This window comes from Limnovirga soli (assembly GCF_013106755.1).
GTDB lineage: Bacteria > Bacteroidota > Bacteroidia > Chitinophagales > Chitinophagaceae > Limnovirga > Limnovirga soli.
The window spans coordinates 230,687-461,372 of record NZ_WHPF01000002.1 but is presented as its reverse complement, the minus strand read 5'-3'; the positions used below and the strand labels follow the sequence as shown (position 1 = coordinate 461,372).

Annotated in this window: 219 protein-coding genes and 1 tRNA gene (1 of these 220 only partly in view); 135 read left to right on the top strand and 85 right to left on the bottom strand. The window is 38.7% G+C overall.

Annotated elements, in window-relative coordinates; genetic code table 11:
* Position 1: 1 nt before the first annotated feature.
* Positions 2-775, bottom strand: a complete 774-nt coding sequence (locus GD597_RS03885; RefSeq protein WP_171606497.1) for a DUF3298 and DUF4163 domain-containing protein — start codon at positions 773-775, stop codon at positions 2-4.
* Positions 776-811: 36 nt separating this feature from the next.
* Positions 812-1,558 (bottom strand): 3-keto-disaccharide hydrolase, encoded by a 747-nt coding sequence (locus tag GD597_RS03880; RefSeq protein ID WP_171606496.1) that lies wholly within the window; start codon positions 1,556-1,558, stop codon positions 812-814.
* Positions 1,559-1,908: 350 nt separating this feature from the next.
* Here GD597_RS03880 and GD597_RS03875 point away from each other — a divergent pair, with 350 nt between their 5' ends.
* Positions 1,909-3,816, top strand: coding sequence for a S9 family peptidase (locus GD597_RS03875; RefSeq protein ID WP_171606495.1), 1,908 nt, complete (start codon positions 1,909-1,911; stop codon positions 3,814-3,816).
* 321 nt (positions 3,817-4,137) lie between these two features.
* Positions 4,138-4,758: an outer membrane beta-barrel protein gene (locus GD597_RS03870; protein ID WP_171606494.1), complete on the top strand. Its 621-nt coding sequence runs from the start codon at positions 4,138-4,140 to the stop codon at positions 4,756-4,758.
* A 45-nt stretch (positions 4,759-4,803) separates the two neighbouring features.
* On the opposite strand, the gene GD597_RS03865 is transcribed toward GD597_RS03870, so the two are convergent.
* From GD597_RS03865 to GD597_RS03855, 3 genes are all read right to left on the bottom strand, one after another.
* Positions 4,804-5,484: a YggS family pyridoxal phosphate-dependent enzyme gene (locus GD597_RS03865; protein WP_171606493.1), complete on the bottom strand. Its 681-nt coding sequence runs from the start codon at positions 5,482-5,484 to the stop codon at positions 4,804-4,806.
* A gap of 150 nt (positions 5,485-5,634) precedes the next feature.
* Entirely contained in the window at positions 5,635-5,916 is a 282-nt protein-coding gene (locus tag GD597_RS03860; RefSeq protein ID WP_171606492.1) for a GNAT family N-acetyltransferase, read from the bottom strand.
* Positions 5,917-5,931: 15 nt separating this feature from the next.
* Positions 5,932-7,044: an acyltransferase family protein gene (locus GD597_RS03855; protein WP_171606491.1), complete on the bottom strand. Its 1,113-nt coding sequence runs from the start codon at positions 7,042-7,044 to the stop codon at positions 5,932-5,934.
* 420 nt (positions 7,045-7,464) lie between these two features.
* Here GD597_RS03855 and GD597_RS03850 point away from each other — a divergent pair, with 420 nt between their 5' ends.
* The 5 genes from GD597_RS03850 (at position 7,465) to GD597_RS03830 (ending at position 12,190) form a co-directional block, all read left to right on the top strand.
* Entirely contained in the window at positions 7,465-8,886 is a 1,422-nt protein-coding gene (locus GD597_RS03850) for an anthranilate synthase component I family protein (protein WP_171606490.1), read from the top strand.
* 80 nt (positions 8,887-8,966) lie between these two features.
* On the top strand, positions 8,967-9,536 hold the full coding sequence (locus GD597_RS03845; protein ID WP_171606489.1) for an anthranilate synthase component II: 570 nt from the start codon (positions 8,967-8,969) through the stop codon (positions 9,534-9,536).
* 124 nt (positions 9,537-9,660) lie between these two features.
* Positions 9,661-10,653 carry an anthranilate phosphoribosyltransferase gene (gene trpD / locus GD597_RS03840; protein WP_171606488.1) on the top strand — a complete coding sequence of 331 codons (993 nt, stop codon included), beginning with the start codon at positions 9,661-9,663 and terminating at the stop codon, positions 10,651-10,653.
* Between the two features lie 37 nt (positions 10,654-10,690).
* Positions 10,691-11,488 carry an indole-3-glycerol phosphate synthase TrpC gene (gene trpC, locus GD597_RS03835; protein ID WP_171606487.1) on the top strand — a complete coding sequence of 266 codons (798 nt, stop codon included), beginning with the start codon at positions 10,691-10,693 and terminating at the stop codon, positions 11,486-11,488.
* A 21-nt stretch (positions 11,489-11,509) separates the two neighbouring features.
* Complete coding sequence (locus tag GD597_RS03830; protein WP_235954173.1) at positions 11,510-12,190, top strand: phosphoribosylanthranilate isomerase; 681 nt, start codon at positions 11,510-11,512, stop codon at positions 12,188-12,190.
* Between the two features lie 205 nt (positions 12,191-12,395).
* On the opposite strand, the gene GD597_RS03825 is transcribed toward GD597_RS03830, so the two are convergent.
* On the bottom strand, positions 12,396-13,265 hold the full coding sequence (locus tag GD597_RS03825; protein ID WP_171606486.1) for an XRE family transcriptional regulator: 870 nt from the start codon (positions 13,263-13,265) through the stop codon (positions 12,396-12,398).
* Positions 13,266-13,362: 97 nt separating this feature from the next.
* Between GD597_RS03825 and GD597_RS03820 the strand changes: the two genes are divergently transcribed.
* The 25 genes from GD597_RS03820 to GD597_RS03700 all read left to right on the top strand — a co-directional run bounded on the left by GD597_RS03820 (position 13,363) and on the right by GD597_RS03700 (position 25,672).
* Positions 13,363-13,638: a hypothetical protein gene (locus tag GD597_RS03820; RefSeq protein WP_171606485.1), complete on the top strand. Its 276-nt coding sequence runs from the start codon at positions 13,363-13,365 to the stop codon at positions 13,636-13,638.
* Positions 13,639-13,645: 7 nt separating this feature from the next.
* Positions 13,646-15,673 (top strand): hypothetical protein, encoded by a 2,028-nt coding sequence (locus GD597_RS03815; protein WP_171606484.1) that lies wholly within the window; start codon positions 13,646-13,648, stop codon positions 15,671-15,673.
* A gap of 21 nt (positions 15,674-15,694) precedes the next feature.
* Positions 15,695-16,666, top strand: a complete 972-nt coding sequence (locus GD597_RS03810; protein ID WP_171606483.1) for an ATP-binding protein — start codon at positions 15,695-15,697, stop codon at positions 16,664-16,666.
* A gap of 60 nt (positions 16,667-16,726) precedes the next feature.
* Positions 16,727-16,903 carry a hypothetical protein gene (locus GD597_RS03805; RefSeq protein ID WP_171606482.1) on the top strand — a complete coding sequence of 59 codons (177 nt, stop codon included), beginning with the start codon at positions 16,727-16,729 and terminating at the stop codon, positions 16,901-16,903.
* 7 nt (positions 16,904-16,910) lie between these two features.
* On the top strand, positions 16,911-17,312 hold the full coding sequence (locus GD597_RS03800; RefSeq protein WP_171606481.1) for a hypothetical protein: 402 nt from the start codon (positions 16,911-16,913) through the stop codon (positions 17,310-17,312).
* Entirely contained in the window at positions 17,309-17,740 is a 432-nt protein-coding gene (locus tag GD597_RS03795) for a helix-turn-helix domain-containing protein (protein WP_171606480.1), read from the top strand. Before GD597_RS03800 ends, GD597_RS03795 begins: the two co-directional genes overlap by 4 nt.
* On the top strand, positions 17,718-18,029 hold the full coding sequence (locus tag GD597_RS03790) for a hypothetical protein (RefSeq protein WP_171606479.1): 312 nt from the start codon (positions 17,718-17,720) through the stop codon (positions 18,027-18,029). The genes GD597_RS03795 and GD597_RS03790 overlap by 23 nt, the downstream gene beginning before the upstream one ends.
* Before the next feature lie 168 nt (positions 18,030-18,197).
* Positions 18,198-18,824, top strand: coding sequence for a DUF3164 family protein (locus GD597_RS03785; RefSeq protein ID WP_171606478.1), 627 nt, complete (start codon positions 18,198-18,200; stop codon positions 18,822-18,824).
* 124 nt (positions 18,825-18,948) lie between these two features.
* Positions 18,949-19,131, top strand: a complete 183-nt coding sequence (locus GD597_RS03780; RefSeq protein ID WP_171606477.1) for an eL43 family ribosomal protein — start codon at positions 18,949-18,951, stop codon at positions 19,129-19,131.
* Positions 19,132-19,224: 93 nt separating this feature from the next.
* Positions 19,225-19,593 (top strand): DUF4406 domain-containing protein, encoded by a 369-nt coding sequence (locus GD597_RS03775; protein ID WP_171606476.1) that lies wholly within the window; start codon positions 19,225-19,227, stop codon positions 19,591-19,593.
* A 16-nt stretch (positions 19,594-19,609) separates the two neighbouring features.
* Complete coding sequence (locus tag GD597_RS03770) at positions 19,610-19,912, top strand: hypothetical protein (RefSeq protein ID WP_171606475.1); 303 nt, start codon at positions 19,610-19,612, stop codon at positions 19,910-19,912.
* Positions 19,913-19,950: 38 nt separating this feature from the next.
* Entirely contained in the window at positions 19,951-20,154 is a 204-nt protein-coding gene (locus GD597_RS03765; RefSeq protein ID WP_171606474.1) for a hypothetical protein, read from the top strand.
* A complete protein-coding gene (locus GD597_RS03760; protein WP_171606473.1) occupies positions 20,151-20,999 on the top strand; it encodes a P-loop NTPase family protein in 849 nt (282 codons plus the stop codon). Before GD597_RS03765 ends, GD597_RS03760 begins: the two co-directional genes overlap by 4 nt.
* A 25-nt stretch (positions 21,000-21,024) precedes the next feature.
* Positions 21,025-21,222: a hypothetical protein gene (locus tag GD597_RS03755; RefSeq protein ID WP_171606472.1), complete on the top strand. Its 198-nt coding sequence runs from the start codon at positions 21,025-21,027 to the stop codon at positions 21,220-21,222.
* Positions 21,219-21,479, top strand: coding sequence for a hypothetical protein (locus tag GD597_RS03750; protein ID WP_171606471.1), 261 nt, complete (start codon positions 21,219-21,221; stop codon positions 21,477-21,479). The genes GD597_RS03755 and GD597_RS03750 overlap by 4 nt, the downstream gene beginning before the upstream one ends.
* A gap of 17 nt (positions 21,480-21,496) precedes the next feature.
* Complete coding sequence (locus tag GD597_RS03745; protein WP_171606470.1) at positions 21,497-21,874, top strand: hypothetical protein; 378 nt, start codon at positions 21,497-21,499, stop codon at positions 21,872-21,874.
* Positions 21,875-21,884: 10 nt separating this feature from the next.
* Positions 21,885-22,217, top strand: coding sequence for a hypothetical protein (locus tag GD597_RS03740; protein WP_171606469.1), 333 nt, complete (start codon positions 21,885-21,887; stop codon positions 22,215-22,217).
* Complete coding sequence (locus GD597_RS03735) at positions 22,204-22,635, top strand: hypothetical protein (protein WP_171606468.1); 432 nt, start codon at positions 22,204-22,206, stop codon at positions 22,633-22,635. The genes GD597_RS03740 and GD597_RS03735 overlap by 14 nt, the downstream gene beginning before the upstream one ends.
* A 212-nt stretch (positions 22,636-22,847) precedes the next feature.
* Positions 22,848-23,084: a hypothetical protein gene (locus tag GD597_RS03730; protein WP_171606467.1), complete on the top strand. Its 237-nt coding sequence runs from the start codon at positions 22,848-22,850 to the stop codon at positions 23,082-23,084.
* A gap of 25 nt (positions 23,085-23,109) precedes the next feature.
* Complete coding sequence (locus tag GD597_RS03725; RefSeq protein WP_171606466.1) at positions 23,110-23,424, top strand: hypothetical protein; 315 nt, start codon at positions 23,110-23,112, stop codon at positions 23,422-23,424.
* A 12-nt stretch (positions 23,425-23,436) separates the two neighbouring features.
* The gene (locus GD597_RS03720; RefSeq protein ID WP_171606465.1) at positions 23,437-23,928 is read left to right on the top strand and encodes a hypothetical protein; all 492 of its coding nucleotides are present in this window, start codon (positions 23,437-23,439) and stop codon (positions 23,926-23,928) included.
* A gap of 13 nt (positions 23,929-23,941) precedes the next feature.
* The gene (locus GD597_RS03715; RefSeq protein ID WP_171606464.1) at positions 23,942-24,133 is read left to right on the top strand and encodes a hypothetical protein; all 192 of its coding nucleotides are present in this window, start codon (positions 23,942-23,944) and stop codon (positions 24,131-24,133) included.
* Positions 24,130-24,537, top strand: coding sequence for a hypothetical protein (locus GD597_RS03710; protein ID WP_171606463.1), 408 nt, complete (start codon positions 24,130-24,132; stop codon positions 24,535-24,537). The genes GD597_RS03715 and GD597_RS03710 overlap by 4 nt, the downstream gene beginning before the upstream one ends.
* A 122-nt stretch (positions 24,538-24,659) precedes the next feature.
* Positions 24,660-25,226 carry a hypothetical protein gene (locus GD597_RS03705; protein WP_171606462.1) on the top strand — a complete coding sequence of 189 codons (567 nt, stop codon included), beginning with the start codon at positions 24,660-24,662 and terminating at the stop codon, positions 25,224-25,226.
* Positions 25,227-25,381: 155 nt separating this feature from the next.
* Positions 25,382-25,672, top strand: coding sequence for a transposase (locus GD597_RS03700; RefSeq protein ID WP_171606461.1), 291 nt, complete (start codon positions 25,382-25,384; stop codon positions 25,670-25,672).
* On the opposite strand, the gene GD597_RS03695 is transcribed toward GD597_RS03700, so the two are convergent.
* From GD597_RS03695 to GD597_RS03660, 8 genes are all read right to left on the bottom strand, one after another.
* Entirely contained in the window at positions 25,669-26,166 is a 498-nt protein-coding gene (locus GD597_RS03695; RefSeq protein ID WP_171606460.1) for a hypothetical protein, read from the bottom strand. The genes GD597_RS03700 and GD597_RS03695 overlap by 4 nt on opposite strands.
* Entirely contained in the window at positions 26,166-26,708 is a 543-nt protein-coding gene (locus GD597_RS03690) for a phage virion morphogenesis protein (protein ID WP_171606459.1), read from the bottom strand. The genes GD597_RS03695 and GD597_RS03690 overlap by 1 nt, the downstream gene beginning before the upstream one ends.
* A gap of 120 nt (positions 26,709-26,828) precedes the next feature.
* Complete coding sequence (locus GD597_RS03685) at positions 26,829-27,962, bottom strand: phage minor head protein (protein ID WP_171606458.1); 1,134 nt, start codon at positions 27,960-27,962, stop codon at positions 26,829-26,831.
* Positions 27,963-28,162: 200 nt separating this feature from the next.
* On the bottom strand, positions 28,163-29,449 hold the full coding sequence (locus tag GD597_RS03680) for a phage portal protein family protein (RefSeq protein ID WP_171606457.1): 1,287 nt from the start codon (positions 29,447-29,449) through the stop codon (positions 28,163-28,165).
* Between the two features lie 28 nt (positions 29,450-29,477).
* A complete protein-coding gene (locus GD597_RS03675) occupies positions 29,478-29,918 on the bottom strand; it encodes a phage protein Gp36 family protein (protein ID WP_171606456.1) in 441 nt (146 codons plus the stop codon).
* A 6-nt stretch (positions 29,919-29,924) separates the two neighbouring features.
* Positions 29,925-30,137, bottom strand: coding sequence for a hypothetical protein (locus GD597_RS03670; protein ID WP_171606455.1), 213 nt, complete (start codon positions 30,135-30,137; stop codon positions 29,925-29,927).
* Positions 30,138-30,152: 15 nt separating this feature from the next.
* Positions 30,153-31,712, bottom strand: a complete 1,560-nt coding sequence (locus GD597_RS03665) for a hypothetical protein (RefSeq protein ID WP_171606454.1) — start codon at positions 31,710-31,712, stop codon at positions 30,153-30,155.
* Complete coding sequence (locus GD597_RS03660) at positions 31,709-32,206, bottom strand: terminase (protein ID WP_171606453.1); 498 nt, start codon at positions 32,204-32,206, stop codon at positions 31,709-31,711. Before GD597_RS03660 ends, GD597_RS03665 begins: the two co-directional genes overlap by 4 nt.
* Before the next feature lie 186 nt (positions 32,207-32,392).
* Here GD597_RS03660 and GD597_RS03655 point away from each other — a divergent pair, with 186 nt between their 5' ends.
* From GD597_RS03655 to hisF, 31 genes are all read left to right on the top strand, one after another.
* Entirely contained in the window at positions 32,393-33,490 is a 1,098-nt protein-coding gene (locus GD597_RS03655) for a head maturation protease, ClpP-related (protein WP_171606452.1), read from the top strand.
* 31 nt (positions 33,491-33,521) lie between these two features.
* The gene (locus tag GD597_RS03650; RefSeq protein ID WP_171606451.1) at positions 33,522-33,767 is read left to right on the top strand and encodes a hypothetical protein; all 246 of its coding nucleotides are present in this window, start codon (positions 33,522-33,524) and stop codon (positions 33,765-33,767) included.
* Between the two features lie 4 nt (positions 33,768-33,771).
* A complete protein-coding gene (locus GD597_RS03645) occupies positions 33,772-34,206 on the top strand; it encodes a DUF5675 family protein (RefSeq protein ID WP_171606450.1) in 435 nt (144 codons plus the stop codon).
* Between the two features lie 2 nt (positions 34,207-34,208).
* The gene (locus GD597_RS03640) at positions 34,209-34,385 is read left to right on the top strand and encodes a hypothetical protein (protein ID WP_171606449.1); all 177 of its coding nucleotides are present in this window, start codon (positions 34,209-34,211) and stop codon (positions 34,383-34,385) included.
* Between the two features lie 85 nt (positions 34,386-34,470).
* Complete coding sequence (locus GD597_RS03635; protein WP_171606448.1) at positions 34,471-35,562, top strand: hypothetical protein; 1,092 nt, start codon at positions 34,471-34,473, stop codon at positions 35,560-35,562.
* A 139-nt stretch (positions 35,563-35,701) separates the two neighbouring features.
* On the top strand, positions 35,702-36,070 hold the full coding sequence (locus tag GD597_RS03630; RefSeq protein ID WP_171606110.1) for a hypothetical protein: 369 nt from the start codon (positions 35,702-35,704) through the stop codon (positions 36,068-36,070).
* A 57-nt stretch (positions 36,071-36,127) separates the two neighbouring features.
* Positions 36,128-37,318: a DUF2586 family protein gene (locus tag GD597_RS03625; protein WP_171606447.1), complete on the top strand. Its 1,191-nt coding sequence runs from the start codon at positions 36,128-36,130 to the stop codon at positions 37,316-37,318.
* 61 nt (positions 37,319-37,379) lie between these two features.
* Positions 37,380-37,805: a hypothetical protein gene (locus GD597_RS03620; protein ID WP_171606446.1), complete on the top strand. Its 426-nt coding sequence runs from the start codon at positions 37,380-37,382 to the stop codon at positions 37,803-37,805.
* Between the two features lie 33 nt (positions 37,806-37,838).
* Positions 37,839-38,228: a hypothetical protein gene (locus tag GD597_RS03615; protein ID WP_171606445.1), complete on the top strand. Its 390-nt coding sequence runs from the start codon at positions 37,839-37,841 to the stop codon at positions 38,226-38,228.
* A complete protein-coding gene (locus GD597_RS03610) occupies positions 38,210-38,392 on the top strand; it encodes a hypothetical protein (protein WP_171606444.1) in 183 nt (60 codons plus the stop codon). The genes GD597_RS03615 and GD597_RS03610 overlap by 19 nt, the downstream gene beginning before the upstream one ends.
* Before the next feature lie 3 nt (positions 38,393-38,395).
* Complete coding sequence (locus GD597_RS03605; RefSeq protein WP_171606443.1) at positions 38,396-40,318, top strand: hypothetical protein; 1,923 nt, start codon at positions 38,396-38,398, stop codon at positions 40,316-40,318.
* Complete coding sequence (locus GD597_RS03600; RefSeq protein ID WP_171606442.1) at positions 40,315-41,016, top strand: DUF6046 domain-containing protein; 702 nt, start codon at positions 40,315-40,317, stop codon at positions 41,014-41,016. The genes GD597_RS03605 and GD597_RS03600 overlap by 4 nt, the downstream gene beginning before the upstream one ends.
* A complete protein-coding gene (locus tag GD597_RS03595; RefSeq protein WP_171606441.1) occupies positions 41,009-42,016 on the top strand; it encodes a hypothetical protein in 1,008 nt (335 codons plus the stop codon). The genes GD597_RS03600 and GD597_RS03595 overlap by 8 nt, the downstream gene beginning before the upstream one ends.
* A complete protein-coding gene (locus tag GD597_RS03590) occupies positions 41,976-42,437 on the top strand; it encodes a hypothetical protein (protein ID WP_171606440.1) in 462 nt (153 codons plus the stop codon). Before GD597_RS03595 ends, GD597_RS03590 begins: the two co-directional genes overlap by 41 nt.
* Positions 42,437-42,676 carry a hypothetical protein gene (locus tag GD597_RS03585; RefSeq protein ID WP_171606439.1) on the top strand — a complete coding sequence of 80 codons (240 nt, stop codon included), beginning with the start codon at positions 42,437-42,439 and terminating at the stop codon, positions 42,674-42,676. The genes GD597_RS03590 and GD597_RS03585 overlap by 1 nt, the downstream gene beginning before the upstream one ends.
* Positions 42,677-42,678: 2 nt before the next feature.
* The gene (locus tag GD597_RS03580) at positions 42,679-42,975 is read left to right on the top strand and encodes a hypothetical protein (RefSeq protein WP_171606438.1); all 297 of its coding nucleotides are present in this window, start codon (positions 42,679-42,681) and stop codon (positions 42,973-42,975) included.
* The gene (locus GD597_RS03575) at positions 42,956-43,522 is read left to right on the top strand and encodes a hypothetical protein (RefSeq protein ID WP_171606437.1); all 567 of its coding nucleotides are present in this window, start codon (positions 42,956-42,958) and stop codon (positions 43,520-43,522) included. The genes GD597_RS03580 and GD597_RS03575 overlap by 20 nt, the downstream gene beginning before the upstream one ends.
* A 92-nt stretch (positions 43,523-43,614) precedes the next feature.
* The gene (locus GD597_RS03570; RefSeq protein ID WP_171606436.1) at positions 43,615-44,481 is read left to right on the top strand and encodes a hypothetical protein; all 867 of its coding nucleotides are present in this window, start codon (positions 43,615-43,617) and stop codon (positions 44,479-44,481) included.
* Positions 44,481-44,972: a ribosomal mL41 family protein gene (locus GD597_RS03565; RefSeq protein ID WP_171606435.1), complete on the top strand. Its 492-nt coding sequence runs from the start codon at positions 44,481-44,483 to the stop codon at positions 44,970-44,972. Before GD597_RS03570 ends, GD597_RS03565 begins: the two co-directional genes overlap by 1 nt.
* A 5-nt stretch (positions 44,973-44,977) precedes the next feature.
* Positions 44,978-46,090 (top strand): hypothetical protein, encoded by a 1,113-nt coding sequence (locus GD597_RS03560; protein ID WP_171606434.1) that lies wholly within the window; start codon positions 44,978-44,980, stop codon positions 46,088-46,090.
* Positions 46,091-46,160: 70 nt separating this feature from the next.
* Positions 46,161-46,598, top strand: a complete 438-nt coding sequence (locus GD597_RS03555; RefSeq protein ID WP_171606433.1) for a hypothetical protein — start codon at positions 46,161-46,163, stop codon at positions 46,596-46,598.
* On the top strand, positions 46,595-48,334 hold the full coding sequence (locus GD597_RS03550; RefSeq protein WP_171606432.1) for a hypothetical protein: 1,740 nt from the start codon (positions 46,595-46,597) through the stop codon (positions 48,332-48,334). Before GD597_RS03555 ends, GD597_RS03550 begins: the two co-directional genes overlap by 4 nt.
* 11 nt (positions 48,335-48,345) lie before the next feature.
* On the top strand, positions 48,346-50,109 hold the full coding sequence (locus tag GD597_RS03545) for a hypothetical protein (protein WP_171606431.1): 1,764 nt from the start codon (positions 48,346-48,348) through the stop codon (positions 50,107-50,109).
* 88 nt (positions 50,110-50,197) lie between these two features.
* A complete protein-coding gene (locus GD597_RS03540; protein ID WP_171606430.1) occupies positions 50,198-50,998 on the top strand; it encodes a DNA adenine methylase in 801 nt (266 codons plus the stop codon).
* Between the two features lie 213 nt (positions 50,999-51,211).
* Positions 51,212-51,781, top strand: a complete 570-nt coding sequence (locus GD597_RS03535) for a GNAT family N-acetyltransferase (protein WP_235954172.1) — start codon at positions 51,212-51,214, stop codon at positions 51,779-51,781.
* A gap of 89 nt (positions 51,782-51,870) precedes the next feature.
* A complete protein-coding gene (gene trpB / locus GD597_RS03530; protein WP_171606429.1) occupies positions 51,871-53,061 on the top strand; it encodes a tryptophan synthase subunit beta in 1,191 nt (396 codons plus the stop codon).
* 85 nt (positions 53,062-53,146) lie between these two features.
* A complete protein-coding gene (gene trpA / locus GD597_RS03525; RefSeq protein WP_171606428.1) occupies positions 53,147-53,917 on the top strand; it encodes a tryptophan synthase subunit alpha in 771 nt (256 codons plus the stop codon).
* Positions 53,901-54,533, top strand: coding sequence for an imidazole glycerol phosphate synthase subunit HisH (hisH, locus tag GD597_RS03520; RefSeq protein ID WP_171606427.1), 633 nt, complete (start codon positions 53,901-53,903; stop codon positions 54,531-54,533). Before trpA ends, hisH begins: the two co-directional genes overlap by 17 nt.
* A gap of 120 nt (positions 54,534-54,653) precedes the next feature.
* The gene (hisA, locus tag GD597_RS03515; RefSeq protein ID WP_171606426.1) at positions 54,654-55,373 is read left to right on the top strand and encodes a 1-(5-phosphoribosyl)-5-[(5-phosphoribosylamino)methylideneamino]imidazole-4-carboxamide isomerase; all 720 of its coding nucleotides are present in this window, start codon (positions 54,654-54,656) and stop codon (positions 55,371-55,373) included.
* 20 nt (positions 55,374-55,393) lie between these two features.
* The gene (locus GD597_RS03510; RefSeq protein WP_171606425.1) at positions 55,394-56,023 is read left to right on the top strand and encodes a LysE family translocator; all 630 of its coding nucleotides are present in this window, start codon (positions 55,394-55,396) and stop codon (positions 56,021-56,023) included.
* A gap of 139 nt (positions 56,024-56,162) precedes the next feature.
* Positions 56,163-56,951 (top strand): imidazole glycerol phosphate synthase subunit HisF, encoded by a 789-nt coding sequence (gene hisF, locus GD597_RS03505; RefSeq protein WP_171606424.1) that lies wholly within the window; start codon positions 56,163-56,165, stop codon positions 56,949-56,951.
* Between the two features lie 327 nt (positions 56,952-57,278).
* Here the strand turns inward: hisF and GD597_RS03500 are convergent, their stop codons facing one another.
* The 3 genes from GD597_RS03500 to GD597_RS03490 all read right to left on the bottom strand — a co-directional run bounded on the left by GD597_RS03500 (position 57,279) and on the right by GD597_RS03490 (position 61,020).
* Entirely contained in the window at positions 57,279-59,120 is a 1,842-nt protein-coding gene (locus tag GD597_RS03500; RefSeq protein WP_171606423.1) for a UbiD family decarboxylase, read from the bottom strand.
* 296 nt (positions 59,121-59,416) lie between these two features.
* Positions 59,417-60,289, bottom strand: a complete 873-nt coding sequence (locus GD597_RS03495; protein WP_171606422.1) for a c-type cytochrome — start codon at positions 60,287-60,289, stop codon at positions 59,417-59,419.
* A gap of 104 nt (positions 60,290-60,393) precedes the next feature.
* On the bottom strand, positions 60,394-61,020 hold the full coding sequence (locus GD597_RS03490) for a DUF998 domain-containing protein (protein WP_171606421.1): 627 nt from the start codon (positions 61,018-61,020) through the stop codon (positions 60,394-60,396).
* Positions 61,021-61,315: 295 nt separating this feature from the next.
* On the opposite strand from GD597_RS03490, the gene GD597_RS03485 reads away from it, so the two are divergent.
* The 3 genes from GD597_RS03485 (at position 61,316) to GD597_RS03475 (ending at position 64,757) form a co-directional block, all read left to right on the top strand.
* Positions 61,316-63,322, top strand: a complete 2,007-nt coding sequence (locus GD597_RS03485; protein WP_171606420.1) for a histidine kinase — start codon at positions 61,316-61,318, stop codon at positions 63,320-63,322.
* 8 nt (positions 63,323-63,330) lie between these two features.
* Entirely contained in the window at positions 63,331-64,077 is a 747-nt protein-coding gene (locus tag GD597_RS03480) for a LytR/AlgR family response regulator transcription factor (protein ID WP_171606419.1), read from the top strand.
* 137 nt (positions 64,078-64,214) lie between these two features.
* Positions 64,215-64,757 carry a hypothetical protein gene (locus tag GD597_RS03475; protein ID WP_171606418.1) on the top strand — a complete coding sequence of 181 codons (543 nt, stop codon included), beginning with the start codon at positions 64,215-64,217 and terminating at the stop codon, positions 64,755-64,757.
* 173 nt (positions 64,758-64,930) lie between these two features.
* Here the strand turns inward: GD597_RS03475 and GD597_RS03470 are convergent, their stop codons facing one another.
* Together GD597_RS03470 and GD597_RS03465 are read right to left on the bottom strand one after the other, a co-directional pair.
* Entirely contained in the window at positions 64,931-65,617 is a 687-nt protein-coding gene (locus GD597_RS03470; RefSeq protein ID WP_171606417.1) for a hypothetical protein, read from the bottom strand.
* Positions 65,618-66,226: 609 nt separating this feature from the next.
* Positions 66,227-68,182 (bottom strand): T9SS type A sorting domain-containing protein, encoded by a 1,956-nt coding sequence (locus tag GD597_RS03465; protein WP_171606416.1) that lies wholly within the window; start codon positions 68,180-68,182, stop codon positions 66,227-66,229.
* Between the two features lie 631 nt (positions 68,183-68,813).
* Between GD597_RS03465 and GD597_RS03460 the strand changes: the two genes are divergently transcribed.
* The 5 genes from GD597_RS03460 (at position 68,814) to GD597_RS03440 (ending at position 72,826) form a co-directional block, all read left to right on the top strand.
* A complete protein-coding gene (locus tag GD597_RS03460; protein WP_171606415.1) occupies positions 68,814-69,239 on the top strand; it encodes a DUF1801 domain-containing protein in 426 nt (141 codons plus the stop codon).
* An 89-nt stretch (positions 69,240-69,328) separates the two neighbouring features.
* A complete protein-coding gene (locus tag GD597_RS03455; protein ID WP_171606414.1) occupies positions 69,329-69,886 on the top strand; it encodes a hypothetical protein in 558 nt (185 codons plus the stop codon).
* Between the two features lie 143 nt (positions 69,887-70,029).
* A complete protein-coding gene (locus GD597_RS03450) occupies positions 70,030-70,221 on the top strand; it encodes a cold-shock protein (protein ID WP_171606413.1) in 192 nt (63 codons plus the stop codon).
* Positions 70,222-70,500: 279 nt separating this feature from the next.
* A complete protein-coding gene (locus GD597_RS03445; RefSeq protein WP_171606412.1) occupies positions 70,501-71,220 on the top strand; it encodes a hypothetical protein in 720 nt (239 codons plus the stop codon).
* A 7-nt stretch (positions 71,221-71,227) separates the two neighbouring features.
* A complete protein-coding gene (locus GD597_RS03440; protein WP_171606411.1) occupies positions 71,228-72,826 on the top strand; it encodes a right-handed parallel beta-helix repeat-containing protein in 1,599 nt (532 codons plus the stop codon).
* A 198-nt stretch (positions 72,827-73,024) separates the two neighbouring features.
* Here the strand turns inward: GD597_RS03440 and GD597_RS03435 are convergent, their stop codons facing one another.
* The 3 genes from GD597_RS03435 to GD597_RS03425 form a co-directional block, all read right to left on the bottom strand.
* A complete protein-coding gene (locus GD597_RS03435; protein WP_171606410.1) occupies positions 73,025-73,915 on the bottom strand; it encodes a DMT family transporter in 891 nt (296 codons plus the stop codon).
* A gap of 39 nt (positions 73,916-73,954) precedes the next feature.
* Positions 73,955-74,749 (bottom strand): polyprenol monophosphomannose synthase, encoded by a 795-nt coding sequence (locus tag GD597_RS03430; RefSeq protein ID WP_171606409.1) that lies wholly within the window; start codon positions 74,747-74,749, stop codon positions 73,955-73,957.
* A gap of 87 nt (positions 74,750-74,836) precedes the next feature.
* Entirely contained in the window at positions 74,837-75,607 is a 771-nt protein-coding gene (locus tag GD597_RS03425; protein WP_171606408.1) for a 3'-5' exonuclease, read from the bottom strand.
* 352 nt (positions 75,608-75,959) lie between these two features.
* Here GD597_RS03425 and GD597_RS22060 point away from each other — a divergent pair, with 352 nt between their 5' ends.
* From GD597_RS22060 to GD597_RS03395, 7 genes are all read left to right on the top strand, one after another.
* Positions 75,960-76,082: a hypothetical protein gene (locus GD597_RS22060; protein WP_262888832.1), complete on the top strand. Its 123-nt coding sequence runs from the start codon at positions 75,960-75,962 to the stop codon at positions 76,080-76,082.
* Between the two features lie 18 nt (positions 76,083-76,100).
* Positions 76,101-76,442, top strand: a complete 342-nt coding sequence (ytxJ, locus tag GD597_RS03420) for a bacillithiol system redox-active protein YtxJ (protein WP_171606407.1) — start codon at positions 76,101-76,103, stop codon at positions 76,440-76,442.
* A gap of 138 nt (positions 76,443-76,580) precedes the next feature.
* The gene (locus GD597_RS03415; RefSeq protein ID WP_171606406.1) at positions 76,581-77,219 is read left to right on the top strand and encodes an NAD(P)-dependent oxidoreductase; all 639 of its coding nucleotides are present in this window, start codon (positions 76,581-76,583) and stop codon (positions 77,217-77,219) included.
* Between the two features lie 46 nt (positions 77,220-77,265).
* Entirely contained in the window at positions 77,266-78,081 is an 816-nt protein-coding gene (locus GD597_RS03410) for a sulfite exporter TauE/SafE family protein (RefSeq protein WP_235954170.1), read from the top strand.
* A 199-nt stretch (positions 78,082-78,280) separates the two neighbouring features.
* Positions 78,281-79,699 (top strand): MBL fold metallo-hydrolase, encoded by a 1,419-nt coding sequence (locus GD597_RS03405; RefSeq protein WP_171606405.1) that lies wholly within the window; start codon positions 78,281-78,283, stop codon positions 79,697-79,699.
* A 34-nt stretch (positions 79,700-79,733) separates the two neighbouring features.
* The gene (locus tag GD597_RS03400) at positions 79,734-80,510 is read left to right on the top strand and encodes a YeeE/YedE family protein (protein ID WP_317170279.1); all 777 of its coding nucleotides are present in this window, start codon (positions 79,734-79,736) and stop codon (positions 80,508-80,510) included.
* A gap of 1 nt (position 80,511) precedes the next feature.
* Positions 80,512-81,027, top strand: a complete 516-nt coding sequence (locus GD597_RS03395; protein ID WP_171606404.1) for a YeeE/YedE family protein — start codon at positions 80,512-80,514, stop codon at positions 81,025-81,027.
* A gap of 147 nt (positions 81,028-81,174) precedes the next feature.
* Here the strand turns inward: GD597_RS03395 and GD597_RS03390 are convergent, their stop codons facing one another.
* From GD597_RS03390 to GD597_RS03380, 3 genes are all read right to left on the bottom strand, one after another.
* Positions 81,175-81,810 (bottom strand): deoxynucleoside kinase, encoded by a 636-nt coding sequence (locus GD597_RS03390; protein WP_171606403.1) that lies wholly within the window; start codon positions 81,808-81,810, stop codon positions 81,175-81,177.
* 96 nt (positions 81,811-81,906) lie between these two features.
* Positions 81,907-82,905 carry a tryptophan--tRNA ligase gene (gene trpS / locus GD597_RS03385; protein ID WP_171606402.1) on the bottom strand — a complete coding sequence of 333 codons (999 nt, stop codon included), beginning with the start codon at positions 82,903-82,905 and terminating at the stop codon, positions 81,907-81,909.
* 266 nt (positions 82,906-83,171) lie between these two features.
* On the bottom strand, positions 83,172-83,579 hold the full coding sequence (locus GD597_RS03380) for a DoxX family protein (protein ID WP_171606401.1): 408 nt from the start codon (positions 83,577-83,579) through the stop codon (positions 83,172-83,174).
* A 259-nt stretch (positions 83,580-83,838) separates the two neighbouring features.
* On the opposite strand from GD597_RS03380, the gene GD597_RS03375 reads away from it, so the two are divergent.
* From GD597_RS03375 to GD597_RS03365, 3 genes are all read left to right on the top strand, one after another.
* Positions 83,839-86,880 carry a tetratricopeptide repeat protein gene (locus tag GD597_RS03375; protein ID WP_171606400.1) on the top strand — a complete coding sequence of 1,014 codons (3,042 nt, stop codon included), beginning with the start codon at positions 83,839-83,841 and terminating at the stop codon, positions 86,878-86,880.
* A 134-nt stretch (positions 86,881-87,014) separates the two neighbouring features.
* Complete coding sequence (locus GD597_RS03370) at positions 87,015-88,727, top strand: TonB-dependent receptor (RefSeq protein WP_171606399.1); 1,713 nt, start codon at positions 87,015-87,017, stop codon at positions 88,725-88,727.
* A gap of 147 nt (positions 88,728-88,874) precedes the next feature.
* Positions 88,875-89,480 (top strand): hypothetical protein, encoded by a 606-nt coding sequence (locus GD597_RS03365; protein WP_171606398.1) that lies wholly within the window; start codon positions 88,875-88,877, stop codon positions 89,478-89,480.
* Positions 89,481-89,577: 97 nt separating this feature from the next.
* Here the strand turns inward: GD597_RS03365 and GD597_RS03360 are convergent, their stop codons facing one another.
* A complete protein-coding gene (locus GD597_RS03360; protein ID WP_171606397.1) occupies positions 89,578-91,308 on the bottom strand; it encodes a M14 family metallopeptidase in 1,731 nt (576 codons plus the stop codon).
* A 30-nt stretch (positions 91,309-91,338) separates the two neighbouring features.
* On the opposite strand from GD597_RS03360, the gene GD597_RS03355 reads away from it, so the two are divergent.
* From GD597_RS03355 to GD597_RS03330, 6 genes are all read left to right on the top strand, one after another.
* The gene (locus tag GD597_RS03355; protein WP_171606396.1) at positions 91,339-92,037 is read left to right on the top strand and encodes a response regulator transcription factor; all 699 of its coding nucleotides are present in this window, start codon (positions 91,339-91,341) and stop codon (positions 92,035-92,037) included.
* The gene (locus GD597_RS03350; RefSeq protein ID WP_171606395.1) at positions 92,034-93,410 is read left to right on the top strand and encodes a HAMP domain-containing sensor histidine kinase; all 1,377 of its coding nucleotides are present in this window, start codon (positions 92,034-92,036) and stop codon (positions 93,408-93,410) included. The genes GD597_RS03355 and GD597_RS03350 overlap by 4 nt, the downstream gene beginning before the upstream one ends.
* Before the next feature lie 230 nt (positions 93,411-93,640).
* Positions 93,641-94,204, top strand: a complete 564-nt coding sequence (locus GD597_RS03345) for a Maf family nucleotide pyrophosphatase (protein WP_171606394.1) — start codon at positions 93,641-93,643, stop codon at positions 94,202-94,204.
* An 89-nt stretch (positions 94,205-94,293) separates the two neighbouring features.
* Positions 94,294-95,565 carry a DUF2851 family protein gene (locus GD597_RS03340; protein WP_171606393.1) on the top strand — a complete coding sequence of 424 codons (1,272 nt, stop codon included), beginning with the start codon at positions 94,294-94,296 and terminating at the stop codon, positions 95,563-95,565.
* 163 nt (positions 95,566-95,728) lie between these two features.
* Positions 95,729-96,328, top strand: coding sequence for a bifunctional phosphoribosyl-AMP cyclohydrolase/phosphoribosyl-ATP diphosphatase HisIE (gene hisIE / locus GD597_RS03335; protein ID WP_171606392.1), 600 nt, complete (start codon positions 95,729-95,731; stop codon positions 96,326-96,328).
* A gap of 1 nt (position 96,329) precedes the next feature.
* Positions 96,330-97,430, top strand: coding sequence for a TlpA disulfide reductase family protein (locus GD597_RS03330; RefSeq protein WP_235954168.1), 1,101 nt, complete (start codon positions 96,330-96,332; stop codon positions 97,428-97,430).
* A 265-nt stretch (positions 97,431-97,695) separates the two neighbouring features.
* Here GD597_RS03330 and GD597_RS03325 read toward each other — a convergent pair whose 3' ends face one another.
* From GD597_RS03325 to GD597_RS03315, 3 genes are all read right to left on the bottom strand, one after another.
* Positions 97,696-98,802, bottom strand: a complete 1,107-nt coding sequence (locus GD597_RS03325) for a DUF2911 domain-containing protein (protein ID WP_171606391.1) — start codon at positions 98,800-98,802, stop codon at positions 97,696-97,698.
* Positions 98,803-98,891: 89 nt separating this feature from the next.
* On the bottom strand, positions 98,892-99,608 hold the full coding sequence (locus GD597_RS03320) for a pyridoxine 5'-phosphate synthase (protein ID WP_171606390.1): 717 nt from the start codon (positions 99,606-99,608) through the stop codon (positions 98,892-98,894).
* Position 99,609: 1 nt separating this feature from the next.
* Positions 99,610-100,353: a DUF5995 family protein gene (locus GD597_RS03315; RefSeq protein WP_171606389.1), complete on the bottom strand. Its 744-nt coding sequence runs from the start codon at positions 100,351-100,353 to the stop codon at positions 99,610-99,612.
* Between the two features lie 227 nt (positions 100,354-100,580).
* On the opposite strand from GD597_RS03315, the gene GD597_RS03310 reads away from it, so the two are divergent.
* Both GD597_RS03310 and GD597_RS03305 read left to right on the top strand, forming a co-directional pair.
* Positions 100,581-100,991 carry a VOC family protein gene (locus GD597_RS03310; protein WP_171606388.1) on the top strand — a complete coding sequence of 137 codons (411 nt, stop codon included), beginning with the start codon at positions 100,581-100,583 and terminating at the stop codon, positions 100,989-100,991.
* Positions 100,992-101,151: 160 nt separating this feature from the next.
* The gene (locus tag GD597_RS03305; protein ID WP_171606387.1) at positions 101,152-102,609 is read left to right on the top strand and encodes a hypothetical protein; all 1,458 of its coding nucleotides are present in this window, start codon (positions 101,152-101,154) and stop codon (positions 102,607-102,609) included.
* A gap of 174 nt (positions 102,610-102,783) precedes the next feature.
* Here GD597_RS03305 and GD597_RS03300 read toward each other — a convergent pair whose 3' ends face one another.
* The 15 genes from GD597_RS03300 to ffh all read right to left on the bottom strand — a co-directional run bounded on the left by GD597_RS03300 (position 102,784) and on the right by ffh (position 122,857).
* Positions 102,784-105,009, bottom strand: coding sequence for a DUF3857 domain-containing protein (locus tag GD597_RS03300; protein WP_171606386.1), 2,226 nt, complete (start codon positions 105,007-105,009; stop codon positions 102,784-102,786).
* A gap of 10 nt (positions 105,010-105,019) precedes the next feature.
* Complete coding sequence (locus tag GD597_RS03295) at positions 105,020-106,897, bottom strand: transglutaminase-like domain-containing protein (RefSeq protein ID WP_171606385.1); 1,878 nt, start codon at positions 106,895-106,897, stop codon at positions 105,020-105,022.
* A 245-nt stretch (positions 106,898-107,142) separates the two neighbouring features.
* Positions 107,143-107,757, bottom strand: a complete 615-nt coding sequence (locus tag GD597_RS03290) for a VOC family protein (protein ID WP_216368502.1) — start codon at positions 107,755-107,757, stop codon at positions 107,143-107,145.
* Between the two features lie 305 nt (positions 107,758-108,062).
* Positions 108,063-108,482 carry a hypothetical protein gene (locus GD597_RS22240; protein ID WP_171606384.1) on the bottom strand — a complete coding sequence of 140 codons (420 nt, stop codon included), beginning with the start codon at positions 108,480-108,482 and terminating at the stop codon, positions 108,063-108,065.
* 270 nt (positions 108,483-108,752) lie between these two features.
* The gene (locus GD597_RS03280; RefSeq protein ID WP_171606383.1) at positions 108,753-109,109 is read right to left on the bottom strand and encodes a hypothetical protein; all 357 of its coding nucleotides are present in this window, start codon (positions 109,107-109,109) and stop codon (positions 108,753-108,755) included.
* A 261-nt stretch (positions 109,110-109,370) separates the two neighbouring features.
* Positions 109,371-112,334: a type IX secretion system periplasmic lipoprotein PorW/SprE gene (gene porW, locus GD597_RS03275; protein WP_171606382.1), complete on the bottom strand. Its 2,964-nt coding sequence runs from the start codon at positions 112,332-112,334 to the stop codon at positions 109,371-109,373.
* A 241-nt stretch (positions 112,335-112,575) separates the two neighbouring features.
* Entirely contained in the window at positions 112,576-113,475 is a 900-nt protein-coding gene (locus tag GD597_RS03270; RefSeq protein ID WP_171606381.1) for an aminotransferase class IV, read from the bottom strand.
* Positions 113,476-113,487: 12 nt separating this feature from the next.
* A complete protein-coding gene (locus GD597_RS03265) occupies positions 113,488-114,210 on the bottom strand; it encodes a sulfotransferase-like domain-containing protein (RefSeq protein WP_171606380.1) in 723 nt (240 codons plus the stop codon).
* Positions 114,211-114,514: 304 nt separating this feature from the next.
* A complete protein-coding gene (locus tag GD597_RS03260) occupies positions 114,515-115,780 on the bottom strand; it encodes a tetratricopeptide repeat protein (RefSeq protein ID WP_171606379.1) in 1,266 nt (421 codons plus the stop codon).
* Positions 115,781-115,823: 43 nt separating this feature from the next.
* Complete coding sequence (locus GD597_RS03255) at positions 115,824-117,149, bottom strand: ATP-binding protein (protein WP_171606378.1); 1,326 nt, start codon at positions 117,147-117,149, stop codon at positions 115,824-115,826.
* A gap of 128 nt (positions 117,150-117,277) precedes the next feature.
* Positions 117,278-117,775: a dihydrofolate reductase gene (locus GD597_RS03250; RefSeq protein ID WP_171606377.1), complete on the bottom strand. Its 498-nt coding sequence runs from the start codon at positions 117,773-117,775 to the stop codon at positions 117,278-117,280.
* 48 nt (positions 117,776-117,823) lie between these two features.
* Positions 117,824-118,618, bottom strand: a complete 795-nt coding sequence (locus tag GD597_RS03245; RefSeq protein WP_171606376.1) for a thymidylate synthase — start codon at positions 118,616-118,618, stop codon at positions 117,824-117,826.
* A gap of 155 nt (positions 118,619-118,773) precedes the next feature.
* On the bottom strand, positions 118,774-119,766 hold the full coding sequence (locus tag GD597_RS03240) for an alpha/beta hydrolase (protein ID WP_171606375.1): 993 nt from the start codon (positions 119,764-119,766) through the stop codon (positions 118,774-118,776).
* A 289-nt stretch (positions 119,767-120,055) separates the two neighbouring features.
* Positions 120,056-121,237, bottom strand: a complete 1,182-nt coding sequence (locus tag GD597_RS03235) for a proline dehydrogenase family protein (RefSeq protein WP_171606374.1) — start codon at positions 121,235-121,237, stop codon at positions 120,056-120,058.
* A gap of 300 nt (positions 121,238-121,537) precedes the next feature.
* A complete protein-coding gene (gene ffh, locus GD597_RS03230; protein WP_171606373.1) occupies positions 121,538-122,857 on the bottom strand; it encodes a signal recognition particle protein in 1,320 nt (439 codons plus the stop codon).
* A gap of 167 nt (positions 122,858-123,024) precedes the next feature.
* On the opposite strand from ffh, the gene GD597_RS03225 reads away from it, so the two are divergent.
* From GD597_RS03225 to GD597_RS03210, 4 genes are all read left to right on the top strand, one after another.
* The gene (locus tag GD597_RS03225; protein WP_171606372.1) at positions 123,025-124,383 is read left to right on the top strand and encodes an MATE family efflux transporter; all 1,359 of its coding nucleotides are present in this window, start codon (positions 123,025-123,027) and stop codon (positions 124,381-124,383) included.
* Between the two features lie 417 nt (positions 124,384-124,800).
* The gene (locus tag GD597_RS03220; protein WP_171606371.1) at positions 124,801-125,004 is read left to right on the top strand and encodes a hypothetical protein; all 204 of its coding nucleotides are present in this window, start codon (positions 124,801-124,803) and stop codon (positions 125,002-125,004) included.
* 378 nt (positions 125,005-125,382) lie between these two features.
* Positions 125,383-132,150: a beta strand repeat-containing protein gene (locus GD597_RS03215; protein ID WP_171606370.1), complete on the top strand. Its 6,768-nt coding sequence runs from the start codon at positions 125,383-125,385 to the stop codon at positions 132,148-132,150.
* Between the two features lie 442 nt (positions 132,151-132,592).
* Positions 132,593-139,261, top strand: coding sequence for a T9SS type A sorting domain-containing protein (locus GD597_RS03210; protein ID WP_171606369.1), 6,669 nt, complete (start codon positions 132,593-132,595; stop codon positions 139,259-139,261).
* A gap of 260 nt (positions 139,262-139,521) precedes the next feature.
* Here the strand turns inward: GD597_RS03210 and GD597_RS03205 are convergent, their stop codons facing one another.
* The gene (locus GD597_RS03205) at positions 139,522-139,920 is read right to left on the bottom strand and encodes a DUF4293 family protein (protein WP_171606368.1); all 399 of its coding nucleotides are present in this window, start codon (positions 139,918-139,920) and stop codon (positions 139,522-139,524) included.
* Between the two features lie 199 nt (positions 139,921-140,119).
* Between GD597_RS03205 and GD597_RS03200 the strand changes: the two genes are divergently transcribed.
* The 7 genes from GD597_RS03200 to GD597_RS03170 all read left to right on the top strand — a co-directional run bounded on the left by GD597_RS03200 (position 140,120) and on the right by GD597_RS03170 (position 147,190).
* Positions 140,120-140,920, top strand: coding sequence for a DUF3822 family protein (locus tag GD597_RS03200; protein ID WP_171606367.1), 801 nt, complete (start codon positions 140,120-140,122; stop codon positions 140,918-140,920).
* Positions 140,921-140,928: 8 nt separating this feature from the next.
* Positions 140,929-141,468 carry an RsmD family RNA methyltransferase gene (locus GD597_RS03195; RefSeq protein ID WP_171606366.1) on the top strand — a complete coding sequence of 180 codons (540 nt, stop codon included), beginning with the start codon at positions 140,929-140,931 and terminating at the stop codon, positions 141,466-141,468.
* A gap of 16 nt (positions 141,469-141,484) precedes the next feature.
* Positions 141,485-142,129, top strand: coding sequence for a dethiobiotin synthase (gene bioD, locus GD597_RS03190; protein ID WP_171606365.1), 645 nt, complete (start codon positions 141,485-141,487; stop codon positions 142,127-142,129).
* Entirely contained in the window at positions 142,126-142,695 is a 570-nt protein-coding gene (locus GD597_RS03185) for a 5-formyltetrahydrofolate cyclo-ligase (protein WP_171606364.1), read from the top strand. The genes bioD and GD597_RS03185 overlap by 4 nt, the downstream gene beginning before the upstream one ends.
* Positions 142,685-143,800 (top strand): tetraacyldisaccharide 4'-kinase, encoded by a 1,116-nt coding sequence (gene lpxK, locus GD597_RS03180; protein WP_171606363.1) that lies wholly within the window; start codon positions 142,685-142,687, stop codon positions 143,798-143,800. The genes GD597_RS03185 and lpxK overlap by 11 nt, the downstream gene beginning before the upstream one ends.
* A gap of 192 nt (positions 143,801-143,992) precedes the next feature.
* Positions 143,993-146,005 carry a ribonuclease R gene (gene rnr / locus GD597_RS03175; RefSeq protein ID WP_171606362.1) on the top strand — a complete coding sequence of 671 codons (2,013 nt, stop codon included), beginning with the start codon at positions 143,993-143,995 and terminating at the stop codon, positions 146,003-146,005.
* 168 nt (positions 146,006-146,173) lie between these two features.
* On the top strand, positions 146,174-147,190 hold the full coding sequence (locus GD597_RS03170; protein WP_171606361.1) for an SMP-30/gluconolactonase/LRE family protein: 1,017 nt from the start codon (positions 146,174-146,176) through the stop codon (positions 147,188-147,190).
* 17 nt (positions 147,191-147,207) lie between these two features.
* Here GD597_RS03170 and GD597_RS03165 read toward each other — a convergent pair whose 3' ends face one another.
* Positions 147,208-147,465 (bottom strand): hypothetical protein, encoded by a 258-nt coding sequence (locus GD597_RS03165; RefSeq protein ID WP_171606360.1) that lies wholly within the window; start codon positions 147,463-147,465, stop codon positions 147,208-147,210.
* 97 nt (positions 147,466-147,562) lie between these two features.
* Positions 147,563-148,411 (bottom strand): CvfB family protein, encoded by an 849-nt coding sequence (locus GD597_RS03160; RefSeq protein ID WP_171606359.1) that lies wholly within the window; start codon positions 148,409-148,411, stop codon positions 147,563-147,565.
* A 217-nt stretch (positions 148,412-148,628) separates the two neighbouring features.
* On the opposite strand from GD597_RS03160, the gene GD597_RS03155 reads away from it, so the two are divergent.
* Both GD597_RS03155 and GD597_RS03150 read left to right on the top strand, forming a co-directional pair.
* Positions 148,629-151,052 (top strand): zinc-dependent metalloprotease, encoded by a 2,424-nt coding sequence (locus GD597_RS03155; RefSeq protein WP_171606358.1) that lies wholly within the window; start codon positions 148,629-148,631, stop codon positions 151,050-151,052.
* A 173-nt stretch (positions 151,053-151,225) separates the two neighbouring features.
* Positions 151,226-151,765: a hypothetical protein gene (locus GD597_RS03150; protein WP_171606357.1), complete on the top strand. Its 540-nt coding sequence runs from the start codon at positions 151,226-151,228 to the stop codon at positions 151,763-151,765.
* On the opposite strand, the gene GD597_RS03145 is transcribed toward GD597_RS03150, so the two are convergent.
* From GD597_RS03145 to GD597_RS03135, 3 genes are all read right to left on the bottom strand, one after another.
* On the bottom strand, positions 151,766-152,281 hold the full coding sequence (locus GD597_RS03145) for a BON domain-containing protein (RefSeq protein ID WP_171606356.1): 516 nt from the start codon (positions 152,279-152,281) through the stop codon (positions 151,766-151,768).
* A 24-nt stretch (positions 152,282-152,305) separates the two neighbouring features.
* On the bottom strand, positions 152,306-154,276 hold the full coding sequence (gene abc-f, locus GD597_RS03140) for a ribosomal protection-like ABC-F family protein (protein ID WP_171606355.1): 1,971 nt from the start codon (positions 154,274-154,276) through the stop codon (positions 152,306-152,308).
* A gap of 353 nt (positions 154,277-154,629) precedes the next feature.
* Positions 154,630-155,070 (bottom strand): hypothetical protein, encoded by a 441-nt coding sequence (locus GD597_RS03135; RefSeq protein ID WP_171606354.1) that lies wholly within the window; start codon positions 155,068-155,070, stop codon positions 154,630-154,632.
* Between the two features lie 342 nt (positions 155,071-155,412).
* On the opposite strand from GD597_RS03135, the gene GD597_RS03130 reads away from it, so the two are divergent.
* Positions 155,413-158,337 carry an FAD-binding and (Fe-S)-binding domain-containing protein gene (locus tag GD597_RS03130; protein WP_235954166.1) on the top strand — a complete coding sequence of 975 codons (2,925 nt, stop codon included), beginning with the start codon at positions 155,413-155,415 and terminating at the stop codon, positions 158,335-158,337.
* 356 nt (positions 158,338-158,693) lie between these two features.
* Here GD597_RS03130 and GD597_RS03125 read toward each other — a convergent pair whose 3' ends face one another.
* Positions 158,694-159,137 (bottom strand): YHS domain-containing (seleno)protein, encoded by a 444-nt coding sequence (locus tag GD597_RS03125; protein ID WP_171606353.1) that lies wholly within the window; start codon positions 159,135-159,137, stop codon positions 158,694-158,696.
* A 150-nt stretch (positions 159,138-159,287) separates the two neighbouring features.
* Between GD597_RS03125 and GD597_RS03120 the strand changes: the two genes are divergently transcribed.
* The 3 genes from GD597_RS03120 (at position 159,288) to GD597_RS03110 (ending at position 160,779) form a co-directional block, all read left to right on the top strand.
* The gene (locus tag GD597_RS03120) at positions 159,288-159,827 is read left to right on the top strand and encodes a GNAT family N-acetyltransferase (protein WP_171606352.1); all 540 of its coding nucleotides are present in this window, start codon (positions 159,288-159,290) and stop codon (positions 159,825-159,827) included.
* 100 nt (positions 159,828-159,927) lie between these two features.
* Positions 159,928-160,233, top strand: a complete 306-nt coding sequence (locus GD597_RS03115; RefSeq protein ID WP_171606351.1) for a DUF952 domain-containing protein — start codon at positions 159,928-159,930, stop codon at positions 160,231-160,233.
* A gap of 21 nt (positions 160,234-160,254) precedes the next feature.
* Positions 160,255-160,779, top strand: coding sequence for a hypothetical protein (locus GD597_RS03110; protein ID WP_171606350.1), 525 nt, complete (start codon positions 160,255-160,257; stop codon positions 160,777-160,779).
* A 305-nt stretch (positions 160,780-161,084) separates the two neighbouring features.
* On the opposite strand, the gene GD597_RS03105 is transcribed toward GD597_RS03110, so the two are convergent.
* The 3 genes from GD597_RS03105 to GD597_RS03095 are packed head-to-tail and all read right to left on the bottom strand — an operon-like array spanning position 161,085 to position 164,933.
* On the bottom strand, positions 161,085-162,320 hold the full coding sequence (locus GD597_RS03105) for a polysaccharide pyruvyl transferase family protein (protein WP_171606349.1): 1,236 nt from the start codon (positions 162,318-162,320) through the stop codon (positions 161,085-161,087).
* A 43-nt stretch (positions 162,321-162,363) separates the two neighbouring features.
* Positions 162,364-163,884 carry a lipopolysaccharide biosynthesis protein gene (locus GD597_RS03100; RefSeq protein WP_171606348.1) on the bottom strand — a complete coding sequence of 507 codons (1,521 nt, stop codon included), beginning with the start codon at positions 163,882-163,884 and terminating at the stop codon, positions 162,364-162,366.
* Positions 163,881-164,933, bottom strand: a complete 1,053-nt coding sequence (locus GD597_RS03095; protein ID WP_171606347.1) for a nitroreductase family protein — start codon at positions 164,931-164,933, stop codon at positions 163,881-163,883. The genes GD597_RS03100 and GD597_RS03095 overlap by 4 nt, the downstream gene beginning before the upstream one ends.
* 521 nt (positions 164,934-165,454) lie before the next feature.
* On the opposite strand from GD597_RS03095, the gene GD597_RS03090 reads away from it, so the two are divergent.
* The 8 genes from GD597_RS03090 to GD597_RS03055 all read left to right on the top strand — a co-directional run bounded on the left by GD597_RS03090 (position 165,455) and on the right by GD597_RS03055 (position 173,924).
* Positions 165,455-167,701: a TonB-dependent receptor gene (locus tag GD597_RS03090; protein ID WP_171606346.1), complete on the top strand. Its 2,247-nt coding sequence runs from the start codon at positions 165,455-165,457 to the stop codon at positions 167,699-167,701.
* 116 nt (positions 167,702-167,817) lie between these two features.
* Positions 167,818-168,444, top strand: coding sequence for a hypothetical protein (locus GD597_RS03085; RefSeq protein WP_171606345.1), 627 nt, complete (start codon positions 167,818-167,820; stop codon positions 168,442-168,444).
* A gap of 29 nt (positions 168,445-168,473) precedes the next feature.
* The gene (locus tag GD597_RS03080; RefSeq protein WP_171606344.1) at positions 168,474-169,136 is read left to right on the top strand and encodes a hypothetical protein; all 663 of its coding nucleotides are present in this window, start codon (positions 168,474-168,476) and stop codon (positions 169,134-169,136) included.
* Positions 169,137-169,261: 125 nt separating this feature from the next.
* Positions 169,262-169,843 carry a hypothetical protein gene (locus tag GD597_RS03075; RefSeq protein ID WP_171606343.1) on the top strand — a complete coding sequence of 194 codons (582 nt, stop codon included), beginning with the start codon at positions 169,262-169,264 and terminating at the stop codon, positions 169,841-169,843.
* A gap of 7 nt (positions 169,844-169,850) precedes the next feature.
* Positions 169,851-170,534, top strand: a complete 684-nt coding sequence (locus GD597_RS03070; RefSeq protein WP_171606342.1) for a hypothetical protein — start codon at positions 169,851-169,853, stop codon at positions 170,532-170,534.
* The gene (locus GD597_RS03065) at positions 170,527-170,820 is read left to right on the top strand and encodes a winged helix-turn-helix domain-containing protein (RefSeq protein WP_171606341.1); all 294 of its coding nucleotides are present in this window, start codon (positions 170,527-170,529) and stop codon (positions 170,818-170,820) included. Before GD597_RS03070 ends, GD597_RS03065 begins: the two co-directional genes overlap by 8 nt.
* A 404-nt stretch (positions 170,821-171,224) precedes the next feature.
* Positions 171,225-172,223, top strand: a complete 999-nt coding sequence (locus GD597_RS03060) for a Gfo/Idh/MocA family protein (protein WP_171606340.1) — start codon at positions 171,225-171,227, stop codon at positions 172,221-172,223.
* 99 nt (positions 172,224-172,322) lie between these two features.
* Entirely contained in the window at positions 172,323-173,924 is a 1,602-nt protein-coding gene (locus tag GD597_RS03055; protein ID WP_171606339.1) for a GMC family oxidoreductase, read from the top strand.
* Positions 173,925-174,078: 154 nt separating this feature from the next.
* On the opposite strand, the gene GD597_RS03050 is transcribed toward GD597_RS03055, so the two are convergent.
* From GD597_RS03050 to GD597_RS03025, 6 genes are all read right to left on the bottom strand, one after another.
* Entirely contained in the window at positions 174,079-176,154 is a 2,076-nt protein-coding gene (locus GD597_RS03050) for an LruC domain-containing protein (protein WP_171606338.1), read from the bottom strand.
* A gap of 308 nt (positions 176,155-176,462) precedes the next feature.
* A complete protein-coding gene (locus GD597_RS03045; RefSeq protein WP_171606337.1) occupies positions 176,463-176,828 on the bottom strand; it encodes a T9SS type A sorting domain-containing protein in 366 nt (121 codons plus the stop codon).
* 73 nt (positions 176,829-176,901) lie between these two features.
* Positions 176,902-177,372 (bottom strand): redoxin domain-containing protein, encoded by a 471-nt coding sequence (locus GD597_RS03040; RefSeq protein ID WP_171606336.1) that lies wholly within the window; start codon positions 177,370-177,372, stop codon positions 176,902-176,904.
* Positions 177,373-177,845: 473 nt separating this feature from the next.
* Positions 177,846-179,114, bottom strand: a complete 1,269-nt coding sequence (locus GD597_RS03035; RefSeq protein ID WP_171606335.1) for a Gfo/Idh/MocA family oxidoreductase — start codon at positions 179,112-179,114, stop codon at positions 177,846-177,848.
* Between the two features lie 259 nt (positions 179,115-179,373).
* Positions 179,374-181,347 carry a glycoside hydrolase family 127 protein gene (locus tag GD597_RS03030; protein ID WP_171606334.1) on the bottom strand — a complete coding sequence of 658 codons (1,974 nt, stop codon included), beginning with the start codon at positions 181,345-181,347 and terminating at the stop codon, positions 179,374-179,376.
* A gap of 109 nt (positions 181,348-181,456) precedes the next feature.
* The gene (locus GD597_RS03025; protein ID WP_171606333.1) at positions 181,457-182,977 is read right to left on the bottom strand and encodes an alpha-N-arabinofuranosidase; all 1,521 of its coding nucleotides are present in this window, start codon (positions 182,975-182,977) and stop codon (positions 181,457-181,459) included.
* A gap of 251 nt (positions 182,978-183,228) precedes the next feature.
* Here GD597_RS03025 and GD597_RS03020 point away from each other — a divergent pair, with 251 nt between their 5' ends.
* A complete protein-coding gene (locus GD597_RS03020; RefSeq protein WP_171606332.1) occupies positions 183,229-183,633 on the top strand; it encodes a hypothetical protein in 405 nt (134 codons plus the stop codon).
* 2 nt (positions 183,634-183,635) lie between these two features.
* Complete coding sequence (locus GD597_RS03015) at positions 183,636-184,025, top strand: VOC family protein (protein ID WP_171606331.1); 390 nt, start codon at positions 183,636-183,638, stop codon at positions 184,023-184,025.
* A gap of 236 nt (positions 184,026-184,261) precedes the next feature.
* On the opposite strand, the gene GD597_RS03010 is transcribed toward GD597_RS03015, so the two are convergent.
* Entirely contained in the window at positions 184,262-184,831 is a 570-nt protein-coding gene (locus tag GD597_RS03010; RefSeq protein ID WP_171606330.1) for a thymidine kinase, read from the bottom strand.
* Between the two features lie 114 nt (positions 184,832-184,945).
* Between GD597_RS03010 and GD597_RS03005 the strand changes: the two genes are divergently transcribed.
* Positions 184,946-185,683, top strand: coding sequence for a hypothetical protein (locus GD597_RS03005; RefSeq protein WP_171606329.1), 738 nt, complete (start codon positions 184,946-184,948; stop codon positions 185,681-185,683).
* Here the strand turns inward: GD597_RS03005 and GD597_RS03000 are convergent.
* From GD597_RS03000 to GD597_RS02975, 6 genes are all read right to left on the bottom strand, one after another.
* Complete coding sequence (locus tag GD597_RS03000; protein ID WP_171606328.1) at positions 185,656-186,915, bottom strand: 3-deoxy-D-manno-octulosonic acid transferase; 1,260 nt, start codon at positions 186,913-186,915, stop codon at positions 185,656-185,658. The two genes, GD597_RS03005 and GD597_RS03000, sit on opposite strands and share 28 nt — an antisense overlap.
* A gap of 187 nt (positions 186,916-187,102) precedes the next feature.
* Positions 187,103-187,537: a hypothetical protein gene (locus GD597_RS02995; protein ID WP_171606327.1), complete on the bottom strand. Its 435-nt coding sequence runs from the start codon at positions 187,535-187,537 to the stop codon at positions 187,103-187,105.
* 213 nt (positions 187,538-187,750) lie between these two features.
* Positions 187,751-189,019, bottom strand: coding sequence for a DUF58 domain-containing protein (locus tag GD597_RS02990; protein WP_171606326.1), 1,269 nt, complete (start codon positions 189,017-189,019; stop codon positions 187,751-187,753).
* Positions 189,020-189,408: 389 nt separating this feature from the next.
* A complete protein-coding gene (locus GD597_RS02985; protein ID WP_171606325.1) occupies positions 189,409-190,935 on the bottom strand; it encodes a glycosyltransferase family 39 protein in 1,527 nt (508 codons plus the stop codon).
* A gap of 177 nt (positions 190,936-191,112) precedes the next feature.
* On the bottom strand, positions 191,113-191,661 hold the full coding sequence (locus tag GD597_RS02980; RefSeq protein ID WP_171606324.1) for a cupin domain-containing protein: 549 nt from the start codon (positions 191,659-191,661) through the stop codon (positions 191,113-191,115).
* A gap of 74 nt (positions 191,662-191,735) precedes the next feature.
* On the bottom strand, positions 191,736-192,569 hold the full coding sequence (locus GD597_RS02975) for a helix-turn-helix domain-containing protein (protein WP_171606323.1): 834 nt from the start codon (positions 192,567-192,569) through the stop codon (positions 191,736-191,738).
* Positions 192,570-192,804: 235 nt separating this feature from the next.
* Between GD597_RS02975 and GD597_RS02970 the strand changes: the two genes are divergently transcribed.
* Both GD597_RS02970 and GD597_RS02965 read left to right on the top strand, forming a co-directional pair.
* Entirely contained in the window at positions 192,805-193,785 is a 981-nt protein-coding gene (locus tag GD597_RS02970; RefSeq protein WP_171606322.1) for a Gfo/Idh/MocA family protein, read from the top strand.
* A gap of 198 nt (positions 193,786-193,983) precedes the next feature.
* The gene (locus tag GD597_RS02965; protein ID WP_171606321.1) at positions 193,984-195,078 is read left to right on the top strand and encodes a glycoside hydrolase family 43 protein; all 1,095 of its coding nucleotides are present in this window, start codon (positions 193,984-193,986) and stop codon (positions 195,076-195,078) included.
* Between the two features lie 24 nt (positions 195,079-195,102).
* On the opposite strand, the gene GD597_RS02960 is transcribed toward GD597_RS02965, so the two are convergent.
* On the bottom strand, positions 195,103-195,828 hold the full coding sequence (locus tag GD597_RS02960) for an NUDIX hydrolase (protein WP_171606320.1): 726 nt from the start codon (positions 195,826-195,828) through the stop codon (positions 195,103-195,105).
* Positions 195,829-195,927: 99 nt separating this feature from the next.
* Here GD597_RS02960 and GD597_RS02955 point away from each other — a divergent pair, with 99 nt between their 5' ends.
* Positions 195,928-197,559, top strand: coding sequence for a carboxylesterase/lipase family protein (locus GD597_RS02955; RefSeq protein ID WP_171606319.1), 1,632 nt, complete (start codon positions 195,928-195,930; stop codon positions 197,557-197,559).
* Positions 197,560-198,196: 637 nt separating this feature from the next.
* Here GD597_RS02955 and GD597_RS02950 read toward each other — a convergent pair.
* The 3 genes from GD597_RS02950 to GD597_RS02940 form a co-directional block, all read right to left on the bottom strand.
* Entirely contained in the window at positions 198,197-198,808 is a 612-nt protein-coding gene (locus tag GD597_RS02950) for a hypothetical protein (RefSeq protein WP_171606318.1), read from the bottom strand.
* A 374-nt stretch (positions 198,809-199,182) separates the two neighbouring features.
* Positions 199,183-200,097 (bottom strand): alpha/beta hydrolase, encoded by a 915-nt coding sequence (locus GD597_RS02945; protein WP_171606317.1) that lies wholly within the window; start codon positions 200,095-200,097, stop codon positions 199,183-199,185.
* 206 nt (positions 200,098-200,303) lie between these two features.
* On the bottom strand, positions 200,304-201,641 hold the full coding sequence (locus GD597_RS02940) for an APC family permease (RefSeq protein ID WP_171606316.1): 1,338 nt from the start codon (positions 201,639-201,641) through the stop codon (positions 200,304-200,306).
* 52 nt (positions 201,642-201,693) lie between these two features.
* Here GD597_RS02940 and GD597_RS02935 point away from each other — a divergent pair, with 52 nt between their 5' ends.
* On the top strand, positions 201,694-202,959 hold the full coding sequence (locus GD597_RS02935) for an alpha-amylase family glycosyl hydrolase (protein WP_171606315.1): 1,266 nt from the start codon (positions 201,694-201,696) through the stop codon (positions 202,957-202,959).
* A 161-nt stretch (positions 202,960-203,120) separates the two neighbouring features.
* Here GD597_RS02935 and GD597_RS02930 read toward each other — a convergent pair whose 3' ends face one another.
* Both GD597_RS02930 and GD597_RS02925 read right to left on the bottom strand, forming a co-directional pair.
* A complete protein-coding gene (locus GD597_RS02930) occupies positions 203,121-204,653 on the bottom strand; it encodes a trypsin-like peptidase domain-containing protein (protein WP_317170277.1) in 1,533 nt (510 codons plus the stop codon).
* 283 nt (positions 204,654-204,936) lie between these two features.
* Entirely contained in the window at positions 204,937-205,944 is a 1,008-nt protein-coding gene (locus GD597_RS02925; RefSeq protein WP_171606314.1) for an acyl-CoA reductase, read from the bottom strand.
* Between the two features lie 82 nt (positions 205,945-206,026).
* On the opposite strand from GD597_RS02925, the gene GD597_RS02920 reads away from it, so the two are divergent.
* The 4 genes from GD597_RS02920 (at position 206,027) to GD597_RS02905 (ending at position 208,910) form a co-directional block, all read left to right on the top strand.
* Entirely contained in the window at positions 206,027-206,374 is a 348-nt protein-coding gene (locus tag GD597_RS02920) for a 4Fe-4S dicluster domain-containing protein (RefSeq protein WP_171606313.1), read from the top strand.
* A 322-nt stretch (positions 206,375-206,696) separates the two neighbouring features.
* Positions 206,697-207,680 carry a D-alanine--D-alanine ligase gene (locus tag GD597_RS02915; protein ID WP_171606312.1) on the top strand — a complete coding sequence of 328 codons (984 nt, stop codon included), beginning with the start codon at positions 206,697-206,699 and terminating at the stop codon, positions 207,678-207,680.
* Between the two features lie 78 nt (positions 207,681-207,758).
* A complete protein-coding gene (locus tag GD597_RS02910; RefSeq protein ID WP_171606311.1) occupies positions 207,759-208,577 on the top strand; it encodes a PASTA domain-containing protein in 819 nt (272 codons plus the stop codon).
* Between the two features lie 24 nt (positions 208,578-208,601).
* The gene (locus tag GD597_RS02905) at positions 208,602-208,910 is read left to right on the top strand and encodes a rhodanese-like domain-containing protein (protein WP_171606310.1); all 309 of its coding nucleotides are present in this window, start codon (positions 208,602-208,604) and stop codon (positions 208,908-208,910) included.
* 243 nt (positions 208,911-209,153) lie between these two features.
* Here GD597_RS02905 and trhO read toward each other — a convergent pair whose 3' ends face one another.
* A complete protein-coding gene (gene trhO / locus GD597_RS02900; RefSeq protein WP_171606309.1) occupies positions 209,154-210,209 on the bottom strand; it encodes an oxygen-dependent tRNA uridine(34) hydroxylase TrhO in 1,056 nt (351 codons plus the stop codon).
* Positions 210,210-210,425: 216 nt separating this feature from the next.
* Here trhO and GD597_RS02895 point away from each other — a divergent pair, with 216 nt between their 5' ends.
* A complete protein-coding gene (locus tag GD597_RS02895) occupies positions 210,426-210,905 on the top strand; it encodes a hypothetical protein (protein ID WP_171606308.1) in 480 nt (159 codons plus the stop codon).
* A gap of 49 nt (positions 210,906-210,954) precedes the next feature.
* On the opposite strand, the gene GD597_RS02890 is transcribed toward GD597_RS02895, so the two are convergent.
* Together GD597_RS02890 and GD597_RS02885 are read right to left on the bottom strand one after the other, a co-directional pair.
* The gene (locus GD597_RS02890; protein WP_171606307.1) at positions 210,955-211,293 is read right to left on the bottom strand and encodes a hypothetical protein; all 339 of its coding nucleotides are present in this window, start codon (positions 211,291-211,293) and stop codon (positions 210,955-210,957) included.
* 10 nt (positions 211,294-211,303) lie between these two features.
* Positions 211,304-213,766 carry a penicillin acylase family protein gene (locus tag GD597_RS02885; protein WP_171606306.1) on the bottom strand — a complete coding sequence of 821 codons (2,463 nt, stop codon included), beginning with the start codon at positions 213,764-213,766 and terminating at the stop codon, positions 211,304-211,306.
* Between the two features lie 359 nt (positions 213,767-214,125).
* On the opposite strand from GD597_RS02885, the gene miaE reads away from it, so the two are divergent.
* The 3 genes from miaE to GD597_RS02870 all read left to right on the top strand — a co-directional run bounded on the left by miaE (position 214,126) and on the right by GD597_RS02870 (position 217,084).
* Positions 214,126-214,737, top strand: coding sequence for a tRNA-(ms[2]io[6]A)-hydroxylase (gene miaE, locus GD597_RS02880; protein ID WP_171606305.1), 612 nt, complete (start codon positions 214,126-214,128; stop codon positions 214,735-214,737).
* Between the two features lie 50 nt (positions 214,738-214,787).
* A complete protein-coding gene (locus tag GD597_RS02875; RefSeq protein WP_171606304.1) occupies positions 214,788-215,984 on the top strand; it encodes a hypothetical protein in 1,197 nt (398 codons plus the stop codon).
* Positions 215,985-216,070: 86 nt separating this feature from the next.
* Entirely contained in the window at positions 216,071-217,084 is a 1,014-nt protein-coding gene (locus GD597_RS02870; protein WP_171606303.1) for a Gfo/Idh/MocA family protein, read from the top strand.
* On the opposite strand, the gene GD597_RS02865 is transcribed toward GD597_RS02870, so the two are convergent.
* Positions 217,085-217,867: an SMODS domain-containing nucleotidyltransferase gene (locus GD597_RS02865; RefSeq protein ID WP_171606302.1), complete on the bottom strand. Its 783-nt coding sequence runs from the start codon at positions 217,865-217,867 to the stop codon at positions 217,085-217,087. It lies immediately after the preceding gene.
* Between the two features lie 581 nt (positions 217,868-218,448).
* The gene (locus GD597_RS02860; protein ID WP_171606301.1) at positions 218,449-218,877 is read right to left on the bottom strand and encodes a 6-pyruvoyl trahydropterin synthase family protein; all 429 of its coding nucleotides are present in this window, start codon (positions 218,875-218,877) and stop codon (positions 218,449-218,451) included.
* 186 nt (positions 218,878-219,063) lie between these two features.
* On the opposite strand from GD597_RS02860, the gene GD597_RS02855 reads away from it, so the two are divergent.
* The 3 genes from GD597_RS02855 to GD597_RS02845 are packed head-to-tail and all read left to right on the top strand — an operon-like array spanning position 219,064 to position 220,947.
* Positions 219,064-220,302, top strand: coding sequence for a peptidase U32 family protein (locus tag GD597_RS02855; RefSeq protein WP_171606300.1), 1,239 nt, complete (start codon positions 219,064-219,066; stop codon positions 220,300-220,302).
* A 1-nt stretch (position 220,303) separates the two neighbouring features.
* Positions 220,304-220,525, top strand: coding sequence for a ferredoxin (locus GD597_RS02850; protein ID WP_171606299.1), 222 nt, complete (start codon positions 220,304-220,306; stop codon positions 220,523-220,525).
* Entirely contained in the window at positions 220,522-220,947 is a 426-nt protein-coding gene (locus GD597_RS02845; RefSeq protein WP_171606298.1) for a hypothetical protein, read from the top strand. The genes GD597_RS02850 and GD597_RS02845 overlap by 4 nt, the downstream gene beginning before the upstream one ends.
* 67 nt (positions 220,948-221,014) lie before the next feature.
* On the opposite strand, the gene GD597_RS02840 is transcribed toward GD597_RS02845, so the two are convergent.
* Genes GD597_RS02840 through GD597_RS02825 form a run of 4 tightly spaced genes read right to left on the bottom strand, consistent with a single transcriptional unit; the run spans position 221,015 to position 224,921 of the window.
* Entirely contained in the window at positions 221,015-222,151 is a 1,137-nt protein-coding gene (locus tag GD597_RS02840; protein WP_171606297.1) for a glycosyltransferase, read from the bottom strand.
* Positions 222,152-222,164: 13 nt separating this feature from the next.
* A complete protein-coding gene (locus GD597_RS02835) occupies positions 222,165-223,112 on the bottom strand; it encodes a glycosyltransferase family 2 protein (protein ID WP_171606296.1) in 948 nt (315 codons plus the stop codon).
* A gap of 9 nt (positions 223,113-223,121) precedes the next feature.
* Complete coding sequence (locus GD597_RS02830) at positions 223,122-223,643, bottom strand: DUF4199 domain-containing protein (protein WP_171606295.1); 522 nt, start codon at positions 223,641-223,643, stop codon at positions 223,122-223,124.
* Positions 223,644-223,655: 12 nt separating this feature from the next.
* Positions 223,656-224,921 (bottom strand): dihydroorotase, encoded by a 1,266-nt coding sequence (locus GD597_RS02825; RefSeq protein WP_171606294.1) that lies wholly within the window; start codon positions 224,919-224,921, stop codon positions 223,656-223,658.
* 89 nt (positions 224,922-225,010) lie between these two features.
* Here GD597_RS02825 and GD597_RS02820 point away from each other — a divergent pair.
* Positions 225,011-225,084, top strand: a tRNA-Pro gene (locus GD597_RS02820).
* Positions 225,085-225,493: 409 nt separating this feature from the next.
* Here GD597_RS02820 and GD597_RS02815 read toward each other — a convergent pair.
* The 3 genes from GD597_RS02815 to GD597_RS02805 all read right to left on the bottom strand — a co-directional run bounded on the left by GD597_RS02815 (position 225,494) and on the right by GD597_RS02805 (position 229,066).
* On the bottom strand, positions 225,494-226,510 hold the full coding sequence (locus GD597_RS02815; RefSeq protein WP_171606293.1) for a PorP/SprF family type IX secretion system membrane protein: 1,017 nt from the start codon (positions 226,508-226,510) through the stop codon (positions 225,494-225,496).
* 13 nt (positions 226,511-226,523) lie between these two features.
* Positions 226,524-228,434, bottom strand: coding sequence for a gliding motility-associated C-terminal domain-containing protein (locus GD597_RS02810; protein ID WP_171606292.1), 1,911 nt, complete (start codon positions 228,432-228,434; stop codon positions 226,524-226,526).
* A gap of 476 nt (positions 228,435-228,910) precedes the next feature.
* Positions 228,911-229,066, bottom strand: coding sequence for a hypothetical protein (locus tag GD597_RS02805; RefSeq protein WP_171606291.1), 156 nt, complete (start codon positions 229,064-229,066; stop codon positions 228,911-228,913).
* Positions 229,067-229,378: 312 nt separating this feature from the next.
* Here GD597_RS02805 and GD597_RS02800 point away from each other — a divergent pair, with 312 nt between their 5' ends.
* Both GD597_RS02800 and GD597_RS02795 read left to right on the top strand, forming a co-directional pair.
* Positions 229,379-230,548 carry a sensor histidine kinase gene (locus tag GD597_RS02800; RefSeq protein ID WP_171606290.1) on the top strand — a complete coding sequence of 390 codons (1,170 nt, stop codon included), beginning with the start codon at positions 229,379-229,381 and terminating at the stop codon, positions 230,546-230,548.
* A gap of 15 nt (positions 230,549-230,563) precedes the next feature.
* A protein-coding gene (locus tag GD597_RS02795; RefSeq protein ID WP_171606289.1) for a LytR/AlgR family response regulator transcription factor crosses the window boundary here: on the top strand, positions 230,564-230,686 show its beginning. The gene runs 597 nt beyond the window's last position; only the first 123 of its 720 coding nucleotides appear in the window; its start codon is at positions 230,564-230,566; its stop codon lies beyond the right edge, outside the window.

Sequence of the window (230,686 nt, the reverse complement as noted above, 5' to 3'; positions counted from 1 at the left end):
TTTATGGCATCCAGCTTTTTTGTAGAATGCCGGATAATTGGTTATAAGGAATAGTATAGCTAATAAGTCCCATGGCATAAGGTGTAACTTCGTATTGATTGTAGTGCATTAGTAAGCCATCTTTTGTTAAAGCATAAAACTGGGGCAGGGGCAGGCTATCGGTTTCTAGTAAAAATCCTGCATCCTGGTAAGTAGCACCCGCCGCCATATCTTGTTCTTTTCGCATAATGGAATCATTCACCCTCATCAGTAATGGCAGTGCATTGGTTTCCAGTAAATCTGCCCATTGCAATTGCTTGCCATTGTTGTTTAACGTGTATAATAAAGATACATTACTGCCATGTGCGCCGCCGGTAAACTCACTTATCTGCATTTCCATACTCAACAGCAACGGAGTGTTATACAGTATTTTAACATCAGCTGAATAATACCAGCCGTTAAAAGAGGCACTGGTATGAGATTCTGCCGTGGTGGTTACAAAACTGTCCACCTGTTGTTGTGCCGAGCTAAAATTATTAAAAGCCGTTTTTTGCAATAAAGCATTAATGCTGTCTGCCAATGCACCGCCACTTACCACCGGGTAGCTAATACTCGCTGTATACAAATCCATTGAATCTTTCACTTCGGCATTTTGCTCTGTTTTTTCAACCATTGTATAGGTGAAGGGCAAAGTATCTATCAATACAATATTGGCGCCCTCATTTTGTTGATTGCCCTGTTCACAGGCCATCAACAAAGCCATACATGCAATGGAAAAAAGCCAAAATTTCCTCATAAATATTATTGTGGTAAACCTGCTTATGAAGCGTTGCTATAATAATTTAATCTTGATATTTTTAAAACAAACCCCGCTACCATCCACACCGCTATGCGATGCCTGAAAAGCAATATGGCCTTTTTTGGTGGCACCATAACCTGGTTCGTTTTTCCATTTTCCATTGGCTACAGCCTGTTTCCAGGTATCGCTCCATAATTGGTAGTCGGCAACTTTTTGTCCATTTAACCAATGTTCTACATGGCCTTTATTTACAATAATGGTGGTTTTATTCCATTGGCCCGGTGCTTTGGCAGCTTTTACAAGAGGTGGCTGTATGGCATAAGCCGCACCTGTTTTTTGCCAGTCTTCTATTTTTTGTGGAAAATTATCATCGTCTATTAATTGGTATTCCGGGCCAGATTCATAGGGATGATCATATTCCTCGGTTGCCATATACATAATGCCACTATTGCCTAAGGGAGAAAGATTCCATTCCACCGTTAGTTCAAAATTTTCATAGGTATCGGTCGAAATAAGATCCGGGTTTTGGTCGCCGGCCGGCTTTTGGCTGCAAATGGTATTATTGGTAATATTCCATGAGCCCGGAATATTTTTATAGGTTCTCCATCCATCTAAACTGGTGCCGTTAAAAAGCAAAATCCAGCCTTCTTTTTTTTCTTTTTTGGTAAGTTGGTTATCTGTGCCGGTGGTTTTTTTACCAGGATCGGCATATACAAAACTATTGGCAACAACAAGTGTAAGGGCAGCAAATACAATAAAAGCCAGTTTTCTATTTTTCATAATGTATTGTTTTATACGGCCTTGAAGGTATGAAAATTAGTATACCAAAAATGGCTTACAACTAATTTACATAAGCTGCAAATGTTTGTGTACCCGGCTTCAGTGCAATGGTTAAGCCCGGTTGCGTCGCACTCTTGTGCTGTATTAACAATATGCGGCAATAAACAGTGTATTACATGCAGTTGGCTGAAGCGGTTTGTATTTAAAAAAGCTGCCCTTTGATACGAACGTACAAGAGTGCGACGCAAGTAAAGCCTCATGCATTTACTGCTGTTTGGTGCATAACTATTGATGTAAAGCAAATGCAGCCTCAATAGAATTTCATAAGTTCGTTGTTCTAAATTTTACTTATGAAAAGAATAATAATAGCTGTTTTGTTATTGGGCCCTTTGATGGCAATGGCACAAAACCTGATGACACCAGAATTGCTTTGGAGACTTGGCCGTGTAAGTGCTGCAGGCATTTCGAAAGATAAAAAATATGTGGTGTATAAGGTGGGCACACCTGATGTAGTAGCCAATAAAAGCAGCACAAAAACTTATATGGTTCCTGTAACAGGCGGCAACCCCATTGAAGTAAACAACACAGATACTTTATTGGAAAACGACAGAATTTCGCCCGACGGAAAGTATATTATTAGCAGCGCAGATGTTCGCTTGCAAAATGTAACCGGCGCAGATACATATGCCGATTTACCCAAAAGCAATGCATACATATACACTTCTCTTAATTACCGCCATTGGGATGAATGGGAGGATGGTAAGTTTAGCCATGTTTTTGTATCACCTTATGTAAATGGTATTGCTATGGCTGGTAAAGATATTATGATGGGAGAAGCATTTGATTGTCCGCAAAAACCCTTTGGCGGCGATGAGGATTTTATTTGGAACCCGGATAGCAAACATGTTGTGTATGTTAGTAAAAAGAAAACCGGCACCGCCTATGCAGTAAGCACAAATACAGACTTATATGTTTATGATGTGGAAGGCGGTTTTACAAAAAATATTACAGAAGACAATAAAGGTTATGATGTAAACCCGGCCTATAATAGTCGCGGTGATTTGGCTTGGTTAAGCATGAAGCGGGATGGCTACGAGGCCGATAAGCAGGATATTATTGTATGGGATGGGGTTACCAAAATGAATCTTACCCAACAATGGGATGCCATACATGTAGAAAGCTTTAAGTGGAGTGAGGATAACAGGAACATATTCTTTATAGCACCTGTTAATGGAACACTGCAATTATTTGTGGTGGCCTATCCCGGCTTAACAAAAATGCTACCAGTAATGCGCCAGCTTACAAAAGGCGATTTTGATGTGTCTGGCATAGTTGGGCAGGCAGATAATGGGGTAATTGTAACCCGTACCGACATGAATCATGCTACAGAGCTATACAACGTAAGTACAGTAGATGGCAGTATGGTACAGCTAACGCATGTAAACGATGATATTTACCGTACCCTGGCCATGTGTAAAACCGAAAGAAGATTTGTTACCACTACCGATCATAAACAAATGCTGGTTTGGGTAATTTACCCTCCGGGATTTGATAAAACAAAAAAGTACCCATCTTTACTGTATTGCCAGGGAGGGCCACAATCATCCCTAACCCAATTTTATTCTATGCGCTGGAACTTTCAGTTGATGGCTTCTAACGGGTATATTGTTATAGCACCTTGTCGCCGTGGTATGCCGGGTTTTGGTACACTTTGGAATGAACAGGTAAGTAAAGATTGGGGCGGACAGGTGATAAAAGATTATCTGAGTGCTATAGATACTATATCAAAAGAACCTTTTATTGACAAGGATAGAAGGGGTTGTGTGGGCGCCAGTTTTGGTGGATTTTCGGTATTTGCTTTGGCAGGAGCGCATAATCACCGGTTTAAAAGTTTTATTTCTCATGATGGGATATTTGATTTTAAAAGCATGTATGGCACAACAGATGAAATGTTTTTTGAGAACTGGGAAAAGGGTGGCCCTTATTGGGATAAAACCAATGCAGTTGCTCAGCGTTCTTTTGGGCAATCGCCCAGTAATTTTGTTGATAAATGGGATACACCCATTATGATTGTACAGGGTGGAAAAGATTACCGGGTACCCATTGAACAGGGGCAACAGGCTTTTCAGGCGGCACAGTTAAGGGGTATAAAAAGTAAGTTTTTGTATTTGCCCGATGAAAACCATTGGGTTTTGCACGCACAAAATGCATTGGTTTGGCAAAGAGAGTTTTATAAATGGCTAAAAGAAACCCTGTAAATTGTTAAAAAGCCTTGAAAGCGAATTTCAAGGCTTTTTTAATTTATTGCACTGCCTTGCCTGAAAGCCTTTCCTGTATTGCATTATAGCTTTTTAATATGGCCTAAATATGTAAAATACAATTTTTCGTTCAGGCATTATTCAATATTATTGCACCTGTTTTATAAAGCATATTTGCGGTATAATTGCTATGATGTATGCTTTTTGAGGCACATAGAATTGAACCTTGCAGTGTGCGACGCAAGAGCAGCTTAATAAATTTACTTATGCCGGGCTAACACAATTGCTCGATTAATTTGTATAAAAGAAACCAACACTAATATGAAAAAGGCTTTATTTATTTTTGTAATTATTTTTTCTGTTACTGCAGCCAATGCCCAATATAAGCAGTTAAATGTAAGGGGTGGTGCTACAATTTCTTCACTTTATGAAACATATACCAGCAATAAAAGTCTGGTAATTGGTGCCGAAGCCGGACTGGGTTACCGCAAAGTATCTAAACATAACTGGGGTTTTGAAACCGGCATTTATTATGCTGGTAAAGGAACTAAATTTAATAATACAGGAGTTAAAGTGCATTTGGATTATGTAGGTGCCAATGCAGATTTATTATATAATTTTCCATTAGTGCATAACAATGATTTATTGTTTGGTGCAGGCGTGTTTGTGGCCGATGCCATTGGCGGTAAATCTACCAAAGACAGCACAGGCGCCTCAGAAAAACTGGTTTTTGGCGATGACTGGACAAGATTTGATGGTGGAATTGAAGTAAGAGCCGGATTTGTAATAAACAAGACCGTTACCATTGGTGCGCATTATGGTATTGGTATTTTTAACATCCATTCCGACCTTGACCCAAGGGGCAGAAGCAATAAGGGCCGTAGTTCATCAGCTACTGTAAATGTTGAATTTAACTTGTATAAATTAATGGGTAAAAAATAAACCATTTCATAAAATATTTAACGCCTGGCTAAATGCCGGGCGTTTTTATTTGGTGTAATTTCTCTCGCCAAAAAGCAGGCTGCCTACCCTTATCATATTACTGCCATGGGCAATTGCCAGGGCATAATCACTGCTCATACCCATTGATAAAATGGATGGTTTATAATTATCGGTGTTAGGTGCTAACTGGTAATGCTGGTATAAATTATTAAGGTAAGTAAACTCTGCTGCAATTACTGTGGTATCGCTGGTAAATGAGGCCATGCCCATAAAACCCTTTATGACAATATTGTTAAGTCCGGCGTTTGGTAAATCTGCCATTGCAGTAGCCAGTTCTGCTTCGTTAAAACCAAATTTGGTTTCTTCTTTTGCAATATGAATTTGTAAAAGGCAATCAATGATGCGGTTATTTTTCTGGGCCTGTTTATTTATCTCTGTCAATAGTTTAAAACTATCTACACCATGAATCAGGTGCACAAAAGGGGCAATATATTTTACCTTATTGCTTTGCAGGTGCCCAATAAAATGCCAGCGAATATCATCCGGTAAAGCCCCTTGTTTATCAACCAATTCCTGTACATAATTTTCGCCAAAATCTCGTTGGCCCAAATGGTATAAAGCCTCAATATCTGTTGCTGGTTTTGTTTTGCTCACCGCTACCAATGTAGTGTTGGTGGCAGCAATTTCATCCCTGATGGCTTTATAGGCTTGTGTATTAATACCCAAAATATATTTTTTTGCAAAGATAAAAGCTATTCATTGCTAAAGCCATTTTACTATTGGCCCGGCCATATAATTTTATAGCAGCCCACTTGCGTCGCACTCTTGTACTGCAACAAAAAATGGAGCAAAATATTGATGTAAACCAAATGGCCATTATAACAATACATCAGCAAATTCTGATTTCTTATCAAAAACCGATTTGGCAAAAGGGCAGAGTGGTAAAATTTTTATGCCTTGTATTCTGGCAAAATCCACAGCAGCTTTTACCAGTTGGTAGCCCACATTTTTACCGCGCAAGGCATCGCTTACTTCGGTATGATCAATTATCAATTTATTCTCTGCCGGCATGGTATAAGTCATGGCTGCCAGTGGTTCATCTGCCGTACCTACATAAAACATGCCTTTGTGGCCATTTTGTTGGTGTATAATTTCCATAGTGTTAGTTTGTTTTTATACTTTAAAGAATATCTTTTTCTTATACAGAAAATAGCACATACCCCATTCCAACGCAAAAATACAGAGTGATGAAATAATGCCGGTTAATGTTTCAGGTGTATTAACCCAGCTTAATACACCACCGCTGATAGCCCTTATATAATCATTAAACCACCGGGAGGCAACAATTTCAAAAAACAAATAAATGAAAATAGAGTTCATGCCCACGATGGTAAAAAACAATAAATAATTGTGATGATTTTTCATATCAATCCACCAATAGCATACAGCCAAACCTGCCAAACACCAACCCAGTGATGCAAAGGTGAAAGAGCTGGTAGCTATTCGTTTAATGATGGGTGTAATACCCGCAAAGTCAAGTCCATAACCAATTACCAGACAACTAATACTGGCAATAACCATGATGCGTAATTTTTGGTTGCTGTTACTTAAAAAAAGTTTACCGGTAATAGCCCCTGCAATGGTATGTACTGCAGTAGGTATACAGTTGATGGCCACCCATCCACCACTATTTATTTTATTCATTAGCAACAGGTCAATATAATTGCCAAAATTATGCTGGTCAGTAAAAGGTTGGTCAAACCCGGGCACATTAGTAAAGCGGTATAAAATTTCAGTAAGCAATAATGATCCTATGCAAACCAGCATTTGTGCCTTGGTACTCCATTCAAAAATAAGAAATGCCACAAGCGTAGTAAATGACAATTGGGTAAGTACATCCCATAATTCAAAAGATAAACCGCCGGGCCTAACGGCATAGTCTAAAACTCCCCAAAAAAACAACCAGCCACAGCGTTTCAGAATTTTTTTAAAAGATGCATTCCAGCTAATGCCCTGTTGCTTTTGTTTATGTAAAGAATAGGCCATTGCTGCACCGGCCATATACATAAACCCGGGTTGTATAAGATCCCAAAAACGCAGACCGTTCCATGGGTGATGAAAAAACTGCAGAAATAATCCATTAAGCATGGTGCCTTCTGTTGCTTTAAACAAGTGTTCAAATAAACCGGTGCTTTCCATTGCCAGCAGCACCATTATAAAACCACGCATAAAGTCCAGTGATTGCAGCCTTTTCAGGCCATCTAATGTATTGTTAGTTTGTTGCATAAGAGGGATACTATTTGATGTACAAAGTAGTTTATTTCTATTGATTTTTGTACAAGCGATCACAATCGATTGCGTAAAATATTGAGGGCTGCTCAAAAAAAATTTTGTTCGTTTCATTTTTTGGTTACATATTCGCACTGCAATGCAAACAATACAATTAAATAATCATTGGTGGTGGCATACAATCCTTTTCCGGGGCTTGTAATGGCATGGCCATTATTATTCAACATATTTGAGCCCCGACTGGATTGTCGGGGTTTTTTATTTGTGCAAATACCCATTGTATTGAATAGCTGAATAGGATATCTGAACGTATAAGTGTGCGACGCAAATGGGCCTGATAGCTTTACCGGTGCCGGGCTTATATTAATTGAAATTGTACACTTACTTGTATAGTCGGGAAAAAAATATAGACTTATTATGAAGAAAATAGCCATAAAAACCACGTACAAAAAAATGCTGAGCGATGTGTATACGCCTGTAGGTATTTACCTGCGTTTGCGTGATCGTTTCAGGGATACTATTTTACTGGAAAGTACTGATAACCGTGCTGCGGAAAATAGTTTTTCTTTTATTGGTATTAATGCAATTGGCGGTATTGAAATAAGCAATTATACTCAACTGGAATTAAAATATCCCGGCATGCCGCCAGAGAAAAAATCCATTGCCCATGTAACAGATGTGCCGGGTATGTTGTGGGATTTTATGCAGGTGTTTGAGGTAGAAAAAACCGATGTAAAAGCATTGGCTGCTGCACAGGGCTTTTTTGGATACAGTAGTTATGATGCAGTGCAGTTTTTTGATACCATTCAATTAAAATCTGCTGCAGCCACTAATGCCAATGCCATTCCCTTAATGCGCTACCGCTTATATCAATATGTAATTGTGCTGAATCATTTTAAAGATGAAATGTATTTGTGCGAGAATACTATTGCAGGTATAGAAAGTGAAATAAGTGTGGTTGAATCTCTTATTAAAAGCAAGGATGTACCTGTATATCCTTTTAAACTGGCGGGTGCAGAATCTTCGAATATGACGGATGAGGATTATGTTGACATGGTGAAAAAAGGTATTCAAAGTTGTTTCAGGGGCGATGTATTTCAAATTGTGTTAAGCCGCAGGTTTCAGCAAAGCTTTACGGGAGATGAGTTTAACGTGTACCGTGCTTTGCGCAATATTAACCCTTCGCCCTATTTGTTTTATTTTGATTATGGCGATTATAAATTAATGGGCAGCAGCCCAGAGGCTCAGCTGATTATAAAAAATGGCAAAGCCATTATGCATCCCATTGCAGGCACATTTAAACGAACCGGTGATGATGTAAAAGACAAAATAATTGCCAGCGAGTTATTACAGGATGCCAAGGAAAATGCTGAACATACCATGCTGGTTGACCTTGCTCGCAACGATCTTAGCCGCACCTGTACCGGTGTAGAAGTGAGCCATTACCGTGAAGTACAATATTATTCGCATGTTATTCACCTGGTTAGCGAGGTAACGGGCAATGTTAGCGCAAATACCAATCCGTTTCAACTGCTTGCAGATACTTTTCCGGCAGGCACATTAAGTGGTGCACCCAAGTTTAAGGCAATGGCTTTGATAGATAGCTACGAGCCAACCCCACGCAGTTACTACGGTGGCTGTATTGGTTTTATAGGTTTTGACGGCAGCTGTAATCAGGCTATTATGATAAGAACTTTTTTAAGCAGAAACAATACACTCGTTTGTCAGGCAGGTGCCGGTGTGGTAGCTAAAAGTGTTCCCGAAAGCGAATTGCAGGAAGTTAATAACAAATTAGGGGCCTTAAAAAAAGCCATAACGCTGGCGCAGGAGCTTTTATAATGTTGGCCGGGCTCTAATACAAATGGCAGCCTGCTTGCGTCGCACACTTGTACTGTATAACTTATATCAACAAGCACATAATGAAAATATTAGTATTCGATAATTACGACAGTTTTACATATAACCTGGTTCATCTGGTAGAAAAAATTACCCACGAGAAAGTGGATGTTTACCGCAACGATCAGATACCGATGGAGCAAATTAATAATTACGACAAAATTATTTTATCGCCCGGCCCTGGTGTACCAGAAGAAGCTGGGTTATTGCTGCCATTAATAAAAGAATATGCCGCCACCAAATCTATACTGGGCGTATGTTTGGGGCATCAGGCCATAGGTCAGGCATTTGGTGGGGCATTAACCAATCTTACCAGTGTGTATCATGGTGTAGCCACGCCTATTAATGTTATAAAAAATGATGCTCCGTTATTTGAAGGATTACCTGCTACTATTGAAGTGGGGCGATATCATTCATGGGTGGTAAACCGTGAAGGTTTTCCCGCTGAACTGGACATTGCTGCAGAAGATGATCTTGGTTTTATCATGGCATTGCAGCATAAAACCTACGATGTACAGGGCGTACAGTTTCATCCGGAAAGTGTTTTAACACCGGCAGGTGAACAGATAATGCGTAACTGGCTTAAGAGATAAAAGCAGGCTATATAGCGATATGAACGCACAAGAGTGCGACGCAAGTAAAGCTGCAGCTTTTGCAAAAGCCCGGTAACAACAAATAACCAATTTATTAGAACGTTAGAAGTAAGCAAATAAGAACATGAAAAAAATTCTCCAATACCTTTTTGAACACAAAACTTTGTCTGCAAATGCAGCAAAAGATGTGTTGCTTAATATTAGTAAAGTCATGTACAGCGAACATGAAGTAAGTGCTTTTATTACGGTGTTTTTGATGCGTAGTATTACCATTGATGAGCTACAAGGCTTTAGGGATGCATTGCTAGAATTGTGTGTGCCAGTAGATTTGAGTGATTACGAAACCATTGATATTGTAGGTACTGGCGGCGATGGCAAAAACACCTTTAATATTTCTACATTGAGCTGTTTTATTGTGGCTGGTACTGGTCAAAAAGTAGCCAAACATGGTAACTATGGTGCTTCTTCTATAAGCGGAGCTTCTAATGTAATGGAGCAATTGGGATATAGTTTTAAGAACGATACCAGTCGCCTGCAAAAAGAAGTGGAGGAAGCCAATATATGTTTTTTACATGCGCCTTTGTTTCACCCGTCTTTAAAGGCTGTTGGCCCCATTCGCAAAAATCTGGGCATACGTACATTTTTTAATATGCTTGGGCCCATGGTAAATCCGGCTAAACCGGCGTTTCAGTTGGTGGGCGTGTATAATCTTGAAATGGCCCGCATTTATAATTACCTGCTGCAGCAATCAGGCAAGCCATTTACTATCATTCATAGTCTGGATGGTTATGACGAAATATCTCTGACCAACGATACCAAAGTAATTACCCGCGAAGGAGAACGTATTTTAACGCCCATTCAATTGGGTAAAAGACTCGTATCCGCCGAAGAAATTTATGGTGGCAATACAGTGGAAGAAGCGGCAAAGATTTTTAAAAAAATTATTAAAGGCGAAGGCAGTTGGGCACAAAATGCTGTGGTGTTGGCCAATGCAGCAATGGCATTGCATTGTACCGGTAAATACAGCACGTATGATGATGCCTATCATGCTGCCGTAGATAGCCTGGAGCAAGGTAAAGCCTATGATTGCCTGCAAAAACTGGTAGCGCTGCAATAAGCATTGTTTTAGTGTAATTGAAAAGTTAATAACAGTAATGAATATTCTTGAAACGATAGTAGCCCAAAAGCATATTGAAGTAGCCGAACGCAAAGCCGTAAAAGGGATAGATGCCTTGGAGCAGGAGCCATTTTTTGCAAGACCCACTTTATCGCTGCGCAGTTTTTTATTAGATGATACCAAAACTGGCATAATTGCCGAGTTTAAAAGAAAATCCCCATCAAAAGGGGTTATTAATGTGGTGGCAGATGTAGTTACTGTAACTGGGGCTTATAGTACGCATGGTGCATCAGGTTTGTCGGTACTAACTGATGAACTATTTTTTGGGGGCAGCACAGCAGATTTGTTGCAGGCAAGGGTACATGCCACACCCATTTTGCGTAAAGATTTTATGATTGATGCCTACCAGTTTTATGAAGCCAAAGCCATGGGTGCCGATGTGGTATTGTTAATTGCAGCCTGTTTAACCGTTAAACAGGTGCAGGAATTTGCTATTCTGGCAAAAAGCCTTGGACTGGAAGTGCTTCTGGAAATACACAATCACGAAGAGCTGGCACATATTTGTGATGAGGTAGATTTTGTTGGCGTAAACAATCGCAACCTAAAAACGTTTGAAGTAGACATTAATACTTCTTTGCAGTTGTTCCCGCATATACCGGCAAATAAACTGGCTATTGCAGAAAGTGGTATCAGTAATACCGATACAATCATAACTTTGAAGCAGGCTGGTTTCAAAGGATTTTTGATTGGCGAAAATTTTATGAAACAGCCAAACCCAACGATTGCTTTTGCTGATTTTGTTCATCAACTCCAAAGCCATTCGAAAGTTGGCTAAGGAAACAAACTGCAATCAACAATGGATGTAAACACAGGCACAGGTAATGTTATTGCAAATAAGCGTTTGCGGGTAAAAGTATGTGGCATGACAAAACCCGAACAGGTACATACACTGGACGAAATGGGTGTTGAGTTTGCCGGGTTTATCTTCTATCCAAAATCGCAGCGGTATGTATTTAAAACCATGCCGGCCACTGAAATAAAAAAGATAAAGGGCAAGATAAATAAAGTGGGTGTTTTTGTAAATGCCGATCCAGATGAAGTACTAAAAACCGTAGATGATTGTGGTTTATACCTGGTACAGTTACATGGCGATGAAAGCCCCAGGGTTTGCGAAAAAATTGCCAGCTATGTTTCCGTTATTAAAGTGTTTCGTATAAGTGAGGATGATAATATAGAATGGAAAATACGGGAATACTACGATGCCGCAGATATGTTTCTTTTTGATACCGAGGGTGCTGGTTATGGAGGTACAGGCAAAAAATTTAACTGGCAAATGCTAAAGGGTTTAAACATTCGCAAACCATTTTTTTTAAGTGGAGGCATTAGTCCGGATGATGCAGCCAATCTTCGGGCATTTCAGCAGGAGGCGGTGGCCAAAGACCTGTTTGCTCTGGATATTAACAGCAAATTTGAGATAATGCCCGGCGTAAAAGATATGTGTCTGGTTCAAAATTTTTTAACGCAATTAAAGGGATAGCAGTAGCCAGGTGTCAGGTTATTATGGCATCGCCGCTTGCGTCGCACACTTGTACTGCAGAGCAATAATCATAAGGGGGTTAAAACGAAAAGTATAATATATAAATATATAAAAAGTGCAAAAAATGCACGACCAGCACGGGTTTGAGCCGAAAACGCACATTTTTGCTATTAAAACGAAAAGTACACATTGCTACCATTTGAGGTTATTTTTTTGGCCCGCTTTGCTCCAGTATGGTTAACCTGGCTTCAAGATCAATCATTCTTGTGTACATTTCTGAAGGGCTTCTCATTTGGCGACTCATATAGGCTATTGCATACCAGACTTCCAATATATCTTCTGGTGGCACGATAATATTTGGATACTCTTCGCGGTGTTTAATATTGTCTGACTTTAAGATCAGTTTATTGTCTGTTTTAATCCTATTTAAGCACCGCTTAACTACAACTCCATCGGTGCGTGTTACTATCACATATACCCTGTCATCCCTGATTTCATTGATTTTTTCAACGAATTGCGTTACTAAAATATCCCGATCATTAAATGTTGGGTACATACTAAGCCCTTGACTTTCGAAGAGTCTAAAAGTGCCATTTGTAAACCCTGGTAACCGGTAAGTTGGCAGGGTTTGTATGAATTCTGTATCACCGTAACCAAGCAAATAACCTGCCCTGGCTTTTACGGGAACCATGACCATATTATCGTTGCCATGGCTATCTATGGTAATTACTTTGGGTATACGGCTATAGACAGCCATTTCTTCATTAAAATGGTGTTGTTGGGGCTCAACCTTACCCCAAACCTTACCTGAATCCTTACCCTTTTCGACCTTTTTTGAAGAGAATCCAGAACCGTTAAACCTTACCTCTTTCAAATCGATTTCCAATAAATTCGACAAATCAACGCTAAAATATGTGGCGATAGTGATTATTGTTGCTATATCTGGCTCACTGTGCCCCGTCTCATAATTAGAAAACGTATTTCGCTTCAAACCCAATGCTGTAGCGGCTTCATCTTGTGTAAGCTGCTTTTGTTTCCTTAAATAATTAAGGTTTGATGGAAAGAAATTTGGCATTGATTAATATTTTTTTGTCGAATAATTTGGTATTGTCGATTTTATTGGAATATATTTGTGTCCTGTAAGAAAGGACAAAAACACAGTCGATAAAAGTATGGAAAAAGTAAACACAAGAGACGTAGAAAAAGCCGCAATCATTAAAAAGACGGCCAGAATCTGTACCGTTTCAGACAGCTTAGTTCAGAAGGTAATCCGCGGTGACCGGGATAACGAGATTGTTTTAAGCACCTTCATGATCCTCAGAGATATTGACAATAGCATGGTAGAAGCGGTTAAAAAAATGCTCCCATTTGACCTACCGTACAAGGGAGTGACACAAGAAAAGCTGAATACCAAATCAATTGCCTGCTCACCAATAACAGCCAACTAATTTCCGCATGAAATATAATAGCAATAACATATTGTGTATTGAAGTTGACGACCTGGTTGCAGCCGGTTTTGTTGAGGAGAATATCCATAAGGGCGTTTGTGTTGGCTATAGCACTTTGCCAAATATGAAGGAGAATGGCCGATTATTATTCCCGTTTGATCAACTTGGCATTCGCTACAAAGAGGCCATTGAAAAGCGATTTGGCAACCCATACAACTATATGGCCAAGGCTCCACTACGTAACCTGATTCAAAAAGATATAGCTGCGGCGGCGTTTTACCTGGAATATTCGTTTGACGGTACCAAGAAATTACCCCGCCAGCCTATTGATTATGTGACGAAATATACCCAGTGTGCCAGCGTGCTTAATATGATGATTAAGGCCGAAACCGACAAGAAAGAGCTTAAGAAGTTTGCCGGAAACATGGTGAACTTTTACGATAAAATGATTGAAATTATTACCGAAGACCGCATTGATTTACCCACCACTTATATTACCCTGCGCCGTAAGATTAGCGATTATAAAGCCAATGGTTACGCCAGTTTAATTAGCAGCAAGTTTGGCAATAAGAACAGCGCCAAGATTAAAGACGAGGTTAGCGAAAGTTTGCTGCTTACCTACCTGGAGCATCACAACCAGTTTGATGACGAACAGGTTTGCAGGTTTTACAATTTAGCTGCCGTGCCAATGGGGTATAAGGCAATAGATCAAAGTACAGTTGGAGTTCACCGGCGCAAGCGCATGGCTGAAATAATGATAGGTCGCCAGGGTAACGCTAAATTTTATGACACCTATAGCACCAGTATGAAGCAACGCCGCCCAAGCTGCGCGCTGGCCCGCCTGGAGAATGACGATAACGATTTAGATATGTACTTCTGGAAAAAGGAAGTGCGAAAAGGCAAGAATTTTACCAACTACTACAAACGCGTTAAAATGATTGTGGTGGTAGACGCATTAAATGACTACCCACTTGGCTGGAGCTATGGCGAAGAGGTTAGTGTTGAACTGGTACGCGCCGCCTGGTTAGATGCAATGCATCATATAAATGAATTAACTGGTAGCTGGTATTTGCCACACCAAATTAAGAATGACCGATGGGCATTAACAGGCTTACGCCCTTTTTACCAAAGTATATGTGTTGACTATGTAGACAATACCCTTGGCAGTAAACGCAACCGATACATTGAACAAAGCTTTGGAAAAAAGTGGCATAAAGATTTGAAAGAGATTGCACTAGTAGGCTATGCAGGCCATAATATGAGCAGCCAAACCCGTATAAACCCAGATGCATTAAACAATAACCTTAAGAACGTACCCCATATAAGCGAAGCTCCAGGATACATAAGCCTTTTCATAGATAAAATACGCAACCGCAAAAACGAGAAGGGCCAAACTTTAACTGAACAATGGAAGGCCAGTTTTGCCAGCAGCGAAATTGCCCAGGAGCGCCAAATTAGCTACGCCCACATGCTGGATTTGTTTGGGGTACGCCACAGTGTTGCCAGCGCAAGAAACCCAGAGTTACCCAATAGTATTACCAAGGAAGGTGTTGTTTGCCGCCTGAATAATGAAGAGTACACTTACGATGTTCCTGATACTATTAGGCTGGATTATACCGGTGCCAATGTGCAGGTTATTTATAGCCCTTTAGATGTGAGCAGGGTGTTGGTTACTGATTATAAAAAACTGCGTTTTATTGCCAACACCACTTATATAATGCCAAGTGCAGCTGTTGATTTTACCGAAAATGATAACAAGGTTTTCTGGGCTAAAATGACAGCAAAACGCAAGCTTGTAGAATGGGTTGCAGAACAAAAAGCCAAGCGCCAGGATACGCTTAACGCTGCCGGAATTGATGCCAACGGATTACTACAGGCTGGCATATTGACTAAAGAAATTAAGCAAGAGGCCGAGGCTTACCTGCAAGCCGCAAACGGTAAAGAGCTGGCCGCTATTGAAAATAATGTGCAGCAGAATGATGCGCATTTTAACTACCAGAAAGAACGTGCAAATGTTGACTTTTTCTTAGACTAAAATTATAAATACTCCCCCACCATGACAAACGAACAAAAATTAAACATTGTAGCCGAGACTACTACTTACATGAAAGACAAAGGCCTTAGCTTAAATGAGCTATGCCGCCAAACAGGTATAAACGTTGGGTACCTAAGCCCAATGCTGCGCGGCACCTTTACCATTCCCGTTAAAGACAAGACCGTAGAGCTTGACGATAAATGGTTCTTGCAATTAGCCGCTTTTATTGGCCTGTCAATGCAAAAGACATATTGGGAAACCTTAAGCACACGCCAATTTGTGTTACAAATTGCCGCGCTTAAAAATGCCAAAGAAACCGGTAAAACGGCCATGATTATTGGCAGCACTGGTGTTGGTAAAACAAAAAACACTGATGTTTTTTGCCACAAAATGCCACTGCACACCTACCGCGTTACCGTTAGTAGCTTATATAAACTCGTTGACATTGTAACCGAGTTAACAGAATTGTTGGGCCTTGAATTTGCCAGCATCAACAGCGCACGTATACAAACCAATAGCGTTAAAATTAGGGTTGATAAGATAGTGGCCAAGCTGAAAGAAATTAAGCGCAATGGCGGCAACCCCATCATCATATTTGATGAGGGCGAAAACATGGAGATGAGCGTTTTGAAAATGCTTAAAGGTTTGTACGATGCTTTGAAAGATCACTGCGCTATTGTGGTAATTGGCACCGAGCAATTGTTGAATAAACTGCTAAACCTGCGCAAGCGCAACCGAGATGCGATACCGCAATTATACCGCCGCTTTAAAGCCGGTTTGGTAACACTCCCTGGCATAAATAAAGAGATTGATTTTGCTGTTTTTTATGACAAATACTGCATCGAAAAACCACTGCGCAACTTGCTAACAAGGATATGCGATAATTACGGAGAGTTGAACGATTACCTGGAAGCTGCCATGCGCGAAGCGGATAGAACTGGAGAGCCACTAACTGAGCAGTTATTCCGCAAAATGTTTACTGTTCCTCAATAATAAAATGGGCTGCTGTTCCCACAAACAGCAGCCCTCAAATCAAACCCGAAAATTGAAATTATGAAAAAATTATTAATTGCAATGCTAATGGCCACTGCCTTAACCAGCTGCCAAACCACAAAATTTATTTACCGGCAAACGCCGGTGGTACATGGTGCAGATACTTTCTATACCGTTACCCGCCACACCATCATTATTAGCCGCAATGGCGATACTACTTACCTAATAAAAAAATAACCCCAGCATGAACCACACACAACAACAACAGCAACAGTTTACCATCATTCAGCAGAAGGTTTGCGCGTTGCTTGCCTGGGATTGGGAAACATATAATACCCTGGTTGAAAAAACCGGCAAGCAGTATTTGCAATATTACCTGCACCGCGACCCGCAAGGTATTGATATGCTGGTAGCCAGTAAATATTACTGGAGCTGGTGGCGAACCAACTGGTACCAGCGCGATGCAGCGTTTGCATTCCAAACTGGTATTGATAGTGTAAGCAAGGATATGCGCATGCAGTTATACCTAAACCTGCACGATGCCAATACACTTGCCGCCGCTATATACCCCAACGGCCAGGTGCTTAACCACACCTATGCCACCATGATTGGGGAAGTTCTTGACAATAAAAACGATGCAGTATGAGCATGCTTTTAATGCCAGATGTGCAACCACAAATTGATGAAATAATTGCAACCGCCCGTTACAATCTTAATAAAGTAATAGGCTACCCTGTTGTAGTAGATTTTAATTATTACCTGGTTCCACTTCAGCCAGAAGCTATTCTTTACCTGGTTAGTAAAGAGTATGGTTTTACTGTAGCACAAATGCGAGGTAAATGGCGTAAAACAGAGCTTAGCGAAGCAAGGCATATGTATAGTTATATCATCAAACAACTGTTCCCTAACCGCGTAGAAAGGTTAACAGGTAAGGAATTAAACTGCGATCGTACAACAGTTCGTTATGGGGCAACGCAAATAGCTAATAAGCTGTGGGCAAAAGATGAAATAACACTTGCGCATTTTAACAGTATAAAAGAACGCTTAATCAATGAAGCTGAAACTTACATATAACGAATTCATGTGCCTGTACAACATCTTAAAACAGGGCAGCAGTTTTACCAGAGATTATGGTGGCGATATGTACCACCTATTACTTCAGTCATGCCTGGTATCGCTGCACCAAAAGTTTTATAAAAAGGCTTTTCTCAAAGAAAAAACCTACAGCATCAAAATGGAAGCACACGAAGCATTGGCATTCTGGCTATCCTATGCCGATCATGAGTTAGACCATTTCAGCTTCGAAGGCAATCTATTGCAATCCGTTCTAAACAATATTCATAAACAATTTCAATTACAATAACATGAGCCTAATAGTATGTTTCTGGCTGGTTTTAGTAGCCTTATCATTTGGTTTTTTTATCGGTGCTACCTGGCACAGCTACTTTAATAAGCCGCAACCACCACGCAAGCCTAAATACCCCAGCGCAAAACCACGTAAATAAATTTTCAATCAATAAAACAAATCAAAATGACTTACAAAATCCACACTAAAAAGGATAGCAACTGGACAGACGAAAACGGCACATCCGTACCGTTTAAAACCATCAAAAAAAGTGAGTTTGCAATTGAGCAAGCCGCTGGAAAAATAATAAAAGAGGCCGTTAAAATAAACGGCCAGCTTACACAGGCAAAGGCCAATATAAAGCAGCTGGTAAACCAGGCAATTGATGCTGTAATGTCAGACTACTCCGGCACCAAAAAAGAGTTCAAGGGCAATTATACCATTTACAATTTCGACCGCAGCGTTTGTGTAAAAGTAAAAGTAAGCCGCCCTGTAAAGTTCGATGAAATATTTATTAACCTGGCCAAAGAAAAAATAAACCAGTTTCTAAAAGATGGCATTACGGCTAAGAACGACTTTATAAAAGACATGGTAATGAGCGCCTTTGAAACCCGCAACGGCCAGTTAGATGTAGATAAAATCTTATCCCTGCGCCGCCATCGGGATCGTATAAACGATGCCAATTTTCTGGAAGCATTAGACCTTATAGACCGAGCCATCCGCAAGCCATCAACGGCCACTTATTATCAGGTATGGCTGCGGGATGATGAAGGTAAATACCAGGCTATTAAGCTGGATTTTTCAAGAATATAAACACTATTTTTTTCGGTGAATGGAGAGTAAATATAGGCGGCTGGTGTCTACCAGCTGCTAATTATAAATCACCTTTCCTTGTGTCACTCACTTGTACGTTCAAAACACTATTCAACTAACAGCCATGTACTACGAACCACATCAATGCCCAAATTGCCATGCAGTATGGCTACCAGATACTAACGAATGCCCAGCCTGTGGCTACCCCGATAATGTACCTGAAACTGATGCAGATCAGCCACCGGTAAGGGAAGATAACTGGCAACCAGACGAGCTGTATCAGCCGCTAATCAGCCCGTTTTTGTAGCAAATCAACCAAAAACCAGCCAAAAAACACCGGAGAATCGCAAGGGGTTTCGCCCTTCAGATACTGATTAAATAACCAATTAAAATACATAAAATGCAGCTTAATCAGGCATCACAGCCAAATACAGCCACACAAACGGCCACAGAAGGCCCCGCCCTGGAATTTGATAAAAAACGCATGTATATAGCCGGTAAAGTAACCGGCTTGCCATACGAGGAAGTTTACCGCAAATTCAATCATGCCGCCAATTACTTAACCACATTGGGTTTCACGGCAATAAACCCCATAAAACATGTGCCGGAAGATACGCCCTGGCAAGAAGCCATGCGCACCTGCATACGCCAGCTGGCCACCTGCGATGGTATTTACCTTTTAAGGGATTACCACCAAAGCAAAGGCGCATTGCTAGAGCATCATATTGCCTGTGCCATGGGCCTAACCATTATTCACGAATACGTTTAAACCACCACCCCAGATTATGAAACTAAACAGCGATATGTGCGATGCACTATTTTACCAGCTACCCATTAGCCTAAAGCGTAACATCATTTCGATGTTACAAGAGTATCAAAGCGCCTGCGACAAACACCCCGAATGGCCAGCCAATTTTATAGAGGGTGCCGCCATTGTTTGTGAAGAAAGCGGCGAGCTGATACGTGCAGCTCTCCAGGAGAAATACGAGAAAGGCCGGTATTACGATATGCATAAAGAAGCCATCCAAACAGGTGCCATGGCTTTACGGTTTTTGCAAAACGCACCTGCATTACCCCAACACCAATAGCCATGAGTACAAAGCACATCTTTATTAATTGCTGCAATATGCAGCGCAACATGCAGCAGGTAAATATTCGTGCATCGGTTGTGTTTAAATATAAATATGACTGGCATAAAGTAGAAGCGCTTACCAATAAACTGCATGACGAGCTGGAGCACTTGATGCATGGTTATTTTGAAGCCCTTGGCGAAATAACCACGGAAATATTAACGGATAAGGAATACAAACAAATGACGGAGAATTTATGAGCAAACAACTTACTCACTCACCGCAAAAAGGCAAGCTGGTAAACGTAACGCAGCTGCTGCAAAAAACATACGAGGTAATTAGTTGCAGCCAAAAAATGAAAGACTGTTTTGGCGAAATGCAAGACACATTTACCATGATTGTTTACGGCCCATCCGGCAATGGTAAAACCAATATGCTGGCCGATGTACTAAAGGAGTTTGGCCACCTGGGCGAAGTGCTTTATTTATCATTCGAAGAGGGGCACGGCAAAACCATACAGGATTTAATTATCCGCCATGGCCTGGATAAGATAAATATTAAGTTCCTGGACACGGAGGACTTCCCCAACTTCTACCAGCGCATGAAACGCAAGCAAAGCCCAAAGATTGTGGTTATAGACAGCTGGCAATACAGCCGCTGGACGTTTGACGATTACAAGCAACTAAAGGAATCCTTTGTTTTTGGCAAAACACCTGGCCGCCGCAAAATATTCATCTTCATTAGCCACGCCGATGGAGACGAACCCAAAGGAGCCAGCGCCAAAGAGGTAAAGTTTGATTGTAATATAAAAGTGCATGTAAAACAGTTTATTGGCTTTATTGTAAGCCGCTTTGGCAGCAAGCGCAACTACATAGTATGGGAGGAAGGCGCACGGGCTTATTGGGGCGCAAAATTTGAACAAAAGGTATACCGCACACCAGAGCCATCCAAAAAGAAAGGCAAGGCCAAAAAGCCCAAAGCCCCGCCTCCGGAGCTTCCACCACCAGAGCCGGTAACCAACATGCAAATAGCCCCGCCGGAGCAACCAGTAAAACCCGTGTTTAAAGTACCATTAAACCAATTGGAGGAGCAATACAATGAGTGACCAAATACAAGTGCCGGTGGCGTTTATGAAAAAGATCATGCAAACCTTTTACGAGTGCCGCCAAAGCCAAAAGGATTATTTCGCCAATCCAAGCCAGTACAGATTAAAAATAGCCAAACAAAAAGAAGCCGCCGCCGATGCTATTATTGACGATGCTATGCAAAATAACTACATCATACCGGTGCAAAAAGTAAATGTTGATCAATCAAAATTGTTTTCATGATACGGTATGCACAACCGCGAAAAGGTTTATTCAATTTAAACACCGAAGAGTACCACCCAAAAATTGGATGGGTGCAAAAACAGGAAGCGCTTGTTATAATTGGCGAAACTGCCTGCTCTTACACCTGCCGATATTTAACCAGCAGCATACCCTATTGGGATGAATACGGGCGTTACGAGGCACACGCCACCACAGCCGTAGGGGTGCATAAAAGCCGCTTAGTAAAATGGCTGCCAACACAAATACAACTTTTTTAATAAAATAAAATGTTCTCATGATTGAGTTAGTAGACTGGACGGAGCCTGAAAAGTACCTGCTAAATAAATACCAAAAGGATTGGCTATACTTCGCTTTGCGCGAAGCCAAACGCCGCCATGAAGAGCTGTATGGGTTTTGGCTCGTTATAAGTAAATACAAGGATAAGCTTTGGTTTATAAAAATGCAAAAAAACTGCGGGCAAACCGAGGAGGATACCATGGCAGAATTTAACAGGCGGGCAAAGCTGCTTACTCATTTAGAAAAAAGTATTGAAGAGTATGAGTTTAAATTAAAGGCCCATCAAATGGCGCAAGAGATATTGCACAAAAGCATGACCCCTTACACTGGCATCAACTTATCAAATCACAAATTAACACAACAATCATTTTTTTAAAATCACAATTATGAAACTATTAAATCTGTTTTTTAGTCTGTTTCTATGGTTTGCCAATACCATTATTTACATTTTATCATTGCCGGTAAGGCTATTTAAATTAATATATTATTTAAGGTTAAATAGCAGATGGCGTAAAGATGTTTCAGTGGATGACATTTGTTATGTAAAAGATGCAATTGGCCAAATCAGAAGGTGTAGAATAATAGCAAAATCGGCAGATGGTGAAAGCGCCTTCGTGGCATTAGGAGATTACAAAGGTTGTGTTAAAAGATGGTTTAAAATAAATCAATTATTTATTAAGTATTTAAAAGATAAAAATACAACCCATGCGAAAATTTAATGTAACAAGCCCCGCTTGGCAAGGCAATGCGGAGATTGTATTTAACAGTTACGGTTTGCTTATAAAAATCGATACAAGCCAAACCAATATGGGCGCGGATATTACCAAATCATTAAAACTACGGGTACCCGTAAACGTAGACGATATATCAATCGCTTTTACAGGCACACAGGCCACCGTAGTAGAAACTGATTTTGAAGCCACCTTTGAAATGTTCTGGCACGATTACCCCAACAAACGCAACCGGCACTTAGCGGAAGCATACTGGCCAAAAATGAGCAAAACCGAACAGGTACAAGCATGTATGACTATTGGGTTTTACCGTAAATACCTTGAACGAAATAGCTGGTGCAACCCCAAGATTGCTGATAACTGGCTTAAGAAAAAAGAATTTTTAAACGATTGGAATAAAATGTAAAACCATCACAAATATTGAAAAAATACTAATTGATATACTGGGCAAGAGCGCCTACAATACACCAGATTTTAAACTTGATGAAGATGTTAGAAAGTTGGCATGTGCAGTTCGTTATCTAACTATCCAATTGGAGGTATGTCAAAACTATATGGAAAATAAAGACATAGATTATGTGGATGGTGTCCAAAGAAATCTTATTCAAATTTTAAAAGGTGAACTACGATAAGACCACCACTAGCACCATGGAATCCACATTTATAAAGGTATGCCCAAACCCGCAATGCGATGCAGTATTTCACAACTGCCCAAAAAAGGAAACACATTGTAAAGACTGCGGTGGTAATATCATGATTATTAATACAGACACTTACTGGAAAAAATTTAGTAACAACTGGTTTCAATACGATTTTGCCACCCATGATTATTACCGGCCAGTAAAAGAAAAATAATTTTTAAACATTAAACAAATATTGTATGACAGGTATCGAATTAATTGCCCAGGAAAGACAAGAGCAAATAGAAAAACATGGCATAAGTATTAGCCAGGATGTAGTGTATAATTCAGGCTTTGAAAAACCATTAACCAAAGCAGCAGCAGCCCTTACCTGCGAAAATGGAAATACGCTTGCAGCTGAAGCCATGAGACCTTACAATTGGGATAAAGAAATTTGGCAAAAAATGATGGGCAAAACATACAAGGAACGACTTGTGATTGCCGGTGCTTTAATTGCAGCCGAGATTGATCGTGTACAGGCAATCCCGAAAGATTATAGAAATGATTTAAAATAAAAATTGAATAACATGAAAATTTACATTGCAAGTAGCTGGAAAAATCAGCATGGCGTAGAAATGCTAACAGCATTATTAAGACAAAATGGACACGAAGTTGTTTCCTGGGTAGAAAACAATTATGGCGAAAATCACAATCACGTAACAAAAGCATTCCCATTTGAAGAATGGGTAAATGGAAGTGAAGCTGTTCAGTCATTTGTTTTTGATACTGACGGTGCAACAAAGAGTGATTTGGTTATTTATTATGCACCATCTGGCAAAGATGCTTGTGCCGAATTGGGAGCCGCATGGGCAAGCAATGTGCCTATTATTGGCTTATATGCTAAAGGCGAAGATTTAGGATTGATGCGTAAAATGGTTTCAAATTGGTACAGTCGGTATACAGAAATATTAGAAGCCGTTGAAGTTATTGAAGCAAATAAAGCAATAAAGCAAATAATTCCATTACCGGCTTATGTCGGTTCTGAAAGTATGAGAATAGATAATAATCCAATTGGTTAAAATTATCTATGTCATGTCCTGGATAAAACTTGCGAACAAAAACGGAAAATATCAATACACCTATTTAGGATTTAGAGTTTATAAAACCCAGTTTGAAACAATTGCAATTAACAAACAGGGTGTAAAGTTTACCGGAAAATTGTTTGATGAGTATGTATCTAAAATTGATATCTATTACCTTGAAAATGTTGTTTATAAAAAATGAGTACCGATAAAATAACACCCCAGCACCTCAAGCAATTAAATACCCTGGTAAGTAAACGCGGCATAAGTAAAGATGATAAGGCCGTAATGGTGCAGGGGTTTAGCGATGGCCGGTGCAGCAGCAGCAAAGAGCTGTTGCAGGCCGAGGCGCTGGAAATGATAAAGCACTTGCAAACCCTGCAACCCAATGCCGCAGCTGCCGCCAAAATGAGAAACAAGGTAATTTATTATGCCCACGAAATGAACTGGCGAATTGACGGAAAAATAGATATGCCCCGCCTGGATAATTGGTGTGTTAAATATAGCTATCTTCATAAAAAGTTAGACTATTACGAGTACAAAGAGCTGCCCAGGCTTATTACTCAAATAGAATTTGTTTACAAGGATTATTTGAACAATTTGTAATGAAGCATCGCGACAGACATATGGCTAACCTTTATATTGGAGGCTTAATTGTTATAGCCTGCATAATTTACCTGGTAATTAAAAAACTGTTTTTTTAACCACAAGCATAAACCTGAAATTGTATGAAGAAAATTATGATCTTTTTTTTATTTTGTATGTTTAGTTGCAAACCTTCAGCTGAAGATTTGCAGAATGAATTGAAAGCTAAAGCAGAGCCGGTTGTTAAAAAATATATTAAATCCCTTATGGATTCGACCAATACAATCGATAGCTTTTTAATTGATAAGATTGACACACTACATAGCAATTACCTGTGTACATTGAAAAGCCTTAATTATTTGGATGATGGTGTAGCCGATTCTGCAGAATTAGAAAAGGCAATAGGGGAGTTTAGGTATTATAAAAGATTGAATGAAATATCTTACAATCAAACAATTGCGGATTTAGCTGAAGAAAAAAGACTTGAAGGATTAAAGGTATTGGCTCATAAAAATTACAATGATAGTATGGGCATACTGCTTTATGAAAAATCTTTGCATGCTGACAGTACTGATTTTTTAATGTACGTGGTTCGTTTCCACTGTAAATACAGTGATAAAAATAATGTGCAGAAAGCCATTGATACCGGAGAGATTTTTTTAACCAAAGATTTTAAAATACGGGAACGGCAAGATTTACTGGAAGAATAACAAGTTTTTTAAATTATTATTATGCCCTGCATTTTTGCGGGGCTTTTTGTTTGCGTACAAGTGAGTGACACAATTAAAGCTGATACACATTATTTGTTGAGTTAATAAGTATTTTTTTGTATGCATACAATAGATATTAAATTGCATCATACACAATGAAAGGTCGCAATTCCAATCTTATACAGCTTAGAAATGAATACCTTATAAAAAGGTATTATTACTGGTATGAGCTAGAGCGTAAACGTACCGATGATGTGTTGGATATATTGAGCGAAAAAGAAATATTTTTAGACCGAGACTACATACTTACCCTGATACGCCAGAACGGTATATTACTTAAGCAATTAAAACAAAGCAAGCCCAACGCGAAAAGATTAGAAACTTTTACTTTCTGTTACCAAAATAACCAGGGTAAAGCCACTACATATGCTTTAGAAAGCAATTAGGATTTAACGTATATAGTCGTAAGATCTGTACGTTCTAAATATACTTTGGCTGCACTATCATCTTTTGCCTGACTTACATAAACGAGTGTAAATACTTTAAGGCCATCATCCCTACGTTCAGATGATATCAATATTCTGCTTAGTGGGGTAAAGTAATCACCCTCCCACCAATGTAGCGCCTGATGTATCTTATTTATTATTTGCAGGCGCTCAAATGCCGTATCTCTTTGCGGAGCATCGTTACCATCAACTATATGATAATCTTCGTATAAATCAAGCGCCAGGCGCAATTGTATATTAACTACGCCTTGCTGGTTACCAAACCCTTCATCGGTAAATGGGATATCGGGAAAATCTACCAACACGCAGGGGAATTGTACCGGATAATGCTCGTCTGGTATTTCGAGTTGGCCAAACTCTAAATCTATCCAGCGCAGCTCTGGTACCTGTAATGCCAGGCGATCAGTTACATCTTTAAATAATTGCTCTATCATCACTTAAAAATTTTATTTATTTCGGCGGCAATAAGCCTGTTAATTTGTTTGTTTAGGTACATGCTTTGCCCCATAAACCTGCGGCGTGGCATATTCTGGTTGATGGTACGTGTATGCGCTTTTACAATGGATATACCGCTACTGGTTTGCCCAAAACGAATTCGGGTGCTTTTTTTGCCCTCTTTACGGTAAACAATGCCCGTAGTATTGCGTTTTGGGTTGATGCGTGTAAATTGCCTTACCTGTTGGGTTACCGGCCCCCTAAACCCATCGTTATGAGCCATTGCATAAGGCACATCGCTACCAATGGTTACACTGTTTGAAGTAGTATTAACAATTCTTATACTGCGCCTTAAACGGCCTGATTTTACCAATATGGCCCGCCCGCTATTATTGGGTGATTTGCCCTTTTTTTTCCAGGGTTTTTTTCTGCTGCGGGGTTTCCATGGTTCGGGATAAGTATCTATCCAGTTTTGATATTTAAAACGATCCTTACTGTATGCAACCATTAGCACACCAACCTTGTAAGGAAGCGTGGACATTGTTTGCCGTAACCTGGATGATATGATTTGAAGATCTCTCAAAGTTTTATATATTTGCAATGCAGAGCGCCATAGGCAATCTGCTCTGAGTAAAGCCAATCTTCGGATTGGCTTTACTTTTTAAGGTAATAGATCTTTTAAATTTTTCATTATTTGTGCACGGCTAAACTTTATTAATTGCTTATCCAGCATAAGCCAAACGTGCGATATGTTTTTCTTTCTGGTAGGAGACTTTAATTCGCCATATAAAGCTTGCCAAATTTCTTCTTTGTTATATCGTTTTGCATCAATAACTATTACGGGAATGTTGCATGCTTGCTTATTTGCCCCATCAATTGAATTTCTAACAAACTTTTCAATAGTTGTTAATTTGGGATCCACTTTAAAATCACCAATAGTTCCACCTATTTTAAGCTCCGGATTTTTTGCATGTGTTTCATTGGTATGAGGCCTTATGTATACTTCCTCTCCAAATTCTGCTAGTTGCCTGGATAACTGTATGTTTTGTGCCAGATCATTCTTATCTGCAAGACTGGCAACATACACATCTGCATTCATGGACTTGGTTCGGGTGATTTTGCTGTAAACATTATTTATCAGCGTTTCTGCCTGCTTTAATATTGCTGCCGGGCAATCTATATAGTACGGATGGTTTGCAGGAAAGACAAGGCCATCCTTAGCTAAATTTGTTTGAAATATTGCAGGCACATCATCCGGCGTTTGTACCTGATCTGCTCTGGTTGGCGTACCATGTAATAATTGGGTAACATCACACCTGCAATTCCATCCATTTGGCGGGTAGTAAGTATTCCAAAAACTATCGTCAACAGGACGGATTATACCATCTAAAATTTTATGTGATGGCCTTACACGGCTATCACCAACAGTATCGTATCTAAGCAATGGAGCTGCACCTTTATTTGCTTCAATATCAACCCATTTGCCTGCCATTTGTCCGGAACCGATTGCGGTTTCAAATTCGGTCGCCAAGTTACGGCCATTGTATTCCTGGTTAATTGATAAGGCATCCATTTTAAAATCTGAAAAGGTTCTTACCAGGCCATTTTTATCTTTTAAAGCAAGGCTCATGCTTTTTAACTGCTGATAATTCTTTGCTCCGGAAAAATGAAATACATTTTTTTCGAGTTGAGTAAGCATGTTATAATCCGGAGTATCATAATCCATATTCATTAGATCTGTACCAAACCCCTTAATAACTGCTTTGCGCAGCTCTTCAGCAACTAGCTTGGTCATTTCTGGGTCAATGGTGCCACTAGTAATGGATCCATCATATAACCCTTTGGCAATTCGCTCAGCTTGCTTTTGTAGTGCATCCGGTACATCGGCAGAGGCGTTTGATATTGGTAAACCACCACAATGATGGCACTGGCCGGAATAGATACTATCAAGCTGCTTTTTTCTAAATATGGGCAGTGCCCCACCATTCGTGGGGCTTAATCGAAAAAACCTTTATTGTTTACGGGAGGGAAATTGGGGTTGCTTTTTTGTTTAACACCCAGTACAGGTATTTTATATTTTTCAATAAAATAATTAGGATCCACATCAAAGTTGCTCATAATCATTTCTTCGATCTTTACCTGTTCATCCACAGTGAATTCTGTCGTTTCATCAAATACAAATTTTGCGCTTTCCCAACCTTTAAAGCCGCGCATGATCATGAATGGTATCAACTTATCATTGATAACAATTTTTAGTAGCCTGGCAAAATACTCAATAACATTTTCCTGAATCTCCAGGTGAACTTCGCCTTGGGCTTTACTGCTGCCATTATCTGTGGTCATTGTTTGGTTAACAATGGCTTTACTCATTTCGCTATTGGCCCTATCAATACGTTTATCATATACCTGGTAAGCATCACCGCGGGTAGTTTCTTTTATTTCAATGTCAGTTCCATCCGGAAACATACCCCATGCCGCAGCGCCCATTTTTTGCAACATTTCAGCTACTTCATTACGGTCTTTAGGATTGGAGCTGCTAGTTTTTCCAATACGAATGGGCATGCCGAATAATTCAGCAAACTTATCCCAAAAGGCCAACACATTTTTTTTGGCTAATGCCTGTGGCGCAATTTTATTAAACAGGCCAAGGTCTTTAGGTTTGCCAATGCCAATACACCACATATTGTAAGGTGGTAATGTATAGTCCATGCCTTGTTTCCAATGGTCGCCCTGATTTTTTACAAAAACATGATGCTCCGGTATAACATGTTCACGCTCTAATAATTCAACACAGGCAAATTTCTTTTTGCCATTGATTTCGATTATATCATCGAACTGTATAAGGCTATACCCAAAAAAAACACTATCAATTACCAGTTCACAAAAATCAATAAACCATTGGGCATCCTCCAATTGTTTATGCGTATCTGGCAAATCACTATCGTTGTTGATATCTACAACTTTAAAACGCTTTTGCAAAACCTCATTTTTAATTTGCCCAATAACGCCGGTAAGATGGTTGTCAATTTCAATATCACGGTATACGGCCAGCAGATCTACCCTGTTGGGATATTCAATTGAGATAGCCCTTTGCCAAGCTGACCTCCATTTAGCAATATCCTGCTTTGTTAAAAATTTGGTTTGTTCTACCAGTTCGAATAATACCTTCTTGAGTTCTGAAGATTTAGTATTACGCTCAGCAAGAAAATTTGCCCAATATTGTTTTTGGGTATCAATAGCCTCTTCTTTTTTTGAAAAGCCTAATAACTGTTTTAAGCCCATGATATTAAATTGAATATTAAAAAATGGTTTAGTAGCTGGTGCCTAGTGCTTCATCGCTGCCCCATTGCATTGCCTGGCCACCACCGGTGGTACCTGGTATTTCCGTTGCTGGTTCTACAGGTAATGGCAATCCTTCAGGATTAATTTTACCTGCTTGTATTTTTTCAAGGGTTTCAATAGCGCGTTCAAACTCACTTGTAACAACTTCAGTTAACTTTCTTGGATTGTGCGCCAGGTATAAATAGTAGGTGCAAAGTGTTAAGCAGATGCGCAAAATATATTTATGACGCTCATCGCCTTCTTTATTGAAAATATTTGCAGTATCATACCGGCCATTTAAGTATGCCTTTACCTCATCTGTACTACGATCTGCGATATTGGTTATAATGGTATCATCGCCTTTGGTAAGCGCATCAAGAATATCAACATATATATTCGATGAAAAATCCTGTTTGGTTATATAAGACATAAAAAATTATTTATTTGTTAAACCAAATTCAAGAACGTACATGTCCTGAATATCATAAGAAAGCGGCTCTACGTTATGATTAGCATCAATAACACTTACAATTGTATTGCTAAGGCTAATACTAGTGCAACCTTTATTTTTAAAATAGGCAATTGTTTTTGGAAATAACTGGTCAATCTCAATTAGCGTTTCTGGATTTTTTTTTATTGTCTGCATCATAAAGGTGATTATTTATTACCAGCGGTTTGGATTTTCATCATACCCCAGCATTGGTTTAAATTTTTGTTTAAATGTTTTTTTATTCATTTTCTCATTGGCTCCTTCGTCTGCATCCGGCGCATCATCATTTATGGGGCTACCTTTTTCAAAGCCCATATATTGCAAATAACCTGTTTGCATGTCAGGGCTTTTGCGCTTAGCTTCATTCCAAATAACATGGCCGCGCTCATACATGGGTGTCATAGCTTCAATACGTGCAAATTTTTCCGGCTTCTGGCGTTTATCCCCGCGAATTGGTAAATAGTAACCTCTAAGTTCTGCCTCCTCTTCGAAGTCCTGAAAAAATTGATCTTGTAAAAAAACATCTTCCATCCACCAATCAATATTTGCTCTAAGCTCTGATGGTATTGATTCGTATAAATCATACATCCATTTAACAGCCTGGGTAATTGTAGTTTGGCGTACATAGGCATCAATTAGATATCGCTTAATGCCTTTTCTACCCCAAAACCTTATAGCCTTATAATCATTGCTGGTACTGCTTTTATAGGAAGGGTCAAAATAAACTACCATGCAATCCATTTCTTTTAATGCTGGCACTTTATCCCACTGGATCCACTCTGCTTTAAAACGTTTACCCTTTATAACATATTTATGGAAATATTCCCGTAGGGCCATAATACTTCCAATCAAATTAAATCTGCGGTGTAGCGCTTCTTTGGTAAATTTCTGATGCCAGGTAGGATTACCTTCTAACGTTCCATCAGTTGTAGCATAAACCAGTGAATGATGTAATCCTTTTCTTTTTGGATCACCTTCCTCCACATCGCCTACTATATGGGCTAATACCTGCTTTGGATGAAACCGGTTGCCCACCATTATAAACCGGCTTTGTCTAATATCTAATGCGCCATAAAATGCACCAAGCAACCACTCAACCACTTTAATAACCCTGCTTTGGTTATTTACAATTTCGTCATCATCTATATCGTCTGATATACCCATGTTAGGGCGCTTGCCTTTATAACGAATACCTCTGGGGCTTTGTCCGCGTCCCAGGGCAATAAAGAATACATTTTGGTTTGTTACAAAATTTCCCAGTTCCCAGCTTCCTTCGTTATACATTTCTCCAAAATCTTCAATCAGGCGTTGGTTATACTGCAACTCAGCTTGTATGTCGCTCAATAATCTTATAGCTGCATCCTGGCTTTTGCTGGTAAGAATTAAGCCATCCAGTTCGCCATTTATATAAAGCCATAATGGCAAAATGATAGTGCAGTGCACACTTTTCGCATGCTCACGGGGCCATTCTGCCACGCCAAAAAAGTTCTTATCCCTTTTTACTTTATATGCAAAATCATTATGGAAGTCTGCATTTAAAATTGGCTTACCGGTTTCTTTGTCAAAGCAATAGTGCGGGAAATATTCACTGGTAAAATATTGATAATCTTTTTTGGCCAGCGCTTTTCTTTTTTCACTGGCAATACGATTCAACGCAGTATTTACTGCTGTCATTTCCTGAACATATTTGCAATGTTCCTGCCAACGTTGTATAGCATCTTTTAACTCACTCATCCCGCAGTCATTCTTAAGGTGATATAATCGTTCTGGAGTTTGTTAATTATTTTAATTGTGTCCAGGGTTAAATTCTTATCATCATTCATCCGTTGAAGTAAGTACCGGTTGAAATTCTGAAACGTTTCGGCGTTGTAAATAACATTGTTCTTTTTGTCCAATTTTTCTATTGAATTGGTCATTTTGATCAACTGATCAGCTAGCGCACCAAAATTGCTATCAGCTCCATCAGCTACAGCCTGATCCAGCATTACATTAATGTTGGTTAGCAGCTTATTCACAAGCTCATCGCGGCTAATGGTTTTTGCCGAACGCTTTTTCTCCCACATGCCTTCTTGCTTCCAACTGCTAATTGTTTTAGGCGTTACACCAACTGATTCAGCTATTACGTTCTGGTCTTCAAAGTCCATAAACATAATTTCAGCAATCAGCTTTTTGGCTTCCATCTCTTTCTTGTTTAACCGCCCCTTTTTATCATTGGTTATTTTAGCCATTACCGCTTGTATTTACTATATGCAAACTTACCCAGCTATATAGGCCATTACGAATTACAGTTTTATGGTAACGATTTTAAACCCTATGGTAACGGTTATAATTACTATGATAAAATGCTTATTTGCAGCAGCTTTTTTGCCAGTCTAAGTTTGTGTTTCAATAGTGGCAACACAACAAAAAATAAGATGAAAAAAAAGTTTTGGATTGTTAACCAGGTAAACAGTTTTACAGCAGAAATACTGTTGTACGGCTTTATTGGTGAATACGAGGCCATTGATGATGCGGCCTTTATTACCGACCTGCGAACACTTGAAAATACTTTTTCAACTATTAACATACGCGTTAACTGTGGAGGCGGTGACGTGTACAAAGGCCTTACCATATTTAATGCTATACGCAATAGCAAAGCCTCAATTAATGGGTTTGTTGATGGTATTGCTGCCAGTATGGGCGCTGTTATTATTGCGGCTTGTACAAATGTACAAATGAGTAAATATGCCAGATATATGACTCATCGTGTTACTGGCTATAATGGAGGCAATGCGGATGACATGCGCAACTTTGCTGATCAGCTTGATCAACTGGAAAATATTATTGCTGAAATTATTGCTAAGCGTACCGGATTAACCGCGGCTGACGCCAAAACTAAATACATAACCAACCAGGACAGGTGGATTGGTGCAGACCAGGCGTTACAGGAAAAGATTATTGACGGCATTTATGATGCAGAACCTATTGCATTGCCAGCCACTGAGAATAATGCACAGCAGCTATTCAATGCCTATCATAAAATTTTCAACATTTCTTCTTTACAAAAAACAGAAAACATGAAATCTATAGCTCTTTTATTGGGCCTTGCTGAAAATGCCACAGAGCAGGAAGTATCAGCGGCCATATCAGCTTTGATTACAGCCAAATCAAAAGCAGAAAATGCAATTGAGGCTGCTAATAAGCAAAAGGTGAAAGCCCTGGTTGATGGTGCTATCCAATGCAAACAACTTACAGAAAGCGACCGCCCTTCATTTGAAGCAATGGCATTGGTAAATTATGATAATACAGCCGCTGTAATTGCAAAAATTCCAGTGTCAAGGAAGCCTACTGAAATTATTAATGGTAAAAATCCGGATGTACCTGGGGCTGATGATACAGCTGAAGTTGATAGCTGGGATAAAATGATGGCTAAAGGTGAAAATTTTGTAAAAGAGTTTAAGAAAACAAATGCCGCCCAATATGCGCAGTTTTATAAAACCAATTACGGCAGGGATTTGCCAGTTGTAGAATAGTATTATTTAGCTAAAATTCAAATCTACCAGGATGGCCAACGAACAGGATATTGATTTGCAAAAATTAAGTCAGCGCGAATTGCTAATCCTGGTGTATACAAAAGTTGAAGCATTAGAAAATACAAGCAAGGAGCAAACAAATAAGCAAAATAGTACCGATATAGAACTTGCAATTTTAAAAACAAAGCTTCAGGTTTGGTCGGGTATTATAGGCTTTTGCACGGGCATAATAAGCAGCGTATTGGTTTACGTAATTACCAAAGTAATGGACAAATAAAACCATGGAATTATTACTTGATAGAGATGTAAGAACTACCGACAGTACAACCGGAAAGTTATACATCAATGGTAAGTTTGAATGTTTCATTCTTGAAGATCAGGACAGGGAGCTATCTCAATCAAATTCAATTGAGCAGATAGTAAAATCCAAGGTTGCTGGGAAAACAGCAATACCCGCTGGCCGATATAAGGTAATTATCAATCAAAGCGCAAGATTTAAAACACTCTTACCATTATTGCTCAATGTTCCTGGGTTTTCTGGAATTAGAATTCATCCTGGTAATACACCTGCGGATACAGAAGGTTGTTTGTTGCCAGGCATAAGCAGGCAGTCAAATAAAGTAATAGGAAGCCGAATTGCATTTAGCAAACTATTTTCAAAAATGCAAAACGCCAATTTACAAAACGAGGAAATATTTATCACCATACAATCATAATCATGTTACAAATATTACAAGATCATTGGGCACAAATACTAGCGGCAGGTATTACAATAGCTGAAGTTATTGTAAGGGCTACCCCTACAAAAAAAGATAATTCCATTTTAAATGTTATTAAATCTTTTGTAGATGCCATCCTACCAAATAAACAAACTGGCGGCGGCACTCATCCTTAGTAGTGCCATCGCCCCGCCCCAAAAAATGTTACATCAACCCCAGCAGCAAAAATTAAAAAGTTTTAAAAAGTAAAACAATTCAAAAATGAAATCTTTAAAAGCCGTATTAAGCGTAGTATTTGCATTGCTGTTTGCAATGTTTTTCGGCAACCTGTTTGCTGATTATGTAGGTGTTAGTCCATTGTTGCCAACTCTAGCAATCGTTGCATTTTCGTTCGCTGCTGGTGCAACCAGATATAATGATGGCGCATTAAGAGATGGCGTATACACAGAAATTTGGTTGGGTGAATTAGTTAAACGTTTCAGGTTTAAACGCGAATGGCTTAGCCTTATACCCAGGTATGATAATGCCGTAAAGAATAAAGTAATTCACCTGGTTGACGTAGGCGCAGATCCTGAAGTATATATTGATCTTGTAATTGATGCAGAAAATCCGGTACCTACTACTACAAGAACAGATAGCGATATCCCAATTAGCCTTAACCGTTACGATAGTGCTAATACTATGATCAGCTTAACTGAGTTAAGGGCTATCAGTTACGATAAAATGGGCTTAACATTAGATCTGCACATGAATAGCATTGCAGATAAAGCTGCCCGCCGCGCAGCTTGGAATTTGGCAGCAACTACTGCTGGCAATATCATCCCTACTACCGGTGCATCTGATGGTAGAACTGTTGCGAAAAAACGTTTAACACCAGATGATTTGGTAAACCTCGGCGAAATTGTTTCAACCTCCTTTCAGGAAGGTGGACCTGATTGGCCAGAAGGTGAAGGTGTTGCTGTATTAGATCACCGCCATATTGCAGATATGCAAAAACTGGATGAGAAATTTGACCGTCAGTGGAAAAATGCCCAAACAGGTGAACTATTCCCTTATTGCGGATGGAAGATTATGAAATTTAATAATAACGCTAAATACACATTTGGAGCTGGTGTATATACCCGCAAAGCGTTCGATGCTGCTGCCGATGCTGCTAACGATCTGCACTCATCCTTATTCTTCTTGCCTCAGCGTGCTTTTGCTGCTGCTGATAATACACCAGAAATGTTTTATCGTATGGCATCACAAGACCCTGAATTGAGATCTAACACTGTTGGCTTCCGTCATTGGAACATTATTGCCAAGAAAAAAGTAGATGGCTTCTATAGCCTGGTATCTCCTAAAATAGCATAATACTGCTGGGGTGATAAATGGGGTGGCGGCTGGCCGGTGTGAAGCTGGCTGTCATCTCTTTTTGCCCGGCAATTCAATCCCTATTAAACCAAGTTGTGTCACTCACTTGTACTGTATAAGTTAACTCAAAAAAAAGCACATGAAAAAGCTTGTAAAATCAGATCTCATTGATAATGCAAATCGTCTAATGAAAGCCCATAAAGCACAAGAGATATTTGCAACCCAGGATGGCAACTTTTTTTTAAAAGAACACCAGGCAATTACTCACAACAACACGCTAACTACTGTTGATGATGTGTATGAGGTAATCCCATTTAAATCCGATGAGGCTGAGGCTAATGCAGCAACTGATTCAGACATAAAGCCTGCTACCGATAAAAAACCCGCTGCCGATAAAAAACCCGCTGCCGATAAAAAGCCGGCAACCGTTAAAAAAGAAAAGCCGGCACCTGTAAAAAAGCAGCAACCAGCTGCCCCGTCTGCTGCGACAGATGCAGAAAAGGTATAAGAGCTAAACGGTAAAGCGCAATAAACAAATATTACAAACTGTAAACGTTAGTATAAAATGGGCTCATTAAGCTTCAATAAACAGAACAATCGCCTTAAAAGAAAATTGACAGGCGAAGACCATTATGTGGCACTAGTATTTTATAGCAACAACTTGCCAGGCAATGCTTTGCCATCCGGTGGTTTCTACGAAAATGAGCGCATAAAGCTAATAGCCAATCCAGATGCAGCTATTGCAGCGGGTATTACACCCGATAGCGGTCTGGTAATTTTCAGGATGATGTATTACCATATTGCAGAGGTATTTCGTGTCAACCCAAATGCAATATTGTATGTAGCTGTTTATCCGGAGCCTGTTGGGGAGCTTACATTTGAAGAGCTTAGCCTGGTACGCACTTTTGCCAATGGCAAAATTCGCAAGATGGGTGTATGGACTAAAAAGGCATATGTTGAAGGCCACCTGGCATTATTGCAAGCCCAATACGATGCAGCATTTAGTGTAATTGCACCATTCGAAATTTTCTACGGCCCTAATTTTTACAATACTGCTGAGGAGGATTTGCCCGATTTATCAGCGGCTACGGCACCCAATGTACACATATTGGTAGCCCAGGATGGCGGCGCATTAGGAGCGGCTTTATTTGCTGATGCGGAAATTTATTCAATTGGTATAATCGGTATGACGCTAGGTGCACTATCTCTTGCAAAAGTGCATGAAAACATTGGCTGGGTAGAAAAGTTTAATATGGCCGTTGATGGTGGCGAAATGGATGTGCCTGCCTTAAGCAATGGTGTATTAATAAATACCCTGGCTGATAATATTATTAAAAATGCCGGTACCCTGGATAGCAGACGGTTGATGTTTATTAAAAAATACCCTGCCGTAACAGGTAGTTATTATAACGATACACATGGGGCCTGTGTTGCCACCAGCGACTTTGCTTATGCTGAAGACAATATCACCATAGATAAAGCCATACGTGGCATTTATGCCCGTGTAGTTCCCTTTACTAACGGCCCTGTTTTACTTGACAAAACAACAGGGCAACTACCTCCGGAGTACATCAATGTATTACAATTAGAAGCTTCAAAAAGCCTGGAGGAGATGGAAAAGGCCGGTGAGCTAAGTGGCTATGAAGTAACTATTGATCCTAACCAGGATGTAAATAGCACCAGCCAAATTGTAATAAATGTAAGCAATTCAAAAATTGGTGTTAGCCGTAACCTTATTATCAATATTGGTTATTAGTAGCCCCGTTTTAAGTTTTGGTTGATAAAAAGTAATTGATCATTTATTAAAAAAAATAGAGATGCCTGCAAACGAAATTCCCCTGATTAATGGTAAAGCCTATGCCTGGGCTAATGTAAGCTTTATGCTTGCTAATGCGCCTGTAATTGGTATTACTGCCATAGATTATGATGATATGGAAGGCAAGAAAAACGGCTATGGTAGCGGCAAATGGCCTATTGACAGGGCAGAGGGTAATTATGAAGCAAAGGCCAGTATTACCCTTAAGGCCAATGAGCTAGAGGCGTTAACAGATAAAGCGCCAAATGGCAGATTACAAAATTTTGGTGTGTTTGAAATAATTGTAAGTTTTCTGGTAGGCACTACGCGCCGTACCCACAAGATCCGCAATTGTGAATTTACCGGCAATAAGCGAACAATGAAACAAGGCGACACTGAAATTGCCAGCGATATGGAGTTAATTATATCGCACATTGATTGGGTATAAACACTGATTAAGTAACGCTTAAATAATAATTGAATGACCACCCCAGCAGCAACAACAGAAGAGGAATATTTAATTGAATATGAAAAGCAGCAGCAGAAAGATAAGCAGCTGTTAGATGAAGTGGTGCAACGCCATAAGGTTACTAAGGCCTATCAAATTAAAGTTCCCATTGGAGAGTCTACTACAGAGTTTGCTTATGGATATATACGATACCCTAACAGGATTGATATTTCTATAGCCATGACATTGAAAGATACAGATCCATTAAAAGGTAAAGAAATTGTTTTAAGAAATAGTTGGCTGGAAGGCGATATGCGCATATTGGATGATGATGAACTTTTCTTGCGTGCCACAACCGTACTTGACGATATTCTTGCTGTACGAAGGGCTATTCTAAAAAAAAATTGGACGAATGGGGGGTAAATGAATTATCCACCGAAGATCTAATAAGAAAGCGAAATACATTAATGCGAATAGCCCTGCATATCAGTAATCCGGAAGAACTTGATGATGATACCTGGGCGCAACGATGGACTGAGCTGGTATGGGCAAGCAGGGCAGGATTTCTACCATTTAAATTGGATTAAGCAATGAACCAATCTGTATCATTTACAGCATATTTACGCGATGAATACAGCAAGAATTTTGATAAGCTTGCTGGGAAGAGCGATGCTGCAATTAAACAGATTGACAGAGACCTGGCAAAACTTGCCAATACCGGTAAAACCGCAGCAAGAAGTATTGAGGAGATAGATAAACGTATACAACTTTTATCCAGGGTAAAGAAATTAACCATAGATACAAGTGCAATACGCCATGCCAATGATGAAATAAAATCCCTTGGAAAAGAAAAGGCAAAATTGGAAGGAGCTGACACAGGAAGTGGCGGCTTTTTGGGTTTAAAGCAGGGTACCGGATTTGCAATAGCGGCGGGAATTACAGCCATAGGTTTTGCAATTGATAAGGTAGGCCCAAAGGCATTGGAGGCAACAGCGAAATATCAGAAATATCAAGCTGTATTAGCAAATTCATTTGGCAGTACCATTAAAGCTCAGTCTGCCATGAGTGATATAGTAGGCTTTGCATCAAAAACGCCATATCAGGTAGATGAACTTACCCAGGCTTATGTTAGACTAAGAAATAGGGGCATGAGCCCAACCTTAGACACATTAACACAAATTGGAGATTTAGCAGCAAGCCAAGGGAAAGACTTTTTACAGGTAACTGAGGCTTTGCTGGATGCCCCGCAGAAACAATTTATCCGTTTACAAGAAGCTTTAGGTGTAGATGTACAAACGCTTAAGGGTGGAAAATTAAAGTTTACTGGATTAGGCCAGACTAAAATAATTAAGGATGATCCTGTAGAAATTCAAAAAACCGTGCTTGAGTTTGGAAAGCTGAATGGGATTATGGGGAGCATGGCAGCTATAAGCAAAACCACCGGAGGCCAGGTAAGTAATCTTGAAGATAATTATGATCTTTTATATAAAGCTATTGGCGATAGGTTTAAACCAGAAATTGACAGTAGCATAGGATCCCTAAACAGTTTTATTGGCAGTATAAGAGAATTTGTAGAAATACCTGTTGAAGTAAAGCTACAACAACAAATTGATGGATTGCATGCACTTGAAATAGAGTTAACCAGTTCAAATACTTCTCAACAACGGCGGAAAGATATACTTGATGAAATTCAGCGCGATTACCCATCTGTATTAGATGGTATTGATAAAGAGGCTGTGAACTACGATAAGCTGGCAGGTAATATAAACAAGGTAGTTGATGCATTGCAGAGTAAGCAAATTGCAGAAAGTATAACTAAGGATAATGCAGATCTGCTATCAAACTTTACCATGTTTGACCAGCGCAGAAAGGAGATGAAAGCTGAAATGTCGGCAATAATTGGCCAGGTGAGCGACCCAAGATTATTACAGCCAGAAAGAACCTTTGAAAACAAAGCAAATTTAGCCCAACGCATACTTGAAGACAGGTTTAAAGCTGGTACTAACAGAGCTGGAGATGATAAGTTATTGAGCCGGTTAAAACAAAGTAAAGTATTAAGCCAAAATGCTGAAGATTTTGTAAAGTTCAATGCTGAGAAAGTTGCCGGTGTACAAAAGCAGATTGCCGATGGGCAGAAAATATATAGTGATTTACTTGGCGGCAATACCAATGATGCAGGTAATAAGATAAACGAGTTAAAAGCAAAATTGGCCCAGGCTAAAACCAAAGATGAAAAGGTGGCTATTCAGCAGCAAATTGATGCTTTGGGTGGTGGTAGTAAAGTTACAGGTGGCACGAATACAGGCAGCACTGGTTCTGGTGTAAAAAGTGATCCATCCATAAGTGGTAGCAGCCGGATTACCAATTTGCAAATAAATATTCAAAGCCTTTTAAGTGGGGGTGTAAACATATACAGTGCTTCAGTAAAAGAGGGTGCTTCTAAAATGAAAGATCATGTAATTGAAGCCCTGGTAACAAGTGTTAATGATGCAAATTTAGCCGTAGCCAATTGAGTAATACAGGAACCATATTAGAAGCAGTAAACGCTGGCATTGAAAATGTGCCAAAGCTTATAACCGGCGATGTTACCCCACAAAGCCTTTTAAACCGTTATCAGTTTACCCTACAGGCCTTTGGCATGGATAAGGTTAGGGCTAAAATTTACAATGCAGGTAAAGCATTGCAGCCTACAGAAAATAAGAACACTTACCAGCCTAATGAAATTGCGGATACTGAATTTGCCATGACAACTAATGCAAGCGGCAAAGCCTTGATTAGTGCGCTTGGTACGCCTGTGTTTTGTGATATGATTTTAATGAGCCAGGATGGTACACAGCAGCTGCAATTATTATGGGTATTGGCAGATGTAGCCATGACCAGAAATATTGTAAAAACAACCATTAATGGCCGCAATGGCACAGTAAAAGAATATATAAGCAATGGAGATTATATAGTTACGCTTCGTGGGGCTTTTAGCAGCACGTTTACCAGAACTTATCCAAAAGCACAAGTTGAGCAATTAGTGAAGCTGTGTGAGTTGCCAGAGCCATTGAAAGTAGTTAGTGAGTATTTGCTACTGTTTAATATTCATAACCTGGTAGTTGAAGATTATAGTATGGGGCAAATTGAGGGAACGCCCAATTTGCAAAGATTTGAAATTAAATGCAGTAGTGATGAGCCATTAATATTACGCAAAAAACAGAATGTTTAAAGTAGATACATATATACAGATTGGAGATTATGAGTTTGAATACTGTGTTGATGTAGATATTGTTAACACTATAGATTCTTTGACAGATACATGTAGCATAACAATACCAAGAAAATTAAATTGGAATGGTGCTAACATAGCGCTAGGTGATGACCCCATTATAAAACGAAAGGACAAAGTGGTAGTGATGGCTGGCTATGATGGTAACCTTACCACTGAATTTATAGGCTATATAAAAGATATTAAGCCTGGGGTTCCAGTAAAAATTGAATGTGAGGATAGTATGTTATTGCTGAAAACAGATGTTGTAACGAAAAGCTACAGATCTGCAACACTTAAACAGGTGCTTACTGATATTTTACCAACTGACATGAAGTTTGTAGGTGCTGATATTGTGTTAGGGCCCTACAGATTTACAAATGTGAGTGCTGCGAAAGTTCTGGAAGATTTAAGGCAGCGTTTCGGCATTTACAGCTATTTCAGATTGATTACAGATAACGGTATTACCTCATCTGTATTATACAGTGGCTTGGCATATTGGACTGACCATGTTAGCCAGGCAGTTTTTGAATTTGGGTATGACATTATTAATCCGGAAGATCTGGTTTATAAAAGGGAGGAAGATATTTTATTAAAAGTGAAAGCTGTTGGTATTATGCCGGATAATACCAGGATTGAAGTTGAAGTAGGCGATAGTAATGGCGAAGAAAGAAGTGTGAATTATTATAATGTAGATAAGGCAACGCTGAAACTACGAGCAGAACAGGATTTAGCCAGGTTTAAATATACAGGGTACCGAGGAAGCATTACCACACTTGGGGAACCTAGTATACAGAAAGGAGACCGGGTGCAGCTGATAGGTAATAAATACTACCCTGATGGTAATTACCTGGTAAAGAAGATTACCAAACAAATTGGCGTAACAAGAGGCATTAAACAAATAATAGAACCCGAAAGCATTGTTAACACTAAAAGAGATAATACAAACACTGGCGCATAATGGCGATGAGGTTTATGGCGCTATTTGCACTGTTAAAAGTATTACCGGAATGCAATGTGATTGTAGCCCAATTAATGGGGCAGCGGATATTTTGGATGTACGTTTAGTAGCCGATGAAAGTGAAGAAAAGTTTGTTCTTGTGCCAGCTGTTGGCAGTATTGTTATAGTTGAATTTTTAACAAGGGAGGCGGCTTATATAAGCATGGTAAGCAAAGTAAGCGAAGTACTTTATAAAATAGGTGATGTTTTTTACAGTGCTACCAGTGAAGGTTTTCTGCTTGCTAAAGGAGATGATACGTTAAAGAAAATACTTACTAAGATTATAGAATCGCAAAAGCAAATAACTGTATTGTATGGCAATAATCCTGATTATGTTAAGCTTACTGAGGCGCAAACTGAAGTAAATAATTTATTACGATAATGGCACTAGATAAAGACATACTTGGAACTGATTTATACAATGAATTATCAGTGTTTAACAATAAGAATATTGATGAGCTGGGGGATATAGAGGATAAACGCTTGCTTTTCTGTAAAAAAATTGCTGAAGTGTTTATTGAACATTTGAAAGCTAATGTGGAAATAAATATACCTGGCACCGGCCTTATTGCACCTGGTGGAGCTGTAACCGGAAATAGTACAACTGGAACAATTAATTAATTATGGCAGTAGCTACCGATTTTTTACTTGATGAAGCTGGCGATTTGCTGATAGAAAACGGAGACTTTGTTTTTGGTGAAAGTGATATGCAGCATATTCAATTAATACTTGCGTTAGAGCCTGGAGAATTGAAAGAAAGCCCATTAACCGGCGTAGGTATTAAAAAGCAAATAAACGGCAGCTTTGACGGCGCTGTGCGCAGAGAAATAAAACTTCAATTAGAGGCTGATGGGTATAGTACCACCAATCTTGTAATAACACCTGAAAATATAACCATTGATGCCACACGCAATAGTTAAAGACAGACAGAACTTATTAGATGTGGCCCTGATTGGCCATGGTGATGCAGGTAGTGTATTTGCGATGGCAATGCTAAATGGAATAAGTATTACCGATGATATACCATCCGGAACATTTGTTGAGCTTTCTGATATATCAAATGCAAGTATTGTAAATGGATTAATTGCCAGAGGCGCTAGGCCCGCTACAGCCATACAATTTAATGAGTTTGCCTTATTGGGTAATGCTGCGGTATATAGTGTGCGACCAAATTTTACAGATGCAGATAAAGTATTTGTTGCAGATAAGCAGAATTTACTAGATGTACAGGTTTTAACTACCGGCGATTTATCTGGACTATTTACAATGGCATTGCTTAATGGGATTGGTATAACAGACGATATAAGCAGTGGACAGAAATTAACCAAAGCAGTAGCATTTGATGCAGATGTTGTTAATGTTTTAAATGAAAGAAAGGCAAGACCGGCCACAGCTATTGAGCCTGGCATTGAAGTATTGGAGGGGATTGACTATTGGGCGATTGATGTTGATTTTGTAGTTCAATAGCCGAATGGCGTACAGAACGTACAAGAGTGCGACGCAAGCGGCTTTGCACAAAGATTTTAAGTTGGTTTAATAACGCATTTTAATTATAAAAAATGGCAAGAACGGTAGATGAAATAAAGCAATTAATTACAGATACCTACGTGGCTAATATGGCTACGATTGGGTATGAAATTAACCCCACTACCTGGAGTAAGGTGAATTTGCAACGAAATTTTATTTATGTGGTTGCTTTTTGCATGTTTGCCCTTGAAACTCTTTTTGATATTTTAGTTAGTGATACAGACACCAAACTACAAGAGAAAAATATATTGAATAAATATGGCTACAGGGATTTGCTGTTAAATTTTCAATATGGATTCCCCACAAAATTTGAAAGCTCGGAGTTTGATAATACCGGATATACTGATGCTGAAATTGCAGATAGTAAAGTAATTAAGCATGCGGCAGTAATTAAACAGATTAATGCCTATGGCCGTGTATTATTAAAATTTAAAGTTGCCGGTAGTACTGATGGAACTGACCGAGTAGAGTTAGATCCGGAAATAATTGCAGCGCTTACAGCATACCTGGATATGGCTGCTTACGCTGGTGATCACTGGGAGGTTACCACAGGCCCAGCTGATAAAATTAAAACAAAGTTCAAAATTAAGTACGACCCACTACTTATAACTCCCACAGGGGATAGGATTGGTGGTGAGGCTCTTGTAATACGTAATGCAGCAAAAAGCTTTTTGGTAGATGGGATGAAGTTTGCCAACACTTATGTACCTACTTATCATACTGATTGGATGCAAGCTGTTAAAGGTGTTACTGATGCTCAAATGATTAGTTGCAGTGCTACTTATGGATTGCTGGATTATACAGTGGTAAATGATAAATATGTACCTGATGCCGGTTACCTGAAGTATTACGATGATACAGACCTTGAAATTGAATTAGTACCTAACGACATTGAATAATGAGCAACGAAAATATTTATATAATTAATTGGGATAAGCTTGCTACGTGGCTGGTACCGGTAGACTTGCGGCAAAACAAGTTGCTGGCATTTGTAAAAGCCCTGGTTAGCCCTGTAAAGGATTTATATAACCGCTTTATTGATTATAAAAATGAAGTTGATTATACCATAAGCATTACACCGCAAGTAGTGCATTTGCAACGTGGCCTAAATGATAGGTTTGATATTGCCGACCGCAGAATAAGAATTTTACCGGCCACTGAGTACAATGCTATTTTGCTAGCCCTTGCAGAGGAAAATAAACCTAAGCTTCTTGGTACAAAAGCTGAAGCCGTACAAATGAAATTGCCTTTAAAAAGTGAAACACTTGCATATGCTTACGATTTTGTAATTGAAGTACCCACCGCCATTGTATTTAATATAGATGAGATGAAGGCCTTTGTTAATAAGTACAAGATGGAAAGCAAAAATTATAATATAAAAATTGTTTAACTACCATGAATAAGCAACTCGACTTTTCTAATCTTGGCTTACTTTTTACCTATCAGGATACACTTGCATTTATGCAGGATGCCTATACGAAGCCAATGGATGCAATTGCCAATTTTATTGGTCAAAAAATTATTATTGGTGGTTTGGCTGATTTGGGTGGTGGAAATGTAAGTGATGGCTTTGCTGTGTTGGATGGTGTTATTTACCCAGTTATTGGTGGTGCTGTTGCTGATTACCTTTTTATTGAAAACACCGTTAGCAACGAACAATATGACGATGGGATTGAAAAGCCTTTTTACTCAAACAAGGTTTTAAAGTTTACTGCCGTTGCCCTGGATAATTATGCTTATGCAGAATTTAAAAGGCTACCCTACAATAGCCAGGATATAAATACCGCATTAAATACCATAAAAACCCTGTTTAAAAATATTGCCGTAGAAAGTGCCGTAATACTTAGCGGATGCGAAGTTAGCGGTGTTGGTGGTGGCAGTTGCACAATTGCAGCAGGTATAGTTTTAATGGATGGTGAATATATTGCCACTGGTGCCTATACAGGCGCTTACCCCGTTTACCTTAAACCAGATGCCAGCTTTGTAACCGTTTTGCCCGGCAGCGGTAACTATATAAAATTTGATCCTCATACTAGCCAGCGATATGCAGATGTGTTGCGCCGCACTATTAACAATAGCGGAAGTGTTATTTGGCATAAAGTATTATCAGACCGCTTTGATATTGGTACCGGACTTGGGAAATGGGAGTGGTTGGGTTGGAAGATTTGTGACGATATGCGCAGCCGTGTTGCCATTGGTTATGACAGACGTACTGTTGACCCTGGAGATGGCATTTGGGATATTAATTATAATACCGTAGGGAATGTTGGTACACAGCAAAAATTAAAAACAATTCTGCAAACAAACCTACCTCATATAAAAATTGATGTGCCAATACCTACTAATAAAACCAGTGAAACGGATACCGGCAGCGGTAAGATAGTTTGCGGTAATGATGCCAATGAGCCAGTTGCGGGCCCAACATTGCAAACAGATTATTTGGGCGATGGTACCGGCTTAGATATTAGAAACCCTTACAGGGTATTACTGGCGCTTGAAAGAATATAATTAGTGGGCAGCTGGCCAGGCATTAAGCCAGGTTGTGTCACTCACTTGTACACCATAACATGGATTAACAATGCCAATACAATCAGATAATACTTTAAAAGCATGGTTTGAAAGGTTAGACCGTCCAACTCAGGCGCAATTCTGGGATTTAATTGATAGCAAATGGAATAAGAACGATTTAATTCCCATTGCCAAAATTGATGGCCTTACAGATATACTTAATCAATTAGGTGCTGTAGCCCCAAGCTTTAATAGTGCTGTTGATGTTGAAAAATTAATTCCCGCAGATAGTGTGTTGGCGATGGTATTGATAGTGCCACAAGCCGGTACCGATGTAACAATTAATATAGGTACAACAAATGGTGGTGCAGAAATTAGTGAAGTAGAAATATTGGTAAGCTATGCAGATCCGCAACCTATTGTACTTAACCGCTATTTTAAAATTGAAACTACTATTTACATAACAGGCATAACCAGTTTGTGCAAATTTAAATTGATATACAAATGAGAAAATTAATAATTGCCATTGCAGCGATCTTATTATTTACCCAGGCGAAAACCCAAACCATTACCAATTGGATGGTGGCCAGAGATAGTTTACGAGTTGGTAGTACCTGGTATAAAACTTTGGTGAGCGATAGTTACATAAGTAACGATACATTGTATATAGTAAAAGCAGGCGTTAAATATTTTTATGTTATACCCACTGGCAGTAGCGACTGTCCAATTAGCTTTGACGATATAGACGGAACGCCTGCAAACAATGCCGCTTTGAGTGCAGCGTTGCTAACAAAGCAAGATTTAATTGCACCCGCTAATAATTACATTGATACACAATTTTATTATTTCAATGGGTACAAAAGTTACAAGTTATTGGCTCCGGATGTAAGGATTGCTATGGATGCAACTTACGATCCAGTAAGTAAATTCATGACTTATGGAAGTAAGTCAAATCAAATATTAAATCTTAAAAATATTGGCAATCTTGACACGATCAACATTTTTGGAGGCGTATACAGGTATAATGTTTCAACTACAGGAACCAAGCCTGGAATAAGTACAGGCGGTACTGTTTACATGTATACCCAATCAGATTTAAATTATCATGATGGAACAAACAGGGTAAGCCAATTTGCGATAGACAATAATGGGCAAATGTGGGCTAGAACTTATAATGCCGGATGGGGCAGTTGGATTAGCCCTGCTTACTCAACAGACCTTGCGAGTTACCTACCCCTAACAGGCGGCACCATAAATGGCTATGTTTCCATGGTGCATAAGAGTGCTACGCCATCTACGCCATCTGCGGGCACCAGTACTTACTATGTTGATAACCTCGGCTATTTTAGATTTTATACGGCAACCGGCAATTACTGGAGAATTGATACTACCGGTATGGGTACCTCCAATTTAACGTTTAAAATCGCAAATGCAACCGTTCAGGGAAATACATTCAATGGCGCAAATCAGTTAGTTCAACTAAATAGTAGCGGTTATTTTCAAGCACTTGATGCACGAAACCTAATAAATATATCACCTACTACTGGATTAGCAGTTGGTGCGGGTACGCCATTGCAACAACTTAGAATTAATGGCGCAGGTACAGCATGGGAATTATTTACACCTACCAGCGGTGCTTCTACTAGCGGCACATCTATTTTAAAGGGGAACGGTTCAGGTGGTTTTAGTAACGCAACGCCAGGTACAGATTATTTAACGGATAACAGCTCCAATACCCTAACTAATAAAACTATTGGGGTTACACAATTGAATGGCAACGCCAATTCAATTGCTGTTAACAATACTTCATCTACAGCTAATTACACAGAGGTTTCATTTTATGGTGTAGATAATCAAACATATACCCAAACGCCTACATGGGATGGAACAACTCCTTCTGGAACTATTGCAAATACCTATAGTTGGGATAGGCTTAGGAATAAAGTAACGCTTCAACTAAATCTTACTTATACAACTGCTGGTGTTACAAATACCAATGTAGTATGCCCCTTGCCATCTGATATGCCTGCACCAAAAGAGCCATCTCAATTAACAGCGGTCAGCTCAATATTATGTTATGGCACAGGAGGCCTTAGCACTACAAATACGAACGCGGTAGCTAATAACTGCAAGGTTTATATAAGAAAAAATGCAGCAGGAACAGGATATGAATTAGTGGCTGCTGCATCAGCTTCTCTAAATGCAAGGGTAGCCCATATTGATATATTCTATTTCACTAACTAAAAAAATACAAGATGAAAATCAGGAATTTATATTTAGCAATTACAGTAGCAACTATAGGCGTAGCTATATTGTCTTCAAAGGATTACAAAATTAGTAGCTATAGTTTGCCGCCTGTATCTGCCCCAAATTTAACAGGCGATACATTCGGAGCCTGGGGCTACCTCAATGTAGATGTTACCAATGGCATTGCGCTATATAACAATTACGATATCAAAGGCATTCATTTCACTATAACATCAAATCAATTAAGGCCAACATTGGCCGGTGCATTTAATTGGCCAATACTTGATAGCGTAGTGTCAAGAGCTGCAACTTTAGGTTACTTTGTTGGTATTCAAGTTCAATATGGCCCCGATGTTACTGCTGAATTATTAGACGGAACGCACATTGATACTTTTTATACAAATAGAGGATTTGGCCCCGAGGGCCCTTACCCTGATTATTTTAGCTCCATCTATAAGAACTATTATTATCAAACCCAGGATTCGGTTATTAACCATATTGCAGCATATACCTCAACTATAAAAAATAAGGTTCTTTATTTTCAATCTTCAGAAGGAAGCACGGGTGATACAGGCCCGTATAAGGGAGTTCCTTATAATACTGCTGATACCATAGGTGATGCCAGATGGACTTTTGAATGGAAATATCCTGCATGGGATAGTTTGGTATCCTTTATTTCAACATCATCTTACCCATCAATTAGATTGATGATCAACACTGGTAACGATGGAAGCGATTTGAGTTATGTTAGAGATAGATTCCCGCTTGTTTGGATTAAGGAAGGCACTTTATCGCACGATATCGGATTCGATTGCGAGTATACTTATTATACAAGAAATAGCCCTACCAGTCGTGGTGAGGTTCAGGGATACATGCTAAATTCTGCTGTAAATAAGAATAAGGAAGGATTTGCCCTGATGTGCAGCGCCCTTACTGGTGGACTATCAATGATAAATTTGCCTCAAGGCTGGATGAATAATGTGCACTCCTCAACACAGTCAGCAGCAGATCCCCGCCTGATAAACTTTTTCAACAAATACACAAACGACTCTAGTAAGTATGGTTTTATTATGCCTGCTGATAGGCCCGCATTTGATGATAAAACACGATTTCCGGAAACTGTTTTTGGGACAATTGCGGCGCCTGGTGACTCTACAAAGGCATTAAATACACGACTATATACATTGCAGGATAGTAGTTATAATGCTGAATATAGAGATTATCGAAGTGTGAAAGTAACCGCTAAATATGTGAGTTGGGATAGAGTATTAGGCATAAGAACTCAATTCCCGTTATTAGGATTCGTAAAAAGCAATGCGAATGCACCAGCTGGTGATGATGCAAATAGTTATTATGATGACTTTACTGTTGATGGATATCCTTGTTATCAAAAGAACATGAATTTGGTAGACCCATACAGCAACATTGAAGGAGGTGCCAGAATTGGCCCCGATAGTTCGATGCTTGGCCGATGGGCTGCGAGGGGAACACTGCTTGTAAATTTGTCTAATAATTTAAATAGTGGCAGCACAAATAATGTAGAGTTCAAGATTAGCTATTTTGACGATGGAACCGGCAGTATTACGGTAAAGATACCTGGGAGATGCCTTGAAACAACTATTCAAACAATTACCTTAACAAATACAGATCAATGGAAGACCGCAACATTTACCCGCAGTGGGTTTGTGTTTAGGGAAAATTCGTGGGATGTAAAAATAGGTAGTGGCTCTAATTGGGTAGGCTTAATAGAATTCAATAATCTATCTAAGTAACTTTTTACAGATTTATTTGGGTTAAACAAGAATATAACAACTTTTTTAATATTCAATAACTGAGAAAAATGAGCAAAAAAACTCAGTTATGAAAATACAATTAAAGACACCCATTACTTACTACGGAGGCAAACAACGCATGTTGCCTTATCTTTTAGAAAAAAAGCCAGAGAGTTATACCCTGTATAATGAGCCATTTTGCGGAGGCGCTGCATTCTTTTTTGCTTTGCCTCCGGCCAGTGTTGAAGTTTTGAACGACACCAATAAGGAGCTGATTAATTTTTACAGGGTAATTCAAACTCGTTTTACTGAGGTTGAAAAGATGATCTCAGTTACATTGCATAGCAGGGCCTTGCACCGCGATGCCAGTGTGGTGTATAATAATCCTCATTTATTTGACGAAGTAAAACGAGCCTGGGCATTATGGGTACTAAGTGCTCAAAGCTTTAGCGCCATGCTGGATGGCAGCTGGGGTTATGATAAGCAGGAAAATAGAACCAGCAAACTATTACAGACCAGGAAAGACCGATTCACCTTTGAATTAGCTGAAAGGTTACAAAATGTACAGTTAGAATGTAGCGATGCGATTTACATTATAGAAAGCAGAGATACCCCTACTAGCTTCCATTACGTTGACCCGCCATACATTGGCAGCGATTGCGGCCATTACGATGGGTACACTGATGATGACTTTGAAAGGTTGCTCCAATCCCTAAGCAGGGTTAAGGGTAAGTTTCTATTAAGTAGCTATCCTGGTAAGCTTTTAAATAAGTATGCAGCAAAACATGGCTGGCACATGTGGAGTGTTGAGCAGAAAGTAAGCGTAAACGCCAAGTCGGGCTATTTAAAGCGCAAGGTTGAAGTATTGACGGCCAACTACCCAATATAAAAAAATAAGCCCCGCAAGGGGCTTTATTAGTTAAAAGAGGCCGGAGCTGCAAAATGCGACGCCAATCAACAAAATGCTCAGTCACCTGTTGCTCCGGCTTTATTTTGAGAAAAATGAGCCGAAACGTGGACAGTGATTGAGCTTTATTATTTGTTGATTGGCAAGGCAAATGTAGTGTTTAATTGGCAGTAAAAAGGCTCTTAAACGGGTTTTATGCAACTGATTAAATATGTACTTTTCGTTTTTATTTTATATACTTTTGGTTTTTGCGCCCTTAATCAGCAAATACCAATGATCAATATACAACATGCCACCGAAGCAGATTTGCCGCAAATACTCAGCATTTACAATGATGCTATTTTGCATACAACGGCGGTGTACGATTACGAACCACATACGATAGAAATGCGTACCGAATGGTTTAAAGAAAAACGAAAACATGCATTTGCGGTATTTGTGGCAGAAGAAAACGGGGTAATCCTGGGCTTTAGTACTCTTGGGCATTTCAGAACATGGGAAGGGTATAAGTTTACGGTTGAAAATGCGGTGTATGTAAAAGCAGATAGTCGTGGCAAAGGCATTGGCAAACTATTATTAAAACCCCTAATCGATAATGCAAAAGCATTGCGTTATCATACCATTATGGCAGGTATTGATGCCACCAACGAAGCCAGTATAGCGTTACACAAACAGTTTGGTTTTGAACAGGTAGCGTATATGAAAGAAGTAGGGTATAAATTTAACCGATGGCTTGATTTGGTGTTTATGCAGTTGATGGTATAATTGCTGCTAAAAGTATCCAACCGTACAAGTGTGCGACGCAAGTAAAGCTTGAATATTAACAAAAAGATGGGCTCATAATTTAATAGAACATGACAACAACAGCAACATTTCAGCAACCCGATGTGCAGGGCTATTACGGTAATTTTGGCGGTGCCTATATACCGGAAATGCTCTATCGCAATGTAGAAGACCTGCGTACAAAATACCTGGACATAATGCACGAAACCAGTTTCCAAAAAGAGTTTCGCGACTTGTTAAAAGATTATGTGGGCAGGCCAACACCCTTGTTTTTAGCGCAGCGTTTAAGTAATCTGCACCATACCAACATTTACTTAAAGCGGGAAGATCTTTGCCATACCGGCGCACATAAAATTAATAATGCCATTGGCCAGGTGTTACTGGCACAACGCCTTGGCAAAAAACGAATTATTGCCGAAACGGGTGCTGGTCAGCATGGAGTAGCCACAGCCACGGTTTGTGCCCTGAAAGGTATTGAGTGCATTGTTTATATGGGTGTAAAAGATATTGAGCGTCAAGCCCCCAATGTAGCCCGCATGAAAATGCTGGGCGCCAAAGTAGTACCTGCTACCAGTGGCAGCCAAACCCTGAAAGATGCTACCAATGAAGCTATAAGAGATTGGATTAATAACCCTATAGATACCCATTACATTATAGGTAGTGTAGTAGGCCCGCACCCTTATCCTGATATGGTTGCGCGGTTTCAAAGCGTAATAAGTGAAGAAATACGCTGGCAGTTAAAAGAGCATACCGGCAGCGAATTACCTACACATGTAATGGCCTGTGTGGGTGGTGGCAGCAATGCCGCCGGTGCATTCTATCATTTTTTAGATGAATTATCGGTACAACTGTTGGCAGTAGAAGCTGCCGGCCATGGGGTAAACAGCGGTATGAGTGCTGCTACTACGCAATTGGGTAAATCAGGCGTATTACATGGCAGTAAAAGTTTGGTAATGCAAACTGATGATGGCCAGGTGGTAGAACCGCATAGCATTTCTGCTGGGTTAGACTATCCGGGTATTGGACCATTGCATGCACATTTATTTGAAAGTGGCCGTGGTACTTTTTTAAGTGCTACCGATGATGATGCACTTACTGCAGCTTTTGAACTGTCTAAACTGGAAGGTATTATTCCGGCACTGGAAACTGCACATGCACTTTCTGCCTTGCACCAAATAAAATGGACTGAAAAAGATGTGGTGGTATTGTGTTTAAGTGGCAGGGGCGATAAAGACCTGGCCACCTATATGAAAGCCATGTAGCGTATTGGCTTTGCAAAAAGCATAATTGAAATAATGATTACCACTAACAGTTAAGGTGGAATATTAAAATGGAAAAACAAATTCAATGAGTCGTTTACAAACACTATTTGCACAAAAAAATAAGGGTATATTAAACGTGTATTGTACTGCAGGATATCCGCAATTGGATAGCACTATTCCTGTGATGCATGCCTTGCAGCAATCTGGTGCTGATTTAATAGAACTTGGCATGCCATACAGCGATCCTTTAGCTGATGGGCCTGTAATTCAAGCCAGCAGTCTGCAAGCCATTGATAATGGAATGACACTGGTAGTATTATTTCAGCAATTACAGCATTTCAGGGACACCATTACTGTTCCGGTTATTTTAATGGGTTATATGAATACAGCCCTGCAATATGGCTTTGAACGTTTTTGTGCCGATGCCGCCGCAGCGGGTATTGATGGCCTTATATTGCCCGATTTGCCACCCTACGAGTTTGAAACAGAATTTGGTGCTATCATAAAAAAATACGGATTAGATTTTATATTTCTGGTTACACCCGAAACGGCACCAGAAAGAATTCAGCAATTAGATGCATTAAGTACCGGCTTTATTTATGCAGTATCTTCTTCGTCTATTACAGGTAGCGATAAAGATTTTTCGCCTGTAGAAGCCTATTTACAACGGTTACAGGAGATGCAGTTGCGTAATCCAATTTTGGTTGGATTTGGTATTAAAGACAAATACACTTTTGATATGGCCTGTAACTATGCAAATGGTGCTATTATTGGAAGTGCCTATATAAAAGCCATCGCCCAAACAGATACTATTGAAGCCACTACAAAAGCATTTATTGATGGAATCAGGTCTTAACAGCACACCAATCACAACTAACCAGCGACTGGTAATTGTAAAATACAATGCCGGCAATATTCAAAGTGTATTGTATGCATTGGAGCGTATTGGCGTAGAAGCTTTGGTAACCGACGATCATGCACAAATAAAAGCTGCTGATAAAGTCATTTTTCCCGGTGTAGGTGAGGCCAGCAGCGCCATGCGTTATCTAAACGAACGCGGACTAAGCGATGTGCTAAAACAGCTTACACAACCCGTATTGGGTATTTGTTTGGGTATGCAGTTGATGTGCAGGCATTCCGAAGAAAATGATACCACTTGTCTGGGTATTTTCGACGAGCCGGTAAAACAGTTCAAACCCTTAGATGCCACTATTAAAGTGCCACAAATTGGCTGGAACAATATTTATCAGCTTAAAACAAATTTGTTTGCGCACTTAAAAGAAGAAAGCTATTGCTATTTTGTGCATGGGTATTATGCTGCAACCGGTGGGCACACCATTGCCACTACCGATTATGTACATCCTTACAGTGCCGCATTGCACAAAAATAATTTTTATGGGGTGCAGTTTCATCCCGAGAAAAGTGCTACAGTGGGGGAGCAGATACTCAAAAATTTTATATCACTTATTTAATAACAATTGATTTATTGAACCAGGCTGTAGTAAGTAAATCAGGCATCCTTGCGTCGCACTCTTGTACGTTTGGTATGCTACTGGGCAATATGGGTTCTTGTATGTTTAATAAAATTGTTTATGCAAATTATACCTGCCATTGATATTATTGACGGTAAATGTGTGCGCCTAACACAGGGCGATTATGCGCAAAAGAAAATCTATAACGAGCATCCGCTTGAAATAGCCTTACAATTTCAGGATGCAGGCTTGCAAAGATTGCACCTGGTTGATTTGGATGGGGCTAAAGCCGGTGCAGTTAAAAACTGGAAAGTACTGGAAACAATTGCTACCAAAACCAATTTAATTATTGATTTTGGCGGTGGCATAAAAAAGGAAGAAGATGTAAAGATTGTTTTAAACTCTGGTGCTGCATGGGCCACCATTGGCAGCCTTGCTGTAAAAGATGAAACTTTATTTGTGCAATGGCTGCTTACCTATGGTGCTGAAAAATTCTTATTAGGGGCAGATGTAAAGAATGAGAAAATTGCCATAGGCGGCTGGCTGGAAACCACCGATATCTGGATTTATGATTTTATAGAAAAATACATGCAACATGGTATACAACAATTGTTTTGTACCGATGTAAGCAAGGATGGCAAACTGGAAGGACCATCTGTTGATTTGTATAAAAATATTATTACCCAGTTCCCCAACTTGCAATTTATTGCCAGTGGTGGGGTAAGTAACCTGCAGGATTTGGAAGAATTGGCGCTTATAGGCTGTAGTGGCGCCATTGTGGGTAAAGCCATTTATGAAGGCCGTATTAGTTTGCCAGAACTAATGAAAGTTAATAACTAAATACAACACCAAAGCCGCATATGATAATAGAAAATTTCTGGATGTTTGCTTTAACAGCATTGCTGTTAAACATCACCCCCGGTAATGATATGTTATATGTGGCGGCCCGCAGCACATCTCAGGGTAGCAGGGCAGGTATTATATCGGCATTGGGTATTATGGCGGGTTGTATGGTGCATATTTTTGCAGCCATGGCTGGTTTATCGGCCATTATTGCCCAATCGGCACTGGCTTTTGATATCATTAAATATATGGGTGCTGCCTATTTGTTCTATTTGGGTATTCGTTCTTTGCTAAGCAAAAAAAAGGCACTAGAAGTGAATACGCATATTCAGCCGCTATCATACAAAAGAATATTTTGGCAGGGTGTATTAACCAATGTACTTAACCCAAAAGTTGCTTTATTTTTTTTGGCTTTTTTACCACAGTTTATTCATGTGGCAGCGGGTAATACGGCCTGGCAAATTTTATTTTTAGGCACCTGGTTTAATGTAGGAGGTACATTGGTTAATATGGTGGTAGCTGTTTTATTTGGCAGGGTAGGTGCCTGGTTTAGTAAATCGGCCACCATTGTTCAATGGCAGGAGAGAATTACCGGGGTATTGTTAATTGGCCTTGGTATAAAAGTGGCTATGAGTAGCAATAAATAATGCATCCTTTGTTGCCACTGGTTTTGCAGCACAAGTGTGCGACGCAAGTAAAGCTGCATAATATACCTAAGCTGGGTACATAAAAACCTTAGTTGCTTTTATAACAGCATTATTGAATGGTATTTTAAACTGATTTAATATGAGTAGTGTAGCAGTAAATATAGATAGAGGCCTTACCAAACGCATAATTCCCTGCCTGGATATAAAGGATGGCCGCACGGTAAAAGGTACCAATTTTGTGGATTTGAGGGATGCCGGTGACCCTGTAGAATTAGGTGCTTTTTATGCCCAGCAAGGGGCAGACGAACTGGTGTTTCTGGATATTACCGCCACAGTAGAGAAAAGAAAAACCCTTAGCGAACTGGTGAATAAAATTTCGCACCATATCAATATCCCGTTTACGGTGGGTGGTGGCATAGTTTCGGTGGAGGATGTTAGTGTGTTATTGCAAAATGGTGCGGATAAAATATCAGTAAACTCTGCGGCTTTTAAGAGGCCTGCCCTAATTCGTGAACTGGAAAAGGATTTTGGTAGTCAGTGTGTAGTGCTGGCCATTGATACAAAAAAAGAAGCCGATGGCGAATGGTATGTTTACCTGAATGGCGGCCGTGTAAAAACAGATACTCGTTGTATAGATTGGGCCAAAGAGGCAGTTGACTTAGGTGCCGGTGAAATATTGTTAACCTCAATGAACCATGATGGTACCAAACAGGGCTTTGCACTGGATATTACCAAAACCCTTTCTGCGATATTACCCGTCCCAGTAATTGCGAGCGGTGGCGGTGGTAACATGCAACACTTTGTAGATGTGTTTAACGAAGGTGCTGCAGATGCCGCCCTTGCAGCCAGTATTTTTCATTTCAAAGAAATAGCCATACCCGATTTAAAAAATTACCTGCACCAGCAACATATTAAAGTGCGCATTTAATATGATTTCTTCTTAATTACTAAATACACCTTAATTGTGTAGCATATAAATTTAGTAGACTTTTCATCTACATAAAATCACTTACTTAAAAATTGTAAATGCTATTGCATTTGCAGAAATCTTTGCTTTTTTGGGCATAAAAAGCCTGATTATGAAGGTTTTGTTAGCAATGTATTAACAATTGAAGCTTTTTGCAGCCTGTAAAAAGCAGATAAAAAAAGATGAAAAAATTTTTTGCTTTTGTGGAATGTTTTTTTCTACATTTGTTCCAGTTTTTTAAGGGTTTAGGGTTGAAAAAAGGGGCTATGGTTCTCCACTGCCCCTCTTTTATTTTATACACCCGTACAAGCTTCCTCCTTTATCAAATAGTTTATCAATTCTTTTTTCAACAGCACTGTCTTTTTCTACTGGTGGCGCATGATGCGGTTTTATTCTGGCGTCTATTACCAATGGGCCATTACAACCCCAATGTTTGTTATTATAAAAACTATCAATGCCGAATATATCATTGGCAGGGTTAGCCCGGGTAAAACTTACCCATAAAAAATTGCTCATGCTGGCTGCAGTAAATTTGCTGTCGTCGCAAATAATTATCAGGGGCAGGTTTTGTAAGTCGCCAATATGATTTTGAAGTTGGTTATTTAATTCCTGCATTTGGGCAACGGCGGTATCATAGTTGGTAAATGCGGCAGCACTAAGGCAAATAACACCTGGCATCACCAAATAGGGTGAAGTAAAATAGTGCAGATTTTGCAATTGCTCCGGCACCGTGGTGCAAAGTGATCTTTGAATTGCGCCATAAGCAGCAAATACCACCTTACTACCCTGATTGATACCGGTACCCGAATAGTCCAACGTGTCAATAGAAGTATTGGTATAAAAATGTACATCTCTGGCAAGGTTTATTCTTTCCAGTACAAAGGCAAGAAAAGCGGGCACATTGCTTGCCGAAATTTGATTGGTATCATCAGCAGTTATAAATAAAAACTTGGCCAAACTTAATTGTCCGGTGCCCAAAATATGGTTGGCAATGGTTAATAATTCGGCTGGCTGTTGGGCGGGCAAATAAGGTGTATAACGTTCACTACCCACCGCCAGTAACAGCGGGTGTACCCCCGCAGCATCAACGGCATGTACTTCTTTTAAACCGGGTATTTCCTGTTGTATGGCGCTACCGGTAATGGCATGTATCAGTTCGCCAAAACTGGTATCTTCCTGTGGTGGGCGACCCACTACGGTAAATGGCCAAATAGCATTATCCCTGGCATACACTTTATGCACCCGCATTAAAGGAAAGGGGTGTTGCAAACTATAATACCCCAGGTGATCTCCAAATGGCCCTTCGGGTTTATTCTCTCCCGGGTACACTTCTCCGGTAATTACAAAATCGGCATCGGTGCTAATGCCAAATCCATCTTGATAACAATACCTGAAACGCCTGCCACCCAGTACACCGGCAAAAGTCATTTCGCTCATGCCTTCGGGCAAAGGCATAACGGCGGCCAGAGAATGGGAGGGTGGCCCGCCGGCAAAGATGCTTACTTTTAAAGGTTGGCCTGCTTTATTGGCCTTGGTTTGGTGTACCCCAATACCCCTGTGTAACTGATAATGCAAGCCTATTTCTTTATTGGGAATATACTCATTGCCCGAAAGTTGAATTCGGTACATACCCAGGTTGGCATGCATAATACCGGGCTGTTCAATATCTTCGGTATATACCTGTGGTAAAGTAACAAATGCACCTCCATCCATTGGCCAGTGCTGTATTTGTGGAATATCGCTGATGTTTATTTCGTTGGCCAGTACTGGTTTTGACATGGGGTTTTTTAAAGGCAAAGCTTTTATAGCAGCAAAACCTGCCTGCATATTCTGTAGGGGATGTTTTAAAGCTGCAGCCGGATTATTCTTTAATGCAATTAATTGTTTTACCAATGTAAGTGTATCCCTGAAAATAAATTCGCTTCTTTTTAAAGTGCCAAAAATATTCGAAGCGGCCCTGTATTTACTGCCTTTTACCTGTTCAAATAATAAAGCGGGACCACCGGCTTCGTGCACCCTTAAATGAATAGCGGCCATTTCCAAAAAAGGGTCAACGGGTTCTTTAATACGTACCAGTTCGCCTTGCTTTTCCAAATCTGTTAAACAAGCTGCTAAAGAAGAATATGCCATGGCTATAAAACAATTAATTAGTGCAAAGGTTGCAGGTTTGCGGCATAGATTGTTATAAAATTTTTGTACCCGGCAATAGCGCATATGGCATCGCCACTTGCGTCGCACTCTTGTACGGTTGGGGCAATGGTCGGCAGCTAATAAGAAAGGTGCATAGCTATTTAAACTTACAGGTGCAAAAAGCGGCTTCTTTCCGGTTACAATTTCGTTGCAACCTATATATTTTTTTGCAGCTGCCACTAAACCCGAGCTTTGACACTGCCCCACGATTAAAAATTCATATCTAATTAAGTGCCTTATTTCAACCCATGTAAATACAGGTAAATGGCTTTTAGCTCATCATCGGTAAAAGTGAGGGCTCTCCAGGGCATATAGTCTGTTAATTGTTTGCCTTCGGGTGTATTGCCGGTGCGCAGCGCAGTAATAAAATCAGTGTCTTTCCAGTTGCCCACATTGCCGGTGGAGCTAATGTTTGGTATAGGTGGTTCATTATCTCCATGTGGCGGATTACCCTTCATTTGCGCCCCGTGGCAACCCTGACAGCTGGTGGTTAGGTATTCGCCATATGCTGCAGTAACAGCAGGTAGTACCGTATCTTTATACACCGCATTATGATCTATTATTTCTGCCGGAAACAATTGAAATTTGTCTAAGTAAACCAAAACCCTTGTTAATGGTGTTATTGACTTTGCGGGCACCATTTTATCTACCGGCGGCTCTTGTTTTAAAAAGCAAATAAGGGCTGCCATGTCATGGTTAGAAATATTGCATACTTCGTTGGATGGCATAAACCAGACAGATTTATTATCCTTTCCCAAACCATGGCGCAGGGCACGTACCCAATCTTCATCAGTATAATGTATACCACCTTTGCCGCTGGTTAAATTGGCGGTAGCCAATATTCCTAAAGGTGATGTTTCATCAAAAAAAACAATACCCCCTGCAAGATTTTGACCATGGCAGCCAAGGCAACCCCGGTTCTCTGCAATATGTTTGCCTTCGTTATAACTTACACTGTCAGTAGGTATTACCAATTTATCCAGTTTAACATCGTACACTTTATTGATGCGTGCCTCAGTATTAAAATACGCAACTGCATAGAACACTAATACAATTACCAGCAGACTGCCAATGGTAATACCCGTCCACTTAAGAATTTTTTTTAGCATAACGTTTTGTTGTTGAAATTGAAAATTGATTTTTTTTATGAGCCAAACTTTGACTTTTTATGGTGTCTTCGTTGCGTCGCACTCTTGTACGGGTGTATCTTTTATTATCTTTTACCGAAGCGGGGTGTGTACGGTAATTGGTAATACCATAATGACAATATTTTCCAGTTTACCAGCACTATCCAGCTAATATTCCATAGTAACAATATTCTTTGCATAAGCCCCCTGAACGAAGGCGGACTCATAAAGAAAATGATAAATAACGCAAGGCTTACAGCGCCAAAAATCCAGGATAATTTTGCTATGCTGTTCCATTTTTTCTTACCCCTGAAATCAAAACCCCAGGAGATCATTGCAATGCCTAAATTTAATAATGCAACAAGTGCAGAAAGGCCGTGAATTAAGCCGGTGGATGTAGGCGGGTTTCCCGGAATATCTGTTGGGAATATTGCTAAAAGAAAAGCCCCAACACAAAAAATACCTAAGGTTATTACACTTGTTTTTGATGCCTTAACAATCCTTGTTAATGCAAGCAGCAGTAATGATACGCCTGTTGCAAGTGATAAAAATGCGGTCGTCATAAGCCAGCTATAATCACCAACAGCATATTCACTAACAAAACAAGACATGATATTTTTATCGGGTCGTATTACATGAAGAATAATAACTATTGCCAAAAACAGTATAGTTCCGCAAAGGCTTATTAGTGGAATGGCTCTATTATATTTCATAAAATCTTAAGTCGCTCGTTTTTTGTTTTAGGTGATTTCAACAGGCTTTTTTTATTTAACTGAATAGGTCATTGTACTTTACAAGATATTTTTCTGCAATAAAATTCAGTTCTTGCAGGGCATTCTAAAAACGATATTTAGCCAGTGGTCATATTTATGAGTGAACAACAGGCATTACTTGGCAAACATTAAGTATCCATTACTTTTTACCATTTACTCAAGAAACTGGTTGCTCACCACTGCATTTAGGTAATACAGCTGGCTTTAATTATTTTTAAAACTTACACGCACTTTTATGCAGCGGATAATATGGCTAATATCTTTTTTACTGGTGGCTATGGTGCAGCTTTCTTTTGCACAGGATACCATTGTGCTAAACGGCGAACCCAACTGGAAAACCAGCCTGGATATTGCCGACAAAAGTTTGTTTTACGAAGAACCCGCCAGCAATAAAACCTTATCATTTGAAGAAGCAAAAAAACAGGCATTTGTGCCATTTACCCAGGACTACCGGCACGCTGTCTTATCAGAAAGGCCCCTTATTATACAATGGTTTACTTTTACCATACACAATACATCGACAACAGATACATTGCGTTTGCGGGTTATGTTAGCCCCACATTACTTTATCCGTTTGTATAACAGTGATACCATTATTGCACGTAGTGGTGCCTATGAAACAACAGCGCCTGCCTTTCAAGGTTTGCCTTTAATGGTTTCGCCGCAGGGTACCAATACATTTTGGGTAAGAACAGAAGACCGCCAAAACCAGTTTGTGCCACCCACCATTGCATTAGAAACTGATTATACTTTTATGGCAAAAGCCGCCAGCGGTATTTTTACTGACAGGTATCTTTTTCTTTTACTGGCAGCTATGGCTGGTTGTCTCTTTTTTATATCGTTGTATGCTATGTACCAGTTTTATCTATACCGGGATATTGCCTTTCTATGGTATATAGCCTATACTATTTCCTCGCTAATAACTTGTTTGTTTTGGATAGATATCCGTCATTCGCTCGGATTATTTCCTGCATTAGTGCACGATATAATGCTCTCTGTATTTCTTTTCCTTGTACCTGCCATGTATAGCCTTTTTATTGGGAGCATGCTACAGTTGCCTGTTCATTTTAAAAAGGGTTGGGTAATAGTAAAAGTGCTGGTAGGTATTGCTTTTATTCAAATGCTAATAGAATTTACTACAGTAAGAACCGGCTGGTTTTTGTTTAACCCCAATTACTACGGGTACTTTATATCTATAATACCCGTTGCTATCCTACATATTGTTTTATTGATTTTAACGGCAAAAAGTAAATCGCCTATAAAATGGTTCTTGTTTAGTGGTTTAATCAGTTTGCTTTTTTTGTGGTGCCTGCCTATGACAAGGCTTTTCTTTCTTCTGCCATATGCCAGTCCTGAGTTTTTTATGATCATCATTTTTGTGCCGGCCTTTCTCTTATTGGGTTTAACCATTGAAGCCATTTTCTTTTCTTTTGCGCTTTCGTACCGCAGTAAACTGGTTTTGATAGAAAAAAATAACATGCAGCATGAGCACGCCCTGCAATTAGAAGCTGCCCTACAAAAAAGAACACTAGAGCTGGAAGAACAAAGCAAACTGGTAGAAGCGCAAAAGATAGCGCAGGTGCATGCTGCATTCGAACAAAAGATAGCCGAAACGGAAATGACGGCACTTCGTGCACAAATGAACCCGCACTTTATTTTTAACTGCCTTAATTCTATCAAACTCTATACACTGGAAAATGATTCTTCCACCGCCTCAGAATATCTAACCATTTTTTCGCAGCTTATCAGACTGGTATTAGAAAACTCACATTCAGAAAAAGTAACGCTAAAAAAAGAGCTGGAAACACTTCAATTATACATTCAGTTGGAAGCCATGCGGTTTAAAAATAAAATTCAATATCAAATTCAGGTGGCGGAAAGTATAGACCAGGAGTATATTGAAATACCCCCCTTGTTATTGCAGCCTTATGTTGAAAATGCCATCTGGCATGGGCTAATGCACAAAAAATTAGGGGGTAGTATTGTAGTTGATGTTACACATCCTTCAGAACATTTGCTGCATATTGAAATAACAGATGATGGTATTGGCCGGGCATTGGCAGCGGAGTATAAAAGCAAATCTGCCACCCGGCAAAAGTCCTTTGGTTTAAAAATGACATCAGACCGTATCCATATCATTAACCAGTTATACCAGATACAGGCCAATGTAAAAATAAACGACCTGAAAGATTGCCTGAACAATGCCACCGGTACAAAAGTGATCATTCAAATACCCGTATAGAAAATTATATGCTTAAAGCAATTATTATAGATGATGAACCAGATTGTGTACGGTTACTGGCATTACAGTTAAAAATGTATTGTCCGCAGGTAGTGGTGGCAGCCGAATGTACCGAAAGTGAGGATGGCCTGATTAAAATAAAAGAGCTGCAACCTGATATGGTATTCCTGGATATTGAAATGCCCGTAATGAATGGTTTTCAGTTACTGGAAAAAGCAGGGCCTATACATTTTAGCCTGGTGTTTGTAACGGCTTATGATAAATTTGCTGTAAAAGCTTTTCGTTTTAGTGCGCTGGATTATTTGCTAAAACCCATTGATGGTAAAGACCTGAAAGCCGCAGTAGAAAAAGCCGAACAACGCAGGTGGCCCGAAAAACAGCAGCTGAGTTTACTTAAACAACAAATGCAAGGAGGTACAAAAACATTCCCCGATAAAATAGCACTCCCTTACCAGAACGGGGTAACATTTGCAGAAGTAAAACATATTATTTATTGCGAGTCAGATAATAACTATACCCGTTTTTACATGGTAGATGGCCATCAGCATACCGTAGCCAAAACACTTGGCGATATACAGGAAGTGTTGGAAGAAAGAAATTTTTTACGCGTACACCGCCAATATTTGGTGAACCTAGATCATATAAAAAAATATGTACGAGGCGAGGGCAATTACCTTATCCTTTCAAACAATCAACATATACCCGTTGCCCGCAACCAGAAAGAAAGGCTGATAGAAAAGTTTGGCTGGTTATAAATTAAGCAACTCCTTTTATTTCAATATTTTATTTTGTACCCGGCAATAGCAGGTATGGCATCGCCGCTTGCGTCGCACACTTCAGCGTTTGGATTATATGTGGAGCTTTTACTACAGCGGATAATGGAGATTGGGATTTGAATAAAGAGATTTTGGCTATTTTTGAGTTAGCTGCCATAAATGCAACACCCTACATGACAACAACTTTTCGACTTTTGGTAATTGCGACATTTTTCTTTTTGTATAGCTGCAAGTCTAGAACTGACTTTGCCAAAAACTATAACAATTCAAACGAAGTTGCTTTTAATTTAATTAAACAATGCGTTGACACAATGATTAACATAAATCCTTCATTTAATACAAAAAACTATGTTCTAGACTTAAGTATAATTGATACTTTAAACAAACAAGGAGTAGACAGTTTTCTTCAAATTAAAAATTCTAACAGCCCGACAACATTAGATGACTCAACTATGATTTTTGAAAATGGCGAACCATCAAGATTTCATATGCAGCAAAGCATGATAATAAAGATCAGGACAATAACTTATAAAAGTGACAAAGTTGCGTTGGTGACAGCAAGTAAAATTAAATCAACAGACGAAATTATCGACGCAACAATAGAATTGGTAAGATATTCAGACGGTTATAAAATCAATAGTTTACAAATTACAAAGTGACGTTTTACAGAAGCCTCGCCGATGTTTGTCGCCTGACCAACATCGTTCGCTTTAATCTACGCAACAATAAAAGCCCAATTCATAATCCGTACAAGAGTGCGACGCAAGAAAAGGGGAGAAAAGATGTAGAGATTGGCTACAAAAAACCCCGCTATTCGCAGGGCTTTTTTATTTTAATTGGTGGGTGGTGGCGGCGTGGGTGGCGTTGCCGGACTGCTGTCTATTACATAATCGTTGTATTTGGCTTCGTCTGTATCCTGGTAAAGGCTTTTGCCAATATTGCACAGGCGGCTGAATTCGGCAAACAGTTCGTTGCCGGCATTAATCCTTGTTTCGGCAGCAATATCCCGTGTTTTTATGGCATCGTCCTGTACATCTATCAGGGTGTCGAAATTTGCAGTGGCATCGTTTAATGCAGTAAGTACCTCTGCCGTAAGGCCATTTGCCTGCATGGCTGCCTGTTGGGCGGTACCCACCCTAAATACACGTTTGCCAAGGCGATGCAAATCGTTGTCGGTCATTTCGTCCATGCCTTCAAAGCCAAAACTGCGGTAAATGCCTTTGCCGTCAAATTTATCGTCTGCCATGCCTCTTATAGCGCGTATCTGCGCTTTAAGTACGGTGGCGGCGGCATCTTTGTTTTCGGTGGCGGTAGTTTTTTGGCCAAGCAATTCTTCATCGGTGGGTAAATTGTCAAATGCTTCGTTTTTAGCAGCAAGCGCATCCAGGGTGGCGGTTATTACGCCACGTTTGTTAAAGTCTGTAATGTCGCGGGTAATACTAAGGATCAGGCTGTCAACTCTTTGTTTAAGGTCTGCGTCGGTAAAGTTGTAGTTTCGGATTGGGGGATTTTTTGACATAGTAGTTTTGTTTTTGGGTGAAAGATTTAATTGTATTTCTAATGTACAAATGCTTTTTTATTTGTAAAAAAAACGGGTGCAAATTTTTTTCAGCCATCTTAAGGCAAAACTGCCCTTGCAAGGGCAAAAGATAAAAAGGGGGCTCCCTTACCAAAAAAAGCGCCTTTAGATGTTTGGGCAGCCTTTACCGAAGCCAAAAAAGGGCGTTACAAAAACCCGAGTGGGGCTTCCAAAGACTTAAATGGATGACAAGTAGACAGAAAAGGGGCTTCAAAAGCAGTAAAAGGAGCTCCCGAAGCACCAAATGGAGCCAGTTTGACGGTTTTGGGGGTGCTTTATGGTTAAAGGCTGTTTGGGCCCTTGCTGCGGTTATACCCCGCCGCGGTTGGTCGCCTGACCAACCGACTTTGCTTTAATCTACCCCCAATTAAAGCTGCATGGCATTACAGAAAGCACAAGAGTGCGACGCAAGAAAAGCTGTATTGTCATTTTTTGCCAGGTAAAAAATGCTGGTTCTCTACTTTTTATTCCGCAAACCAATGCCATTATTGGATTTGTGTCCAACAATGGCACTGGCAACAGCAAAGGAAAACAAAGGCAACAATTGCTTTATTGCTTCACCAGCTTCTTTACAATCATTCCATTTTGTGATGGAATTTGAATCAGGTATACGCCAGCCATAAGTGAAGCCACATTAAATTGCACTGTATGATAGCTTTTGCCTGATTGTACATTTTTTTGCATTAATATCCTGCCTGAGAAATCGGTAAGCATAACTTTTTGTGTACCCTGAACCCTTGCTGCTATAGTTATCGTTACATTATTAGTAGCCGGGTTTGGATACACTGAGACATCGGTTGCTGCTGCCTGCGATGTGCTTCTGCAAAACTGGCCGCAATTAATAGCAGTAAAGGTTTGTACCGCAGAATAGCCCGAGACTAGCCCATTGTTACAAATAGTTTGTACCTGCCATTGAATTATATGCCCCGGAATAAGCGATATATTAATACTGGTGCCACTGCTAACATTAATGGTGGTGGTAATGCCTGTATTTAAATCTGTATACGTTAGGTTATAACTAAGCGCACATGTACCTGGCGCCCACGAAAAAATAGTTTGGCCGCATTGTGTACCGCTTCCGCAGGTGGTTGTAAGATTTACAGGAGCAGAGCAGGTGCCACAGCAGGTAGTATCTACAGTAACTGTGATAGTTTTTGTAGTACTGCAGCCCAATACATCTGTTATTACCACCTGGTATGTTGTTGTGGCAGTTGGGTGCGCCCCGGTTATATTACAGGTAGGGCAATTAATAGTTGCAGAGGGAGTCCATTGGTAGGAATAAGGTGGTGCGCCGCCAAAACCATTTGAATAAAGTATTACACTATCACCCTTGCAGATGGTAAATTTAGAAACATCAATAGTACCCTGAACATTACATGGCTGGCAGTTGGGCGGCACCTGGCTAAACATGGCATTACATAGAAAAGTATTTGCCGGAAAAGCAGCTGGATTATAGGCACATGCCAGACCCACTAAATTGGGGCTGTTAACTGAAACAATACTTGTGGTATTATAAACACCGCCATACATTTTGCCATCTGGGCCCAGTCTTAAAGCCCAGGGTAAGTTGGGGTTAGACGAAGAAAATACATCAAACCTGGATGCAATGGTTGCACTTATAGTAGGTAACAGCTGGAACTGTTTAATAGAAGTGGCACCACCAACAGAAGTTACATAGAGCAATTTGCTGTTTGGTGAAAAAGTGCCGCAATAAGCGGCAGGTAATACCTTTTTGGGGTTAGTGGAAGAGTTTTGTTGTAATGTTACAACACTACTAATTACGCCTGTAGCATTATTAAAAAAGCCAGTTTCAACGGTGGTATTATTTGTTACGGGCAAGCCGCCAAATGCACTACAGATCCTTTTCCCATCGGGTGAAATGGTGATGCAACCATATCGGTTATTTCCAGATGCCGGGTATTTCATAATGCCCTTTGAAATAACAGGCGTAGTATTTAATCCCGCAGATGTTAAGTTGTAAGCAACGTAAAGGTTACTAGTGCCTGAACCAACCCCTTTTTGATGAGAAATTATCCAGTAACCGCCCCTGCCATCGCAGGTTGCGGTAAGCTGTTCTATACATGCGCCATTAAGTGAGGAAAGGGGTGTAGTAAGTGTGTTTGAGCTGGTGCTCCATACAGAATGGCCAAGGCCAAAACCACTGCCCGGCCAACCTTCAACAGTAAAAATATAATAGTCAGTTGTTGATCCTGGTTTTAATAAGATAAGGCCACTTTGCGCTGCAGAAATACCCGAAGCTGTGCCCACTGTTGCCAATATAGTACCGGCTGCATTGTATAAAAAGAACCCGTTTGTTTGCAAAAGCAAATTTCCTGAAACATCATCAATAGTGCCGCTACCTTCAAACATACCAACTGAACTGGCAATGGTAAGTGGCCCGGGGAATTGAAGGTTTACATTGCCCGATTTAAAATTTCGCTGGCTCTGTGCAATGAATGTGGTTAACAGCAGGCACAGCATTATAAGCATACGTAATACTTTCATATGTTTTAGTTTTAGCGGTTAAATTGTAAAGACTTTTTTTATAACTGTTTACTTTAGTAATTAGTAAGAATTTGTTTGTGCCAGGGCAGCATATCATTAATGAACTTTACTTGCGTCGCACTCTTGTACTTCCTTATATCTATGGCTCATGTTGCAGAAAATGGCTCTCGTTAGATTTATTACCGTACTATTTGACTTTTAAGATAGCATTAAAAATTAAACTAAACTATTTTACCTGTCGCTTTGGGTGTTTGTACTTTATTATTTGGCTTCCACACCATGGGTTAACTACATCTAAGTTGTATAAGAAAAAATATACGCTTCAGTAAAGCTCAACATATAATCTGAACGTACAAGAGTGCGACGCAAGTAAAGCTGAACTGGCATATTTGGTTAGGCTAATAATTATAATGTGAATGTATTTTAGCCCAATAATTTGGCAGAAGCATATCGTTATTTTTGAATTACTTTTTTTTGAAAAACAATAATTATTAACTTCAAAGCACAGGCGATTTTATGGAATGGTAATATGAAGAATGTGAAAATATAAATAGTACAAGGCCTTCTGGGAAGAATATATTTATGGGCCAAACTGGATTTAGCATGTATAACTTGGTAAATGATATTTTATATGAATATTCAACAACAAATAAAGGAATACATAGCATCTCAACCCGAACAAAAGCGTGCTGATTTGGAAGCGTTGCATAAACGCTTGCTTGAGTTAATGCCAGCAGCCAAACTTTGGTTTTTGGATGGCAAAGATGATAAGGGTAAAATTGTTGCTAATCCTAATATTGGATATGGACTTCAAACATTACAATATGCTGATGGGAAAAGCAAACCGTTTTATCAAATTGGTATAAGCGCCAACACAACTGGTATTTCAGTGTATATAATGGGTTTTGAGGACAAAAACTATTTGCCAGATACCTATGGGAAAACAATAGGTAAGGCAAGCGTGACTGGCTATTGCATTAAGTTCAAAAAATTGAGAGATATCAATTTTGACATACTTGAAGGTGCCATAAAAGACGGAATTGAACATACGAAATAGCTGGTAACCTAAATTGCTGATGCAATTATGGAGATTGCTTTAATTGTTTCAGCATTTGAATACAATTTTTAATAATTAAACAGGAAAAGATGAAAATACTATCGATTTTGATGCTAACAATCTTTGCCCTTGGTGCTTTTGGGCAGGATAAATACAATTATGTTCATTTCAATAAATTAACAGAAGTGGTAGGCACAGATTATGTAATAGCCTCCATTGAAAATTGGGGTAAAATGTTTGATACTAAAAGCAGGTATCTGTTGTTTATAAATACAAAAACGGGGCAAACCAGTCAGGTAGACTTCCCAAATGATGGTTATATAGAGAAAGTTGAACAGATAAAAATAGACAGTTTAGGTATTAACTTAATGATTGTAGCGGCACAAACAGTTAATTTGGATAACAAAAATGGTATTGGTTGGGCCGACCCTCAGCAAATCATTGTATTGTCCACTGATGGAAAGGAGAGAACCCAATTGACAGATAATAAGTTTTTCTGCCGCAATTGGATAGTTAATCAACATACCGGAAACATTGTAATTACCGGACATTACGACACCAATAATAATAACAAATACGATAAGACAGATAAAAATGAAATTCAGGTTTACGATTTAAAAACACTAAAGCAAATTAGCAAAATTTGATAGTAAACTCAGTGTATAACAGTCTATTTACTGTTAAGTATCTAAAGATTTGAATATGTATTTAATCATATCTTCATTGCCATTTAGCTTATACCAGTAGCTATATTTAAAAGTATTTCCATCATCCATAAACAGCATAAACAATGTATAATGGTGTAGTTAAGTTTTTTAATGCAACAAAAGGATTTGGTTTCATAGTAGATACTAGCACTAATGAAGAAATTTTTGTTCATGTAAGTGGTCTGGTAGATAATATTAGGGAAGGCGACACCGTTACATTTGAGAAGGAAATGGGAAAAAGGGGGCCAACGGCTACTAATGTTAAACTAGCATAGTTATTCCTGCCTGAAGGATAATGTGAGGTTTCTATAGTGGGAAGACTGTACCATAATATTTATTTACTCCTATCCCAAAAAAGCCCAATATATAATCCAACCGCACAAGAGTGCGACGCAAGCGGTGCTGAAAAATGGACTGGCAGCCGAGTTCATTACTTTATTTATGGTGGTGTTGGCTTTTGGTTAAATTGTACTTAAAGCAAATAAGGTATTAGTCAAAGTAAGTTTTTCATTGCAGCTTTTGTTGTAAATTACCCATATGAAAAACTTATTTATATGAAATCACTATCAGAAACCTGGTTTGCAGATGGCTATATAGATTTTGAGCTAAAAAAATACACTTTACTGGCTTATTTAAAAGAGGTGAATGCCTGTTTTAATGAGAACAAGCTGTACCCTCAGCTGGCAGATATTATTTTTCATTACAATAATATTACTGCGTTTAGAGAAAATAAGAAATACCTGCAGGAGCAGTTTCCTAAAAAATTTACAGGAGTGCAATTACAACAATTACAATTGTTGTATCAGCAAATGATTGAGGATGATGAACTGATGACCGAACTGGAAGATATTATTCAATATGCTGCAGCTAAAATGAAGTTTACCATATCAAGCGGTACAGAAATTTATGAGTTTGTAGAGGATAAAATGAGCATTAATCCCATCGGTTTAATACCATTGGAATTAAATGAAGGCTACTTTTTTTTAAGTGAAACAGAGAAAAAAGATACCCGTGTATATTATTACCGGTTAAGCATTTTTGAAAAGCACAACGAAAAATACAGGAGCATTAAAACGGAATTTATTAATACATGGGTAAGGGGTTTTTCCAATACCTACGAAAGTATAAAATTAGACCTTATCCGTAACCGTGCTGGCTTGCCAAATCCTGCAGTATATGCTATTGAGTCTGGCCTGCATTTTCCGGTAGAGGAAACTTTGTTACCTGTTGCAAAAAGAAGTTTGGTTAGGTATATTTCGGGTAATAAAAGCTAGATGCTACATGCAAAAATTACTATTTACTGCTTTGCTTTTTTTTATAATCGTATCCTGTTATGCAGGGAATAATTATTTTATTAGTGCGGCAGGCAATGACAACAATGATGGTTTAACCCCGCAGCATTCCTGGAGATCCTTAGGCAAAATAAATAGTATGCAATTTACTCCAGGCGATACTGTATTGCTGGAAGGTGGTACTGTTTTTAATGGCGAAATATTATTAGACAGTTTAGATAGTGGAACACCTGAAAAGCCTGTTGTAATTAGTGCGTATGGAAATGGGCATGCAATTATTAACGCTGAAAATGCCACCGGTTTTCTTGGTTATAATACCTCTTATATTTATTTGCAGCATTTAGAATTTAGAGGATCCGGGGTGGATTTTAATAATGGTGCCGGTATTCATTTTTATTCCGACAAAAAAGACAGACAATGTGAGGGAATAAGGGTTGAAAATTGCACTGTAAAAGGTTTTAAACAGGAAGGTGTTTTATTTAGCTGCGCAGAAGGAGAGGAAGTTAAAGGATTTAACAATGTAAAAATTAGCAACTGTGTAGCGAGCAATAATGGGCAGGCAGGCATAAGTTCTTATGGCGGGCAAACTCTTTTTCATCATACCAATTTTATCATTAGTAATTGTAAAGCTTTTAATAACCGGGGTATTATTGGTAAAACAGATAATCACTCCGGCAATGGTATAGTAATGGGTGGTGTTGCCAACCTTTTAATTGAACATTGCTTAGCCTATGAAAATGGCGCAGATAACCGCTGTACAGCAGGCGGGCCGGTAGGGATTTGGGTATGGCTTTGTAAAAACGCTATTATACAATATTGCGAGTCGCATCATAATCATGCAGGATTAAATAAGGATGGTGGTGGTTTTGATATTGATGGCGGATCATCCAATTGCATAATACAATATTGCTACTCACACGATAACGAAGGTGCCGGATATTTACTGGCCGAATATGGTGCATTATTGCCTTTTACCAATAATACTATCCGGTTTAATGTAAGTGTTAACGATGGTCGTAAAAATAGTTATGGCGGTATAGCTGTTTGGGGTGCAGCCAAAAATTATGAGGTTACAAATACTTTTGTGTATAACAATACGGTTTATTGCGATGATGCAAATTTGATAAATGGAACGCCCAGTGGATTATATACCATGGGGCATGAATTTAAAAAAGTGGTGGTAGCCAATAATATTTTTGCATCTGGCGGTAAGGCCCTTGCTATGTATATTGACGATGCGATTGATACCAGCCAGCTGTATTTGGTATCTAATAATTATTTTTTCAAAAGTGGTCAGGCTTTTGTAAAAACCAGCATCAATGCATTAGAACCTGTTGTTACATGGCTCTCCAATCAACATGGGCAGGAAAGTGTGGCTGGTCTTTCAAAAAATGTACAACTTGATCCCGGGTTTAAAATAGGAAAATCTAATCTGTACAATAAAGATCAATTTATTACTGATATTAAAAGTAAACTTTTAAAACAGGGAATTTCCCTATCAGCCATGTATGGTGTGGATATGCCTGTCAAAGATTTTCTAGGTAAGCCTATTGGGCCTCATAATGTTTTTATTGGCGCTACACATTAATTGAAATACATTTTTTGAGCCAGGCAATCCAATATAAATGCGGCTTTACTTGCGTCGTACACTTGTACAGTGGTAATGCTATTGGGCTTTTAACAGCCCGCAAAAACAACAAAACATGATTGCTGCCTCAAAGGAGGAACCCTGAACCGAGCGTGGCAAGAAAAGCTACATGATTAATCTGTAGTTGGTTAACAACAATCAGGCATCGGGTAATACTGGTTGCGGTTTTTGTTTTATCAGCCGCCTCATTTGCAACAGTACCGCTATTAAAATAAAGGCAAACCCAATATAAAAATAATGGCTTAAATATTTGTTTTCGTGGTAAACCGCAAATGCCAATATAATGCCATATACCGGCTCCAATGTAAGCGTTAGGTTTACCGTAAATGCACTTACTTTATGTAATGCGCCTATATATAAAATAAAGGTAAGTACAGTACAAAAACAGGCCAGTATGGTAAGCCAAAGCCAATCCCACTGCTGTGGTATTTGTATGGGCGAGTGTAATAACCAGTTGTATAATGGCATAAGCATTGTTAAGCCTAAAAAGCCGCCGGTTAACTGGTATAATGTTATTGCCTGCGGGGTATAACCGCCTACTATTTTTTTATTCATTACCGACACCACCACCGTAGCTACTGATGATAAAAGACCAATATAAATACCTATTGAAAATTGCAGATTGGTAAAATAAATAATGGTAATACCGGCCAGCGCAAAAGTGCCCAATAATATTTCTCGTAAATCAATTTTTCTTTTAAAAAATAGTGGTTCAATAATGGCGGAGAAAAGCCCCGTTGTTGCTAAACAGGTTAAGGCAATAGATACGTTGGCGTATTTAATGCTGCCATAAAATAATAACCAGTGAATGGAGAGAATGGTGCCAATGCCTGCAATTTTTACAAAGCTGCGCGTATTTATTCTTTCAATTTTACCGGTTAGGTAGAAATACACCCATAGCGTAATAGCGGTAATTAACATACGCCACCAAACCAGCCAACCCTCGTTTAGGGAAATAAGCCTGCCCAGTACACCGGTAAAGCCCCATAAAAAAACCGCAGTATGTAAACGTATGAGTGCTGCTTTCATGTGATGCAAAGAAACTATAACAGAAAGGTTTGTAAAAAACTATTTCTGCTCAGCAGCTACATCGCTGGTAAAAAAAGTGCTTGTTGCAGGGTTTTTTATCCGCACTGTTTGATGATAATCTTTAAACCAACTGTTCCATTGTATTTTTAAAACGCCCAGTACACCTTCTTTTAAAATGCCTTTGCTCATTTTACTAACACCCACCTTTCTGTCTTTAAAAACAATAGGCACTTCTTTTATAATAAAGCCCAGTTTCCAGGCGGCAAACTTCATTTCAATTTGAAAAGCATAGCCCACAAATTTTATGGCATCCAGGTTTATATTTTCCAGTGTAGCCCTTTTATAGCAAAGAAAACCGGCAGTAGGGTCTTTAACTTTCATGCCGGTAATAATACGTGTATACAGGGCCCCGCCTTTAGAATAAATATGGCGGTCAAGTGGCCAGTTTTCTATTTGCCCACCCGGCACATACCTGCTGCCAACAGCTACATCGGCGCCATCATATTTACAGGCATTATACAAACGTTCCAGATCTTGTGGATTGTGAGAAAAATCGGCATCCATTTCAAATATAAAATCATAGGCATTGGTAATTGCCCATTTAAACCCGTGAATATACGCGGTACCCAAACCATGTTTTCCTTGTCTTTCCTCTAAAAAAAGCTGGTTCTTATAGGTGGGAAACAATGATTTTACAATGGCAGCAGTGCCATCGGGAGAATTATCGTCAATAACCAAAATATGATAACCTTGCTGTAAATCAAATACGGCCTTAATAATTTCGGCAATATTTTCCTTTTCGTTGTAAGTAGGTATAATAACTAGCTTTTCCAAAATATGGCTTGTGATGAGTGCCGAAATTACACTAATAAATCTATGCGCAAAATTCCGGCAATGCTAAACATAGTTTCTTAATTTCAATTAGGCTTTTTTTAACAGCGAGCGGTTAAATATCTCAGTAAGCTTTTGCTTGGTATTAATCGCAAAATCACCCCGCATCATCCAGTCGTAATATTGGGGTTCGGCTTTTAAAACCTCTGTAACCGCTTTGCCTTTATGTTTGCCAAAATTAAAAATCTCTATACCATCAACCTTTATAAAACGACGTGCAAAATCAACAATATCATCTTCTCCGGTAAACTTAACAATGCTTTCTACTGTGTTGCCTAAGGCAGGGTATCGCTCTACCTGTGCTTCCAACACTTCCCAGGTAGCCGTTGCATCAGCTTCTGCACTATGCGCTTCCTCCAACGATTTTCCGCAATAGAATTTATAAGCTGCGCTTAACGTTCTTTGCTCCATTTGATGAAATACCTTTTGTGCATCCACCATTTTACGGCCATCAATAGAAAAGTCCATGCCGGCACGTGAAAATTCTTCAATTAATAATGGCACATCAAATCGGTTACTATTATAACCACCCATATCACAATTGTCCATAAATTGCTTTAATTCATTGGCTACCTGTTTAAAAGTAGGGGCGTCTTTAACCATCTCATCAGTTATGCCATGAACATCGCTGGCATTTTTGGGTATGGGCATTTGCGGGTTTATTAACTTGCGTTTTACCAGCTTACTACCATCGGGCATAATTTTTACGATAGCTATTTCTACAATTTTATCATTACTAATGCTTATGCCGGTGGTTTCCAGATCAATAAAAGCAAGCGGACGCTGCAACTCAAGTTTCATTACAAAAAATTTAGCCCAATAATGGCGGTGTTAAAGAAAAATTATATGCGTCAAAGATAATGGTTAGGCCTTTGCCATTATAAAAATGGGTATCAATGTGTATAATCAGTAGCTAAAGGCGACTGGTTTACCCGGCTTTTGAAGTTTTATTTGGCTTCCTTTGCGTCGCACTCTTGTACGTTCTGTTGTATTGGCAGCATAAAAGGTTTGGTATAAATCTGCCTATACACCTTAAAATATGCTTTCAAATAGAATATTTTTTAATTAGAACACAACATTAAGGCAGGTTTTTGAGTTTTATCGTAAATTTGTGTGTCCATATCCTTAAAATAACCAATATAAACATCGAATCATGAAAAAATCGATCTTAGTCATTTTATTTGTTAGCCTTATGGCAGCCATGTTCTCTTCCTGCTTTGAAAGCAGAAAGGGCTCTAATTGCCCCTCACACGATAAAAACTATTTCAGAAGATAAGCCTATTCCTTTATTCTTATGTTACAATGGATTGCGCTTACCGAGCAGCAGCAAATAGATGATATTAAAACCAAATCTGCTATTACCCCGCAGGTAGTATTTAAACACAGTACGCGCTGTAATATTAGTAGCGTTGCCTTAAAGCGTTTAGAAAATGCGGGTAATTTACCCAATGCAGATTATTATTACCTGGATTTAATCAAATACCGGCACCTGTCTGATGCCATAGCCCATACTTTTGATGTATACCACGAATCTCCTCAAATTCTGGTTATAAAAAACGGTGAGTGTGTATATGATGAAAGCCATCTAGGCATTGATACCTATGAGCTTACCGATCAGGTAGTGGCTGTGCAATAACCTTTTTTGCTGCATAGAATTGTTGCCGTACAAGAGTGCGACGCAAGTAAAGCCCGGGCAGAACCTGCTGCAGGGTTAACATTGTTTATTCTTATTAATAACTTTATTTGGTCTAATTTTATTAGAAATTATTGTATTATGATAATTACTGTATTTGGCTCAACAGGGCAGGTGGGTAAACGTATTGTGCAAATGGCATTGGGCCAGGGCCATAAAGTAAGGGCTTTTAGCCGCGATATAACTAAGTTAATTGATGCGGATAATCATAACGAAATGCTGGAAGCAGTGCAGGGTTATGTGTTTGATGAGCAGGATGTTTTTGATGCAGTAAATGGCAGCGATGCTGTTTTATCCGCACTTGGCGGAAATTTTAAAAATATTGATCAAACCCGCAGTTTGGGCATGAAAAATATAGTTGCGCAAATGGAGAAAGCGGGTGTAAAAAGAATCCTATCGGTAGGTGGCATGGGCTTATTGGATGACGAAACCTATACATATCGTTTCTTAAGTCCGGATTATCCTGCAGTGTTTAAAGAAGTAGGTGCCGAACATTTTGCAGCTTTTGAATACCTGCAGCAATCATCACTTAACTGGACAGTAATGTGCCCGCCGGATATTAAAGATGCAGATGTAACTGTTGAATATATTACCAGTGTAAATGTTAAACCAGAGCCGTTTAAAAATGGCATTAATGCAGGCGATATTGCCGACTTTATGTTGAAAAATATTAGCACTAATGAGTACCTTTACCAACGTATAGGCATTTGCTCAAAATAGTGGTTGTGACAAAAGTTACAACCAATGCAAAACCTAAATAGGAGTTTTGCAAGAAATAACCATGATGACTGCAGGATATATAGCATCCATTCTTATTGGTATTTCGCTGGGACTTATTGGTGGCGGCGGCTCTATATTAACAATCCCTGTTTTAGTCTACCTTTTTGGTGTACCGCCATTAGTAGCAACCGGATACTCCTTATTTATTGTAGGCTCTACCAGTTTGGTAGGTGCTATAAAAAATTACAGGGCGGGGTTAGTAAATTTAAAAACAGCTATTTACTTCAGTATAGCATCAACCATTACCGTACTTGTTACCCGAAAATTTTTACTGCATCATATTCCCGATAATTTATTTACGCTGGGTGGTTTTTTATTTACCAAGTCTTTGCTTACTATGATATTATTTGCCGTAGTAATGTTATTGGCCGCCACAAAAATGATTATCGCAGCGCCTCCGATTGAAACAAACACTCAAAACATATTACCCTCAAAAGGCAAAACCATCCTTATTGGAATTGGTATTGGATTACTTACAGGTTTATTGGGTGCCGGCGGCGGATTTCTTATTATACCTGCCTTAATTTTTTTGTTTAAACTACCAGTAAAAGATGCCATCGGAACCTCCTTAATGATCATTGCTATCAACAGTTTAATAGGCTTTACCGGCGATATTTATCATACATCTGTTAACTGGCCATTATTATTGCCCATAACAACTGTTGCTGTAGCGGGTATTTTTATTGGCAGTAAACTAGGGGAAAAAATACAGGGCGAAAACCTTAAAAAAGGTTTTGGCTGGTTTGTGCTGGTAATGGGTATCTATATCATTATAAAAGAAATTACCTCTCTATATATGTAAATTATTATTGGCCAGGCATTAGCGCAATATGTGGCTTTACTTGCGTCGCACACTTGTACTACAGGCTCAAAAGGCAACAAAAATTCTATAGTATAGTGTTGGTAAGTTTCAACTAATATTATTTGTTTTTCCTTGTGTGATATTTGTCATTTACCAAGTAAAAACAACACCTCATTTTTGCATTCTCAAATACATTGTTATGAAAATTGAACAAATTTATACCGGTTGCCTTGCACAGGGTGCTTATTATATAGAAAGTAACGGCGAAGCCGCTATTGTAGATCCTCTGCGCGAAATTGCCCCATATATTGAAAGAGCTGCCAATAACAATGCGCAAATAAAATATGTATTGGAAACCCATTTTCATGCAGATTTTGTTAGTGGGCATTTAGATCTGGCAAAAGCAACCGGCGCCACTATTGTATATGGACCAACTGCCAAACCCAATTTCGCAGCCCATGTGGCAACAGATGGGGAATGGTTAACATTAGGGGATATAAAAATTAAAGTGTTACATACACCCGGCCATACCATGGAAAGCTCCTGCTATTTATTATTTGATAAAAAGCAACAACCCACAGCTTTATTCAGCGGTGATACCCTCTTTATTGGCGATGTAGGCCGCCCCGATCTTGCCCAAAAAGCTGCAAACATGACACAGGAAGAATTAGCCGGTTTGCTATTCGATTCCTTGCGTAATCAAATTATGCCTTTGCCCAATAATGTAATCGTTTATCCTGCACATGGCGCCGGTAGTGCTTGTGGTAAAAATATGAGTAAAGAAACCACTGATACGCTTGGCCATCAAAAAACAAGCAATTATGCCCTTCGGCCAAATATGAGCCGTGAAGAGTTTATACATGAAGTAACCAATGGATTAATAGCTCCACCTGCCTATTTCCCACTAAATGTAATGATGAACAAACAGGGCTACGATAGTATAGATGAGGTATTAAAAAGAGGCAAAATTGCTTTGTCGCCCCAGGCATTTGATGCCGCCGCCAACGAAACCGGTGCGCTGATTTTAGATACCCGAAATACTGCTGATTTTGCAAAAGCATATATTCCCAACTCCATAAATATCGGCATTGATGGCAATTTTGCACCCTGGGTAGGCGCATTAATTCCCGATATAAAACAACAGCTTTTATTGGTGGCCGATGATGGCCGCGAAGAAGAAGTAATAACCCGTTTGGCAAGGGTAGGTTATGATTATGCTATTGGCTTTTTAAAAGGAGGCATACAGGCCTGGAAAAATGCAGGAAAAGAAACAGATCAAATCAATTCAATCGATGCAAATGCTTTGGCATTATTGCAGCAGCTGCAACCCAATATCAGCATAATAGACGTTCGTAAAAAAAGCGAGTACGATAGCGAACATCTTATTGGCGCCACCAATGCCCCGCTTGATTTTATTAATGATAGCATGTTGTTGTTAGATAAAAAAGCAACCCATTATATTCATTGTGCCAGCGGCTATCGTTCAGTAATATTTACTTCCATTTTAAAAGCCCGGGGATTTGAACATCTGGTAAACATAGAAGGTGGCTTTAAAGCCCTTAAAGAATCTAATATGTTTGCGGTAACTGATTATGTTTGCCCATCTACTTTATTATAAAAAAACAAATTGCTATATCACCCGGCGCATATAAGTGCCGGGTTTTGTTTGTATAGTTGTTACTATTACTTTTACACAATACCATATCACATTTTTAAGTGTGTTTTGGGCGTTACCCTTCGGGTCGGGCTTTTCGCTGCAAGTCCTCATAAAGCTACGTTTCACTGCGCTTTATTCCGGGCTTTCCGCTGCAATCCCTAACGCAGGGGCAATAAGTACAATTGTAAAACAAAATAGAACTATGCAGTTTCAGCAATGGATTAGTCAGCCCTGGCCCTGGTATATTTCCGGACCATTAATAGGCTTAATGGTGCCTGTATTATTATTGTTGGGTAATAAACATTTTGGCATTTCTTCTTCTTTAAGGCATATATGTGCAGCTTGTTTGCCGGCTAAAATTCCCTTTTTTCAATACAACTGGAAAAAAGAAATATGGAACCTGGTGTTTGTAACAGGTGTTTTTTTAGGTGGCTTTATTGCTGCTACCTGGTTAAATAATGCGCAACCTGTGGCAATAAATCCTGCACTGGCAAAAGAATTAAGCGGTTATGGTATCACCAATTACAGCAATCTAACGCCGGTTGATATTTTTAACTGGGCCAACCTGTTTACCATAAAGGGTTTTATTATTATGGTTATGGGTGGTTTTATGGTGGGTTTTGGCACCCGTTATGCTGGCGGCTGCACATCCGGCCATGCAATTATGGGGTTAAGCAACCTGCAACTATCCTCACTTATTGCCACTATTTGCTTTATGGCGGGTGGCTTTGTTATGGCTAATTATATTCTTCCATTTATTCTAACATTATAATATGTCTTCTATAAAAACAAGCACTACCACCGAACAAAATACAGATTTTGAAGTACGTTCATTAGACACCATGTGTATTAACGATTCGGCACTGCAACATCCATGGTGGTATAATATTAAATACCTTATTGCCGGTATATTATTTGGTATCTTACTGGTAAAAGCCGAGGTAGTTTCCTGGTTTCGAATACAGGAGATGTTTAGGTTGCAAAGCTTTCATATGTATGGGGTAATTGGGTCGGCGGTAATGGTGGGCGCCATTTCTGTATATATTATTAAACGCTTTAAAATAAAAACCATCCATGGCGAAGCCATTGATTTAACGGGTAAAAAATTTAATAAAGGGCAAATATATGGTGGCCTTATTTTTGGTTTTGGATGGGCTTTAACCGGTGCCTGCCCGGGCCCATTGTTTGCTTTAATTGGTAATGGAGCAACTGTTGTAATTGTTGTGTTGTTAAGTTCCATTGCCGGTACATGGGTATATGGTTTGGTAAGAGATAAATTACCGCATTAAATATATCAGGATAATATAAAATATACTACGCAATATTTCAGTTGCCACAAAGGAGGAACCCTGAAGTGTGCGACGCAAGTAAAGTTGCTTTATTGCTTAAAAGTTGGGCCCATAAAAAAAGACCTGGTAGCAGGTCTTTTAATTTTTTTAAAACAGTCCATATAATGTGGCATCTATTTTTGAGATAATTTCTCCAAGGTCTTCATCTTTTTCCGGGAAATTATTTTTGTCTACATCTATAATCAGCAATGGGCCTTCTTTATATCCTTCTATAAATTTATTGTACAGCTCATTTAGTTTTTTAATATAGTCAAGCCTTATATTTTCTTCATATTCGCGGCCACGTTTTTGAATTTGCCCTACCAGGGTTGGCACAGATGCTTTTAAATATATCAATAAATCCGGCGGCTGCACCATTGATTGCAGGGTTTGAAAAAAATGATAATAATTATCAAAATCCCTTTTGCTCATTAGCCCCATATCGTGCAGATTTGGTGCAAAAATATTGGCGTCTTCGTAAATGGTTCTGTCCTGTATAATGGTTTCGGTACCTCGTTGTATTTCCAGTAATTGGTTAAGCCTACTGTTTAAAAAGTAGATCTGCAGATTAAAACTCCAGCGGGGCATATCCTCATAAAAATCCATCAGGTAGGGGTTATGGTCAACATCCTCAAACTGGGGTATCCATTTATAATGTTTACTTAGTAGTTCTGTTAAGGTTGTTTTACCTGCTCCTATATTTCCTGCAACGGCTATATGCTTGGGTTTCTTTGACTTGGCCATATTAATTCTGCGGTTTTCTATTTTTTTTTTGAAGTTAAGTTTTTACCACTTCAAATTGGATTTTAAATGCAAGAAATATTTAAGCAATACTATTGTTTAAATATAATTAACGCCCACTGCCTTTCTAACTTCCAGTAGGGTAGCGGCTGCACTGGCCCTGGCTTTTTCGGCACCCGCTTTTATAATACCCGATAAATAGGCATGATCGTTTTGAATAGCAAAAGCTTTATCCCTTATTGGAGCCATAAATTGTACCATATCTTCGGCCAATTGCTTTTTCATATCGCCATAACGAATGACGCAGTTGTTAAAATCGGCTTCAAATTTTTCTATAACCTGTTTTTCGCTTACCAAATGCATCAGGCCAAACAGGTTTTCAATATAATCAGGCTTTTCAGCATTGGGGGTGGTGGGGCCACTATCGGTTTTGGCCTTCATAATTTTTTTACGAATCAGGTCATTATCATCAGCCAGGTAAAGCGTGTTCATATGGTTTTCGCTCTTACTCATTTTGCCATTACCATCCAGGCTCATTATTTTAATAAGATCGTTTCCATAATTAAATGCCTGTGGAATGGGGAAAACCTCACCATAGCGATGGTTAAAACGTTCGGCAAAATTGCGGCACATTTCCAGGTGCTGTTCCTGATCTTTACCCACCGGTACTTTAAGGGCACGATGTATTAGAATATCGGCACTTTGTAAAACAGGGTAAGTAAGCAATCCGGCATTTACATTTTCTGGGTTGGCCCTAACTTTATCTTTGAAAGTGGTGGTTTTTTCTAATTCCCCCTTATAAGCCATCATGTTCAGATACAGGTATAATTCTGCAATTTCGGGCACATCGCTTTGAATAAACAATACGCATTTTTCCGGGTCAAGACCGCTGGCTATTAGCTCAGACAAAAGCCTGAGTACATTATGTTTAAGCTCTTTTGTATCGGGGTGGGTTGTAAGGCTATGCCAGTCCACCACACAAAAATAACAGTCAAACTCGTGCTGCATTTGCACCCAATTATTCACGGCACCGAAATAATTACCCAGGTGTAAAAAACCGGTAGGCCTTATGCCACTTAAAACAACCTCTTTCTTCATAAGTGGGCGAAGATAAAATAATGCAGGGTGATTGAGGATGAGATTGCTTATTTTTTTTGAGCCGGGCTGTAGTATTGCTATTTAGCACCGCTTGCGTCGCACACTGCATCGTTTGGAACAGGTTTGGGCTTTTGGATATATAGAATTATTATACTCTTGCTGCCTTCTTGTTGGTGTACAAGAGTGCGACGCAAGTAGAGCACCTGCTTAGGATTGGCCTGGCCCAAAAACATTAAATTGCTGGTAAAACAGCCTGTAAAAAGGTACTAACGCATCATGCCATCAACACTTATTTTACCCGGACCACAAAACAATAAGGTAATAAATGCAGTAAGGTAAATGATAGATAGCTCCATTTCGCCCCATGGACTGTTTTTGTAGTAGGAGAAAATGGCTACACATAAAAATATGATAAGGGGAATACAGGCTAAGCGCGTAAACAAACCCAATATGATAAACAGGCTGCAAAAAACCTCAGCAAAAATGGCCAGGATTAAGGAAAACCTGGAACCTATGCCCATAAAATTGTAAAATTTGGCTTGCATGGTTGAAAAGTTCATCAGCATATCCATACCATGTTTTAGCAACATCAATAAGCCAAAACTTAACCTTAATAACAGCATTGAAAAATTAAATGCACCGTTGCTGTAATGTATAGACAATATTTTTTTCATAGAAAATGTATTAAAGATGGCCTTTTATTGGAATTATGTGCAAGCTATTGTTTATAACCGGCTTTTATTGTTTGCAAAATATAATTTTTATAGATGTAAATGTTTTGTTAGTAAAAGAAAAATAGGGCCATTTTTTGTTTATCCACAAATGGTGGAACAGTCTTTGCTTTGCTACCCAAGCATGTTACCTTTAGCCCGCTTTTGCGTTTTATTAAGAATAGGAAAAAAATATTTAAGTAATTAATACGTTCAACAAACTATGAATTTATACTTGAAGAAAATAAGCATACTCAGCCTTCTTGCTTTGTCGGCCTTTTTTTCGCAGGCGCAGTACACAAAAGCAAATGATGATCCTGATGCCGATTTTAAACTGGCAAAAGAATTATACCAGAAAGAACAGTTTAGTTTGGCCTACCCATTATTTAAGCAATTGTATGTGAACAATAAATACAATAGCAGTATACCCATTACTATACAGTCTGAGGCCCGCTATTATTCAATAGTTTGCGGTTTAACCTTAAAAGATGCTACAGCTGAGCAGGATGCCTTAGAGTATGTAGCATTAGAACATAACGAGCCAAGGGTAGAAATGATGAGTTACCACCTGGGTGAATATTATTATTCCAAAAAGAATTTTACTGATGCGGCTACCTATTATGAGCAAACTGCTTTTGACAACCTGAGTAACAGCGAAATTGCCAACATGAAATTTCATCAGGGCTATGCATATTTTACCATGCAAAGGTTAAATGAAGCTAAACCATTATTTGATGCCATACGCCAAATTCCTACAGATCCCAATTATACAGATGCCAACTATTATTATGGTTTTATAGCTTTTGGTGAAAAGCGGTATACAGATGCATTAAATGCATTTAAATTAACCCAGGATAAACCTGCTTATAAAGGAATTGTACCCTATTATATCACTGAAATTTATTATTACAGTGGCGAGAAGGATAAAGCACTTGAATATGGCGAAGCTGCTTTGCAAAAGGGTGGTCAGTTTTATGACCTGCAATTAAGGCAAATTATAGGGCATATTTATTTTGAAAAGAAAAATTTTGCCAAAGCACTTCCCTTCATTGAAGCATTTGTTACCAATACAGAGAAGGTAAACAGGGAGGATTTGTACGAATTATCTTACTGTTATTATCAGGCAAAACAATATACAAAGGCGGTTGCGGGGTTTAAAGAATTGGGTGGCAAGCAGGATTCGCTGGCCCAAAACAGCATGTACCTGCTGGCCGATGCCTACCTTGAATTGGGGCAAAAGCCAAGTGCCAGAAGCGCATTTTTATTTTGCGCATTGAACGTAAGTAATAGCGCACAAAAAGAAATTTCCAGGTTTAATTATGGTAAACTTTCCTATGAATTAGGGTTTACCGATATTGCCTTAACTGAATTGAAGGATTTTATTGCTGTATATCCAAAATCGGTATATAACAGCGAAGCAAAAGATTTATTGGTAAACGTACTGGCCAATACAAATAATTATAAGGAAGCTTTAGATATGGTGGGTAAAATGCCTGCCAAAACAGAGACTGTAAAAAGGGTATATCCCAAAATATTATACGGGCATGCGGTTGAATTAATAAACGATCAACAAATAGCGGAAGCGGATGATTTATTGAATCAGATTTTTACGGCAGATTATAATGCGGCTCAATTACCCTATACTAATTTTTGGAAGGGGGAAATAGCTTTCCGGAATAATGAGTTTGATTCTGCCATTTATTATTTGGGTAACTATATGCGTAACCCGGCAAATTACGGAGAGGTAAATATTACTAATGCTCGATATACGCTGGGTTATAGTGCATTGAGACAGGAAGATTATGTAAATGCCTTGAAGTATTTTGAGCAAATTTCTACCAGCATAACCACAAATGCAAAGCCTGTAGAATTGGATGCTTATACAAAGAGTGCCGATTGCTATTTTATGCAAAAGAAATTTAGTAAGGCATTACAGATGTATGATAACATTATAAACAATAATCTGGCTCAGGCAGATTATGCTTTATATCAAAAAGCTATTATTGCGGGTGCTGGAAGTAAATACACAGAGAAGATTAGTTTGCTTCAATCAATTAGTGCCAGATTCCCTAATTCTGTAATGGTGCCAGATGCTAATATGGAAGTGGCCAATACTTATCTGGCAAATGAGCAATATGAGGCCGCAGTAACACCATTGAATGCTGTATTAAAAAATAAAAATGCGGTTGCTTTACAACCACAGGCATTCTTAAAATTGGGTATTGCTTATTTTAATCAGAATAATAATACAGAAGCATTAAATAATTTCAAAAAACTAATCTCTGGCTATCCAAATTCTGCCGAAAGTGATGATGCCGTTGATTATGTGAGAAACATTTTTGTTGAAAGCCAGCGCACAGCAGAGTTTGTAAGTTTTATGCGACAAAATGGCAAAGATGTAAGTTATTCTGAAGAAGATTCTTTAACCTATGTAGGGGCCAATATAGCCTATGCTTCAAAGGCATATGATAATGCCATCACGGGTTTATCGGGTTATTTAAAACAATTCCCTTCTGGTAAATATGCGGTGGATGCCAATTACCAATTGGCTGAAATTTATAACAACAGAAAAGACTTTGCAAAGGCATTTGGCTACTACGCTACTGTTGCAGAAAAAGCACCCAATAAATATGCAGAATCGGGTGTTTTGCAGGCTGCCAGGATTGCCTATTTTGAACAAAAAGATTATAATAAAGCTGAGCAATATTTTAACCAGCTAAAAGTGTTGGCTGTAAGCGCCGAAAATAAACTGGAAGCCATGCGGGGTTTATTGCGTTGCCAGTTTAAACTGGCACAGTGGACAGAAGGTGTGGCTAATGCAAAAGATCTTTTGCAACAAAAAGGGATAGCAACCGATGATAAGATGATGGCCAATATGGTTATTGCAAAAAACAGTCAGAATAATAGTGAACTGTTTGAAGCAATGGCTGCATATAAAACCGTAATAGATTTGGGTAAATCGGAATATGGTGCAGAAGCCAGATACAGAATTGCCGAAATACTATTGCAGCAAAACCGTTTTCCTGAGGCGGAAAAGGCCGGATTTGATGTAATAAATAAAGCAGGTTCATACGATTATTGGATTACCAAAGCCTATATTTTATTGGGAGATGTATATTTTAAACAGGCTGATTATTTTAATGCAGAAGCCACTTTGAAAAGTGTGGTAGATAATGCATCGTCACCCGATTTACAAAAAGAGGCTCAACAAAAACTGGCAATGGTACAGGATGAAAAATTGAAGAATAGTAAAGTGAGTCAGTAAATCTTTTTACCCCTTGGTATTGCATTAATATCCAGGACTAAGAGATAAAGCAAGATAGCAAAACAGGTTTTAAACAATATTGCATAGCCCTGATTAAATATCTGGGAAAATTAGCAATAACGAAATATTACAGCATGAAACGACTTATTATCATAATGGTTTTACTGGTACTGGTAGCTAATGTTTTTGCACAGCAAAAGAAGTCAAAGAAAAAGGCAGCCAAAGCTAAAACAGAAACAGCCGTGGTTAAAAAAGATACCCTGCCACAGCGTACTGTTACGGTTACCTCTGCTTTTCAACCTAATTTAAAAACAACTGCTAAAGTTAACTTTAGTGCAGCTACACCTTCTCCTGATACTGCCAGTCCAAAGCTGGTGTATAACGTGCCTGCACAAAACATTACTTTCAGTTATCTGTCACCGGCATTAAAGCCTTTGGCCGAAAACATTGATACAGGAATTCATTGGCAAAACAGGAGCTTTATAAAAGCGGGCTATGGTAATTATACCACTCCCTATCTGCAAATTGGTGCTTCTATGGGTGATGGAATCAGGTCTGTAGTAAACATTAAGGGGCGTTATACTTCCTCTAAAAGCAGCGTTCCATTTCAGCAGTTTAGTAAAATGAATATTGATGGTACCGGCATTTTTAATAGTTCCAATAATAAAAGCGAATGGACGGCAAACGTACTGTATGATAATAATACCCAGTACCAATATGGATTTTTGCCCGATACGCTTGTATTTACCAAAGATGACTTAAGGCAACGGTTTACCACTTTCGGCGGTAGCATTGCCTTACGCAATAAGCAACAAAACCCTGCTGGTATTAATTATAATCCGGCCATTACACTCAATAATTTTAGTGATAACCATGGTAGCACAGAAAGTAATTTAATTATAAGTGCGCCCATGTCTAAAACCTTTGGTAAAATTTTCGCATTCAATCTTGGTCTAACGGCTGACATTACAACTTACAAAAGTGATAGTGCAGGTACAGTAAATAATAATTTATATAGTTTAACACCTGCCTTGCAATTTAAAACGCCTAACGTTAAAGTAATTGCAGGCGTTTCGCCAACCTGGGATAATGAGGTGCTTTCATTTTTGCCAAACATCACAGCAGAAGCAAAAATTAAAAACGATAAATTCATACTGGTGGCTGGCTGGGTTGGCCGCTTTAATAAAACCAATTATCAATACCTCGCCTCTTTAAATCCCTGGTTACAACAACCTAAATTTTTATTAAATACCAGGATAAAAGAACAATATGCAGGGTTTAAAGGTTCCGCAGGCAAGCATGTTACTTATAATGCAAAAGTTAGTTATCTGCAGTTTAGCAATCAGCCGTTGTTTGTAAATGATACCATTACCGGCAAATCGTTTCAGGTGGTTAACGAGGCGCAAATGAATGCACTCAGGGTGCATGGCGAAATTGGTTATACCCTCCAGGAAAAATTGTCTTTGCTGGCTGGTGTTACTTTTAACCAGTATAGTAGTTTGCAGGATAATGAAAAAGCATGGGGACTATTACCTATTGAATTAAATGGCTCACTTAAATGGCAGGTTGTAAAAGATTTTCTGGTTAAAAGTGATATTTATTTTTGGGATGGTGCCCAATACCGCAATAAAAGTTTAGGCAGCCAAAAATTAAAACCTGCAGCAGATTTAAATGTGGGGGTAGAGTTCACCATTCTACCTAATCTTAATGGTTGGGTACAAATGAACAATCTGCTTAACAACAAATACCAGCGCTGGAACCAATATGAGGCACTTGGCTTTAACGTATTGGCAGGTGTGGTTTTTTCATTTGGTGATATAAAAACTAAAATAGCCCAGCTTAAATAGGCTAAAGTTTTTTGTAGCCAGGCAAAAGCACTTTTCTGTATCGTTCCTTGCGTCGCACACTTGTACCACATATCTTTGGGCGGCAAATACAATTGATATACCTGATTAAAAATTTGTAATTTTCAGGGTAACTGTTACAATACACACATGCATCAATATTGTCTTTCATATCTTTCCCTGTATAAAAACCTGGTATTGCCGGGTTTGGGGTCATTTACAGTAGAACATAAACCGGCATCGCTGCAATTTGCGGATAAAACGATAGATGCACCCTCCAAAGCCATTGCGTTTGTACCTTCCAATTCATTGTACGACTCTGGTTTGGTAAGATATATAGCTTCCTGCACAGGGCTAACCATTGATGAAATTACTGAGCAGTTTTCTGCTTTTATAAACGATATGCAGGCGCAACTAAACAGCGGACTTGTATTTGTGCTGCATGGCATTGGTTCCTTATCCAAACAAAATGAAGTAGTTCAATTTAAACCATTGGCTGCATCCGGTTTGTTTTTTGCACCAATGGCTGCTCAAAAAGTAATCAGGCAAAATGCCATTCACCAGGTTAGGGTAGGCGAGGAGGACAAAACCTCGGCCGAAATGCATACCCAGCTAGGCATTGTAAGCGATACAGCATTAACTGAGGATGGATTAACAGATGATGATGCTCCCCCAAAAGAAAAATGGCTGCAACATGCGCTTATACTGGCCGCTATTGGCATAGCAATTATAGCCTTATATTTTTTTACCAGATAGTTGTATTTGCTGCCAGTTTTGTTGCCGTACAAGAGTGCGACGCAAGAATGCCTCATGCTTAGGCGTACCTCTGGCCAATACTTTAATTACTGCACTTTTAATTGTTTGTAAGCCGGTATACCGGGTATCTTAAATGCGCCGGCTCGTAATAAGGGGAATGTGTATATACAAAATACAACTGTGCATCAGCCGATGCGGCAAATGTTTTATCCGCTTGTTTCTTTTCCTCCAGCTGTTGTTTTATTTCGGGATGTTGTTCTAAAAAAGATGCAGCTACATCTTCCCACCTATAATTACTGTAGCCTTCTTTTTGTTGTAATACGGCATCAAAGAAATTCCATCTAAAAAAACTGTCATCACTTAAAGGTTCCAGCACTTCCATTAAATAGGCATCTCCAGGCTGACCAGTATAAACCAGCAAATCGCCTTTTAAAAAATGAATGCTATCTTTTTTGGTGCTTAATTGAATATCATAGTTGGGATGATGTTTTTCGTAGGGTTTTGAGTAAGATTTATAGTTGTCGATATGGTAATATTCTACCAGAATAGTTGTGTCTTTTTTCAGCGTTTGCATCGCAATGCCATTAAGCCTAAGCAAGTCAAGCGCCTTATGCCAGCCTTTTGGAATAATATAGGCCTTTGGCTTGTTAACCATAACTGTGGGTTGAAAATAGTCGTATAACCGCACTGGTAATTCAAAAGGTTTTTCGTGATTATAAAATAATCGTTTAAAACCCGTAACGGCACTAATGGCCGAATCGGCTGCGTACCCTTTAAATTTGATGATATCAAATTTGGAGGTATCTGCTTTCCAGTTATACCCAAAACTTTGTTGCCGCATTACTTCGCTTATGGCCGTTTTACGGTTTGTAATTATATCGTTTGCATACAAAGAGGTTTTTTCTAAAAAGGTGGTTAATAAGGCATAGGTACTTTTAACCCTGTCGGCAAATGGCTTTAGCATATGCGTTTCGGGCATAAAAGCCATGGTTTGAAATAAGGCCGCATAGCCGCTGCTATAACGCGGAGGATCGTAAAAAGCTTCCCAGCCTTTGCCGGGGTTACCTTCTTCAAAATTTACATAGGGGCACATTGGCCAGTTTTTGGCATCCATCCCTGCAAAAAGGGCAGGTTCAAAAGTATTATGCAAAAAACTGCCAATAGCACCACCTAATTTATTATGCTGAGTGGTTAGCAGGGTCATGGTATGCTGGTAATCTGCACCATCACTTACATGATTGTCAACCAAAATATCCGGATTCATCCAATGAAAAATTCGGGCAAAAGCAACAGCTTCTTTGGTATCTGATTTAATAAAATCCCTGTTCAGGTCAAGGTTTTGTGAATTACCCCTAAAGCCATACAATTCAGGCCCTTGCTGGTTTACCCTTGAAAAAGGGCTACGGTTTAAACTGCCACCAATATTGTAAACGGGTATTATACCTATTACTACATTGTCGGGTGCTTTTATAGTTCCATTGGTTAGGTCTCGCAGTAATAACATGCTGGCATCAATACCATCGGGTTCCCCGGGATGGATGCCATTGTTTATTAAAATTACCACCTTGTTTTGGTTATGCCATTGTACTGGATTGAATTGCCCGTTTTTGCTAAAAAGCACTAAATGCAGCGGTTCGCCGGCATCAGTGGCATCGAATAATTTTATTTGAACTGTAGGATAAAGCGCATCTAAATCCTTATAAAATTTGATGCATTCAAAGTAGTCACTGCTTTGTTTTCCGTTACTTTTTTCAAAGGTGATCGCGTTTTTCTGGGAAAAACAGGTAATAGAAAAAAGAAGAATAATGTTAAACAAAATTTTTTTCATAAATTGTCCTATCAATTTTAGATGAAGATAATGGAAAACAACTACAGGATATTAATTGCAGAAGACGAACCCAAACTTAGTCAGGTTATTCAGGAAGAGCTGATACGTCAGGGCTATCAGGCCGATGTAGCTTATGATGGCGCAGTTGCAGAAAAATTATTTAGCCAGCATCCATATTCAATAGTATTGCTGGATATCAATCTACCCTATAAAAACGGGCTTGCTTTGTGCAAGGAATTTCGGCAGCAAAATAGTAAAGTGCCTATTATCATGTTAACCGCTTTGGGTGAATTACAGGATAAGGTAGATGCTTTTTCGCTTGGTGCGGATGACTATATTGTAAAGCCATTTCACTTTGATGAACTTTTTGCCAGGATTAAAGTGTTTTTGAAAAGAGCAGAATCCGGCACTATAGAAACTGATAAAATTGTGGTGGCTGATTTGGTAATTGACATGAATAACAAAACGGTTACCCGTAATGAAAAGAATATAAACCTTACCGCTAAAGAGTTTGCCTTACTGGTACTGCTTTCCCGTAACAAAGGAAAAGTAATACCCAAACAGGAAATTATGCAAAAGGTATGGGACCTGAGTTTCGATACAGGAACCAATACCATTGAAGTATATATCAGTTTTCTGCGCAATAAAATTGATAAACCTTATGAAACCAAACTTATTCATACAAAACCCGGATTTGGTTATTATGTAAGGGAGGCCCCGCTGTCATGAGTGTTAGGTTAAGGTTTGTTTTAACGCTTACTTTGGTGGTATCTTTAATCCTCCTTAGTTCATTTTTTATCATATACACTTTATATGCCCATTCCCGGGAGCAAGACTTTAATAAAAGGCTTTGGGCGCATGCATATAGCGAGTATATGCACTATTTTTCTATTGAAGAATCTGATAGTGCAATAGAAGCCAAGCTAAAAAACTTCTTACCAGGTGAGCCTATCAATTACCAGTTTTTTATTGTTAGCCCTTCTTTTCAATTAATCAGGCCAAAACCTACTGAAACCAAGGTAAAAATTGATACCAGTCTACTTATTAAAATAAAGGAGAAAAAAATGTACTCATTTACCAGAGGTGTAAATGAGGGTGTTGGCCTGTATTTAAATAAGCAGGGACAAGAATATTTTGTTATTGCAACTGCTTATGATAAATATGGCTTGTCCAGACTTAATACACTTAAGTTTATCATGATTTTTGTTGCATTGGGTAGTATTTTAACTATTGGCTTATTCGCATTCTTTTATGTAATTATAATATCCCGACCACTGGTAAACCTTAGTGCCCAAATGCGCCGTATTACCGAAACCAATCTTAAGCAAAGGGTAAATGTGGGTAAGGGTAATATTAAGAATAATGAAATTGTACAAATTGCCTCCAATTTTAATGATATGCTCGACAGATTGGAGCGGGCATTTCAAATACAGAAGAATTTTGTACACCACGCTTCCCATGAGTTGCGTACGCCATTGGCTACTATGATGGCCCAAACCGAATCTGCTTTAAGAAGAGATCAAACTGCAGAAGAATATAAAAAAGTACTGGAATCTTTAAAGGAAGATCAGCAGGAAATGATAGATCTGGCCAATTCACTATTGTTATTATCCCAATACGAAACAGTAAGGTACTCGCCAGATTGGCCATTGGTGCGTATAGACGAACTGGTGTACGATTCAATTGCAGCTGTTCAAAAAACATTGCCCGATTTAAACGCCAATTTCGATTTTATCAATGCCCCGGATAATGAAGATTATCTGGCTATAAATGGCAACGAAACCTTGCTAAAATCGGCCTTTAGAAATTTAATAAAAAATGCCTATAAATATTCTGCCAGTAAAGAAGTGCGGATAGCGCTGGAAACCCATGCCCATCGTATACATATACATTTTGATAATGATGGGCCCGTAATGAAACCAAAAGAAACACCCCATTTATTCCTGCCATTTTTCAGGGGCGAGAATTCACAAAAACAAAAAGGTTTTGGTTTGGGTTTGCCTATTGTAAAACGCATTATTGAGTTACACCGCGGCATTATTGAGTATCATGCTTTAGACGAAAATACCAACCGTTTTTCCATTATGTTTATACGACCATAATATATAGCTGCCACAGGGCTGGAACCCTGAACCGAGCGTGGCAAGAGCAGCTGCATCTTAATCTATAGCCGGCTACATAAAAATCTAGTAGCATAATTGGGCGTTACCCTAACGGGTCGGGCTTTGCGCTGGAAGTCCTCGCTGCGCTGCGGGCTTTCCGCTGCAATCCCTAACGCAGTAAAAGCAGTTTCAAATTGCTAATATGCGCATTAAATAATAATATTGCTGGCATGATAGCTCCCATAATACTCGCCTCTCAGTCGCCACGCCGCAAGCAATTATTAGAATGGGCCGAAGTGCCATTTACTATTGTCATTCAATCAACCGATGAAAGTTTTCCGGCCACCATGCCACCTGAAGAAGTACCTGTATATATTGCCACTAATAAAGCTATAGCCGTTCAGGCAATGGTAGGTAACCAAGTACCTGTACTGGCAGCTGATACCGTGGTGGTATTGGGTAATACTATTATTAATAAACCCACAAACAGAGAAGATGCTATCCGCATTTTATCTTCTTTGTCTGGCCAAAAACACCGGGTTATTACCGGCGTGGTTATTATGAGTGCCACTAAAACAATCTCTTTCGCTGATATTACTGAAGTGGAATTTCATTCGCTTACCGGGGAGCAGATTATTTTTTATGTAGATAAATATGCACCTTATGATAAAGCGGGTGCCTATGCCATTCAGGAATGGATTGGCGTTGTGGGTATAAAATCAATTAACGGAGATTTTTATAATGTTATGGGTTTACCCGTAAGCCGCGTTGTGCAGGCTTTACAGGAATTGTAATTATAATTGGGCCTTTTAAGCTAAAGAAATTATTGTTTTTATTAACTTGAAATGGCAAACATTAGCATTACAACCCTAACAGTACGGCTATGAACGAAAAATTATTACAATTTATATGGCAGTTTCAATACTTTAATAAGCAGCAGCTTGTTACAATTGATGGCAACCCCATAGCCATTATGCAGCATGGTACCATTAATCATAATCAGGGCCCCGATTTTCTTTCTGCACGCATAAAAATTGATAATACCATTTGGGCCGGCAATATAGAATTGCACGTAAAATCGTCTGATTGGATAACGCATAAACATGCGGCAGACGTTAATTATAATAATGTAATACTACATGTAGTTTGGCAGCACGATATGGCAGTGCAGGACGCTTATAAAAATAATATTGCTACCATAGAATTAGAACCACTTGTTCCCAAAATACTGTTACAGCAATACCAACAATTGATGGAAACACCCATGGTGGTGCCCTGTTATCATCAGTTGCCTGTGTTAAGTGAAATGGGTTGGCTGGCCTGGAAAGAACGTTTGCTGGTGGAAAGATTGCAAAGAAAATCTGCAGTAGTATTGGCATTGCTACAACAATCCAATAACCATTGGGAGGAGGTTTTTTGGTGGCAACTGGCCAAAAACTTTGGGGCAAAAGTAAATGCCGATCATTTTCAGCAAATGGCAGCCAGTTTGCCTGTAAACGTTTTAGCCAAACATAAAAACCAGGTAATTCAACTGGAAGCTTTGTTAATGGGGCAGGCAGGTTTATTAAAAGGCGATTTTACTGATGATTATCCTAAGTTATTACAAAGGGAATATCGCTTTCTGTCAGCAAAATTTGGCTTAACGGCTTTGCCAAAATCACCAGATTTTCTACGAATGCGGCCAGCAAATTTTCCAACTATCAGGCTGGCCCAATTGGCCATGCTGGTTTATAAAAGCAATCATTTGTTTTCAAAAGTGCTTGAGATAGATACCATGGTAGCATTAAAACATTTACTGGATATTACTGCCAACGACTATTGGCATTACCACTATGTTTTTGATGAATCTACCGCCTTTAAACCCAAAACTTTGGGAGCAGAAATGATGAATAACATTATTATCAATACCATAGTGCCTGTGTTGTTTGCCTATGGGATGCACCATAAAGAGCAGATGTATAAAGACAGGGCTATACAGTTTTTAACCTGGCTTAAGCCAGAGGAAAATGCTATTACCAAACAATGGAAGGCAAAACAAGTGGGCAACACCAATGCCTTCGACTCGCAGGCACTTATTGAGTTAAAAAATAACTATTGTAAATACAAGCATTGCTTAAGCTGCGCAGTTGGAAATGCCATTTTGCGTAAAGGGTAATTTTAGCTGTATAAAGCTGTTTAGTACAAGAGTGCCCCGTATCAATTCCGGGGTAAACTGTGCAGGTAAAGGCGAATATTGTTGCTACAGCCGGGTACACAGTAAAGGCATTCGGCAGCAATCTCTATTTAAATATGTTAACTTCGCGGCTTTATTTATTATTATGAAGATTGATTTTAAAAAATATGCCGATGGACTTGTGCCGGCAATTATACAGGATTTTGATACAGAAAAAGTATTGATGCTGGGGTTTATGAACGAAGAGGCTTTGCATAAAACTGAATCAACCGGAAAAGTTACTTTTTTTAGCAGAAGCAAAAACAGACTTTGGACAAAAGGTGAAGAGAGTGGTAACTTTCTGGAATTAAAAACCATGGCAGTTGATTGTGATAATGATACGCTGCTGATTAAAGTGCATCCACTGGGCCCGGTTTGCCACACAGGGGCTGATACCTGCTGGAGCGAAACCAACCACGACAGTAATTTTCTACTCTATCTGGAAGAAATAATCAACCTGCGCCGTAAAGCCACGCCGGATAGTTCCTATGTAGCTTCCTTGTTTGCCAAAGGCATCAATAAAATTGCACAAAAAGTTGGGGAAGAAGCCGTAGAACTGGTTATTGAAGCAAAAGATAATAATGAATCACTTTTTTTAAACGAAGCGGCCGACTTGCTTTTTCATTATTTAATTTTACTTAACGCTAAAGGTCATAATTTGCAAGAGGTGCTTACTATATTGCAGCAACGCCATTCAAAAAAATAATATGAGATTTTCTGTTTTCTTTTTGTTTACCTGTTTTTTAAGTACTGCTGCTTTTGCGCAGCCAGACAGTACCAGCGCATTTGTAATTAACGGTCATATAAACGGCCTTGCTGAAGAAAGTGTGGTGTACCTGGCCGGAAATAACGAAGCCGATACCATTGCTGCAACAACAGCGCATAATGGCAATTTCAGGTTAACCGGAAAATTAAATAATGCAGATGGCAGAATGCTGATTTTATCCAGCATACAAAGAAGGCTGTTTTTATTTATGGGTAATGATCAAATTACCATTTCGGCCTCAACTGCAGATTTACAGGATGTTACTATAACAGGCTCATCAAGCCATGCAGATTACGAAGAGTTTTTATACGAAATAAAGCCCTTAAGCGATTTTGTAAATTATTACCGTACCCAAATGCAACAGGCAGGCACAAAATCTGCACAGGATTCTTTTGCCATCATGCTAAATACCTCGTATAACATTTACCAAACCAGTATCGACCGTTTTTTAAGCCGCCGCAATAGTTCGCCGGTAGCTTCCTTAATACTGGCGTATAGTTACGATATGGATCCTAATAAAGACGCTAAACTGCTGGAAAAACGCTTTAACATTTTACAGTCTGCCGCAACTACCAGCCGTTATGCCAGTGGTATAAAGCAGGTAATTGAAAGCGCAAAAGTAGGTGCAGTTGGTACACAGGCCATGGATTTTACCCAAACAGATACCATTGGTAAACAGGTGAGTCTTGCACAGTTTAAAGGAAAATATGTACTCATCGATTTTTGGGCCAGCTGGTGTGGCCCCTGCCGCAAAGAAAACCCCAATGTAGTATCGGCGTATAACCAATTTAAAAATAAAAATTTTACCATTATTGGTGTATCTCTCGATCAGGATAAAAATAGTTGGCTACAGGCAATACATAAAGACCAGTTAACCTGGACACATATTAGCGATTTGCAATATTTTAGTAATGCAGTGGCACAATTATATCGTGTACAATCTATCCCAAAGAATTTTTTAATTGATCCCAACGGCACCATTATAGCCAGAGATTTGCGTGGGCCGGCATTGTTGGCAGCTTTGCAACAATTTGTAAAATAAGTGTAATGTATTTTGGGCGTTGCCCTTTGGGCCCGGGCTTTTCGCTACAAGTCCTCACGTCGCTGCGCTTCGTTGCGGGCTTTCCGCTGCAATCCCTAACGCAACAGCCATTTTATAAAGCTGCATAGTATTACTACAGTACAAGAGTGCGACGGAAGTAAAGTTAACTATTGAGATTTCGCCTGGCTACAAATATTACCTTGTGTAAAGGCACAAAAAAAGCACACAGTAAAACCGTGTGCTTTTTTTAGTACAGTAATGGTTATTATTGATTAATGTCTTTACCAACTTTTAATGTATCTATCATAGTTTGTACACTAACCTTATTACCAGGGTCTGGTGCCTGTGGCAATGCTGCTATAGCATATTTTAGTGCTTCTTTATAATTTCCAATAGCCGAAAAACCACGTGCCATACCCATATTGGTGGTAAAAGTATTGGGGTATTTATAAAAATTGGCTTTGAAAATATCAAAAGCTTCTTTGCTTCTTTTTTGTAAAAGCAGTTGTCTGCCGTAGTTGTGCACCTGGTTCATATTACCCAATGGCAAGGCTTCTTTCATAATGGCATCTGCCTCTGGGCCGCGGTTAAGCTTTGTTAAAATACCGGCCTTGGTAGAAAGTGTTTGAAAATTTTTCTCACCAATAAATTCGGCACTAATGGCATAATCTGCCCACACTAAACCTTCTTCCAGGTTGGTATTATTATCTGCGCAAAATTGTGCAGCCTGCTGCCAGGCAGCGGAGGTAAAGCCCTTGTCGGACCTGAGTTCCCGGCGGAAGGAAGCCATTTGTGTAGCAATATAATCTACTGAAACGGTAAAAGGTATTTTCCATTTTTCCCAATAAAGGGCAATTACGGCGCTATTATCTGTTTCCTGCTCAAACTGGTATTGCAGCCATTCCTGGCTGGTATTTTGGATAACGGGTTTTACTGTAACGCGAAGTACATCTTCTTTGTCGTTATAAAAGAAACTGCCCCAGCTGGTATTGTTTTTCGAGAAAATTAGGGTGCATTCATCAGCACCGGCAGCTATAAAAAAAGCATATTTACCTGCAGGCAATGGTTTGCCTTCAATGGTTACATCATCAGTAAATTCTATAGTAGTATTTTCGTTGGCGCCTGCTCTCCATGGTGCAGCTTTGCTGGTGCCAAAACCAAGATCGGTAAAGCCATAAGCAACCAGTTCACCCCAAATTTTGCCTTCACGGCCTTTAACTGCTGGTCTGTCGTAATGTATGGTTACATCGGTAATACCAATTCGTTCACCCACCATGGCTTTTTTATTGCCACCATTGGGGGTGGTGCTAAGTTGTGCTTGCACCAATTGGCCAATAGCAACGGCTGCAAATAATAGTAGTGCTTTTCTCATAAAGTTTATTTTGATGGCTTAAACTACAAAATCAACCATAAAACAGGGTGTTAAATTTTATAAATATGCTTGCCAGTTATATAAATGGTTTATTGTAGCTGCCTTTTATACATTTGAACCGTGTTTTCATAACCAAGATAAATGGCATCGCATACCAGGGCATGACCAATAGAAACCTCATCCAGCCAGGGAATTTGTTGCTTAAAAAATTGCAGGTTTTGCAGGTCAAGGTCGTGGCCGGCATTTAAGCCCAGGCCCAGTGCTTTTGCTTTTTGGGCTGCGGCAATATAGGGCGCAATAGCGGACTGTTTATTAGTGGCAAAACCTGTTGCATAACTTTCGGTATATAATTCTATTCTATCAGTTCCGGTTAATGCGGCTCCTTCTACCATTTCTACCACAGGGTCTACAAAAATAGAAACCCTTATGCCGGCAGCTTTAAATACGGCTATAATTTCGGTAAGGTAGGCTTTATGCTCAATGGTATTCCATCCGTGGTTGCTGGTTATTTGGCCTAATGCATCCGGCACCAATGTTACCTGATGTGGTTTGGCTGCCAGTACAAGATCAACAAATTTTTGTTCGGTGCAATTGCCTTCAATATTAAACTCTGTAGTAATAATGGGTACAATATCAAATACATCCTGGTAGCGTATATGGCGTTCATCGGGGCGTGGATGAACGGTAACACCGTCTGCCCCAAAACGCTGTGCATCAATAGCGGCTTGTACTACACTTGGGTTATTGCCACCACGGCTATTACGTAAAGTGGCGAATTTGTTGATATTAACGCTCAGTTTTGTCATGCTAGTTATATAAGAAATCTATGTTTTTATTAATGTTGGCATTTTCGAATAAACGAATGCTGCGCAACAGCAAACTTACAAAGAAGCCCGGTGATATTATTTTTTGTGCAATGGCTGCTATCTGCGTATCTAATGTTACAATATAATTTTCCTGCTGGTTTAATGGAATGGCAGATAATGCAAGTGCATTAGTCCACGCAGCTTTGCGGGCAATGGTAATGCTAAAATTTATAACTGCTTTTTCCTGCCTGATATTGTTTAAAAATTTCATTGGCCAGCTGATGCTTTCCAGGTCATTTTGTACTTCGCCGGTGAGGTTGCTGATGATATCGTTGATTTTATTAAAATCGTTTGCCAATGCTTGTAAATCTCCACCTTTACTTATTTCTGCAGCGGCAATTCCCAAATCCAAATTTATATGTGCATTGATGCCCAGTAGCAAATGCTGTAAAACAATACATTGGTTGGAAGCAGCGGCATCAAAAGCTTTTTGCCAGGCGGCTGTAGGTTTTTGCCCGCTTGTATAGGCGGTATAGGCAGCCAGGTAGCGATTGGCAAAACATACATCCAGTTTTTCCATACGCGGGCCGTCCTCAAATAAGTTGTTTTCTATGCCTGACTGCACGGCGATGGTCATATTGCGGTAAAGGCAGGCAAAATAGCCCAGCCTTGAAGATGATTTGCGACAATCTGCTATGATACTATCGAGTTGCTGTATAACTTCTATTATGGAGTTGGCCTTCATAGATGATTTTTTAACTATTGCCTTCAAAAATAGAAAACAGTAATAACACTACTGCGAAAATTATATATCAAAGGCAGGCGCTGCCATATATGAGGAACCCTGAACCGAGCGTGGCAAGCGGCGATGCCATGAAAACTATTGCCTGCCACCAAATATTTCCTAATTATTTTTTACGCGATATTTTATAAAAGGATAGCCTTATTTTAGCTGCCATAAACAATAGTAATATGAGCATTACAATTAGTAAACTACAGCATATTGGCATACCAGTTACCAATTTACAAGTATCTGAAGCTTTTTATAAAAGCCTTGGTTTTGAAAATGTAATGGGTACCAGTTTTGAATTTAATGGCGATACCGGGCATGTGGCCATGATGCAGCAAAATGATATGATTATTGAATTGTATGAAATGCCGGCGAATGAATTGGAAGCCATTAGAAACCGCACCAACGGACATATTGACCATATTGCTTTTGACACTGATGATGTTGATGCTTGTTTTGCCACTATGCAATCAGCAGGTTTTAGGATTGTTGAAAAGGAGCCCGTATACCTGGCGTTTTGGAAAAATGGCACCCGGTTTTTTAATATACTTGGCCCCGATGGGGAAAGACTGGAGTTTAACCAGATACTCTAAACCAAATACGGGTGTGTTTAGCGGTATTTTCTATATCATATCTACAATTTTGCAGGTATAATTCTACAAAGCTACCAGGGTTGTTTTAGTACTTTTATGTTGTTCAACCATATTAGAAGCATGGGTGTAACCCTACTTAAAAATACCGTTGAAAACAGTTATGAAGCACCCTATCCTTTCAAAAAATACCCTAATGGCTTTGCTGTTAATGATGGCTGCAAGTAGTCAGGCACAAAGTTATCATGCATTAAATGGCTCGCCCTATGCCGGTGTAAATGCCATGTTTGTAAACCCTGCTGCCACAGTTAATTCGGCGTATAAATGGGATGTAAATCTGTTATCCATACAAGAAGTATTAAGCAATACCGGTTTTGTGGTAAACAATATGTCGTTAACGGATTATTCGCAGGCCAGTGCTGCTATTACCAGCGGATTTAAAACAAGATCATTACAAGGCAATTTTGACGGCACTTTATTAAATGCCAGGTTTAACATTAACAGTAAATCTGCTATTGCATTTGGAATCAGGGGCCGGTGTTTGGTAAATGCCAAAGCCGAACCATTTGTATTTACTGATTCTATTGCCGATGTGCCCGATTTTTTAAAAGCAAATAAAGGCACCAATTACCTGCAGGGTTATGGCACCCATAGTGGCTGGCTGGAGCTGAACCTAAACTATTCCCGGGTTATTCAGCAAAGTGATAACGACCGCTTTACCATTGGTTTAACCGCAGGGTATACCAAGGCTTTATCCGGGTTAAATGCCAATGCCTACCAGTTAAATTATATGGATATTATAGACCCTAATGGCAACCCCGATTATGCGGCTACCGGTGGCTCCATAAAAGCAGCATATTCTTCTAATTATGCGTTGCTTGACGAGAATAAAAGTATAGGCGATAACCTGAAAGCCTTTTATAAAAACACCCATTCTTCTATTAACCTTAATGTGGGTTTTGAATATCTGTTTAGAAAGGGATCTGCCTATGAAGAAGAAGCACTAAATGCAGAAAATTATGAATGGAAAATTGGGGTAAGCATTATGGATATTGGTAAAAATATTTTTACCCCGGCAGATGGTTCTTTTAAAGCATCCAATCCAACTTCGCAGGCTACCAGTTCTGCGTTAACCTCCTCAAATAATAATGTGTCTTCCATCAGAGGTTTACGCAATACGTTATCTACATATGTAAATACCATCGATTCCCTTACCTCCAATTTTGTTATTGCCAATCCTACCCGAATGGTAATGAGTGTTGATAAAAACCTGGGCAATCACTTTTATGTAAACACACAATTAAACATCAATTTCTTTTCTACCCAACCATGGGATGCTATAAAAACAAGGGAAATAAACCTGCTAACCGTTACCCCACGCTGGGAAACCCGCCAACTGGGCATTTACTTTCCTGTGCAATACAATACACAGGGGCAATTATGGGTAGGTGGTGCCTTAAAACTAGGCCCATTGCTGTTGGGACTGCATAATTTAGACATGTTTAATTGGTTAAAAACCGGTACCCAAACCTATAATGGTGGCGGTTACCTGTTACTCAATATTCATCCGTTTAAGCCCAAAACAAAAGATGCAGTTAATTGCCCTAAAAGCACCATATAAATTGTGTACCCGGCTTTAGAAACATCATGCAGCTTTACTTGCGTCGCACTCTTGTGCTGATAGATAATATGGCAGCAGGATAGAACAGGGTAAGGTAGCGAAACAACAATGTCTAATAATAATAAAAAAATCCCGCTACATGGTAACGGGATTTTTCTATTTTCAGTTTAGAAGCTAAGATTTTCTGAACATAATCTTTGCTTCTTCAAAAGCAGCAGCTGCATCCAGCATCTTTAAAAGCTCTGGCCATTTTTCTGCCTTTTCAAATGCATTTTTATACACTTTCGTTACAGTTATTTTTACGTTTGCTCCATCTAGTTTTGCAGTAGTTATAAAGCTGCCTGTTGAATTATCGAGACTTGTATTGAGTTTGTCAAGTCCTTCTGCTGTATAGCCCTTTGGTACAGGAATAGACAAATTGTATTGAGATGTTCTGGCATTGGGCATATATATATCCACCTTTCTGTCGCGCTGATCGGCCTTTATTTTTAATTGCTCACCAATCATTTTACCCGCATCTAAAATAAAATTATTGCCGGCTTTTTTTACCCATGCATTTACCGTGAACTGCGTATTAAATTTAAAAGCAGGCTTTGTTTCAAAAATACCTGACTGCTCTATTTTGCAACCCAATAGCTCCTCCGGCTTTACATTAAACTGATCTTCTATTTCAGCTTTAAAGTTTTCCTTCCATTGTTTACGGGCTTCTTCAAAAGCATGTTCGTATTCTTCAACAATTTTTTTACCTTTTCTGCTGTCTTTTAATTCCTCGTAGAAAGATTCTTCAATACCCATTCCTTTGCGCTCTTCCTCGTAAAAATCCTCAAACAAACTTAACTGCTGCTGATAATCGAGGCGCAATAATCCAGTGATGGTAGCTTTGCGGTCTACTTTTATTTTTTGTGGATTTGCGGGGTCAAAATAATAAACAAGGTCTTCTGTATGCACATTTTTAGCGGCAGGTGTGTAGTTGGTAGAATAACTGCCTTTCTCTGCTTTTGAATTACCCAGCCCCAAATGGAAATCAAGTGTGGTAGCTTGTTGCCCTTCCAGGTAATAAGGAATAACATCTGGGGAATCGAATACAGATATGGCAGTGAAAATATGATTGTCTTCAGTAAGCAGGGCAAGAGACAGGTCGCTCATAGACATCACTTCAGCCGCTTTGGGCCCATATTTCGATGGGATTAATACAAATTTGGAGCCGATTCCAAACTCCTTAAACAATGCTTCCAGCAATGCTAAAAATACCATATCGCTTGGCGAACTGTAATTACGTTTTTTATCTACCGCAGCAACTGTTTCCTTATCTGGTTCAAGAAAAAAATGGTGCCGGGTAGCATAGTACAATGCGGTTGAATTATCTTTTACTTTACCACCGCCATTGGCTTCAAGATAGGACTGAGCTATTTTCTTAAGCTTATTGTCGTAGATTTCAACTTCATGGCGCAAACTAACTACATAATTTTTCAACGTTGCTTTGTAATCCTCTACCACTTCCTCTGCATCAAGATTCTTATATATAATCCCTGGTTTTCGGGCATTCATATAATTTGCGCCTAATCCTTTATAACCCATTACCATGTGAAACCTTAGCAAAGGGGTTTGTCTATATGCAGAAGTCCAAAGGTTTGAGGGAAAAGGAGGGATATTAGTTTTTTCTGCATCCAGGATAATATCATTCTCCTCATTTCTGGTTTCTTTAAAATCTGGAGCACCGTTCATAGCCCTGAATTCAACGGATAATTTTTTACTTGCTTCTACATGAACAGAATAGTGCATGATAGGGTTTTCATCTGCAAATACAAAATTTTCAAAATCAAGTGTGCTGCCACCATTATAAAATTCTACTGTTTGAATAAAATAATCCAGCATATCACCAATCTGCAATTCAGAAACAGCCAGCTTTCCTTTTTTATCCTTATTGGTGTTATTTGTAAGTATAATTTCATCGGGATTAATCTCCTTCATGGTGCCATCTGCTTTTATAACCCTTACTCCCAGAAAAGTAGTCAGCTTGTTATTATAACGTTGTGCAAATTTCTGAAAGCTTATTTCTGAATATTCTTCCAGCGCAGCGGCATCATTAATTTTTACCAGTTCACGTGTAGTATGGGTATAGGTAAGATCTCTTAGGGGTAGTAAACCAAAGCCTATCCATTTAATCTTTGATTTGGTAAGACCAGTAACTTCTTCATATTTAGCTAATACAACTTTAGAATATTTGGCATATTCAGCGGGTACATTTCTTTCCCCGAAAGCTTTTATATTAAGCCCCCATACATATTTACGTACTTCTTCAGCCTGTTTACGGTAATCTGCTTCATTTAGCTGGGCATTTGAATGCTGCGATATAAGTATGCATACTAACAGCAATGTTAACACAACAACTCTTCTCATAATAGTGGGGTTATCGTTTTTTTAATGTTATTTGTTCGTTGTAAAAATTATTCAATTTTGCATTGTCTGCATTCCAGGTGTTGAACTGGTTTACTTTAATAAGTGGGTTTAGTATCATCAATTCCTTTTTATACACCAGTTTATTCCCGTTAAGCGCATACCTAAGGTCAAAACTATAAGTGCTGTTTTTTATTTCCAGCGGTTTGGGAAGTTCTGCAACTGTAAAGCCATCCGGTAATTGCAGTTCAGTAATATTGCTAATATGAAATTTGTACGGCATCAAATAATCCTGTTTACGGGCTGTATCTATATTCAAACCACCAAACTCTTTTTTTATGTCTACATCAATATATTTTTCATCGCCAAATTCTGTAACGGCATTGGCATATTGCAGGTCGTATTTTATTGAAAGGTCCTTATTCCAATCCTGCAGCCCATCTGTTTTTATATTGTCAATCTTATAATTATTGTTATTGTCACCCAGGTATTGAACCAATGCCGCATCCCTATTCTGTTGTGTGATACTGTTTAACTGAAATAGCATGTATTCTTTACTTTCTCCTTTGTAATTTAGTTCAACATTACCGGTAATAGCTGCTGCCTCAATTTTCAAAACCTGTTTAACGGTTTGTGTGTTTTGAGTGCCCGCAGGTACGGGAATTTTCTCAAGAATATATTTAGCGCCATCTTCAATAAGCACCTGCCTGCCTTGAATGCGTTCTGCATATTCACCATAGCCAATATACTTTTCTGTAGCGTCAAGAAATGAGAATTTCCCATTCAATTTCAATGCGCAGATCATATGGTTATCTACAGCCAGTGATGGTGTTGAATAATCGTAAGCAATATGATTGGTGCCAATCCAGCAAAGCCTTGCATCATATCCCAGCACCTTCAGCATTTCTGTAGTAAGGTTTGCCATGCCTTTACAATCACCATATTTACGCCTGTATACTTCCTGTGCTTTTTCCGGTTTAAAACCTGCAATGCCATCTTCAAATGCTATATAGCGGATATTTGCCTGCATCCAGCTATACACCGCCTGAATTTTTTCTGCGTCGGTCTTTTTGTCCTTTACTATTTCATTTACTTTATCCTTAAAAGTGGCCGGGTCATTACCAATTTGCTTAACCAATGACTTATACCAGTTGTATTGCTCCTGCAGGTTTTTAAAATAAGTAGTTGCAGGCAGCCCTTCGGGCTGTGCAGATTTTGTCATAATCAGCAGGTGCGGATAAATATAAGATGGACCAGGGGCATAATTATTATTTTTTCGGGCTCCGATATTTTTAGCGGTATAACTATAAATGGTGGCATCAGCATTTTGCTCAATATTTTTTGTAATACCTTTTGCCGGAAAATTAAATTCCTTTATTTCAATATTCACCCACTTCGGTACCTTAAATACCAACTGCATATTTTCAACAGTATACATCTCGCTGAAATAAACAGAAGTAAGATATCGGGGGTCATTTAGTGTTTTTTCAACAGCTACCTGGCTTTCACTGTTCTTCTTTTCAAGGGGCAGCTCCAGATAGCAGATACGTGCATCAGAGTAAAAAATATCGTTTACGGAGTAATAGCTGTAAGCAGGTTTTATATCTTTTGATTTGTCGCCGTTAACATAAACAGTTACGTTTTCTATGCTAGTATTATCATCATAGAACTCAACAAAAGGAATATTGGTTCTGTAGCCATTGCATTTATAAGTGGTAGTAATTTTTTCTTTCACCAGTACCGGTGAGTTAACCGTACCTTTTACAAACTCATAAGTTGCAGATTTGTCCGAGATGGAAATATTATTGCTTTCAGTTTGTGCAAAGTTTACATTGGGTACCAAAACGCACATAAGAATCCATGGGTAAAGGGCAGAAAATGCTTTCTTCATAATTGAGAGTTTCAAACACTTGCAATATAATCACTTTAAAAAAACAGCCAATAAAATATGATTAAGAGTTTTGTTGCCCGTCAAATAATCTTATGGCATCGCCTCTTGCGTCGCACTCTTGTACGTTCCGGTTATATGGCAGCATAAGCTGGCCAATGGAGTAGGTAAGGGGAAATTTAGGTAAACTAACCCACAGTGGCGCAACAGTTTATTCAAATCAAATGCTGCTTTGCCTTTTTCTATTATTATTTAAGCTCTGCAAGGATTAGCTTTTTCTGCTTAAAGGTATTCTTCATTGCTTTTTCTCTAACTGCAGCATCATCGCTGTTAATCAGGTCAAAATATTCAACGGGTACAACCTGCCACGATAAACCATATTTGTCTTTACACCACCCACAAGATCCTTCTTCTCCTCCGTTGGCAGTCAATGCATTCCAATAATAATCTACTTCCGCCTGGTCTTTGCAATTAATCACAAACGAAACCGATTCATTAAACTTGAAGTATGGGCCAGCAGCCAAAATACTCAATTCTATATCACCGATATCTATAATCGCAGTTTCAAAACTGTCTTGACCGGCCTGTCCTTTTTCCTGAGGTGGATTTTTATATTGGTGAAATTCCTTTAGTTGGCCATCTTTAAAGATTGAAAGATAATAATCAGCAACTGCCTTTGCATCTTTGTCCACCCAAAGAGAAGGTGTTATTTTATGCTTAATCGAATCAAGTTTTTTTGGTACAGTTGCGGTGCTAATCGTATCTGTATTACTGTTATTGGTATCATGCTGTTCAGCATTATCACAACCCATTAAATTCGCTATCATTACTGCTGCAAAAAATGTAGTTATTTTCTTTTTCATTGCTTTATATGTTAGAAAGTGTTCAATTTAAAAGCTACTGTTACCGCACTGCCATTGGAAGCACGGTTAGCATACCAATAAAGGTAGGAATGATTAGGTTTGCAAAGGCTAAAGTACGCAAGATTGCAATGGCTTGGCTGCACACTTCTACCAGAATGAGTGCTGTTGGTTAGGCGACCAACAGAGGCACAGAATTAATGCACATAGTTGAAGCGTCGGCCCAAAAGCAAAGCCTGGATTTGTAATTAGCTTAAGTTTGTTTGTCCTGCCATGTTTGCGAAAAACTTTTTGTTGTGAGCCCTTTGCTAATCAATAGTCTTGTGCGTCTGATTCCCAGAAAAGAAGGAAATACAGTTACCTATAACAATTCCAGCATAAAGACTAATAAACATAAGAAAAGATGTTGGGGTGATTATGTAAAAAAATAAAACATAAGTTAAGGCCAAAGGGATTGCAATTCCCCAAGAAATAAAGCTTGCTATAAATTTCTCTATGGTTGACTTATTAGGCTCTGAACTCCATTCCTTAAATGACTTTCCACGATTTTCAATAATGCCCATAATGATTAAAGAAAAGAAAAATATTACACCTGTTCCAAGACAAATCCAAAAAAAAGGAATTTCAATTTTATAAACAGTTAGTATAAATTTCAGTCCAGTCATTACTGAAATAAATAGTACTTGAAACAAGGTTATTTTATAAGCGGCTAGAAGAAATCTTTTCATTAATAAACTTTCAATTAGTACTCAAATGTACTATAACTCAAAATAGACGAACTCAATAGCTTTTCCAAAGAATTGCAGCTTTTCCCACAGCTGCAGGTTTACATACATTCTCACAGCGTATTATTTGTTGCTTAGATAAAAGCCCAATTAATAATCTAAACGTACAAGTGAGTGACACAACGATGTTGCATAGAATTACAAAAGCCCTGTTAACAAAAAGCCACATGGGTATTATGGCTTGGTGCAAACAACAGGAAACAAAATGCATATTTATGATTCTGCTTTGAGCGAAAAGGCTGTCCATATGGCACCCAATAAATCTATAATACCCAGCGGAAGAATTTCTTTAGGCATTTGCCCAGAAAGAAATAAAACCAATATGCCAATAAAAAAGAGAATGCGTAAATAAATAGAAGCTTTGATGAGGGGCTTTACATTGTTTCGGCCACTGAGGATATCATAACTTCCAATAATAATTACCAAAAGTCCAATGGCTCTTGCCCAACCGGTTGAAATTTCTGGTAATTTAAGAAGCGCCATAAAATTGTCGGGGATAACGCAAATGGTGATACCTGTCAACAAAACATAAAACCCAAAATAGTAGAGAGACTTAGCAGATTTTGTCATGATATGATTGTTAAGTGATTAAGTGGGTGCAGAAAAGTATGTGCTAATTCGAAAATAACGGAACTAAATGGCGTTTCCAAAAATAACTGCTTCCCTTGCCGCTGTTGGTTTCCTGACAAGCAGCTGCCGCATTAATTGTTGCTTAGATTAAAGTCCAAAAATGTACTGAACGCATAATTGAGGTATTTGTATGACAAAGCAGCAAATACGTAGCAAGCGGCACTTCCATGCATTACTATTGCCGGTTACCTGAGATTGGTTTTAAAATTTGCCGGGTAATACCTGGTTAAGCATGGCTTTATAACCCTCTACATCTTTGGAATCTTTTAATATGGCCAGATTGCTATTGCTAAGGATGGTATAAGTGTATTTATCTGCCGTTAACCATGGCAAAATACGACTGCTGGTAATCGGCTTTGTTTTGTCAACATAATCTATAGCCGCCTCCGCATCATTAAACGGACCGATGAGTACCAGATTATAATTATCATCTAATTTAAGCGGGCTTATTTCCAGTTTTTGCCCGGCTGCAGTGGTTTGGTTATACCGGGTAAATGCATTTTTGGCCTCGTTAATATAAACTGGAGCTACTTTGTTTAAAAGTATTACCACATATTGCGGGTCGTTGGCATTGAATAAATAACGGGATACGTTGTTCACTTTTGAAGTAGTGTCTACCTTGGTATTGGCCAGTTGGGTAATAGGTTTTGAAACGGTGGTTTCTCTTTTTATCTCAGTTTTTTCTATAGTGGTATTTACGGCGGTAAGGTCTACCACGGGCAAGGAGGTTTCCTTATCGTTTCGCGTAATTTGCAGATTGGTTAGGTAATCTTCAATTTCCTGCCGTCGGTTTAGTACATCAATCATGGTACTTGCTTTTTCGGCAAGGGGAGAATCGCCATATAGCTCAGATAAATTGTTTAATACTTCAATGGCGGTGCTGTCTTCTTTTTTGGAAACATAATAAATGGCCTCTATATACAATAACTGCGGCGACCTATAAGATTTGCCATAAGTACTGTCTGCATTGGCTTTGGCTTGTACGGCTGCTTCAAAATTACCCTCCAGGAAAAGGTTATAAATTTGGTTGTATGCCTTGGTAGCCGGATCGTTTACATTCTCTTTTACCGTTACCACCGCTTTGGGATTATTGATTTTTGCAGTGTACTGGCCTTTGGCATATTTGCCGTTTAAGAGCGCCAACACCGAGTCGGCAGATTTGGTGCGCCCCATTTTATTATAACAGTAATACAGGCTAAATAAGGCCTGCTCTGCATTGCCATTGGCCGGAAAAGTTTGCATCAGCGTTTCGTAAGCAGTAATGGCCGATGGATAATCTTCCAGCTTATTTTGAAAAGCCTGACCATTTGTAAACAGGGCCTCAATTATTTTATCGTTCGAGGCATTTAATTGCTCCTCAGTTATGGGTAAATTTGCCAATAATGACTCAAAGGTAATTTCACCGTTCTCATCCGTATTTGGCGCTGGTTTGCCACCTGCTGCCACAGTTTGGTCATCACCATTGTCATTAGCATCCTGACTATCAGTGGCGGTATTTTGTGCATCTACAGCTGCCTGGCGGCGCCAATTATCGGTATTGGGCCGGTTGCCCCATTTTTGCTTAAACTCCGAATAGCCGGTACCTTTTAGCGACTGGTTATTAAAATACCAATCGGCACCTGTAGCTGTATTAAAAATGTTTACTTGTGTTTGCTGTTGAATGGCTGGGTTTACAAAAGGAACATCAGGTTCTTCTTTCAACCCCTGTTGTTTACGCAGAAAACGCACGGTTTTCTTTATTAATGCATCCCGCTGGTCTTTGGGTAAAAGGGCAGTATGTTGCAGACTATCTTGTTCGTGTAAGGTTTGCAGGTTAGCTGCAATAATGGTGAGGGCCTCCTGCCGCTGGCTGAAACGGGCTTTATCTTTTTCATCTTTCAAATCGGCCAGGCTAACACTGTCGTAATTGTTTTTGGCATTGGCATAATCCTGACTATCGTAATTAATATCGGCCAGCAACATAAAAGAAAGGCTTCTTTGTTCCGGATTATCCTCATTAAAATTCAGGATGCTTTTTTTAAGTGCAGCAACCGCACCTGTATTGTTTTTGGCTTCCAGCTCAACCTGTGCAATGGCATAATAAATAATATCCCTGTTAGACAGATATTTATCGCGGTGGGCCATTTTATACAGGTTATCCAGTTTTTCTTTAAGCAGGTTGCTACTGCTATCTTTAAAAGCCTTAATGCTATTTAGATTGGCATTCACTTCCAAAATGGGATCGGTAGTATGTGAAGCACTTTTGTTATACCAAAAAACCGCCTGATCATTATTCCCCGTTAGCTGAAATAATTGGGCAGCCAAAAATTCCATACGGGCCCTTTCCTGTTTGCTGGTGGCATTATCTAAAGAGGAAATAATGTGATTAGCAGCACTATCATACAAATTGGTTTTATAAAACCAGTAAGCCTGCGTTTCGTTTAATTCGGCTTTTAGGCGGGCAGGAAAAATGGGATCGTTTTTAAGTATTTCAATAATGCCTGCCGCTTCGCCCATATGATCGGTGGCTATATAATTTTTGGCCTGCCATAAAAGCGCATCATTACGGCTGGGTGGGGTAGCAAATATTTTTTGGGGTAAACTGTTCTTTTCTTTGGTGGCAATAGAAAAAGAGCCATTGGTATTGGCGGCACTGCTGCCAATTGGAATATCATAGCCACCTTCTTCCTTAGGGGCAAATGCATAATTGATGTAGCGAAATACCTGGCTGGCAGAATCAAAATCTTTACGATAAAAATAGGCTTTGCCCATTAGCAGATACATATTATCAACCCAATCGCTGCGCAAATCGTGTAATAAAATGCCGGCATTGGTTTTATAAATAACCGAATCTATTTCGCTGTTGGTAGATGTTTCTTCCAGCGTATAATTGTAAAAGGGTAGTAGACGGGTATAATCATCTATAAAATTCTTCTTGGCTTCGGCTACAATATTGTTGAGTATGTTATTGGCGTTAAAATAATAGTTGTAATGCGTAAAGGCATTTTGGGTAAGCTTTTTAGGGAAACTGAATTTTTTATCGCCCGATTTTTCCGAAGTCAATGTTCTGTTTTCATATTTTTCCGGCTTTTTTATATCAATGGTAGTGCCGGGTTGCCCCAGTGCCTCTGTTGAAACTATAAAAAAAAGCAGTAAAAACACCGTATATAACGCAACATATTTCATTCAGTAAAAATTCTGTTATACTAACTCGAAAAAGGAAAAAATATTTTTAAAAATACAGTTATTTTTTAATGAGCCTTGTATTAAAGCCATTATACAGCAATTCGGTTCTTTACTTGGTATAAAAGCTTAAAGCCAATATTGGGCCGGGCATTGGCTCTTATCGCGGCTTTACTTGCGTCGCACTCTTGTACTTCCGGTACTTTAAGCAGCTTATAACAAGGTTTAATCCTTAAAATGCTACCTAAATAGGTTCACCATCAGTTGCTGTGAGTGCTTTAAATGCTTTATACAAAATACCTCTTAAATCGCTATTATTTTTATTTTCAATGATGCGGCCATCAATTTCGTAAACAGGAGTTAACTCGCCCATGGTGCCGGTAATAAATACTTCATCTGCATTGTAAAACTCGCTGATAGATATATTTCTTTCAATTGCCTTTATACCCAGTGTTTCTGCCAATACCAGCACTGTTTCGCGGGTAATACCTGTTAAACAGGCATCTGCATGGGGTGTAAGCAAGGTGCCTTTTTTAACCATAAAAATATTGCAGTCGTTGGTTTCAGAAACAAAGCCAAGATTATCCAACATAATAGCTGCATCGGCCCCACAATAATTGGCTTCTATTTTTGCCAGAATATTATTTAATAAATTATTGTGGTGAATTTTAGAATCAAGGTGCATAGGAGAGTTACGGCGCATATGCGAGGTAATCAGTTTAATGCCTTTTGCATTATCAAATACCGGTGGTTTAAATTCTGCCAGCACAATCAGGCAAGATCCTTTTTGATTTAAACGCGGATCCATTCCCGAGGTAACTTTTTCACCGCGGGTAAGGGTTAAACGTATATGTGTATCAGTAAACATGCTATTGGCAGCCAGTGTTTGCTTGATGGCATCTTTTATATAGGTTTTATCCGGAATATCAGTAAACGCAAGCGTTTTAGCCGATGCATGTAAACGGTCAATATGATTATCCAGTTTAAATATTTTGCCATCGTATACCCTCAGGCCTTCCCAAACGGCATCGCCACCTTGTACTGAACTATCGAATACCGATACTTTGGCTTCGTTGCGGTGGTAAAGTTTTCCGCCAACAAATACCTGGATATTTTCATTTTTTGGATTGTATGGTTGTTGCATAATAACTAAGAATTAAGCTTTTATAGAATGTTGAAATAATTGATCGTAATATTTTTTACTTGCCATGTATAAAGGCTCCAGATATGCCGGCAATTCGCGGCTGCTGGTTGCCTGCTTTTCAAATCCTGTAGATTGATGCACATTCTGGTACCAGTATTTTGCCCAAATGCCATCCTCTTTTTTAGGGCCGGCGGGCCATGTAAGCATTTCGGTATAAAAAGGAATCTCCAGCGCTTCGCAAAGGCTGCCAAGTACTTTTACGGGGTTTTGTAGCATTTCGTTCGAATCTAATACCACACAATGCTGGTTATTGGCTTTTAGCTGATTATACAAATGCCATTGTTTTTCAATACCAATATCCTGCATGGTTACATCGGGTCTTACCTGTGCATAAGAGCTGATAATTTGTTTGGGATTGCGTATAAAAATAATGTTCTTCATTTGCCCCAAAAAAGTTTCATCAACTTGCATCAGGTGATGCGTCATTTGCTTAAAAAATAAAACCGGAGCATCATAATCGGCCAGCATAATTTCCTTTACTACCTTATTGCCATCGTTTTCCTGCGATGCCAGTATTTCATTATTGCCGGGATGTATAATGCGGGTTACGCGTAGGTAATGAGCATATAGTGGCTCGTCAAATGCAATGGTATCGGGCCTTTGCGCAAAGGAATACATCATGGCGGTAGATATATTTCTTGGACTGCTCCATAAACAAATTCTGGTGTTTGGCATATGATAACTTTAAAAGTTCACAATGTTTTTAAATAGGGGGTTACAAATGTAAGCAGCCTATACCAAATAAAACGCCTTGCTGCCATGAAAGTGGAACCCTGAACCGAGCGTGGCAAGTAAAGCTGCATTAATTATCAACTGCAGGCTACCAAAAAAAAGAAAATGATAATAAAGAATTAATCAAATATTATTTTGTACCTGTATTTTTTTGAGCCCGGTTTTGGTAGTACTATTGAGCTGCACTTGCGTCGCACTCTTGTACGTTTGGTAATGCTATGCAGCTTTTAAAATACAAACACGGCAACTATTTTCTGCGCAGGCTGATGATAGAACCACTCCACATATATCCCACAAAAAAGATGAAATATAAAATGCCTGATAGCATGGCATCATCTTTATTGATAAATAATAAGGCAAGTGTAATAGCACCAAGAAATAACATGATATGCGCCACTGTTTGCCGACCACCACCCTTAAACCAACGTATGGGAAAATCAATAAAGCTAAAGGGGATAGCAAAAGAGCAAGCCAGTAAACCCGCATAAATAAAGGTTTTATCTACAAAGGCGCCTGTAATCATAAGTGCAATACCGGCCAAAAGTGTAATACCAACGGCCCGTGCACTGCTTTTCTCGGCTTCGGTTAATGCCAGCTTGCCATGTGATGAACTTAATAAATACAGGTTGGCCAGTGAACTACCCAGCCAGGAGCTAAGCACAAACAACAAATAAATACATACAATACCGCCGCTGATATATTTCCACCACTCCGGAGAATTTTTACCTGCCCAGGAAGTTGCCTGTACAACGCCCCATAAACCAAAAATCATTATAAGTCTGGTATTACGGTTTTGGTGGTTTAGCCAAAGGCTGTATTGTAAAATCCACCGGTAAAAAGGCAATTTAGATTTAAGTGATGATTTATAACCTTCTTTGGCGCTATTGTTATTAGGGTTAATGCGCAGTGCTTCTTTAAAATGATCGAAAGCTTCTTTGTGTTTACCTTTTTCCAGATAATGCCAGCCATAATTGATATGGGTATAATCGTCTTCGGGGTTAATACTCAACGCCTCGTTGATGGTTTCATAGGCTTCTTCTTTTTTGTTTAACCTAAACAGCGCCGTACTGCGGGCATTAAGGCAGGAAATATCTTCAGCGTTTACATTCAATCCCTGATTGGCTGCATACAAAGCATCTGCATAGTTTCTTTCTGCAATAAGAATATTGGAGAGCAGTGAAAAATACCCTGCATTATAAGGGTATAAAGCAATGGCCTGCTCCAGGAATTTTTTTGCGTTGGGAATATTGTTTTTTCTATACCAGCAAAATGCCAGTAAATAATGCACATAATCGTCATCGGGTACAATGCCAATACATTGCTCAAACAGGGTAAGTGCTTCATCGTAGCGGCGTGTATCTAACCTGCAATGGCCTATGATCTGTAAGGCATCTGAGTCATTTGGATTATCCCGTAAAACAATGCCAGCCTGATCTTCAGCATCTTTATATCTTTTTTGATACAATAAAAGACGGGCCCTTTCTATATGTTGCTGTTTGCCTAAATCGCTCATGTTATGGTTTAATCACTTCTCACAAAACGTTCAAAATGGGGTATTATTTCTTAATATTCATGTACTGTAAAATCTCATCGTATAGGCCCGTTTCATTGGCATACAATGCATAGTTACGTGCCGTACTAAACCATTCGCTGGTTGTGGCTTTATGTTGCTTTACCGCTTTTACAATGTCTTTTTGTGTAATAGGCTGTAAGCTGCCTTTGGCAAAAGATTCTTCCAGTTTGCTTTCGGTTGCAATATCAATCAAGGCTTTTAAATCGGCGCCGGAATAGCCATTGGTTAGTTTGGCAATATCGCCGGCATCAATTTTTTCTACAGGTTTTTCTTTTAGCAGGCTTTCCAGTATTTCTTTCCGGCTGGTTTCATCTGGCGGTGACACAAATATTACCCTGTCGAAACGGCCTGGGCGGCGAAATGCACTATCTACGCTCCATGGGGCATTTGTGGCAGCCAGGACCAACACACCATCATTATTGTCTTTCACCCCATCTAGTTCTGCCAGGAACTGGTTAATAATTTGCCGCATAGAGCTTTGGCGCATATCACTTCTGCTGGCGCCGAGGGCATCTACCTCATCAATAAACAATACACAGGGAGTATTTTTACGGGCTACTTTAAATACTTCGTGCAGGTTTTTCTCGCTATTGCCCATCCACATATCTAAAATATCGTGCAAGCCAATGGTAATAAAGCGGGCATCAATTTCACCGGCTGTTGCTTTGGCTATAAAAGTTTTGCCACAGCCGGGAGGGCCATACATTAAAATACCTCCACCTATTTTTTTACCGAATGCTTTATAAAGCTCAGGGTTTTTGAGTGGTTGTATTATTTTTAATGCTATTTCATTTTTAAGTTTTTGCATGCCACCCACATCACTAAATTTTGTAGTGGGTTTTTCCATAAAATAGTTACCTGTAGTGGATAGCTCTTCCAACAGGCTATCTGCATCCATGCCGGTTTCAACTCCTGTCATTCTTAAGGCACCATCAATTTCTGTATCACGAAATTGTGGTTGTTCCTGCAATGCCAAAGCATAAATTTCTTTGGCCTGGGCAATATCGTTTTGCTGCAAAAGACAACGCACCATTTTAATTTTTGCATCAAAATCCAACGCATGTTGCTGTTGTAATTGCTCGAATAAAATGATAGCGGCCGAGTATTTTTTTTGCAGGATATATACTTCTGCCAAACCTGCCAATGCCTTGATATTGCCATGTTCACGTTTAAGAATCTCGGCATATTCTACGGCTGCTTCGGCGGGCATTTGTTGCTGCATCAGCATTACTGCAAGGTGAAGGCGCAGGGGAGTATTGTCGGGAGATATGCTAACAGCCTGTTTTAATTGCTCTATAATTTCATTCATACTTACTACTGTAATTAAAATGGCAAAGTAAGGAAGATTGGTGTATGAAAAATGTGAAATAATGAATAGAGGTGCTATTTTATGTATTTTAAAAAATGGGATGTTTTGTATCTAATAAAATCACCCACCTATTTTCTTTGCCATACCTGAAAACTATAAGCATAAGCATGTTTCTCATCTTTTTCAAAATCCTGATGGGAGCTAAGCGACCAAATATTTTCATCGATAACAGGGAAAAAAGTATCTGCATCCTCAAATATGGCATGCACACGGGTGATTACCATCTTTGTGGCTACAGGCATGGCTGCAGCATAAATTTCGCCACCACCCAATACCATCAGCTCTTTGTAATCGTGGCTTTGGGCAAGGGCAATGGCCGCTTCAAGACTGTTTACAACGGTAATGCCTGGTGCCGTAAAATCCTGCTGGCGGGTAATTATTATATTAAAACGGCCATTTAACGGACTATTACCCAGAGATACATAAGTTTTTCTGCCCATCACCACCGGCATAGCCCAGGTAGTGTTTTTAAAAAATTTAAGGTCGTTGGGTAAATGCCATAATAACTGGTTGTTTTTACCAATGGCATTGTTTTCAGATGCAGCTACTACCAGAGTAATAATCATACAGGTTATGCTAATTTTTTAAAACGGGTGACGAATGAATGCAATCTGTTAAACCGCCACTTTGCCTTTTATGGCCGGGTGGCATTGGTAGTTTTCCAAAGTAAAATCCTCATATGCAAATCCAAAAATATCTGTAACTGCAGGATTAATTTTCATAGTGGGTAATGGAAATGGAGTACGGCTTAATTGCAGTTGAACCTGCTCCATATGATTACTGTATATATGTACATCACCAAATGTGTGTACAAAATCTCCGGCTGCTAATCCGCATACCTGTGCAATCATCATGGTTAGCAAAGCATAAGAGGCAATATTGAAGGGTACACCTAAAAACACATCGGCACTGCGTTGGTACAACTGGCAACTAAGTTTACCATCCGCCACATAAAATTGAAACATGGTATGGCAGGGCATTAATGCCATTTGTGGCAATTCTGCAACATTCCAGGCGCTTACCAATATTCTTCTGCTGTCGGGAGATTTTTTTATCAGTTGTATCGCCTCGCTAATCTGGTCAATTACTGTTCCATCGGCTCCTTGCCAGCTGCGCCATTGTTTACCATATACAGGCCCCAATTCTCCATTGGCATCAGCCCATTCATCCCATATAGATACATTGTGTTCTTTTAAATATCGGATATTGGTTTCACCTTTTAAAAACCAAAGCAATTCATAAATAATGCTTTTCATATGCACTTTCTTGGTAGTAACCAGCGGGAAACCTTCCTGCAAATTAAAGCGCATCTGATACCCAAAATAGCTGGTAGTGCCTGTACCGGTTCTGTCAGTTTTTACACTGCCATTATCTAAAATATGTTGTAGTAAATCCTGGTATTGTTGCATGCCTGCAAGGTAGATAAAAACTATAATGCTTTCGGCAATTAAGCATGGCTGTGGGGAATATGTGAATTTAAATACTATAAGCTTTCAGGCCCAAATATTTAAGCAAAAGGCAATAATTTATCAAGCTAAACAAGCTTTGGCAGCGGTGGTAATCTTTATCCCTTTCTTCCAACATTATCAGATATAAAATATCCAGTTTGCGCCTTATTTTTCATAATGTTATTGAAAAAGCTAATAATCTTGTCGGCCCTGAATTTTTGGCTATATACGCCATGGCCTCCTTTAGGGTCTATATAGGCTGTGGCCGAAACGCCCAGCGCCATAAGCCGGTTATATAAAGGCTTTGCCCCATAATTCATAGGGTAATTATTGCAGCTATAAAAATGTCCAATATTACAGGGAATAAACTTATCTTTTTCCCCATGAAAGAAAATGGTTGGCACCGCATTGGCAGCGGTAATTAAATCTGGTGTATTTAATGCACCCCACATGCAGGCGATACCTTTTATTTTAAAACCGCCGGTATAATTATTATCACCTCCGTTTAAGGGGCCCAAACTTTTACTTACCGCAGGAAAAATGGAATCTGTAACCTGCTGACTATAATATTGCAACCCCAAACTACTTACAGCGCCAGCGCTTGAGCCCGACACAAATACCCAGCTGGTATCAATGCCATATTTATCGGCATTACTCATTAAAAAGCGCATGGCGGCATGAGCATCCTGTTGTGCACGATAAAAGGCTTTAATAGCATCTGTAGAATCTGCATCGCAGGGGTTATCTGCATTTTTGGGCCAGCCTAGCCTGTAATTAATACTGGCTACTATATAGCCATTTACAGCCATCATTTCGCAAAAAGACTGTGTAGTTTTTTTGTCGCCTACTTCATAGCCACCCCCATGTATAAATAAAATAAATGGATGTTTATTGGTGGCGGAACTTCCTTTAGGCTGATATATATCCAATGCCAGCGAGTCAAATTTGCCTTTATAATCGGTATTGCCGCCATAATTTATATCGGTAATGGTAGTACCATCAAAACTATCAAAGCGGTTCTCAAATGCATCAATTTTTTTCTCCTTACAATTACTGAAAAATAAAATAACAATTGTGCCTGTAAGTAAAAACGGGTAATAAAATTTCATAATATCCTTTTGCTGTTATATAGGCCAAACGGGTTGTATAATTGGGTATTTTGATGGGTGCAAAAATAAATGGTTTAATACGTTAAATAGCTATTTGTGATGGGCGGCATTATAAACTGCCAGTAAATACTGTTAATTCTTTGAACCAGGCATTTTAAGTTGATGGAGCATTACTTGCGTCGCACTCTTGTACTGTAGTAATCCTGTTCAGCTTGAATGGATAATGAGAGGGGTTTTCCGTCAATAAAAAAGCCCCCGGAAAGGAAGCAATATTAAATAAATATTATTATTATTTTCTTCGTTCCAATTCCTTATTCAACAGTGATAATTCACGGCCTGTTTGCCCGCTTACACTGGTATTTTCCTGTGCACGGCGCATCAAATAAGGGATTACATCTTTTAACGGACCAAAAGGAACATATTTGCTTACACTATAACCAGCTTTAGACAAATTAAAAGTGATATGATCACTCATGCCATATAGTTGCGAAAAATGGATATGAGGATGATCTTTGGGTAAATTATTTTCAGCCATTAACTGAGCTGCATATGTATTGCTTTCTTCATTGTGTGATGCTACAATACAGGCAATTTCATTTACATTATCAATACAATACTTGATGGCCGTATTATAATCCCTGTCTGTGCTTTCTTTATCAGGCTGTATCGGCGATGGTAAACCATGCTCCATGGCATAATTTCTTTCCTTTTCCATATAGGCACCGCGAACCAGTTTGATGGCCATTTTAAATTGCTTTTGTTTGGCAATACGATGGCTCATTTTTAAAAATTGCAACCTGTCGTGGCGATACAATTGAATGGTATTATATACAATAGGTTTCTCCTTATTAAAGATCGACATCATGTCTATCACCAATCTATCTACGGGATCCTGAATCCAGCTTTCTTCTGCGTCTATTAATACACCAATGCCTTTTTCTGCAGCTGCTTCACAAATACGATACATGCGGTCGTACACACGGTCTCTTTCTTCCAGCTCTTCTTCATGATCGTGTATACCACTGCGTAAACGCGGTGCTACATTCAGTATTTCCAGTAAACCAAATCTGGCAATACCCGTTACTTTAACGCTGATAAAAGGAATTTTTGGCTGGGTAGCTGCGTAGTTAATTACCTTAATAAATTCATCAGTTGCATGATCAAAACTTTCTTCGTCCTCTTTACCTTCTACACCATAATCCAATATTACCTGCACATTATAACGTGCCAACGTATTGCAAACGGTTTTGGTTTCATCCAGTGATTCGCCACCTACAAATTGATTGAAAATGGTTTTGCGGATAATATTTTTTACAGGTAAACCTGTTTTTAATACAAATGGAGTTAAGCGGGTACCCAATGCTACCAACCATGGATAGTGCATGGAATGTAAAAGTAATCTGGCACTTTTCAGTTCTTTGTCAGATTTATAGGCGAAAGCAGTCTCGGTGTTGTCAAAAGATAATTCCATACTAACAGTCATTCATGTTGCGAATATCGTACCTCTATATAAAATTAAAAAATAATCATGTAAACAAATGTGTAAAACCTTGAAAATAAATAAACAATTGCAGTTTAGCCCGAAATATGCGTGTTGGATTTTACCGTTGCATGCCTGTATATATTATTCATTGCCCTACTGGCTGTTAGCAACAGTTGCATATGGTTATAACCGTACAAGAGTGCGACGCAAGTAAAGCTGCTGCTTTTACCTGGCTGGGTTAACAAAAAAATAACTATGCCATATTTAGTTGAAAAAGCTAAGCCTCTATTATCTTCTCATGCCAGGCATTTTGCCAGTAGGCATTTTGTTCATCATTTTCATCATTTGCTTCATTTGGTCAAACTGCTTCATAAAAGCATTTACTTCATCGATGGTTTTGCCGGCACCTTTGGCAATTCTTTGTCTTCGGCCCTGACTGATCACATCAGGATTGGCCCTTTCAAAAGGCGTCATGGAGCTAATCATGGCTTCAACACCTTTAAATGCATCGTCGCTGATATCAATATCTTTCATGGCTTTGCCCATACCGGGTATCATACCCAACAGGTCTTTGATATTACCCATTTTTTTGATCTGCTGCAATTGCTCCATAAAATCCTGAAAATCGAACTGGTTTTTACGGATTTTCTTTTCCAGTTTTCTGGCTTCGGCTTCATCAAATTGTGCCTGTGCTTTTTCTACCAGGGTGGTAATATCACCCATACCTAAAATACGCTGGGCCATACGATCGGGGTAGAAAACATCCAGTGTATCCAGCTTTTCGCCACTACTTACAAACTTGATAGGTTTATCAACAATATACTTAATAGAAAGCGCTGCACCACCGCGGGTATCACCATCCAGTTTGGTTAAAACCACGCCACTGAAATCCAGCTTTTCATTAAAGGCTTTGGCGGTGTTTACGGCATCCTGGCCGGTCATACTATCTACAACAAACAGTATTTCATGTGGCTGAACGGCAGCTTTAATACCGGCCACCTCGTTCATCATTACCTCATCAATGGCTAAACGGCCAGCCGTATCTATAATTACAACATTGCGGTTTTTGCTTTTTGCTTCTTTAATGGCATTTTGAACAATTTCAATGGCATTGGTATTTTCCCTTTCGCTGTACACATCTACGCCAATTTGTTCGCCCAATACCATTAATTGGTCAATGGCCGCCGGGCGATAAATATCTGCTGCTACCAGCAAAGGTGTTTTTGCCTTTTTTGTTTTAAGGTAATTGGCCAGTTTACCGCTAAAAGTGGTTTTACCACTACCTTGTAAGCCAGCAATTAATATAATGGCCGGGTTGCCGGTAATATTAAAAACCGCTTCGTTGCCGCCCATTAGCTCGGTTAATTCATCCTGCACAATTTTAACCATTAACTGGCCCGGACTAATAGAGTTAATTACCTTGCTGCCAACGGCTTTGTCTTTTACTTTATCAGTAAATTCTTTGGCAATTTTATAGTTTACGTCGGCGTCTATCAATGCACGGCGAATGTCTTTAATGGTATTGGCAATATTTAAGTCCGTAACTCTGGCTTCGCCTTTAATATTTTTAAATGCGGTTTCTAACCGTTCAGTAAGATTATTAAACATATACCGGTATATTATTTTTTACTATTCCTGTTATTTGGGTTGCAAATATAAGTGTTAGAATTTGATGCACCGCTGCCGATTATTGGCCCTGGCTACCTATAACAAAACAAAAGTAGGGTATATGAAAGCCATTTGTTTCAACGAACAATTGTAGATTTGCCGCCCTTATGGCAAACGAGCAAAACCAAATGCAATTACAGGTAGGAGTGGGGTATAAAGCCATTCTAAAAATTGCTATGCCTATAGCTGCTGCCATATTGGTACCGCAAGTAAATTTTATTACCAATAATATATTTCTTGGTGCTTTAGGCGAGCAACAGCTGGCACTCGCTGGCATTACGGGGGTATATTATTTAATTTTTGCTGTATTGGGTTTTGGGTTAAACAGCGGCGTACAAGCCCTTATTGCCCGCCGGGCCGGTGAAAACCGTATTGATGAAATAGGTAATTTATTTAATCAGGGTATACGAATTACGGTGGTGTTTGCCGCTCTGGGTATTTTTATAACTTATGCCATTGCACCATCTATTTTAAGGCTGTCTTTACATAACGAAACCAATGTACAGATGGCGGTAAGTTTTTTAAGCATACGCATATGGGGGTTGCCATTTTTGTACCAATACCAAATGCGGAATGCTTTATTGGTGGGTACCAATCAAAGCCGCTTTTTAATAATTGCAACCATTGCTGAAACCGTTACCAATATTGTGTTGGATTATGTACTTATTTATGGCCATTTTGGTTTTCCGGCTATGGGTTTTAATGGTGCCGCAGTGGCATCTATTGCGGCCGAGATAACAGGTGTGGTGGTAATGCTTGCCGTAATGCATAGCCGGGGTATCAATAAACAATTACAGTTATATAAAAAGTTTACTTACGATGCGGTCAATACTAAACTGATACTGGTACAATCCTTTCCCATTATGCTGCAATATGTATTAAGTGTTTGTAGCTGGGAGTTCTTTTATATTCTTGTTGAACATCATGGCGAAAGACAACTGGCTATTTCCAATACCATGCGCAATATTTTTGGTTTATTTGGCTGCGCCAGCTGGGCATTTGCATCGGCTACCAATGCCATGGTAAGCAATGTAATAGGGCAGGGTTTGTATAAAGAAGTAATTGGGCTTATTGTAAAAATCATGAAATTAAGCACTGGCTTTGCGCTGGCTATTTTTATCATCCTCAATATTTTTGCGCCTTATCTATTTAGTATTTACGGACAAGGTGATGAATTTATTAGGGAATCCATTCCCGTTGTAAGGGTTGTATCACTGGCTTTAATTATCATGTCGGCTTCTACCGTTTGGTTAAATGCTGTAATTGGTACTGGCAATACCCGCATAAATTTGTTTATTGAAATTGGCGCCATTATACTCTACTGTATTTACGCCTATACAGTGCTTGAAACCTTACAAGGCTCGCTGGCTGCCGGATGGATGGCTGAATGGATTTATTGGTTTGCTATGCTTATTCCCTCATTTATTTATATGAAAAGCGGTATTTGGAAGGGAAAAAAGATATAAAAGATTTTCGGACTATCCCAACCGGATATTTTTTGATAATAAATTGGTAATATATGCGCATTGTCGCAGGTTTTACTATCTTTAATCTGGAAACACCCAAAACCTAATCCAATATGTTGTTTAATTCCGGCTCAAAAATGAGTAGTACCCTGAAGTGTGCGACGCAAGTAAAGTTGACAGCACCAGACGATGTTAGGCTAACCAAAAAAAATCCACTACCAGAAAAGCTAAATTGAAACCCATATTTATTATTTACAATAACATGTAAAAGCCATTGGTATTATGCAATATTTTGTGTAAACATCAGTTTCTTTTGCTAACCCTGTAACCCTTATGCAAACTTGTATCAAAAAAAACACCAAGACCAGTGAAAAAGCCAGCTTTTTTACTTTTTTAAAGATTTTAAAAAAACCTAGTATGCTAACTACAAATTTGTTAAACACCAACCAAAAAGCAGCCATGATATTTGGCCTCAACGCTAAAAAACAAGGTTCCGAACGTAAATTAAAAACGGGCACCATCAAACCCGTTGTATTAACCCAACCCAAAACCAAGGTATTCAACCTGTATGAAGATATTTCAGAAGACCATCTGCTGGCATTAGTATGTGACTTAAGCTAATCTCATTCCTTGCCTGTTGAGTTAGATTATTTTGAGCCAAACTTTAGTTTAGCTATGGGGCATTCTTGCGTCGCACACTTGTACGGCCGGTAATGCTATGCAGCTGGTAAAGGCAAATTATTCACCAAAAAGCTGAGAAGGCTTATTCAGGTCAAAATTTATAAAAATCACCCGAAAACATTTGGGTGATTTTTTGTTTATTTATCTGGGTTCAATTTAAAATTGCTAAAATTTTATTCTAAAACGTAATTCAATATTACATAATCCTTAAAACCTGTTACCAGCCATCTTTTACTAAATTTCTTGTTGTTAATTTGTAGGCTTTGAGATATTCCATTTCCTGTTTAACCAATAACAATTATGTGGAATAAATTTATTATGCCGTACAGAAGAAGATCCATTGAAACGAGCAACATGAATGTAAACGATATAAAATACACAATCACTACACGGTTATTGCAGTTGCTGCTTCTTGTTTTATGTGCTTCAATCTCTTTTAAAACGGCCAATGCCCAGTTTAACACAGGTGCCATTGCAATTGATGGGGCGGCAGATGCGGCATACATTACCAGTGGTTTATATAGTGTAGCCTGGGATAATACATATTTATATATTAATTATACGGGTGGCGCAAATTCAACCGATCCTGTTGTAGCATATTTTGATATTAACCCAGCTGTGCCAGTTGCTGGCGGTGGAACTGCAGGGGCAAATGGCAACCCTATTGGAGTAACTTATAATTCTATCACACCAACTTTGCCTTTTTTAGCCGATTTTATGATTTATTGGCAAGGAACTGGAAGTGCTGTTGAATGGAGAAAAACTGATATAGCCGGTGCTTGGTCTGCCGCTACCGCATTTGCACCTGGAGATAGATTTATTGGCACTCCTAACAGAGAAATAAGAATTGCATGGACAAATATGGGACTCGCCGGCAGACCCACTTCTTTTAATTGGTTGGTTGCTGCTACTTCTATTATAGCGCCAAGAAATACTTATAATGCTTTACCTTCTTTTAACCCGGGAGGTTCTGTAACATTTACGGGAACAACTCCTTTAGATAATTATTATTTCTCTGTTACCAATACAGCACAAGGCACAGCAGTAAGTCCATTTTCACAAATTAGTTACGAAAGCAGGGCAACAGCCACTTTTGCACAAGCGGCAACCACTCTCTGGGATTATACCGTTGAAGGTGCTTCAACTACAAATACTTTTTCGCCTACAGGTACTATTACTTTAAATAATGCATTATTCATAGCCATTTCAAATACTTTTCTGGTGGGTACAGGCGCTTCCAGAAATTTAACATTGGGCACAACTGCCACACAAACCCCTTCAATAACCTGTAATGGCGCATTAACACCCAATAGTGGTACAGGCATTTTAAATATTACCGCAGCTTTTGGCACTACTACCATTAGTGGGTCAGCGGCCAATACAGCATTTAAAATAGGTAACCTAACTGTAAATAAGAAGGCAACAGTGCAAGCCCCGGCAACCGGTACGGTAGACCTTGGTTGGGATGGCACAAATAATACCACCTTTAATGTGGCAAGTGGGGGTATATTAAATTTTGTAAATGCAGGTGGAGGGGTAATTAATGTAACCACTTCCAGTACAAGATGCCAGGTTTCTAATAAAGGGACAATGACATTTAATTCACTGTCTAATATAACGCCAACCATCTTAAAGCCGCTGGATAACTCTAAAGTAAGCATCATTTCAGTAAAAGGAAATTTTTCAAATACAGGTAGTTTTCAAAGTGCGCCTACAGTAAATGCAAGTTTAGATGTTATCATGAATGGCACGGCTGCACAAACTTTATCAGCAGAATTATACCAGAATTTAACCATTGCCAATACGGCTGCCAATGTAACAGTGGTTGCCGGTTCACTTGGTTTTTTGCAGATTGCAAATACCAGGGTTCTTACCATTAATCCAACTGCCCGGTTGGATTTAGGTACATTTAAAATCAATATTTCAAGTGCAACAGCTTCCGTAAGTGGTTTTTTAAGAAGTGCAAATACTGCTAATAATACTTTTACAACAAGCTCAGCTGCTAGTTTTGTTTTCACGAGTACCGGAACCTATGAGCATAATATGAATGCTGGTACCATACCTGCTGTGACCTGGAATACAGGCTCCACTTGTTTAATAATGGGGGCAACTGCTAATAGTCCGGTAGCTGCTAGTTTAAACCAAACCTTTAGCAATTTTACCTGGAATTGCCCATCTCAAAATGCTACCATAAATCTTACAGGAAATCTTACAACAGTTAATGGCAATTTATCTGTCTTAAATACAGGTACTGCGCCTAACGGTTTAAGGCTTACAAACAATTCTTTCACAATGGCACTAGGTGGAGATTTAATAGTTTCTGCTGCAACTGGTATCTCAAGTATTTTAGATTTAATAGGAGGTGCAGGTAATACAGCCACCCTAAACATTGGTGGAAACATAAGTCTTACAAATACGGGTGGAACGGTTACTTTATCAAAATCAAGCGGAAGTGCCAATATAAATTTCACAAAAACTACCGGTACACAAACTTTTACACAGACGAATGCTACCATAAAGGATAATATTGGCTGGAATGTTGGTAACGGTGCAACAGTTGCAGATACTTTACAATTACTTACAAATGTAGATCTTGGTACAGGTACGGGCACATTTACTGTTTTGGCAAATTCAGCAGTAGATTTCCAAACTTTTACCTTAAGCGGTAGCGGGCCATTTACAGCAAACACCAGTGCTTCACTTATATCTGCTAATACAGATGGGGGCGGAGCTTTTACCACAAGCGGTGCAACTGGCAGCATAAGAACTTCCGGTACCAGAACCTATACCAATACCGGCGTTAGTTATGCTTTTACTGGTAGTACAGCACAGGTGGCAGGTAATGCAGTGGGCGCAGCTAGTATAAATAATTTTACCATTAATAACAGCGTTGGTGTAACACTAACCAATAACATAAATATCACAGGCAATCTTACCCTCACCAATGGTAAAATAACTACTAATACCAAAACGGTAACGCTGGCCAATAGTGCAACAGGGTCAGCCAATAGTTATATAATAGCAGATGCAACGGGTACAGTTACCATGACGGGCATTACTACAGCCAAAACAATACCTGTTGGTACAGCAAGTTCTTATGCGCCACTTATTATTACCAGTGCAAGCAGTGCCAGTTATACGGTTTTTGTTAATACCACCCTGCCTTGTGCCTCGGTTAATCCAACTTTAAATTTTGCCTGGAATATCAATTCCACAGCAGCACCGGCTTCTGTTACTTTTCAGTGGAATAGTGCTGACCAAAATAGCGGCTTTATCACCAATGGTATTTGTGAGCTAAACAGGTATACATCTGCTTGTCCATACACTACTACTACATTAACAGCAGCAACTGGCAGTGGCCCTTATAAAGTTAAAGCGAATACTGGTTTTACTTCAGGTGCTAATACATATGTAATTGGAACCGATCCTTTAGCAACAAGTATAACTACACCGGCGGCTTCTTTTGGGCCTTTTTGTAATACGGCTACCAACAATATTAGTTTGGCGTATACCAGCACCGGAACATTTGCAGGCAATTATTTTGTTCAAATTTCAGATGCTGCTGGTGTGTTTACTGCTGTAACAACAGGTGCAACCATTATTAGCAGCGGCACCACCGTTTCTCCTATTACGGCTACTATTCCTGCTGGTTTACTTGCTGGTACAGGGTATAGGGTAAGGGTAATTAATGATAATCCTGCCACATTCAGCGGAAATGATAATGGTACTGATATCGTTATAAATAGTGCTGTGGCCATTGGTGCCAATCCTTCTACCGTAACAGTTACATCCCCTGCCGGGGCGAACTTTGCCGTAGCCAATATAACAGGAGCGGTAACAGGATATCAATGGCAGGTTTCAACAGATGGTGGTTTTAACTGGAGTAATATTTCAGGTGGCGTGTATACCGGTGAAACAACAGCTGCGCTTGCAATTAGCAGTTCAACAGGGTTAAATGGCAATCAATATCGCTGTGTGATAACAGGTTCCTGTAGTAGTGCTACCTCATCAGGTGCAACTTTAGTTGTTAATACCGCCAGCCCTATTTGGTCAAATACCATCACAGGCACTACCCCAAATACTTCTAACCCCTATACAGATAATGATATAACGGTAGCCAATATTACCGTATCCGGTATTGGTAGGGGTGATGCAACCACTGTAGGTGCAGATGCCAATGACCGGTATAATGCCAATAACTGGAATGTTTCTTCTTTTGATGCTAACAAATATTTTGAGTTTACACTAACCCCCAATAGCGGTTATAAAATAGATTTTACCAACCTGGTATATACTGCCCAGGCTTCTGCTACCGGGCCAACCAATTTTTCATTCAGGTCTTCAGCTGATGGATATGTAAATGATATAGCTACCACAACGCTTACAACAGGAGATGTGTTTGGTTTAAGTGCAGCTTCTTTTCAAGGGGTTACAACTGCTATTACTTTCCGGTTATATGCTTGGGGCGCCAGTAGTGCTGCAGGCACTTTTAGCGTAAATGATTTTATATTTAACGGGTCGGTTAGTGTTACCTGTACATTGCCCAACGCCGTTATTGCAAATGGTAATGTAACCCCTCAAATCACTACAATCAGCCAATCTGGATTTGCTGCTAACTGGGCTGCCGCAGCAGGTAATACCGATTATAAACTGGATGTAAGTACGTCAGCTACATTTACAACCACTGGTTCAAATGCTACTGATTTGTTTATATCAGAATATGTAGAAGGATCTAGTTTTAATAAGTATATTGAAATATATAATGGTACTGGAGCTACTGTTAATTTGGCGAATTACAAATTACAATTGTATTCTAATGGTAGCAGCACGGTCACAAATGAAGTAACGTTAAGTGGTAATTTAAACAATGGCAGTACTATTGTTTATGCAAATACAAGTGCAACTAAATATTTGGGTACTGTGCAAACGAGTTCTGCAATTAATCAGGTTATTAACTATAACGGGGATGATGCAGTTGCTTTATATAAAATATCAACAAACGCATTTGTAGATATTTTTGGCAGAATTGGAGAAGATCCCGGAGCGTCATGGACATCAGGATCGTTTTCAACGCTGGATAAAACCTTGGTAAGAAATGCCAATGTTACCGGTGGTATTACCACCAACCCCACAGCTGGTTTCCCTACTTTAGCTACAGAATGGACGCAATTTGCAACGGATAATGTTGCCAATTTGGGTAGCCACACCTACAATGGTGGCAGTGTGCCATCTTTTGTTACCGGCTATAACAATTTATCAATTGCCGGCACAGCCACTGCCAGCCAAATTGTTTGTGGTTTATCTGATGCAACTACTTATTATTACAGGGTAAGGGCTACCAGTACTTGCGGTACCAGTGGTAATTCAAATGTGGTTGCTTTAACTACAGGTGCTGCTGCAACCTATGTATGGGCAGGTACCACTGATGCAGATTGGAATACTGCTACCAACTGGACGGCATGCGGCATTCCGGTAACCAGTAAAAATATTACCATACCACTCACTACCAATAAGCCAGTATTACCAGTTGCAAATAGTAATAACATAACTATCGATAGTATTGATCTGGCAACAAACGCCACTTTAGCATTATCAACCAATATTAATAACACGTTTACCATCAATGGAAAAATTAGTGGCGGAGGAAAATTTATAGGTTCAGCAAATGCAAACCTTACCATTGGAGGTACCAATAAAAGTACTCCTGCGGGTACCTTAGCTTTTAGCAGTTATCCGGCATCACTAAATAACCTTACGCTCGACAGAACAATGAGCGTAAATAATTATGCACTTTTATTAGGTGGCGATCTTACCACTAATAGCGTCACTTTTAATAATGGTATTCTGGCTATTGGCAATAATTTATTGTCAACCACCAGTACTAATGGTAGCGCTGCGGCGGTAAGTGCATGGGTATCGGGAACAGACAGTGTTGCTTTGCGCCAAAGCTTCGTGGCCTTATGCGATGGAAGCGGCAACCCCATTACTACTAAAGATGGTACAAAGGGTTTTAGGATAAACAGTGTGGGAAATGTTGAGAAGTTTTTACCGGTAGGATATAATTTTACTTCAAGTCCCAACCGCATCAGTCTTAAAAATGATGGTACTGCAGATAATTATACCATAACTATGTTTAAAGGCGATATTGGAGGCACGCCCTTGCCACGTGTAAACCGTATCTGGCATGTGGTAGAAGGTACCGCCGGCGGCAGCAATGTAAGCATGAAACTATTCTTCTTAAAAAGATTGGGTACCTACCAAAGTGTACAGGATGAGGTAGAGGATGGTTTTGTATGGACTGACGCCCGTTTATTACACCGTATTGTGGATGCTACAACAGGCGGTTTTGCCAATACTTCTGGTGGCGGTACCAATGGCGCCAACGACATATTTAATTTTACTTCCAATGGCAACAATACCGAAATTTTTGCTGCCTATACGTTTGGAAATAGTGGCGACAATACAGGTGCACAATTAGCCAATGGTATTACAGATTTTAGTGGCCTGGCCAATTTCTCTGTTGCCAATAGCGGCACTATTATTTTACCTGTAAATTTTGTACAGGTAAAAGCCTGGCAACTGGGAACACAGGTAAAAATAGAATGGAAGGTAGGCGCTGAAATTAATACCAATCATTACGAAATAGAAAGGGCAGGCGATGGTATAAATTTCAACACTATTTTAACTGTAAGAGCCAATGGCAGCAGTAATTATCAGTCAACTGATGCCTTGCCATTAGCGGCTGCCAACTATTACCGCATAAAAGCCGTTGATAAAGATGGGTATATTATACAGAGTCAGATAGTGCTTGTAAAAACGGGCAATTTGCTGGCAGGTATTGCTATATATCCTAATCCAGTAAAACAACGCATTGCCATGGTACAGTTTACCAATATGCCGGCAGCTACATATACTCTGGTGGTGTTTGGCGTAAATGGGGTCAGGTTATTGCAAACCCAAATAGTGCATACTGGCGGTGGCGCTGCTTATCCGCTGGTATTGCCTTCCACCTGGGCCCATGGAATATACCAATTGTATATGGTGGGTAATAATTATCATAACACCCAAAAAATAGTAGTAGAATAAGCAGGTAAAAATGCAGTTATTGGCCAGGCAACAGCTATGCTATCAGGCATTCTTGCATCGCACACTTGTACGGCTAAAAGGTAGCTGGGCAACCAAAATGGCATCTAAAAAATCTTCTGGTTAATATTGGCTGTTTACGGTTGCATATAGTGTTACAGCACAAGTGTGCGACGCAAGTAAGTCATATTACAGTAATGCGGCTGGGCCCAATATCTATATTAATACTGGCTAAAAAGTTGTTGTTTCCACTATTTAGGGGATTAGTTTTTACTTAAATTATTGACTAAAAAGCCTTTACATTAATTTATTATTGTATTTATTTTATATTTTTGTTTATTCTTCTGGTGCCATAAGTATAAAACATCAGTTTGAGTTACATATGTTAGATAACCCTCTATCCTTAAAAAAACCAACAGGTTATTCCTGTTTTAATGCGTTGCCTATGAAAAACGTATTATTTTTCTGTACGTTATTTTCATTCATTTTTTTTGCAAATTCAGTTTATGCCGGGTCTTTAGGCAAAACAAAAGGGATTCATTCATCGGCCAACACAGATAGTGAAATAATTGAAAATGCAGCACCATTCGCCAATCCCATTACTGTAACTGCAACAGGTGGTACATTAAATGCTACCTACGCAACTTTGTTGGATGCGATTAATGCCATTATGGCTGGCACGCATACTGGCACTGTTACCTGTACTGTAACGGATGGTTGGGCTGAAACTGCACCAGCAGGGGGGTACACAATTTTTGGACTTTTCTATGCAACTTTAAATATTAAAAAATCGGGTGCTGGCGCAAACCCTACTTTTACTGCCAGTGCAGGTCAAACGGCAGGCAGTTTAACTGATGCAGTTTTTAAATTGGTTGGTGCTTCAAATGTAACTATTGATGGTTTTACCATTAAGGAAAATGCAGCAAATACAACCCTTACCGGTTCAAATAATATGACTGAATTTGGTATTGCCCTGCTTGAATCGGATTTGTTGACATTTGGGTTGGCAGGTTCACAAAATAATACCATAAAGAATTGTACAATTTCGCTTAATCGTAATTATTTAAATAGTTATGGTATTTATAGTAATGTAGTGCATACCAGTGCCAGTATATCTACTTCAGTTATTTATTTGTTTCCAGGTGCGGGTAATGCCAACAGTAATAATAAAATTTATAGCAATAATATCAGCAATGTAAATACGGCGATTGTATTTGTTGGTTCAAGTACCAGTTCCACCTATCAGGATATTGGCAACGATATTGGAGGCAGTTCTGCTGCAACAGCCAATACGATTACCAATTGGGGTAACGATACAAAAAGTTCAATTCCCTTAAATGTAACAGGTACGGTGGCAGCTATATATGCCAATCATCAGCAGGGTATCAATATTTCTTATAATACTATTACAAGTGCCAGTTTAAGTACATCGGCGGCTACCAGGGCTATTTATCAAAATTATAGCACAATATCACCCTCCTCTGGTAGTTTTACCAATACCATTAGTAATAATACACTTACTGTTACTACCAGCGTCAGTCCTACATTTGAAGTAATCAGAACGGAGCAATTGTCCTCCATCAGTGGTGTTACTTTTAATATTACCAATAATACCATTACCGGTTGCAGTACCGCCGGTAATTTTACGGGTATTGTTAATACTTCAGCCCCGGGTACGCTTAATATGAATAGTAATACTATTAAAAATATTACTATGAGCGGCGCTACTTCAGCTTTCACAGGTTTTTCCAATTCAGGTAACTGCGCTACAGCTATTAATATCAATAGCAATAATATTGGTGTTGCGGGTGCAGGTGGCAATATTAGTTTTAGTGTTGCCAGTACTGGTGCATTTACCGGTTTTAGTAATACAGGTGGTGGTGCTGCGGCGGCATTATCCATTCAAACTAACAATATTAACCGCTTGTCTGATATTACCGCTGCTTCCTCATCACATACCTATATTTTAAACAGTGCTTCTACCTTATCTCAAAATATCAGTAGTAATGCTTTTAATCTTTTAGATGTAAATACCACCGGCAATATCATTTTCATATCGAATAATGGTGTTACCCTTACTTCATCTGGTACACAAACCGTTAGTAATAATAGTATTGGTACTTCATACAGAAAAAGAGGGGCTGGAGGGTCTATAACTTTATATATCAGCGCCTCCGGTACATCTGCTATTGGTAGTACAATTACACATTCGGGTAATAACTTCAGTAATATTACGCTGGCAAGTGGTACATCGCAAATGCTGGGCTGGAGTAGCACAGATGCATCAGGTACAGCAGGCCCTACCAGAACCATTACCAACAATACTTTTAGTAACTGGATTAATTGTAATACCACTGATGTATTGATTGTTAGTAAAAGCACGGCTGCTACCGTAACCGGAAATACCATCAGCAGTATTTCTGCTTCCGGAAATATTACCGCTTTTTCCTGTAGCAATGGTGCAGTTGATTTTTCCAGCAATAATATCAATACCCTGGTAACTACCGGTACCAATATTACTGCAGTAAATGTGGGCCAGCTAACTGGTTTTACGAGTGCCAAAAATAAAATATACGATTTACAGGCAACCAATGCGGCAGGTACAGTATATGGCTATGCTATTGGTAATATTACCAACAGTATCACCTTGTCCAATAATTATATTGGTAATTTACTTGCTCCTTCTTCGGCTAATGAAGCTATCCGTGCATTTAATATCAGTGCCAGTAATGGCGGTGCAACGGTTAATCTATATAGTAACACGGTGTATTTAAATGCCAGCTCAAGCGGCGCCAATTTTGGCAGCAGTGGGGTATATCATACAACCAATGCTTCTGCTAATAACGGTGCATTAAATATGCGTAACAATATTATTGTAAACACATCTACCGCTACAGGTACCGGTGTTACAGCAGCATATAGACGCAGTAGTACCGATCTTACCAATTACAATGCAAACAGCAATAATAACCTATTGTATGCAGGTGCTGCCAGTGCTACCAATTTGTTGTTTTATGATGGAACCAACGCCGATCAAACCATCGATACTTACCTGGAAAGAGTATATCCAAGGGATAATGCCACTATTACCGAAGCTCCAAATTTTTTAAGTGCCAATGGTGCAAATGCCAATTTTCTGCATATTAGCACTTTAATACCTACACAAATAGAAAGTGGTGGTGCCAATATCAGCGGCGTAACTACTGATTATGACGGTGATACAAGAAATGCTAGTACGCCTGATATTGGTGCAGATGAATTTGCCGGTTTGGGGGTGCCTTTTGCAACCATTGCAGGTGGTAGCAGTACCGAACCGCTTACCATCTCATCGCTGATAACCACCCAGGCCGGGGCTGTATTGAATTTTGATATTCAGGTTACAGATGATGGTTACAGGGTTGGCGGGGGTGATGATGTGCTGCCCACACAATTCTCTAAACTTAGTTTTTTACAGGGAACAGGAAATGATATTGCTGACTGGACACAGGCCATTGCGGGAGCAGAACTTTCCGATGGTATTAATACACCGGTTACCGCCACAATAAAAACCACCAGCATTGTTTTCTCAGGCATTTCCACCACAAGTGGCAGTTTGGGTTATATTGCTGATGAAGCCAATAAAACCTATATCCTGAAAATATGGTTGAAAACCTCACTGGGTGGTACTTTACCTGCTACAATTGATGGATTGAATTTTGCGTTTAAGGTAGACCGTACCAATTTTGTAACACCATCTTTTGGGGTATCTACACAGTTTAGAACTGGGGCAGGTGTAACTGAATCCGGCCCAAACAATAATGCAGTAGATGTGGCTGCCACTAACTTGTTTTTTGTAACCCAACCTTCCAATACGCAGGCTACAGTGGTAATGTCTCCTGCCGTAACAGTGCAGGCAGCTGATGTAAATGGTAACCGGGATTTAAATAATACTGCATTAATTACTTTATCGCTGGATGGCTCCAGTTGTAATGGTATTCAAAATAATACAGCTACCGCTGTGGCCGGTTTGGCTACCTTCTCCAATATTACCTTATCGGTTTTTGAAAGCAATGTTACACTAACTGCCACTGCATCGCCTTTAACCGCTGCAACAAGTAATTTGTTTGATATTTTGAGCACTGCTTCAAATACAACCATTACGCTGGCAAAATGGAATTTTGATGACCAAAATGCAACCGTAGACGTTAATACAGTCGCTAATGCGAGTAAAGTAATAAGTACTGTTGGTGGTACAAGTGCGATTGGATATACGCTTGCTGGCGCTACTGGTTTTTCTGCCTCGGCCACTTCCTGGGGTTCTGGAAATGGTGTAAAATACTGGCAAATTGACATTTCAACTCTCAATTATAATACATTAAAAATTTATTCAAAGCAAAGATCTACATCTTCTAATGGTCCACGCGATTTTAGACTTGAATACAAAGTAGGTTCAGGTGGAACCTGGACAGCAGTAACCGGCGGTACTATTACAGTTGCTGATAATTTTACATCTGGTGTTTTGTCAAATCTTGCTTTACCAGTGGCTTGTGAGAATCAATCACAAGTTTTTTTACGTTGGATAATGACATCCAATACCTCTGTTAGCGGTGGATCTATTACTAGTGGTGGTTCAAGCAGAATTGATGATATTATTGTAACTGGTTTAAGCAGCAGTTTAATTGCCGGACTATATTATAAAACCAATGGCAGCGGTAAATTTGAGAGCGGTTGCACCTGGTTATCTTCCGTAGATAATAGTTCTTTCCAACAGGCTTCTGCCGCACCGGATAATACGGCTGCCAGTATTACTATTTTAAACGGTCATACTGTAACTATAAATAATCCAGTTAGTCTGGATGAGTTAACCATTAATTTAGGAGGCACTCTTGTTTTGGCCAATACCACGCTTACTTTAAATGATGGTACAGGTACTGATTTGGTGGTAAATGGTACTTTTAAAGATAGTGCCGCTTCTGGTAAAGGCGTTACATTTAGTACTTCAACCTGGAGTTTGGGTAGTAATGGCACATTTATAAAATGCCGCAATTCTTCTTCAACAGGGTATAGGGATAATTACGAAACGGGCATGGCCAATATACCCTCCACTTCTAATTGGATTATACGTTATAGCGGTGCTGGGGATGTTAGTTTTACCACAGTAGGCGGAACTGTTTACCCCAATCTTACCGTAGAAAGCAGCAATGGCGCCTGGTCGCCAGGTGCTACCAGTCGATTTACGGGCAGTACCGGGTTTGCTACTGTAAAGGGCAATTTTGATATTGGTGGTACTGGTACTGGAACGGTTACCATTACCAACGATAATACCAATGCTACCCCCATGCAAATTGTAGGTAACCTGATCGTACGCAGCGGCAATACTTTGAATAATAGTGCCACAGTAGGTACGGCAGGTACTGGTTTTGAAGTAAAGGGCAATGTGCAGGTTGATGGCACTTTTAACCTGAATGGTGGCGGAACAGATAGTTTAATTCTTAGCCGTAATGGGGTGCAGGATATTTCAGGTACAGGTACTATTAATTTAAATAACCTGCACATTAAAAACTCAGGCGCCGGTGTTACCTTAAGCCGTAATCTGGCTGTAGATAAAGTACTTAAGCTGGAATCCGGCATATTGAGTATACAATCTAATACCCTTGGCATTAATGGTACATTAACTACGGTTTCTGGTTCGCTGGCAAGTACTTCTTCTTCAAATATTACCATTGGGGGTACTGGTACCAGTACTGGTATTGGTACGCTGGTGTTTAACAGTTATCCGGCTACCTTAAATAATCTTACGCTCAACAGAACCATGAGTGCAGGCATAAAAACACATTCCGTTTTACTCGGTGGTAACCTTACTACCAATAGCCTTACTTTTAATAACGGTATTCTGGCTATTGGTAATAATCTATTGTCAACTACCAGTACCAATGGCACAGCTGCAGCTGTAAACGTTTGGGCTGCAGGTACGGATAGTACCTCTCTGCGACAAAGCTTTGTGGCGTTATGCGATGGCAGTGGCAACCCTATTACTACTACAGATGGCTCAACAGGCTTTAGGGTAAACAATTTAGGCTCCACCGAAGTGTTTTTACCTGTGGGTTACAATTTTGTAACCAGCCCCAACCGTATTAGTTTAAAGAATAATGGCACAGCCGATAACTATACCATCACTATGTTTAAAGGTGATATTGGCGGTACGCCATTACCGCGTGTAAACCTTATCTGGCATGTGGTAGAAGGTACCGCAGGCGGCAGTCAGGTAAGTATGAAATTATTCTTCTTAAAAAGATTGGGTATCTATCAAACTGCACAAGATGAAGTAGAAGATGGTTTTGTGTGGACTGACGCCCGTTTATTACACCGTATTGTAAGCTTATCCAATGGCGGTTTTGCCAATACTTCAGGCGGGGGAACCAATGGTGCCAATGATATATTCAACTTTACCGGTAGCGCCAATAATACCGAAGTTTTTGCAGCCTATACTTTTGGCAACAGTGGCGATAATACTACCAATCAAACTGCCAATGGTATTACCGATTTTAGCGGACTGGCCAATTTCTCGGTTGCAAATAGTGGTACCATTATTTTACCCGTAAATTTTGTACAGGTAAAAGCCTGGCAACTAGGTACACAGGTAAAAATAGAATGGAAGGTTGGCACTGAAATTAATACCGATCATTACGAAGTAGAAAGGGCTGGCAATGGTATCAATTTCAACACTATTGCAAATGTAAAAGCCAATGGCAGCAGTACTTATCAGTCAACTGATGCGTTGCCATTAGCGGCTGCCAACTATTACCGCATAAAAGCCGTTGATAAAGATGGTCATATTATTCAAAGCCAGATAGTGCTTGTAAAAACTGGCAATTTGCCGTCAGGCATTGCGGTATATCCAAATCCGGTAAAACAGCGCATTGCCATGGTACAGTTTACCAATATGCCGGCAGCTACATACACTCTGGTAGTGTATGGCGTAAATGGGACCAGGTTATTGCAAACACAAATAGCACATACAGGTGGTGCCGCAGCTTATCCGCTGGTATTGCCTGCCACATGGGCCAATGGTATTTACCAATTGCATGTGGTGGGTAATAATTATCATAACACCCAAAAAATAGTAGTAGAATAAGCTGGCAAAAATGCAGTTATTGGCCGGGCAAAAGCAATGCTATTAGGCATTCTTGCGTCGCACACTTGTACGGCAGTAATTCAGCCGGGCAAATAGAATAGTATCTAAGAAAATCTTCAGATAGATATTGGCTGTTTACAGCTGCATTTAGCGTTAGAGCACAAGTGTGCGACGCAAGTAAAGATGCCATTGCCATTTTTAGCCGGGCTAATAATAATTACAATGAATAATGGTAGATAATTCCAAAAGCAGCAGGTATTTTAGCGCAACCTGTCTACACTTTTAATTAATTTTTGGTCGGCATAAATACCACGTGCAGCCAGTAATAACAATAGGGGGCAAGCAAAAACCACTACGGAAGTTAAGGCAAATGCGCCACTGGTATAATTTTCCAAAGCCAGAAAATAAAATACAATTTCTACGATGCTTACACCCAGATTGGCGAGGGTAAGTTTAAGCTGTAATGGTCTGTTTTTGTATAAAAAAATATTTACCAGCGATAAAGTGCCACTGATGACTGTAAGAATAAGAATAAACATTTCGGTTTGGCCGGTGAAAAAAACAGGCGGTACGGTAGCCACATAAAAATTGGTTTGCAACGAAATAAAGGCAAAAGCAGCTGCCAGCAATAACCACACTGTTTGAATTCTTTGTAACATATATACGGTTTTCTGTTGGTAAATATCGGTAAAAATAAACTAGAACTAACAGTTTTGGCAAGGGCTTAATGAAATCTTTTTCAGCAAATTCTATTAAGGCCAATTGCTGCACCATTTATTGTTTTGTATTGCCAGCCCAAAAAATGGGCTGCAGGCTGGCGCCATTTTTTTTGTAACATTGCAGATTAATATGTTGCAGATGGTGCAAAAATCTTTTAGTATTTATAATAGTGATTTAACAGATTGCACACTGTTTATAGAAACAGGTAATGATTATATTGCCTGCTGGTGCAATAATGCTGCTGGCAGTATGGAAGCATTTGAGTTATTTGATTTTGATGCTGTTACCGCTGCAACAGATTTTAATGAACTATATAAAAATGTAAAGCTTTATTCCCGCTTATTAACCAGTGGTTTTAGCAAGGTACATTGTATTTGGGGGCATGCGCAATGTACTTTTATACCTGAAACGGTTTATACCAGGTCTTCTTTGGCCGAGTATGGCTACCTGTTGTTTGGTGTACAGCAACCACATACTTTATTGGTGGAGAAAATAAAAGATATGGTGGTATTGTCTACCATTCCTCAAATTGCCAGAATGGAATATGATGAGCATTTTGAAGTGGATTCTCATAGCCATGCTTATATGGGTATATTAACAAGACTGGGCATTACCGGTACAGGAATTCAGGTGTTTTTTTATAAAAGCAATGTGTTGGTACTGGCTGTTAAGAATAGCCAGCTTTTATTAATGCAACAGTTTGCCTATCAAACCCCGGATGATGTGTTGTATAATATTTTAAATGTTTGTGCAACGCAAAATCTGCCATTGGAAACTACACAGATTACTGCTGCGGGTTTTATAACAACCGATTCTTCCATGTACGAAAAATTGTATGCTTACCTGCCTAAATTATCGATAGCTGTGGTGCCGGAAAATCGTTTTTCCTCAGCAGAATTTTTAGCGTATCCATTGCATTATTTTGCATCATTTTGTTAAGCTGAATCATGAGAATTATATCAGGGAAATATGGGGGGCGGCGAATTAGTCCGCCGGCAAAAATGCCTTATACCAGGCCAACAACCGATATTGCAAAAGAGGGCCTTTTTAATATTCTGCAAAGCCGATTTGTTTTTGAGGATGCCAAAACATTGGATTTGTTTGGGGGCACCGGTTGTATAAGTTATGAAGTGGCATCCCGGGGAGCGGCAGATTTAACCATTGTTGAAAAGGATACTGTAATGCATGGGTTTATAAAAAAGAATATAGACATGCTGGGTGTGGAAAACTGTAAAGTATTAAAGATGGATGTATTTGGTTATCTGCTTTCCTGCACCGAACAATTTGATTTTATTTTTGCCGGACCACCTTATGCCTTAAATACGATTGATGATTTGCCAGCCATTATTGTATCTAAAAAATTAATTGCCGAAGATGGCTTTTTTGTATTGGAGCACACTCCAAGAAATAATTATGAGAAAGCTCCCGGTTTTAGCTTTATGCGTAATTATGGTACTACTGTTTTTTCTTTTTTTACTGCTGAATAATTTGAAATAAATAACGATGACATCAATTCCGATTTTTATTACTGGCACGGGTACCGATGTGGGTAAAACACTGGCATCGGCGATTATTACCGAGGCATTGGAAGCTGATTACTGGAAGCCTGTTCAGGCTGGTTTTGATAATGGTACGGATGCCTTTAAGGTGAAATCTTTAATAAGCAATAGCAAGTCTGTTATACATGGGGAAGCATATGAACTGATATTACCCGCATCGCCGCATATAGCTGCCCGTGAGGAAGATACCAAGATAAATCTGGATGTGATTACCAATAAGTTTAAGGAATTTAAATCGGATAATCCATTCATTGTAATAGAGGGCGCAGGAGGTATAATGGTACCACTAAATGAGAAGGAGTTTATTATAGATTTAATACAACAACTACATGCTAAAGTGGTGTTGGTGAGCCGCAATTACCTGGGTAGTATTAATCACTCCCTTTTAACAGCAGCCTTGTGTAAGCAACGACAATTACCGGTGGTAGGTTGGTTGTTTAACGATCATTATATGAATTACGAAAAGGAGATTGTGGATTGGTCGGGCTATCCTGAAATTGGTTGCATACCATTTATGGAAGAAATAACAAGGGCTTTTGTACGGGAAGAAGCACTTAAATTAAAACCCAGATTGCTGGAGTTGTTATGATTAAAAAAGATGTCAGGAAATTATATAAAGAGAAACGCAATAGCCTAAGCGACAAAGAAAAGCTGAAACTGGATGATTTATTACTTATTCAGTTTCAGCAGTTTTATTTTGATGAAACCCGGCATTTACTTACTTATTGGCCAATGGCACATATGCAGGAACCCAATACCCACCTGTTTTCCGGTTATATGCGACATATGGTACCGGGATTAGAAATTTGTTATCCCCTAACAGATTTTGGCAGGGGTACAATGGAAGCCATTGCCGTAAATGAGGATACTGTATATACAACTTCGTCACTTCATATTACCGAGCCAAAAGAAGGCATACCAGTTGCACCTTATCTGATTGATGTTGTTTTTGTGCCTTTGCTCGCGGTGGATATACAAGGTTATCGTGTTGGTTATGGCAAAGGTTTTTATGATAAATATCTGGCTAATTGCCGTTCAGATATTATCAAAATTGGGTTTAGCTATTTTGACCCGATTGAAATAATTGAAGACAAAGATGCATTTGATGTACCTTTAAATTATTGTGTAACTCCACAGCAACTGTATGAATTTTAATAGTTTCTTTCTTAAATCTTTCAGGGTATTGTTATTGCCGTTTGCCTTATTGTATGGTGCTGTAATCATTATTCGTAACTGGTTATATAATCAGGAAAAATTTCGTTCCGCCAATTTTAGTTTTCCGCTTATATGTGTGGGTAATTTAGTGGTGGGCGGTACCGGTAAATCGCCCATGGTAGAATACCTGGTAGAATTATTACAACCGCATTTTAATATTGCCACACTTAGCCGAGGCTATAAACGTAAAACCAAGGGCTATGCATTGGCTAAAGAAAATACCACAGCCATTGAAATAGGCGATGAACCTATGCAATTTCACCTTAAATATCCGGATTTACCTGTGGCTGTAGGAGAGGAGCGGATAGTGGCAATACCACAATTATTACATGACCGACCACAAACACAGGCTATTATTCTGGATGATGCATTTCAACATAGGGAGATTGCGGCGGGGTTTAATATTTTACTTACGCAATATGGCGATTTGTATACCAGTGATTTTTTTATGCCTACCGGGGATTTGCGTGACCAGCGCTCCTCGGCAAAAAGAGCACAGATGATTGTGGTTACCAAATGTCCGCCAGATCTTTCTGTGGAAGAAAAAAATAAAATACGGAAGGAGTTGCACCCACACCAGTTTCAGGAAGTGTTTTTTACAGCTATTGAATATGGAAAGCCTTATCATATCATCACAAAGGAACTGAAAGCCATTACCCAGGAAGAGGAAGTGTTGCTGGTATGCGGTATTGCAAACCCCAGGCCATTAAAACAGTATTTATCTGAGCAGGCAGCTACTTATTACCAGATTGATTATAGTGACCATCATATTTTCCGTATTGATGATTTAAAGGAAATAAAAAAGCGTTTCACTGCCATTACTGCCACGCAAAAAATGATTGTTACCACAGAAAAAGATGCGGTGCGTTTAATAAAGTTTAGTGAAGAACTGGCTGAAATGCCCATTTATGCATTGCCCATACAACACCGGTTTTTATTTGATGAGGCACATTTGTTTAATAAAGGGGTAATAGATTTTATCAGCGATTTTAAAGGCCCACAAGTAATTGTTCAATCGCCGTTTAACGAAGAACAATCTGCTTAAAACTGCGGGGTAGCAGTGCTTATATAATGGCGCTTTGTTTTGCTGCCATCAAATACTGCAGTACAAGAGTGCGACGCAAGTAAAGCCCAATGATGCGTAAAATGACGGGCCAAAAAAAGCATTTTCACTTGTTTTGAGTGAACTGTTTAATTTTAAAAATTGTAGAAAAACACCCAATAAAAAATAGAAAAGATGAGTAAGAGTAAGGGTAAAAGCAAACCAAAACACAAACATAAATCTGCCGAACTTGTACAGAAAGGTACATTGGATATTACCCGCAGCGGCATGGGTTATGTAGTAATAACAGGCGGTACCGGTGATGTATTGGTACGCCCAGGCGATTTTAATAATGCGCTTCATGGCGATACCGTGCGGGTAAAAATTGTAAAGGAAAACCTGAGTACAGGCAAAAAAGAAGGCCGCATAACCGAAGTAATTTCCCGCCGGCAAACAGAGTTTGTTGGTACGCTACAAATAAGCACCAATTTTGCTTTTTTTGTTCCGGACACAGATAAACCCATGCCCGATTTATTTATTCCCCTGGAAAATTTAAAGGGCGCCAAACATAAGGACAAAGTAATTGTGCGGCTGGTAAAATGGGATAAGGGGGATAAGAAACCCGTAGGCGAAGTGGTAGGGGTAATGAAGGCCGAAGATGTGAATGATATGGCTATGAAAGAATTACTTACCGAAAGTGGGTTTCCCCTTTCGTTTAGTGATGATGTGCTGGAAGAAAGTGCCCGCCTGCCAGATACCATCAGTCCGGTAGAAATTGCATCGAGAAAAGACTTCAGGGATATACTCACTTTTACCATTGACCCTGTTGATGCCAAAGATTTTGATGACGCCATTTCAATACGTTTACTAAAAAATGGGTTATACGAAATTGGGGTACACATAGCAGATGTAAGTCATTATGTAGAGCCCGATACCAAATTGGATGAGGAAGCTTATAAGCGGGCCACCTCAGTGTATTTGCCAGATAGGGTAAACCCCATGTTGCCGGAGCATATTTCGAATGTACTATGTTCGCTTAGGCCTCATGAAGACAAGCTGACTTTCTCGGCAGTGTTTCAAATGGATGTAAAGGGTAAGGTAAAGCAATACTGGCTGGGTAAAACCATTATTCACAGTAAGCACCGTTATACTTACGAAGATGTGCAAAGTATTATAGAAGGCAGTGAAGGCCCCTACAGTGACGAGATTTTACTGCTAAACCGTATAGCCCAAACCCTGCGCAAGCAAAGGTTTGACAAGGGTGCTATCAATTTTTCCTCTCAGGAAGTAAGGTTTACACTTGATGAAAAAGGCAAACCTACAGGCATTGTGGTAAAAGAAAGCAAAGAGGCTCACCAGCTGATTGAAGAGTTTATGTTATTGGCCAACAGAACTGTGGCCGAAAATGTATCAAAGGTAAAACAGAATAAAAGCCCGGTGCCTTTCCCGTATAGGGTGCACGACACACCGGATGAGAAAAAGCTGGATCCATTTATCATTTTTGCCAAAAAATATGGCCATGTATTTGATACCAGCTCCCCCGAGAATATTGCCAGCAGCTTTAATACCATGCTGGCCGATGTAAAAGGTAAACCCGAGCAGCATGTGCTGGAACAATTGGGTATACGCACCATGGCAAAAGCTGCTTATACCACAGAAAATATTGGCCACTACGGACTTGGTTTTGAGCATTATTGCCATTTTACTTCACCCATTCGCCGTTATCCTGATGTACAGGTGCACCGCATATTGCAGTCATGCCTGATGGATAAACCGCTGGTTGACAAAAAGCTGGAAGAGAAATGTAAACATACCAGCGAAAGGGAACGAGCCGCCATGGAATGTGAACGTGCCGGCAATAAATACAAGCAGGTGGAATTTATGAAAAATTACCTGGGCGAAGTATTTGAGGGCGTCATCAGCGGTGTATCGAATTTTGGTTTTTGGGTAGAAACCGTTGCGCATAAATGCGAAGGTTTGGTTAGCATTACCAGCCTAAGCGATTTTGATGATTTTAGATCTGTTGAAGGCGAATATTGTTTAACGGGCCGCCGCAGTGGCCGCACTTTTCGCATGGGTGATAAAGTATTTATACGTGTTGTAGCTGCCAACCTGGATAAACGACAGTTAGATTACGAATGGGTGTTACAGTCTGCTAAAACCGAGGAGGATGAAAAGCCCAAACGTGGCAGGATGAAAAAGAAATAAACGCATAGTGTTTTTGTTTTTTAGCCAAACAACAACAATTGGTGCAGCTTAACTTGCGTCGCACACTTGTGCGGCAACAATACTATTCGGCAAAAAAGCAATATAGTAGTTTCGTTTATGTAAATTTATGGTAGCTGTCTCCTTGCATTAAATAATCATTGCTGATATATGATAAAGAAATACCCCGCTATTATTTGCCTCATGGTAATTATCCTGTTTACACAGACAGGTTTATATGCCCAAACAAAAAAGGATTCCTTATTTGCAGGTGTTGAACGTATTGATCCTGCTTTCGATGCCATGATAACAAATAAATTTTCTTTTGAAGTTGCCGGCGAAGGTTTCGACTGGTGTGAGGGCCCGGTTTGGGTAGCCGATAAAGAAATGCTTTTATTTAGTGATATACCCAAAAACACCGTGTATAAATGGACGCCCAAAAAAGGTATTGAGGTATATCTAAAACCATCAGGCTATACCAGCACCAAACCACGCGGTGGTGAAATGGGGTCGAATGGATTGCTGTTAAATAAAAAGGGCCAATTGATACTGGCACAGGATGGCGACAGGAGGGTAGCCCTGATGAATGCGCCCATACAGGCCCCAAAACCCAATTTTATTACACTGGCCAATAATTATAAAGGCAAAAGATTCGATAGCCCAAATGATATGGCTTTGCGCAGCAACGGCGATATTTATTTTACTGATCCTCCTTATGGACTTGAATTTTATATTGATGATACAGCTAAAGATGCGCCTTATCAGGGTGTATATAAACTGGCGGTTGATGGCACAGTAACCTTATTAACAGATACCATTAACCGGCCCAACGGAATTGGTATTTTACCGGGCGATACTACCATCCTTATCTCCAATTCAGAATCAGAAAAAGCAATATGGTATGCTTACGATTTGGATAAGAATGGTTTATTTACCAACCCCCATATTTTTTATGATGCCTCTGCCATTGCCATGGAAAAAGGTGGCGGACCAGATGGTTTTAAAGTAGATTCAAAAGGCAATGTATACAGCAGTGGCCCCGAAGGCATTTGGATATTTGATAAAACCGGTAAAGTGCTGGGTAAAATAAAAATAAATGGCCGGGTATCCAATTGTGCATTGGCCTATAATGAAACCGTATTATTTGTTACAGCAGATGATTACCTGCTAAAAATAAGGCTGCGCTAAAACTTGTATAACAGTTTTTATAAGAATTTCTTTAACTCATTTTCTATTAAACTACAGGGTACAAACATGGGTTTGCTGGTAATGTTTATGTCAAAATGCGTGTTGTTTATACTATAATTGCCTTCGATTTTACCAGCCATGGTAGATAGGGTAAATGAACCTGAATCATCATTACCTGCAAAGCTGCCGCCGGCATTTTCAATGGCTGTTTTGGCTTTATTTACCATTATGCTTGCCGGTTGCGACAGTGTAAAAGAAAAATTACAATCAGACATATAAATTGTTTTTAAAGTTGAATAGTATTGTTGCCGTACAAGAGTGCGACGCAAGTACAGCTGCATCATCTTGTTTTGCCTGGTTCAACAAAAAAAATTAATCTTCCTGGGTAAGTTGAATACCAGCTTTGGCAAAAGCTATTTTTTGTTGTTTATATAAAGTGCCAATAGTCATTTTAAACACTTTTTTGCTCATGCCAAAGAAAGTATAAATTTCTTCAGGATCACTTTTATCGTGAAAAGGCAGATAGCCATTGTGCTCTTTTAGCAGGCGGATGATTTTATCAGTTTCTTCTTCCACCCGCTGGTAGCCGGGTTTGCCTGGCATTACATCAATTTTATTATCGGGTCGGATGGTTTTAATATATCCGGTTAATTTATCGCCGGGTTTAAGGTCTTTAAACACTGCGCTAAAATGAATAAGTCCAATATGTTTGTTGTTGATTATTACCACATAACCTAAATCGCTGCGGCGTTGAACAACAAGGTCTACCAGTTCCATTTCCTTAACGGTAAGCACTTCATTGCTAAACTGGGCATTAATTTTTTCGGTTGCAGCCACACGGCCGGTTTGCTTATCAATATAAATGCGTACCAGGTATTGGCCGCCAATATGCATGCCCGTTAGTTGCTGCGATTTTGGTACAAAAATATCTTTCATCAAACCCCAGTCAAGAAAAGCGCCTTGTGGGGTAACATCCACACATTTTAATTGCACCACATCATCTACAATGCCATATGGTTCCTGTGTGGTGGCAATAATGCGGTTGTCTGAATCGTGGTATAAAAAAACTTTTATGGCATCACCCACAGCAAGGTTGGCAGGCATAAAACGTTTGGGTAATAAAATGCCTTCGGCACCATCATCAAGATAAGCACCAAAATCTACAAAGCGTAAAACGGTAAGGGTATTGTATACGCCAATATTAATTAAGTTCTCTGTCATAAGGCGCAAAGGTAATGCAATGCGTTTAGCTTAAGCAGTTTGCTCGGTTGGATGAATTACAATTATTTGCCGGGCCATAAAAGTCTATTTAGCATGGTTGTGTCACTCACTTGTACTGCAACGCATTATGCAGCTTTTAAATGCCTCAAATAAAACAAAAGGGATGAATAGGTAAGCCCTAAAATAGTTTGTATTTTGTGTTAGCTAAATAATTAATATGAGAAAGCTTTGTATCCTGTTATTGTTGGTACCCTTGTTTATACAAGCGCAATCTGGTACCAGTATCGAAGAGAAGGCCAAAAGAATGACAGCTTATAAGGGCTTTTTTAATTTTTATTGGGATGATAGTACGGGTAAAATATGGCTACAGATAGATAAACTGGATTCGGAAATTTTATACCAAACCTCATTGCCAGCCGGTCTCGGCTCTAATGATGTAGGACTGGATCGAGGTATTATGGGCACTACTTATATTGTTACATTTAGCAAAGTTGGCAATAAAATATTGATGAAGGAACCCAATTTTGCCTACCGAGCCGTTAGTGGCGATGCAGCTGAAAAAAGGGCCGTAGAACAATCATTTGCACAATCAGTAATCTGGGGTTTTACTATTGCCGCTTCATCCAATGGTGCTTATCTGGTTGATGCTACCGATTTTTTATGCCGGGATGCATTGCAAATCACCAGTAAATTACAGGCCGCAAAACAAGGCAACTATTTTCTGGATGCTTCCAGAACTGCGATGTACCTGCCACGCACGAAAAATTTTCCATTAAATACAGAGTTTGAATCTACTGTTACTTTTCAAATAAAAGATGGCAGGCCAGGCGCTTTTGTAAATGCCGTAACCCCTGTGCCCGAAGCTATTACATTACGCATACACCATTCTTTTGTGCAGTTACCTGATAATAATTATATACCCCGTTTATACGATGCCCGTTCGCCTTTTATTACCAATAGCTATTTTGACTATAGTACACCGGTAGCATCACCTATTCAAAAGAATTTTATTATTCGTCACCGGCTACAGAAAAAAGATCCGCTGGCGGCAAGAAGTGAAGCCATTAAACCCATTGTTTATTATTTGGATAATGGTACACCGGAACCTATCCGCAGCGCATTAATGGAAGGCGCCAGTTGGTGGAATCAGGCTTTTGAAGCGGCTGGGTTTATCAATGCTTTTCAGGTAAAAATATTGCCTGATAGTGCCGACCCAATGGATTTAAGGTATAATATGATTAATTGGGTGCACCGCTCCACGCGTGGTTGGTCGTTTGGAGATGCAGTGGTTGATCCAAGAACTGGGGAGATTATTAAAGGCAATGTATCCCTGGGATCATTAAGGGTTAGACAGGATTATTTAATTGCTCAGGGTTTACTGGCGCCATTTGATACTGATAGTTTACCAAAAGATGATGCTATGCTTCAAATGGCCTTAGCCCGTTTAAAACAATTGGCTGCACATGAAGTGGGGCATACTTTAGGGCTAATGCATAACTATATTGCCAGTGCCGAAGGCATGGCCAGTGTGATGGATTATCCCCACCCCATGGTGAAATTGACAGGAGATAATAAGATTACCTTGGCAGATGCATATGATAACAAAATAGGAGCGTGGGATAAGGTGAGTATTCGGTACGGCTATGCTGAATTTGTTGCCGGTACGGATGAGGCCACTGCATTAAATAAGATATTGGTGGATGCTGCCAATAGCGGACTTAGTTTTATTTCTGATCGTGATGCACGGGATGCAGGCGGGTTACACCCGAATGCACATTTATGGGATAATGGCACAGACCCGGTTACCGGCTTAAAGGATGTAATGAAAATAAGAGCAGTTGCCATGAATAATTTTGGATTAAATAATATCCAAAAAGGCACTCCCCTTGCTATGCTGGAAGATGTGCTGGTGCCAGTGTATTTAATGCATCGCTACCAGGTTGAAGCGGCTACCAAGGTGGTTGGCGGAATGTATTATACTTATGCGATTAAGGGTGATGGACAAATGGTGACTAAAACAGTGACCAAAGAGCAACAGCAACAGGCACTTAATGCTATTATTGAATGTATTGATCCAGCATTTTTATCAATACCTGAGTCGGTTACCAAATTAATTCCACCAAGGCCTGCAGGTTATGATTATACCCGTGAGCTGTTTAACCGCAGGACCGGTCTGGCATTTGACCCTCTGGCAGCTGCTGAAACAGCGGCGGATTTACCCTTATCTTTTTTATTTAATACCAGTCGGTTAAACAGAATGGTGCAGCAAAAAGAAACGGGATCCGGTTTGGGCGCTGATGAAATGATAAAAACCTTAATTGCCAAAACCTGGAAGGCCCCAAGGTTAAAGGGAATGGCAGGAATGATACAAAAGCAAAATGAGCAAATCTTACTTACCTATTTATTGGCTACCAGTATTAATAATGATGCTTCATTTGCTACAAAGGCAGCTATGCAATTTGCTATTGAAAATATCAATGAATATGCAAAAGCCCAGCTAAAAACAAATACAGATGTGGTATATAAAGGATACTTGCAATTAACCATGGAAAGAATTAAAGCACCAGAAGATGCCAAACCAACGACGCATGAAGCCCCACCTCCGGGTTCGCCAATTGGTTGTTTTGATGGTGATTATTAAGCATTGCATTTATTCTGCTGCCATGAAAGAGGAACCTTGAACCGAGCGTGGCAAGTAAAGCTGCTTTTTGTAATTAGTTGATAACAAAACATGGTATATATAATTTGTTATTGATATTGCTGATTTTAAGCCGCTATTTGCCCTAAAAAAGCTATTTTCAAAAAAAAGTATTTATGAAAACAATAACTGCGCTTTGCTTTATTTTAATTTTCTTATTTGCCTGTAATACTACTACTAACGAAGTAAAAGTGGTAGATACTAATACTTATATTGTACCTGAAGACAGTGCGATAGCCGAAGCTGTAAAAGATGCCTACAGAGCCATTTCGTTTGAGCATGATTCGGTACCTTCAAAACCATCTATTGCTGCAAGGTTTATACCTCAGGCTACTTTAATAAATTTTAGAAGTGATACCATGCAAACAACTGGTATTGATGATTTTATTGATTTTTACGAGGGCTTTGTGAAGAGCAGCCAAATACACTTATTTTACGAGGAAGAGCTATATGGTAAAACGGAGCGTTTTGGCAATATTGCCCATCGTATTAGTACATATATTACCTATATAAATACCAAAGACTCTGCCAGCGAAAGAGGTGTAAACAGCTTTCAATTAATAAAAACACCTGCGGGATGGAAAGTGAGTTCTATTATTTGGGACGTGGAAAAACCAGATTTGCGCATCCCTGATTATTACCTGCCAGCTAAATAATTATTTACCTCTTTTGCGAACAATTGCTGCACCGGTAGTATAATTTAGGCTGTTAATTATATTGGCCGGGTGCAACCTGTTTAAACCAGATATCAGCCATTTTAACTGAGGCTGAATAATGGTACCTGTAAGTGTGATATTGCCGTTTTTAACAGTGGCATGAACCCCTTTAAATCGTTTCAACACACTGTCAACCGCTATTTGGAGGGTACTGTCAGTTAATGCGGCAGTTGACGGGGCAATTGGTATAACGGTTATGGTTGCGCTATCAATTACTGCTTTTACCCCTTCAATGCCAGCAATAATATTATTGCCATCCAGTCTGGCAGTTTCATCTGCATAGTTACCTTTTAGTAAAACGCTTCCGTCATTTACTGAAGCGCTAATATCTGCCAATGATTGATTGGATTGTATGGCAGCATTTACACTTTGTTGTATGGTGCTATCGCTTATGCCACATGAAATGAACATACAACTAATTACTAAATAGGAGCTTAATAATCGTAATGCTTTCATTGTACAATATTTCAATAATAATGGTTATCCTATTTGCTTTTCCAAAGTCATTATTTGCTCAAATAAAGCTTCGTATTGATTGTTAGCCTGATCTATCTTTTGTTTGATGGCTTTATGATCAGCTTCAATTTGCGCAAATTTATTACGGTCGGCATAGTTGGCCGGGTTAGCCAATTCTGCTTCTATACTGCTTTTGGTTTTGTTTTGTTGCTCTATCTGTTCTTCCAGTTTACTAAACTGTCTTTGCAGTTTTTCCAATTCCTTTTTTTGTTCTCTGGTGGCATTGGTAACCTGCTGTTGAGGTTTAACAACTGCTACAGGTTTTTCTTTTTCTTTCTCTTCTTTTGCCTGTTGACTGGCTTGTGCTTTTTCTTCTTTTTCCCTGCGTTCTTTCCATTCTACCCATTCTTCGTAGCCGCCCTTAAACACTTTAATTTCATGGTCAACAATTTCCCAAATGGTATTTGCCGTTTTGGAGATAAAAAAGCGGTCGTGGCTTACTAATACGGAAGTGCCTTCATATTTATTCAAAGCCTCTGCCAAAAGCTCAACACTATGCATATCCAGGTGATTGGTAGGTTCATCCAGCATTAAAAAATTGCCTTTACCGGTAATTACTTTTGCCAGGGCCACCCTTGCTTTTTCACCCCCACTTAATATGCGTATTTTCTTATCAACATCATCACCCGAGAACAAAAAACAACCCATTAAAGAACGCAACTCCATTTCGGTTTTGCCACTGCCGCATTCTTTCATTTCATCCAAAATAGTATTGTTTATATTCAGGGCTTCTAACTGGTGCTGGGCATAAAAGCTTTCATCCACATTATGCCCCCAAATTCTTTCACCTTCAAATGGTTCGCTACCAACAATCATTCTAAGCAGCGTAGACTTCCCTTTACCGTTAGCACCAATCAGGGCAATTTTATCACCACGGTTTATCTCTGCCTCTGCATTTTCCAAAATGGTATTGCTGCCAAATTTCTTGGTAGCATCTTTAATGGTGGCAATAATTTTTCCGGGTTGTTTATCTACCTTAAAACTAATACGCAGGTTGGGACGCTCTATTTCTACCTGTTCAATTCGGTCGATCTTATCCAGCCTTTTCATGGCGCTTTGGGCGGCTGCCGCTTTACTTGCTTTGGCTTTAAAGCGTTCTATAAAACGCTCCTGCTGTCTTATATAATCCTGCTGGTTTTCAAATGCCCTTTGCTGCATTTCAACCCGCAACTCTTTTTCTGTGGCGTAATAATCATAGTTTCCACTGTAAATGTGGAGCTCCTGTTGGTACACTTCCACTATTTTATTTACCATCCGGTTTAAGAAATATTTATCATGGCTCACAATCACTACGCTACCCTTGTAATGCAATAAATATTTCTCCAGCCATTCAATAGACGGAAGATCCAGGTGATTCGTAGGTTCATCCAATAATAAAACATCTGGTTGCTGCAATATCATTTTGGCCAGCAATACACGCATACGCCATCCACCACTAAATTCTTTATAAGGTCTGGTAAGATCAGCATTTAAAAAGCCAAGGCCCTGTAATACTTCCTCGGTTTTATGGTGAATATTATATCCACCCAATACTTCCAGTTCGTGTAACTTATCGCTATAGGCGTGCAATAAGGCTTCTTCTTCTCCTTCACCGGTAAAACTGGGGTGCTCCATTTGCTTACCCAGTTCCTCAATTTCTTTTTCCAATTGTTTTACCTGTTCAAAAGCACCCATGGCTACTTCCAATATAGAATCGTTGGTATCAAAACTCAACAAATCCTGATGCAAATAGCCAATGGTGGTTTCCCTGCTTTTATCAACGGTACCTGCAGAGGGCTGGTATTCGCCCACCAATAATTTTAAAATGGTTGATTTTCCAGTTCCATTATAACCTATTAAACCTACCCTGTCGCCAGGTAAAATATGCCAGGTAGCATTTTCTATAATTACCCTTGCCCCAAATTCAAACGTTACATTATTTAGTCCTATTAACATCTTTTTATTTTATTGCTGCGCAAAACTAATAGAAACATTAAAAGTATCAGCATTCAATTTCAAGGTTCAAAAGGTTTTAAGGGTTTATTTATTAAGCCGGCTGCAAATCTTTGGTCATCGCTCCTTGTTTTGTATTTGCTGCTTCGCCACTCAAATACCTCACTTGTGCGTTCTGTTTTCATTGCAACAATTCACTTATAAAATTGGGCTAAATGATGAGCATAATCATCCATAGGGCAATATCACAATCAAATGATTCATTAAAAAAATAAAAAAAGCTCCATATTACATTGAATATGAAGCTACTTTAAGTAGGTCCGATTTAGAAATTTAAAAAACTAACCGGCCATATCTTAAATCCCAATCATCATTTTTTCTGTAGAAACACCTGTTGAAACGGCTTCTCCATTGGTTAACTGTAGCACACTACCCTTGTTGTCGTAGGTTACAATATAGGTAACAATCAGCTTTTCTTTATTGTCTATTACCCCGGGTATTTTAACTTTTTCGTTAAATGCTGCATTTAAACGGGGATAGTTTTGTAATTCTATGGTATCAAAAGTTTTGTTCCATACTATAGTTTTTTTGTCGCCTCTTACTTTGGTAACCACCACATTTACAGTTGCTTTAGCATCGGCATAAGCGGCTGAAGTGTAGTTATTCTCAGGTGCTATTGATAAACTAATTTCTTTATTCATCATTTTATTGGGTTTTACGTAATCCCAAATTTGGTCGTGATACACTACAACTGTCATTATTAAAACTAGAATAGTGCTTATAATTGGCTTTTTCATAACGCCTCCCTTTATTTTTAGTACTTTATGTTAATTATTACATGTCAAAAGTAGGTACTTTGTAATGCATAGTATCATATGAAATTATAAACGGTAATTAGATAGGGATGAGTGGAGAATTATAAAAAAATAGGCTAATCGGCGTTTGTATTACATAGCTGCCATGGAAGAGGAACCCCGAACCGAGCGTGGCAAGTAAAGCCTCATTTGTATTTTATAGCTGATAACATAATGGTTTTACCCTCCTCATAAGGGAAAAAGTAAATTTTTATCCTCATATCTGTTCATTTGTACACGCACCACCAAAAGAGGTTATTTTTGCGCCGCATTAAAAGATTTATCATGGCAGGAATGACGGAACAGCTACAGCAACTTAAAAGCAAACTGAACGGAGATTTGTTTTTTGATACTACCATGCGCACACTATACGCCACTGATGCTTCGGCTTACCGGGAAATGCCTTTGGCAGTAGCCATACCCAAAACCATACAAGACCTAAAAACTTTAATTGCTTTTGCAAAAACAGCACATACATCTATTATTCCACGAACTGCTGGTACATCTTTAGCCGGTCAGGTGGTGGGTAACGGTATTATTGTAGATGTATCTAAACATTTTACCCAAATTTTAGAAATTAATGCCGAAGAGCATTGGGTGCGTGTACAACCTGGTGTAATTAGAGATGAACTGAATATGTTTTTAAAACCATATGGTTTTTTATTTGGCCCTGAAACTTCCACAGCCAACCGCGCCATGATTGGCGGCATGGTGGGCAATAATTCCTGTGGCTCCAATTCGGTTGTGTATAGAAGTACCAGGGAACACCTGCTGGAAGTAACAGCTATATTAAGTGATGGCAGCGATGCCGTATTTAAGTCGCTAAGTTTGGATGAATTTCATGCCAAATGTGAAGGTGATACCCTGGAAGCACATATTTATCGTAATACCCGCAGGTTATTGGGTAATTATGAAAATCAAACGGAGATTAGAAGTCAGTTCCCCAAAAAATCTGTTGAGCGCCGAAATACCGGTTATGCGGTTGATGTATTACTTGAATCAGCCCCATTTACGGCCGGCGAGGAAGATTTTAACTTTTGCAAATTAATTGCCGGATCAGAAGGTACGCTGGCATTTATAACAGAAATAAAACTGCACATTAACCCATTGCCCCCAAAAGAAACCGGGTTGTTGTGTGTGCATTTTAATAGCATTGATGAATCGCTAAGGGCTAACTTGATTGCTATGGAGTTTAAACCCAGCGCCAGTGAATTGATTGACCACTATATTTTGGAATGTACCAAAGAAAATAAGGAACAGGTAAAAAATCGTTTTTTTGTACAAGGCGATCCCGGAGCTATCCTGGTAATTGAATTTTGCAGGGATACCAGGGCTGAAATTGAAATAATAGCCCATCAGGTAGAAACAGCTATGCGCAATGCAGGACTGGGATACCATTTTCCTTTGCTTTTTGGAGCTGATACCAAAAAAATATGGACATTAAGGAAAGCAGGTCTTGGCCTGCTTAGTAATTTGCCGGGTGATGAAAAAGCCGTACCGGTAATTGAAGATACTGCTGTAGATGTGCATGACCTGCCTGCTTATATCCGCGACTTTAATGAGATTTTGAAAAAGCATAACCTGTATTCAGTACATTATGCGCATGCCGGTTCTGGGGAATTGCATTTACGGCCCATTATTAATTTAAAAACCGAGGAAGGTAACCGCCTGTTTAGAACCATTGCAGAAGAAATAGCCACACTGGTAAAAAAATACAATGGCTCTTTAAGTGGCGAACATGGCGATGGTCGTTTACGTGGCGAGTTTATTGAACAAATGGTAGGTAAAAAGAATTACCAGCTGCTCAAGGAAATAAAACAAACCTGGGATCCCGGGCATATTTTTAATCCCAATAAGATTGTAGATACGCCGCCCATGAATACCATGTTGCGTTATACACCTGGTCAGCAAACACCGGCTTTTAAAAGTATATTCAGGTTTAATAATCAGGACGTGCTGCAACATGCAGAGCAATGTAATGGCTCTGGTGATTGCCGCAAAACGGCTTTGTCTGGCGGCACCATGTGTCCTTCATTCATGGCTACGCGTAATGAGAAAGACACTACCCGTGCCAGGGCCAATATTTTGCGTGAGTTTTTAACGCATTCTGACAAGCTTAACCGTTTTGACCATAAAGAAATTTATGAAGTGATGGACTTGTGCCTTAGTTGTAAGGGGTGTAAATCAGAATGTCCGTCCAACGTAGATGTTGCCAAATTAAAAGCTGAATTTATGCAACATTACTATGATGCCAATGGCGTACCATTCCGGTCAAGGTTAATTGCCAATTTTAGTGCATCGGCCAAATTGGGTAGTCTTGTACCCGGTTTATACAATTTTGCAGTAAAAAATAAGTTTACCGGTAGCTTGATAAAACGCTTATCTGGTTTCGCTGTAGCACGTTCTATGCCTTCATTATATACAACTACATTAAGAAGCTGGTATAAAAATCATTTTCCGGCTAAAATAAATACCGGTAAAAAACTCTATTTATTTTGCGATGAGTTTACCAATTACAACGATACAGCCATTGGTATAAAAGCAATTAGTTTGCTGGAAAACCTGGGTTACGAAGTAGTTATACCCAAACATCTGGAAAGTGGAAGAACCTGGTTGTCAAAAGGTTTGATTAGAGATGCGCAAAAAATTATTAATAAAAATATTGAATTATTAAGTGAATTAATTTCTGCCGAAACACCATTAATTGGTATTGAACCATCTGCAATACTTAGTTTCAGGGATGAATATATAGATCTTGCCAGTGATGAAAATTTGCTGGCTGCCCGTGAAATGAGTAAACATGTTTTTTTAATTGATGAATTTATAGCTGCAGAAATAGCCAATGGGCATATTGATAAAAGCAGATTTACCAAGGAGAAAAAGCTGATACAGTTACACGGTCATTGTCAGCAAAAATCTTTATCCTCTGTTGCGCCTTCGGTAGCTATACTTTCACTGCCTGAGTACTATACAGTGGAAACTATTCCTTCAGGTTGTTGTGGAATGGCGGGCTCATTTGGTTTTGAAAAAGAGCACTACGATTTATCCATGAAAATAGGAGAACTGGTTTTATTCCCCACTGTTCGTAAACAGGAAGCAGATACTATTATTGCAGCACCCGGCACCAGTTGCCGTCATCAGGTAAAAGATGGTACGGGCCGTAAGGCATTGCATCCTGTAGAAATTTTATACGACGCGTTAATAAAATAAAAGCATGCATTTTTCAAAGGCTTACTTAGGTAAGCTTTTTTTAGCACTAAAGTTTATGCTTATTCTTTTGAGCCGATCTTTTGAATTTTAATGTGATATTCTTGCGTCGCACCCTTGTACACCATCACTTTATGCAGCTTAAAATACCATAACAAGTTTGCCAAATTTAAATTTTGGTTGTACGCTTACCGGGTTAATTTGGTAAAAGCTCAATAGTAATCCAACTGTACAAGTGTGCGACGCAAGTAAAGCCTGGTGTAGGCTTATATGCCGGGCTAATAAAAAATATAAGTTTGGTCTTGAAGCTAATACTTATGCTATACCTCACATTGCCTGGAGCTCTTGTTTTACGCCATTTACTCCTTGTCTTTTATCAAAATCCAGTTGGCATCTGCTTTTTCAATCAATTTTTCTTTATTTGGCATCCATGATTTTTGTACGTCTTTGTTGTAATTAAAATACAATTTACCATTTACAATAGTCCATGTGTTTACCTGGGTAGGTGCTTTGTGACCTTCTGCTGTGCCATAAGCGCAATAACCGCCATACTGGGGTGCATACTTATCCGGATTAGTTTTAAAAGCATTTAAATGCTCCCTGGTACTAAAATGCCAGATGGCATTGTTCCAGTTATAGGCAAGTGTATCAACTCCAGGTACCGGTTTGCTATCGGTAAAAAAAGCAACCACATCATATCCACCTATAGCAATGCCGTTAGGGGTAAAAATGGCAGATTTTTGAGCCAGCAAACAATTGTTGGTTATAATAAAGGCGAATAGCAGTAAGTAAAATTTTTTCATTTTTATTTTTATATCCAATACGCACAACCAATCAAAGCCTTACAAAAATTATCATGGTTAAAGTGATTAAGTTTATCAACCTTACTAGTATTTTTAATTTATTGGCCAGGTAATTTATATTTATACCTCAACATTTATACCTCCTGCTATATGAATGATACAAACAACAATACAAGTGTAGTAATAAGGCTTTTGGAAAAAGATGATGCCGCAGCCTTATACAGTTACCTTACACATCTGTCCGCCGAAAGTAAATCCCGCTTTGGCCCACATGCATTTGATAAAATAACGATTGATACTATTTGCTCAAGCCTATCTAATGATATACTCAGGTTTATAGCGCTGGACAATGAACAAAATATTGTGGCTTATATGCTTATTAAACAAGGTATGCAGGAAGGTGAGCGTATGCGGTATGTTGCTAATGGTATTTATCTGGACGAGGCTCTAGCATGCACTTATGCGCCATCCGTAGCAGATGTCTGGCAAAATGCAGGTCTTGGTACAACTATGTTTAATTTTATTAAAAACTTTGTATCAAAAGAAGGTAAAAAGTACATGATTTTATGGGGTGGGGTGCAGGCTACCAATAGCAGGGCGGTGCATTTTTATAAAAAGCATCATTTTATACCTGTGGCAAATTTTTGGTACGATGATAAAGAAAATATTGACATGTATTTGACTTTATGATTAGCAATTGAATTTAACCTGGATATAAAAATTTGAATGGCTATTGCTTCATTTATGTATTTTGCAATGGGTAAATATTTAACATCATTCAATTTGTTCTATGCCTAAAAACATCATCTACCACATTACTACCAAAGAGGAATGGACTATTGCATTAGCCGATGGCATTTACAAAGCGGCATCACTTGATAAGGAAGGATTTATACATTGCTGTACACAAGAGCAAGTGCCAGGTGTGTTGGTACGTTATTTTAACGGTAAAAAGCAATTGCTGGCCTTATCTATTGACGCCGATAAAATTCTTGCACCCATACAATACGAGTTTTCTTCATCTTTAAACGAAACCTTTCCGCATATTTATGGGGCCATTAATATAGAATCTGTGTTGGCTATTGCAGAAATATAGCATCTCTTTTAAAACAGGCATATGAATATTAAACATGCTTTACTGGAGGATAAAACGCAGAGTCGTGCCAAAGCCATATTGGTTGCAGAATATGCCTGTACCAGCAAAGCAAATTTTAAACAGCTAATGCAATGCTTTCTGGCCAATAATTATCGCTTATCTCAACGGGCTGCATGGGCTGTTTGCTGGGCTGCCAAGCGCAATTCTTTAATGATAGAACCTTACCTGCCACAATTGGTTGCACAACTTACCAATAGTCAGGTGCATGCGGCTGTAATAAGAAATAGTGTGCGTGTGCTGGAAGATATGAACATACCTGAAAACCTGCATGGCGATTTAATGAATGCCTGTTTTGCGTTGGTAGAAGCTCACGATACACCCGCTGCCATTAAAGCATTTGCCTTAACCAACCTGTACAACCTTACAAAATTTTACCCGGAAATTAGCCGTGAACTAAGGCTGATAATTGAAGAACGTTTTGAAAATGAAACACCTGCCTTTAGAAGCCGTGGTAAAAAAATATTAAAGCAATTGCCTAAAGTTTAAATGTTTTTTTGAGCCCAACTAAAGATTATCTATGAGGCATTCTTGCGTCGCACACTTGTACTGCAACAATTAATGGCAGCAATACTTGTAAACCATAAAATAAGTATAGCAAATTGCATGATGCTATATATGAGAAACCCAGAACCGAGCCCCGAAATAATCGGGGTAAACTATGGCAAGTAAAGCTTAATGCTTGTTATGGTGCCGGTATAATAAATATTGGTTGTACATTTTTACGGGTGATACATAAAAAAAGGATTTCGACCTTGAGGTGAAATCCTTCTTAAACATGAATACAATTATATTTAGTCAAGCAAATTAAAAACGTGCTTATTAGACTCTTTTAGTTTGGGCAATGTTTCACTAATATTAGCGGCAATACTTTCTCTTTGTTCATACAGCTTTTCAAAAGTTTGCAAAATACTATCGGTATTAGAGCCTTTATCCTCCAACACAAAGTCCTGCAGGTTAAATAGTTTAAACAATTCCCTGTATTTGTGCGACCAACTTATAGCCATACATGGAATGCCAAGACTTAGAGCAAACACCAGGCTATGAAAACGGGAGGCAATAAGCAAATCGGTTTCTTTAATAATGGCTTTAATTTCTTCTGCAGAATAATAACCCTCAAAGAAATGACAATTGGTTTTATCTTCTACTGCCTGATAGATGGTTTTACTTAAAAACTGATCGTCTTTATTATCTCCGCCACCAGGTCTTATTTCGTTGGGTACCAGCAAAATTTCAAATCGTTTACCCAATTCTTTTATGATGGTGCAAAATGCCTGCACATATTCGTTATTGGCACCTGTGCCTTTCATACGTTCGTAAATACGCATGTTAGGGGAGATGCTAACGGTTAGCCTGTCAGGATTAAGCTGAATGCCATTGCGGGCCAGAATTTCTTTACCACTTATTGCTGGAATAGGGAAGTGGAAAGCTATGTCGCAGGCTAATGGAATATCTTCTAGTTTTTGTTGTAAAAGGTTAGCAACAAATTTGCGGGAAACATCATCTCGTGTAAAATAGGCATCAGCACTTTTAATCATGCTTCTGCAATTGGCTGCCACTTTTGGTTCTTTAAAATCGCCCCATGCCTGAGGCATAAATATATATTTGGCATTATTCTTTTTACAGAAATGAATAATCTTAATAGTTTCCAATGGCTGTATATAGCCACGCTTGTCGCCATACGCAAATCCGCTTACGTCAACAGCTGCTACCAGATTTTGAATTTTTTCAATATCGCCCATGGGGCTATAGTCGGCATATGGTTTGGATGCCCCACCTAAAGTTGTTTTAAGTTTATTGATCACTTTATCAGCCAGATTTTTTACCTTTTTAACTGTAGGTGGTGTTGTGTCGGTAATGGGAATAAAGCCCTGACGTGTAGCAATTTCTCTTTCTTCAGGATGACAAATACAATATACCTGGGCGTTAGGATGCCTTTCCAGAATTTTAAACCTTACAGTTTTTAGCATTGCTTCAGCGCCTTTGTTGATGAAGTTGCCACCTACGAGTAAATAAGATGATTGTTGCATGACGTGTAAATTGTGTTGTTAGGATAGAGGTGAATTGGTTTAACTATTTTTTCTTTTTATTAAGTATTGTTTTGGCAAGGTCTACCACACTTTTCAATTGTTTTCTTGTAGAAGGAAAAAGCATCCAGCCTGCAAGATATAAAACTGCAAATAGGAAGAACGGAATAATAATTTGTATTAATGGGTTATAATCTTTCAAATACACAGATGAAAAATAGGCTGCCACACCACCTACTACTGCAAAAGAAAAGGAAGGCACAGAGGTAGTAAAGAAATCGCTAACCTGTATGGGTGTATTTTTAAAGCAATAGAATAAGGATGGAACCAGTATGGAATAATTGGATATTGCATAAGCGATGGCTATACCAGAAATACCCCATTGAACACCAACAAAGAATGCAATTACTGTGCTCACTGTATTCCAAAGTCCCCACATAAAATACCTTTTGGACTGGCCTGAAGAGATTAATATCATACCCCTTGTACTGGCAATAGGCTGAATAAGCGCTGTAATAGCCAGTAATTGAAATATGGAAGAGGCGCTTGTCCAGTTAGGGCCAAGTAATACCAGAATAATTGGTTGTGAGCATACAAAAAGAAATACTACTACCGGCAAAGAGAAAAAGGACAAGAGGAATAAATATTCGCGGTAATATTTTCTATATTTTTCAGGCTGATTAAACAGCGAACTCATTGCAGGTGTACCTACTGCATTTAAAGGATCTCTTAGCTGGCTTATAGGTAACATCAGTAACTGGTATGCCTTGTTGTACAAGCCCAGGGCCTGAGCGCCAATATATTTACCAATAAGGATATTATCCAGGTTCCTGGAAAAATAATTCATCATATTAAAGCCCGTAACACCTGCACCAAAATTTACATATTCTTTTATGCCTTTATCCATCTTAATAAAACTGGGCCTCCAGTCGCAATAAACCCATAATAAAATTGCCTGAACAAAAGCACTGATAAGGTTTATGGAAACTATTGCCCAATAACCAAAGTTTAAATATGCCAGCAACAAGCCCATTACTATGCTAATGAATGATGCAATAACTGTAATGGTTGCCAGTTCTTTAAACTTCATTTGGCGGTTTAACAGGGCAGAGTGTTGTGTAGAAGCGCCACCAAACAATGCTATAGCCGCATAAACAAATGTGATAGATAAAAGCCTGGGTTCTTTGTAAAAAGAAACAAGCAAAGGACCAAGCCCTAATACAATTAAACCCAATACAATGCTAATGGAAAAATTTAACCAGAATACCATACTTACTTCTTTCTGATTAATATGTTCCTTTTGTATTATGGCTTGGGCCAGACCAAGATCCTTAAAAATAAGTACAAAGCCGGTGAATGAAGTTACCATGGCTACTATACCATAATCTTCTGGTAATAACAACCTTGCCAATAGTACGGTAGAGCCGATGTTTAATACAAAAGAAACTATCTGTGCACCAACAGTGTTGATACCGCCGGATATGGATTTTTTGCGTAAATCAGTTTCACCATGATTGCGGTTAAACCATTTATCGTGAATTACTGATATAGTGGGTGACTGTATCAATTTCCGGAGTTGAAGATGAGTAATTGGTCTGGTGTTTTTTTCTGTGAATAGGGGATACCTCCATCTGGATCAGCATAGCCTATACCTATTAACATCATTGGTCTTTCATCTTCTGATAATGGAATAATTTTTTCCATTTGTTGTTCTATAAATTCAATATCAGGCCAGTTGATTGGCACAGAGCTAAGTCCTAATGTTTCCAATGCAAACATTAAACTCATAGAAGCCAGGCCACCATCAATATAAATTACATGGCGGTCTCTTTCGCTTAAATAAGCACTTAAACGACCTACTACAACAGCAAATACCGGAATGTTTTTATAATTAGCCCTGATGCCCATGGGTATGGCACCTACTTTATTCTTTAAGTCTTCCTGATCAAATATTCTGAATTCAAATGGTTGTCTGTTACAGGCACTGGGAGAAAGGGTGGCAATGGCACAAGCTTTTTCAATAAGTTCTTTTGGTACGGCTTTATCCTGATACCATCTTACCGAACGTCTTTGAATAGCCAGTTGCATAAAATCATCATAGGTAATATTGCTTTTTACAGCCGCTGAGCGTTTATAAGGAACAAAATTTACCGGAGATGCTTCAAACTTTATCTGGTGTTGGGTTGATTGGAAAACTTCTTTAGCCTGTTTTACGACTGGTACTTCTTTTACCACGCTAAAATATTTTTGTAGCACATTGGCTGCCCAGCTTAAAAGTCCATCATCTACATCTTTATTTGTTCCTTTTTCACCGGATAGGACTTTGTAGGTTGTAGCTACGCTTAGAATATAGTCAAGGGCAAATACATCCCTTCTGTTTTTCATAATAAGGCCTTTTTCCAAACGGTGTACCTGTCTGCGTAAATTAAAAGCATTAGGTGCTCCTTCCTTAATGGCCTGCAAATGCATGTATTTGCCGTTTAATACTTTTTGGTGCTCTCTTGAGAAATCACTGGAGAAAAGAAAGTAATAGAGGTCGGCGAGTTTGCGGTGTTTTCTTACTATAGGTAACAGAATATTGTTCTGTACGTATATTTTTATATCATATAATGACATAATGGTGAATTTAGTTTTATGATTAGGATACGATGATTATTAATGAAACTGAAAAAAAGTAATTAGCTTTTCAGGTAAGTTGTCATGAAGAATATTGGTTTGTTTTTGGGTTACGGAATATTGATTTTTAATTTGATACAGCTTGCTTTGTTTAAGCTAACCTGCTTTTTAAAATTACTACAATTTAATCTTAACTGTTGTAATATTTAGCATCTTTTTTTAAGTTTTATTCAAATTACTTCAGCAAGTTGGCGATTTTATTTTACTAGTCTTGTAGTATTATTATAGATTTTGTTGTCATGTATAAATTGTATATCTAGGATCTTTCATCTTTTGTTTTAAGTAAATTTTCTTTGATAGTTTCTTTTGTTGCCATGAAAGAGGAACGATGAACCGAGCGTGGCAAGAGAAGATGCAGTTTGTATCATAAGCCGACCCACAAAAAAACTCTATATTTTGTTTGATAAATAATTTGGTTTATATTATAAACTACTTTATTTTTGATCTATCAAATTATAACAATGAATCAGTTCGCTATATTTTTTACCCTATTTTTCTTCACCATTAGTTCTTTTGCCCAGGTTACCATTTCGGGTAAAGTAAAAGATGGCAGGGGCAGACCCTTGATTGGTGCGGCCATTAGTTTAAAGGATTCTTATGATGGCGCTATTGCAGATTCATTGGGCAATTTTTCTTTTGTTACCACAGAAAAGGGATCTTTTTTGCTTACAATTACCAATGTGGGGTATAAAGGATTTGAGAAAACAATTGTGTTGGATAAGTTACCCATTGTTATTGAAGCTGAATTAAAAGAACAGTTAGATGAACTAAAAGCCGTAACAGTAATGGCTGGAGCTTTTGCCGCCGGAGATAATAAAAGAGCAGCCACTGTACTAAGTTCTATGGATGTGTTAACGGTTGGCGGTGCCAATGCGGATATCACATCGGCAGTTAAAACCCTGCCCGGTGCCCAACAAATAGGAGAGCAGGAAGGTCTTTTTGTACGTGGTGGTGCCGGTTACGAAACCAAACAGTTTATTGATGGCACTTTGGTAAATAATGCCTTTTTTAGCAGTACACCAGATATTGCCTCCCGTGGCCGCTTTTCTCCGCTTTTATTTAAGGGTACTGTTTTTAGTACAGGTGGCTATTCTGCTTTATATGGGCAGGCTTTGTCTTCTGCCTTAATATTAGAGTCTATTGATTTACCTGAGAAAACTGCCGTTAACGCATCTATTTCACCTATTATATTGGGTGCTGGATTTCAGGAACTGGCAAAAGATAAAAAGTCTTCTTTCGGGTTTAATTATACATATGTAAACCTGTCAACCTATTTTAATATTGTTAAGCAAAGACCGGATTATTTTAAAATTCCTGTGTTTCATAATGCCGATGCAAATCTGCGTTTTAAAACAAAGGGTGGTGGTATTATAAAATATTATACCACATTTACTTACAGCGATCTGGGTTTAAGAAGACCTGATATTGATAGTCTTTCTCTTAAAGATGCTTTTGCATTACACAACCTTAACTGGTACAATAATTTAAGCTGGAGAGAAAACCTGGGCAAAGGCTGGAAAATGAACCTGGGCTTAAGTTATAGCACTAATAAGGATGATATTAGTCAGCAATTACAAAACGCAGATAATGTGCAACAGTTTATAGCAGATTATCCCTACAATACAAAAAACTTTACCTTAGGCAGTCGACAGGATTTATCGCAAATCAGGGCTGTTTTTGAGAAAAAATTATTTGGAATCTCCACTGTACGTTTTGGTAGTGAATACTGGTATGCCGTAAATACCAGTACCTATAATAGCGGTACACCCATTCAGTTAAAAGATAATTATCAGGCAGTATTTGCCGAAACAGATATATTCATCACCAATGCACTTGCAGCTAAAGTTGGTGGCCGTTTCGAACATTCCTCTATTATTAATAAATTAAATCTGGCACCTCGTTTATCCCTGGCTTATAAAGTTGGTAAAGGGGCACAGGTTTCAGCCGCTTACGGTGAATTTTACCAAAAGCCCGAGAATACGCAACTGTTTTTTACCACCAATCTGGGTTATACAAAAGCCACTCATTATATAGTAAACTACCAAAGAACTGTAACGGATAGAATTTTTAGAATAGAAGCATTTTATAAAGAGTACAATGATTTGGTAAAATCCATACCTATTAATAATGGCTTGTTTAATTATAACAACAATGGTTTTGGTTATGCAAAGGGTATTGAGCTGTTTTGGAGAGATAAAAAGAGTATCAAAAACTTTGATTACTGGATTAGTTATTCCTACCTCGATACCAAAAGAGATTATCTCAATTTTCCTAATGAGTTAACGCCCAATTTTGCAGCCAAACACACAGCATCATTTGTAATGAAACGATTTTTTGTGGACATCAAAACCGGGTTTAATTTAACCTATAACTACGCCACAGGAAGGCCATACTATAACTTTCAATACAATAACAACAGCGGTAAATATACCGTTGCAGATAAAGGCCAAACCAAAGATTATCATAACCTGGGCTTTAGTATGAACTATGTGCCCAGTATAGGTAAAACCAATGCCAAAACATTTTGGGTACTGGTGGCCAGTGTTACCAATGTATTGGGCAGCAACCAGGTGTATGGGTATAATTATTCTTATAACGGGTTAATAAAAGAAGCGGTAACACCACCGGCCAAGAGGTTTTATTTTATAGGTGTATTTCTTAGCTGGGGTGTTGACAGAACGCAGGATGCTATTAATAATAATTTATAGTATTGGCCCAGCAGTAAACAGTAATCTGGCTTTACTTGCGTCGCGCACTTGTACGGCAACAAATAAGGCAACAAAAATGTAAAAATTTAAAACAAACCATAAAACAAAAAATAACAATGAAAAAGTTACTACTATCCGCAGCCATTTTTTGTACCATCGCTGTACAAGCACAAAGCGACAAGTTTGCAGGTGCCATGGAAAAAACATTAACCCAATTAGGCGCAGCCAAAACTACTGCCGAACTAAAAGCCGTATCTGCAGCTTTTGAAAGAATAGGCGAAGCAGAAAAAACACAATGGTTGCCCTATTATTATGCCGGGCTTGCATTAACCAATCTTGGATGGATGGATCAATCTATAGATAAGGATGCAAATGGCGATAAAGTAAAAGAATTATGCGATAAAGCAGAAGCAATTGAACCCAACAGCGAAATAAGCACATTACGCAATATGGCTGCCACCCAACAAATGATGGTAGACCCGCAAAGCCGCTGGCAAACATATGGTATGGAAGCAGGTGCAGCCCTTGAAAAAGGTATAAAGCTTGATCCCACCAACCCAAGATTATATTACCTACAAGGCATGAGCGTTTTTAATACTCCTGAACAATTTGGTGGTGGTAAAGAAAAGGCCAAACCACTATTTGCCAAAGCGGTGGAATTATTTAAAGCTGCACAAGTAAAACCATTATACCCAAGCTGGGGTCAAAAACAAGCGGAAGATATGTTGGCACAGTGTAATTAATATAAAAACAAACCAAACAAATAATAAGCATGCAGCAGTTGTTTAATATACTTATCATTATACATATAGCCGGTGGAACGCTTGGGCTAATTGCCGGAACTATTGCAGCTGCAGTAGTAAAAGGCAAAAAAATACATATTCTTGCCGGCAGGTTGTTTACTACAGGTATGTTGGCAGCTGCTGTATCTGCTTTAATCATTAGTAATTTACCTGATCATAATAATATTTTCCTGTTTGCAGTTGGTGGCTTTACCTTTTATATGGTTACAACCGCCTGGCGCATTATTGCTGTAAATAAGAATAAAAATGCTGAAAAGGTTTTTACGCCAATAGATTACCTGCTATTCATTTTCGGACTTGGCTTTGCCTTGTTTCTTATATATTTAGCAGCGACAGGTATTATTACAGGCAATACATTTAATATTGTACCTGGTGTGTTTGGCTTAATATGCTTAAGTTTTGTTTGGAAAGATTATCAACTGCTATCTGGTAAAAGTAGGGTAAAACAAGTGTGGTTATATAACCATATTACCAGAATGATGGGGGCGATGATAGCTTCTTACACCGCATTTCTGGTGGTAAATGTGCAAATTGATATGCAATGGATTTTATGGCTACTACCCACCTTAATTGGCAGTATTTTAATTACAAAGTTTGTGCGTAAATATGTGCCTAAAAAACTAGCGGGATAGAGACTAATTTTTATTTTTCTGTATGCTTTTTGCGGCATATGGTTATGCTGTACAAGAGTGCGACGCAAGTTAAGTTGCCTTATATTTTGTAATTGGGTTAATAATCATTTTTTATAAAATTACACATGCCTAATAAAGAAAAAACACTTTCTCCACAAGAAAGTTTAGCGCTCATTCAATCCATGATTGAATCTACCAGGCATTCAATGAGTGACAAAAGCCAGTATTTCCTTTTATGGGGTTGGGCGGTAATGATTGGTTGCATGTTGCAATATTTTTTAAAAGTAATAATCAATTATCCGCAACATTATTATGCCTGGTTTATAACATTTGTTGCACTTGCCATTCAATTAATACTTAGCATTAAAGAGAAAAAAAATGAAAGGGTAAAAACCTTTATAGGTGCAGCACATATGTATTTATGGACGGCTTTAGGACTTTCTTTTTTTGCATTGGGTTTTATTTTTTCAAAACTAGGATGGCAGTATTGCTATCCTTTTTACATTATATTATATGGGGTAGGTACTTATGTTTCTGGCTCTTTAATCAAGTTTAAACCACTAATTATTGGTGGTATGCTTACTTTTCCTATAGCTATTGCTACGCCTTATTTTAATTTTGATACACAAATATTAATGCTGGCATTGGCTATATTGGTAAGTTATATTATTCCAGGCCATTTATTACGTAAACAATATCGCAAATAATTGCTCTATGCCCGAACAAAAATCTTTAACAGAACAGGAAAGCCTGCGCATAATTGCAGAAATGATGCAGAAGGTTAAAAGCGATTATTATGAAACCGGCGTAGGCGCATTATTATGGGGTGCCGTGGTTGGTTTTTGTAGTTTGTTTACTTTTTTGCGTTTATATTTTAAATGGGATATTGATATAGATATTTGGATGCTTACCCTTTTTGCTATAGTGCCTCAGGTTTGGATTTCTATTAAAGAATCCAGGGCCCGTAAGGCAAAACTTAGAGATGATAATGCTGTAAATACCGTATGGATCATTTTCGCTGTAACCATGTTCTGTCTTACGTTTTATCAAAATATAGCTTCAACCACTGCCGCAGATTTATTGGCCGATCAGCATATAGCCTTAATGCAAAAAAATACAATTACCGGCGAAATAACACCTATCACACCATTTATACCAAGTATTTCATCCTTGTTTTTAATGGTGTATGCCATGCCAACTATGATTACCGGACTTATACGAAAGTTTAAGCCAATGATTATTGGTGGCATCATTTGTTATATCTGTTTTGTTGTTTCCTGTTTTACTTCGGGCATGTTCGATATGTTATTATCGTCCATTGCAGCAATAAGTTGCTGGTTAATCCCGGGTTTAATTTTGCAAAAGCGCTATAGAAAATCCAGATCAGGCAATGTTTAAAGAATTAGATCCCATATTACATTCACAACTGCGCCTGGCAGTAATGAGCCTTCTTATCAGTGTAAAGGAGGCTGATTTTATTTTTATAAAAGAAAAAACCAATGCCACTGCGGGTAATTTAAGTGTTCAGGTGCAAAAATTAAAAGAAGCCGGTTATATAGAAGTTACCAAAGTTTTCAGAGATAATTATCCAAATACCACCTGTAAAATTACCCCCGAAGGTGTTAATGCATTTGAAGCTTATGTAAAAGTATTGCAGGAGTATCTTCAAATAAAACAGCCCTGATTTTTATTGGCCCAACTAATTGCAGGTATTTGGCTTTACTTGCGTCGCACACTTGTACTACAACAAGTATAGCAGCATTAATAAACAGGAAGCAATAAATAAGCATTGAAAATAGAAACAATTTACGAATGTATATCCTAGAAAAGACTACTCACTCCCAGTAAAAGAGCAAGCCATATCAGTCCCTTAATTAAAAAGAAAAGGAACCCAATAATACCAAAACGCTTTAAAAAAGCTTTTACCTTATCATTCATACCAATAGCATTACAACTTTGCCCCACAAAAATATAGTTTTTTAAAATAAAGGGGTTACGAATACCGTAATCTGCCTCCTTGTTATTGGCAATAGATTAAATGGTGAATCACTTTTATGCTGCATTTTTCTTTATCTTGTTGCAAAAAATATGGCACAGGTAATACGTTGGGGAATATTGGGTTGTGGCAAAATTGCCCGGAAATTTGCATCAGATCTGCAATTGGTAAATGATGCACAATTGGTGTCAATAGCATCACGTAACCCTGAGAACGGACAGGCTTTTGCAGCAGATTTTTCGGTAAAAAACATTCATACCACTTACGAAGCTTTGGCTACCGATAATGAAGTAGATGTAATTTATATTGCCACCCCGCATAACCTGCACTTTGAAAATACCATGCTTTGCCTGCAACATCGAAAAGCAGTTTTGTGCGAAAAGCCTTTTGCCATAAATGCCCGCCAATCTGCACAAATGATTGCACTTGCTCAACAGCAAAATGTGTTTTTAATGGAGGCATTATGGTCTAAATTTTTACCACATTATCAAATGTTACAGCAGTATTTACAGCAAGGCCGGCTGGGTAAAATAATGAGTGTGCTTATAAATTTTGGTTTTAAACCGGTACCACCTTATGCCCCCAGAATTTTTGAACCTTCCCTTGCCGGCGGCACCATGATGGATATTGGTATTTATAATGTTTTTTTCGCATTAAGCGTATTAGGCAAACCCGATATGATTGATGCTGTGATGACACCTGCTTACACCGGTGTTGATGAGCAATGTGCCGTAACCTTCCGGTATAATAATGGCGCTATTGCACAACTGTTTTCCAGTTTTTCTTCTAACCTTTCTACTGAGGCGGATATAAATGGTACAGAAGGCCGCATTCACCTTTCCAACAGGTTTTATGCCCCCGGTAATAATTTTGAATATTACAGTAATAATACAGAGGGGCGCGAACTAATTCCTATTGAAAAGGAGGCTGGCTTTGGCTACCAGTATGAAGCAAGACATGTTGGCGATTGCCTGCGTAAAGGCTTAACCGAAAGCCCCATTATGGGCTTTGCAGATACCATGTTATTAATTGAAACCCTGGATGCAATAAGGGCTAAGGCCGGAATAGTTTATGACGCGGACAAAATTTAGGATTGTTTTCTGATGCCATGAAAGTGGAACTTTGAACCGAGCGTGGCAAGTAAAGCCTCAATTAAGTAAAATTGCTTGTAACATAAAAATTATACTTAGATGTTTGATTATATAATTGTTGGTGCGGGTTCTGCAGGTTGTGTGCTTGCCAACAGATTATCTGAAGAAAGTACTGTTCAGGTTTTATTAATTGAAGCAGGTGCGCCTGATAAAAAACTAGAAATACAGATTCCCGGCGCCTATTCAAAACTTAATCATTCAAGTGTGGACTGGGGCTTTTATACCCAACCTCAGGAGCACGTAAATAATAGAAAAATTTATATACCGCGTGGTAAAACACTTGGTGGCAGCAGTGCAACAAATGCCATGGCATATGTTAGGGGTAATAAGGAAGATTTTAATGAATGGTTAGCATTGGGTAACCCGGGTTGGGGCTATGAGGATGTGTTGCCTTATTTTATTAAAAGCGAGCATAATGAACAGTTTTTAGGAAAATATCATGGCACCAATGGCCCTTTGAATGTTACTCATGCACAGGTGCCATCGGGCATTGGAGAATATTTTATAGAAGCCTGTACCCAAAACGGCATTGTTCGAAATGATGATTATAATGGCGCTGAACAGTTTGGCGCCTCAATGCTGCAGTTTACCATTAAAAATAACAAACGGCATAGTACTGCAGCTGCATTTTTAAAACCAGTTTTGTCAAGACCAAACTTAAAAATATTAACCAATACCACGGTTAAACGTATTGTTATTGAAAATGGAAAGGCCACTGGTGTGGAAATAATTTCAGGCAAATCTGTAGAAATTTTACCCTGTAAAAAGGAAGTGCTGTTGTCAGCCGGTGCCATACAATCACCACAATTATTATTGTTATCGGGTATTGGTGACGAAAATGAGTTATCAGCTGCAGGTATTAAAACTGAAATTCATTTACCCGGAGTAGGTAAAAATTTGCAGGATCATTTATGGTGCGGCGTAAGTTGTCTTTCCTCAAAACCAACAGGGAACAGTGTGTTAAAGCCACTAAATATGGCGAAGGCATTAGTGCAATATATGTTATTTAAAAAGGGCCCTTTATGCAATAGTCCTTTGGAAGCGAATGCATTTGTGGCTAGTAATAATTCACTCACCCGACCAGACATTCAATTTCATTTTTTGCCCTTACATATTGGGAACGATTATTCAACTGATATGTATGATTTGGCTACTTTCCCCAAATCAGATGGCTTTAGTATTATGTGTATTTTATTAAGGCCACAAAGCCAAGGATATATTACTATAAAAAGCAACAATCCAACGGAAGCGCCCATTATCCAGCCCAGGTTTTTGTCGGCCTCTAATGATTTGGAAATATTATTGACTGCCCTAAAAAAAGCCATGGATATTCTGGAAGCACCGGCTTTGGCTGATTGCAGGGAAGGAGGTTTGTATTTTCCCACCAGAGAATTTACCGATGATGCCTTAAAGCAGCATATCTTAAAAAGTGCAGAAACACTATATCATCCTGTAGGTACCTGCAAAATGGGTATTGATGAAAATGCTGTTGTAAATCATCAGTTACAAGTTAACGGGATTAAAGGCCTAAGGGTGGTGGATGCATCCATAATGCCCACCATTGTTTCGGGTAATACCAATGCAGCAGTAATTATGATTGCGGAAAAAGCAGCAGATATGATTAAGCAAACAAATTATTAAATGATGTAACCAGCTATTCTTATTATGGCATCTTCGTTGTGTCACTCACTTGTACTTTAGCCATCATGGCAGCAAAATATAATATGCTTAAATAGAAAAAAGGCCCGCAATCTTTAGCAGGCCTTTTTAAATAAACGCTATTGTATTTTATGTATTAATGATAAATAAATGCTGATTCTCTGTAACCGGATTTATCTGTGTACCAATCAGGAAAAGAAACACCACCAGATCTTGCCCAATCAAGGAATTTGCTGTACGCTTTGTCAATTCCCTTAGATTCAATTGGGTAATTAAATGTTTCTGCATAACTCATGGCATAAGGCCAGTTTTTGGTACTTAAGTAATACACATTGGCATTTGGATTGGTTTTATCCTGTCCTGTTTTGAACAGCTGTGTATTTGCCAAACTGGTAGGTTTTTGTCCAGGTAAATGCACTTCATAACCTCTTTTTTGATCTGCAATCAAGAATGGATTATAAGGTGCTGAGCCTAATTCTGCAGCTGTTAACGGTGTAGTAAATCTTATGAATACCCTTGTTGTATCGCCATATCTTTTTGCGGCACCTGCATAAGTATTAATTATACCTGCATCAGGGAAGATAGCTTTTGTATTATCAAATGGAATAAATACAGCATATGTTTGTCCTGCCTCAGTACCATTTGAACTTTTTGTTATCATATTACCATTGGTTTTTTGTCCGGTAATTGATGAGATTTTAGATGGTAAAATTGGCAGCTGCACACCAAAACCATTTTGGAAACTGGCGCCAACAGCTCTTACTGCATATTCACCATACATTTCAACAGTTTTATTTAGACCATTATTAATGTATTTGTATCTATAACCCAGTACTAAATCATTCAAATCATAATCACCAACAGATGGCCATAAATCTTCAAAATTTAAAGTACCCCAGTTGCTTTCAGAAGGATAATATTGTATGTATGCTCTTTCTGGATCAGTTGGGAATTTGTCGTATGTGTCATTTACACCATCATTATCTGTATCAACAGGCTGATCAACTGGATTAACATTTTCCCTTGAAATAGCTTCAACTGGGTTAGAAGTGGCATAAAACAATAGGTCATTAAAATCATCATCAGAACCACCAGTGCTTCTGGTTAAATCTTCAAATCCAATCACAAATAATTCGTTAATATCATCATAAAGAAGAACGGTATGTCTTTTATGATTGGCGTCTTCATTCGCATTGAGATTGTCATCAGCAAAAAACTTTGTGGCACTTGTGTTTACCAATCTTGTACCTCCGTTCCAGGCATTTTGAAAAATTACAAAGCCAATAGAAGTACCTGCTGGAATTCGGCCTAATAAAATTTTATCACCAGATCTCATGTTTCCACCAGACCCGCTTAATGAAGCATTAGGAATAGCAATTTTAACTTCACCAATATCATTTACTGATGCAGGAGGTGTGTTGGTTGGGTAAGTATAAAACCCTAAGGAATTTTGATATCCTGCACCTTCTGATACAAATGTGATCCAAACATCAGACAATGCAGTGATATTCAAATTGGTTTCCGCACTGCCGGTAAGATAATCGGGGTGATAAGTTGGAACTGGTCTTTGTTCAGGCAAAGATGCATTTAGAAAACTTAGTAATTGTGCTGATACAACATCTGAAGGTGTAACTAAATTGTTTGGCCTTCCACTATTGTCATATCCTCCAAGATAAGAATAACTAATACTTTGGGTAAAATTAGGCCCTGTAAATACCGGAAAAAAAGTATTGCTATGGTGATAATCACTTTCGTCAGCTTTATTAGCTTTTAAAATATTACCACTGAAGCCAGAACTGCCACCAATTGTACAAGTTAAATTCTGGCCGGTAACATATGCTTTAGCATAACTTATTAAACCAATATAAGAGGGGTCTACATAAAATGTATCCATATAGGCGGGTAAATCTACTGAGCCTCTTATATAACCATTTATATCGCTAACTGCTGTAAATACTGGTCCATCCTTGGAAGCAGTATCTGTGCCATAAACATTAACAAGAACACCAGGTATTGGCTTGTCATCATTCGTCAACAGTCTAACATCAATATTTACCGTTTTAGAAGTTGCAAACGTAAAGTTGTTTGGAGCAATAGTACTGTCGGTTGGGCTAGGGGGTGGAGGATCCACTGTTACATCTTTCGTTTTTGAGCAGGATATGCTTAACAACATAAAAGCACATGCTACTACTGAAGGGATAAGGATTTTCATCTTTTTTAGTTTTTTGTAGGTATTGGAAAACATAAAAGTAAAGCGCACTTCGAAATTGTAATTATTCTTGCTTAACTTTTTTTTAAGTTTTTTTAAATTTTTCTTTAATGGATTGGGCGTTCCGGCAAAAGGAGCAAATTTAAAATAACCAATTACTTAATAATCAATCACTTAGTAATGCCAGTTTCACCCCATTTACAACTTTGGGAATAGTAGTTTTTGGAAACCTGGTAAAATGCCCTTACGTTAGGGGTATAAAAAAAGCTACCAAAATGGTAGCTCTTTTTTATAAATTGATAAATAATTACTTATTTAATTACCTGAAACTTACCTGTTTCTAAAATTTTACCATTCTTATCTCTTAATTGAAAGATATAGATGCCCCTGTAAAATTCATTGCCTAGTGTAATGGTAATTTTACTGGTGGCTAATGGTAATTCAGAAACTTTTTTACCGGTAAAGCTATAAATCTGTAAAGTATTTGATTTATCCACCTCAGCAGAAAATTCGAAATTTATTACCGATACTGCAGGGTTAGGATAGCATTTTACAATTTTAACCTGATAATCAAATGGAGAAGGATGGTAAGCAGCAAATATCAAAGAAGTACTCATCACCAGTAATAAGGCGAAGAGGGTTTTTCTTAAAAATGATATTTGTACAATTTTATTCATCTGCGTACGTTGTGTAAAATTAGAATGCCTTCCTCATATTACCAAAATCAATTTTATAAAAAACAAATTATTATTATACCAAATTGGCTAAAGTTGCGTTAATAGCATCAAAATTGGGCACTTCGCCGGCATTCTCCAATACCTCGGCATATTGCACAACTCCTTCTTTATCAATAACAAATGCTGACCGTTTAGATACACCTTTCATCCATCCAATAAAACTTTCATAAATGCTACCATAGGCGGTAGACACTTCTTTGTTAAAATCGCTTAATAAATCAAAATTCAGGTGTTGCTCTTCTTTAAACTTGGCCAAGGTAAAAGGCGAGTCAACCGAAATACCATACACTTTTGCATTGGCGCTGTTAAAAGCAACAATATTATCTCTTACATTGCACAGCTCTTTAGTACACACACCTGTAAACGCCTGAGGGAAAAATAATAATAAAACATTGCTTCCTTTTTGTGCAGAAAGTGTAATCTCTTTTCTCTCTTCATTGTGTAGCGTAAAATCCGGTGCTATTTGTCCTTTTTCAATTGTCATAATGTTGGTTTTAATTTTTGCAAAATTCAAGTTTTATAACCAATTTTTGATGTAATTGTTTATTAAAAACTATAATTCCTGTTTGGACAAATAGTTTATGTACCAGACAGTATAACATAAAGCAACATTACTTGCGTCGCACTCTTGTACTGTTGGATTAAATATCAGCAAATCACAACTATAGGATATTGGCTTTTGAAATTAATTTCTTTTAGTTTGTTTTTTTTGATGCCATATATGCTGCAGCACAAGAGTGCGACGCAAGAAAAGCTTATTCCTGAATAAATGACTGGCTAAAAAAAGTCTAAATCCCATCTTTGTTCGGCTCAGGAATTTACCATCGCACCTCATAACAGCCCATGATGTAACCGTATTTTAAAATTAGCATAAAAAAAATGCAGGCTTACATTGCTTACATGTAAAACCTGCATTTTAATTAAGTTTCTAACTATTAAAAAGGGGCTGTTAATTAGCTATATTTTCCAGTCACCGCGCATAGGTTGGTTAATATAGCTATTGGCTTCGGCATCATCAACAAATAATTGTGTTTTTGGGTCAAATTTTAATGACCGGTTTAGTTGCCAGGCAATTTTACCCATATTAACAATAGTGCAGCTTCGGTATCCATTCTCTTCATTTAGCGCAAATTTTTTACGTTGTTTAACCGCTTCAACAAAATCAGTTACCTGTGGTTCAGAATCAGGGAAACTGGCCAGTTTCTTTTCCAGATCGGGAATATCAGATTTAAATTCTGGATATAATTTACCATTAGGGCCTTCAATATAAGCTGCATTCACATCTTTGTTTTCGCCATCTAAAATTATTTTACATCCATCAGCATATGTATATTCAATACGGTTAAAAGTGCTTACTGCATCTTTATCCTGCACAGGTGCATCAATTTCAACCGAAATAGGACTTTCATTATCCTTGCCCAAAATATATTGTATAGGGTCTATATAGTGTTGGCCCATATCGCCAAGTCCTCCGCCATCATAATCCCAATAACCCCTAAAAGTTTGATGTACCCTATGTGGATTATATGGTTTAAAAGGAGCAGGGCCCAGCCAGCGGTCATAATCCAATTCTGCCGGAACTGGTAATGTTTCCAGATTGGTTTTGCCAATCCAGTAGAATTTCCAATCAAAGCCGGTGGCTTTATTAACGGTAACTTTTAAAGGCCAGCCCAACATACCAGTTTGTACCAGTTTTTTGATAGGTGCTACAGTTGTTTTCATACCATAGAATTCATCATTAAATCTAAACCAGGTATTTAATCTGAATATGCGTTGGTGCTGCTGTACTACTTCCATTAAACGTTTGCCTTCGCCAATCGTGCGGGTCATTGGTTTTTCGCACCAAATATCTTTACCTGCACGGGCTGCATCGGCAGCAATTATACCATGCCAGTGGGGTGGGGTGGCAATATGTACAATGTCTACCTCGGGCAGGGCAATTAATTCGCGATGATCGGTAAATAATTTTACATCGTTATTCAGCATGGCAGCTGCTTCTTTTAGGTGGTTGGTATCCACATCGCAAATTGCCACCACACGGGTACCCGCATAATCAAAATGATTACGGCCCATACCACCCACACCAATAACAGCTTTGGTTAACTGATCGCTGGGTGCAATAAAACCCCTGCCCAATACATGCCTGGGCACAATGGTAAATGCAGCAACGGTACCTAATGAATTTTTTAAAAATGATCTTCTCGATTTTGAAAAATGAGCTGCCATCAAAATAATTTTTAAATGATAAACTAATACAATGCTTTAGCTGGTAAAATAAGCAATTTTTATATGCTGTAATGCTTAACGCATTATAATCACTGGAATTTTTTTGGGTACAGGTTTTTGGTACCTGTTTAGAGTACTTAAATAATTTTGATCTGCAATTTATAGCCCCGAACGCACAAGTGAGGTATTTGTATAGCAAATCAGCAAATACAAAAAAAGCAGCGATGCCATGAAAACCTATTGACGGCCTACAAATAACTTATTTTGTTTCTACCGTAACATAAGTGGCTTTGCGTGGTAACCATACCTGCATTTGCCCTTTGCCCCGATTGGCCCAGGCATAATAGGGGATGGCGGTAATTGTTTTTTTTATGGATTCAATTCCATCACCGTTGGCAGTGGGTAGTAAAATGGTGGCGGTAGTTTGTATGGTTACAACACCGTTTAATAAAGCCGAATTGTAACTGCTGGTAAGCACTGCCTCATCTGGTAAAATAAGGTTCATTGCTTTGCCTCCATTATCTGCATGTTCTATACAATATACCAATGGGCCGCGTTCCAGGGCTGTACGATTACGGTCGTCTTTTACATCGTTAATGGCAATGATGCGTTTTACTTCCATTGGTAAATGCAGTTGAACAACATCACCTTTTTTCCACTCACGGTTAATAACAGCATACCCATTTTGCAGGGTATAGCTAGCCGGCACATTATTTACGGTGATGGTAAAATTGGTATTGCCATTGGTAAGATATTGATAGGTACTGCCAGGTACAGGTTGGTTTTGCGCCCAACCTGGTATGCGCAACATAAGTGCACATGTTGTTTTTTTATCTGGATTAATAAGTAAGCTAATATCGCCATCCCATGGATAATTAGTTTGTTGTTCAATAGCGATATTGGTATTGTTAACAGCCACATTTGTTTTGCTACCTACATATAGGTTTACCCAAATTGTATTGGCAGAGCTGGTATAAATATAATTACCCAACGAAGCAATTAGCCGTGCAATATTAGAAGGGCAACAGGCAGTACCAAACCATTCACGCCTTTCGTTATTACCGGTGGATGCCAATGTATTGCCATAGAAAAAATGATCGCCGCTAAGTGAAAGGCCATCTAGGGCACCATTATAAAGGCTACGTTCCAGCACATCAATATATTTGCCATCTCCGGTTAACAGGTTCATGCGCTGGTTCCAGAAAACCATTCCTACTGATGCACATGTTTCGCAATAGGCATGATCGTTGGGCAGGTCATAATCTACTGAAAAGCCTTCATTGCTGCCACTACTGCCAATACCGCCTGTAATGTACATGTTGCGGTATACCACATCTTCCCAAACACTTTTCATGGCTGTCATGTAAGCTGTATCGTTGGTAGCACTTGCCACATCGGCAACGCCGGTGTACAGGTACATGGCCCTAACCGCATGGCCTGTAATTTCCCGGGTGTCTTTTACCGTTGTCTTATCCTGTGCATAGGCAGTGTCTTTCCAGTCTGTCCAGGTATATCCTTTGGCATAGCCATGGCCACGTTCTTCCAGTAGCCAATGGCTTAGCTGCAGGTATTTTACATCATTGGTTACATGATACAATTTTACCAAGGCCAGCTCCAGTTCTTCATGCCCCGTAACCCAATGGCGTTTATTTGGGCCAAAAACACTGTCGAAATAATTGGCAAATCGTATGGCCACATCCAGCAATTTTCTTTTACCGGTAGATTGATAATATGCCACAGCAGCTTCAATTAAATGACCGCCATTATAATCCTCATGCATGCTCATATCTGTCCAACGCAGATTAAGATCTGTAAGCGTATAATAGGTATTTAAATAACCATCGGGTAATTGCGCTGCTGCAATTTTGTCAATCCATTCATCTGCTCTTTTTTCAAGCGAAGCGTCCGGGTGATTGGTTAATGAGTAGGCAATAGCTTCCAATGCTTTAAATACATCAGAATCATCAAAGAAAATACCTTCATGTTGTTCCCCTTTTTTGCGGGCCACTTTTTCAAAGTTGCGCAGCCTGGGTGTTTTAACTTCTGTTTGATCTACACAAACAGTAATAGTAACCAAGGCCACTTTTTCAATACGCGGTTTCCAGAATGCATCTGTAATAGTTACCCCAGAAAACGGTACAGCTGTTATTTGCGGGAACAACGATTGGGCCTGAATTACAGCACTATAGCTTAACACTATAAAAGTAAAAATGGCTGGTTTTAAATATTGCATGGTTTACATAATATAATAGCGAAATAAAATTGTTAGCCAGACTGTATCACCAATATGAGGCAGCCGTTGCGTCGCACTCTTGTGCGGCTGAATGTTAAAGCAGCAAAACCTAATTCATTTTTATTTTAATCATGGTAAACGAGTGTGCAGGAAATGTATATTGCAAACTATTACCTGAAACGTTAATTGATTTTTCTTTTGTTTTTACTTTTTGTTCGCTAACCGTATTCTCGTCCATTATATCAGGAGAATTAATTTCGTACACCATTGCTTTATTTGACAAATTGCCAAACTGGTTAGTGATACTGGTAGTAATTCCTTTATCCAAATGGCGGTTAACCACATTAATCATCAATTCTTTGGTGGTATCATTATAAACTGTAGAAACATCCAAATATGGCACATCTTTATCATTGTTTTTATAGCTGGCACATTCTACAAAAGAGGCAATGGAATTACCCTTGCAATTTTCTGCAAACAATTGTAGCGGATAAAAGGTTGTCTGGTACCAAAGCGTATCATGTGTAACCATCATTGGTGCAATAACATTTACCAACTGGGCCAGATTGGCCATTTTTACAATTTGCGCATTGCGTATAAAGCAGTTTAAATAACTGGCAATTACCAATGCATCCTGCATATTATAATGTTCTTCCAGCTTTTGCTCATTCCAGGCACGGTACCAAACATTATACTCATCAAATGCTATATAAATAGGATGATCAATTTTATTCTTAAGCGTAGCTTCCTTTATAAGTCCTTCTGTGATTTTAATTACATTTTCGGCAAAAATGGTTGATGCCATAAATTTATAATGGTCTTTATCATGATTGCCCACATAATTATGCAGCGAAATATAATCAACATAACCGCCAAGTGAATTTAATACGGTACGGTTCCAGTCTGTCCAACCGCTACCATAATTGCTTGACCCCGAAGCGATAAGTTTTATTTTATCATCACTCCATTTCATTAGTTTGGCTGCTTCAAGGGCAAATTTGCTGTAATCTTCTGCATTTTTATGCCCCATTTGCCAGGGCCCGTCAATCTCATTTCCAAGACCCCAGTATTGTACATTATATGGTTCAGGATGACCGTTGGCTGCCCTTAAATCAGAATAATATAAACCAGTGGGGGCATTACAATATTCCACCCAGTTTCTTGCTTCGTCTAAGCTGCCGGTACCCAGGTTTACACATATATAAGGGGCAACTTTAGCCGCCTTACTCCAGGCTAAAAATTCATCTGTACCCACCTGATTGCTTTCGGTATCGCCCCATGCAAGGTCTTTTCTTTTTGGCCGATTTGCCTTATTACCAATGCCATCCATCCAATGGTATCCTGATGCAAAATTGCCACCGGGCCAACGTACCAGACTAACACCCATTTCTTTGGTAGCATTTAGCACATCTGTTCTAAAACCCTGGTTATCGGCTTTCGCTGAGCCGGGTTCGTACAGACCGCCATATATACAACGACCCAAATGCTCGGTAAAATTGCCGTATAAATTCTCGTCAATTCCTCCAATTTTTCTTTCAATGTCCACTTTTATGCGGGCAGTAAGGTTTTGAGACAGTAAAAAGTTATTACAGAAAATTAATAACAACAGCGATAGAACTAAGTGTTTCATGTTAATTGGTTTATGCATCGTTTATTGTTAAAGTAACACTTATTTTTTTGCACCATAAAATTATTTTTCACATTTCATTATCAATACTTTAAGCATAAACCTGACCTAAATAGGCGTTATTAATAAATTAAAAGGAAACCAGTAAATGCAAATGATTTCCTAAAGCCCTTATTTATTTTAAACCGCCGATTACGTTTTGCATCTACAGTTTATACTACTAAGTAGATTACAATAACTTAAAATAAAATATTATGATACTGATGCATTCACCATTTTCAAAGTCTTTCACAGAACAACAGAGAGACCGTATTTTTGAAAAATTGCATGGCACAAAAACCAGGGTAGCCAATATATATATTCCAAATCAAAAAACTGCAGCAACCCGCAATCCAGGCTATTCTGCAAATTTGGCAAAGCGGATTTCACCATTCCTGCTTCTTACAGGATTATTGATACTTGTTTACCCTTTTTTATTGGTGTTGGGTAAAACACCTTTTCATTCTGAATGGTGGGGTTTTGGTGCATTAATGCTTACCCTTATTTATGTGGTTTTGTTCGATTTTGCCATATGGAATTATTTTAAAGGCAAAAAAGTAAATCGTATCTGGATAATTGAGCTAATTTTAGCTACAGCTATTCTTTACTTTTTACTATAAATATGCATATAGAACATATAGCCATTTGGTGCAATAATCTGGAGCTGATGAAAGATTTCTATTGCACTTATTTTAATGCAATTGCCAGTACAAAATACTTTAATCCAAATAAGCAATTCACTTCTTATTTTTTGCAGTTTCAGCAAGGCGCCAGATTAGAATTAATGCAAATGCCCGGTGTGGCTAATAACGTAAACAATCCATTAATGCCCTACAGGTGCATTATTCATATAGCTATTTCTGTGGGTTCAAAAGAAAAGGTAGATGCTTTAACGGCGCAATTGCGTAGCGATGGGGTAATTATTATTGGCGAGCCAAGAACCATCGGAGATGGCTATTACGAATCTGTGATAGCCGATCCTGAACAAAATCTTATAGAAATTACCGAATAATATGTTGTTTGTTTTGAGCCAGGCTTTTACATAGGCATTTGGCTTTTCTTGCGTCGCACTCTTGTACGCCGGGAACAATTGGCGGCAGATGATTGGTATAATAATTAGATAGGCAAATAGCTGAGTTTAAATTAACTCTGAAGTATTGTATTAGCTGCCACAAAGCCAGAACCCTGAACCGAGCGTGGCAAGTAAAGTTTCATTATTTATCTGTAGCTGGCTACCAAAAAATGTATTTATTCTTTCTCGTTATAACATTTACGGCAACGAGGTTCATAGGTATCTTTTTCGCCCAATAACACCTGACCTGCCTGAGCGGTTTTACGGTAAGAAATACTGGCGATATTGCCACATTTTACACAAATGGCGTGCAACTTGGTGATATAATCTGCAATGGCCAATAACTGTGGCATAGGGCCAAAGGGTTTGCCCAGATAATCCATATCCAGTCCGGCAACAATAACCCTTGTGCCACGAGCGGCAAGGGTTTCGCACACATGCATAATTTCTGCATCAAAAAACTGGGCTTCGTCAATACCAACCACATCTACACCGGTGGCCATCAAAAGAATGGTTTGGGAATTATCGATGGGGGTAGACTGAATGGCATTGGCATCGTGACTTACCACTTGAGTTTCATTGTACCTGATATCTATGGCAGGTTTAAAAATTTCTACTTTAAGGTTAGCAATTTTTGCCCGTTTTAAACGGCGGATCAGTTCCTCGGTTTTACCGCTAAACATGGAGCCGCAAACCACTTCTATCCATCCTCTTCTTTCGCCTGTAATGCTGGGTTCTATAAACATTGTGTAAAACTTAAGTACATGTAAAATAAAAGCTTGTATTTTTATATTGTAACCACAAAATGATTTTAGTGGATAACTTTTATGATGCCTTTACAACCAAATGTATCAACTACAATGGAAAAAGCAGGAGTTTTAATAGAACGTTTACAGGAACAATACAAGGATAATGCGGATGCTGCTACCTTAAGAATTACTGCAGAAATGCTGCTGGAAGAGTTACAGTTATTACAAAAACAAGCTTTGTTTGCTGGAAAAAATGTGGCAGTGATTATGCCGGAATATAACAGGTTGCATTTAACCGAGCCAGTAATTGCCGCCCCGGCTAACCCGCCAGTTAAAGATATTATGCCTGTTGCACCCTTAACACCGACACCTGAAATACAAAAAGAAATACCGGTTACACTACAAAACCCGGTTTTTGCACCTTATATGCCACCTGCTAACCCAACTATGGCAGCACAACAGCCTTTGTTAAACGAATTACCCACATTTGCCTACCAGCAGAAAGAGATTTTTGAATTGAATGATGTTATTTCAACTTCCTACAAAGAAGAAATGCTGAATGATAAGCTAAAAACCGAAGCCAATGAGCTGGGCAATAAATTAAAAGAAACCCCCATAAGAGATTTAAGAAAAGCCATTGGTATAAATGACCGCTTTTTATTTATTAATGATTTGTTTAGAGGCGATGAAGATATGTATGAACGCAGCCTGAAAACCATTAATGCCTTTAGTATTTTGCCCGAAGCAGAATATTGGATACAGCGCGAATTAAAAGTAAAACTGGGTTGGCCAGAAACCAGTGAAGCGGTTAAGGTATTTGATCAGTTGGTGAGAAGGCGTTTTTCCTGAATAAATTGTATTACCCTGTTGGTGGCGCCCGCCTGTTCTTTTACAAAATTACCTGCGCTATTGGCTGCCGCGGTATAAGCATTTTTATCTTGTAATAATTCATTAAAGGTTTGTTCCAGTTCAATTGCATCTATTACGGTGAAAGCGCCGCCTTTTTCAATTAAGGCACGGGCTTCTATAAACTTATCATATACAGGCCCAAAAATCACTGGTTTATAATAAACGGCGGCTTCCAATACATTATGCACACCATCGCCGCCAAAACCACCACCTATATAACAAAGCGTTGCTGTTGAATAAAGCATTTTTAACATGCCTATATTGTCAATTATAATGGTATTGATATTATTGGGTATTGCATCGGATTTTACTATTGCTGAATAAAGTACAGCATTTTTGAAAAGTGCTGTACATTCCTTTAACCGTATGGATTCTATATTATGCGGGGCAATTATAAAACGGTAATCCTGATGGGCATTGGCATAATGACAAAGTTCCTCTTCATCCTCCAGCCAGGTACTACCAGCCACAATTACAGTTTTATTTTTACAAAATTCATCTATGATGGGAAATTGAAAATAATGTTGGGCAATACTTAATACCCTGTCGAAACGGGTATCACCGGCAACACTTACCTGATTATTAATTCCGATGGTATTTAATAGTTGCACGGAACTGGAATGCTGTACAAACAAATGGGTAAAAAAGCCAAGCATTTGCCTGTGAAAAGCACCATATGATTTAAAAAAGGGTTGTGATGATCTGAATATGCCTGATACCAGCAAAAGCGGTGTATTTCTTTGTTTTACTGCTTGTAAATAATAAAACCAAAACTCATATTTAATAAATATTACCAGCGATGGTTTTACCAGATCTAAAAATCTTTTAGCATTTGCTTTGCTATCAATTGGTAAATAAAAAATATAATCGGCCTGATGATAATTTTTTTCCGCCTCGTAGCCCGAAGGAGAAAAAAAGGTAAGCACAATTGTATAGGCAGGGTATTGTTGTTTAATTGCTTCAATAACCGGACGGCCTTGTTCAAATTCGCCTAAGGAGGCGCAGTGTACCCAAATGGTGGGCTTATTATTGCCTTTTAGGGTAGCAGCAATATGGTTAAAAATGTTTTTACGGCCCTTTACCCAAAGCGCAGCTTTTTTATTAAATAATGCAGCCAGTTGTGCAGCAACAGGATATAACCTGATAAACAATATGTAGAAAAATTTACCCATACTTAAATGCAAAGAAAATACTTTATGGCTAACCAACTGTTATGTATTAGTAGTAGTAGCTATAAATTCTGCAGCACAAGAGTGCGACGCAAGTAAAGCCGGAATTTTAACTGCTGTTAGGTACATGAAAAAAGGAAGCTAAACTTCCTTTGGTGTTTTTTGGTTAGATATATATGGAGTATCGATATTAAATGCTGATCATTATTTTATTATTATTGGCCGTTTTACTTAATACAGTGCCGTTTTGCATTTGCAACTCGGTTCCCTGTGCGTTGTAAATAAGCGTATAGGTAACTTCGAGGTGCTCTTTGCTATTGCTGATGCCATTTACCGTAATGGTTTTAGACAATGCATTTTGCACATCCGGATATTGATTAAGCGCCCTTGCATCGATGGTTTGCTGCCAAACTGAAGTACGTTTACTGCCAGTTACTTTTTCCACCAGAATATTGATTTTTGCTGATGCCGTATTATATGCGGCGGCTGTATAATCGCTGCCCTTATATACCTGAAACGAAATGCTTTGATTTTCTGTTTGGTTGTTGCTGATGGTTGCTTTTATAGGATTATATATTAACACTACTATGAGTGCAATTATACAACCTGTTATATACTTTTTCATTGTTGTTGTTTACTTTCATAATGCAAATTTCAGTGGCAATTTGGTTAATGAAATTACAATGGCTGATGAGCGGTAAGGAGATGCAGATAACAGGTTTTAAAAAATGATAGCGTTATAAAAGCCTTATAGGGTATATGTTTCAGCTAAATAAGCTTGTACGCTTATGATTCAGTACTTGTATGTTTTTGTAACAAATTGCTGGTAAAACAGGTATTATAGAATTTGCCGGGCCTTTATTTCCAGGTATTTATTAAGGGCATTTACGGTTAATTGCTGCGGGGCAGTTAAAATGGTTAAAATACCACTTTGGTTTAGTTCTTTTACAATTTGCCTTTTTTCAAAAGCAAAATTTTCGGCTACGGTTTTGGTATATACTTCCTCCAGATTATTACTTTCTTTAGCTATAAATTTTACCAACTCTGTATTCTCAAAAAATACAGTAATTAATAAATGGTTTTCGGCAATTTTCTTTAGATAAGGTAATTGTCTGCGCATGCCTGTTAGCGATTCAAAATTGGTAAATAGCAATACCAAACTGCGCTGTGTTATTTTACGGCGTAAATGAATATACAACCTTTCATAATCGCTTTCCAAATACCGGGTTTTCTGGTTGTATAAGGTATCCAGTATATATTGCATTTGCGATGCCTTTTTCTCAGCTGGTAAAAAGGAACTGATTGTTTCAGCAAAAGTAATTAGTCCGGCTTTATCCTGTTTACCCAGTGCCACATTGCTTAATACCAACGAGGTGTTAATGGCATAATCCAGCAAACTCAGTCCTTCAAAAGGCATTTTCATTACACGGCCTTTATCAATTACACAATATAATTGCTGACTTTTTTCATCAGCATAATTGTTTATCATTAACTGGCCTTTACGTGCTGTGGCTTTCCAGTTAATGGTACGGTAATCATCGCCTGCTACATATTCTTTTATTTGTTCAAATTCCATACTTTGGCCAATACGCCTTACTTTTTTAACGCCCACTTCGCTAAGGCGGTTACTCATGGCCATTAACTGGTATTTGCGCATTTGCAGATACGAAGGGTATACCGGAACATTTTTTGGATTGCCCATAATATATCTTCTGCTAAAAATGCCATTTGTGGTATTAACATAAATATTTATTACCCCAAATTCGTACAAACCCCTTTTTACAGGCCTTAACTGGTAGCGCAAAATGGTATTTGCATTTTTTTCCATCGATAAGGCAAATAAAATATCTCTTTTTTGAAACTGATGTGGAATTTCATCAATTACCTGCAGCTTAACGGTAAAGGGATAATTATTTTCCAGGTCAATTCTAATGGTATTATCATCACCATTGCTTAAACGTTCGGCCATAGACCTTACCGCAAAAATGCCGTTGGAGGTGCTGTACAACAACAGGTATTCGTACACCAAAAAAAGCAGCGCTGCACTGGAAATAAAGTAGGGTATATTACCCAAAACAGGCAAAAAGAACCTAAATACAAAAAGCATAATACAGCCAATTAGCAATGCATAAAAATATTGTGTTGCATATAGGCTGCCGATATATTTATTGTAAAATGCTTTCAATACCGTGTTGTTTTATTGCTGATAAACAAGAATTGTATTTTCTACTGTAAGATTAATTTGTTTTTGCAAAACAGGCAAATACATTTTTCACAAACCTTCATAGTAAAAGTGGTTGAGAAGCATTTTGAGCCCAACAATAAAACATGCATTAAGCTTCACTTGCGTCGCACTCTTGTGCGTTTGGTTATTATGGCAGCTGTAAACAGCCAGTTTTATTGTATTAAAAAGTTGCCCAAAATTCCCCAGGTACAAGTGTGCGACGCAAGTAAAGCCGAAGTAGGTTGTATCGCCGGGCCAATAAATACCATTGCCTAATACCCGGCTTTGTATTTGTTTATTTCCTGTAATAAAATGGCGTTTATATTGGTTTTGGCACCCGCCAACAGGTAAATTTTTGTACCTATTTCCCTTGAATAGGGATTGGTGTTTTCGCCTACCAGCGAAACCCTGGTAAACAAGGGAATTTCCTGTTTTCTTTCGGGGTCATCGTCATCGGCATTCTGAATTAGAATTACGTTTATAATGGGTTTATCAAGTGGTATCCAGTTTATATAATCGGCATTTAAAGAAACTGCATTGATGTTTTTAAAGGTGGAATAATAATTAATGGCACCAGCCTGCCCATAATTATCGCATAAAACCAATGTGTTGGCTTTGTTGGGTATGTTTGTATAAACACTATCTACTTTTTTTGCCAATTCACTCCAGCCAATCATATCTGCAAAATCCTGGGGTAAATTATGGTCTTTCCCATCCTCCCAGCGTAATAGGCCAAAATCCTTGTACCGCTGACTGTTTTGCTCAATTTCCTGTGGACTTTTATAGGGAAAAGCAACCGAGATGAAGAATGTGCCTAAACACAATATCCAAATAAAGGCAAATGGCTGTAATATTCTTTTCCATCCATTAGTTAGTAAATGTGAGGTATACACGGTGCCAAAAGCAATTAGCACCGGGTATAAACCTGCAGCATAATAACTTTTAGCATGGAAAAAAATAAAAAGTAAAATGGTAAATAAATAGCTCCAGAAAATAACCCGGTATTTTTTAAATGGTTCATAAACAAAAAATGCCATGAATCCACATAAGATAAATGGCATGGCCACTAAAAAATAAATAAACTGGTCTTTTAAAAATGCTGAGGTGTTCACATTTACCAATTGGGTGCGTTCCAGTTCCTTCAACTGCGAAATAGTAGGAAAATCATTTTGAAACTGCCAGATAATATTGGGCAGTACAATAAAAAAGGCTATAGCCAGACTTATAAAGAATTTCTTTTGCCACAATATATTTCTATGCGGTGTTAGTAATAAGGCCGGCAATAAACCCAGGATGAGAAAAACAATATTGTATTTGCTTAAAATACCAAAACCAATGGCCAATGCAGCCCCGAAAAACCAATTGGTATTATTGGTATGTATATACTGTATAAGGGTATAGTATAAAAAAGTCCAAAAGAAAATATCCAGCGAGTTGGGTTGATATAATATGTTAATCCGCAACATAACCGATAATAATACCGCCAATAAACCCAGTGTTAACGCAAATAAATTACCCTTTAGTAAATCAATAATCTTCCAAACCAATAGCATGGTTAAAGCCCCAAATAAGGCAGGAAAAAATTTAACCCAAAAAACGCCTTTACCCAATAACTGAATAATGTACGATATCCATGAAGTTACTGGCGGAACAGAAATATATCCCCAGGCCAGGTGTTTACCCTGATCAAGTTGCAGAAATTCATCGCGTTGCAAATCATAAGCCGGACTAATTAAATTGTACTGAAGTATAAACTTGGCAAGTATAAAACCCAGTAAAATAAATGTCTTTTTTTTCATAGATACACATCTTCCAATAAATATAGGTTGTATTGGCAAAAAGCCAAATACCACACATCATTTATTATTGGAAAGCGTCTGATTGCCAGTAGAGGCAATACGATGTAAAAAATGGTGGCAGCCAAAACTGCACACCACTTTATTTGCTACATTTAAGCAAAACCCATCTCTTTATAGTTAAAACTGTAAAGGCGGCCCTACTACCTGCATATCGTGTTGGGCAAAAATGGCGGCGCCTTCTGCGGGAGTTGGTGCTTGTTTAAGTCCACCTAATTGCCTGAAAAAGTCTTCCATTTTACCAGATGGTTGAAATAAGAAAAACATTTTACCCGTTTCAGTTAATTGTGCAAATGCATGAGGTACTTTTCTGGGTAAAAAAATGGTATCGCCGGCACCTAATTTGTGTTGTTCATCACCCACCTGAAATAAAAATTCACCTGCAGTTACAAAAAATATTTCATCCTGATTTGGGTGCACATGAAGTGGCGGACCTCCCTTTTCATTACCGGTATATTCAAAAATGGTTAAATCACCCTCGGTATCTTTTGAAGATACTTTAATATCGTTTGGATTTTTACCACCCAGCAGTGTTTTTTCTCCAAACCTGCTTTCATTTGCTTTTATTACAAAGCCTTTAGCGGGGCGTTCGGCACTGGCATTCCCCTTTGCCATAGCAAGTGTCGGCAAACTGGCAGCAGTTGCTAAAATAAATTTTCTTCTTTGCATGATTATTTGTTTTGGTATTTACCATACAAATTTGAAGAGATGTAAAGAATGGTTGGTGGTATAAAAACGACATTTTAATAAGTATCTGCTTCTCCAAAATTTCTTTCAGGAGAGGCCATATCCAGCAAATGAAATTGATTGGGTGTTTGCAGCGTAAACTCTTTATATTCTTTTACCAAATGCTGGTAATCGTGATACCCGCAATGTATAGCTATGGTGAGCCAATCCCTGTCAGGGAAAGTGTTTTTCATTCTAAAAGCGTTTTCAAATCTAACCACGCGGTTAAAATATTTTGGCGATACGCCCATTCTCTCAATAAACTTTCTTTCGTATTGCCGAACACTCAGGTACGATGCTTTGGCCAGCCAGTCTATGGATACACATTGTTTTGATTGTAAAATCAAATTGCTGGTAATATCCAAATGATGATGTGGTTTCTTGGAATTGCCAGCTAGGTTTTTTAAAAATACTTCCACCACCTTTACCATTTCCTGATGCGATTGGGCATCATTCAATTTGTCATTAATTTCCTTAATATCCTTGCTAAAAATGGTTTCGGCATCAATATAATTGTTGGTGAGTTCATCAGAAGGTATGCCTGTAAGCCGGTATAAAGCGCCTGGCATAAACACCACCTGAAATACCAAAAAGTCTTTTCCAACGTAGCGGTTGCTAACCTCATGTTGCTGTCCAATTAATACTGTTTTTAAACGGGCTATCTTTTTGTTGCTACCTGTATATTCCACACTTTCCGTATCCCTTGGGTAAAAGCTAAGGCAATGTTCAGGCTTAGGCGGGTAAGGTTTGTAGGGAATAATTTCAATGTTGTTAAAGGTAAAATGCACAATGCGATAGGCCCGAATAAATTCAGCCAAAGCAATAGAAGGTGCAAATTCTGATAGTACCATTGTTAAGCGTAAAAAATTGTACAGCTAAATAAATAGCCTGTATTAAATATACAAAACTCATTATTGTAAAAGCTACTATTTACATTGTTTTTCGGCAGTATATCAATTGGCAGCGTCTGTTGTGTCACTCACTTGTACTTTAGGTACACTATGCAACACAAAAAAGGGAGTAAACTATTTAATAGATTGACACAGTTTTAAAACTATATTTATTATTTGTAAACAATAAAGCTATATGAACAAAATACAGTGGGGTATGATAGGCTGTGGCAATGTAACTGAGGTTAAAAGCGGACCAGCTTTTAGCAAAGTGGCCCATTCTGCATTGATGGCAGTAATGGGTAGAAATGCCATTAAAGCAGCCGATTATGCCCAACGCCATGGCATACCCAAATGGTACGACAATGTGGATGATTTAATACACGATCCGCAGGTAAATGCAGTGTATATAGCCACGCCACCAGATGTGCATTTGTACTATGCCGAAAAAGCCATGCGTGCCGGTAAGCCGGTATATATTGAAAAGCCAATGGCACGTACCGCAGCAGAATGTGCCGCCATTAATTCAATTAGTAAGGAAACCGGTGTACCAGTATTTGTAGCTTATTACCGCAGAACCCTGCCTTATTTTGTGAAGCTGAAAGCATTGATTGATGCAAAACTGATAGGAGAGGTTCGCTTAATAAATATTCAATTACACTGGCAACCTTACGATGAGGAAACAGGCCCTAATGCCATGCCCCGTTGGCGGGTATCCCCTGAAATATCCGGGGGAGGCCATTTTCATGATCTGGCTTCGCATCAGTTTGATTTTCTGGAATACGCTTTTGGACCAATAAAATTGGCAAAAGGTATTTGCAGCAATCAGGCAGGTTTATATAAAGCGGATGATATTGTAACCGCCAGTTTTGAATTTGAATCGGGTATACTGGGTACAGGCAGCTGGTGTTTTACGGTAAATAAGGAACAAAGGGTAGATGAAGCCGTAATTATAGGGTCGAACGGACGAATTTGCTTTTCGTTTTTTGAAAAGTATTCCATTAGGGTAGAAACAGCTGACCATACGGAAGAATTTATTCTACCTTATCCACAGCACGTACAACAACCTTTAATAGAAACCATTGTGCAGCAACTTCGGGGAGAAGGTATCTGCCCTAGCACTGGTATCACAGGCGCCCGGGCCAATCAAATTATGGATTGGATTACGGGGATATAAATAAGTTAGGTTTAAAATGGCTGTTTACATTTGCTTGGAATTACTGCAGTACAAGTGTGCGACGCAAGTAAAGCTGCACCGCTATTCTTTGCCCGGCTCCAAAAAAAATCCATAGCAAAATTGGAGTTCTATTTTGTGAATTGATATTATATGCTGAAATTGGTATTTCTTTAAAACAAACTATTCAAACCAACTCTCATGAATTGCTTTAAGCCAAAATCATCTTTTGTTCTGTTTATACTTTGTCTTGTATTTGCTGCTTGTAATAATGGCAGCGAAAAAGCTGTAACAATTGATGATACACTTCCCAAAATACCAGTACCCATCTCTCAACCATTAATCAGCAGCATTTATACTGCAGATCCATCTGCCCATGTGTTTGATGGAAAAATTTATATTTATCCTTCTCACGATATTGATGCAGGTATTCCGGAAAATGATAAGGGCGATCATTTTGCTATGAGGGATTATCATATTCTTTCCATGAATAGTATTAATGGTAAGATTACCGACAATGGTGTTGCCCTGGATATAAAAGATATTCCATGGGCCGGCAGACAGCTTTGGGCGCCGGATGCAGCATTTAATAATGGCAAATATTACCTGTATTTTCCGGTGAAGGACAAATCGGATATTTTTAGAATTGGCGTAGCAACAAGTACCAATCCTGCCGGGCCTTTTAAAGCAGAACCCTTACCTATAAAGGGTAGTTATAGTATTGACCCTTCCGTTTTTAAAGATAATGACGGTAAATATTATATGTATTTTGGTGGTATTTGGGGCGGTCAGCTACAAAGATGGCAAACCGGCAAATACGATTCTACCGCCAAAGATGAACCAAGTGGCGAAACACCTGCCTTAACCGCTAAAGTGGCCCGTTTAAGTAATAATATGCTTGAATTTGACGAAGAGGTAAAAAATGTAGTAATACTGGGTGCTGATGGAAAACCCATTCCTGCCAGCGACCATAACAAGAGGTTTTTTGAAGCCTCCTGGATGTATAAATATAATGGCAAATACTATTTTACATACTCCACCGGTGATACACATTTTATTTGTTATGCAACCGGTACAAGTCCTTATGGGCCCTTTACCTATCAGGGTGTTGTGCTAAATCCGGTGCAAGGTTGGACAAATCATCAATCTATTGTACAATTTAACGATAAATGGTACCTGTTTTATCACGATGTACAGCTATCGGGTAAAACACATTTACGCAATATAAAAGTTACTGAATTAAATTACCGCCCTGATGGCAGTATCATCACCATCGATGCTTACAAAAAAGAATAAGTTGGGTAGTGCACTATTGGCAATTTATTTCTTAAAACTATACAAATAAGGCGCTTTGTGTGCCTTGCCTGAATAGTGCTTTTCGTGCCGTTTTAACAAATCAAGCCCAAGAATTTTTCTTTGGAAACTGGTGCGTCTTAATTGTTCACCAAGAATGGCTTCATATACATTCTGTAATTCCCGCATGGTAAACTGTGCAGGCAATAAGTTCATGCCAACCAATTTCTGGTCAATATTGGCACGTAGGGTTTGCAATGCTTTGTTTACAATATCGTGGTGGTCTAATATCAGTTCAGGTAAACTATCCAGGTCGTACCAGGTACAGGAATCTGATAATGCATCCGGCGTTGGAACCACATTGGCATAATTAATTAAGGCGTAGTAAGTAACCGAAATAAACCGGTCAAGCAGCCAATGGCTATCGGTAACGGTATGTCCGTTGGCTTCCAATATTGTTTTAAGAATTTCAGGTTTATGGCGGGTAGTATCGCCAAAAACATAGCATTGTTCCAAATAAATATGATCCAGCCCCGTTCTTTCTTTTAAACCCCTGCGTACTGCATCATTCAGGTTTTCCTCTCTTTTTACAAAACCACCGGGCAAGGCAAAAAAACCGGTATTATGGTATTCCATCAACAATATTTTTAGTTTGGCACCAGAAAAACCAAATACCACAGAATCAAAGGCAATATTGCTCAAATAACCAGTGCCCTGAATATCATTTGCTTCATTCTTCTTTTTATGCGCCATGCCAATTTTTTAATCGTTCCTCAAATTTAATCAGTTAGAATCAAAAATGTTTTTTATTATTGTCTCACAATGAGACAATAATAACTCAATTCTTTCCACATGAAAAAAATCAAATTATTTTTAGTACTTACTACTATGTTTTTTACAGCCACTGCGCAAACCAATTATTATTTTCCTGTACAAACAAAAATTCAAAATGGTATTATAGAAGGTAACTACGATACCAAAGAAGGGTTGCAACTGTATTTTGGTATTCCCTTTGCAAAACCACCCATTGGTAATTTACGCTGGAAAGCACCACAACCCCCTGATAACTGGAAAGGTGTATTGGCCACCAAAAAGTTTGGCCCACGTCCCGTGCAGGGTATTGTATTTGGTGATATGAATTCAAGGTCAGACGGACTTAGCGAAGATTGCCTATACCTAAATGTATGGACGCCTGCCAAACACGATACCAAGGGTCTGCCTGTTTTGGTTTATTTCTATGGTGGAGGATTTGTAGCTGGTGATGCTTCGGAACCAAGATATGATGGAGCCAGTATGGCCAAACAAGGTATTGTTGCCGTTACCGTAAATTACCGCCTCAATATTTTTGGCTTTTTTGCTCATCCTGAATTAAGCGCCGAGTCATCTTATAAAGGCTCAGGAAATTATGGTTTGCTTGACCAAAATGCGGCTTTACAATGGGTACAAAAGAATATAGCTGCTTTTGGTGGCGACCCTGCTAAAGTTACCATTGCAGGAGAATCTGCAGGCTCTATTTCTGTTACCGCGCAAATGGCTTCTCCTTTATCAAAAGGTTTGTTTGCCGGTGCCATTGGCGAAAGTGGGGCTTCCATTAATCCCACCTTGTCTCCTGTACCTCTGGCAGAAGCAGAGAAAACAGGTGCAGATTTTGCTAAAAATGCCGGTGCACCATCCATTGCACAATTAAGGGCTATGAGCACCCTACAGATTTATGAAATGTATGACGCGTCCAAACGCTTTGGTTTCCCTACGGTAATTGATGGTTATTTTTATACTAAAACAGTTCCTGAAACATTTAATGCCGGTGAACAATCTATGGTGCCACTTTTATTGGGCTGGAACTCTGCCGAAATACCCGGAATATCCTTTACCCAAGGCCCTTTTACCGATGAGAATTATGTAAAAAAAGTAAAGGAAGCCTATCCCAATAACTTCGAAGAAGTGCTGCAATTATATCCGCACAGCTCTCCTAAAGAAATTGAATTATCCGCAACAGCTTTGGCTTCCGACAGGTTTATAGCCTATAGCACCTGGAAGTGGTTCGATCTGCATCGCAAAAACAGCAATCAGCCGGTATATCGGTATATGTTCTCTCAAATAAGGCCACCATTAACGGATAATAGTATTACACAGGGACTTGCCGGCGGCACCGTAAAAAAAGATGCAAATACTTTTAAAATGCCCGAGCCGGTAGGCGCATCGCATGCATCAGAAATTGAATATTGCATGGGCAATTTGCACCTGATAAAAGATTATAATTGGACAGAAGACGACTATCAAGCTTCTAATACCATGTTTGCTTATTTTGCCAATTTTATTAAAACCGGCAATCCTAATGGTAAAGACCTGGCCAATTGGCCGGCGGCAGATAAAACAGCTAGCAATCCGGATGTGATGGTAATTAGTGCTAATTCCAAAGCCGAAAAAGCTGGCAATGATGCCCGTTATATTTTCTTAGACAAAGCCTTTGGTAACAACAAATAAAACCATTTGTTACCCGGCTGAGAATGCTATTTGCAGCTGCTCTTGCGTCGCACTCTTGTACGCCAACAACAAAATGAACAGTAAGAAGCAGGTCACTAGCTATTAGCCTTTAGCCAGCAGCCAATTAGATTGAATGCCGCTTTGAAATGGTGATATTATTATCGAATAGATTTTCCATACAAAACAAGAAAGCCGTCATGCCAATTAATTACAGCATGGCGGCTATTTTTATTGCATCCTCATGCTGAATTTTTTTAAGCAAATACTGCATTTATATGCTGTACTCGAATCAGTATCTCCTGGCAAAACACCTGCCACATAAACTAAAAAAAGTACCAGGTATAGGGTGATTGGTAAATTGTAAATTCAACCATACACTTAATTTACTGCATTATAGTTTGATGCCCATTGCCCCGAACGTATAAGAGTGCGACGCAAGCGGTGATGCCATTTGTGCTATTGTTGGGCTTCAAAAATGGGTTATCTATTGGCGGTTAGAGGTGTTGGCGCAAAAAGGGAAATAAAGGTTGGCGTATTGCTGGAATTCCCTGGCCACGCTTATTACTCCATGAGAGATGTTGAATGGAATAGGCTACTTATAAAAATGCAGGCATATTTTATTAAATAGCAGCCTTTATTACAGGCAGGTAGCAGTTGCGGCTATGAGCCTTGATATCTCTTTAGATCTGGCAGCTTCATCCATGTCATTAGTAATAAAACCATTTTTTGCATCTCTCAACTCGGCTTTTATAATGTCACATTTGGCAAACAAAAACATCATGCTGGTTCTTGTTTGGGTGAGGGTAGGGCTTGATAAGAGCGTGTAGGATGATAGGTTTTTGAAATACACAACCTGGCGTTTTGGGTCGATATCAGCTCCCCATTGGTATAGGCCAAATTCCGGCTTGCCCTCCAATAATCTTATACAACAGAATGGTTGGGTTTTTCCATCGGCATATTGCAGTTGCTTAATTAAATATACAACACTGTCAATCTCGATGGAATGAATGATCATGGTATTCAGCTTTATTTTCTGACTTGTTTTTTGATATTTCCCCGGCGATTTTTCTACTTTCTCGTACAGGGTAATGGTGATCATGTCTTTATTCGGCTCATTTAGTTTTATCTCAATATCGCCTGCATATTCACCCATCGCCGATTTTACTTTACCAAAATGTGTTTCGCCTTTTGCGGCATAGGAACCAATGCTTATGTTTATGGCTAGTGTAAATAGAATGATTAAACGCATTGTCCTCATTTTTTTTAGCGGTTATTTCATATAAAATTCGGATAAGCATTGTAGAAATATATCAGTGCCAAAGGGTATTTTTTGAAAATAACTTACATTAGAAATGAAGCGTGTGCAATAGCCTTATTCAAATTAAACACATAAGAAAAGGAATTACCAAATGAGGCAGTAATAAAAAAATCTGTTGAAGATACCAGTCTGGTGAGACAAACAAATCTTCTAAGCCGTTGTTGGTCGCCTGACAAAACAACGATTCGCTTCGACCTGCGCAATGGTATAAGCTGCATTGTATTAACAATGTACAAGAGTGCGACACAAGTGGCTACGCCATTTGTGCTATTGTTGAGCTACAAGAATGCGTTATTTATTTGCTTTTAGAGGTGTTGACGCAAAAAGGCAAATAGGGGTTGCCGTATGGACGGCACATCGAACATGGTACCATAGTGCGGAGCATTGGGTACAATTATTAATTGGTTGGGTACCGCCTGTAAACCTAGCCATGCACTTAATAATTTGGATTGTGTATTGGGTACGGATAAATCCTTTTCGCCCTGCACAATAAAGAAGGGCGGATCTTTTTTATCGATATAATTTACGGGACTGGCTTGTTGTGCCAAATCAGGCCGGCTAATAGGAGAGGCGCCCAATAATATTTCTATGGGGCTAAGAATATTGTCCTCAGTAGTATCTGCATTGGCTGCCATCATTAACAGATGGGAGGGGCCATAAAAATCTAGTACGGCTTTTATAGTAAATTTGGGTTTGTTGCCGTTGGCGTAAAAATTGGCCACAGCATTATTGTTGGATAAACCCAGTAACGAAGCCAGGTGCCCACCTGCGGAAAAACCAATCAGCGCAATGCGGTTTTTATCAATATGATAGTTGGCGGCATGTTGGTATAAATAATCAATGGCCTGGTTGCAATCCTGTATTTGTGCGGGGAAAACTGCACTGGTACTAAACCGGTAATCGATGGAAGCTAGGGCATAGCCACTGTCGATAAATGCCTTAACGGTATTGGTCATATAACCCATATCGGCATATTTATCGTTCATCATCCAGGCGCCGCCGTGTATCCAAACAATAAGTGGCAGGTTGCTGGTGGTATTGGCAGGCAGGTAAATATCCAGTAAATGTTTTTGCAAGGTATCGCCGGCATAGGCAATATTGCTATAGGTAACCGTATTAGCAGGGAATATACCTTGTACCGGGCTTTTTTGCGCCTGTGCAATTTGTAAAAAACTACAACATAGGATAAATACACTGGTTAATGGCAATCGCTTTTTCATGGAATTAAGTTACGGATATTTTGTTTTGCTGTTGTTGTTTTTAAGCTAGCGGCATTTATGTGGGAATAGAGTGGGTAATATTAAAGTAGATTGGTTTGCTTGTTTGTATTTGCATTTTTTGTTGAATAGCGCTTTATAGCACAAGAGTGCGACGCAAGAGAAGCTGCAGTTAGTATCTATAGCCGGGTACCAAAACCAATAATGGCTTATACTTGTTGGAATGGCCATTCCTTATTATACCTGGCTTTTACCATAAAGGCAATAATACCAAGACTTATAATAAATAGGGCCAGGCGAATCATATCGAATGTGGTGGAGTAGAAAATACAAATCCATAATACCATGGCCACAATAACCGGGATGGGAAATAAGGGCATTTTCCATTTAAAGAAATTGCGCCTTTTTTGTTTGCTGAGTAATAATAAGCCAATGCCTTGTCCAACGAATTGTATAAGTATGCGCATGGCAAGAATGGCGCTGATGACATCGCTGATTCTAAAAAGCAGGCTGAATACAAATGCCACACTGCCTAAAAATAATAAAGAGATATAGGGGAAATGTTTGGTGGGATGCAGCTTTGCAAAAATGCTAAAAAATGCACCATCTTTTGCAGCGGCATAAGGTATACGACTATACCCCAATGTGGCTGAAAATACCGAAGCAAATGCCACCCATAATACCAATGCAGTAACAATAGTTGCAGCTATCGGGCCGGCCAAAGCCTGCACATAATCGCTTACTACAAAGGGGCTTTTTATAATGGTTTCCAAGGGTAATACAGACGCTACACTGATGTTCATAAATAAATATAACAGTGCAATACCTGCCACTGATATAAACATGCTTTTGGGAATATTTTTTTCGGGGTTAATTATTTCGCCACCCAGGTGGCAAACATTATAATACCCAAGGTAACTATACATAGTTTTTACACTGGCAAAACCCAGTGCGGCAGCAAAAGCAGAATTGACTTCTAATCCATCGTTTATATGTTTTACAGGTTCAAGAAATTGGCCGTGGTAAAAGCCGCCAAATATGATGCAAGCCATGGTAATTAAAACCCCTAACCATAGAAATACACTGATTTTACCAATGGTTTCAATTTTGCGGTAAAGTAGTAGCACAATTAAAATAACTACGCTGCCGCTTACCAATTTGCGCTGTATTTCATCCAGGGGTAAAATATAAGTAAAGTATTGTGCAAAACCTATGGCAGCAGAGGCAATTACCAGTGGGGCTTGTATCATGGTTTGCCATACGAAAAGAAAACTCATTAGTTTGCCCCATTTTGGGCCAAAGCCTTCTTTTAAAAAATTATAGCTGCCACCCGCAAGCGGGAAAGTGGCGCCAAGTTCACTCCAAATCATGGCATCGATAAATGATAGAAAAGCACCCGCTATCCAGGCATATAAAAACCAGGGGCCATTCATTTTTTCTACTACTACACTTAATACGATAAAGGGGCCGATGCCCACCATATCTGTCATATTTATAGCGGTAGCCTGTAGTAAACTTATTTTTCTATCTAATATTATTTTGCTCATGCTTGAATACAATAATAGTATTTCTTTGCTATAATCTTAAATTGAAGATAATATGCAAATTCATAAAGTAAGCTGGATGCACCAGGCAAATATTTATGAGGTGAATATACGACAGTACACCCGTGAGGGAACTTTTGCAGCATTTGCTACCCATTTACCCAGGTTAAAAGATATGGGTGTTGAAATAATCTGGCTGATGCCAATTACACCCATTAGTATAGAGGGCAGGCTGGGTGCTTTAGGTAGTTATTATGCATGTAGCAGTTATACAGACATTAACCCGGAATATGGCACATTGGATGATTTCAGGAAATTGGTAGAAGCCGCACATGCATTAGACATGAAGCTGATTATTGACTGGGTAGCCAACCATACAGGTATTGATCATCATTGGACAAAAGAACACCCTGAATATTATGTGCTGGATTCGGAAGGTAATTTTACCGAACGCAATGGATGGAAAGATGTAATTGACCTTAATTATAATAATGCAGCCATGCGTATGGCTTTAATTGAAGCCATGCAGTTTTGGGTTAGGGAATACAAAATTGATGGTTTTAGATGCGATATGGCCCATTTGGTGCCCCTTGATTTTTGGATTACCGCCAGAAATAGTTGCGATAGTTTACAACCACTTTTTTGGCTGGCTGAATGTGAGGATGAAACCTATCATGAAGTATACGATGTAAGTTATGCCTGGGAATGGATGCATTTAAGTGAAAAACTGGCTAAGCAAATTGCATCAGTACAACAGCTAAAAGATGTGGTTACAAAATACCAACACTATCCATTTGAAGGTAAGAAGCTGTATTTTACATCCAACCACGATGAAAATAGCTGGAACGGAACCGAATATGAAAAATATGGCCGTTTTGCAAAAGCCTATGCCGTATTAAGTTGCACCCTGCCTGGTTTACCATTGATATACAGCGGTCAGGAATTGCCCAATAACAGGCGGTTAAAATTCTTTGATAAGGACGAAATTATTTGGCATGAGCAACCTGAACTGCACAATTTTTATCAGGTATTACTTGGGTTAAGAAAAAAATCGGCTGCGTATACCAAAGAAGCTTTTTTTGATTTTTTGTATACCAGCGAAGACCAGCATATAATGGCTTATTTACTTCATGCCGGTGATGACAAGGTTTTGGTGGTTGCAAATTTGTCAGTGAATGATAAAGTGCATGTGAAAGTACAGCATGGGGTTTTACAGGGAAAGTATAAGAGTGTTTTTTCGGGTTTGGACTATGTGCTGGAGAATGAAGCGGCATTTGAATTACAAAGTGCAGAGTACCTGGTGTTGAGTACGGTTAATTAATGTAATTTGTTACTGCTGCAAATGATTCTGTAGTACAAGAGTGCGACGCAAGTAATGCTGCTAATTGTTGCTTTGCCGGGCCAAAAAGAATTATTCTTCTAGGAGTTAAATAATAAAAAACCCGTTCTATTTGAACGGGTTTTTTGCTTTAAAATTTACAACTATTTATCATTACTATCACCGCTATCGCTAAGGTTTAGCGGGTAGCCATAAGTACCTTCGTATCCAGGATAGATACCTTCTAATCTAACTGTACCCTGTGCATTGGAAAGAATAGCTTTCAGGTCATCTAGGTTATTTACTTCCTGACCATCAACACTGGTAATTACAAATCCTTCCTGCATTCTTGTATTTTTCAATAAACCTTTACCAATACTTTTTACCAAAACACCACCGGTAATTTCGTTTTTCTTGGCAGTAGCTTTATCTACGGTTTCTAAATCGGCTTTTAGTTTATCTAAAACACTTTCCTGTTTTACTGCTTCGTAATTGCCGGATTTGTTTTTAAGAGACAATGATACATTGCTTTCCTTACCATTACGAACATAGGTTACAGTTACTTTATCACCTGGTTTGTAGCGGGCAACCTGCTCTTGTAGCTCTGGGCCGCTATTTACTTCCACACCATTTATTTTGGTAATAAAATCACCCTTTTCAATACCAGACTGTTTAGCAGCACCATCATCTGCAACGCCATTTATAAATACCCCGGCGCCATCTTTTATACCCAGTTCTTTTTTCTTTTCTTCCGGAAGATTATCTGGAGGGTAAGAGATACCGATATAAGCTCTTTGTACAGTACCAAACTTCATTAAATCGCTAACAATCTTTTTAACAATATTAACCGGTATGGCATAAGAATAACCAGCATAAGAACCTGTAGGAGAGGCGATAGCCGAATTGATACCAATTAACTCGCCGCTTGTATTTATTAATGCACCACCACTATTGCCTGGGTTAACGGCAGCATCTGTTTGAATAAAAGATTCAATAGGTCTGTCGCCTTTATTAATTCCAATTGAACGTGCTTTGGCGCTTACGATACCAGCTGTAACGGTTACATCCAGGTTAAGCGGATAACCAACTGCTAACACCCATTGACCCAGCTTCACATCATCGCTATTGCCATAAGCCAGAAAGGGTAAATTAGTGCCTTCAATTTTAATAACAGCCAAATCACTATTAGGATCAGTAGCCACTACGGTTCCTTTATATGTTTTGCGGGTAGTAGTAGTTACGGCAATTTCATCGGCACCCTCTACTACGTGGTTATTTGTTACTATATAACCATCGTTGCTAATTAACACACCGCTACCGCTGGCTCTTTGTTCCGGAATAACATTACTGCGTGGGCCACCAAAAAAATTAGAGAAGGGATCATCATCCCCAAATAAGTCTGAAAAAGGACTATTATTTCTTGGTAAATTGTTACTTAGCTTCTTTTCTTTGGTACGGGTTTTAATATGCACCACAGCAGGGGTTGCAGCGGTAGATGCCGCGGTAAAATCAACCGGCCCACCTGCACTATTGCCTTTTTCAAAAAAACCGGCATAGTTAACAGGTAATTTGCCATCCTGTTGCATTGATAAAGCATTCTGGGAGTTCATCCATGTACCATAACCCCAAACACTTAATAAAGCTGTAGAGGCGCTGATTGCAACTACCAATAAAATGTTTTTGAGTTTCATCGTCATATCTGTTTTTTATTTTTTAAAGATCTACACAAACTGTGTTCCTTTCTGACAACAAAGAAACAAAGCTGTTTAATCGTCAGTTCATAATGTTTTCCTTTTAACAATAAATTGACGAAAGCCATCGTACATCTGTCATTTTTTCCTACATATTTCAAAACCAACCGGGGAAAAAATTATAATACCAGCTGCAGATCAAAATAGGCAGCTTTACTTGCGTCGCAATCCTTTCATCGGTTGGTTAATAATTAAGCTAAAGCTATTACAGCTTTTTACAAAAAGGCATTTAATGTGTATTAATATTACTTAAAAATTCCATGGTATCAATACCATCTGCATAATCAAATAAGGAAGGTATCTGCGCTTTACCAAAATCGGTATAGCCATGCCCAACAATACACTGCACTTCATTAGCCACGGGTAAATATGGTTCAATTTCCTTAATATCGGTGTAAAACTCATAATGCACCTGACTTACGGGAGAAAATACAGACTTATTCTCGGTTAAAATAAGACTTTCATTACTCATGTAATATTTAAGATTCATCAACAATAAAGTAAGGTGATAATCAAAATTGTCTTTGTACTTGTGCATATCCATAAAATGGCCAAATTTGCTGCAGGCCGCTAACAAGGGCTTAAAATCGTAACCAACGGGCACGAGTATTTTGGTTACATTTCTGCACCCAAGTCCAAAATAAAATTGAATATCATTGGCCAATAGGTCAAGTTGTTCTGCCGTTTCTTCACCTGTTAAAATGGCAATCGAAGTTCTGTTACGGCGAATAATATGCGGGTATTTCCCAAAATAATATTCAAAATACCTGCCCGAATTATTGCTTCCTGTGGCAATATAAGCATCACAGCCCTTTAAATTATCGGCAAAAGAAATCTGGTTTTGAACAGTAATATTCCATTCATACATTTTTTGAACGAGGTGTTTTATCAGCACTTCGTCTTTTGTAGATGTTTTAATTACCGCCTGATGCCCGGATACAAATACACAAAGCATATCATGAAAACCAACCAGGGGTATATTTCCTGCCATTACAATCCCTACAGTTTTACTATCAGCCATTTTTGCCAGGGAGGGGTAATTAGCTGCCCAGGCTTCGAGTTTAGACCTGTTTAAAAATTCATTGGCAATGTTTGTAATGGCCATTTGGATGAATTCCTGTGTAAACCAGGCATTTTGAATTTCGGCTTTGCATTTTATTTCTTTTAATATGTCATCGTCAGATTGCAGATATTCACCTAAATGAACCATTAAATTGATACGTTCCTGTAAATCCATAAATTTTTTTTAAAAAACTACAAAGTATTTTTGGCAATAAAGTTGAAGTTAAGCAACTTCGAACCAACAAAATTATGTTACTATGGCTATTAAAATAACAGAAGAATGCATCAACTGCGGCGCCTGTGAGCCCGAGTGTCCAAACAATGCAATTTATGAAGGTGGTGTTGAGTGGGCAATCTCAGATGGCACTACCGTAAAAGGCTCTTTTACATTGTTAGACGGTTCAGTTGTTAGTACCGATGAGCGGTTTGAACCAATTAGTGTAGATACTTATTATATTACCCCCAACAAATGCACGGAATGTCAGGGTTTTCATGAAGAACCTCAATGTGCTGCTGTTTGCCCTGTAGACTGCTGCGTACCAGATGAAATGTATACAGAAACAGTTGAACAACTAATGGGAAAGAAAGAAAAATTGCACATTTAATTTTTTATTTTTTTCTTGTATGGTATGCAATGTTGCATTACCTTTAATAAGTAATACCAGTTACCCAAAAGGTAGCTTTAAATGGCGGGTGATATGTTCCGCAACAAGAGGTGAAGGCTAATTTCCTTCACCTCTTCTTTTTTTGTAATTCCTTAGCCGCAGGTTGTTAATGCGTACAAGAGTGCGACGCAAGAAAAGCTGAATGCTGCATCAGTTGCCCGGCCAATAATATTTTGAAATATTTACCATAGAACTTTTTGCAAACCTGTTTTACTGTTGATTATTTTTATTTCTTTGCCACTATAAAATATTCTGCAAACACATGAAGAAAGTAATTGCCCTGGTTACCGGCGGTTATAGCGGCGAGGCTGAAATAAGCTATAAAAGTGCTGTAACGGTGAATAATAATATTGACAGGGAAAAATATATAGTTTATACCATAGATATTAGAAAAGATGGCTGGTTTTACAAGCAGTCCAATGGACAGGAATCTTTGGTGGATTTAAATGATTTTTCTATTACCGAGGCCGATAAAAAAATATATTTTGATGCAGCCTTAATGTGTATACATGGCAACCCGGGAGAAGACGGTAAACTGCAGGGTTATTTTGATATGCTTAATATACCCTATACCAGCTGCGACGCTGCCACATCTGCCATTACATTTAATAAAAGATATACTGTTGCGGTAGCCGCAGTAAGTGGTATACATGTAGCAAAGTCGGTTCTATTGTTTAAGGACAGGTATACCAATGCCGCAGATATAATTAGCACACTACAATTTCCCATATTTGTAAAACCCAATAATGGCGGTTCCAGCATTGGCATGTCTAAAGTAAATAAGCCAACCGATGATGTGGAAGCGGCCATTCAAAAAGCATTTAGGGAAGATACCCAGGTATTGGTAGAAGAATTTATTGAGGGCCGAGAACTTACTATTGGCGTTTTTAAAACAGGTGGTAATATTATTACCTTGCCTATGACAGAAATTATAAGTAAGAATGATTTCTTTGATTTTGAAGCCAAGTATAAAGGTGCCAGTGATGAAATTACACCCGCCGATGTTAGTGAATCAATTGCGGAAAAAATAAGAACAGCAGCCAAAACAATTTACAGTGTATTTAATTGTAAAGGCATTGTTAGAATAGATTTTATTTATAATGAAGCAGCTTGCGCACCTTATATGCTGGAAATAAATACGGTACCCGGCCAAAGTGAAGCAAGCCTTGTACCTCAGCAGGTAAAGGCAATGGGCTGGACCCTAATGCAATTTTATTCGGCTGTAATCGAGGAAGCTTTTGTTTAATAAACCTCAAAAGAATTTAAAATTTATTAGTGGGTTTTGTTACTTAACCCTTACTTTGCTTACATCAAATTTTAGCCAGTGTTTAAGTTTATAACCAGTAAATCTCTTCTTGTAAACCTGTTGGTAATGTTGCTGGCAGTATTACTGATTATTTTCCTGTTTTTTGCTTTTCTGGGTATTATAACCAATCATGGTGACACCCAAAAAGTGCCTTATATAGTGGGAATGAGTTATGATGAAGCCGTAAAAACCCTGGAAGCTGCAGGCCTGGAAACCGGTATACAGGATTCCATTTATGCCGATACGGCAAAAGCATTGCAGGTATTACGCCAATCACCAGATGCCGATGCGGAAGTAAAGGCCGGCAGAACCATCTATTTAACCATTAATAGGGCTGTACCGCCTCAGGTTGATATGCCCGATTTGCGGGGTTTTTCTGTTAATAGTGCTGAATTATACTTGCAAAGTCTGGGACTTAAAATGGGGCGTTTAACCTATGTGCCAGATATTGCCCGAAATGCGGTAAAAGACCAGATGGTTGGTGGTAAAAGTATTGCACCCGGCACTAAAATAAATATGGGCAGTCTTATTGATCTGGTTATAGGTAATGGCCTTGGCGCTGAAGAAATGGATGTGCCGGATTTAACTGGTATGACCGTAGAAGAGGCACGTAATTTTTTAAACAATAACAATTTGGAAATGGGTGCCTTAATTACTATTGAACCTATTTCTGATACCGCCGCTGCATATATTGTACATCAAAAGCCAAGCCCTTTTGCCGATTTGATTAATATTGGTGACTCGGCAGGCCCGTCAATAAATAGAATAAGACCAGGTGATATTATTGATGTTTGGATAAGCAATAAACCACCCACTAAAGATTCTATTAATCCTTAGTATTTTACATTTCAACAATAGATTATGCAAACTATAACTGCAGAACAATTAAAGCAAAGACTTGATAGCGGAGAAAAAATTAACCTGCTTGATGTGCGTGAAAATCATGAAAGGGCAGAGTTTAATATTGGCGGAATTCATATTCCTCTAGGTGCTATTCAAACAATGCAATTAGACGATATTGAAGACCTTAAAAACGAGAAATTGATTGTGTATTGCCGCAGTGGTAACAGAAGTGGTATGGCTGCTTTATTTCTTGAACAGGTTGGTTTTACCAATACTATAAATCTGGTAGGTGGCATGCTAAACTGGCAGGATAAATTTGGCAAATAATTGCTAATTATGGTGCCGGCTGTGTTGCATGTGGCATCGCCGCTTGTCGTGTATTTGCTGCTTTGTCACACAAATACCTCACTGTAGGGTTCGGAACTATAGTCAGCAAAAAGAACCTGTTGTATACACACTAATTTGCTGCATAATTTGCTTCAGTACAAGAGTGCGACGCAAGTAAAGCCAAATAGATAATATCTTGCCTGGCTAAAAAATAGATACATTATTAAAAAAGGGAATTGCTGATCAATTCCCTTTTTCTTTTTGTATTTCACTCAGTTTTGGTCTAAGCCTTACTTTACTTTTATTAAAAATATTTTGACCGTGGTTAATCCCTTTACGAATTTCTTTTTGTCTTTCAACCGGCATATCAATTGTTTCCTTACAGGCTGCACTGCAGCAACCCTGATAAGTTGCAGCACAATCGGCGCATTGAATAAATAACAAATGGCAGCCATTATTGGCGCAATTGGTATGGGTATCGCAAGGTTTGCCGCATTGATGGCAATGCGCAATTACATCCTGTGTAATACGTTCTCCAAGTCTGTTATCAAATACAAAGTTTTTGCCCAGAAATTTACTATCAAGTGCTTTATCTTTTATTTGCTTAGCGTAGTTTATAATACCGCCTTCCAGATGAAAAACATTTTTAAAACCTTTGTGCAACATGTAGGCGCTGGCTTTTTCGCATCTAATGCCACCTGTGCAGTACATTATAATGTTTTTATCTTCATTGCCTTGCAGCATATCCACCGCCATGGGTAGCTGGTCTCTAAAAGTATCAGAGGGTACTTCCAATGCTTTTACAAAATGGCCTACTTCATACTCGTAATGATTGCGCATATCAACCACAATGGTCGAAGGGTCTTCCAGTAAGGTATTCATGCTTTCAGCATCAACATATTTACCTTTTTGGTGCATATTAAATAAGGGATCATCAATACCATCCGCCACAATTTTTTCGCGTACTTTAACTTTTAATACCCAGAATGATTTTCCATCATCATCTACTGCAATATTTAATCTAAGTCCATTTAATGGTTCAATGGAATAAAGGAAAACTTTAAATGCCTCAAAGTTGTTTTCAGGCACACTAATTTGTGAGTTGATACCCTCATTTGCTACATATATTCTTCCGAATACCTGTAATAGCTGCAGGTGTTTATACAAATAATCTCTAAATTCTTTGGGGTTAACAATCTCGAAATAGCTGTAAAAGCTGATGGTAATACGATGGATAGTTTCCTCCATGAGGCGTTGTTTTAATTCCTCATTAGAAACACGGTTGTGTAATAATGCCATATTTTTTTGATTTACAGACATTTATTGGAATAGCAACGTGCTAAATATAAATGTTCCAAAGTTTTAAATGGACCCGGTTATATATCGGGCAAAATCTGTGTAAAAATACATTATGTTTTAATCCCGTTTTAATACCTCAATTAAAATGAATATAAAACTTATCTAATGGTAGCTACACAAATAAGCATAATGTTATCTTCAATTATAATCTGGTCTATGACAAGAGAATTTAGTGAAAGTGAAATAAGATATCTTAAAAAACTAGCTGATTTCAAAGATATTTTTCTATATGATGCCCGCCATTTCGACTCAAGCAGAGCCCGAAAAAGTCATGATATTAAGTTAATTCTATCCATTGAATTGTTTATAGAGATATTTTGTCAGAACGATTTTGCTGATACTGATTATAGTATTATACAAAATGAATCAAGGGAATTTGAATCGGCTGATAAATGGATCAATCAAATTGGTATTGAAACCATTTTGAAAGGGTTAACCTATATTATTTGGAGTAATAAAATTGAAGAAGGTTATTTTTTAAAGAAAATAAAAGATAAACTGGTATATAAATACCTATCTCGTTTAAGTAATATACTGCATGAAAGGGCAAACGGGCCTGTAATGGTAAATGGAAACAAAGTATTTTTTATACCCGATGTAATAGAAAAAACAGCACCAACCTACATTAACAAATAATTTTTTGTGAAACATAGCATTAATAAAAAAAGCACATTTCGTGCTTTTTTTATTTACGGGCAAAGCTGCCTGTTAATGCTGCAAATGCAGAAATTAAACCACCTATAAAAGCACTGATAAATATCAGTAAAACAGACGAATTGCCTAACTGAAAAATGGCAGCTACTTTCTGTGAAAGTATGTGATCGTTATTTATATCCAAAATATAGGCCTGTATTGCCCACAATAAAAAAACACCCGCAAAGCCTGTTGCAAATGATTTGATAGATTTTTGTGGAATTATAATTGCTACTGTACAGGAGGTGAAAACAAATGTCCACCAAGGTAAAAAAAGAACTATTGCATAGCCTAACAATGCAGTAAGTAATATAGATACAAACAGTTTCATGATAATATTTTTATAGTTTATTAAAACTCATTTTTCCTTTGTTGTTTATTTGCTGTTGCATTTCTGTTTCTGTGGCAAACAACAATTTATAGTATTTGGCTGCAAGCCAATCATTAATAAAACTATCATAATACTTACTACCCGGGTTACCTACCTGACCGCCGGGGTATATGCCATATGCATTGGTTTTATCAGTTAACTCTACTACCATTCTCCAACTGGGCCCGTGGTCTTTTGTTAGTGCATCAATACTATTTTTTCCACCACCCGAAACCAGGTTTAACCTGCTTAAAGAAGGTATTTTAAGCAAATGTTGAATCATAGTGCCTTTATAAGTGCTCCAGTCTAACTTATTTTCCTTTTCCAACTCTGTAAAGCGGCTCACTGCTTTTTTAAACGAAATATTTATATCATCTGCTACAGATTCTATTTGCGGTGTGTTTATATTATCCGCAAAAATATAGGCCGAATCTTTATTAATGCCATCTGCCAAAGTATTTTCACTGGGCCAAATAAGCGGTAATGTTGATTGGTCAAACTCATCTTTATAAGTAACAGTCATTAAGCTATCCCACCAAACCTGGAAAATAGTTGGGCCTTTTTCGCCTGGATTATTTTCAAGATTCCAGTTTTCTAAGATATTTAGGTAGCTTTTTTCTTTTTCTGATAACTGTCTTGTATCCATATTTTTCAATAGTATGGGCCGGGCTATTTCAGCAAACACATTGTAATTACTGGTTTGCATATGTTCCATATCCGAAGCAGAAATTTGTTCCATGCCGTTTAACAGGCGGTTAATAATATACCCTCTGTACACCGGATAATTTCTGTCAAGATAATAAGGATAAGATGTATCATAAGGCATTTGATTAGCACTACTTACAAAACCTCTTATAGGATTATGCATGGTAATATTGGCACTATCGGGAATAAAACCTCTCCATGCAAAGGTGCTATCAGTACCCGGCATTATAAAATCCCCCTGTCCCTTCCATTTGGCAGGAAACTGCCCTTGCTGCCTGATGGCGATATCTCCATTTTTAGTAGCAAATATCATATTTTGGCCAGGGCATTGATAGGTGGCAATTGCTGCTTCATAATCATCATAATTTGTAGCATGATCCAGTAAATAAAAAGTCTTTAATTCGTTACTGGCATCGTGGGCTTTCCAGCGGCAGGCATATGCCTTTTTGCTGTTTAGCTTATCAGGATAATATTGATCGTACATTACCGGGCCCCAAATAGTCATGGCAATATGTTCGGTATCGCTTTGTCCGCCCTTTACTTTTATAATTTCATCCCTGAAACTTGTTTTTTGCCAGCTGCCATTATACAGGTATTCCTTCATGGATTTATCCTTAAAGGTTATTTCGTAATAATCCCGTACATCTCTGCCTGCATTGGTAAAACCCCAGGCACAGTTATCATTAAATCCAATAATAACGGTTGGCGAACCAGGGAATGTAGCACCATAAGCACTAAAGCCAGGTACGGTAATTTGCATTTCATACCAAATAGAGGGCAGGTTTAAACCAAGATGCGGATCATTACAAAGTATTGGTCTGCCACTTTTTGTTTTAGAACCGGCCACCGCCCAGTTATTACTTCCATTTTCCGGGTTAGGTTTTATAATTGTATCTGCCGGGGCTGCTGTTTGCTTAAACTGCTGGTAAGCACTGTCTGCAGCAGGAGGCTGCATATTTATGCCTGCGGGTGCAAATGCAGTGCCTTTGGGAATTATGGGATCCAAAGAATCCTCGCCATAAGGATACAATGCATCAAATTGTGCTTTGGTAAAAATGGATTTTGCATTTGTTTTCTCGAAATCCTGCTCATAACCCGCAAGGTCAAACGACATGTATTTTAAAAACAAAGCTGTTTTCATATTTGTCCAGAGTTCCGGCTGATAATCAAGCAATTTATATTCCAGTGGGTAGCTGCTTTCATCCAAAGTGTTTATATAGGCATTTATTCCAGCTGTATAGGCATCTAAAGTAGCATGTATGGCAGGGTCTGCCTCCATTGCTTTAAGCGAGTTTTCCGCACCATATACCATTCCCAAACGCCTGAAGAATTTGTCTATTTTAATAAAACTGGTACCATTGGCACTGTCGCCCATTATTTCACTTAACCGGCCGCCGGCTGCATATATTTGAAACTCCATTTGCCATAACCTGAATTTCGCATGCAGATAGCCTTGTATAAAAAAGGCATCATGCTCATTATCGGCATAAATATGCGGCACCATCCGGTCATCCAAATACACATTGGCTTTGCCTTGCAAACCGGTAAAAGAAAGGTTTTCGTTAAACGACGCATCTACCGCCTCGGCATTTTGCCAAAAGCCTTTTTGCGGAGATAAAAAATAGCCAAGTCTTGGCGTTTTAGCTTTGCCCGTATCAATCTGCTGATTGGTGCCTACCACCAATAAAGTAGTTAATGCGGCGCAAATCATAAAAGGAGTAATTCTCATATGCTGCAATTAAAGCCTGAAAGTAACAAATAAACCTATATAAAATGGCCAATCGAACAGCTATTATAATGGGTAGCATATAATTAAAAACTATGAGCCAGGCATTAGCGCTGTTGGCAGCAGCCGTTGCGTCGCACTCTTGTACGTCTGGTACTTTAAGCAGCAAATAAATATTCTTTTTTTTACTATTTTATATTAAGCAAATAATGCTATTTCTTCAAAGTAGAAAGGATTTTAAACAATTTTCCCCAGCTTAAAAACATGCCATAGTTTTGCTGCCATAAAAACGGAACGATGAACGTAATGCGACGCAAGAGGCGATGCCATTACATTTGCTGCAGGTTTAATAATAATGTATTATGGAAACAAATGCCGAAGCACAAAGAAATATTCTGGGCTTGCAATTACCAACCGATCCGCGTTGGGTAGATCTGGCAGGTATTTCTATGCAGGAAATTTTGACCGATCATGCTTATTGTGAGCAAAAGGCGGCTACTACCTGTATATCGCTGATACAACGATATTCTTCCTATGATAAAATGGTGAACGAGCTGGCACCCATTGTAACTGAAGAGTGGGGCCATTTCAGATTGGTATTGCAGGAGTTGAAAAAACGCCAACTTGTGTTGGGCAAACAACGTAAAGATGAATACGTTAATCAATTAATTGCGTTTCAGGTAAAAGGAGGGAGTGTGGAAGACAGGTTTTTAGATCAGATGTTAACCATGGCATTAATTGAGGCACGCAGTTGTGAGCGGTTTAAACGCCTTAGCGAAGGTTTGCCTGATGCTTATATGCGTAATTTTTACCGTAGATTTATGGAAAGCGAAGCCGGCCATTATGCCTTGTTTATTGAGTTGGCAGAATTCTATGTAAATAAAGAAAAAGTGCGAAACCGCTGGAAAGAATGGCTGGAATATGAAGCCAATGTTATAAATAATCTGGAAGTAAGGGGCGACAGGATACACTGATTTTTGTAAGTACGCATTGCTTATTTTTACACATAGATAAATTTAAGAATATGGTTGCTGCATTAAGAAAAAAGTTTAATGAAAGCTTTAGTGCTGAAAAATATGAGGCCTACGTAAAAGAATTGCAAAGCCTGCATCCCGGTTCACTTGATTTCAGGATTGCTGAAACACCGGTTTTTGTTGATAAAGCATTTACTGATAAAATGATTTCGGCCTGCGAAAGCATTGTAGATGTGATAACACAGTATAATTTTAAAACACTTACAGCACATGCCATACCTGCAGATATAAAAGTGCCGGCAGAAAATGAACATACCCATTTTATTGCCTTTGATTTTGGCATTTGTGAAAATGAAAGTGGGGGATTAGAGCCACAGCTAATAGAAATGCAGGGTTTTCCTACTTTGTTTGCCTACCAGATTTTTCACACTGAAATGACGCGTAAACATTTTGATATTCCTGAGCATTATGATGCTTATTTGGGCGGGTTTGACAAAGCATCTTATCTGGAATTATTAAAGGAAATTATTATTAAGGATGTAGCAGCTGAAAATGCGATTTTACTTGAAATTTTGCCCCATCAGCAAAAAACAAGGATAGATTTTTATTGTACCAATGATTATCTGGGTATTCCTATTGTATGTTTAACTGAATTGATAAAGGAAGGCAATCAGCTTTTTTACGAAAAAGACGGCAGAAAAATTCAGGTAAAACGCATTTATAACCGGGTTATTTTTGATGATTTACAACAGCAATCTGCCGAAATACAGGAAAAAGGTTATATACTTTTTGAAAATCTGGATGTAGAATGGGTGCCACATCCTAACTGGTTTTATCGAATCAGTAAATTTACACTACCTTATATTCAACATCCCTATGTGCCCGAAACAAAGTTTTTGAGCGATATAAAGCAAATGCCTGCTGATTTGGAAAACTACGTATTAAAACCATTGTTTTCATTTGCAGGGCAGGGGGTGGTGATTGATGTTACAGCTGCTGATATTGAAAAAGTTACAGACCCACATAACTGGATACTGCAGCGCAAAGTAAAGTATGCAGATGTTATAGAAACCCCGGATATACCTGCCAAAGCAGAAATAAGAATTTTTTATTTTTGGAAAGAAGGTGAAAAAAGACCCGTACCCACCATGAATCTAGGACGTTTAAGCAAAGGAAAAATGATTGGTGTAAGGTATAATAAAGATAAAGAATGGGTTGGCGGTACAGTTAATTTTTTTGAGAAATAATATAGTGGAACTATTTTCGGAACAAATCCTTTTCTCAATATTGGGGAAAGGATTTGTTTTTTTGAAATGCACAAAAGCACATAACAATGGCGGTTTCATCCATTAGGTTTGGAATAATAGGTTGTGGCAGAATAGCCCAGCGGCATGCTGAACAAATTAAAATATTTGGGCATCTTACTGCTGTATGTGATATGTTGCCTGAGAAGGCAGATGCTTTGGCTCATCAATATAGTTGTTCTGCATATTATACTGTAGAAGCATTTCTTACTTCCGCCGCCAATATTGATGTGGTTGTGGTTTGCACGCCAAATGGTTTACATGCGGCGCATAGTATTGCTGCTTTACAAGCAGGCTGCCATGTGCTTTGCGAAAAACCTATGGCCATTAATACCCCCAATTGTGTTAATATGATAGCAGCGGCCAGACAGGCCGGCAAAAAATTAATGATAGTCAAACAAAACAGGTTTAACCCGCCAGTGGCAGCTGTATACCTATTATTACAACAGAATTTGTTAGGTAAAATTTATAGTATACAACTAAATTGTTTCTGGAACCGGAATGAAGATTACTATCAAACCTGGAAAGGAACCAAAGAACTTGATGGCGGTACATTATTTACCCAGTTCAGCCATTTTATTGATTTGCTGTATTGGATGTTTGGAGATGTTAAGCATATTCAGGCCATCACTACCAATTCTGCTCATACTAACAGCATTGCTTTTGAGGATACAGGTATTGTAAATCTGGTTTTTGAAAGTGGCCTAATAGGTGGCATTCATTATACGGTTAACAGCCATCAGCAAAACATGGAAGGTTCTCTTACCATTTTTGCCGAAAATGGTACCATAAAAATTGGTGGACAGTATTTAAATACATTGGAATACCAGCGTTTAACAAATATTACTATACCCGATTTACCCCAAAGTAAAGCGGCCAATCAATATGGCACCTATACGGGTTCTATGAGCAATCATGATAAAGTTTATGAAAACCTAATAGAAGTGCTAACCAATAATGCCCCCATGTATACCTTGCCCGAAGAAGGATTAAAAACCGTAGAAATAATAGAACGCATTTACCAGGCAGCGAATACAATCTAATTAATCCATTGGTAATATCCTCGAAATTTCCGGGCCAATATATTCAGGGATGCGATGCTTTTCAAATACATTCAGTCTGCGGGTGCTTTCCCTGATTTCTTCCATAAAAGCCAGCTGCGGATCTGTTATAGCAAGTTTTTTAAGCGAATTGGAAGCTATAAAAAAATAATCTCTTGGGGCTTTGCAAAAGAAAAAAGTACTTAGTATTTGCCTTTCAATAGCAAAAGAAGAGAATGGTTTATTCTTCAGGGTATTCCAATACTTAATAACCCTAATAGAAGGTTTTATTAATTGATTATTTAGATTATCCTTGTTATTAAGCTGGGTTTTTAATGCTTTAGGTGAGGTGAGAATCCATTTTGAAGCCGGATCATCCTGTGGCGCCGGTATTCTAACCTTATCTTTTGAAATATAAATAGCAGGCACTAACTCAAATGTATAATTATCCAATCTTATAGATGCGGTAGGATGATCTTTATAAATGGTTGCTTGTTTATTATAGCGCAGGCAAAAATCATGTATTCTATTCATATAAGCATTGGGCTGAAACCCCTTTTGCTTAAAAACAATGATGATATTTACATCTGCATCCTTATCCTGTTGTATAAACGTACCATTTTCATAAGATCCAAAAACATTTACTTCCACCAAATTATCCTGAAACATCCCCCATATTCTTTCTTTTAAAAAGCGGATACATTCATCTATCCGTTCTACAACGGGTGTTTGCGGCAGTAAAAAATTATCAAGATTAGTAAGATAAGTATCAGTATCCACAAACATAGTGTGCACGGTTCGTTTATTATATGTATTTTTTAACGGTTATAACGCATATTTTCCTGTAGAAATTAAACCGGCTATTAACCTTTTTTAATTAGTGCAGGTAAATAAAGGTTAATTGCTTAACCCTGTTATAATTTTCAAACGATGCCATAGGTTGTGAATACCAAAAATCAAAATGCTTATTGGCAGAATGCGATATAAAAATAACGCCTCTTAGCACTGGTAACGGATTATGATTTTTAGTAGTTGAAATATTTTCGAAATGTATGCATAACTGTTTAAACCAAAGTCAAAATGCATTTATATTATTCGTATAACTACTATTATTTAATAATAATTTAAGCATGTGTCATCAGGAAAAGAATTTTTGGTACCCAAATGTCCAGGTAACTAAAAACCTGGATACATTTTGTGAACAAACAATCTTTTATATACTCAGCTTTACTTGTGTCACTCACTGCAAGGTTCTGTTATATACTCAGCAATGAAATGTTGCCTTTTTTAGCCCAAACATATTCTGCAGTACAAGTGTGCGACGCAAGTAAAGTTTAATAGTATTTCTATAGTCGGGCTAAAAGATATTAGTCGTTATACCATGCCGCGTATGCATCATTTGTTTCATACAACAATAGCGACTTTAGATGTACTTCTTTTGGCAAGTGTTCCTGCAAGGTATTGCGTATAAAAATCAATAAATTCTCAGCTGTTGGCTCAGCAGGAAACAGCATCAGGTTATTGTGGCTATTACTTGCGGGGTTGTTTGCTATAAACTCGCCGGATAATAATAAGGCATGATCAAATTGCTGTATAATATGCTGTTGTACTATTTTTTTAAGCGCTTTAAAATCCATAATAAATCCTGGTGCAGGCAAATAGTTTTGCTGTGTATGATAACCACTTACTGTAACATGCAAAATATAAGAGTGTCCATGAATATGTTTGCAAGGGCCATCGTATCCATGTATAGCATGTGCCATTTCGAACCTGAAAATCTTTGTTATCTGCATCATCTAAACTTGTGTTTATTGCTGTTAGTTTCTAAAACGCGCAAAGATGTTGTTTATAAAAATTTGAAACCATAATATAGCTCAGCCTTTAACATGATACTTATCATGTATTGAAATGCAGGTTTAAAAAACTTTGCAGCCTTACAAAAAAGACTGTACTGGCAAACAGCATTATTATTAAACTTTTTTATGGCCAATAAAACCATTGAATTATTATCACCCGCTGGCTCGTTTGATTGCATACAGGCCGCAATTAATGCGGGTGCAGATGCTATTTATTTTGGGGTAGAGCAACTTAATATGCGTACGCGTTCGTCCAATGGGTTTTCACTTGCAGATATAGAGGAAGTGTCAACACTTTGCCATAGTAATGGCATTAAAGCTTACCTCACCTTAAATACGGTAATGTACGATCATGATATGCAGTTATTAAAAGCCATTTTGCAACAGGTAAAACTGCACCATATTGATGCTGTAATTGCTGCCGATTTTGCTGTGATGGAATATTGTTCGCAGTTACAAATTCCGTTGCATATTTCTACGCAGGCAAATATTAGCAATATAGCAGCTGTGCAGTTTTTTGCCCGTATGGCCGATGTAGTGGTATTAGCCAGGGAACTTACCCTTAGGCAAATAACACAAATAACCCGGGATATTGAAAGACGTAATATTCTTGGTGTTTCCGGCAAACCTTTGGAGGTGGAAATTTTTGTTCATGGTGCTTTATGTATGGCCATTTCGGGCAAGTGTTACCTAAGCTTGCATACACAAAATGCTGCAGCCAACCGTGGTGCATGCGTACAAAACTGTCGCCGGTCTTATATAGTAACAGATGCAGAAACCAATGAACAATTGGTAATAGATAACGAATACATTATGTCGCCCAAAGACTTGTGTACAATCGGTGTTTTGGATCAGGTAGTAAACAGTGGTGTTCAGGTTTTAAAAATTGAAGGCCGTAGTAAGGGTGCCGATTATGTATATACTGTTACAAAATGCTATAAAGAAGCCTTGGAAGCTATTGCCAATGGCACTTACAATGCCGCTAGTATTGCCCAATGGGAAACCATGTTAGCTACGGTATATAATCGTGGGTTTTGGGAAGGTTATTATTTGGGACAGGAAATGGGAGAATGGACAAAAAGCCCGGGATCGGCAGCAACAGAAAAAAAAGTGTATATAGGTAAAGGAAGCCGATATTATCCTAATATTCAGGTAGGTGAATTTGATATTGAAGCCGGGACGTTGCAACCTGGTGATACCATCATGGTTAGCGGACAGGCACATGGTATGTTTAAGGAAACACTGCACCAGTTAACCGTAAATGGCAACCATGCAATTATTGCAGAAAAAGGAGATAAGCTAACATTCCCCATTACTACCAAAGTAGCTGTAACTGATAAATTGTATAAAATAACCAAAGCCTAGAATGAGTAAAATTATTCATTACCGTAATAAATGCATTGGTTGTGGAATTTGTCAGCAACAGCAGCCCACACTTTGGCGTATGTCTAAGAAAGATGGGAAAGCTACTTTAATACAAGCAATTGAAAAGAAAGGTATTTATCAAATAGCCATACCAACGCATTTGCTTGAATTAACAATTAATGTGGCAAAAGCATGCCCGGTAAACATAATAAAAATTGTATGAACCCAAATATTATAAGTTTTTTGCAAAAGCAAACTGTAGCCAGTATTTGTACTACCGATACAGCTGCTAACCCTTATTGTTTCAATTGCTTTTATGCGTTTGACGCAGCAAATTATTTACTTATTTATAAAACCCACAATGATACAAACCATGCAACATTAATGTTGGCCCAAAAAATGGCTGCCGGAACTATTTTGCCTAATAAAATAAACCCTTTGCTATTAAAGGGGGTACAATGGCAGGGAGAAGTATTACCACAATCAAGTGTACTTATTCAACAGGCCGCTACTATTTATCACAAAGCATATCCTTTTGCTTTAGCTATGTCGGGTACTATTTGGGCCATAGCGTTAACACAAATAAAAATGACGGATAACAGCAAAGGTTTTGGTGCCAAATTAACCTGGAATAAAATTGATTGATAGGTATTTGAGTGTCGAAGCAGCAGATACAAAACAAGAGGTGATGCGATAAAAATATATTGCTGGATTACAAATTTTCCTGAGCCAGTTGTTTAATGGTATTCACAAGAATATTCCAGCTATATTTCTGTTTTTCGTATCGCAGGCCAGGTAAAAAATAATCTGTGCCAAGTTGGTATAAACGCAAAATATGTTTGGCAATATCTTCTGCATGGGGTTCACAAACTAATCCGGCTTTGCCATCTGGTACCAAATCTGGCAATCCGCCAACATTAGTAACCAACATGGGTTTTTCAAAATGATAGGCGAGGGGAGTTACCCCACTTTGGGTAGCATTCCGATATGGTTGAATAACAAAATCGGCCGCACATAAATAAAATTTCACCTGGTCTTCTGCAATAAAATCCGCATTTATAATAAGATCTTCTCTAATTCCAGCTGCGTCAATTTGTTGCTGATAGATTTGCTCGTCATCATAAAATTCGCCGGCAATCATCAGCTTAATGTTTTCTAATGCAGCTTGCTGTTTTAAGATATGTATAGCTTCAATTAAAATATCCAAACCCTTGTATTTGCGTATAAACCCAAAAAACAAAATAATTTTTTGATCAGGATGAATACCCAACTGTTTACGGGCTTGAGCTACAGGTATTATACTGCCAAAATGATCAAACAAAGGATGTACAGTTTGAACAATGGATTTATGGGTAAACGTAGCCAGGTCGTTTTTTACTTTGGTGCTAAGCGCTATGAAAGCGTCCATTGCACTGGCAAAATAGTAGGTAAATGCATTATCGCCAGGGCGTTTTTCGTGAGGGATGGCATTGTGTGCAATACAAATTATTTTGGTTGTTGAATTTCGTTTGGCAATTCGGGCTATTGTACCCAATGCCGGCCCCATTAATGGCAGCCAATAGGCAAATACTATTACATCAGCATTTTCCTTTTGCAATTGCTTGCCTACACTTATCCATTTAAGTGGATTAATAGAATTGATACAAACCTTTATGTCAAGTGGCTTGTTTAACGGCTCAGTAGTATATTGTGTTTTACCTGGAAATAAAAATCCTGGATACTGATAGGAAAATGTATAAATAGATGTTTGAATCCCCTGTTCAATACATTCCAACGCAAGCCTCTCGTTAAAGGAAGCAATACCTCCACGTATGGGATGTGCCTGACCAATGATGATCAATTTTTTCATTTTTTCCAAGGTGCTATTGATCTAAACCCAGTTTTTCCTCTATTAGATAGGTATTTCTTTCAGTAGAATTTCGGCCAACTAATTCTGCAATAAAACCGGTTAGAAATAATTGCATACCTATAACCATTATAGCCAATGCTATATAAAAACCAGGTTTATTGGTTAGCCCATAGTCTTCAATCAGAAATTTTGAAAGAATAAGGTATATGCTGATACCAAAACCTAATAAAAAGCAAAGTGTGCCATATAAACCAAAAAAGTGCATGGGCTTTTTGCCAAAACGGCCAACAAAATTAAGGCTCAGTAAATCCAAAAAGCCATTGATAAAGCGGTTAAGACCAAATTTGGTAATACCATATTTTCTGGCCCTATGTTCAACTACTTTTTCTCCAATTTTTCTAAAGCCGGCTAGTTTGGCTAGCACAGGTATGTACCGGTGCATTTCGCCATATACTTCCACACTTTTGATGACTTTGAAACGGTATGCTTTCAATCCGCAGTTAAAATCATGTAGCGGAATTCCCGACGTTCTTCTGGCTGCCGCATTAAATAATTTGGATGGCAGATTTTTGGTAAGCGCATTATCATATCGTTTCTTTTTCCAGCCGCTTACCAAATCAAAACCTTCCTGCATAATCATATTATGTAAGGCTGGAATTTCGTCCGGCGAATCCTGCATATCGGCATCCATGGTAATAACAACATTTCCTTTTGCTGCTTTAAACCCTTCGTTTAATGCGGCAGATTTGCCATAATTACGCTGAAATTTTATGCCTTTTATCTGGGAATTCCCTTTTGCAAGTTGTTGAATAACTTCCCAGCTATTATCAGTACTGCCATCATCAACCAGAATTATCTCATAGCTAAGCTTATTGGCTGTAACCACACGGGTAATCCATTCTGATAACTCTGTAAGCGATTCATCCTCATTAAAAAGGGGAATAACGATGGAAACGTCCATTTTATACAATTACATTTGAGGTTGACCAAAAGGGTCTTGCGGATTTTTCTTAGCTACCGCAGCGCCAATTAAAGCAGATATTGCACCCAATATTGCAAACATTACCAATATGCCTCCAACAGCAAATGGAACAAAGTAATTGCGGGTCATTGACAATGCTGTTTGAATGTTTTCTTCAGTAAGGTCTTTGTTGTTGGCCATTTCAGCCCGCATCATTTCAATGGATTTATCAATGATATCAGGGAAGATAAATTTTACTGATACAAAAGTGTACACTGCCAGTGTAGCTGCCACAAAAGCGGTTATTTTAAAACCATGGGCAAATACATTACCAAATGTTACATTTCCTTTCATTTGCTGGGCATACACAATACAGCCCCATATTATTCCGCCCATTAACACGAGGTATTGTAAATAACCCAATGTTTTATTGGTGTATTGATTGGTGAAATAAAGTACTAAACCTATTACAATCAGGATTAAAGAGATAATTAATCCTTTCTCAACTGGGGTGGCAATTTTTTGTTCCATAATGATGATGAGTTATTTGTTCAAAACTAAGTTTCCTTTGGCATATATACCAATTACTTTTCCACTTAAATCTGCACCTATAAAAGGTGTGTTGATAGATTTACTTTTTATATCCTCTTTATTTAAAACAAAGCCGGCTTGCTGGTTAAAAATAGTTAATTCAGCTTTTTGGCCCTGGGAAATGGTGGCATTTGGCAGACTAAAAATTGTTCGTGCATTTACACTAAACAAATTGGCAATCCTTTCAGGTGTAATGCCTGGTAATACGGTTTGCAGGGCACTATATGCTGTTTGTAAACCGGTTATACCATATTTAGCATATTCAAATTCGCATATTTTGCTATCCCATTCATGCGGTAAATGATGGCTGGCAATACAATCTACTGTTCCATCCAAAACAAATTCGCGTAAAGCCAACATATCAGTTCTGCTGCGTAGCGGCGGACTAACTTTTAAATTGGTGTCATATCCGGCAAGATCCTCGTCGCAGAAAAACAGGTGATATGGCGTTACTGAACAGGTTACCTGTAAACCCGCCTCTTTTGCCCTTTTTATATATTCCAGCGATTTGGGAGAACTAACTCCAGAAAAGTGCAGTTTAGAATCAGCATAACGGGCAAGTTTAATATCCCGGGCCACTATAATTTCTTCTGCCATGGCGGGGATACCTGGTAAACCCAATCTGGTAGATACTATGCCTTCGTGCATTAAACCAAATTGGCCAATACTTTTATCTACCGGTAACTGTATAATAACACCGTTAAATGCCTTTACATACTGAAGCGCTTTTACCATTAAGCCGGCAGATTGAAGCGCATTAATCCCATCGCTAAATGCTGCGGCACCGCTGGCATACATATCATACATTTCTGCCAACTCTTTTCCCTCACAATTTTTTGTAACAGCCCCAAGGGGTTGAACATGTATTGGCAGGTTATTAGCTTTTTGCGTTATATATTCTACCTGCGATTTATTATGTACTACCGGATTGGTATTGGGTAAGGTAAAAATATGCGTATATCCACCTGCAGCAGCAGCATCAACTGCAGTAGAAAGGGTTTCTTTAAACTCCAAACCGGGGTCGCAGCAATGGGTAAAAATATCTACCCAACCCGGCGAAACACAGTTGCCTTCAAGATGATATACAGTAGCATTGGGTTCGTCAATAACATCTTCAATTTGTTGAATAATGCCATTGGTAATAAGAATATCTTTTACAGAACCATTGTAAGGTGAGCCCTGCTCAGCAATTGTTACCTGCTTCAATAAAATATTCATGAGCGAGAAGTAAAATTTGGCGAATATATATTGAATTTTGGTAAAAGCCTTTACATTTGCAACCCGTTTATGTAAATAATGCATAATTACGGGTGGTGGCGCAGCCCGGTAGCGCACTTGCATGGGGTGCAAGGGGTCGCTGGTTCGAATCCAGTCCACCCGACATAAAATGTAAAATACAATGCCTGTAATTTTTACAGGCATTGTTGCATTTATGCATTTCTAATTACCTGCTAAGATTGTATACAGCCAGCAATTACAGTAAAGGAAGAAACAGCTTTCTGCCTGATAGCTTTTTTAAATTTTGAACCCGGCTTACCCTAAAAATAAAGCTTTACTTGCGTCGCACTCTTGTGCCATAGTAATGCTATGCAGCAATGTATTTGTTTTCTATTATAGCAATGAATTGGTTTTACTGTTGCCATTATAGCTGAACGTACAATTGTGCGACGCAACGGCACTTGCATTACCTTACAGGTGCCGGGTACATTAAAACATATATCTACAATCCTTTCCCAATAGTATTTTAGGTTGGTATTTGAATGAAGTTTTGAAGTATCTGTTATTGTTATTTACCAAAATGCTTTTGGACAGGTATCTGCATATTTATTATTTAGCAAAAAACCTAGAATAAACTCGTGGGTGTTTTTGGTGTAGGTACTTAGGGAAGAGGTGGAGTAATCATAAGAGTAACTTATATTAAAAAAATTAAGCACATTAATACCCAGCATGGCCGCAAAACCATCTTTATAACGATAACTTGCTCCCGTCCATAACAAATCATTATATTGAAGTTTAAGATTCAATTCAGGCTGAATGGCCAACGGTTGAATATATTTAAGCATTATTGAAGAAGTGAGATTAAAGTTTTCGTTTAACAAAAACCTGTACCCCGCTGTTGCAAATAGATGCGGTACCATTTTACCTGTTTGGGTTGTGATAATATTGTTTGAAAAATCTATTCGGGAGGGAATTAATTGCTGTGCTGAAAGCCCGATAAAATAATCAGAAGAATAAAGATAAAGGCCTGCATTAAAATCAAGCTTTGTGGTATTGATAAGGTTACTGGTATACACTACGGGATCTACGGTAGTATTAAATTCCAATTTAGATGCATCAAGGCCAAACCTCGTAAGCCCCACACCCATACCGGCCGCCAAATTTGTGCGGGGAGATATACCAATATGATAAGCATATGTGGCATATGCGCCAACGTTACTTAATGGGCCAGTAACATCTTTTATAAATTGTATTCCAATGCCATGGTGTGGCTCGGCAGCAGTGTAATTATCCCAGTATGCATTCCCTCTTGGATTTTCGCCCGGCACTCTAAAAGAAGTTGCAGTAGTTCGGTAATCCTTTTTTGCAATTGGCCCCTGAATAGAAATATAACTGGTAACAGGTGCACCATCCAAACCTGTCCATTGCTGGCGGTGACTAACTTTTACATCAATGTAATTTTCTATACCTGTTAGTGCCGGATTAATAATATACTGATTGAGGATATACTGCGTATAGTGCGCTTTTTGTTGACAATTTCCGGTTGAAACATGTAAACAGAATATAAGTAAAGTGCTAAAGTATTTCATAAAAGCAATCTTTTTATCTTAATAATGCTATCCAACCTGTATAATGTAATGGAATGCTTGTTTTAAGATCAATGATATAATAATAGGTTCCAACAGGTAATAATTTGCCATTGTATCTTCCATCCCAAGCATTGGTATAGCCAGTACTGCGAAATACAATTTGGCCCCACCTGTTAAATACTGAAATACTTGCACTTGTATAGGTATTTAATTGTAAGATGCTCCATGTATCGTTTATGCCATCATTGTTTGGAGAAAATGTATTGGGGATGCTTATTTTTTTATATACTTTTACCCTTACCTGATCAGAGGTTGTGCCACATCCGTTGGAAGAACTAACAAAAAATGTATACGTTGTATCAAAGGCAGGCGCTACAACAGGAGTTAAGCTTGCAGATTCTGTAATATTGTATTCAGGTTCCCAGTTATAGGTGCCATTTGCCACAGTTACAGAGCCGTTTAATGTAACGGAGGTACCTTCAATCATATATTTATCAGTACCAGCATTTGCAATTGGTTTTTTCCAAACATTTATTATAACAGTGTCTTTACTGCTACACTGCCCATTACTTACAGTTAAGGTATAGATAGTAGTATCTGCCGGTGTGGCAACAGGTGTGGCGATAAGTGCATTAGAAAGTGTTTCTGCAGGTGACCATAAAAAGCTACTACCCGAACCCACACCATTTAAGGTAACCGAGTTGCCCTCGCAGATAGCACTTGAGTTCCCTGCATCCACGGTTGGGCTGCCATCTACATCCACCAATAAAGTATCAGTATTTGTACAGCCGGCACTTGTTTTAACTTTAACAATATAATTACCATTATTTGCGGCTATTAAACCATTAATTACAGGGTTCTGAACTGCGCTACTAAAATTGTTCGGGCCTGTCCATGTAAAAGTGCTTGTATTATCGCCGGTAACATAAAGTTTCAATGTATCGCCATAACAGGTTGGGGAATTATCAGTTGCTGTAATGGCAGGATTTGTATGTATTGTATAACTTACCGCATTGGAAACAATCCTGCAATTGGCCGATAAGATATTAGTACCACTTGCTACCGCTAATCGGTATAAATAAACAGCAACAGCAGTTAAAGTACCTGAATAGTAAGTGGAAGTTGCACCCAGAATATCCTGCCATGTACTACCATTATCTTTACTAACCTGCCATTGATAAGCAGGGTTGTTATACCCGCTGGAAACATTTGCCGATAAGGTAAAAGTAGCAATAGTGCCATCGCATACCTCTTTTGAAGTTCCACCACCCACAAATTCTGTAGCAACAGATGGGCCACATGCCCTAAAAGCAATATCGTCAAGTGCAATATCGTTGCCGGGCATTGCACTGGGTGCAATATTTAATATAGTGATAACTACCTCAGAACTGGTGCCTGTGGTAAAGTAAAACCCATATTGGTGCCAGGTAGCAGATGAGGATTGTACAATACTTCCCGTTGAGTAGGTACCTAATTCTGTACCCGTGGTAGTATTAATTCTAAATGTAACATTAGGATGGTATTGATCAGTTCCAGCTGATGGGTTCATTATATTTATTAACCAGGCAGAAAATTCGTAAGTGGTGCCCGGACATAAACCTATTACCGTTTTTGTATAAAAAATACCTTCAGAAGCCAGCTTGGCCGAATTTACTACCATCATATATCCATTGGTGTTTCCTGTATGATCTTTGGTAACATGCCATGCATTGCCCTTTAAACCTGAGGTTGTATTGGCTATGGTATACACACCTTCTCCTAGTTCACCTGATGACGAATAAGTGTAGGCAGTTACTGATGACCCTAATGCTGCTCCACGACCAGTACCTGCCCCAAAATTGATGCTAACTATCGGGTCTCCCAAACTGCCGGTGCATAATTGTGCCTGTGCATATTGTCCCCAAAACAGCATGGAGCTTAACAAAAGCCAACTGCATTTTTTATCCCTTATCAGCATACAATAACCTTCTGCTTTTTATTTTAAAAAATTTATGTTACGGGCTCAATCACTTTTTTAGGCAACAGTTGCGTCGCACTCTTGTACTATATCATTTTAGGCAGCTTTTAGCAAGAAAAACCACTAATTCTTTACTCTATTTTGGTAAGAAACAATTACTTCAATTGGTTGCCTTATTTATTGCTGCAACTTTTATGGTGTACAAGTGTGCGACGCAACGGATGCTGCATTCTTCCTTGATGCAGGTAAAACAGGTATTATTCAAACACACTGTTATAAACTGGTTCAATTCACCTAAAGTTGATTTGCGCCGGCAATCAAATTGATTATGTATAATAATTGTAAATAGTAAAAGAGAGAGGAGGAGCATGTGCTAATAATTGCAACTGTTGGCGTTAATACTGAAACCGTATTAGACAGTGATTGTTAGTAGATTTCCCTGTTTATATTTTAAGTTTAACCGCATTTCTGTTTTGAAAATAATAATTTGTACCTGTGTAGGTAATGGTATAATCATATTTGCATATACCGGTAACTTTTTGATAGCTCCAAATTCTAATCCTACTAGGCAAAACTGAAAGCATAAATTGAAATTTCATAACTTAATTTATATGGTTAAAAAAATTAAGTAGAGTTATTACATGATAATTTAGATTATGTTGTTTATAAAAAATCCTTCTAACAAATGTAGATTAGTGGTTATTTCATTGTAAAGCTTTTTCGACTAATACACCTTTTCTGTAGACCAATATTGCGCAGTTTACATTTCATTAACTTTTAAAATTTGTAAGGTGTACTAATTTGTTTTTCTCAGGAGATGTAATTAGCAAGTTGGTAGGTAAAATGTTTGGTTTTATCTAATTTTTCATTGGCAGCATCTACATTGTTTTATTATTACAATAATGAAACAAATGAATCGAACATACCAGAAGCTGAAATTGATTGTTTTACATTTTGCAGCATGGGTGGGTATACTTTCAATTGTGATTTTACTTTTTTATAGCGCCAATAAAAATAACTCAGGTACTGCCTATCCTGATTTGAAAATCTATCAGCATCTTTCAATAACTGTTTTTACACTAGCAGTTGTTTTTTATGTATACTATTACCTTTTAATTCCACGTTTGCTTTATTTAAAGCGCTTTATTGTGTTTGTATTGATATCCTTATTGCAGGCTGCCCTTTTTGTAGAGGGTATGAATCTTTATTTTAAATACATGAACAAACCCGGGATATTAACCAATGTCCAGATTAGACCGCCGGACATGCGGCCACCTCCACCATCAAAAAATGGAATTCCTTTAAATGCACCGGGTAATTTGGGTATTCATCCACCTCCTATAGATTTTCCAGCGGGGGCAAACAGATCACCAATGCTGCCATATTCGGTAACACTTCTCCCTTTTTTGATGGTTATCACAGCCAGCATTGCCTTAAAATATATTAATGATGGAGATTATAGGGAAAGCCAGTTAAAGGAGCAAAAAATGGCTGCTTTAAGTTCTGAACTGCAATTTTTAAAATCACAAATCAGCCCACACTTTCTATTTAATGTGCTTAACAATTTAACATATCATGCACGCAAAAACACCGAAATGCTGGAACCCTCACTTCAAAAATTATCCTCTTTATTGCGATATATGTTATATGATACCAATGAGGAAAAAGTATTACTTGATAAGGAAATAAAATACCTGGAAGATTATGTTGGTCTGCGGGAAATCAGACACCAGGATGTAAAAATAACCACTAATTTCTTTAATGATTATGATAATTTACAAATTGCGCCAATGCTACTGATTCCTTTTGTGGAAAATGCATTTAAACATGCCAGCGGGTTTATTGACGGGGATAGGTTTATAGTAATTGAACTCCTGACTAATCATCAGTATTTAACCTTTAGTGTAACAAATAAATATACACAAAACAAAATAGAGCCAATTGACAATGCTTCGGGTATTGGCCTGGCTAATGTAAAAAAAAGACTTGAGCTACTTTATCCGGCAAATCATTATTTATCAATCCAAAAAGGTGAAGAGGTGTTTAGTATTTTTTTACAGATAAAATTATCTTATTCATAAAATATTTACCCAATAATGAAAATATCCTGCATGGCTGTTGATGACGAAAAAATTGCCCTAGATTTATTGGCTGATAATATTAAAAGGGTTCCTTATCTTAACCTTATTGCCAGCTGTAAAAATGCCATGGATGCAGCA

Coding starts and splice junctions, on each gene's coding strand:
- GD597_RS03885 (WP_171606497.1), bottom strand. CDS start 775: ATGAGGAAATTTTGGCTTTTTTCCATTGCATGTATGGCTTTGTTGATG.
- GD597_RS03880 (WP_171606496.1), bottom strand. CDS start 1,558: ATGAAAAATAGAAAACTGGCTTTTATTGTATTTGCTGCCCTTACACTT.
- GD597_RS03875 (WP_171606495.1), top strand. CDS start 1,909: ATGAAAAGAATAATAATAGCTGTTTTGTTATTGGGCCCTTTGATGGCA.
- GD597_RS03870 (WP_171606494.1), top strand. CDS start 4,138: ATGAAAAAGGCTTTATTTATTTTTGTAATTATTTTTTCTGTTACTGCA.
- GD597_RS03860 (WP_171606492.1), bottom strand. CDS start 5,916: ATGGAAATTATACACCAACAAAATGGCCACAAAGGCATGTTTTATGTA.
- GD597_RS03855 (WP_171606491.1), bottom strand. CDS start 7,044: ATGCAACAAACTAACAATACATTAGATGGCCTGAAAAGGCTGCAATCA.
- GD597_RS03850 (WP_171606490.1), top strand. CDS start 7,465: ATGAAGAAAATAGCCATAAAAACCACGTACAAAAAAATGCTGAGCGAT.
- GD597_RS03845 (WP_171606489.1), top strand. CDS start 8,967: ATGAAAATATTAGTATTCGATAATTACGACAGTTTTACATATAACCTG.
- trpD (WP_171606488.1), top strand. CDS start 9,661: ATGAAAAAAATTCTCCAATACCTTTTTGAACACAAAACTTTGTCTGCA.
- trpC (WP_171606487.1), top strand. CDS start 10,691: ATGAATATTCTTGAAACGATAGTAGCCCAAAAGCATATTGAAGTAGCC.
- GD597_RS03830 (WP_235954173.1), top strand. CDS start 11,510: ATGGATGTAAACACAGGCACAGGTAATGTTATTGCAAATAAGCGTTTG.
- GD597_RS03825 (WP_171606486.1), bottom strand. CDS start 13,265: ATGCCAAATTTCTTTCCATCAAACCTTAATTATTTAAGGAAACAAAAG.
- GD597_RS03820 (WP_171606485.1), top strand. CDS start 13,363: ATGGAAAAAGTAAACACAAGAGACGTAGAAAAAGCCGCAATCATTAAA.
- GD597_RS03815 (WP_171606484.1), top strand. CDS start 13,646: ATGAAATATAATAGCAATAACATATTGTGTATTGAAGTTGACGACCTG.
- GD597_RS03810 (WP_171606483.1), top strand. CDS start 15,695: ATGACAAACGAACAAAAATTAAACATTGTAGCCGAGACTACTACTTAC.
- GD597_RS03805 (WP_171606482.1), top strand. CDS start 16,727: ATGAAAAAATTATTAATTGCAATGCTAATGGCCACTGCCTTAACCAGC.
- GD597_RS03800 (WP_171606481.1), top strand. CDS start 16,911: ATGAACCACACACAACAACAACAGCAACAGTTTACCATCATTCAGCAG.
- GD597_RS03795 (WP_171606480.1), top strand. CDS start 17,309: ATGAGCATGCTTTTAATGCCAGATGTGCAACCACAAATTGATGAAATA.
- GD597_RS03790 (WP_171606479.1), top strand. CDS start 17,718: ATGAAGCTGAAACTTACATATAACGAATTCATGTGCCTGTACAACATC.
- GD597_RS03785 (WP_171606478.1), top strand. CDS start 18,198: ATGACTTACAAAATCCACACTAAAAAGGATAGCAACTGGACAGACGAA.
- GD597_RS03780 (WP_171606477.1), top strand. CDS start 18,949: ATGTACTACGAACCACATCAATGCCCAAATTGCCATGCAGTATGGCTA.
- GD597_RS03775 (WP_171606476.1), top strand. CDS start 19,225: ATGCAGCTTAATCAGGCATCACAGCCAAATACAGCCACACAAACGGCC.
- GD597_RS03770 (WP_171606475.1), top strand. CDS start 19,610: ATGAAACTAAACAGCGATATGTGCGATGCACTATTTTACCAGCTACCC.
- GD597_RS03765 (WP_171606474.1), top strand. CDS start 19,951: ATGCAGCGCAACATGCAGCAGGTAAATATTCGTGCATCGGTTGTGTTT.
- GD597_RS03760 (WP_171606473.1), top strand. CDS start 20,151: ATGAGCAAACAACTTACTCACTCACCGCAAAAAGGCAAGCTGGTAAAC.
- GD597_RS03755 (WP_171606472.1), top strand. CDS start 21,025: ATGAAAAAGATCATGCAAACCTTTTACGAGTGCCGCCAAAGCCAAAAG.
- GD597_RS03750 (WP_171606471.1), top strand. CDS start 21,219: ATGATACGGTATGCACAACCGCGAAAAGGTTTATTCAATTTAAACACC.
- GD597_RS03745 (WP_171606470.1), top strand. CDS start 21,497: ATGATTGAGTTAGTAGACTGGACGGAGCCTGAAAAGTACCTGCTAAAT.
- GD597_RS03740 (WP_171606469.1), top strand. CDS start 21,885: ATGAAACTATTAAATCTGTTTTTTAGTCTGTTTCTATGGTTTGCCAAT.
- GD597_RS03735 (WP_171606468.1), top strand. CDS start 22,204: ATGCGAAAATTTAATGTAACAAGCCCCGCTTGGCAAGGCAATGCGGAG.
- GD597_RS03725 (WP_171606466.1), top strand. CDS start 23,110: ATGACAGGTATCGAATTAATTGCCCAGGAAAGACAAGAGCAAATAGAA.
- GD597_RS03720 (WP_171606465.1), top strand. CDS start 23,437: ATGAAAATTTACATTGCAAGTAGCTGGAAAAATCAGCATGGCGTAGAA.
- GD597_RS03715 (WP_171606464.1), top strand. CDS start 23,942: ATGTCCTGGATAAAACTTGCGAACAAAAACGGAAAATATCAATACACC.
- GD597_RS03710 (WP_171606463.1), top strand. CDS start 24,130: ATGAGTACCGATAAAATAACACCCCAGCACCTCAAGCAATTAAATACC.
- GD597_RS03705 (WP_171606462.1), top strand. CDS start 24,660: ATGAAGAAAATTATGATCTTTTTTTTATTTTGTATGTTTAGTTGCAAA.
- GD597_RS03700 (WP_171606461.1), top strand. CDS start 25,382: ATGAAAGGTCGCAATTCCAATCTTATACAGCTTAGAAATGAATACCTT.
- GD597_RS03695 (WP_171606460.1), bottom strand. CDS start 26,166: ATGATAGAGCAATTATTTAAAGATGTAACTGATCGCCTGGCATTACAG.
- GD597_RS03690 (WP_171606459.1), bottom strand. CDS start 26,708: ATGTCCACGCTTCCTTACAAGGTTGGTGTGCTAATGGTTGCATACAGT.
- GD597_RS03685 (WP_171606458.1), bottom strand. CDS start 27,962: ATGACCAAGCTAGTTGCTGAAGAGCTGCGCAAAGCAGTTATTAAGGGG.
- GD597_RS03680 (WP_171606457.1), bottom strand. CDS start 29,449: ATGGGCTTAAAACAGTTATTAGGCTTTTCAAAAAAAGAAGAGGCTATT.
- GD597_RS03675 (WP_171606456.1), bottom strand. CDS start 29,918: ATGTCTTATATAACCAAACAGGATTTTTCATCGAATATATATGTTGAT.
- GD597_RS03670 (WP_171606455.1), bottom strand. CDS start 30,137: ATGATGCAGACAATAAAAAAAAATCCAGAAACGCTAATTGAGATTGAC.
- GD597_RS03665 (WP_171606454.1), bottom strand. CDS start 31,712: ATGAGTGAGTTAAAAGATGCTATACAACGTTGGCAGGAACATTGCAAA.
- GD597_RS03660 (WP_171606453.1), bottom strand. CDS start 32,206: ATGGCTAAAATAACCAATGATAAAAAGGGGCGGTTAAACAAGAAAGAG.
- GD597_RS03655 (WP_171606452.1), top strand. CDS start 32,393: ATGAAAAAAAAGTTTTGGATTGTTAACCAGGTAAACAGTTTTACAGCA.
- GD597_RS03650 (WP_171606451.1), top strand. CDS start 33,522: ATGGCCAACGAACAGGATATTGATTTGCAAAAATTAAGTCAGCGCGAA.
- GD597_RS03645 (WP_171606450.1), top strand. CDS start 33,772: ATGGAATTATTACTTGATAGAGATGTAAGAACTACCGACAGTACAACC.
- GD597_RS03640 (WP_171606449.1), top strand. CDS start 34,209: ATGTTACAAATATTACAAGATCATTGGGCACAAATACTAGCGGCAGGT.
- GD597_RS03635 (WP_171606448.1), top strand. CDS start 34,471: ATGAAATCTTTAAAAGCCGTATTAAGCGTAGTATTTGCATTGCTGTTT.
- GD597_RS03630 (WP_171606110.1), top strand. CDS start 35,702: ATGAAAAAGCTTGTAAAATCAGATCTCATTGATAATGCAAATCGTCTA.
- GD597_RS03625 (WP_171606447.1), top strand. CDS start 36,128: ATGGGCTCATTAAGCTTCAATAAACAGAACAATCGCCTTAAAAGAAAA.
- GD597_RS03620 (WP_171606446.1), top strand. CDS start 37,380: ATGCCTGCAAACGAAATTCCCCTGATTAATGGTAAAGCCTATGCCTGG.
- GD597_RS03615 (WP_171606445.1), top strand. CDS start 37,839: ATGACCACCCCAGCAGCAACAACAGAAGAGGAATATTTAATTGAATAT.
- GD597_RS03605 (WP_171606443.1), top strand. CDS start 38,396: ATGAACCAATCTGTATCATTTACAGCATATTTACGCGATGAATACAGC.
- GD597_RS03595 (WP_171606441.1), top strand. CDS start 41,009: ATGTTTAAAGTAGATACATATATACAGATTGGAGATTATGAGTTTGAA.
- GD597_RS03585 (WP_171606439.1), top strand. CDS start 42,437: ATGGCACTAGATAAAGACATACTTGGAACTGATTTATACAATGAATTA.
- GD597_RS03580 (WP_171606438.1), top strand. CDS start 42,679: ATGGCAGTAGCTACCGATTTTTTACTTGATGAAGCTGGCGATTTGCTG.
- GD597_RS03575 (WP_171606437.1), top strand. CDS start 42,956: ATGCCACACGCAATAGTTAAAGACAGACAGAACTTATTAGATGTGGCC.
- GD597_RS03570 (WP_171606436.1), top strand. CDS start 43,615: ATGGCAAGAACGGTAGATGAAATAAAGCAATTAATTACAGATACCTAC.
- GD597_RS03565 (WP_171606435.1), top strand. CDS start 44,481: ATGAGCAACGAAAATATTTATATAATTAATTGGGATAAGCTTGCTACG.
- GD597_RS03560 (WP_171606434.1), top strand. CDS start 44,978: ATGAATAAGCAACTCGACTTTTCTAATCTTGGCTTACTTTTTACCTAT.
- GD597_RS03555 (WP_171606433.1), top strand. CDS start 46,161: ATGCCAATACAATCAGATAATACTTTAAAAGCATGGTTTGAAAGGTTA.
- GD597_RS03550 (WP_171606432.1), top strand. CDS start 46,595: ATGAGAAAATTAATAATTGCCATTGCAGCGATCTTATTATTTACCCAG.
- GD597_RS03545 (WP_171606431.1), top strand. CDS start 48,346: ATGAAAATCAGGAATTTATATTTAGCAATTACAGTAGCAACTATAGGC.
- GD597_RS03540 (WP_171606430.1), top strand. CDS start 50,198: ATGAAAATACAATTAAAGACACCCATTACTTACTACGGAGGCAAACAA.
- GD597_RS03535 (WP_235954172.1), top strand. CDS start 51,212: ATGCAACTGATTAAATATGTACTTTTCGTTTTTATTTTATATACTTTT.
- trpB (WP_171606429.1), top strand. CDS start 51,871: ATGACAACAACAGCAACATTTCAGCAACCCGATGTGCAGGGCTATTAC.
- trpA (WP_171606428.1), top strand. CDS start 53,147: ATGAGTCGTTTACAAACACTATTTGCACAAAAAAATAAGGGTATATTA.
- hisH (WP_171606427.1), top strand. CDS start 53,901: ATGGAATCAGGTCTTAACAGCACACCAATCACAACTAACCAGCGACTG.
- hisA (WP_171606426.1), top strand. CDS start 54,654: ATGCAAATTATACCTGCCATTGATATTATTGACGGTAAATGTGTGCGC.
- GD597_RS03510 (WP_171606425.1), top strand. CDS start 55,394: ATGATAATAGAAAATTTCTGGATGTTTGCTTTAACAGCATTGCTGTTA.
- hisF (WP_171606424.1), top strand. CDS start 56,163: ATGAGTAGTGTAGCAGTAAATATAGATAGAGGCCTTACCAAACGCATA.
- GD597_RS03500 (WP_171606423.1), bottom strand. CDS start 59,120: ATGGCATATTCTTCTTTAGCAGCTTGTTTAACAGATTTGGAAAAGCAA.
- GD597_RS03495 (WP_171606422.1), bottom strand. CDS start 60,289: ATGCTAAAAAAAATTCTTAAGTGGACGGGTATTACCATTGGCAGTCTG.
- GD597_RS03490 (WP_171606421.1), bottom strand. CDS start 61,020: ATGAAATATAATAGAGCCATTCCACTAATAAGCCTTTGCGGAACTATA.
- GD597_RS03485 (WP_171606420.1), top strand. CDS start 61,316: ATGCAGCGGATAATATGGCTAATATCTTTTTTACTGGTGGCTATGGTG.
- GD597_RS03480 (WP_171606419.1), top strand. CDS start 63,331: ATGCTTAAAGCAATTATTATAGATGATGAACCAGATTGTGTACGGTTA.
- GD597_RS03470 (WP_171606417.1), bottom strand. CDS start 65,617: ATGTCAAAAAATCCCCCAATCCGAAACTACAACTTTACCGACGCAGAC.
- GD597_RS03465 (WP_171606416.1), bottom strand. CDS start 68,182: ATGAAAGTATTACGTATGCTTATAATGCTGTGCCTGCTGTTAACCACA.
- GD597_RS03460 (WP_171606415.1), top strand. CDS start 68,814: ATGAATATTCAACAACAAATAAAGGAATACATAGCATCTCAACCCGAA.
- GD597_RS03455 (WP_171606414.1), top strand. CDS start 69,329: ATGAAAATACTATCGATTTTGATGCTAACAATCTTTGCCCTTGGTGCT.
- GD597_RS03450 (WP_171606413.1), top strand. CDS start 70,030: ATGTATAATGGTGTAGTTAAGTTTTTTAATGCAACAAAAGGATTTGGT.
- GD597_RS03445 (WP_171606412.1), top strand. CDS start 70,501: ATGAAATCACTATCAGAAACCTGGTTTGCAGATGGCTATATAGATTTT.
- GD597_RS03440 (WP_171606411.1), top strand. CDS start 71,228: ATGCAAAAATTACTATTTACTGCTTTGCTTTTTTTTATAATCGTATCC.
- GD597_RS03435 (WP_171606410.1), bottom strand. CDS start 73,915: ATGAAAGCAGCACTCATACGTTTACATACTGCGGTTTTTTTATGGGGC.
- GD597_RS03425 (WP_171606408.1), bottom strand. CDS start 75,607: ATGAAACTTGAGTTGCAGCGTCCGCTTGCTTTTATTGATCTGGAAACC.
- GD597_RS22060 (WP_262888832.1), top strand. CDS start 75,960: ATGAAAAAATCGATCTTAGTCATTTTATTTGTTAGCCTTATGGCAGCC.
- ytxJ (WP_171606407.1), top strand. CDS start 76,101: ATGTTACAATGGATTGCGCTTACCGAGCAGCAGCAAATAGATGATATT.
- GD597_RS03415 (WP_171606406.1), top strand. CDS start 76,581: ATGATAATTACTGTATTTGGCTCAACAGGGCAGGTGGGTAAACGTATT.
- GD597_RS03405 (WP_171606405.1), top strand. CDS start 78,281: ATGAAAATTGAACAAATTTATACCGGTTGCCTTGCACAGGGTGCTTAT.
- GD597_RS03395 (WP_171606404.1), top strand. CDS start 80,512: ATGTCTTCTATAAAAACAAGCACTACCACCGAACAAAATACAGATTTT.
- GD597_RS03390 (WP_171606403.1), bottom strand. CDS start 81,810: ATGGCCAAGTCAAAGAAACCCAAGCATATAGCCGTTGCAGGAAATATA.
- trpS (WP_171606402.1), bottom strand. CDS start 82,905: ATGAAGAAAGAGGTTGTTTTAAGTGGCATAAGGCCTACCGGTTTTTTA.
- GD597_RS03380 (WP_171606401.1), bottom strand. CDS start 83,579: ATGAAAAAAATATTGTCTATACATTACAGCAACGGTGCATTTAATTTT.
- GD597_RS03375 (WP_171606400.1), top strand. CDS start 83,839: ATGAATTTATACTTGAAGAAAATAAGCATACTCAGCCTTCTTGCTTTG.
- GD597_RS03370 (WP_171606399.1), top strand. CDS start 87,015: ATGAAACGACTTATTATCATAATGGTTTTACTGGTACTGGTAGCTAAT.
- GD597_RS03365 (WP_171606398.1), top strand. CDS start 88,875: ATGCATCAATATTGTCTTTCATATCTTTCCCTGTATAAAAACCTGGTA.
- GD597_RS03360 (WP_171606397.1), bottom strand. CDS start 91,308: ATGAAAAAAATTTTGTTTAACATTATTCTTCTTTTTTCTATTACCTGT.
- GD597_RS03355 (WP_171606396.1), top strand. CDS start 91,339: ATGGAAAACAACTACAGGATATTAATTGCAGAAGACGAACCCAAACTT.
- GD597_RS03350 (WP_171606395.1), top strand. CDS start 92,034: ATGAGTGTTAGGTTAAGGTTTGTTTTAACGCTTACTTTGGTGGTATCT.
- GD597_RS03345 (WP_171606394.1), top strand. CDS start 93,641: ATGATAGCTCCCATAATACTCGCCTCTCAGTCGCCACGCCGCAAGCAA.
- GD597_RS03340 (WP_171606393.1), top strand. CDS start 94,294: ATGAACGAAAAATTATTACAATTTATATGGCAGTTTCAATACTTTAAT.
- hisIE (WP_171606392.1), top strand. CDS start 95,729: ATGAAGATTGATTTTAAAAAATATGCCGATGGACTTGTGCCGGCAATT.
- GD597_RS03330 (WP_235954168.1), top strand. CDS start 96,330: ATGAGATTTTCTGTTTTCTTTTTGTTTACCTGTTTTTTAAGTACTGCT.
- GD597_RS03325 (WP_171606391.1), bottom strand. CDS start 98,802: ATGAGAAAAGCACTACTATTATTTGCAGCCGTTGCTATTGGCCAATTG.
- GD597_RS03320 (WP_171606390.1), bottom strand. CDS start 99,608: ATGACAAAACTGAGCGTTAATATCAACAAATTCGCCACTTTACGTAAT.
- GD597_RS03315 (WP_171606389.1), bottom strand. CDS start 100,353: ATGAAGGCCAACTCCATAATAGAAGTTATACAGCAACTCGATAGTATC.
- GD597_RS03310 (WP_171606388.1), top strand. CDS start 100,581: ATGAGCATTACAATTAGTAAACTACAGCATATTGGCATACCAGTTACC.
- GD597_RS03305 (WP_171606387.1), top strand. CDS start 101,152: ATGAAGCACCCTATCCTTTCAAAAAATACCCTAATGGCTTTGCTGTTA.
- GD597_RS03300 (WP_171606386.1), bottom strand. CDS start 105,009: ATGAGAAGAGTTGTTGTGTTAACATTGCTGTTAGTATGCATACTTATA.
- GD597_RS03295 (WP_171606385.1), bottom strand. CDS start 106,897: ATGAAGAAAGCATTTTCTGCCCTTTACCCATGGATTCTTATGTGCGTT.
- GD597_RS03290 (WP_216368502.1), bottom strand. CDS start 107,757: ATGAAAAAGAAAATAACTACATTTTTTGCAGCAGTAATGATAGCGAAT.
- GD597_RS22240 (WP_171606384.1), bottom strand. CDS start 108,482: ATGAAAAGATTTCTTCTAGCCGCTTATAAAATAACCTTGTTTCAAGTA.
- GD597_RS03280 (WP_171606383.1), bottom strand. CDS start 109,109: ATGACAAAATCTGCTAAGTCTCTCTACTATTTTGGGTTTTATGTTTTG.
- porW (WP_171606382.1), bottom strand. CDS start 112,334: ATGAAATATGTTGCGTTATATACGGTGTTTTTACTGCTTTTTTTTATA.
- GD597_RS03270 (WP_171606381.1), bottom strand. CDS start 113,475: ATGCAACAACCATACAATCCAAAAAATGAAAATATCCAGGTATTTGTT.
- GD597_RS03265 (WP_171606380.1), bottom strand. CDS start 114,210: ATGCCAAACACCAGAATTTGTTTATGGAGCAGTCCAAGAAATATATCT.
- GD597_RS03260 (WP_171606379.1), bottom strand. CDS start 115,780: ATGAGCGATTTAGGCAAACAGCAACATATAGAAAGGGCCCGTCTTTTA.
- GD597_RS03255 (WP_171606378.1), bottom strand. CDS start 117,149: ATGAATGAAATTATAGAGCAATTAAAACAGGCTGTTAGCATATCTCCC.
- GD597_RS03250 (WP_171606377.1), bottom strand. CDS start 117,775: ATGATTATTACTCTGGTAGTAGCTGCATCTGAAAACAATGCCATTGGT.
- GD597_RS03245 (WP_171606376.1), bottom strand. CDS start 118,618: ATGCAACAATACCAGGATTTACTACAACATATTTTAGATAATGGCAGT.
- GD597_RS03240 (WP_171606375.1), bottom strand. CDS start 119,766: ATGAAATTTTATTACCCGTTTTTACTTACAGGCACAATTGTTATTTTA.
- GD597_RS03235 (WP_171606374.1), bottom strand. CDS start 121,237: ATGGAATTATCTTTTGACAACACCGAGACTGCTTTCGCCTATAAATCT.
- ffh (WP_171606373.1), bottom strand. CDS start 122,857: ATGTTTAATAATCTTACTGAACGGTTAGAAACCGCATTTAAAAATATT.
- GD597_RS03225 (WP_171606372.1), top strand. CDS start 123,025: ATGGCAAACGAGCAAAACCAAATGCAATTACAGGTAGGAGTGGGGTAT.
- GD597_RS03220 (WP_171606371.1), top strand. CDS start 124,801: ATGCTAACTACAAATTTGTTAAACACCAACCAAAAAGCAGCCATGATA.
- GD597_RS03215 (WP_171606370.1), top strand. CDS start 125,383: ATGCCGTACAGAAGAAGATCCATTGAAACGAGCAACATGAATGTAAAC.
- GD597_RS03210 (WP_171606369.1), top strand. CDS start 132,593: ATGAAAAACGTATTATTTTTCTGTACGTTATTTTCATTCATTTTTTTT.
- GD597_RS03205 (WP_171606368.1), bottom strand. CDS start 139,920: ATGTTACAAAGAATTCAAACAGTGTGGTTATTGCTGGCAGCTGCTTTT.
- GD597_RS03200 (WP_171606367.1), top strand. CDS start 140,120: ATGGTGCAAAAATCTTTTAGTATTTATAATAGTGATTTAACAGATTGC.
- GD597_RS03195 (WP_171606366.1), top strand. CDS start 140,929: ATGAGAATTATATCAGGGAAATATGGGGGGCGGCGAATTAGTCCGCCG.
- bioD (WP_171606365.1), top strand. CDS start 141,485: ATGACATCAATTCCGATTTTTATTACTGGCACGGGTACCGATGTGGGT.
- GD597_RS03185 (WP_171606364.1), top strand. CDS start 142,126: ATGATTAAAAAAGATGTCAGGAAATTATATAAAGAGAAACGCAATAGC.
- lpxK (WP_171606363.1), top strand. CDS start 142,685: ATGAATTTTAATAGTTTCTTTCTTAAATCTTTCAGGGTATTGTTATTG.
- rnr (WP_171606362.1), top strand. CDS start 143,993: ATGAGTAAGAGTAAGGGTAAAAGCAAACCAAAACACAAACATAAATCT.
- GD597_RS03170 (WP_171606361.1), top strand. CDS start 146,174: ATGATAAAGAAATACCCCGCTATTATTTGCCTCATGGTAATTATCCTG.
- GD597_RS03165 (WP_171606360.1), bottom strand. CDS start 147,465: ATGTCTGATTGTAATTTTTCTTTTACACTGTCGCAACCGGCAAGCATA.
- GD597_RS03160 (WP_171606359.1), bottom strand. CDS start 148,411: ATGACAGAGAACTTAATTAATATTGGCGTATACAATACCCTTACCGTT.
- GD597_RS03155 (WP_171606358.1), top strand. CDS start 148,629: ATGAGAAAGCTTTGTATCCTGTTATTGTTGGTACCCTTGTTTATACAA.
- GD597_RS03150 (WP_171606357.1), top strand. CDS start 151,226: ATGAAAACAATAACTGCGCTTTGCTTTATTTTAATTTTCTTATTTGCC.
- GD597_RS03145 (WP_171606356.1), bottom strand. CDS start 152,281: ATGAAAGCATTACGATTATTAAGCTCCTATTTAGTAATTAGTTGTATG.
- abc-f (WP_171606355.1), bottom strand. CDS start 154,276: ATGTTAATAGGACTAAATAATGTAACGTTTGAATTTGGGGCAAGGGTA.
- GD597_RS03135 (WP_171606354.1), bottom strand. CDS start 155,070: ATGAAAAAGCCAATTATAAGCACTATTCTAGTTTTAATAATGACAGTT.
- GD597_RS03130 (WP_235954166.1), top strand. CDS start 155,413: ATGGCAGGAATGACGGAACAGCTACAGCAACTTAAAAGCAAACTGAAC.
- GD597_RS03125 (WP_171606353.1), bottom strand. CDS start 159,137: ATGAAAAAATTTTACTTACTGCTATTCGCCTTTATTATAACCAACAAT.
- GD597_RS03120 (WP_171606352.1), top strand. CDS start 159,288: ATGAATGATACAAACAACAATACAAGTGTAGTAATAAGGCTTTTGGAA.
- GD597_RS03115 (WP_171606351.1), top strand. CDS start 159,928: ATGCCTAAAAACATCATCTACCACATTACTACCAAAGAGGAATGGACT.
- GD597_RS03110 (WP_171606350.1), top strand. CDS start 160,255: ATGAATATTAAACATGCTTTACTGGAGGATAAAACGCAGAGTCGTGCC.
- GD597_RS03105 (WP_171606349.1), bottom strand. CDS start 162,320: ATGCAACAATCATCTTATTTACTCGTAGGTGGCAACTTCATCAACAAA.
- GD597_RS03095 (WP_171606347.1), bottom strand. CDS start 164,933: ATGTCATTATATGATATAAAAATATACGTACAGAACAATATTCTGTTA.
- GD597_RS03090 (WP_171606346.1), top strand. CDS start 165,455: ATGAATCAGTTCGCTATATTTTTTACCCTATTTTTCTTCACCATTAGT.
- GD597_RS03085 (WP_171606345.1), top strand. CDS start 167,818: ATGAAAAAGTTACTACTATCCGCAGCCATTTTTTGTACCATCGCTGTA.
- GD597_RS03080 (WP_171606344.1), top strand. CDS start 168,474: ATGCAGCAGTTGTTTAATATACTTATCATTATACATATAGCCGGTGGA.
- GD597_RS03075 (WP_171606343.1), top strand. CDS start 169,262: ATGCCTAATAAAGAAAAAACACTTTCTCCACAAGAAAGTTTAGCGCTC.
- GD597_RS03070 (WP_171606342.1), top strand. CDS start 169,851: ATGCCCGAACAAAAATCTTTAACAGAACAGGAAAGCCTGCGCATAATT.
- GD597_RS03065 (WP_171606341.1), top strand. CDS start 170,527: ATGTTTAAAGAATTAGATCCCATATTACATTCACAACTGCGCCTGGCA.
- GD597_RS03060 (WP_171606340.1), top strand. CDS start 171,225: ATGGCACAGGTAATACGTTGGGGAATATTGGGTTGTGGCAAAATTGCC.
- GD597_RS03055 (WP_171606339.1), top strand. CDS start 172,323: ATGTTTGATTATATAATTGTTGGTGCGGGTTCTGCAGGTTGTGTGCTT.
- GD597_RS03050 (WP_171606338.1), bottom strand. CDS start 176,154: ATGAAAATCCTTATCCCTTCAGTAGTAGCATGTGCTTTTATGTTGTTA.
- GD597_RS03045 (WP_171606337.1), bottom strand. CDS start 176,828: ATGAATAAAATTGTACAAATATCATTTTTAAGAAAAACCCTCTTCGCC.
- GD597_RS03040 (WP_171606336.1), bottom strand. CDS start 177,372: ATGACAATTGAAAAAGGACAAATAGCACCGGATTTTACGCTACACAAT.
- GD597_RS03035 (WP_171606335.1), bottom strand. CDS start 179,114: ATGGCAGCTCATTTTTCAAAATCGAGAAGATCATTTTTAAAAAATTCA.
- GD597_RS03030 (WP_171606334.1), bottom strand. CDS start 181,347: ATGCAATATTTAAAACCAGCCATTTTTACTTTTATAGTGTTAAGCTAT.
- GD597_RS03025 (WP_171606333.1), bottom strand. CDS start 182,977: ATGAAACACTTAGTTCTATCGCTGTTGTTATTAATTTTCTGTAATAAC.
- GD597_RS03020 (WP_171606332.1), top strand. CDS start 183,229: ATGATACTGATGCATTCACCATTTTCAAAGTCTTTCACAGAACAACAG.
- GD597_RS03015 (WP_171606331.1), top strand. CDS start 183,636: ATGCATATAGAACATATAGCCATTTGGTGCAATAATCTGGAGCTGATG.
- GD597_RS03010 (WP_171606330.1), bottom strand. CDS start 184,831: ATGTTTATAGAACCCAGCATTACAGGCGAAAGAAGAGGATGGATAGAA.
- GD597_RS03005 (WP_171606329.1), top strand. CDS start 184,946: ATGGAAAAAGCAGGAGTTTTAATAGAACGTTTACAGGAACAATACAAG.
- GD597_RS03000 (WP_171606328.1), bottom strand. CDS start 186,915: ATGGGTAAATTTTTCTACATATTGTTTATCAGGTTATATCCTGTTGCT.
- GD597_RS02995 (WP_171606327.1), bottom strand. CDS start 187,537: ATGAAAAAGTATATAACAGGTTGTATAATTGCACTCATAGTAGTGTTA.
- GD597_RS02990 (WP_171606326.1), bottom strand. CDS start 189,019: ATGCTTTTTGTATTTAGGTTCTTTTTGCCTGTTTTGGGTAATATACCC.
- GD597_RS02985 (WP_171606325.1), bottom strand. CDS start 190,935: ATGAAAAAAAAGACATTTATTTTACTGGGTTTTATACTTGCCAAGTTT.
- GD597_RS02980 (WP_171606324.1), bottom strand. CDS start 191,661: ATGCAAAGAAGAAAATTTATTTTAGCAACTGCTGCCAGTTTGCCGACA.
- GD597_RS02975 (WP_171606323.1), bottom strand. CDS start 192,569: ATGGTACTATCAGAATTTGCACCTTCTATTGCTTTGGCTGAATTTATT.
- GD597_RS02970 (WP_171606322.1), top strand. CDS start 192,805: ATGAACAAAATACAGTGGGGTATGATAGGCTGTGGCAATGTAACTGAG.
- GD597_RS02965 (WP_171606321.1), top strand. CDS start 193,984: ATGAATTGCTTTAAGCCAAAATCATCTTTTGTTCTGTTTATACTTTGT.
- GD597_RS02960 (WP_171606320.1), bottom strand. CDS start 195,828: ATGGCGCATAAAAAGAAGAATGAAGCAAATGATATTCAGGGCACTGGT.
- GD597_RS02955 (WP_171606319.1), top strand. CDS start 195,928: ATGAAAAAAATCAAATTATTTTTAGTACTTACTACTATGTTTTTTACA.
- GD597_RS02950 (WP_171606318.1), bottom strand. CDS start 198,808: ATGCGTTTAATCATTCTATTTACACTAGCCATAAACATAAGCATTGGT.
- GD597_RS02945 (WP_171606317.1), bottom strand. CDS start 200,097: ATGAAAAAGCGATTGCCATTAACCAGTGTATTTATCCTATGTTGTAGT.
- GD597_RS02940 (WP_171606316.1), bottom strand. CDS start 201,641: ATGAGCAAAATAATATTAGATAGAAAAATAAGTTTACTACAGGCTACC.
- GD597_RS02935 (WP_171606315.1), top strand. CDS start 201,694: ATGCAAATTCATAAAGTAAGCTGGATGCACCAGGCAAATATTTATGAG.
- GD597_RS02930 (WP_317170277.1), bottom strand. CDS start 204,653: ATGACGATGAAACTCAAAAACATTTTATTGGTAGTTGCAATCAGCGCC.
- GD597_RS02925 (WP_171606314.1), bottom strand. CDS start 205,944: ATGGATTTACAGGAACGTATCAATTTAATGGTTCATTTAGGTGAATAT.
- GD597_RS02920 (WP_171606313.1), top strand. CDS start 206,027: ATGGCTATTAAAATAACAGAAGAATGCATCAACTGCGGCGCCTGTGAG.
- GD597_RS02915 (WP_171606312.1), top strand. CDS start 206,697: ATGAAGAAAGTAATTGCCCTGGTTACCGGCGGTTATAGCGGCGAGGCT.
- GD597_RS02905 (WP_171606310.1), top strand. CDS start 208,602: ATGCAAACTATAACTGCAGAACAATTAAAGCAAAGACTTGATAGCGGA.
- trhO (WP_171606309.1), bottom strand. CDS start 210,209: ATGGCATTATTACACAACCGTGTTTCTAATGAGGAATTAAAACAACGC.
- GD597_RS02895 (WP_171606308.1), top strand. CDS start 210,426: ATGACAAGAGAATTTAGTGAAAGTGAAATAAGATATCTTAAAAAACTA.
- GD597_RS02890 (WP_171606307.1), bottom strand. CDS start 211,293: ATGAAACTGTTTGTATCTATATTACTTACTGCATTGTTAGGCTATGCA.
- GD597_RS02885 (WP_171606306.1), bottom strand. CDS start 213,766: ATGAGAATTACTCCTTTTATGATTTGCGCCGCATTAACTACTTTATTG.
- miaE (WP_171606305.1), top strand. CDS start 214,126: ATGGAAACAAATGCCGAAGCACAAAGAAATATTCTGGGCTTGCAATTA.
- GD597_RS02875 (WP_171606304.1), top strand. CDS start 214,788: ATGGTTGCTGCATTAAGAAAAAAGTTTAATGAAAGCTTTAGTGCTGAA.
- GD597_RS02870 (WP_171606303.1), top strand. CDS start 216,071: ATGGCGGTTTCATCCATTAGGTTTGGAATAATAGGTTGTGGCAGAATA.
- GD597_RS02865 (WP_171606302.1), bottom strand. CDS start 217,867: ATGTTTGTGGATACTGATACTTATCTTACTAATCTTGATAATTTTTTA.
- GD597_RS02860 (WP_171606301.1), bottom strand. CDS start 218,877: ATGATGCAGATAACAAAGATTTTCAGGTTCGAAATGGCACATGCTATA.
- GD597_RS02855 (WP_171606300.1), top strand. CDS start 219,064: ATGGCCAATAAAACCATTGAATTATTATCACCCGCTGGCTCGTTTGAT.
- GD597_RS02850 (WP_171606299.1), top strand. CDS start 220,304: ATGAGTAAAATTATTCATTACCGTAATAAATGCATTGGTTGTGGAATT.
- GD597_RS02845 (WP_171606298.1), top strand. CDS start 220,522: ATGAACCCAAATATTATAAGTTTTTTGCAAAAGCAAACTGTAGCCAGT.
- GD597_RS02840 (WP_171606297.1), bottom strand. CDS start 222,151: ATGAAAAAATTGATCATCATTGGTCAGGCACATCCCATACGTGGAGGT.
- GD597_RS02835 (WP_171606296.1), bottom strand. CDS start 223,112: ATGGACGTTTCCATCGTTATTCCCCTTTTTAATGAGGATGAATCGCTT.
- GD597_RS02830 (WP_171606295.1), bottom strand. CDS start 223,643: ATGGAACAAAAAATTGCCACCCCAGTTGAGAAAGGATTAATTATCTCT.
- GD597_RS02825 (WP_171606294.1), bottom strand. CDS start 224,921: ATGAATATTTTATTGAAGCAGGTAACAATTGCTGAGCAGGGCTCACCT.
- GD597_RS02815 (WP_171606293.1), bottom strand. CDS start 226,510: ATGAAATACTTTAGCACTTTACTTATATTCTGTTTACATGTTTCAACC.
- GD597_RS02805 (WP_171606291.1), bottom strand. CDS start 229,066: ATGAAATTTCAATTTATGCTTTCAGTTTTGCCTAGTAGGATTAGAATT.
- GD597_RS02800 (WP_171606290.1), top strand. CDS start 229,379: ATGAATCGAACATACCAGAAGCTGAAATTGATTGTTTTACATTTTGCA.